Origin of the sequence: Vreelandella sulfidaeris (genome assembly GCF_042429665.1) — a bacterium.
In the GTDB taxonomy this organism is placed as follows: Bacteria; Pseudomonadota; Gammaproteobacteria; order Pseudomonadales; family Halomonadaceae; genus Vreelandella.
Genome location: NZ_JBHMAC010000010.1, coordinates 113,984 through 344,669, shown reverse-complemented (window position 1 = coordinate 344,669; position 230,686 = coordinate 113,984). Strand labels below are relative to the sequence as shown.

203 protein-coding genes, 4 tRNA genes and 3 pseudogenes (2 of these 210 cut by a window edge) are annotated in these 230,686 nt (G+C 55.0%); 100 read left to right on the top strand and 110 right to left on the bottom strand.

Annotated elements, in window-relative coordinates; genetic code table 11:
* Positions 1-385 carry the 5' portion of a TIGR00153 family protein gene (locus ACFFLD_RS06520; protein WP_386040394.1) on the bottom strand. It extends 296 nt beyond the left edge of the window, so the window shows 385 of its 681 coding nt (coding positions 1-385); its start codon is at positions 383-385; its stop codon lies off the left edge, out of view.
* Positions 386-523: 138 nt separating this feature from the next.
* Here ACFFLD_RS06520 and ACFFLD_RS06515 point away from each other — a divergent pair, with 138 nt between their 5' ends.
* Both ACFFLD_RS06515 and ACFFLD_RS06510 read left to right on the top strand, forming a co-directional pair.
* Positions 524-1,429 (top strand): CYTH domain-containing protein, encoded by a 906-nt coding sequence (locus tag ACFFLD_RS06515; protein ID WP_386038325.1) that lies wholly within the window; start codon positions 524-526, stop codon positions 1,427-1,429.
* A 225-nt stretch (positions 1,430-1,654) separates the two neighbouring features.
* The gene (locus ACFFLD_RS06510) at positions 1,655-2,542 is read left to right on the top strand and encodes an ion transporter (protein ID WP_386038322.1); all 888 of its coding nucleotides are present in this window, start codon (positions 1,655-1,657) and stop codon (positions 2,540-2,542) included.
* Here the strand turns inward: ACFFLD_RS06510 and ACFFLD_RS06505 are convergent.
* Positions 2,539-3,162 (bottom strand): L-threonylcarbamoyladenylate synthase, encoded by a 624-nt coding sequence (locus ACFFLD_RS06505; RefSeq protein WP_386038319.1) that lies wholly within the window; start codon positions 3,160-3,162, stop codon positions 2,539-2,541. The two genes, ACFFLD_RS06510 and ACFFLD_RS06505, sit on opposite strands and share 4 nt — an antisense overlap.
* Positions 3,163-3,277: 115 nt before the next feature.
* Positions 3,278-4,192 (bottom strand): PHP domain-containing protein, encoded by a 915-nt coding sequence (locus ACFFLD_RS06500; RefSeq protein WP_386038316.1) that lies wholly within the window; start codon positions 4,190-4,192, stop codon positions 3,278-3,280.
* 184 nt (positions 4,193-4,376) lie between these two features.
* Between ACFFLD_RS06500 and ACFFLD_RS06495 the strand changes: the two genes are divergently transcribed.
* Positions 4,377-4,676 (top strand): YciI family protein, encoded by a 300-nt coding sequence (locus tag ACFFLD_RS06495; protein WP_386038313.1) that lies wholly within the window; start codon positions 4,377-4,379, stop codon positions 4,674-4,676.
* 219 nt (positions 4,677-4,895) lie between these two features.
* Positions 4,896-6,950: a bifunctional tRNA (5-methylaminomethyl-2-thiouridine)(34)-methyltransferase MnmD/FAD-dependent 5-carboxymethylaminomethyl-2-thiouridine(34) oxidoreductase MnmC gene (gene mnmC / locus ACFFLD_RS06490; protein WP_386038310.1), complete on the top strand. Its 2,055-nt coding sequence runs from the start codon at positions 4,896-4,898 to the stop codon at positions 6,948-6,950.
* Between the two features lie 790 nt (positions 6,951-7,740).
* Here the strand turns inward: mnmC and ACFFLD_RS06485 are convergent.
* From ACFFLD_RS06485 to ccmA, 13 genes are all read right to left on the bottom strand, one after another.
* On the bottom strand, positions 7,741-8,016 hold the full coding sequence (locus ACFFLD_RS06485; protein WP_386038307.1) for a YheU family protein: 276 nt from the start codon (positions 8,014-8,016) through the stop codon (positions 7,741-7,743).
* Positions 8,013-10,049, bottom strand: coding sequence for an NAD-dependent DNA ligase LigA (gene ligA / locus ACFFLD_RS06480; protein WP_386038304.1), 2,037 nt, complete (start codon positions 10,047-10,049; stop codon positions 8,013-8,015). Before ligA ends, ACFFLD_RS06485 begins: the two co-directional genes overlap by 4 nt.
* Positions 10,050-10,260: 211 nt before the next feature.
* Positions 10,261-12,126, bottom strand: a complete 1,866-nt coding sequence (gene zipA / locus ACFFLD_RS06475; RefSeq protein ID WP_386038301.1) for a cell division protein ZipA — start codon at positions 12,124-12,126, stop codon at positions 10,261-10,263.
* A 614-nt stretch (positions 12,127-12,740) separates the two neighbouring features.
* Positions 12,741-16,247, bottom strand: coding sequence for a chromosome segregation protein SMC (gene smc, locus ACFFLD_RS06470; protein ID WP_386038298.1), 3,507 nt, complete (start codon positions 16,245-16,247; stop codon positions 12,741-12,743).
* 18 nt (positions 16,248-16,265) lie between these two features.
* Entirely contained in the window at positions 16,266-17,498 is a 1,233-nt protein-coding gene (gene ccmI, locus ACFFLD_RS06465; protein ID WP_386038295.1) for a c-type cytochrome biogenesis protein CcmI, read from the bottom strand.
* Positions 17,495-17,965, bottom strand: coding sequence for a cytochrome c-type biogenesis protein (locus ACFFLD_RS06460; RefSeq protein ID WP_386038292.1), 471 nt, complete (start codon positions 17,963-17,965; stop codon positions 17,495-17,497). The genes ccmI and ACFFLD_RS06460 overlap by 4 nt, the downstream gene beginning before the upstream one ends.
* Entirely contained in the window at positions 17,956-18,483 is a 528-nt protein-coding gene (locus ACFFLD_RS06455) for a DsbE family thiol:disulfide interchange protein (protein ID WP_386038289.1), read from the bottom strand. Before ACFFLD_RS06455 ends, ACFFLD_RS06460 begins: the two co-directional genes overlap by 10 nt.
* On the bottom strand, positions 18,480-20,489 hold the full coding sequence (locus tag ACFFLD_RS06450; protein ID WP_386038286.1) for a heme lyase CcmF/NrfE family subunit: 2,010 nt from the start codon (positions 20,487-20,489) through the stop codon (positions 18,480-18,482). The genes ACFFLD_RS06455 and ACFFLD_RS06450 overlap by 4 nt, the downstream gene beginning before the upstream one ends.
* 176 nt (positions 20,490-20,665) lie before the next feature.
* Positions 20,666-21,175 (bottom strand): cytochrome c maturation protein CcmE, encoded by a 510-nt coding sequence (ccmE, locus tag ACFFLD_RS06445; RefSeq protein ID WP_386038283.1) that lies wholly within the window; start codon positions 21,173-21,175, stop codon positions 20,666-20,668.
* Positions 21,172-21,363 carry a heme exporter protein CcmD gene (gene ccmD / locus ACFFLD_RS06440; RefSeq protein ID WP_386038280.1) on the bottom strand — a complete coding sequence of 64 codons (192 nt, stop codon included), beginning with the start codon at positions 21,361-21,363 and terminating at the stop codon, positions 21,172-21,174. The genes ccmE and ccmD overlap by 4 nt, the downstream gene beginning before the upstream one ends.
* Complete coding sequence (locus tag ACFFLD_RS06435) at positions 21,363-22,115, bottom strand: heme ABC transporter permease (protein ID WP_386038277.1); 753 nt, start codon at positions 22,113-22,115, stop codon at positions 21,363-21,365. Before ACFFLD_RS06435 ends, ccmD begins: the two co-directional genes overlap by 1 nt.
* Before the next feature lie 14 nt (positions 22,116-22,129).
* Positions 22,130-22,801: a heme exporter protein CcmB gene (gene ccmB / locus ACFFLD_RS06430; RefSeq protein WP_386040391.1), complete on the bottom strand. Its 672-nt coding sequence runs from the start codon at positions 22,799-22,801 to the stop codon at positions 22,130-22,132.
* Positions 22,802-22,925: 124 nt separating this feature from the next.
* Positions 22,926-23,546: a cytochrome c biogenesis heme-transporting ATPase CcmA gene (gene ccmA / locus ACFFLD_RS06425; protein WP_386038274.1), complete on the bottom strand. Its 621-nt coding sequence runs from the start codon at positions 23,544-23,546 to the stop codon at positions 22,926-22,928.
* Between the two features lie 328 nt (positions 23,547-23,874).
* Here ccmA and ACFFLD_RS06420 point away from each other — a divergent pair, with 328 nt between their 5' ends.
* A complete protein-coding gene (locus ACFFLD_RS06420) occupies positions 23,875-24,264 on the top strand; it encodes a LexA family protein (protein ID WP_386038271.1) in 390 nt (129 codons plus the stop codon).
* The gene (locus ACFFLD_RS06415; RefSeq protein ID WP_386038268.1) at positions 24,264-24,890 is read left to right on the top strand and encodes an IMPACT family protein; all 627 of its coding nucleotides are present in this window, start codon (positions 24,264-24,266) and stop codon (positions 24,888-24,890) included. The genes ACFFLD_RS06420 and ACFFLD_RS06415 overlap by 1 nt, the downstream gene beginning before the upstream one ends.
* A 220-nt stretch (positions 24,891-25,110) precedes the next feature.
* Here ACFFLD_RS06415 and ACFFLD_RS06410 read toward each other — a convergent pair whose 3' ends face one another.
* The 3 genes from ACFFLD_RS06410 to ACFFLD_RS06400 form a co-directional block, all read right to left on the bottom strand.
* Complete coding sequence (locus tag ACFFLD_RS06410; RefSeq protein WP_386038265.1) at positions 25,111-26,433, bottom strand: sodium ion-translocating decarboxylase subunit beta; 1,323 nt, start codon at positions 26,431-26,433, stop codon at positions 25,111-25,113.
* Between the two features lie 12 nt (positions 26,434-26,445).
* The gene (oadA, locus tag ACFFLD_RS06405; RefSeq protein WP_386038262.1) at positions 26,446-28,269 is read right to left on the bottom strand and encodes a sodium-extruding oxaloacetate decarboxylase subunit alpha; all 1,824 of its coding nucleotides are present in this window, start codon (positions 28,267-28,269) and stop codon (positions 26,446-26,448) included.
* Between the two features lie 89 nt (positions 28,270-28,358).
* Positions 28,359-28,616, bottom strand: coding sequence for an OadG family protein (locus ACFFLD_RS06400; RefSeq protein WP_386038259.1), 258 nt, complete (start codon positions 28,614-28,616; stop codon positions 28,359-28,361).
* 151 nt (positions 28,617-28,767) lie between these two features.
* Between ACFFLD_RS06400 and ACFFLD_RS06395 the strand changes: the two genes are divergently transcribed.
* Positions 28,768-29,763 carry a tRNA dihydrouridine synthase gene (locus tag ACFFLD_RS06395; protein WP_386038256.1) on the top strand — a complete coding sequence of 332 codons (996 nt, stop codon included), beginning with the start codon at positions 28,768-28,770 and terminating at the stop codon, positions 29,761-29,763.
* Between the two features lie 229 nt (positions 29,764-29,992).
* Here the strand turns inward: ACFFLD_RS06395 and ACFFLD_RS06390 are convergent.
* From ACFFLD_RS06390 to ACFFLD_RS06350, 9 genes are all read right to left on the bottom strand, one after another.
* A tRNA-Arg gene (locus ACFFLD_RS06390) sits at positions 29,993-30,069 on the bottom strand.
* 70 nt (positions 30,070-30,139) lie between these two features.
* A tRNA-Arg gene (locus ACFFLD_RS06385) sits at positions 30,140-30,216 on the bottom strand.
* A 16-nt stretch (positions 30,217-30,232) separates the two neighbouring features.
* Positions 30,233-30,325, bottom strand: a tRNA-Ser gene (locus tag ACFFLD_RS06380).
* A 130-nt stretch (positions 30,326-30,455) separates the two neighbouring features.
* Positions 30,456-30,644, bottom strand: a complete 189-nt coding sequence (csrA, locus tag ACFFLD_RS06375; RefSeq protein ID WP_007111501.1) for a carbon storage regulator CsrA — start codon at positions 30,642-30,644, stop codon at positions 30,456-30,458.
* Positions 30,645-30,837: 193 nt separating this feature from the next.
* Complete coding sequence (locus tag ACFFLD_RS06370; RefSeq protein WP_386038251.1) at positions 30,838-32,088, bottom strand: aspartate kinase; 1,251 nt, start codon at positions 32,086-32,088, stop codon at positions 30,838-30,840.
* 96 nt (positions 32,089-32,184) lie between these two features.
* Entirely contained in the window at positions 32,185-34,794 is a 2,610-nt protein-coding gene (gene alaS / locus ACFFLD_RS06365; protein ID WP_386038248.1) for an alanine--tRNA ligase, read from the bottom strand.
* 202 nt (positions 34,795-34,996) lie between these two features.
* Positions 34,997-35,461: a regulatory protein RecX gene (locus ACFFLD_RS06360; RefSeq protein WP_386038246.1), complete on the bottom strand. Its 465-nt coding sequence runs from the start codon at positions 35,459-35,461 to the stop codon at positions 34,997-34,999.
* 9 nt (positions 35,462-35,470) lie between these two features.
* Positions 35,471-36,538, bottom strand: coding sequence for a recombinase RecA (recA, locus tag ACFFLD_RS06355; RefSeq protein ID WP_386038243.1), 1,068 nt, complete (start codon positions 36,536-36,538; stop codon positions 35,471-35,473).
* Between the two features lie 160 nt (positions 36,539-36,698).
* Positions 36,699-37,220 (bottom strand): CinA family protein, encoded by a 522-nt coding sequence (locus tag ACFFLD_RS06350; protein WP_386038240.1) that lies wholly within the window; start codon positions 37,218-37,220, stop codon positions 36,699-36,701.
* A 138-nt stretch (positions 37,221-37,358) separates the two neighbouring features.
* Here ACFFLD_RS06350 and mutS point away from each other — a divergent pair, with 138 nt between their 5' ends.
* Together mutS and fdxA are read left to right on the top strand one after the other, a co-directional pair.
* The gene (mutS, locus tag ACFFLD_RS06345) at positions 37,359-39,920 is read left to right on the top strand and encodes a DNA mismatch repair protein MutS (protein ID WP_386038237.1); all 2,562 of its coding nucleotides are present in this window, start codon (positions 37,359-37,361) and stop codon (positions 39,918-39,920) included.
* A 166-nt stretch (positions 39,921-40,086) separates the two neighbouring features.
* The gene (fdxA, locus tag ACFFLD_RS06340; protein ID WP_386038234.1) at positions 40,087-40,410 is read left to right on the top strand and encodes a ferredoxin FdxA; all 324 of its coding nucleotides are present in this window, start codon (positions 40,087-40,089) and stop codon (positions 40,408-40,410) included.
* A 592-nt stretch (positions 40,411-41,002) separates the two neighbouring features.
* On the opposite strand, the gene eno is transcribed toward fdxA, so the two are convergent.
* The 12 genes from eno to pilM all read right to left on the bottom strand — a co-directional run bounded on the left by eno (position 41,003) and on the right by pilM (position 58,440).
* On the bottom strand, positions 41,003-42,292 hold the full coding sequence (gene eno / locus ACFFLD_RS06335) for a phosphopyruvate hydratase (protein ID WP_386038231.1): 1,290 nt from the start codon (positions 42,290-42,292) through the stop codon (positions 41,003-41,005).
* A 157-nt stretch (positions 42,293-42,449) separates the two neighbouring features.
* Positions 42,450-43,328 (bottom strand): 3-deoxy-8-phosphooctulonate synthase, encoded by an 879-nt coding sequence (gene kdsA / locus ACFFLD_RS06330; RefSeq protein WP_386038228.1) that lies wholly within the window; start codon positions 43,326-43,328, stop codon positions 42,450-42,452.
* 11 nt (positions 43,329-43,339) lie between these two features.
* Positions 43,340-44,995 (bottom strand): CTP synthase, encoded by a 1,656-nt coding sequence (locus tag ACFFLD_RS06325; RefSeq protein ID WP_386038225.1) that lies wholly within the window; start codon positions 44,993-44,995, stop codon positions 43,340-43,342.
* Between the two features lie 278 nt (positions 44,996-45,273).
* Complete coding sequence (locus ACFFLD_RS06320) at positions 45,274-46,692, bottom strand: FAD-dependent oxidoreductase (RefSeq protein ID WP_386038222.1); 1,419 nt, start codon at positions 46,690-46,692, stop codon at positions 45,274-45,276.
* A 32-nt stretch (positions 46,693-46,724) separates the two neighbouring features.
* Complete coding sequence (gene gltB / locus ACFFLD_RS06315) at positions 46,725-51,167, bottom strand: glutamate synthase large subunit (protein ID WP_386038219.1); 4,443 nt, start codon at positions 51,165-51,167, stop codon at positions 46,725-46,727.
* 494 nt (positions 51,168-51,661) lie between these two features.
* Entirely contained in the window at positions 51,662-52,768 is a 1,107-nt protein-coding gene (aroB, locus tag ACFFLD_RS06310; protein ID WP_386038216.1) for a 3-dehydroquinate synthase, read from the bottom strand.
* 15 nt (positions 52,769-52,783) lie between these two features.
* Positions 52,784-53,362: a shikimate kinase AroK gene (aroK, locus tag ACFFLD_RS06305; RefSeq protein ID WP_386038213.1), complete on the bottom strand. Its 579-nt coding sequence runs from the start codon at positions 53,360-53,362 to the stop codon at positions 52,784-52,786.
* Entirely contained in the window at positions 53,362-55,437 is a 2,076-nt protein-coding gene (gene pilQ / locus ACFFLD_RS06300) for a type IV pilus secretin PilQ (RefSeq protein ID WP_386038210.1), read from the bottom strand. The genes aroK and pilQ overlap by 1 nt, the downstream gene beginning before the upstream one ends.
* A gap of 142 nt (positions 55,438-55,579) precedes the next feature.
* Positions 55,580-56,143: a pilus assembly protein PilP gene (locus ACFFLD_RS06295; protein ID WP_386038207.1), complete on the bottom strand. Its 564-nt coding sequence runs from the start codon at positions 56,141-56,143 to the stop codon at positions 55,580-55,582.
* On the bottom strand, positions 56,140-56,799 hold the full coding sequence (locus ACFFLD_RS06290) for a type 4a pilus biogenesis protein PilO (RefSeq protein ID WP_386038204.1): 660 nt from the start codon (positions 56,797-56,799) through the stop codon (positions 56,140-56,142). Before ACFFLD_RS06290 ends, ACFFLD_RS06295 begins: the two co-directional genes overlap by 4 nt.
* Positions 56,796-57,368, bottom strand: coding sequence for a PilN domain-containing protein (locus ACFFLD_RS06285; RefSeq protein ID WP_386038201.1), 573 nt, complete (start codon positions 57,366-57,368; stop codon positions 56,796-56,798). The genes ACFFLD_RS06290 and ACFFLD_RS06285 overlap by 4 nt, the downstream gene beginning before the upstream one ends.
* A gap of 10 nt (positions 57,369-57,378) precedes the next feature.
* A complete protein-coding gene (pilM, locus tag ACFFLD_RS06280) occupies positions 57,379-58,440 on the bottom strand; it encodes a type IV pilus assembly protein PilM (protein ID WP_386038198.1) in 1,062 nt (353 codons plus the stop codon).
* Positions 58,441-58,629: 189 nt separating this feature from the next.
* On the opposite strand from pilM, the gene ACFFLD_RS06275 reads away from it, so the two are divergent.
* Positions 58,630-61,158: a penicillin-binding protein 1A gene (locus ACFFLD_RS06275; protein WP_386038195.1), complete on the top strand. Its 2,529-nt coding sequence runs from the start codon at positions 58,630-58,632 to the stop codon at positions 61,156-61,158.
* A 142-nt stretch (positions 61,159-61,300) separates the two neighbouring features.
* Here ACFFLD_RS06275 and ACFFLD_RS06270 read toward each other — a convergent pair whose 3' ends face one another.
* From ACFFLD_RS06270 to ACFFLD_RS06250, 5 genes are all read right to left on the bottom strand, one after another.
* Complete coding sequence (locus ACFFLD_RS06270) at positions 61,301-61,600, bottom strand: ArsR/SmtB family transcription factor (protein ID WP_386038192.1); 300 nt, start codon at positions 61,598-61,600, stop codon at positions 61,301-61,303.
* 78 nt (positions 61,601-61,678) lie between these two features.
* On the bottom strand, positions 61,679-62,812 hold the full coding sequence (locus ACFFLD_RS06265) for an NADH:flavin oxidoreductase (RefSeq protein WP_386038189.1): 1,134 nt from the start codon (positions 62,810-62,812) through the stop codon (positions 61,679-61,681).
* A gap of 258 nt (positions 62,813-63,070) precedes the next feature.
* Positions 63,071-65,089: a TRAP transporter permease gene (locus ACFFLD_RS06260; protein ID WP_386038186.1), complete on the bottom strand. Its 2,019-nt coding sequence runs from the start codon at positions 65,087-65,089 to the stop codon at positions 63,071-63,073.
* A gap of 32 nt (positions 65,090-65,121) precedes the next feature.
* Positions 65,122-65,634, bottom strand: coding sequence for a DUF1850 domain-containing protein (locus tag ACFFLD_RS06255; protein ID WP_386038183.1), 513 nt, complete (start codon positions 65,632-65,634; stop codon positions 65,122-65,124).
* Between the two features lie 28 nt (positions 65,635-65,662).
* Positions 65,663-66,634, bottom strand: a complete 972-nt coding sequence (locus ACFFLD_RS06250) for a TAXI family TRAP transporter solute-binding subunit (protein WP_386038180.1) — start codon at positions 66,632-66,634, stop codon at positions 65,663-65,665.
* A 358-nt stretch (positions 66,635-66,992) separates the two neighbouring features.
* Between ACFFLD_RS06250 and csiR the strand changes: the two genes are divergently transcribed.
* From csiR to gabT, 6 genes are all read left to right on the top strand, one after another.
* The gene (gene csiR / locus ACFFLD_RS06245; protein ID WP_386038177.1) at positions 66,993-67,712 is read left to right on the top strand and encodes a DNA-binding transcriptional regulator CsiR; all 720 of its coding nucleotides are present in this window, start codon (positions 66,993-66,995) and stop codon (positions 67,710-67,712) included.
* 166 nt (positions 67,713-67,878) lie between these two features.
* Complete coding sequence (locus tag ACFFLD_RS06240; RefSeq protein WP_386038174.1) at positions 67,879-69,057, top strand: acyl-CoA dehydrogenase; 1,179 nt, start codon at positions 67,879-67,881, stop codon at positions 69,055-69,057.
* Positions 69,058-69,106: 49 nt separating this feature from the next.
* The gene (locus ACFFLD_RS06235) at positions 69,107-70,321 is read left to right on the top strand and encodes a CaiB/BaiF CoA transferase family protein (protein ID WP_386038171.1); all 1,215 of its coding nucleotides are present in this window, start codon (positions 69,107-69,109) and stop codon (positions 70,319-70,321) included.
* Between the two features lie 221 nt (positions 70,322-70,542).
* Positions 70,543-71,358, top strand: a complete 816-nt coding sequence (locus ACFFLD_RS06230; protein ID WP_386038168.1) for an EAL domain-containing protein — start codon at positions 70,543-70,545, stop codon at positions 71,356-71,358.
* The gene (locus tag ACFFLD_RS06225) at positions 71,339-72,277 is read left to right on the top strand and encodes a sensor domain-containing diguanylate cyclase (RefSeq protein ID WP_386038165.1); all 939 of its coding nucleotides are present in this window, start codon (positions 71,339-71,341) and stop codon (positions 72,275-72,277) included. The genes ACFFLD_RS06230 and ACFFLD_RS06225 overlap by 20 nt, the downstream gene beginning before the upstream one ends.
* A 56-nt stretch (positions 72,278-72,333) precedes the next feature.
* Positions 72,334-73,611, top strand: coding sequence for a 4-aminobutyrate--2-oxoglutarate transaminase (gene gabT, locus ACFFLD_RS06220; protein ID WP_386038162.1), 1,278 nt, complete (start codon positions 72,334-72,336; stop codon positions 73,609-73,611).
* Positions 73,612-73,702: 91 nt separating this feature from the next.
* Here the strand turns inward: gabT and ACFFLD_RS06215 are convergent, their stop codons facing one another.
* From ACFFLD_RS06215 to ACFFLD_RS06200, 4 genes are all read right to left on the bottom strand, one after another.
* Complete coding sequence (locus ACFFLD_RS06215) at positions 73,703-73,954, bottom strand: YkoF family thiamine/hydroxymethylpyrimidine-binding protein (protein ID WP_386038159.1); 252 nt, start codon at positions 73,952-73,954, stop codon at positions 73,703-73,705.
* 9 nt (positions 73,955-73,963) lie between these two features.
* Positions 73,964-74,791 (bottom strand): alpha/beta fold hydrolase, encoded by an 828-nt coding sequence (locus ACFFLD_RS06210; protein ID WP_386040389.1) that lies wholly within the window; start codon positions 74,789-74,791, stop codon positions 73,964-73,966.
* Between the two features lie 140 nt (positions 74,792-74,931).
* Positions 74,932-75,978 (bottom strand): DNA polymerase IV, encoded by a 1,047-nt coding sequence (gene dinB, locus ACFFLD_RS06205; RefSeq protein WP_386038156.1) that lies wholly within the window; start codon positions 75,976-75,978, stop codon positions 74,932-74,934.
* Between the two features lie 43 nt (positions 75,979-76,021).
* Positions 76,022-77,485 carry a protein adenylyltransferase SelO gene (locus ACFFLD_RS06200; RefSeq protein ID WP_386038153.1) on the bottom strand — a complete coding sequence of 488 codons (1,464 nt, stop codon included), beginning with the start codon at positions 77,483-77,485 and terminating at the stop codon, positions 76,022-76,024.
* Between the two features lie 70 nt (positions 77,486-77,555).
* On the opposite strand from ACFFLD_RS06200, the gene ACFFLD_RS06195 reads away from it, so the two are divergent.
* Entirely contained in the window at positions 77,556-78,191 is a 636-nt protein-coding gene (locus tag ACFFLD_RS06195; protein ID WP_386038150.1) for a DNA-3-methyladenine glycosylase, read from the top strand.
* Here the strand turns inward: ACFFLD_RS06195 and ACFFLD_RS06190 are convergent.
* The gene (locus tag ACFFLD_RS06190; protein ID WP_386038147.1) at positions 78,188-79,045 is read right to left on the bottom strand and encodes an NAD-dependent protein deacetylase; all 858 of its coding nucleotides are present in this window, start codon (positions 79,043-79,045) and stop codon (positions 78,188-78,190) included. The two genes, ACFFLD_RS06195 and ACFFLD_RS06190, sit on opposite strands and share 4 nt — an antisense overlap.
* A gap of 106 nt (positions 79,046-79,151) precedes the next feature.
* On the opposite strand from ACFFLD_RS06190, the gene ACFFLD_RS06185 reads away from it, so the two are divergent.
* Complete coding sequence (locus tag ACFFLD_RS06185) at positions 79,152-80,324, top strand: FAD-dependent monooxygenase (RefSeq protein ID WP_386038144.1); 1,173 nt, start codon at positions 79,152-79,154, stop codon at positions 80,322-80,324.
* Between the two features lie 85 nt (positions 80,325-80,409).
* Here the strand turns inward: ACFFLD_RS06185 and ACFFLD_RS06180 are convergent, their stop codons facing one another.
* Positions 80,410-81,255, bottom strand: coding sequence for an alpha/beta fold hydrolase (locus ACFFLD_RS06180; protein WP_386038141.1), 846 nt, complete (start codon positions 81,253-81,255; stop codon positions 80,410-80,412).
* A 165-nt stretch (positions 81,256-81,420) separates the two neighbouring features.
* Between ACFFLD_RS06180 and ACFFLD_RS06175 the strand changes: the two genes are divergently transcribed.
* The 3 genes from ACFFLD_RS06175 to ACFFLD_RS06165 all read left to right on the top strand — a co-directional run bounded on the left by ACFFLD_RS06175 (position 81,421) and on the right by ACFFLD_RS06165 (position 85,898).
* A complete protein-coding gene (locus ACFFLD_RS06175; protein WP_386038138.1) occupies positions 81,421-81,993 on the top strand; it encodes a CGNR zinc finger domain-containing protein in 573 nt (190 codons plus the stop codon).
* Positions 81,994-82,538: 545 nt separating this feature from the next.
* Positions 82,539-84,488 carry a methyl-accepting chemotaxis protein gene (locus ACFFLD_RS06170; protein WP_386038135.1) on the top strand — a complete coding sequence of 650 codons (1,950 nt, stop codon included), beginning with the start codon at positions 82,539-82,541 and terminating at the stop codon, positions 84,486-84,488.
* A gap of 282 nt (positions 84,489-84,770) precedes the next feature.
* Complete coding sequence (locus ACFFLD_RS06165; RefSeq protein ID WP_386038132.1) at positions 84,771-85,898, top strand: glycerol dehydrogenase; 1,128 nt, start codon at positions 84,771-84,773, stop codon at positions 85,896-85,898.
* Between the two features lie 75 nt (positions 85,899-85,973).
* On the opposite strand, the gene ACFFLD_RS06160 is transcribed toward ACFFLD_RS06165, so the two are convergent.
* Complete coding sequence (locus ACFFLD_RS06160; RefSeq protein ID WP_386038129.1) at positions 85,974-86,315, bottom strand: GFA family protein; 342 nt, start codon at positions 86,313-86,315, stop codon at positions 85,974-85,976.
* A gap of 76 nt (positions 86,316-86,391) precedes the next feature.
* Positions 86,392-87,291 carry an arginase family protein gene (locus ACFFLD_RS06155; RefSeq protein WP_386038126.1) on the bottom strand — a complete coding sequence of 300 codons (900 nt, stop codon included), beginning with the start codon at positions 87,289-87,291 and terminating at the stop codon, positions 86,392-86,394.
* 208 nt (positions 87,292-87,499) lie between these two features.
* Here ACFFLD_RS06155 and ACFFLD_RS06150 point away from each other — a divergent pair, with 208 nt between their 5' ends.
* On the top strand, positions 87,500-88,693 hold the full coding sequence (locus tag ACFFLD_RS06150; protein WP_386038123.1) for an E22 family MetX-like putative esterase: 1,194 nt from the start codon (positions 87,500-87,502) through the stop codon (positions 88,691-88,693).
* 37 nt (positions 88,694-88,730) lie between these two features.
* Here the strand turns inward: ACFFLD_RS06150 and ACFFLD_RS06145 are convergent, their stop codons facing one another.
* Positions 88,731-89,024 (bottom strand): HigA family addiction module antitoxin, encoded by a 294-nt coding sequence (locus tag ACFFLD_RS06145; RefSeq protein ID WP_386038120.1) that lies wholly within the window; start codon positions 89,022-89,024, stop codon positions 88,731-88,733.
* Positions 89,024-89,302 (bottom strand): type II toxin-antitoxin system RelE/ParE family toxin, encoded by a 279-nt coding sequence (locus ACFFLD_RS06140; protein WP_386038117.1) that lies wholly within the window; start codon positions 89,300-89,302, stop codon positions 89,024-89,026. Before ACFFLD_RS06140 ends, ACFFLD_RS06145 begins: the two co-directional genes overlap by 1 nt.
* 332 nt (positions 89,303-89,634) lie before the next feature.
* On the opposite strand from ACFFLD_RS06140, the gene ACFFLD_RS06135 reads away from it, so the two are divergent.
* Both ACFFLD_RS06135 and ACFFLD_RS06130 read left to right on the top strand, forming a co-directional pair.
* The gene (locus ACFFLD_RS06135) at positions 89,635-89,880 is read left to right on the top strand and encodes a type II toxin-antitoxin system CcdA family antitoxin (RefSeq protein ID WP_386038114.1); all 246 of its coding nucleotides are present in this window, start codon (positions 89,635-89,637) and stop codon (positions 89,878-89,880) included.
* A complete protein-coding gene (locus ACFFLD_RS06130; RefSeq protein ID WP_386038111.1) occupies positions 89,880-90,197 on the top strand; it encodes a CcdB family protein in 318 nt (105 codons plus the stop codon). Before ACFFLD_RS06135 ends, ACFFLD_RS06130 begins: the two co-directional genes overlap by 1 nt.
* A 151-nt stretch (positions 90,198-90,348) precedes the next feature.
* Here the strand turns inward: ACFFLD_RS06130 and ACFFLD_RS06125 are convergent, their stop codons facing one another.
* Positions 90,349-91,002, bottom strand: coding sequence for a DsbA family oxidoreductase (locus ACFFLD_RS06125; RefSeq protein WP_386038108.1), 654 nt, complete (start codon positions 91,000-91,002; stop codon positions 90,349-90,351).
* Between the two features lie 102 nt (positions 91,003-91,104).
* On the opposite strand from ACFFLD_RS06125, the gene vapB reads away from it, so the two are divergent.
* From vapB to ACFFLD_RS06110, 3 genes are read left to right on the top strand one after another with little or no spacing between them, the layout of a single operon-like run.
* The gene (vapB, locus tag ACFFLD_RS06120; protein ID WP_386038105.1) at positions 91,105-91,335 is read left to right on the top strand and encodes a type II toxin-antitoxin system VapB family antitoxin; all 231 of its coding nucleotides are present in this window, start codon (positions 91,105-91,107) and stop codon (positions 91,333-91,335) included.
* A complete protein-coding gene (gene vapC, locus ACFFLD_RS06115) occupies positions 91,335-91,733 on the top strand; it encodes a type II toxin-antitoxin system tRNA(fMet)-specific endonuclease VapC (protein ID WP_386038102.1) in 399 nt (132 codons plus the stop codon). The genes vapB and vapC overlap by 1 nt, the downstream gene beginning before the upstream one ends.
* A 34-nt stretch (positions 91,734-91,767) precedes the next feature.
* Positions 91,768-92,190, top strand: coding sequence for a hypothetical protein (locus ACFFLD_RS06110; protein WP_386038099.1), 423 nt, complete (start codon positions 91,768-91,770; stop codon positions 92,188-92,190).
* Positions 92,191-92,296: 106 nt separating this feature from the next.
* Here ACFFLD_RS06110 and ACFFLD_RS06105 read toward each other — a convergent pair whose 3' ends face one another.
* From ACFFLD_RS06105 to ACFFLD_RS06050, 12 genes are all read right to left on the bottom strand, one after another.
* A complete protein-coding gene (locus tag ACFFLD_RS06105) occupies positions 92,297-92,584 on the bottom strand; it encodes a HigA family addiction module antitoxin (RefSeq protein ID WP_386038096.1) in 288 nt (95 codons plus the stop codon).
* An 81-nt stretch (positions 92,585-92,665) separates the two neighbouring features.
* Positions 92,666-93,622 (bottom strand): ribonuclease Z, encoded by a 957-nt coding sequence (locus ACFFLD_RS06100; protein WP_386038093.1) that lies wholly within the window; start codon positions 93,620-93,622, stop codon positions 92,666-92,668.
* A 234-nt stretch (positions 93,623-93,856) separates the two neighbouring features.
* Positions 93,857-94,816, bottom strand: a complete 960-nt coding sequence (locus ACFFLD_RS06095) for a hypothetical protein (protein WP_386038090.1) — start codon at positions 94,814-94,816, stop codon at positions 93,857-93,859.
* Between the two features lie 128 nt (positions 94,817-94,944).
* On the bottom strand, positions 94,945-96,399 hold the full coding sequence (locus ACFFLD_RS06090) for an ATP-dependent nuclease (protein ID WP_386038087.1): 1,455 nt from the start codon (positions 96,397-96,399) through the stop codon (positions 94,945-94,947).
* Positions 96,396-97,580, bottom strand: coding sequence for a DUF262 domain-containing protein (locus tag ACFFLD_RS06085; RefSeq protein WP_386038084.1), 1,185 nt, complete (start codon positions 97,578-97,580; stop codon positions 96,396-96,398). Before ACFFLD_RS06085 ends, ACFFLD_RS06090 begins: the two co-directional genes overlap by 4 nt.
* Before the next feature lie 202 nt (positions 97,581-97,782).
* Complete coding sequence (locus ACFFLD_RS06080) at positions 97,783-98,652, bottom strand: DUF7281 domain-containing protein (protein WP_386038081.1); 870 nt, start codon at positions 98,650-98,652, stop codon at positions 97,783-97,785.
* Positions 98,649-99,902: a hypothetical protein gene (locus ACFFLD_RS06075; RefSeq protein WP_386038078.1), complete on the bottom strand. Its 1,254-nt coding sequence runs from the start codon at positions 99,900-99,902 to the stop codon at positions 98,649-98,651. The genes ACFFLD_RS06080 and ACFFLD_RS06075 overlap by 4 nt, the downstream gene beginning before the upstream one ends.
* Entirely contained in the window at positions 99,899-100,534 is a 636-nt protein-coding gene (locus ACFFLD_RS06070) for a condensin complex protein MksE (protein ID WP_386038075.1), read from the bottom strand. The genes ACFFLD_RS06075 and ACFFLD_RS06070 overlap by 4 nt, the downstream gene beginning before the upstream one ends.
* Complete coding sequence (locus ACFFLD_RS06065) at positions 100,531-104,196, bottom strand: ATP-binding protein (protein WP_386038072.1); 3,666 nt, start codon at positions 104,194-104,196, stop codon at positions 100,531-100,533. Before ACFFLD_RS06065 ends, ACFFLD_RS06070 begins: the two co-directional genes overlap by 4 nt.
* A gap of 221 nt (positions 104,197-104,417) precedes the next feature.
* Positions 104,418-105,458 (bottom strand): virulence RhuM family protein, encoded by a 1,041-nt coding sequence (locus ACFFLD_RS06060; RefSeq protein WP_386038069.1) that lies wholly within the window; start codon positions 105,456-105,458, stop codon positions 104,418-104,420.
* A 126-nt stretch (positions 105,459-105,584) separates the two neighbouring features.
* Positions 105,585-106,607, bottom strand: a complete 1,023-nt coding sequence (locus ACFFLD_RS06055) for a histone deacetylase family protein (protein WP_386038066.1) — start codon at positions 106,605-106,607, stop codon at positions 105,585-105,587.
* A complete protein-coding gene (locus ACFFLD_RS06050; protein WP_386038063.1) occupies positions 106,588-107,295 on the bottom strand; it encodes a GntR family transcriptional regulator in 708 nt (235 codons plus the stop codon). Before ACFFLD_RS06050 ends, ACFFLD_RS06055 begins: the two co-directional genes overlap by 20 nt.
* 220 nt (positions 107,296-107,515) lie before the next feature.
* Between ACFFLD_RS06050 and ACFFLD_RS06045 the strand changes: the two genes are divergently transcribed.
* From ACFFLD_RS06045 to ACFFLD_RS06020, 6 genes are all read left to right on the top strand, one after another.
* Positions 107,516-109,072 (top strand): ABC transporter substrate-binding protein, encoded by a 1,557-nt coding sequence (locus ACFFLD_RS06045; protein ID WP_386038060.1) that lies wholly within the window; start codon positions 107,516-107,518, stop codon positions 109,070-109,072.
* 91 nt (positions 109,073-109,163) lie between these two features.
* Positions 109,164-110,141 carry an ABC transporter permease gene (locus ACFFLD_RS06040; protein WP_386038057.1) on the top strand — a complete coding sequence of 326 codons (978 nt, stop codon included), beginning with the start codon at positions 109,164-109,166 and terminating at the stop codon, positions 110,139-110,141.
* Positions 110,138-110,971: an ABC transporter permease gene (locus ACFFLD_RS06035; protein ID WP_386038054.1), complete on the top strand. Its 834-nt coding sequence runs from the start codon at positions 110,138-110,140 to the stop codon at positions 110,969-110,971. The genes ACFFLD_RS06040 and ACFFLD_RS06035 overlap by 4 nt, the downstream gene beginning before the upstream one ends.
* Positions 110,972-110,998: 27 nt before the next feature.
* A complete protein-coding gene (locus ACFFLD_RS06030; protein ID WP_386038051.1) occupies positions 110,999-112,630 on the top strand; it encodes an ABC transporter ATP-binding protein in 1,632 nt (543 codons plus the stop codon).
* Positions 112,631-112,693: 63 nt separating this feature from the next.
* Positions 112,694-114,085: an FAD-binding oxidoreductase gene (locus ACFFLD_RS06025; protein WP_386038048.1), complete on the top strand. Its 1,392-nt coding sequence runs from the start codon at positions 112,694-112,696 to the stop codon at positions 114,083-114,085.
* 31 nt (positions 114,086-114,116) lie between these two features.
* A complete protein-coding gene (locus ACFFLD_RS06020) occupies positions 114,117-115,220 on the top strand; it encodes a pyridoxal phosphate-dependent aminotransferase (RefSeq protein WP_386038045.1) in 1,104 nt (367 codons plus the stop codon).
* On the opposite strand, the gene ACFFLD_RS06015 is transcribed toward ACFFLD_RS06020, so the two are convergent.
* The 9 genes from ACFFLD_RS06015 to ACFFLD_RS05975 all read right to left on the bottom strand — a co-directional run bounded on the left by ACFFLD_RS06015 (position 115,217) and on the right by ACFFLD_RS05975 (position 123,622).
* Complete coding sequence (locus ACFFLD_RS06015; RefSeq protein ID WP_386038042.1) at positions 115,217-116,173, bottom strand: branched-chain amino acid transaminase; 957 nt, start codon at positions 116,171-116,173, stop codon at positions 115,217-115,219. The genes ACFFLD_RS06020 and ACFFLD_RS06015 overlap by 4 nt on opposite strands.
* Positions 116,170-117,276: a class II histone deacetylase gene (locus tag ACFFLD_RS06010; protein WP_386038039.1), complete on the bottom strand. Its 1,107-nt coding sequence runs from the start codon at positions 117,274-117,276 to the stop codon at positions 116,170-116,172. The genes ACFFLD_RS06015 and ACFFLD_RS06010 overlap by 4 nt, the downstream gene beginning before the upstream one ends.
* A complete protein-coding gene (locus ACFFLD_RS06005) occupies positions 117,273-118,304 on the bottom strand; it encodes a histone deacetylase family protein (protein ID WP_386038036.1) in 1,032 nt (343 codons plus the stop codon). The genes ACFFLD_RS06010 and ACFFLD_RS06005 overlap by 4 nt, the downstream gene beginning before the upstream one ends.
* Before the next feature lie 28 nt (positions 118,305-118,332).
* Positions 118,333-119,607, bottom strand: coding sequence for a TRAP transporter large permease (locus tag ACFFLD_RS06000; protein ID WP_386038033.1), 1,275 nt, complete (start codon positions 119,605-119,607; stop codon positions 118,333-118,335).
* Complete coding sequence (locus ACFFLD_RS05995) at positions 119,604-120,149, bottom strand: TRAP transporter small permease (protein WP_386038030.1); 546 nt, start codon at positions 120,147-120,149, stop codon at positions 119,604-119,606. The genes ACFFLD_RS06000 and ACFFLD_RS05995 overlap by 4 nt, the downstream gene beginning before the upstream one ends.
* 72 nt (positions 120,150-120,221) lie before the next feature.
* On the bottom strand, positions 120,222-121,295 hold the full coding sequence (gene dctP, locus ACFFLD_RS05990; RefSeq protein ID WP_386038027.1) for a TRAP transporter substrate-binding protein DctP: 1,074 nt from the start codon (positions 121,293-121,295) through the stop codon (positions 120,222-120,224).
* Between the two features lie 128 nt (positions 121,296-121,423).
* Positions 121,424-122,365: an ornithine cyclodeaminase family protein gene (locus ACFFLD_RS05985; RefSeq protein WP_386038024.1), complete on the bottom strand. Its 942-nt coding sequence runs from the start codon at positions 122,363-122,365 to the stop codon at positions 121,424-121,426.
* A 1-nt stretch (position 122,366) separates the two neighbouring features.
* Positions 122,367-122,723: a RidA family protein gene (locus ACFFLD_RS05980; protein WP_386038021.1), complete on the bottom strand. Its 357-nt coding sequence runs from the start codon at positions 122,721-122,723 to the stop codon at positions 122,367-122,369.
* Between the two features lie 131 nt (positions 122,724-122,854).
* On the bottom strand, positions 122,855-123,622 hold the full coding sequence (locus tag ACFFLD_RS05975; RefSeq protein ID WP_386038018.1) for a helix-turn-helix transcriptional regulator: 768 nt from the start codon (positions 123,620-123,622) through the stop codon (positions 122,855-122,857).
* Between the two features lie 192 nt (positions 123,623-123,814).
* On the opposite strand from ACFFLD_RS05975, the gene ACFFLD_RS05970 reads away from it, so the two are divergent.
* Positions 123,815-125,179 (top strand): glycosyltransferase, encoded by a 1,365-nt coding sequence (locus ACFFLD_RS05970; RefSeq protein ID WP_386038015.1) that lies wholly within the window; start codon positions 123,815-123,817, stop codon positions 125,177-125,179.
* Positions 125,180-125,486: 307 nt separating this feature from the next.
* Here the strand turns inward: ACFFLD_RS05970 and ACFFLD_RS05965 are convergent, their stop codons facing one another.
* From ACFFLD_RS05965 to ACFFLD_RS05945, 5 genes are all read right to left on the bottom strand, one after another.
* Complete coding sequence (locus ACFFLD_RS05965; protein WP_386038012.1) at positions 125,487-127,241, bottom strand: hypothetical protein; 1,755 nt, start codon at positions 127,239-127,241, stop codon at positions 125,487-125,489.
* Between the two features lie 388 nt (positions 127,242-127,629).
* Entirely contained in the window at positions 127,630-128,046 is a 417-nt protein-coding gene (locus ACFFLD_RS05960; RefSeq protein ID WP_386038009.1) for a hypothetical protein, read from the bottom strand.
* Positions 128,043-128,237: a hypothetical protein gene (locus tag ACFFLD_RS05955; protein WP_386038006.1), complete on the bottom strand. Its 195-nt coding sequence runs from the start codon at positions 128,235-128,237 to the stop codon at positions 128,043-128,045. Before ACFFLD_RS05955 ends, ACFFLD_RS05960 begins: the two co-directional genes overlap by 4 nt.
* A gap of 185 nt (positions 128,238-128,422) precedes the next feature.
* Positions 128,423-128,956 carry a glycoside hydrolase family 24 protein gene (locus ACFFLD_RS05950; protein ID WP_386038003.1) on the bottom strand — a complete coding sequence of 178 codons (534 nt, stop codon included), beginning with the start codon at positions 128,954-128,956 and terminating at the stop codon, positions 128,423-128,425.
* A 179-nt stretch (positions 128,957-129,135) separates the two neighbouring features.
* Positions 129,136-129,696 carry a hypothetical protein gene (locus tag ACFFLD_RS05945; protein ID WP_386038000.1) on the bottom strand — a complete coding sequence of 187 codons (561 nt, stop codon included), beginning with the start codon at positions 129,694-129,696 and terminating at the stop codon, positions 129,136-129,138.
* Between the two features lie 482 nt (positions 129,697-130,178).
* Here ACFFLD_RS05945 and ACFFLD_RS05940 point away from each other — a divergent pair, with 482 nt between their 5' ends.
* Entirely contained in the window at positions 130,179-130,646 is a 468-nt protein-coding gene (locus ACFFLD_RS05940) for a helix-turn-helix domain-containing protein (RefSeq protein ID WP_386037997.1), read from the top strand.
* A gap of 1,027 nt (positions 130,647-131,673) precedes the next feature.
* On the opposite strand, the pseudogene ACFFLD_RS05935 reads toward ACFFLD_RS05940, so the two are convergent.
* Together ACFFLD_RS05935 and ACFFLD_RS05930 are read right to left on the bottom strand one after the other, a co-directional pair.
* Positions 131,674-132,234: pseudogene (locus ACFFLD_RS05935) on the bottom strand (PRC-barrel domain-containing protein); the annotation flags it as partial.
* A gap of 716 nt (positions 132,235-132,950) precedes the next feature.
* Positions 132,951-133,037, bottom strand: a tRNA-Leu gene (locus tag ACFFLD_RS05930).
* A gap of 114 nt (positions 133,038-133,151) precedes the next feature.
* Between ACFFLD_RS05930 and queA the strand changes: the two genes are divergently transcribed.
* From queA to secF, 5 genes are all read left to right on the top strand, one after another.
* Entirely contained in the window at positions 133,152-134,183 is a 1,032-nt protein-coding gene (gene queA, locus ACFFLD_RS05925; protein ID WP_386037994.1) for a tRNA preQ1(34) S-adenosylmethionine ribosyltransferase-isomerase QueA, read from the top strand.
* 78 nt (positions 134,184-134,261) lie between these two features.
* The gene (tgt, locus tag ACFFLD_RS05920; RefSeq protein WP_446753358.1) at positions 134,262-135,380 is read left to right on the top strand and encodes a tRNA guanosine(34) transglycosylase Tgt; all 1,119 of its coding nucleotides are present in this window, start codon (positions 134,262-134,264) and stop codon (positions 135,378-135,380) included.
* A 70-nt stretch (positions 135,381-135,450) separates the two neighbouring features.
* A complete protein-coding gene (gene yajC / locus ACFFLD_RS05915; protein WP_386037988.1) occupies positions 135,451-135,777 on the top strand; it encodes a preprotein translocase subunit YajC in 327 nt (108 codons plus the stop codon).
* A 132-nt stretch (positions 135,778-135,909) separates the two neighbouring features.
* The gene (gene secD / locus ACFFLD_RS05910) at positions 135,910-137,763 is read left to right on the top strand and encodes a protein translocase subunit SecD (RefSeq protein WP_386037985.1); all 1,854 of its coding nucleotides are present in this window, start codon (positions 135,910-135,912) and stop codon (positions 137,761-137,763) included.
* 63 nt (positions 137,764-137,826) lie between these two features.
* Positions 137,827-138,753, top strand: coding sequence for a protein translocase subunit SecF (secF, locus tag ACFFLD_RS05905; protein ID WP_386037982.1), 927 nt, complete (start codon positions 137,827-137,829; stop codon positions 138,751-138,753).
* 80 nt (positions 138,754-138,833) lie between these two features.
* Here the strand turns inward: secF and ACFFLD_RS05900 are convergent, their stop codons facing one another.
* Together ACFFLD_RS05900 and ACFFLD_RS05895 are read right to left on the bottom strand one after the other, a co-directional pair.
* Positions 138,834-140,633: a thiamine pyrophosphate-requiring protein gene (locus ACFFLD_RS05900; protein ID WP_386037980.1), complete on the bottom strand. Its 1,800-nt coding sequence runs from the start codon at positions 140,631-140,633 to the stop codon at positions 138,834-138,836.
* A 415-nt stretch (positions 140,634-141,048) separates the two neighbouring features.
* Positions 141,049-141,843 carry an inositol monophosphatase family protein gene (locus tag ACFFLD_RS05895; protein WP_386037977.1) on the bottom strand — a complete coding sequence of 265 codons (795 nt, stop codon included), beginning with the start codon at positions 141,841-141,843 and terminating at the stop codon, positions 141,049-141,051.
* Between the two features lie 207 nt (positions 141,844-142,050).
* Here ACFFLD_RS05895 and trmJ point away from each other — a divergent pair, with 207 nt between their 5' ends.
* The 19 genes from trmJ (at position 142,051) to ACFFLD_RS05800 (ending at position 158,796) form a co-directional block, all read left to right on the top strand.
* Positions 142,051-142,812, top strand: a complete 762-nt coding sequence (trmJ, locus tag ACFFLD_RS05890; protein ID WP_386037974.1) for a tRNA (cytosine(32)/uridine(32)-2'-O)-methyltransferase TrmJ — start codon at positions 142,051-142,053, stop codon at positions 142,810-142,812.
* A 192-nt stretch (positions 142,813-143,004) separates the two neighbouring features.
* Positions 143,005-143,880 carry a serine O-acetyltransferase gene (gene cysE / locus ACFFLD_RS05885; protein WP_386037971.1) on the top strand — a complete coding sequence of 292 codons (876 nt, stop codon included), beginning with the start codon at positions 143,005-143,007 and terminating at the stop codon, positions 143,878-143,880.
* Positions 143,881-143,958: 78 nt separating this feature from the next.
* The gene (gene iscR, locus ACFFLD_RS05880) at positions 143,959-144,426 is read left to right on the top strand and encodes a Fe-S cluster assembly transcriptional regulator IscR (RefSeq protein WP_386037968.1); all 468 of its coding nucleotides are present in this window, start codon (positions 143,959-143,961) and stop codon (positions 144,424-144,426) included.
* Positions 144,427-144,473: 47 nt separating this feature from the next.
* Entirely contained in the window at positions 144,474-145,646 is a 1,173-nt protein-coding gene (locus ACFFLD_RS05875) for an aminotransferase class V-fold PLP-dependent enzyme (RefSeq protein WP_386037965.1), read from the top strand.
* A 44-nt stretch (positions 145,647-145,690) separates the two neighbouring features.
* Positions 145,691-146,017: a HesB/IscA family protein gene (locus ACFFLD_RS05870; RefSeq protein WP_386037962.1), complete on the top strand. Its 327-nt coding sequence runs from the start codon at positions 145,691-145,693 to the stop codon at positions 146,015-146,017.
* A 212-nt stretch (positions 146,018-146,229) separates the two neighbouring features.
* The gene (ndk, locus tag ACFFLD_RS05865) at positions 146,230-146,655 is read left to right on the top strand and encodes a nucleoside-diphosphate kinase (RefSeq protein ID WP_386037959.1); all 426 of its coding nucleotides are present in this window, start codon (positions 146,230-146,232) and stop codon (positions 146,653-146,655) included.
* Between the two features lie 89 nt (positions 146,656-146,744).
* Positions 146,745-147,929, top strand: a complete 1,185-nt coding sequence (gene rlmN / locus ACFFLD_RS05860) for a 23S rRNA (adenine(2503)-C(2))-methyltransferase RlmN (RefSeq protein WP_386037956.1) — start codon at positions 146,745-146,747, stop codon at positions 147,927-147,929.
* Positions 147,930-148,084: 155 nt separating this feature from the next.
* Positions 148,085-148,819, top strand: a complete 735-nt coding sequence (pilW, locus tag ACFFLD_RS05855) for a type IV pilus biogenesis/stability protein PilW (protein ID WP_386037953.1) — start codon at positions 148,085-148,087, stop codon at positions 148,817-148,819.
* Positions 148,820-148,866: 47 nt separating this feature from the next.
* Positions 148,867-149,919 (top strand): RodZ domain-containing protein, encoded by a 1,053-nt coding sequence (locus ACFFLD_RS05850; protein ID WP_386037950.1) that lies wholly within the window; start codon positions 148,867-148,869, stop codon positions 149,917-149,919.
* 8 nt (positions 149,920-149,927) lie between these two features.
* A complete protein-coding gene (gene ispG, locus ACFFLD_RS05845; protein WP_386037947.1) occupies positions 149,928-151,043 on the top strand; it encodes a flavodoxin-dependent (E)-4-hydroxy-3-methylbut-2-enyl-diphosphate synthase in 1,116 nt (371 codons plus the stop codon).
* Between the two features lie 62 nt (positions 151,044-151,105).
* A complete protein-coding gene (gene hisS / locus ACFFLD_RS05840; protein ID WP_386037944.1) occupies positions 151,106-152,407 on the top strand; it encodes a histidine--tRNA ligase in 1,302 nt (433 codons plus the stop codon).
* Between the two features lie 113 nt (positions 152,408-152,520).
* On the top strand, positions 152,521-153,180 hold the full coding sequence (locus tag ACFFLD_RS05835; RefSeq protein WP_386037941.1) for a YfgM family protein: 660 nt from the start codon (positions 152,521-152,523) through the stop codon (positions 153,178-153,180).
* Positions 153,177-154,361 carry an outer membrane protein assembly factor BamB gene (gene bamB / locus ACFFLD_RS05830; RefSeq protein ID WP_386037938.1) on the top strand — a complete coding sequence of 395 codons (1,185 nt, stop codon included), beginning with the start codon at positions 153,177-153,179 and terminating at the stop codon, positions 154,359-154,361. The genes ACFFLD_RS05835 and bamB overlap by 4 nt, the downstream gene beginning before the upstream one ends.
* Positions 154,358-155,761 carry a ribosome biogenesis GTPase Der gene (gene der, locus ACFFLD_RS05825; protein WP_386037935.1) on the top strand — a complete coding sequence of 468 codons (1,404 nt, stop codon included), beginning with the start codon at positions 154,358-154,360 and terminating at the stop codon, positions 155,759-155,761. The genes bamB and der overlap by 4 nt, the downstream gene beginning before the upstream one ends.
* 248 nt (positions 155,762-156,009) lie before the next feature.
* Entirely contained in the window at positions 156,010-156,618 is a 609-nt protein-coding gene (locus tag ACFFLD_RS05820; RefSeq protein WP_386037932.1) for a hypothetical protein, read from the top strand.
* 89 nt (positions 156,619-156,707) lie between these two features.
* Entirely contained in the window at positions 156,708-156,947 is a 240-nt protein-coding gene (locus ACFFLD_RS05815) for an addiction module protein (RefSeq protein WP_386037929.1), read from the top strand.
* Positions 156,944-157,246 (top strand): type II toxin-antitoxin system RelE/ParE family toxin, encoded by a 303-nt coding sequence (locus tag ACFFLD_RS05810; RefSeq protein ID WP_386037926.1) that lies wholly within the window; start codon positions 156,944-156,946, stop codon positions 157,244-157,246. The genes ACFFLD_RS05815 and ACFFLD_RS05810 overlap by 4 nt, the downstream gene beginning before the upstream one ends.
* Positions 157,247-157,688: 442 nt before the next feature.
* On the top strand, positions 157,689-158,492 hold the full coding sequence (locus ACFFLD_RS05805; protein ID WP_386037923.1) for a M48 family metallopeptidase: 804 nt from the start codon (positions 157,689-157,691) through the stop codon (positions 158,490-158,492).
* 43 nt (positions 158,493-158,535) lie between these two features.
* Positions 158,536-158,796, top strand: coding sequence for a hypothetical protein (locus tag ACFFLD_RS05800; RefSeq protein WP_386037920.1), 261 nt, complete (start codon positions 158,536-158,538; stop codon positions 158,794-158,796).
* A gap of 110 nt (positions 158,797-158,906) precedes the next feature.
* On the opposite strand, the gene aroE is transcribed toward ACFFLD_RS05800, so the two are convergent.
* The 5 genes from aroE to ACFFLD_RS05775 all read right to left on the bottom strand — a co-directional run bounded on the left by aroE (position 158,907) and on the right by ACFFLD_RS05775 (position 163,657).
* A complete protein-coding gene (gene aroE / locus ACFFLD_RS05795) occupies positions 158,907-159,728 on the bottom strand; it encodes a shikimate dehydrogenase (protein ID WP_386037917.1) in 822 nt (273 codons plus the stop codon).
* Entirely contained in the window at positions 159,725-160,678 is a 954-nt protein-coding gene (gene hemF, locus ACFFLD_RS05790; protein ID WP_386037914.1) for an oxygen-dependent coproporphyrinogen oxidase, read from the bottom strand. The genes aroE and hemF overlap by 4 nt, the downstream gene beginning before the upstream one ends.
* Before the next feature lie 114 nt (positions 160,679-160,792).
* Positions 160,793-161,356, bottom strand: a complete 564-nt coding sequence (locus ACFFLD_RS05785; RefSeq protein WP_386037911.1) for an L-threonylcarbamoyladenylate synthase — start codon at positions 161,354-161,356, stop codon at positions 160,793-160,795.
* Positions 161,357-161,405: 49 nt separating this feature from the next.
* A complete protein-coding gene (dprA, locus tag ACFFLD_RS05780; protein WP_386037908.1) occupies positions 161,406-162,539 on the bottom strand; it encodes a DNA-processing protein DprA in 1,134 nt (377 codons plus the stop codon).
* Between the two features lie 35 nt (positions 162,540-162,574).
* Positions 162,575-163,657 (bottom strand): LysM peptidoglycan-binding domain-containing protein, encoded by a 1,083-nt coding sequence (locus ACFFLD_RS05775; RefSeq protein WP_386037905.1) that lies wholly within the window; start codon positions 163,655-163,657, stop codon positions 162,575-162,577.
* Positions 163,658-163,849: 192 nt separating this feature from the next.
* Here ACFFLD_RS05775 and def point away from each other — a divergent pair, with 192 nt between their 5' ends.
* The 8 genes from def (at position 163,850) to ACFFLD_RS05735 (ending at position 172,328) form a co-directional block, all read left to right on the top strand.
* Positions 163,850-164,362, top strand: a complete 513-nt coding sequence (gene def, locus ACFFLD_RS05770) for a peptide deformylase (RefSeq protein WP_386037902.1) — start codon at positions 163,850-163,852, stop codon at positions 164,360-164,362.
* 36 nt (positions 164,363-164,398) lie between these two features.
* Positions 164,399-165,397, top strand: coding sequence for a methionyl-tRNA formyltransferase (gene fmt, locus ACFFLD_RS05765; RefSeq protein ID WP_386037899.1), 999 nt, complete (start codon positions 164,399-164,401; stop codon positions 165,395-165,397).
* Positions 165,394-166,731, top strand: coding sequence for a 16S rRNA (cytosine(967)-C(5))-methyltransferase RsmB (gene rsmB / locus ACFFLD_RS05760; protein ID WP_386037896.1), 1,338 nt, complete (start codon positions 165,394-165,396; stop codon positions 166,729-166,731). The genes fmt and rsmB overlap by 4 nt, the downstream gene beginning before the upstream one ends.
* Before the next feature lie 110 nt (positions 166,732-166,841).
* Positions 166,842-167,048, top strand: coding sequence for a dodecin (locus ACFFLD_RS05755; protein ID WP_386037893.1), 207 nt, complete (start codon positions 166,842-166,844; stop codon positions 167,046-167,048).
* A gap of 178 nt (positions 167,049-167,226) precedes the next feature.
* A complete protein-coding gene (gene trkA, locus ACFFLD_RS05750; protein WP_386037890.1) occupies positions 167,227-168,600 on the top strand; it encodes a Trk system potassium transporter TrkA in 1,374 nt (457 codons plus the stop codon).
* A gap of 52 nt (positions 168,601-168,652) precedes the next feature.
* Positions 168,653-170,101, top strand: a complete 1,449-nt coding sequence (locus ACFFLD_RS05745; protein ID WP_386037887.1) for a TrkH family potassium uptake protein — start codon at positions 168,653-168,655, stop codon at positions 170,099-170,101.
* Between the two features lie 41 nt (positions 170,102-170,142).
* Complete coding sequence (locus ACFFLD_RS05740) at positions 170,143-171,426, top strand: TraB/GumN family protein (protein WP_386037884.1); 1,284 nt, start codon at positions 170,143-170,145, stop codon at positions 171,424-171,426.
* Positions 171,423-172,328 (top strand): DMT family transporter, encoded by a 906-nt coding sequence (locus tag ACFFLD_RS05735; RefSeq protein WP_386037881.1) that lies wholly within the window; start codon positions 171,423-171,425, stop codon positions 172,326-172,328. Before ACFFLD_RS05740 ends, ACFFLD_RS05735 begins: the two co-directional genes overlap by 4 nt.
* Here the strand turns inward: ACFFLD_RS05735 and ACFFLD_RS05730 are convergent.
* Positions 172,325-173,194 (bottom strand): tRNA-uridine aminocarboxypropyltransferase, encoded by an 870-nt coding sequence (locus ACFFLD_RS05730; protein WP_386037878.1) that lies wholly within the window; start codon positions 173,192-173,194, stop codon positions 172,325-172,327. The genes ACFFLD_RS05735 and ACFFLD_RS05730 overlap by 4 nt on opposite strands.
* Positions 173,195-173,369: 175 nt before the next feature.
* Between ACFFLD_RS05730 and bioB the strand changes: the two genes are divergently transcribed.
* The 6 genes from bioB to bioA are packed head-to-tail and all read left to right on the top strand — an operon-like array spanning position 173,370 to position 179,138.
* Positions 173,370-174,470, top strand: coding sequence for a biotin synthase BioB (bioB, locus tag ACFFLD_RS05725; protein ID WP_386037875.1), 1,101 nt, complete (start codon positions 173,370-173,372; stop codon positions 174,468-174,470).
* Positions 174,457-175,629, top strand: coding sequence for an 8-amino-7-oxononanoate synthase (gene bioF, locus ACFFLD_RS05720; RefSeq protein ID WP_386037872.1), 1,173 nt, complete (start codon positions 174,457-174,459; stop codon positions 175,627-175,629). Before bioB ends, bioF begins: the two co-directional genes overlap by 14 nt.
* The gene (locus ACFFLD_RS05715; protein ID WP_386037869.1) at positions 175,611-176,339 is read left to right on the top strand and encodes an alpha/beta fold hydrolase; all 729 of its coding nucleotides are present in this window, start codon (positions 175,611-175,613) and stop codon (positions 176,337-176,339) included. The genes bioF and ACFFLD_RS05715 overlap by 19 nt, the downstream gene beginning before the upstream one ends.
* Positions 176,336-177,118, top strand: a complete 783-nt coding sequence (gene bioC / locus ACFFLD_RS05710) for a malonyl-ACP O-methyltransferase BioC (protein WP_386037866.1) — start codon at positions 176,336-176,338, stop codon at positions 177,116-177,118. Before ACFFLD_RS05715 ends, bioC begins: the two co-directional genes overlap by 4 nt.
* Positions 177,115-177,834: a dethiobiotin synthase gene (bioD, locus tag ACFFLD_RS05705; protein WP_386037863.1), complete on the top strand. Its 720-nt coding sequence runs from the start codon at positions 177,115-177,117 to the stop codon at positions 177,832-177,834. Before bioC ends, bioD begins: the two co-directional genes overlap by 4 nt.
* Positions 177,831-179,138 (top strand): adenosylmethionine--8-amino-7-oxononanoate transaminase, encoded by a 1,308-nt coding sequence (gene bioA, locus ACFFLD_RS05700; RefSeq protein WP_386037860.1) that lies wholly within the window; start codon positions 177,831-177,833, stop codon positions 179,136-179,138. The genes bioD and bioA overlap by 4 nt, the downstream gene beginning before the upstream one ends.
* Before the next feature lie 137 nt (positions 179,139-179,275).
* On the opposite strand, the gene ACFFLD_RS05695 is transcribed toward bioA, so the two are convergent.
* The 6 genes from ACFFLD_RS05695 to ACFFLD_RS05670 form a co-directional block, all read right to left on the bottom strand.
* A complete protein-coding gene (locus ACFFLD_RS05695; protein ID WP_386037857.1) occupies positions 179,276-179,989 on the bottom strand; it encodes an SIR2 family NAD-dependent protein deacylase in 714 nt (237 codons plus the stop codon).
* Positions 179,990-180,020: 31 nt separating this feature from the next.
* Positions 180,021-181,787: a bifunctional isocitrate dehydrogenase kinase/phosphatase gene (gene aceK / locus ACFFLD_RS05690; protein WP_386037854.1), complete on the bottom strand. Its 1,767-nt coding sequence runs from the start codon at positions 181,785-181,787 to the stop codon at positions 180,021-180,023.
* A gap of 83 nt (positions 181,788-181,870) precedes the next feature.
* Entirely contained in the window at positions 181,871-182,365 is a 495-nt protein-coding gene (locus ACFFLD_RS05685; protein WP_386037851.1) for a CIA30 family protein, read from the bottom strand.
* Positions 182,366-182,449: 84 nt separating this feature from the next.
* Positions 182,450-183,889, bottom strand: coding sequence for an ethanolamine permease (gene eat / locus ACFFLD_RS05680; RefSeq protein ID WP_386037848.1), 1,440 nt, complete (start codon positions 183,887-183,889; stop codon positions 182,450-182,452).
* Positions 183,890-184,000: 111 nt separating this feature from the next.
* The gene (gene eutC, locus ACFFLD_RS05675) at positions 184,001-184,849 is read right to left on the bottom strand and encodes an ethanolamine ammonia-lyase subunit EutC (RefSeq protein ID WP_386037845.1); all 849 of its coding nucleotides are present in this window, start codon (positions 184,847-184,849) and stop codon (positions 184,001-184,003) included.
* Positions 184,842-186,254 carry an ethanolamine ammonia-lyase subunit EutB gene (locus tag ACFFLD_RS05670; RefSeq protein WP_386037842.1) on the bottom strand — a complete coding sequence of 471 codons (1,413 nt, stop codon included), beginning with the start codon at positions 186,252-186,254 and terminating at the stop codon, positions 184,842-184,844. Before ACFFLD_RS05670 ends, eutC begins: the two co-directional genes overlap by 8 nt.
* A gap of 226 nt (positions 186,255-186,480) precedes the next feature.
* Here ACFFLD_RS05670 and ACFFLD_RS05665 point away from each other — a divergent pair, with 226 nt between their 5' ends.
* Positions 186,481-187,440: a helix-turn-helix domain-containing protein gene (locus ACFFLD_RS05665; RefSeq protein WP_386037839.1), complete on the top strand. Its 960-nt coding sequence runs from the start codon at positions 186,481-186,483 to the stop codon at positions 187,438-187,440.
* On the opposite strand, the gene ACFFLD_RS05660 is transcribed toward ACFFLD_RS05665, so the two are convergent.
* Complete coding sequence (locus ACFFLD_RS05660) at positions 187,432-189,777, bottom strand: bifunctional diguanylate cyclase/phosphodiesterase (protein WP_386037836.1); 2,346 nt, start codon at positions 189,775-189,777, stop codon at positions 187,432-187,434. The genes ACFFLD_RS05665 and ACFFLD_RS05660 overlap by 9 nt on opposite strands.
* Positions 189,778-190,241: 464 nt before the next feature.
* On the opposite strand from ACFFLD_RS05660, the gene ACFFLD_RS05655 reads away from it, so the two are divergent.
* The 4 genes and pseudogenes from ACFFLD_RS05655 (at position 190,242) to zigA (ending at position 193,131) form a co-directional block, all read left to right on the top strand.
* Entirely contained in the window at positions 190,242-190,589 is a 348-nt protein-coding gene (locus ACFFLD_RS05655; protein ID WP_386037833.1) for a helix-turn-helix domain-containing protein, read from the top strand.
* Between the two features lie 255 nt (positions 190,590-190,844).
* Positions 190,845-191,480: a class I SAM-dependent methyltransferase gene (locus tag ACFFLD_RS05650; protein WP_386037830.1), complete on the top strand. Its 636-nt coding sequence runs from the start codon at positions 190,845-190,847 to the stop codon at positions 191,478-191,480.
* A gap of 52 nt (positions 191,481-191,532) precedes the next feature.
* Positions 191,533-191,808, top strand: coding sequence for a TIGR03643 family protein (locus tag ACFFLD_RS05645; RefSeq protein ID WP_386037827.1), 276 nt, complete (start codon positions 191,533-191,535; stop codon positions 191,806-191,808).
* 98 nt (positions 191,809-191,906) lie between these two features.
* Positions 191,907-193,131, top strand: a pseudogene (gene zigA / locus ACFFLD_RS05640) (zinc metallochaperone GTPase ZigA).
* 70 nt (positions 193,132-193,201) lie between these two features.
* On the opposite strand, the gene ACFFLD_RS05635 reads toward zigA, so the two are convergent.
* Positions 193,202-194,539, bottom strand: a complete 1,338-nt coding sequence (locus ACFFLD_RS05635; protein WP_386037824.1) for a PepSY-associated TM helix domain-containing protein — start codon at positions 194,537-194,539, stop codon at positions 193,202-193,204.
* A 338-nt stretch (positions 194,540-194,877) separates the two neighbouring features.
* Here ACFFLD_RS05635 and ACFFLD_RS05630 point away from each other — a divergent pair, with 338 nt between their 5' ends.
* Positions 194,878-195,309, top strand: a complete 432-nt coding sequence (locus ACFFLD_RS05630) for a DUF2946 domain-containing protein (RefSeq protein ID WP_386037821.1) — start codon at positions 194,878-194,880, stop codon at positions 195,307-195,309.
* A 483-nt stretch (positions 195,310-195,792) separates the two neighbouring features.
* On the opposite strand, the gene ACFFLD_RS05625 is transcribed toward ACFFLD_RS05630, so the two are convergent.
* From ACFFLD_RS05625 to ACFFLD_RS05610, 4 genes are read right to left on the bottom strand one after another with little or no spacing between them, the layout of a single operon-like run.
* Positions 195,793-197,811: a RecQ family ATP-dependent DNA helicase gene (locus tag ACFFLD_RS05625; protein WP_386037818.1), complete on the bottom strand. Its 2,019-nt coding sequence runs from the start codon at positions 197,809-197,811 to the stop codon at positions 195,793-195,795.
* 23 nt (positions 197,812-197,834) lie between these two features.
* Positions 197,835-198,053, bottom strand: coding sequence for a DUF1653 domain-containing protein (locus ACFFLD_RS05620; protein WP_386037815.1), 219 nt, complete (start codon positions 198,051-198,053; stop codon positions 197,835-197,837).
* Positions 198,050-198,910, bottom strand: a complete 861-nt coding sequence (gene tcdA, locus ACFFLD_RS05615) for a tRNA cyclic N6-threonylcarbamoyladenosine(37) synthase TcdA (protein WP_386040387.1) — start codon at positions 198,908-198,910, stop codon at positions 198,050-198,052. The genes ACFFLD_RS05620 and tcdA overlap by 4 nt, the downstream gene beginning before the upstream one ends.
* 44 nt (positions 198,911-198,954) lie before the next feature.
* A complete protein-coding gene (locus tag ACFFLD_RS05610) occupies positions 198,955-199,728 on the bottom strand; it encodes a pseudouridine synthase (protein ID WP_386037812.1) in 774 nt (257 codons plus the stop codon).
* A 279-nt stretch (positions 199,729-200,007) separates the two neighbouring features.
* Here ACFFLD_RS05610 and sodC point away from each other — a divergent pair, with 279 nt between their 5' ends.
* Positions 200,008-200,541, top strand: a complete 534-nt coding sequence (gene sodC, locus ACFFLD_RS05605; protein WP_386037809.1) for a superoxide dismutase [Cu-Zn] SodC — start codon at positions 200,008-200,010, stop codon at positions 200,539-200,541.
* 192 nt (positions 200,542-200,733) lie between these two features.
* Positions 200,734-202,203: a carbon starvation CstA family protein gene (locus ACFFLD_RS05600; protein WP_386037806.1), complete on the top strand. Its 1,470-nt coding sequence runs from the start codon at positions 200,734-200,736 to the stop codon at positions 202,201-202,203.
* A gap of 234 nt (positions 202,204-202,437) precedes the next feature.
* On the opposite strand, the gene bfr is transcribed toward ACFFLD_RS05600, so the two are convergent.
* The 5 genes from bfr to lptF form a co-directional block, all read right to left on the bottom strand.
* The gene (gene bfr, locus ACFFLD_RS05595; protein WP_386037803.1) at positions 202,438-202,920 is read right to left on the bottom strand and encodes a bacterioferritin; all 483 of its coding nucleotides are present in this window, start codon (positions 202,918-202,920) and stop codon (positions 202,438-202,440) included.
* 192 nt (positions 202,921-203,112) lie between these two features.
* A complete protein-coding gene (locus ACFFLD_RS05590) occupies positions 203,113-203,319 on the bottom strand; it encodes a (2Fe-2S)-binding protein (RefSeq protein ID WP_386037800.1) in 207 nt (68 codons plus the stop codon).
* Positions 203,320-203,477: 158 nt separating this feature from the next.
* On the bottom strand, positions 203,478-203,951 hold the full coding sequence (locus ACFFLD_RS05585) for an RDD family protein (RefSeq protein ID WP_386037797.1): 474 nt from the start codon (positions 203,949-203,951) through the stop codon (positions 203,478-203,480).
* 58 nt (positions 203,952-204,009) lie between these two features.
* Entirely contained in the window at positions 204,010-205,080 is a 1,071-nt protein-coding gene (gene lptG, locus ACFFLD_RS05580) for an LPS export ABC transporter permease LptG (protein ID WP_386037794.1), read from the bottom strand.
* Entirely contained in the window at positions 205,080-206,159 is a 1,080-nt protein-coding gene (gene lptF / locus ACFFLD_RS05575; RefSeq protein ID WP_386037791.1) for an LPS export ABC transporter permease LptF, read from the bottom strand. The genes lptG and lptF overlap by 1 nt, the downstream gene beginning before the upstream one ends.
* A gap of 123 nt (positions 206,160-206,282) precedes the next feature.
* Here lptF and ACFFLD_RS05570 point away from each other — a divergent pair, with 123 nt between their 5' ends.
* The 9 genes and pseudogenes from ACFFLD_RS05570 to ACFFLD_RS05530 form a co-directional block, all read left to right on the top strand.
* Positions 206,283-207,806 carry a leucyl aminopeptidase gene (locus ACFFLD_RS05570; RefSeq protein WP_386037788.1) on the top strand — a complete coding sequence of 508 codons (1,524 nt, stop codon included), beginning with the start codon at positions 206,283-206,285 and terminating at the stop codon, positions 207,804-207,806.
* A gap of 175 nt (positions 207,807-207,981) precedes the next feature.
* Positions 207,982-209,094 carry a branched-chain amino acid aminotransferase gene (locus ACFFLD_RS05565; protein ID WP_386037785.1) on the top strand — a complete coding sequence of 371 codons (1,113 nt, stop codon included), beginning with the start codon at positions 207,982-207,984 and terminating at the stop codon, positions 209,092-209,094.
* A 100-nt stretch (positions 209,095-209,194) separates the two neighbouring features.
* A complete protein-coding gene (locus ACFFLD_RS05560; protein WP_386037782.1) occupies positions 209,195-209,626 on the top strand; it encodes a DNA polymerase III subunit chi in 432 nt (143 codons plus the stop codon).
* Positions 209,627-209,694: 68 nt separating this feature from the next.
* On the top strand, positions 209,695-210,933 hold the full coding sequence (locus tag ACFFLD_RS05555; protein WP_386037779.1) for an MFS transporter: 1,239 nt from the start codon (positions 209,695-209,697) through the stop codon (positions 210,931-210,933).
* A 73-nt stretch (positions 210,934-211,006) separates the two neighbouring features.
* A complete protein-coding gene (locus ACFFLD_RS05550; RefSeq protein WP_386037776.1) occupies positions 211,007-213,853 on the top strand; it encodes a valine--tRNA ligase in 2,847 nt (948 codons plus the stop codon).
* A 143-nt stretch (positions 213,854-213,996) separates the two neighbouring features.
* Positions 213,997-217,005: an ATP-binding protein gene (locus ACFFLD_RS05545; protein WP_386037773.1), complete on the top strand. Its 3,009-nt coding sequence runs from the start codon at positions 213,997-213,999 to the stop codon at positions 217,003-217,005.
* Positions 216,998-218,704, top strand: coding sequence for a response regulator receiver domain (locus ACFFLD_RS05540; RefSeq protein WP_386037770.1), 1,707 nt, complete (start codon positions 216,998-217,000; stop codon positions 218,702-218,704). Before ACFFLD_RS05545 ends, ACFFLD_RS05540 begins: the two co-directional genes overlap by 8 nt.
* Entirely contained in the window at positions 218,680-219,753 is a 1,074-nt protein-coding gene (locus tag ACFFLD_RS05535; RefSeq protein WP_386037767.1) for a DNA cytosine methyltransferase, read from the top strand. The genes ACFFLD_RS05540 and ACFFLD_RS05535 overlap by 25 nt, the downstream gene beginning before the upstream one ends.
* Before the next feature lie 53 nt (positions 219,754-219,806).
* Positions 219,807-219,923: pseudogene (locus tag ACFFLD_RS05530) on the top strand (hypothetical protein); the annotation flags it as partial.
* An 80-nt stretch (positions 219,924-220,003) separates the two neighbouring features.
* Here ACFFLD_RS05530 and ACFFLD_RS05525 read toward each other — a convergent pair.
* Entirely contained in the window at positions 220,004-221,446 is a 1,443-nt protein-coding gene (locus ACFFLD_RS05525; RefSeq protein WP_386037764.1) for an NAD(P)/FAD-dependent oxidoreductase, read from the bottom strand.
* Between the two features lie 320 nt (positions 221,447-221,766).
* Between ACFFLD_RS05525 and ACFFLD_RS05520 the strand changes: the two genes are divergently transcribed.
* The 10 genes from ACFFLD_RS05520 to ACFFLD_RS05475 form a co-directional block, all read left to right on the top strand.
* Complete coding sequence (locus tag ACFFLD_RS05520) at positions 221,767-222,333, top strand: TetR/AcrR family transcriptional regulator (protein ID WP_386037761.1); 567 nt, start codon at positions 221,767-221,769, stop codon at positions 222,331-222,333.
* Positions 222,334-222,484: 151 nt separating this feature from the next.
* On the top strand, positions 222,485-223,195 hold the full coding sequence (locus ACFFLD_RS05515) for a phosphatase PAP2 family protein (RefSeq protein ID WP_386037758.1): 711 nt from the start codon (positions 222,485-222,487) through the stop codon (positions 223,193-223,195).
* A 239-nt stretch (positions 223,196-223,434) separates the two neighbouring features.
* A complete protein-coding gene (locus tag ACFFLD_RS05510) occupies positions 223,435-223,809 on the top strand; it encodes an SPW repeat domain-containing protein (RefSeq protein WP_386037755.1) in 375 nt (124 codons plus the stop codon).
* 304 nt (positions 223,810-224,113) lie between these two features.
* A complete protein-coding gene (locus ACFFLD_RS05505) occupies positions 224,114-225,157 on the top strand; it encodes a phosphotransferase (protein WP_386037752.1) in 1,044 nt (347 codons plus the stop codon).
* Between the two features lie 31 nt (positions 225,158-225,188).
* Positions 225,189-226,409 carry an ABC transporter substrate-binding protein gene (locus ACFFLD_RS05500; RefSeq protein ID WP_386037749.1) on the top strand — a complete coding sequence of 407 codons (1,221 nt, stop codon included), beginning with the start codon at positions 225,189-225,191 and terminating at the stop codon, positions 226,407-226,409.
* A gap of 2 nt (positions 226,410-226,411) precedes the next feature.
* Positions 226,412-228,085 (top strand): ABC transporter permease, encoded by a 1,674-nt coding sequence (locus ACFFLD_RS05495; protein WP_386037746.1) that lies wholly within the window; start codon positions 226,412-226,414, stop codon positions 228,083-228,085.
* A gap of 10 nt (positions 228,086-228,095) precedes the next feature.
* Complete coding sequence (locus ACFFLD_RS05490) at positions 228,096-228,734, top strand: ATP-binding cassette domain-containing protein (RefSeq protein ID WP_386037743.1); 639 nt, start codon at positions 228,096-228,098, stop codon at positions 228,732-228,734.
* Positions 228,721-229,419, top strand: a complete 699-nt coding sequence (locus tag ACFFLD_RS05485; protein WP_386037740.1) for a TIGR04283 family arsenosugar biosynthesis glycosyltransferase — start codon at positions 228,721-228,723, stop codon at positions 229,417-229,419. The genes ACFFLD_RS05490 and ACFFLD_RS05485 overlap by 14 nt, the downstream gene beginning before the upstream one ends.
* Entirely contained in the window at positions 229,409-230,044 is a 636-nt protein-coding gene (locus tag ACFFLD_RS05480) for a TIGR04282 family arsenosugar biosynthesis glycosyltransferase (RefSeq protein WP_386037738.1), read from the top strand. Before ACFFLD_RS05485 ends, ACFFLD_RS05480 begins: the two co-directional genes overlap by 11 nt.
* Before the next feature lie 74 nt (positions 230,045-230,118).
* On the top strand, positions 230,119-230,686 hold the 5' portion of the coding sequence (locus tag ACFFLD_RS05475) for an FAD-dependent oxidoreductase (RefSeq protein WP_386037735.1). 1,574 nt of this gene lie beyond the right edge of the window; the window shows 568 of its 2,142 coding nt (coding positions 1-568); the start codon lies at positions 230,119-230,121; its stop codon lies beyond the right edge, outside the window.

Below are 230,686 nucleotides of genomic sequence, written 5' to 3'. Positions count from 1 at the left end.
TGGTACGAATGTAATCGCGCATTGGCTCGGCCAGTTCTCCTGGCACCTGCATTTTACGGCCCAGCATAATACCGGTAATGTCGCGTACCTTATTGGCGATCTTGTCCTGCACGCTGATCAGATCGAGCAGGTCTGAACGTGATACCGGCAGAAACATGGTATTGGGTAGGTTCAACCGCAGCTCTGTTTTAAGCGTGTCGGCGTCATGCTCTAGGCGAGTGACATTTTCGCGCAGCTCAGTGGCGCGTTCCCAGTCACCGGCAAGGGTTGCTTCAAAAAACGGTAGCAGTTGATCAGCACATTCATTCGTTTTGACGATATGAGCCAATAACGGCTGGAATGGCGAGCGGCCAAACATCGAAGAAAAAGGATTGGAGGTAACCATAATGCCTTTTAACCTATTTTCGGGGGAGCCAGGAAATAGCGGCGCCAGTATAAAGAGTGCACTCGCCTCCGTCATGAAAAGTTCACAAATGTAATCAAATTTTCATCTAAATGTCACGATAACGAGGTGGCGAATACCATGAACAGCCCGAATCCAATGGAAGTTGAACTGAAGCTGGCCCTCCCCCCCACTGGGCCAAATGCGCTCCGCCGCCACCCACTCCTTGCAGACGCGTCTTCATCAGCGCGCCAGCAAACATTGACCAATACTTACTTCGACACGCCCCAGAGCGACTTGGCAAAGGCTCATGTGGCGCTACGCATACGCCAAGTCGATGGTCAGGTACTGCAAACCGTGAAAACGGCTGGTCAGGGCGGTGGCGGTCTCTCACACCGGGATGAGTGGGAGTGGGCAATTGCAGGACCGCAGCTGGATTTTGACAGGCTTGCCACCCTGCCGCCGTTTCAGGGCGAGCTTGGCCGAATGCTGGAAGCATTGGCGCCCACGCTCAGTACTAATTTTTCACGCCATAGCTGGCAACTAATCGATACGTCTAACCATCACCATAGCCACGTTGAGCTGGTACTGGATGAAGGAGAGATTATTAGCGGTGATTACCGCACCACCATCCGCGAGATTGAGCTTGAACTAAAAAGCGGCGAACCGGACGACTTGTGGGGACTGGCGCTAACCCTGGCTGAGCAAGTGCCGTTGCGTCCTTCTGACAGCAGTAAGGCATTTCGTGGTAATGCGCTTAGCCGCCAGCACTGGCCTTTGCCGGACGCTAACACGCCAGCGGAGTGGCTTCACCGTGCCACGCTGGCACTGGACGCCTATCACGATAGCCACCAGCCCAGCTACCTGCAGCAGGCCCACGCCGCCCTGCAACAGCTGGCCCAACATCCGGCATTACCCGCCGAACTTACTCCCCTGGCCACCGCCTTGCCCCAGGCGCTGGATGACCATGGTCAGCCCAGCATTGCCTATGGCGTTAATCTATTGTCGCTTTCTCATCGTTTAGCGCTGCAAAGCGCGCTAAGCTAGCCTTGTAATCAAGAAAGAGCGCTGTGAAAAACCGCGTTTTTAAAAATCAGCGCTCTTATAAACCAGAGTTCTTAAAAACCAGAGTTCTTAAAAACCAGAGCTCTTATAAACGATGCTTTTATAAACAGTGCTTTTATAAACAGAGCTCTTATAAATTAAAAGGAATACGCTTGCCTACGCTGACCACCACTAAGGCAGGCGTTTTGCCATATCACCGGGATCACCATGAGCTTTCACCTAAGCCCTGCTGCCGAAGGACTCCGTACGCAGCTGTTTCATATTATCTTTGAATCCAATACGCCAGCGGCCAAAGGGTTTGATATTGCGCTGATCGTCATGATTCTGGGCAGCGTATCGGTGATCTTGCTGGGCAGTGTTCAGGATATCGCTCAACAGTACGGCGATATTTTCTACTACATTGAATGGGCCTTTACGGTGGTGTTCACCGTCGAGCTTGCGCTGCGCATTTACTGCCTTGAGCGCCCCACCCTCTATTTAAAAAGCTTTTATGGCGTGGTGGACATGATCTCCATTCTGCCTGCCTGGCTGGTACTGCTTATTCCTGGATTTCATGCGCTAGTGATTATTCGCATTCTGCGGGTGCTACGTATTTTCAGAATACTGCGGCTAATGGAGTTTGTTGGTGAAGGGCGCTTGTTGCTTGATGCGTTAAAACGCAGCGCCCGTCAGGTGATGCTGTTTTTCTTCAGTATCTTCATGGTGGTCACCATGTTTGCCGCGCTCATGTACACCATCGAGTCGCCGGAAACCGGTTTTACCAGCATTCCCATGTCGATTTACTGGGCGGTGGTCAGTGTGACCACGGTGGGCTATGGCGATATCGTCCCGGGTACGTCGCTTGGCAAGGCCATCACCGTGGTGCTGATGCTGATCGGTTACTCGATCATTGCCGTACCCACCGGCATCTTCTCGGCGCAGGTGATTCGCTCGATTCGTGAAGAACGCTACTCAGAAGAAGCTTGTCCTGGCTGTGGCCATGACCGCCATGAAAAGCGCGCCCGCTACTGCTTGCGCTGCGGCACCTGGCTTGACGAAACCACCGATGACCCACGTAAAGAGAAGCAGGCAACCCCCCAGGACAAGTCAGACTAGCTAGCAAATGGGGTAATATCGCCCCGCCCTTCACGGATGATTTTGGGCGGCAGCTCGCGTAAGTCGATAACGCTGGTAGGGTCTAAATGGCAGGCGCCGCCGTCGATAATAGCATCGAGATGCGCGCCGAAACGCTCGCGGATTTCTTCAGGATCGTTCATCGGCAGGTCATCGCCTACCGGAATCAGCGTTACGCTCATTAACGGTTCGCCTAGCGCTTCCAGCAGCGCATGGGTAATGCGGTGATCCGGAACGCGCACGCCGATGGAGCGACGTTTGGGGTGCAACAACAAACGCGGCACTTCAGAGGTAGCATCCAGGATATAGGTATAAGGGCCAGGCGTGTGGGCTTTCAGCAATCGAAATACGGTGTTGTCGACCTTCGCGTACGTGCCGATTTCCGATAGATCAGAACATACCAGCGTAAAGTTATGCTTATCGTCCAGCGAGCGTAGCCATTTAATTTTCTCGATCGCTTTCTTCTCGCCCAAGTGGCAGCCCAGCGCGTACCCCGAATCGGTGGGGTAAGCGATAACGCCGCCTTTACGGATGATTTCTATCGCTTGATCAATCAAGCGTTTTTGCGGGTTTTCGGGATGAATCTGAAAATACTGGCTCATGCGTTACTCCTGTCCGTAGGCTCTACCTAGTCAGCATAGCTTACCTGGCATTGAACGGGTTTCGTGATGACATTATGCAGAACTGGGCTGACGTAAATACTGGGCAGAGTGGTTGTTAAGCTCTCCCTAATAGGCCGGGCGGCGCCTCGCGTAAATGTGCCAGGCGCGGATGCTGCCAAATGGGCGGAGCCGCCGTGCGGGGGATCAAGCTCATGCTGCCGGGCGCTGCATGGCTGCCGGGAAAGTGAAAGTCGCTACCCATGGAGGCGTACAAATCTCGCTCGACCAATTGGCGGGCCAGGTCACGGGTGCTGTCAGGGTTCTGTTGACCGCTGACCAGCTCCACCGCCTGTCCTCCCGCTGCCTGAAAGGTATCCATCAATAGTCCGCGTTTACGCCGGGTTAAGCCGTGGCGCAACGGGTGAGCGATGACCGCCACACCACCGGAGTCTACAACCCAGCTGACGGCGTCGCTGATTTCCGGCCAGAGGGCTTTCACATCGCCTTTTTTTCCGCTACCTAGATAACGCTTAAAGGCGCTCGCCCAATCAGCCACCAGACCGTCTTCCACCAAGGCACGGGCAAAATCCGGGCGACCTAAGGGCCGATCACTGCCCGCCTGGGCACGCGCTTTTTCCAAGGCGTTGCTCAGGCCCGCTTTTTCCAGCCGCTCGGCAATTACTTCTGCGCGTTGTATGCGTGCCTCGCGCTGCTGACGCAGGCCTTCGACCAGCGGCCCCTGCAAGCCACCGGGCATTAACGCCACGACATGAATATTAACCCCCTGCCAGCGTGTGGATAACTCACAGCCGGGAATAAGACACAGGCCCACTTGCTCGGCTGCGCGCCCCGCATCTTCAATGCCGTCCATGGTATCGTGGTCGGTTAGCGCCATATGCGTTAGCCCACGCTCAGCGCACAGCGTGACTAGCTCCGTAGGCGTCAACGCACCGTCTGAAGCGGTAGAGTGCATGTGCAAATCAACGCTATAACGCTGATCAGCCTCAAAGGTGTAGGGAAGTTGAGACATAAGCATGACGCCATGTGGTCAGTTTGTCAGAATGCGCATTGACGTTCAGAGGCACTACTCATTTGTGAATGAAGTCAGCCGTGAATGAAGCGTCCGCTATAGGTAAGATATGGTGCGCGCTTACGCCGGTGCGGTCAATGAACGGCCTCAGCGCATCCCCTTTTTATCAAGGAGTTATAACCCCATGCTGTATGCCATTATAAGCGAAGATGTCGCCAATAGCCTGGAGCGACGCTTAGCCGCTCGCCCTGATCACTTAGCCCGTTTAGAGGCACTACGCGATGAGGGGCGGTTGGTCTTGGCAGGGCCACACCCGGCGATCGATACCGACAACCCCGGCGATGCGGGATTTTCCGGCAGCCTGGTGGTGGCGGAATTCGAAAGTTTAGAGGCAGCCAACGCCTGGGCCGATGCCGATCCATACATGATCGCAGGGGTCTATGCCAAGGTCATTGTGAAGCCTTTTAAAAAAGTTCTGCCTTGACGCCAATAGGCAAGTGTGGAGGGTCCGCCCGCTTTTTCACAGAGCCTGTGGAAAACTCTGTGCAAACCCGGCGGACGCTTTGCGCTAAGCCAGAGATAGCGCCAGCAGCGTCAAATTGATCATTTTTTAACCATAGTGTCATCACTCCGACACCTTTCATAAAAGTGCGTTTGTGACCAGCGCTTTTATGGCTTTCTGTTTATATACGAGGAATCCTGCGTGACCCAACGCCCCAACGCATTGCCTCCTCTCGCGGCGCTAACCACACCGACGCTGACCTGGAACGACGCAGCGCCCCATTCCGCAGCATTTGATGATGTCTATTTCACGCGGGGCGATGGGCGCGCTGAAACCGAGCATGTCTTTATCGGGGCTAACCGGCTTCCCGAACGGTTTGCCGCCTGGGTCGAGCCTCGGCCATTTGTGATTGGCGAAACCGGCTTTGGCACCGGGCTTAATATGCTCTCTGCCTGGGCCTGTTTTGAAAAACATGCGGCGCCTACTGCACGCCTGCATCTGTTATCCACAGAAAAATTTCCTTTCGAGCGCGAAGCGCTTGAGCGAGCCTTGGGCAGTTGGCCCTCGCTTGCCGTTTATGCACAGGCGCTATGTGCCCAATGGCCTGACGCCGTCGGTGGTATACACCGTCTGCATTTAACCGAGCGCGTTATTCTCGATCTACACTTCGGTGATACCACGGAGCGCTTATCGCAGCTGGATGGGCAGGTGGATGCCTGGTTTCTAGACGGGTTTGCGCCCTCCAAAAATCCCGACATGTGGCAGCCCGAGCTATTTAACGCCATGGCCGCCCGCTCCCGCCCCGGCGCTACCTTTGCCACCTTTACCTGTGCCGGCATCGTCAAGCGAGGGCTCAAAGCGGCCGGTTTCCATTGGAAAAAAGTGCCTGGATACGGTCGTAAGCGCGAAATGCTAGCGGGCCATATTGAAGCGCCGCCCGCCGACCAGCGGCGTGACAACACCCCGTGGTTTACCCCTCCGCCTGTGTTGCCAGCGAAGCACGTGGCAGTGATTGGTGCCGGGATGGCAGGCGCCAGCGTTGCCGCAGCGCTGGCACGGCGCGGTATTCAGGTAACGGTGGTTGAACGCGAGGCCCCCGGTGCGGGCGGCTCGGGCAACCGCCAGGGGGCGCTTTATGTGAAGTTGGCCGCAGAGACCAATTACCAAAGCCGGGTTTATCTTGCCGGGCTGCTCTATAGCCAGCGTTGGCTAGCGCTAAAGCGATCTCTCCAAACGTCATCCACCGCGCCCTTATTTACCCCCTGCGGTGTGGTTCAGTTAACCACCAGCGATAAGGAAACGCGCCGTCAGCAGCGTTTTGTCGAACAGCACCCACTGCCAAGTGAGGTGGTTACCGCGCTTGAGCCTCCAACGCTCACCGAGACAGCGGGTATTGCGATTAGCGCTCCCCATGGACTGTTTTATCCCCAGGCGGGCTGGGTGCGGCCCAAGGCACTGTGTGAGCACTTGCTTAACCAGCCGGGCGTTACCTTGCAGCATGGCGAGGTAGATTCACTTGCTCGCTCAGGGATTCCCTCAGCAGCACCCACTTGGCGGCTTCATCTTACGGATGGGAGTACACTTGAGGCCGATCAAGTGGTTATTGCCAGCGCGCACTTGGCTAACCGCTTTGCGCAAACGGCGGAATTACCGCTGCAGTCGGTGCGCGGCCAGATTAGCGAGCTAACGCTACCCGATGAGGTAGCGGGCCCAACCCGCGTGGTGTGCGCCGGTGGCTATGTAGCGCCTGCGTTGGACGGTGTGCTGACCTTCGGTGCCAGCTTTATCCCCAATAACGCCACCCACAATGTCACCGATGACGACCACCAGCGCAATATTGATGAGCTGGGACAAACGCTGCCCGCGTTAGTCACGGAGTTGGAACAAGCCGGTATTGAGCTAACCCCTGAACATCTTCAGGGTCGCGCGGCGGTGCGGGCGGCAAGCCCTGACAAGAGCCCCTACGCAGGGCCGGTGCCGGTAGCGCAGGCGTGGCGGAATGACTATTCACTGCTTGCCAAGGATGCCACCCGGGTGGCTGATAAACACGGCGAACACCACCCTGGCCTGTGGATAACGGCCGCCCATGGTTCGCGTGGCTTGGCCAGCGCACCTTTATGCGCAGAGGTGATTGCTTCTCGAATATGCGACGAGCCGATGCCGCTGGAAGCGCCGCTGGTGGATCACCTGCACCCAGGGCGACGTATTATCAGCGCGCTTATTCGGGGCGAAAAGCAGAAAAATACCGCCAGTTAAGGGCGGTCTCTTGTCGCTGTATCCTTTTAGTGTCATCGCGAGCGAAGCGCGGCGATCTCGGGTTTGCCTACCTGTGCCAGCAAAGATTGCCGCGTCGCTGCACTCCTCGCAATGACATAGGGGCGTCATTAGGATGTCATTGCGAACGCAGTGAAGCAATCTCGGGGTTGCCCTTATTTGTCATTGCGAGCGTAGCGAAGCAATCTGGGGGTTGCCCTTATCTGTCATTGCGAACGTAGTGAAGCAATCTGGGGTTGCCCTTATCTGTCATTGCGAACGTAGTGAAGCAATCTGGGGGTTGCCCTTATCTGTCATTGCGAACGTAGTGAAGCAATCTGGGGTTGGGTTGCCACCGTAGGCTGAGATTGCCGCGTCGCTGCACTCCTCGCAATGACATAGGGGCGTCATTGGGGTGTCATTGCGAACGTAGCGAAGCAATCTGGGGTTGGGTTGCCGCCGCCGGCTTAGATTGCCGCGTCGCAAGCTCCTCGCAATGACAGATAACGTTCTTCGCCATGGCGTATGGGTGTCATTGCGAACGTAGCGAAGCAATCTGGGGTTGGGTTGCCGCCGCCAGCTTAGATTGCCGCGTCGCTGCACTCCTCGCAATGACATAGGGGCGTCATTGGGGTTTCATTGCGAACGTAGCGAAGCAATCTGGGGTTGCCCTTATCTGTCATTGCGAACGCAGTGAAGCAATCTGGGGTGGGAGCCCCGATAGGTTGAGATTACCGCGTCGCAAGCTCCTCGCAATGACGGATAACGTCATCAGCGTGGCAAGGCTAGGTTCTTAAATATCGCCTTCTTCCTCGTCGTCGGCGATATCTCGACCAAATGATCGCCACTGAGCTAGTGTCATGACCTCGGTCATCTCTAGCTCAAGGTCATGGGCAATGATGAGCTCGTTGCGCTCCAGCTGTTTTTTTAGCTCGGCTACCCAGCCGTGCATGCCTTCGCCCGTCGTATCGGTAGTGTCGTAGCCCTGGCGGGTCACGAATGCCTCGAGCAGAGCATTAAGGGTCTCCGGTGGCAGCATTCGCGCGGGGACTTCAATAAAACGGCTCATGAGCGCTGCTCCCATTCGGCTAAACGTTCAATAAAACCGGCTTCATCAAGGACGTCGATGCCCATCTGCTCGGCTTTGGTTAACTTGCTGCCGGCGGCTTCGCCGGCCACCAGGCAGGTGGTTTTTTTCGATACACTGCCCGCCACCTTGGCGCCCAGCGCTTGTAGGCGCGCTTTGCCTTCATCGCGGGTCATGCTTTCAAGCGAACCGGTCAGCACCCAGGTTTGGCCTTCCAGCGGCGTAGGCCCTTGGGTCACGGCTGCTTCCTGCCACATAATGCCTGCATCGATTAACGCCGTGATAGTCTCCTGATTATGTGGCTGGCGGAAAAAAGTATGTACATGAGCAGCGACAACGGGGCCCACATCGTTGACGGCTTCAAGCGCATCACGCTCAGCCTCTTTAACAGCGCCAAGCGTGCCAAAATGATTGGCAAGGTTGGCTGCCGTTGCTTCACCTACTTCCCGAATCCCCAGCGCATAGATAAATCGCGCCAGCGTCGTCGACTTCGCAGTTTCAAGCGCCTGGACCAAGTTAGCGGCCGACTTCTGGCCCATGCGTGGTAGGCTTTGCAACTGGTCGACGGTTAATGCAAACAGGTCAGCAGGTGTTTTCACCCAGTCCAGATCAACTAACTGCTCAATTAATTTCACCCCCAGCCCATCAATATCCAGCGCTTTGCGACTGGCAAAATGCTTTAGCGCCTCTTTACGCTGGGCCGCGCAATAAAGACCACCTGAACAGCGGGCGACGGCTTCCCCGTCGACACGCTCAATATCAGAGCCACATACCGGGCAGTGGGTGGGAAAAATGATTGCCCGGGCGTCTGCGGGGCGCTGCTCGGGATGTACCCGAACGACCTGGGGAATAACATCCCCAGCGCGGCGAATCGATACCGTATCGCCAATTTTCACGTCTAAACGGGTAATTTCATCGGCATTGTGCAAGGTGGCATTGGCCACGGTCACACCCGCCACCGTCACCGGCTCAAGGCGAGCCACGGGGGTGATCGCGCCGGTGCGCCCTACCTGAAACTCAACATCGTTAAGGGTCGTCACCTCTTCCTGGGCAGGAAACTTGAAGGCAATCGCCCAGCGTGGTGCACGCGCGACAAAGCCAAGCTCACGCTGATAGCGCAGATCATTAACCTTGATCACCACGCCATCGATATCAAAGCCGATCCGCTCACGCTTGGTTCCCAGTTGCTCACAGTAATCAGCAACGGCCTGGGGACCTTTAACGACCGCAAGCTCTGCACTGGCGCGAAACCCTACTGTGGATAACCGCGCCATTAGCTCGCTATGGGTGGTATCGCCCAAATCAGGCTCCAAGCGCGCCGCTTGGTAGGCATAGAACTCAAGTGGACGCGTGGCGGTAATGCGCGGATCCAATTGGCGCAGGCTACCTGCCGCCGCGTTACGCGGATTGGCAAATACCTTGCTGCCCTCTTCACGTGCACGCTCATTAAGCGCTTCAAAGCCGGTATGGCGCATAATGACTTCACCCCGCACTTCTAACAGCGCGGGGACATTAGCGCCCATCAGTTTTAGCGGCACGGAGCGCAGAGTACGCAGATTTGAAGTAATCCCTTCACCGGTGCGGCCATCTCCGCGCGTCGCCCCGCTCACCAATAAGCCCTGCTCGTAGACTAGCGAAACGGCCGCGCCATCCAGTTTGGGCTCGCAGGTAAATTCTACGTCGTCGGCCGCGCATTCCAAGCGCTCGGCTACCCGCTCGGCAAAGGCATAGAGATCATCGCGGCTAAAGGCGTTATCCAACGACAGCATAGGAATGGCGTGTGCAACGGAGGGAAAGCCCTCCGCTGGCGCAGCCCCCACTCGCTGGGTAGGTGAATCGGAAGTGATCAACGTAGGGTGATCGCTCTCCAACTGCTTTAAACGCTGCAGCTTGCGGTCATAGTCGGCATCCGTCAGCGTCGGCTCATCCAGCACATAATAACGGTAGTTCGCCTCATCCAGGTCGGCGCGTAGATGGGTAATCTCTTCCAGTGGTTGAGAATCAGGCTGACTCATTAGAATGGGTTCCAGTACTTGCGAAAGCGGCGATGAATGTCATCGCCCGAAAAATTAAAAAAATGAATGACAAGCACACTGCTTATTGACGAAACGGCGCTTAAAATTGCTCTTAAAGACTGTTTTTAAAAACAGACTATAAAAACAGTACCTATTGAACAAAAACACCCGCCTTCTGGCAAGAAGGCGGGTGTTGGAGCGCTAACGTTCGTTAGCGGGCTTGCAGTTGCCGATTCAGACGGTGGCGACGCTCAAAATCACGCACACGCTGACGGGCAAACTCAATCGTTTGCGCAGTCATCACACTGCGGTTTTCATCTTTAAGCTCACCGCCCATGTGGCGCACCACTACCATCGCTGTCTCGACCATCGCTTCGAACGCGGCAGCGCTATCAACGGCGCCCGGCAGCGGCATCAGCAGCGTGATACCCGGGGTCATGAACGTGCCCATTTCTTCAATGGGGAACGTGCCCGGTTTCACCACATTGACCATTGAGAACTGCAATTCGCTATCGTCGCTTTCGGTTTCAAAGCGATGGAAAACGCCCATTGCACTGCTATAGCGCAATCCACAGACCATCATCAGCTCAAGCAGCTTAGTGCCATCGAATCCTTCTGGATCGCGCGATAAGACACTGATGACCACCACTTCTTCAGCGTTGGAAAGCGCTTCTTTGGCATTCTCGCCGTTCACATCGTGACGCAAGGCTTTCGCTAAAGTGGGATGGGTTCGAACGCTATCATTCGCACCATACTCATCGGCGGGCACGCCGTCATAAGAGGCGTCTTCAGCCTCAGCAAACCGGTACTCTTCGTCGTACTGATAATCCGCGTGGGCTTCAGCGCTATCGAGACCACTGCTGCGAACATGATAGTGCTCGTCAGCATGTTGGGGAGCTGTAGAGCGTTGTTCAGCGGCAGCGGCGGCTGCCGCCTCTTCGCGGGCTTGCGCCTGCTCTTGAGCCAGACGTGCACGTTCGGCATCCGCGGCTTCTTTAGCTTCACGCCGCTGCTCGGCTTCAAGCGCTTTACGCTCCGCTTTCTGCTTCGCCAGCGCTTTATCACGTAGTGCTTTTTCAGCTTTTTGGCGCTGTTTCTCTCTACGGCGCTCAATCAAGCGACGCTTCAGCGAGCGTCCCATGCCTTCAAAATCGACAAGACGGTATTCATCTACTTCATCGTCATCCAACTCGTCGTGCTCACCCACCGTATCGGATCGCAACTGACGCCGCTTGGGCGAATGCTCGTTGGCGTGTTTGGCAAACACAGCATCTTCAGGCTCGGCCCGCAGGACTGGCTCTGGCTCAGCAGGTCGCACTGTTTCCGGTTCGGACTGACTTGCGGTGATTGCCATGGCGTCATCAGACTGAGTATTGGCTGGCGCTGACTGGGCACGTTCGGTGTATTCAGGTGCTGTTGCCAGTGCAGGCTGTGGAGCCTCTGGCACGCTGGCTGGAACCTCGTCGGCATGAGCCTTGTTGTCATGAACCTTGTTGTCATGAACAGAGCCGTCATGAACCGTATTGGCACGAACAGGGCTGTCGCTAGGTGACGCATTGATACCAATACTTGGCTCACGTCGTTCATGCTCTGTTGGCGCAGAGGAAGAAGTGGCCTGCGCGGCCGTTTGGGTAGCCGTTTGAGCAGATGTGACCGGCTGCTCGCTGGCTTGCGAATGAGTAGATTGAGATTTCGCCGCTTGAGCAGCTGCCAATGAAGCCGCTTTATCTGCTTTATCAGCTTTCCGCTTAGTCGCTTTAGCGGAAGCCGAGCGCCTAAACTCAGCTAAGACCTTGGAAGGCCCAGGATGCTCTTGGCGCTCTAGCTTTGGTTTATTACCTAAGCCACTATAGTCAGCAGGCTTAACAACGCGCGCGCCACCATTAGGAAGTTCCCAGTTGATCTCCGCTTCTTTAGCGGCTTCATCGGGATCTTCAGGCTGACTGCTGGACACATTTGTCTCCGCCTGATCCAGGCGGGGTACACGACGCTGACGTTGAAGTCTTCTCGCTCCATCAATAACGATGAGCGATACCAACGCCAGCCCTAAAATAATTAGCCACTCTCTTAGTTCCATGTCGAACGTTCCATGGTCATTTTGCCGGTTGCTAAGGCACTATATATATAAGGCAACATGTATAAAAACCCAGTATTGAAGCTCATGCCTGAATAATAGTGGTAACGGCTATTAAATAATCACATGCCATTAATATGACCAAGCATAGCGCGATTGCAATGAAAATGACCAGTTTTTGCTGTATTTAACGCGATTTTCACGCCTCGGTAAATTTCTGGTACAGATTAAGGTGAGAAACTTGACCTTAACTTCAATCAAAAGTGCCATGAACAAAGACGTAACATTTATATACCGCTTTATAAAGGAATACTAGAAGCAAGAAAAGCCGTTTTGACAACTGGCTAGCCTCGCAAGCTTAATTTTTCAATAATCGGCTTAGTCATATCCAGCCGCCTATTAGTACAGGCAATATAGTTAAGTTTAACGCTTTAGGACATTTTTTTATGCTATTAGACAGCCAACGTTAACCATCCTGTCTAAACCACGTCCTTGCTGCTCATTATCCTTTAGCGCTATTTCGCCATTACCGCTCTTCGTTCAGGCCTACTCAACCGTTTTAAAAGCACGGCGAGGAACTTTGAGTGAGCCCTTGTGAAGGACACTTGCAACGCGAGTCAGTCGACCAGTGCAGCGGCCTCTTCGATCCCCACCGAGACCAACCGCGAGACGCCTGGCTCTTGCATCGTGACCCCCATCAGTCGTTCGGCGGCCTCCATGGCAATCTTATTATGGGTAATATAGATAAACTGTACGTTCTCAGACATTTCTTTCACCAACTTGGCGTAACGGCCCACGTTGGCATCATCCAGGGGCGCATCCACTTCATCCAGCATACAAAACGGCGCGGGGTTGAGTTGAAAAATAGCAAACACCAGCGATAGTGCCGTCAGCGCTTTTTCACCGCCCGATAGCAGGTGGATAGTGCTGTTCTTTTTACCTGGCGGGCGCGCCATAATCGCCACGCCCGTTTCCAGTAAATCATCGCCGGTCAGGGTTAGCCAAGCGGCACCGCCCCCAAATACGCGGGGAAATAGCGTTTGAAGCCCCGTATTTACTTGGTCAAACGTTTCGCGAAAACGCACGCGTGTTTCTTGATCGATCCGCCTGATCGCCCGCTCCAGGGTTTCCAGCGCTTCGCTCAGTTCGGCGTGCTGGGCTTCCAGGTAATTGCGTCGCTCGGCCTGCTGGTCGTACTCCTCGATGGCGGCCAGGTTAATCGCCCCAAGACGGCGTATTTTCTCGCTGGTCGCTTCCAGCCGTTCCTGCCAGCTATGTTCAGAGGCGTCTTCGGGCAGTTGTTCAGCCAAGGTGTCCACTTGGTGGCCAAGCTCTGCAAGCTGCTCGTCCTGGGTGGCCGCTTTTAGCGCCAGTGCCTGAACATCCATACGCCGCTGCTGGAGCTGTTCGCGGCTTTGTTCCAGGTTACGCTCGTGCTGCTGACGCGCCAGCTCATCCGCGCGTAACTGTTCCGCCAATGCCTGAGCCTGCTGACGAGTGTCGTTTAAGCGGCCCTCCTGCTGCTCACGCTGGTGGAGCAATGCTTCGAGTTCTTCGCTAGCCAGTTCATCGGGTTCTAGCAGCATTTCCCGCGACTCTTCCAACTCGGCGATCCGCAGCGACAGGCGCTCCTCAGCCTCGCTCGAACGCGACTGTTGAGAACGCAGACTGTTGCGCTCAGCGGTCAAACGCTCTCGCTCTAACGCTAACGCCTGCTGCTGCGCTTTAAGCGGCGCATGCTGCTGATTAAGCTGATCGCGTGCTTCACGCTGGCGGCTACGCTGTTCAGCAGTCGCATCCCTCGCTTGCGCGGCACTTTCCAGCTGCTCCATCGCCACGTGCCAGCGGGCTCGCTGTTCATCAATGGTAAGTGCTAACTCCGCCTCATCCTCTTGCAGTTGTGCGAGTTCTTCATCAAGTTCAGTGGCACGGCTTGCCAGGTGTTCCAGGCGCTGGGCAAGGCTGCGCTCTTTTACCGCCAGCTGCTGCAGTGTCGCGGCGTGGGCGCGCTCTTGTTCGGCCTGCTGATCGCGAGTCTGTTCCAACGCCTCAATCGTGTCATTGGCTGTTTCACACTGGGCTTCCGCCAACGCCAACGCGTCTTCGTCGCTCTCGCGCTGAGCATCAAGTTCGGCAAAGCGGCGGCGGGTTAATAGCAGCCCATCAATGCCTTCTCCGTTCGCCTGCTGGTGCAGCCAGCCGCGGCCCAGCCAAAGGCCATCGCGGCTCACAACGCTTTCACCCGGCGCCAGATGGGCTACCTGTTGCGCGGCCTCGTCAGCCGTTTGGGTATAGTGAATACTTGCTAACCATTCACTAAGCGCCCCTGCACCACTCACCAAACGATCCAGGCGTTGCCCTGATGTTGATGACGCTGAGGATGACCTTGGTGATGCCCGATCGATTAAGCACCAGTCGGTGGCCAATGCGGCGGGTAAAGCGGCTAATTGATGAGTATCGACAAGCCGCGCATTAAGCCAAGGCGCCAGCAACCACGACACCAGCGTTTCCCAACCGGGCTCTACTTGCAGCATTTCACCCAGCTGCGGTGCATCCGCCAAGCCGTGTGCTTCCAGGGCAGTGTCAATCGCCGGGTCGTGGTTAGCCAAGGCGGCATCCATCAATGCCTGAAGCGAGGCCAGCTCGCCCTGCCGCTGGCTCAGTCCAGCACGCTGACGGTCACGTTCCTGGGTCGCCTGTTGATAGGCCGCCTTGGCATCGCTGTAGCGTTGCTGCCACTGTTCGCGTTCTGTCTGGAAGCCATCCGCCTGCTGCTGGGCTTCTGTTAGCTGCGCCTGGCACAGCGTATGCTCTTCTCGCAAACTGGTCAGATCAGCTACCTCGCCACGCTGCTGACGGCGACGCTGGTTTTCAGCCTGCAAGCGCTGAATGCGTTGTTCTAGGTCTCGCAACTGATCTTGACTGCGATCAGCATCACGGCTGGCATCCCGCCAGCGCGTTTCAGCATCGCCCCATTGTTGCTCAGCGGCTTCCAATGCAGGCGAGGCATCCGCTAACGCTTGTTCCAGGCTTTCCAACTGCTCTTCCAACGCTTCGTGCTCGGGGAGCAAATCCTCGACGCGTTCGTCGATCGCGGCGAGGCGTGTCTGATCGCCTTCGCTGACGCGGCGCTGCTCGTCCAAGTCTCGTCGCGCAGTGGCAATATCATTGGCCAACTGCGTTTCACGGCTACGCCGGTGGGCCTGGTCCTGCTCAAGACGGGCGATCCGCGTGGTGGTTTCAAAGAACTGCTGTTGATGACGATCAAGCACCTCTGAAAGCTCATCGTGCTGCTCGCGGGCTTGTTCTAGCCGGGTTTCACACTGGCGAACGCCGAAGACCTCTTTTTCGACGGCGATTTCCAGCTCGCGTACACGGCTTTCCTGGTGAGACTGCTCTGCGCGCAGCGTGCGACCACGCAACAGGGCAAGTTCGCCTTTAAGCCGATACTCCTGCTGTTTCAATTCCTGATAGCGCTTGGCGGCTTCAGCTTGACGCTTGAGACGCTCTAGCTGTTTGTCCAGTTCTTCGCGTATATCATCCAGGCGTTCAAGGTTCTCCTGGGTTCGCCGCATACGGTTTTCGGTCTCGCGACGACGCTCCTTGTACTTGGAAATGCCCGCCGCTTCTTCAAGCGTAGAGCGAAGGTCATCGGGGCGCGCTTCAATCAAACGCGAAATCATCCCCTGACCGATAATCGCGTAGGAACGCGGCCCAAGGCCCGTGCCCATAAAGAGGTCGGCGATGTCCCGACGACGGCACTTCTGGCCATTGAAGAAGTAGTTGGATTGGCCGTCACGGGTGACTAATCGCTTAACGGCAATTTCCGCATACTGGGCATACACGCCCCCCATGCCGCCGTCGCGATTGTCGAACTTGAGTTCAATGGATGCCTGACTGATCGGTTTGCGACCGGTGGAACCATTAAAGATGACGTCGGCCATCGACTCGCCGCGCAGGGTCTTGGCGGAGGATTCACCCATCACCCAGCGCACAGCGTCGATAATATTGGATTTTCCACAGCCGTTAGGCCCCACGATAGCGGTCATATTGCCGTCGAAGGGAACCGTGACAGGGTCTACAAACGATTTAAAGCCGACTAAACGAATGGAGGTCAGGCGCATATCAAGGCGACATTCCGATTATTCAAAGACACGGTTTATCACCACTTCTGTTGCATTACTTTCTTCGACAGGCCCAATGCTAACGCTTTCAAGATTACCAAACAGATCGCCCGGCTGAGGCATGGCTTGTCCGGAGGGCGAAACACGCACCACTATCCGTGCCTCTTGCACCTGGGAGATGGTGGCCTGAGGCGACATGGCCACGCTATCATCTAACACGACCGTTTTAGGAAGCTCTGACACCTGCGTTTGCACCACGGCGAGCGGCGGTAACTCGCCCTCTTTATCTCGCGCGGTAATAAACACCGTGGCATCGCCGTTAACGCGGTCGGTAAGCGATTCATCCAGCGACACGGTGACGCGCACCCCCTCGCTGGCAACGGTGTCTGGCGCAACGCCCAATTGCTCTTGCGCGATGCGAATACCTTCGCGCAATGAGGAAACCGTGGCGGGATCCTCAATTGAGGCAATCGCCCGGCGCCAATGATCAATAGCTTGGGCGTAATCGCCGTTATCAAAGGCATTAATCCCCAATAGCCCGAGCACAGTGGGTTGGCGCGGATCCTGGGCAAGCGTTTCATCTACCAGCGACTGAACATCATCGGTAAGCTCACGGTTAGCCATAAAAAAACGCAGCTGGGCAAGCTGGGCGAGCAGTGGCGGTAAGCGACCCTCAATCTCGATCAGGCGTTCAAGCGCATTCACTGCCTGAGGCATCTGACCGGTTTCACGATAGATCGAAAATAATGCACTCCACACATTGGGATTATTCGGCTGACGTTCAGCCTGCTCTTCCATACGCTCGATATACATGGCAAGCGACCCGTCCGGGTCGTTTTGTACCTCTTGCTGCACGGCATATAGCTCCAGGTCGCCCTCGGCGCCCTCTTGCTGATACCACACGATGCTGGCAACGACCACGGCAACCATCACCAGCGGTACCGCCAGGCGTCCCGCACTAGGGGATTTCAACGGCTGGCGTTCGCGGAACGCGGTATCTTCCAGCAAGCTGCGCTCTAGCTCCAGGCGATCTTCATCCAAGCGAGTGGCATCAATGTCACCACGCTCATGGGCGGCTTCCAAAGACGCTAGACGACGTTTAAAAATCGCCACGTTCTGCTCGGCATAGGTGTCATTGGCTTCAAAGTCAGACTGCTGGTCATGTACCGCTCGCGCCTTCCTTAGCGGTGACACCAGCAGCCATAGCGCGGGAAGAAGTAATACAGCAATGGCTATCCAGAGCAGCGTCATGAGGACCCCTTACGATTAATCAGCGCGTCGATACGCTGGCGCTCTTCGGCGCTCAGTGCTTTACCAGAGGCATGGCGGCGAGCGCGAACCACCAATACAACCACGACAATGCCAAGCAGCACCAATGCGATAGGCAACCCCCACAGCAGATAGGTACGCCGTTCCAAGCGTGGATTGTAAAGAATGTACTCGCCAAACCGCTGCACCATATGATTAATAATCTCGGTATCCGACTGGCCTTCTTGCAGCAGTTGATAGACACGGTCCCGCATATCCGCCGAAATGGGCGAATCTGAATCATTAATCGCCTGGTTTTCGCATAGCGGACAGCGCATGGAGTCAGTAAGGTCGTGATAACGCTTTTCCATCACGGGGTCATCAAATTGGCGCAATTCAATACCGCCCGCCACGGCGACCACTGCTACCAATAGCAGCAGCAATCCCAAGAGAGTTCGCCTTAACGCCATTTTTCCACCTCCGGCAGGATCCGTTCGCGCACATCCTCCGGCGAAATGTAACCTTTATGGTGGTAGCGAATCACCCCGTCAGCATCGACTAGAAAGGTTTCCGGCGCACCGTAGACACCTAAATCAAACCCTAGCGCGCCGTCGGGATCAAAGATATTAACCTCGAACGGATCACCAAATTCGCCAAGAAATTGGATACCTTTCTCTCGCGTATCGCGATAGTTAACCCCCACCATACGAATGCCATGATCGGCTAACGTCAACAGCTGCGGCATCTCTTGCTTGCACGCTGGGCACCATTCGCCCCACACGTTAACCAGCGTCACGTCACCTTTTAGCAACGATTGATCAACACGCCGGTTCTGATCTCGCAGCGTGGTCGCTTCAAAGGACGGGAATTCTCGCGCCATGAGCGCCGAATCGCGTTGGGAGGGATCCAACGACAGGCGTTGATAGAAAAACACCGCCAGTACCAAAAATCCTACTGGCAGCAGCAACAGCAGTAGCCGACGCTTCATATGGTGGCCTCCTGTACGGTATTTCGCTTGGCCGCCACGCTTGTCGCGTCACGACTGACTGCCACGCGCCGGTAGCGTTTATCGAGCACCGCCAGCACACCGCCGAACGCCATTAGTAGGGCGCCCAACCATAGCCAACGTACAAAAGGCTTGTACTGAACCCGCATTGCCCAGCTACCGTCGCCCAGGTCTTCCCCCATGGCCACGTAGAGATCGCGAAACAGTCCCGGTCGAAGCGCCACCTGGGTCATCGGCATACGGGTGGCCAGATAAAGACGTTTTTCAGGCTGCATGGTAAAGCCCCGACCTGTCTCGCCACGCTGTACCTGAAGCACCGCGGTATCTGCCAGGAAGTTAGCCCCACGTCGCTCGGTTAACTCGGTCATGGTGAACTGATAGCCCGCCACCTCGACCGTCGTTCCCGGTGACATGCGTACGTTGCGCTCAATACTGTAATTGGAGACCACCGTGACACCGACGATAGTGACCGCCATACCGACATGGCCCAGCACCATGCCCCAATACGCTAGCGAGAGCTTGCGCAACCCGGCGAAAAACGAGCCGGCATGGCGTGTTTTATCGATCACGTCGCGCGCCTGGGGCAGCACGATCCATAGCGCAGCGACGATGCCCAGCGAGACAAACAGGTTCCACTCGCCACGATACAAAAGCGGCATCACAACCCCGATGACCAACGCGGCTACGCCCGCCAACCACACTCTACGAACCAGCTCTCGGGCCGCCATGCTTTTCCAACGGGCGACGGAGCCTAGGCCCATAAAGAGACACATGACCACGGTCAGCGGTACAAATAGCGCATTGAAGTAAGGCGGGCCAACGCTAATTTTACCCAGGTCCAACGAATCCAGAATCAATGGATAAACGGTGCCAAGCAGAACGGTGACGGTCATGATGACCAGAAAGATATTATTGATCAGCAGTAACGCATCGCGAGAAAACCAGTTAAACCCGACCTTATGGCTGACCCGAGGGGCACGCAGAGCAAACACTATCAGCGACAGCGTCACGGTAATTCCCAGTAGCACCAAGATAAAGAACCCGCGGGCAGGATCATTGGCAAACGCATGCACGGAGGTCAACACGCCTGAACGCACCAGGAACGTTCCCATCAGCGACAGCGAAAAGGTCGCAATCGCCAGCAGTACGGTCCAGCTTTTAAAGAAACCGCGCTTTTCGGTCACCGCCAGTGAGTGCACCAGGGCGGTACCGGTCAACCAGGGCAATAGCGAGGCATTTTCGACCGGGTCCCAGAACCACCAGCCTCCCCAGCCGAGCTCGTAATAGGCCCACCAGCTGCCTAGCGCGATACCCACGGTAAGAAATGCCCAGGCCAGGTTCGTCCAGGGACGCGCCCAGCGGGTCCAGGCGGCGTCTAAACGCCCACCGAGCAGTGCGGCAATCGCGAACGCAAACACCACCGAAAACCCTACATAACCCATGTAAAGCATCGGCGGATGCACCACCAGCCCGAAGTCCTGCAGCAGCGGGTTCAGGTCAGCGCCGTCCTGGGGCATCTCGGGCAACAACCGCGAAAACGGGTTGGAGGTCATCAGAATGAACAGCAAGAATCCGGCGCACACGATGCCCAGGACACCCAGCACGCGGGCGACCATGTCACGCGGCAGGTTGCCGGTAAACAGACTGGCCGCAAAGCCCCAGCCCGCCAGCATAAAACTCCATAGCAGCACCGAGCCTTCATGATTTCCCCACACGGCACTGAACTTGTAATACCAGGGCAGTAGCGAATTGGAGTTATTGGCGACGTTCGCCACACTAAAGTCGTCGAGCATATAGCTGGCGGTCAAACAGGCGTAGGCGATTGCAATAAACACAAACTGGCCCGCCGCCATGGGCTGGCCGTAAGCCATCCATAGTGGTCGGCGAGTCGCTGCGCCGGCCAGCGGCAACACGCCCTGCACCATCGCCATCAGCAGTGCAATGATGAGGGCAAAATGGCCAAGTTCAGGAATCATTTTGGTAAACATGTGTGCTCCGAATTAGGCATTATGCAAAATCACCTACACTTGCCAATACAACGTTAAACTCGCCTGATTGCTTACTGATGCTGGCTAAAGGCTCGTCTAGTGGCCTTACCCGGCTTCGCTTGTCTTCCGCCAGCGCATTTTACCCTTAACGCTGGCGACAATGACGTTGCGCCGGACTATTGGTTGAGGGTGGGATCGTCACCCTCTTCACGAAGACGCTTGCCCACTTCGGCCGCCTTGGCTTGATAGTCGGCAGGTGAATAACCCGCGTCTTCGAGCGCCTGAGCAACTTCGGGGGGCATGTAGTTTTCATCGTGGCGGGCGAGCACTTTATCGGCGTATAAACGGCCATCTCTCTGCAGCTCACCGATCACCACTACGCCTTGGCCTTCACGGAACAGATCGGGAAGAATGCCGCTATAGTAAACCTCAAGGTCATCGACGTAATCCGTGACGGTAAAGGCAACATCCAGACTTTCCGGGTCACGCGCAACCGAGCCCTCCTTGACCATTCCTCCGGCACGAATTTGTCGCTCAAAGGGCGCATCGCCCTGGGCAATTTGTACCGGACTAAAGAAAAGATTGATGTTAGCGCGTAGCGCGTAAAGGGTTAACCCCACCGCAATCGCTGCCAGCGACACCAGCCCCAACATAACCAATAGCTTCTGCTTGCGTTTAGGTCTCATTGGGTCCTCTCTTTCACTCGGTTATCACGACTTACGCGACGTTTTAACCCTTTAATGAGGTGACGTTGTTCAACTCTCGCGTGCCATACAGCACTCACCAGCAGCAGTGCCGTTACGCCCCATGCCGACCAAACATAAGAGGCGTGTCCTCCCATGGCGAGAAATTCAGAAAATGAATTGAATGCCATTAATGAGCCTCCTCGACTGCATCCTTCACCAAGTCTTGTACCCAACGTTTGTTGGCTTCTCGGCGCAAAATCTCGCTGCGAGTGCGCATCAACGTAAGCGCAATAAAAAAGCTGTAAAAGCCCAGCACCATGATGACCAGCGGTAGCCACATATCAGTGGGCATGGCAGGACGAGACGTTAAGGAAAAGGAGGCTGGCTGATGCAGGGTGTACCACCAATCAACGGAGTACTTGATGATGGGGATGTTGATAACGCCCACCATGGCAAGCACCGAGGCCGCCCGAGAGCCACTATCACGGCTTGTGAACGCTCCGCGCAGGGCGATAACGCCTAAATACAGAAACAGCAAAATCAGCATGGAGGTGAGGCGTGCGTCCCACATCCACCAGGTTCCCCAGGTAGGCATGCCCCATACGGCCCCAGAAAACAGCGCGACGAAGGTCATCGCCGCCCCCAACGGGGCCATGACCGCCGCCGCCATATCGGCCACTTTTATTTTCCATACCATAAATATCAAGCCCGAAACCGCCATGGCGATAAAAATGGACTGGGCTAAAAAGGCCGCCGGTACATGAACATAAATAATTCGAAAGCTATTGCCCTGCTGGTAATCCGCAGGCGCGAATGCCAGCCCCCATAGCGACCCGACGACGATTAACAGCGCCGCCACGGCCCAACACCAAGGCTGTAGTTTGCTACTAATCGAATAGAACCATTTGGGTGATCCCAGCTTATGTATAAAGGCCCACATAGTGTGTCCCGTCCTTAACCGTTAATACTGATACGCAACGAGGCGGCAATCGCCCATGGTGCCAACATGAGCGAGGCGGCAAGCAGCGCGCCTAGAATGGCTAAATGCGCCGATACCCCTTCGCCTACAATAGCGGCCTGCACAGCGCCTGCGCCAAAGATCAATACCGGGATATACAGCGGCAGCACCAGCAGTGAAAGCAGCACTCCCCCACGGGCCAAGCCCACGGTTAATGCGGCCCCTATCGCGCCAATCAAACTCAAACTGGCCGATCCAAGCGCCAGCGACAGCGCCAATACCGCGTAGCTGCCCACCGGTAATGCCAGCATGATGCCCAAGAGCGGCGCCATGAGTGCCAGCGGGAGCCCGGTCAATAGCCAGTGCACGACAACTTTTGCCAAACCCAGCGCGGCTAGCGGCTGGGGAGCCAGCAACAGCTGCTCAAGGCTGCCGTCGTCATAATCACTGCGAAACAGGCTGTCTAACGACAGTAGCGCGGCCAATAGCGCGACAACCCACAGCAATCCCGGTGCGATGATGGCTAACAGCTCTGGGTCGGGTGAAATGGCGATGGGAAACAGCGTGATCACCAGCGCAAAAAACACCAGCGGATTTAATATCTCTCCACGGCGGCGCAGCAATAGCGTCACGTCACGTATCAGCGTGGCTTTTACCGCCACCATCATCCCACCCTGATGCTCAAGCAGCGTGACGACAGGCGTCGATGGGGCGGCCTCTACGTCAGGTGAAGCGCTTGGCGAAGCGCCCTGTAACGAACCATGTGAAGAGCTATGCAAGCCTGTCTCCTTCCTACCCCAATGCGACCCGCCTCAACAACGGGGAAACGGTTAACGAGTGGTGTGTGGTGACCAGCACACAGCCACCCGCTTGAGCATGGGCGATCAATTGCTTTTCGAGTGCTACGACACCGTCATGATCGATGGCAGTGAAAGGTTCATCCAACACCCAAAGAGCTCTCGGGGTGAGCGTTAAGCGTGCCAGCGCGACTCGCCGCTGCTGACCGGCAGAAAGCTGACCAGCGGGCACATCTTCAAATCCTGACAGCCCTACTTGCTCAAGTGCATCCAGGCGCTGATCCTCATGGCTCTGCTCGCCACTAAGCGCCTGATACCATGATAAATTTTCTAATGGAGAAAGCCCATACTTTATGCCTGGGGAATGCCCTAAATAGAGCAGATTGGCGAGAAAATGCTCACGACTTTCACTCATCGCCGCGCCATTCCAGTAAAGCTCTCCCTGGTAGTCACCCAACTGCCCCGAGAGAATTTTAAGCAGTGTGGTTTTACCGCTCCCATTAGGCCCTTCAACACGCACTATTTCGCCGCCACGGATGTCCAGATCCAGACCTTTAAATAGCCAGCGATCATCACGTTCGCAGGCCAGCTGTCGGGCTTGTAGACACAGGCTCAAGCGTCTCTCCAGGCATAGTGATTTTGCGTCGAACTCTACACGGAAAGCCCCTTTCTCGCCACTTAGTCTATGTGGTCCGGAGTCGCAGCTTGATCTCGGTCAAGCTACACCATCCACAATTACCACTAGCACTGTATGCAAAAACAGGTATACTAAAACCACTGTATGGATAGCCAGATTTGTACGGATTAGACTTAGTTGGTCCACCGCAACGTACCAATCACCAACCAAGTCCTTGCTAACGGCCCATTACTCCAATCGTTAGTAGCCACAGATCGCTATTCAAGGACTATGCCTACGGAGCGGGCGCAAACGGGAGATCTCTTCAATGACGATATCGATGGCAGCACCCACCGCTACGTTCGGACACAGACCGCCGCTACCGCAGTCATACGCATCAGCGCCCAGCGTGACACGCCGTAATACCTATGCACTTAAAGTGCGCGGCAACGCGCTATGTGATTGCAACTTATTCGATGGCGATGTCATTATTATCCGGCGCTACCAGCACGATAGTCAGACCGAAACGGCCATTGCTGAAATTAACCAGCAAACCATTGCCTTGAAACATCTCTCTATAAGTCGATTAGGCGTAGAGTTATGGCCTGAAGATGCTCTGCAGCCAGCGTTATTTTTGCACAACCGGGATATTCAGGTACTCGGTATGGTGATGGGTGTTGAGCCATATCCTAATAAGCATGCCGTCACGGAGCATTAATGCGTTATCGGGTTCCCAACCTGCCTTCCTCAAGCTGGCACTATGCTGACATTGAGGTCGAAAAAAGCCAGTTTCTAACCTGGATGTGCCATGCGCCTGATATTGCTGCGTTTAGCAATATGCTGAGTGCTGCTAAAACCGCCCATCCCAATGCCAGCCACCACTGCACGGCCTATATCGCGGGGCCGCCTGGCGAGCAGAACTTGATAGGGTTTTCGGATGATGGTGAGCCTGGCGGTACCGCTGGCAGACCTATGTATCAGGTATTACAGGGCAGTCAGTTGGGCCAGATTGGCTGTGTAGTGATTCGCTATTTTGGTGGTACCAAGCTAGGCACCGGAGGCCTGGCCCGCGCCTACGCGCAGGCGGTTAGCCATGCCCTTGAAACCCTACCCACTCAAGAAGTGGTCGAGCGTGAGCTTTATACCCTGCGCCTCACCTTTGCCAATGAAGCCGTCGCTCGCGCTTGGTGTGAGGAACACACAATGCCGGTTGAGCAGGCTGACTACGACAACGACGGGGTGCGCTTAACCATTGGCTGGCCAAGCGACACCCCGTTCGATCTTTCCCCGCTGGAAAACCGCTTAAAAACCTCTATTGACGTCCTCACCGCACCACCGGCCTAAACGGCTCATGCCATTGCGGTAGCTTGCCACACATCCATGTCGTTGCGAGGAGCCCGCGACGAAGCAATCTCGTCCTGCAAAGGCAAACAGACCCGAGATCGCCGCGCTTCGCTCGCGATGACAAACAACGACAACCCCAGATTGCTTCACTTCGTTCGCGATGACACTTCACTGCCAACCAACCAGACTGATTCACTTGATGGCAATGACAGTAGTGGCATCACCCAAGGTATTTGATCATTACCCCGGCGGCTACCGCTGAGCCAATCACCCCGGCCACATTAGGTCCCATCGCGTGCATCAGCAGGAAATTATGCGGATTGGACTCAAGGCCCACTTTATTGGCCACCCGAGCAGCCATGGGCACGGCCGATACTCCCGCCGCGCCGATTAACGGATTGATCGGCATTTTGCTGACCAGATTCATCAGCTTCGCCATTAATACCCCGGCAGCCGTGCCGATACCAAAGGCAACGATACCCAGACCCAATATTCCCAGCGTCTCAAATGCTAGAAAGCTATCAGCCATAAGCTTGGAGCCTACCGATAGCCCCAGAATAATCGTCACAATATTGATCAAGGCGTTTTGTGAGGTATCCGACAAGCGCTCGACCACGCCGCACTCACGCATCAGGTTACCAAAGCAGAACATGCCCAGCAGTGGCGCGGCATCAGGCAGAAACAGCGCAACCAGAATTAGCAGCATCAGCGGGAAGACAATTTTTTCCAGCTTGGAGACCGGGCGCAGCTGCGTCATTTTGATTTGACGCTCTTTATCAGTGGTCAGCAGCCGCATGATCGGTGGCTGTATCAATGGCACCAGCGCCATATAGGCATAAGCTGCCACGGCAATAGCCCCTAGCAGTTCAGGCGCAAGGACGCTGGAAACGTAGATCGAGGTGGGCCCATCCGCCCCACCAATGATGCCGATGGCGGCCGCCTGGTTGAGCGAGAAGTCCATAACGCCCATCGAGGTCAGTAATACCGCCCCGAACAAGGTGGCAAAAATACCGAACTGAGCAGCAGCACCTAGAAAGAGCGTACGCGGGTTAGCCAGTAGCGGGCCAAAGTCAGTCATGGCACCAACGCCCATAAAGATAATCAAGGGGGCGATACCCGAACCAATCGCGACTTTGTAAAAGTTGTACAGCATGCCATCGCTATAACCAACGCCAATGGCGATATCACGCGCGGCACGCAGCTCCTCTGGACCAGGACCTCCGTGCGCCAGCGCTTTTAACGACGTCCGCACTGCCTCAACGTTGGCCATTGGATCAATGGCGAATCCCAGTGCCGCCGCTATCTGCTGCAGCACCGCTGGCTTGGCCACTTCAATTGCCTGATCTAGTGCTGACAGGGCTAGCCCGGCTTCGGGTATATTGGCCAGAATGCCGCCAAAACCAATCGGCACCAGCAGCAGCGGCTCGAACTTTTTATAGATGGCCAAATAGAGCAGCCCAAGCCCCACCAGGATCATTGCCGCTTGACCCAGTTCAAGGTTATACAGCCCGGAGCCTTCCCATAAGGTAATTAATTTATCCATTATCGGGTGCCCTTAGAGCTCAATCAGCGTGTCGCCGACGGCTACGCTGTCGCCTTCACTAACGTTAACCTTCGACACCGTGCCTGCACTGCTGGCACGCACTTCCGTTTCCATCTTCATTGCTTCCAGGATGATTACCACGTCACCTTCGGCGACCTGCTCTCCTGGGCGCACATTGACCTTGAAAATATTGCCGGCCAAAGGCGCATCAATACTTTCCCCACTCGGCGCTGGCGTGTCATTACTCGATGCGCCAGTTGACGTTGAGCCAGTAGAGGCTTGCTCCTTCACCTCGCCAAGCTCCCCGCCTTCCGAGACTTCCACCACATAGGCATTGCCGTTGAGCTTCACGGTATAGGTTTCCGGACCACCGCTACTGGATGGCGCTTTGCTTTCCGGCGCCGCTGGTGTTGTCTCAGCCACTGCGTCGGCCGCCTGAGGGGCAGGCTCAAAGGCATCAGGGTTGTCGCGGTTTTTCAAAAACTTCAGCCCAATCTGAGGAAACAGCGCATAGGTCAACACGTCGTCGACTTCACGCTCGCCTTCAGCCAAGCGAATACCTTCGTCGCTGGCTTTCTCTTTAAGCTCGGCGGCGAGCTTATTCATTTCTGGGGAAAGGTTATCCGCCGGGCGGCAGGTAATCGGCTCGCCACCTTCCAGCACGCGCTTTTGCAGCTCGGTATTAAACGGCGCAGGCGCGGCGCCGTATTCCCCTTTGAGCAACGCCTGGACTTCCTTGGAAATCGATTTGTAACGCTCCCCCATCATTACATTCATGACGGCCTGGGTGCCGACGATTTGCGAGGTAGGCGTTACCAGCGGGATAAACCCAAGGTCTTCACGCACGCGTGGAATCTCGTTAAGAACATCATCGAGTTTATCGCCCGCCCCCTGCTCTTTGAGCTGACCTTCCATATTGGTCAGCATCCCACCGGGTACCTGAGCAATCAAAATTCGTGAGTCGATACCGCGTAACGACCCCTCGAACGCCGCATATTTCTTACGAACCTCACGGAAATAACCTGCAATATCTTCGAGTAACTCCAGATCCAGGCCCGTATCACGGCCGCTGTCTTTGAGCATCGCCACCACCGACTCAGTCGGGCTATGGCCATACGTCATCGACATGGAAGAGATCGAGGTATCGACATTATCGATACCGGCCTCGACGGCTTTTAAAATCGTCGAGGTAGAGAGCCCCGTCGTGGCATGACAGTGCAAGTGCACCGGGATCGACAGCTCTTTCTTAAGCCGGGTTACCAGGTCAAACGCCGTGTAGGGCGTTAACAGCCCAGCCATATCCTTGATAGCCAACGAATCCGCACCCAAACCGGCGATGGTTTTGGCAAGGTCAACCCAGCTATCCAGGGTATGTACCGGACTGACGGTATAGGAGATCGTGCCCTGCGCGTGGCCTTCCACATTGCGTACTGCCTGGATTGCTCGCTCAAGATTGCGCGGATCATTCATTGCATCGAACACGCGGAAGACATCAACACCGTTGATTTTCGCCCGCTCCACAAACTTATCCACCACGTCATCAGCGTAGTGCCGATAGCCAAGCAAATTCTGACCGCGCAGGAGCATGGCCTGAGGCGTATTGGGCATCGCCTCTTTCAAGGCACGAATACGCTCCCAGGGATCCTCACCGAGATAACGGATACAGGCGTCGTAAGTCGCGCCGCCCCAGGTTTCCAGCGACCAGTAACCAACGCGATCCAGTTTTTCAGCAATCGGCAGCATATCGTCCAGACGCATACGCGTCGCGAACAGCGATTGATGAGCATCACGCAACACTACATCGGTAATGCCTAAAGGGCGTTTAATTGGGTTCATTGTCTTGACTCACAGTAGTATTTATAAGGTTGTAGTAAAAATAACAAAAAAATAGCCAAAAATGGCTAAATTAAAAAAAATTGCGAAAGTTAATGACGTCGCGTTGATCGGTAACGATGCACTGCCGCACTGATCACCGCCATCACCTCGTCGTCCTGCCCAGCAGCGACAGCCGATGGCTGCGTCTTTTTAGCCTTTCCAACCACCACAGGTGACGGCTGAAAACGCCCAATCAGGGCCGACATCAGCGTGACGCTAATGACCAAAATAGTAAGAAAAACAAATACCACGCCCATTCCTAGCGCCATTAACGCTAACCCATCTTGTAGTAGTTCTAGATCCTGCATAAGGCGCTCTCCTGAGAATCTGCGTCAGTACCAATACATCGCTGACAAGCATACCGTTATGCCAATGCAATGAAAGGCGCTTGGCGCAATGAGGGGAATACACTAACCTGCCACACCCAGCATAAAATGCAATGGCGCGATAGTGGAATCAATGGTTGTTAATTTACTACAAAACGGCAGAATTGGCCTAGCCCCGATGGAAGGGGTAATTGATGCATTGACCCGGGACCTACTGACCCGTCAGCCGGGCTTTGACTGGACAGTGACGGAATTTGTCCGCGTGGTGGATGCACGTCTTCCGCCACGAGTGTTCTATAAACACTGCCCTGAACTCACCAAACCTCCTGTCGCTACCCCTAGCGGCATTCCGGTGCATTTACAGCTATTGGGCGCCGATCCTGCTGCCCTGGCGGCAAATGCGCGCCAGGCGCTCGCGCTCGGCGCGGTGAGCGTCGACCTTAATTTCGGCTGCCCGGCGAAACTGGTTAACCGCCACGATGGCGGCGCTTCTCTGTTACGCCAGCCAGAGCGCGTTTACAAAGCCGTTAAAGCCGTTTCAGAAGCGCTGGCGGGTGACATCCCGGTGACGGCCAAGATTCGCCTGGGGTTCTCCAATCGCCGCTTAGCGGTAGCCTGCGCCCAGGCCACTGAAGCGGGCGGTGCCGCCCAGCTCGTAGTGCATGCTCGCACTCGGGATGAGGGTTATCGACCGCCAGCGCACTGGGAGTGGATCGGAAAAATTCGCCGCCAAGTAAGCATTCCTGTCGTCGCCAATGGCGATATCTGGACATTGGAAGACTACTGGAAGGCACGCACTCTTTCAGGCTGTCGCGACGTAATGCTCGGCCGTAGTGCGCTGGCGGACCCCTGGCTTGCACCGCGCATTCGTCACTGGCAACAAACCGGTGAGCGACTCCCTGACAGCAGCTGGGCGATGCGCGCCAGCGTACTCAAAGAGTACGCCGCCCATCAGCGTCAACATCTGCCTGACCGTGTCGTCGTCTCACTGGTGAAACAATGGCTTGCCCAAATGCGCCAAGGCAGTAGCGAAGCAAACGAGAACTTCCAGCGCGTCAAACGCCTCACCGAGTTAACCTTACTGCTTGATAGCCTGGTGATCGACGAACAGCATGCCGAGCCTGCCTAACGCGTCGTTTTATTATCATTATGCCAAGGCCGTAAGCCCCCTCTTTCCTAGGCGCGACACCCAACACGCTAGCAAAGACAAAAAAGAGCTTGTCGAGCGGACAAAAAAAAGCGCCCTAACGCAAAAAGCGTGGGGCGCTACACACGATCGCAAGACCGGTGCGCGAGCTACTTCCGGTCAGGCCTGTAAACAGAAAACCCGCCCTCGTTAGAGAGCGGGTTTAGAAATCTGGCGCGCCCGGGAGGATTCGAACCTCCGACCCCCTGATTCGTAGTCAGGTACTCTATCCAGCTGAGCTACGGGCGCATAACAATACTAGCGTTGATCGTTGCTACTACTTTTCTGCAACTACTAATATTTAGTACTGATAAGAAGGTGGCGCGCCCGGGAGGATTCGAACCTCCGACCCCCTGATTCGTAGTCAGGTACTCTATCCAGCTGAGCTACGGGCGCATACCTAATGTGCGATTGGCGGAGAGAGAGGGATTCGAACCCTCGATAGGGCTATAAACCCTATACTCCCTTAGCAGGGGAGCGCCTTCAGCCACTCGGCCACCTCTCCTTAACGGCACGGCGCGAATATTACCGATTTAGCGTTCTTATGTCTAGTCCTCTACGGATTTTTTTCGCACCGACACCTTACCTATCAACCTGCGTCTTAAGCACTTTCTCATTGTGTAAGCCCGCAAGCTTCATTCCACTTCATTTTCACTGTTGCGTTCACGCTGGATACGCTGATAAATCTCTTCACGATGTACTGCCACATCTTTAGGTGCATTCACACCTATACGTACTTGATTGCCTTTCACACCTAGCACGGTGACGGTGATTTCATCACCGATCATAAGCGTTTCGCCAACACGGCGAGTTAGGATGAGCATGGCTGATCTCCTTTTCAGACGTTTTATGCAACGGGGTATGTCAGCCGGAGGCAACACTACGCCATTATGCGCGTTAGTGTCGCCACTCACCAATTTGTCCGGCTCCATGACACCTCAACCTCCCGTTGAAAGAAAGCTCACCACCCCACGGCAGTAAGTACCCCTTCAGCGTAGAAGGTTTAAGGCATTAATGTTATTCAGATTCGATATCTGCCTTATCTAAACCGAAAGCTTTGTGCAATGCGTTAACGGCAAGTTCCATGTGCTTCTCATCAATAACGACTGAAATCTTAATCTCAGACGTGGAAACCATACGGATATTGACGTTCTCGTCAGCCAGCACGCGGAACATCTTCGACGCCACGCCCGCATGAGAGCGCATGCCGACACCCACTAACGAAACCTTAGCAATATTATCGTCGCCACGCAGTTCACCACCCCCCAGATCAGGGATAACGGTCTCTTCAAGCAGCTTTTTAGTCGCCTTATAATCACTTTTAGCGACCGTAAACGTGAAATCAGTGTAGTCACCAGCCGGGGCAACATTCTGCACGATCATATCAACTTCGATATTTGCATCGGCAATAGGACCAAGAATACGCGATGCAACACCTGGCACGTCGGGCGTGTTAAGCAGGGTTAATTTTGCTTCACTTTTGGTAAATGCGATACCAGAGATTAGTGGTTCTTCCATAGCGTCCTCGTCTTGGTCTGCTTCTGCAACAATTAGGGTGCCGGGGCCGTCTTGAAAGCTCGACAGCACCCGCAGGGGAACGTTGTACTTGCCGGCAAACTCTACCGCGCGGATCTGCAGCACTTTAGAGCCGAGGCTCGCCAGTTCCAGCATCTCTTCCACGGTAATGCTCTCTAAACGCTGCGCTTTAGAGCAAACGCGCGGATCGGTGGTGTATACCCCATCAACATCGGTGTAGATCTGACATTCATCGGCACCTAGTGCCGCGGCCAGCGCCACGCCAGTGGTATCAGAACCACCGCGGCCCAACGTAGTGATGTTGCCGTCTTGATCAACACCTTGAAAACCAGCGACCACGACCACTTGGCCTGCTTCAAGATCCGCCTTCAGATCCTCGGTTTCGATGCGCTGAATACGCGCCTTGGTGTAAGCGCTGTCAGTATGGATGCCGACCTGGGCGCCGGTATGCGAGGTAGCAGGCACACCGATTTGCTGAAGCGCCATGGCCAGCAGCGAAATCGTGACCTGCTCGCCCGTCGATAGCAGCATATCCATTTCACGCGGAGCAGGGTCTTCGTTAAGCGCCTGAGCCATATCGGTTAGCCGGTTGGTTTCGCCGCTCATCGCGGATACCACCACCACCACTTGATGGCCTTGATCGCGGAAGCCCTTAACCTTTTCCGCTACGGCCTTGATACGCTCGACAGAGCCCACCGAAGTGCCGCCGAACTTCTGTACGTATAGTGCCATATGCCGTTTTTCCTATGCGTTCGGGAATGGAGAATGAAGTTATAACGAATTATCTAACGGGTAGGCCGATAGCAATCATGCCACCGGCCTTGGCGTTTAGCTAAGTACGCCTTCTAACCATGCCGGCACGCTCTTCAACGCATCAGGCAAAGCGTCGGGTTGGCTACCGCCAGCTTGAGCCATATCGGGGCGACCACCGCCCTTCCCTCCCACCTGAGAGGCAACATGGTTTACCAGCTCACCGGCTTTCACTTTGCCGGTCAGGTCCTGGGTTACGCCAGCGATCAGGCTTACCTTGTCGGCTGCCTGATCGGCCACCCCCAGGATAATCACACCAGAACCGAGCTTGTTCTTCAGCTGATCAAGAATGCCACGTAAGTCTTTACCCGAGACGCCTTCTAGCTGGGTCGCCAGTAACTTGACGCCTTTGATCTCGGAGACCTGACTGAGCATATCGCTGCCAGCGGCGCTGGCCAGCTTCGCCTTGAGCTGCTCCAGCTCTTTTTCCAAACTACGATTACGTTCAACCAGCGACTCTACTCGTGCCTCGACCTGCTCGGGCTTGGTTTTCAACCGCTCACCCAAGCGCTCAAGCCGGGCTTCCTGCTCGCGGAAATAGGTCAACGCATTTTCGCCCGTAATGGCCTCAATGCGACGCACGCCAGAGGCGATACCTACTTCGCTCATCACATGACAACAGCCAATATCGCCACTACGAGCTACGTGAGTCCCCCCGCATAGCTCAATGGAAAAATCATCAGCCCCAATGGTCAGTACACGAACGTTGTCGGCGTATTTGGCCTCAAAAAGCGCCGCCGCTCCCTTGGCCTTGGCGTCATCCAGGCTCATCTGCTCCGTTTTCGTCGGCGCGTTCGCCAGTATCTGCTCATTAACCAGCCGCTCGACCTCCGCCAGCTGTTCGCCAGTCATCGGCTCGAAGTGGCTGAAGTCAAAGCGCAAACGCTCAGCGTTAACCAACGAGCCTTTCTGCTGAACGTGATCCCCTAGCACCATACGCAGCGCTTTGTGCAGCAAGTGGGTGGCCGAGTGATTACGGATGGTCGCGGCTCGCAGGCTGGCATTGACCTCACCACGGACACTAGCACCTACGCTCAGTGAGCCTTCTACCATCATGCCTTGGTGCAGATGATGGCCACTCTGCTTTTGCGTATCCGTCACCTGAAAGCGACCACCCTCTACATGCAGATAGCCAGTATCACCGACCTGCCCACCCGACTCGCCGTAAAAAGGTGTGCGATCCAGTACCACTACGCCCTTCTGCCCAGCCTCAATGGCAGCCAACGCATTGCCTTCACTATCGACCAGTGCCGTCACTTTGGCCTGATCTTCCAAGCGGTCGTAACCGGTAAAGGCCGTTTCGCCTTCCAGTTCAATAGAGGCACTGTAATCGGCGCCGAACTGGCTGGCCGCACGGGCGCGCTCTCGCTGAGCCTCTAACGCTTGCTGGAACCCTTCTTCGTCCAGCGTGACGCCACGCTCACGGCATACGTCCGCGGTAAGATCAAACGGGAAACCGTAGGTATCATAAAGTTTAAAGACGGTTTCACCTGGCAGCACGTTGCCATCCAGCTCAGCCAGCGCTGCGTTTAATAGGCCCATCCCGTGATCCAGTGTCCGCGCGAATTGCTCCTCTTCCTTAAGCAACACGCGAGCAATTTGCTCACGGGCTTCGCGTAGTTCTGGGTACGCCTCGCCCATTTCGGCATCCAGCGCGTCGACCAGCTTATGGAAGAACGGCTCTACCGCACCGAGCTTATGACCATGACGTATCGCACGGCGGATGATCCGACGAAGTACATAACCGCGTCCTTCGTTGGACGGCAATACGCCATCGGCAATCAGGAACGCACAGGAGCGGATATGGTCGGCGATGACGCGCAGGGAGGGCGTGGAGGTATCCGGATGTCCCGTTGCCTTGGCTGCCGCGTGAAGCAAGTTCTGGAATAGATCGATTTCATAGTTGGAATGCACGCCCTGCATCACCGCGGCGACACGTTCCAAGCCCATTCCGGTATCAATAGAGGGTTTAGGGAGCGGATTGAGCGTTCCTTGTGCATCACGATCGAACTGCATGAACACGAGGTTCCAGATTTCGATGTAGCGGTCACCGTCCTCTTCTGGGCTGCCTGGAGGGCCGCCCCATACGTCGGGACCATGATCAAAAAAGATTTCCGAGCTGGGGCCACAGGGGCCGGTGTCACCCATTTGCCAGAAGTTGTCTTCATCCAATCTGGAGAAGCGCTCAGGATCGATACCGATATCCTCCTTCCAGAGGCGTTCAGCTTCGTCATCACTGATATGTACCGTTACCCAGAGCTTCTCTTTGGGCAGGCCGAGCGTTTCGGTCAGAAACGACCACGCAAAGCGAATGGCGTCACGCTTGAAATAGTCACCAAAGCTAAAGTTACCCAACATCTCAAAGAACGTATGGTGGCGTGCGGTATAACCTACATTGTCTAGATCATTATGCTTACCGCCCGCGCGCACACAGCGCTGCGCAGAGGTAGCGCGCACATAAGGGCGTGGATCGCGGCCCAAAAATACATCCTTGAACGGCACCATGCCGGCATTGGTAAACAGCAGCGTCGGGTCATTCCCCGGCACTAACGAGCTGGTAGGAACAATCGTATGTCCCTGCTCTGCAAAGAAGGTAAGAAAGGCCTGTCTAATCTCTGCGCTTTTCATAGGGTATCCGTAACAAGAAAGCGTGATGTCCCAGGGCGCTGTTGCCGCTACCCTAAGGGGTCGCAAAAGAGCCATTATAGCGCAGTTGTCAAACGACTAAAGCCACTCTTAGTGGCAGAAGGCCTAACGGCTAAACCAACTAGAGTATTAGAGCGCACTTAGAAATGTAAGAGGAGAACTTCTACAGGCGGGAAAAAATGTATTACAAGCAGGAAAGTGCGTAGCGGATTTGCTCAAAATCAAAGCCGCGATTGGCTAAAAAACGTTCGCGCCTAGCGCGTTCTTTGGGCGTATCGCCGGGGGTCTTGAAGCGCCTTTCCAGGGTCTCCCTGGCTAGCTCGAACCAATCAACCTGCTCCTCGGCCTCAACTGTTTCAAAAGCAGCGCCAAGGGTTTCCTGGTCAACGCCACGCTGGCGTAATTCGCCCTTGATGCGAATAACACCCTGGCCACGCAGAATACGTGTACGTACGAAACTCGCCGCAAAACGGGCGTCAGACTGCAGTCCCTGATCAATCAGCGTATCCAGGCACTCATCAATCGCGGCATCATCGAAGGTTTTTTTCTTCAATCGCTGGGCAAGCTCAGCGCGTGAGTATTCGCGCCGAGCCAGCAGACCAATGGCGATGTCACGTGGCGTGGCATCGCGTTGCGACATGAAGGCCATTAAAGCGCCTTAAAGCAGATCGTCATCACCTGCGTCCACATCAGCCGCGGCTTCTGCAGCCGCTTCTTCCTTCTTGGGATCAGGCTTGGCCAGAAGCTGCTCACGAATCTGCGTTTCGATTTCGACCATAATATCCGCATGCTCTTCGAGATACTGGGCTGCGTTCGCTTTACCCTGACCGATTTTCTTACCTTTATAGCTGTACCAGGCACCCGCCTTGTCGACCAGATTGCACTGCACGCCCAGGTCGATCACCTCGCCAGCATGGTAAATACCTTTGCCATAAAGGATCTGGAACTCAGCTTGACGGAAAGGCGGAGCCACCTTGTTTTTAACGACCTTCACTCGGGTTTCATTACCGGTGACTTCATCGCCTGATTTCACTGAACCGGTGCGTCGAATATCCAGACGCACACTGGCGTAAAACTTCAGCGCGTTACCGCCGGTAGTGGTTTCAGGACTACCAAACATCACGCCGATCTTCATACGGATCTGGTTAATGAAGATCACTAAACAGTTGGCGTTTTTGATATTGCCGGTGATTTTACGCAGCGCCTGGGACATCAGGCGTGCCTGCAGGCCGACGTGGGAGTCGCCCATCTCACCTTCGATTTCAGCGCGCGGTGTCAATGCAGCGACGGAGTCAATAACGATCACGTCCACGCCGCCTGAGCGCACCAGCATGTCGGTAATTTCCAGCGCCTGCTCACCCGTGTCCGGCTGAGACACCAGCAGGTCATCCAGGTTAACGCCCAGCTTCTCGGCATAGCTCGGATCCAGCGCGTGCTCGGCATCCACAAAGGCACACACTTTGCCCTGCTTTTGCGCCTGAGCAATCACTGAAAGCGTCAGGGTGGTTTTACCCGACGACTCCGGACCAAAGATTTCACACACTCGGCCAAACGGTAGTCCACCAATGCCAAGGGCAATATCCAGCCCCAGCGAACCGGTAGACACCGACGGCATGACCACACGCGGAGCATCGCCTAGACGCATGACGGTGCCTTTGCCGAATTGGCGATCGATCTGGCTGAGCGCAGCATTTAGCGCTTTAGTGCGGTTGTCATCCTGAGCCATTCAGAGCTTCCTCATAGCGAACTGTATAATTAGCCAGTATTATGCCAAAGATTGCGACGTAAACAAATCCTCGACGACATTTTCTGACTACTATTTTTACCGACACCTTCCTTTTTACTGATACCTTCCTTTTTACTGGCACCTTCCTGGTAATTAACGCTCAATGTTCGTCCGTCTCGCTGGCACGGCTATCCAAACGAGCCACCAATCCGGCCACCGCTAAACGCACGGCCTGACCGCGCACGGCCTCCCGGTCGCCAGGCAAGTGAAAACACTCGGCCTCCTGGTAGGCAATATCCCCCCAGGCTAGCCACACGGTGCCTACCGGCTTCTCCTCACTGCCCCCGTCCGGCCCTGCCACACCGCTAACCGCCACGGCCATACCTGCCCCGCTTTCACGACAGGCCCCGGCCACCATCGCTTTAACTACGCCTTCACTTACCGCGCCGTCCTCAGCCAACAGAGCGTCGGGCACACCCAACAGCCGCGTTTTCGCTGCATTCGCATAGGTCACGTAGCCCGTTGTAAAATAGGCCGAGCTACCTGCTGTATCGGTAATAACACTAGCGATACCGCCGCCGGTACATGACTCAGCAGTGGTTACTTCTAACTTTAACTGTTGGCAAAGTCGCCCCAAGCGCTGAGATAACAGAACTAAATCAAGGTTTGTCAGGCTGGACACTATCGTCGCTCCTTCAAGTCAGTCATCAGTTCAGCGTAGAATACTGTGTTTAGCTTACTCAACGAATTGCGCCAAGAAATTGCTCTAGGAACATGCCGTAAACCGTGATGGTTTGCGCAACGCTCAATCAGGACGCCCATGTCACAGGCCATCCCCGCCAACACGCCAATGATCACGCAATACTTAAAGATCAAGCGCGAACACCCCGAGGTATTACTGTTCTACCGAATGGGGGATTTTTATGAGCTGTTTTTCGACGACGCCAAACGCGCCGCCGCGCTACTTGATATTACGCTGACTCAGCGTGGTCAGTCGGGTGGCAAGCCTATCCCCATGGCAGGTGTACCCTACCACAGCGCAGAGGGCTACCTGGCACGCTTAGTCGCAGGCGGCGAGTCGGTGGCCATTTGCGAACAGATTGGCGACCCCGCCACCAGTAAAGGACCCGTTGAGCGGCAGGTGGTACGTATCGTCACCCCCGGCACCCTGCATGATGAAGCGCTGCTTGATGCGCGGCGTGATAATGTCTTGGTGGCGCTTGCACCCCATAACGGCCGCTGGGGGCTAGCCTGGCTAGAACTCTCCAGCGGTCGGTTCAGCGTACTGGAGCTGGAGAGCGAAGCTGAAATGCTCGCAGAGCTCACCCGGCTCTCCCCTGCCGAGCTGCTGGTGCCCGAAAGTTTGACGCTACCTGATACCTGGTCACAAAAGCGCAGCTTACGCCGCCAAGGCGAGTGGTTATTTGACCTGGAAAGCGCCACTCGTAGCCTCTGTGATCAGTTCGAGGTTCAGGACTTGCGCGGCTTTGGCTGTGCGCACCTGTCCTCCGCGCTAATGGCGGCGGGAGTACTGATTGACTATGCCCGCGATACGCAACGCTCGCGTCTCCCGCATGTGACCGCGATCAGTGTTGAAAATCGCGATGATGCGGTTGTGATCGATGCCGCTAGCCGGCGCAATCTGGAAATCGATATTAATCTTGGCGGTAACAGTGACAATACGCTGGCCAGCGTGCTGGATACCTGCGCTACCGCCATGGGGTCACGCCTGCTCAAGCGCTGGCTTAACCGCCCACTGCGCCAACGTGAGATCGTCCAGGGGCGTCATGCGGGCGTCGCGCTGCTAAACCTGGATGCTGCGTTCATGACGCTTCGCGATACCTTGAGCGCGGTGGGCGATGTTGAGCGTATTCTGGCCCGCGTGGCGTTATATAGCGCTCGTCCACGCGATTTAGCACGCCTGCGTGACGCCCTGGCAACGCTGCCCACACTTGAACAGCAGTTGAGCGAAGTAGAGACCGGCAGCGCCCTCGACAGCCTGCGCCCCCATATCCGCCCTTACCCAGAAATGGCCGATACGCTTAGCCGCGCCCTCGTCGAGAATCCGCCGGTCGTGATCCGTGATGGCGGCGTAATCGCCGATGGCTTTGATGCTGAGCTCGACGAACACCGGGGCATGGCTGAAAATGCTGGCGACTACCTAATTCAATTGGAGTTGCGTGAGCGTGAACGTACCGGACTTGCCCATTTAAAAGTGGGCTATAACCGCGTGCATGGCTATTTTATCGAGCTGCCTCGTGCCCAGGCTCAACAAGCACCTGCTGACTATATTCGCCGTCAAACGCTGAAAAATGCCGAGCGCTTCATTATTCCCGAACTCAAAGAGTTCGAAGACAAGGCACTGTCGGCCAAATCACGCGCCCTGGGCCGTGAAAAATGGCTTTATGATCGCTTGCTTGGCGACCTTAACGAAAGCCTTCATGCGCTACAGAGCACGTCGCAAGCATTGGCGGAGCTGGATGTGCTATGCGCCTTCGCCGAACGCGCCGAAGCACTCAACTGGGTTCGCCCCACCCTTGCCGAGACGACCGGCATCCGCATTGAGGCGGGGCGGCATCCGGTAGTTGAGCAGGTGAGTGAAACGCCTTTTGTACCTAATGACGTTCTGCTCACTCCCGACCAACACATGTTGATCATTACCGGCCCTAACATGGGCGGTAAATCGACCTATATGCGCCAGACCGCGTTAATCGCGCTGCTTGCCCACTGTGGCAGCTTTGTGCCCGCCGATAACGCAGAGATCGGCCCGCTGGATCGGATTTTTACCCGCATCGGCTCCTCCGACGATCTGGCAGGTGGGCGCTCCACCTTCATGGTGGAAATGACTGAAACCGCCAATATTCTCCATAACGCTACTCAGCAAAGCCTGATATTGATGGATGAAATTGGCCGCGGCACCAGCACCTTTGATGGTTTATCGTTGGCCTGGGCAAGCGCAGAACATTTAGCCAACGGAGGAGCCCTGACGCTATTCGCGACCCATTACTTTGAAATGACCGCGCTGCCCGATCACACCGAAGGGGTCGCTAATATTCATTTAACCGCGACCGAGCATGGCGACACTATTGTGTTTATGCACCGTATTGAAGCCGGGCCCGCCAGCCAAAGCTACGGCCTGCAGGTGGCTCAGCTAGCGGGCGTGCCTAATCATGTGATTAAGCGTGCTCGTGAGAAATTAATGAGTCTGGAACAGCGCGATGTCACGAACAGCGCGCAGGTGCCACGCACTATTCCACAGCAAAACGACCTGTTTGCCGCTGCACCACACCCGGTGGTAGAGGCATTGGAAAAGGTCGATATGGATGATTTAACGCCGCGGGAAGCGCTATCGCTGTTGTATCAGTGGCGAGACCTGATCTAATGATCGACATAGCAGAGTAAGCAGAAGGCCATATGGCGCTTGCCGCCAGGTATGCGCACCACTAGAATGTCGCATAAACTTTTAGCTTATAAAAAACAGCTGATTTATAACCATTCACGATTGACCATGGCCGAGCAGCACTCGGCCCTGCAAGAGGGATAGTAAGATGACGTTTGTCGTTACCGAGAACTGCATCCAGTGCAAATACACCGACTGTGTGGAAGTATGCCCGGTCGACTGCTTCTACGAAGGCCCCAATTTCCTGGTCATTCACCCTGACGAGTGTATTGACTGCGCGCTGTGTGAGCCGGAATGTCCCGCTGAGGCGATCTTCTCCGAAGATGAGCTACCCGATGGACAAGAGGCGTTTATCGAGATCAATGCCGAGATGGCCGATGTATGGCCGAACATTGCCGAAAGAAAGGATCCCCTGCCAGAGGCGGAAGAGTGGGATGGTAAACCAGGCAAGCTAGAGAAATTAGAACGCTAGCGCCAACACGGCGGATTAGCTTTTCTTTAAACCAGCGACGGCGCTGGTTTTTTTATGTCTGTACCCACTCATTTTTACCAACCTATTCTTAACAACTCACTCTTACCTGCTCATTCTTAACAACTTATTCTTAACAACTTATTCTTAACAACTTGTTCTTAACAACTAGACGAGCAGGCAAAAAAGAAGGCGACCCGTAGGCCGCCCGCTCCAAGCACTTCCTTTGACCACTCCCTGTATCAACTTCCTCAGATGCCGTCCTTGCCAGGGCCCACCTCACTGTATCACCCGGCGCATCCAACCTTCATCCCGTTGCATCCTGTCTAAAGCGTCCTTGCCTCCCCTTGTCCTGTCAGCATTGTGGCAGATCATTCTGGCTTCTCAACAACGCCGAAATACAAAAAGGCGAGTCGTATAGACTCGCCTTTTTTGAAATTAACCAATAAAAACAATTACCTAAATTAAGATTAGTGGAAAATTTCGTTTTTTCTTACCCCAAACGAGCGATTCTCGTCGGCTTTTGTAAGATATCTCTTACAAAATCTTGAGACATCTCTTACAAGACGGCCGAAAAAAGCCCGTTTGCGCCTACTTATTGGCCTTTGATCGCTTTCAGACCGGGGTAAGTAACATTTTCAAGTTCCGCTTCAATCACCAACAAGCGGTTGTATTTAGCCACGCGGTCCGAACGACACAAGGAGCCCGTTTTAATCTGACCAGCACAGGTGCCCACCGCCAGATCGGCAATCGTGGTGTCTTCCGTTTCACCCGAGCGATGAGAAATAACCGCCGTAAAGCCAGCGTCCTGCGCCATCTTGATAGCATCCAGCGTTTCGGACAGCGAGCCGATCTGGTTGAACTTGATCAAGATAGAGTTGCCGATCTGTTCGTCGATACCACGCTTGAGAATCTTGGTATTCGTTACGAACAAATCATCACCGACCAGCTGTACTTTATCGCCCAGCTTATCGGTCAGCGCCTTCCAGCCGTCCCAGTCGGACTCGTCCATACCGTCTTCGATGGACACGATCGGATAATCAGCACACAAACCTGCCAGGTAGTCAGCAAAGCCTTCTGCGTCGTAGCTCTTACCTTCGCCAGAGAGATTGTATTGGCCATCTTGGTAGAACTCAGACGAGGCGCAATCGAGTGCCAGCGTAACATCGCTACCCAAGGTGTAGCCCGCATCAGCAACGGCCTGCTTAATAATCGCCAACGCATCTGCATTAGAGGCTAGATTAGGCGCAAAGCCACCCTCATCGCCCACTGAAGTGGACAGGCCTTTGTCCGAGAGCACCTTTTTCAGGGCATGGAAAATTTCCGCCCCCATGCGCAGCCCTTCGCGGAAGTTAGGCGCGCCCACCGGCTGCACCATGAACTCTTGAATATCGACATTGTTGTCCGCGTGCTCGCCGCCGTTAAGGATATTCATCATCGGTACCGGCATGCTGTATTGGCCCGGCTGACCGTAAAGCTCGGCAATGTGCGCGTATAACGGCACGCCTTTAGCGTTAGCGGCGGCTTTAGCGGCAGCCAGCGAAACCGCCAGAATGGCATTCGCGCCCAGGTTCGCCTTGTTGTCGGTACCATCCAAGGACAGCATGGCGTCGTCCAGGCCACGCTGATCGCGTGCGTCCATGCCTAATAGCGCATCGCATATTTTACCATTGACCGCTTCTACCGCTTTCAGTACGCCCTTACCCAAGTAGCGCGACTTATCACCATCACGCAACTCTAACGCCTCACGTGATCCGGTCGACGCACCGCTAGGGGCACAGGCTTCGCCTACCGCACCACTAGCAAGGCGAACATTCGCCTGCACGGTCGGGTTACCACGCGAGTCCAATACTTCTAGCGCACTGATAGCAACAATTTTGGTCATGGCAGTGTCCTTTACTGTAAGTCAGATAAAATTATTAAAATGATGCTCTGCTTAGCGTCGTCCTGTTCAACGATGCACTTTCTTACCAATGAGACGCTAACGACGACACGTTAACAACGATGTTAACAACAACGCATTAATCGAAGCACTTCTTAACTTAACGAATCGTTAGCGGTTCAAACCCTTTTACCAGTGCATCCAATTGCGCCAACTGCGTCAAGAAAGGCTCCAGCTGATCCAACGGTAGCGCACAAGGGCCATCGCACTTGGCATTATCAGGGTCAGGATGAGCTTCCAAGAACAGCCCAGCAAGACCTACCGCTACGCCTGCCCGCGCTAGTTCTGCCACCTGGGCACGCCGACCATCAGCACTGTCGGCACGCCCACCGGGGCGCTGCAATGCATGAGTCACATCGAAAAACACCGGATAACCGGTTTGCTTCATATCGCCAAAGCCCAACATATCAACAATCAGATTGTTGTAGCCAAAGCTTGAGCCACGTTCGCAAAGCATCAGCTGATCGTTACCCGCTTCCTGAAACTTGCTCAGGATATGACGCATTTCGTGAGGCGCCAGAAACTGTGGCTTCTTAATATTAATGACCGCACCGGTTTTGGCCATTGCAACAACCAAATCGGTTTGACGGGCCAAAAACGCTGGCAATTGGATGATGTCCGCCACTTCCGCCGCCGCCTCAGCCTGCCAGGGCTCATGCACGTCAGTGATGATTGGCACCCCGTAACGGGACTTGATATCGGCGAGAATCTGCAGCCCTTTCTCGATCCCAGGTCCACGGTAGGAGTGGATCGAGCTACGGTTGGCTTTATCGAAACTGGCCTTAAAGACATAAGGCATGCCTAGCTTCTGGGTTACGCTGACGTAGGCTTGGGCGACTTCATCGGCAAGCTCGGCAGACTCGAGTACGTTCATGCCGCCCAGCAGCATGAGTGGCAATGAATTGCCGGCGGTTAAGCCGGCAACGTTGATATGACGCTCGTGAATATCATGCTGAGACGAGACACTAGTAGACGCCATGCAGCCCCCTTTTATTCCTGAGAATAGGCGTGAGCGCGGCTACGCGCTGTTTTGTGCTCTAACGCGGCGTTTACAAAGCCCGAGAATAGCGGGTGACCATCACGCGGGGTGGAAGTAAACTCTGGGTGGAACTGACAGGCCACGTACCAAGGGTGGTCAGCCAGTTCAATCACCTCTACCAGCGACTGATCCACGCTTTTACCCGAGATCACCAGCCCCGCCTTTTCCAGCTCATCAATAAACTGGTTATTGACCTCGAAGCGATGACGATGACGCTCAACGATTTCATCAGCGCCGTAGGCATCACGTGCTTTGGTGCCAGACGCCAAATGACATACCTGACCACCCAGGCGCATGGTGCCCCCTAAATCGGACGCCGCATCGCGTAGTTCGATCTTACCTTCCGGGTTTAGCCACTCGGTGATCAAGCCCACTACCGGGTGCTGGGTATCGTGGGTAAACTCAGTGGAATTGGCATCGCTCCAGCCTGCCACATTACGCGCAAACTCAATAACAGCTACCTGCATACCCAGGCAAATACCGAGATAGGGAACATTATTTTCGCGCGCAAACTGCGCGGTCATAATCTTGCCCTCTACGCCGCGCTCGCCAAAGCCACCTGGCACTAGAATCGCATCTTTGCCCGCCAAGCGTTCAGTGCCATGGCGCTCAATATCTTCAGAGTCGATGTAGTCGACGTTGACCTTGATACGCCCCTGGATACCAGCGTGGACCAAGGCTTCATTGAGCGACTTGTAGGCATCCAGCAGCTCCATGTATTTACCCACCATGGCGATGCTGACCGACTTGAGCGGGTTGAGCTTGGAATCGAGCACCTTCACCCATTCAGATAAATCCGCTTCAGGCGCCTCAAGGCGGAGCTTGTCGCAAACGATCTCGTCCAGGCCGTGCTCATGCAGCATCAGCGGAATACGATAAATCGTATCGGCATCCTGCAGCGGCACCACTGCCCGCTCTTCGACATTCGTGAATAGCGCGATTTTGCGTCGCTCGCTCTCTTCGAGCTCCACTTCGCTACGGCAGATCAGAATATCGGGCTGGATACCAATGGAGCGCAGCTCTTTGACGCTATGCTGGGTCGGCTTGGTTTTGGTCTCACCCGCCGTTTTGATATAGGGCACCAGCGTCAGGTGCATGAACAGTGCCCGATTGGCCCCCTGCTCGCTGCGAATCTGACGAATGGATTCCAGAAATGGCAGTGATTCTATATCACCGACGGTACCGCCGATTTCCACCAGCGCCACGTCGAAGCCTTCACCGCCAGCGTAAACACGCTGCTTAATTTCGTCGGTAATATGCGGAATGACCTGAACGGTGCCACCCAGATAATCACCCCGACGCTCTTTGCGCAGAACGTGCTCGTAAACACGCCCAGTAGTGAAGTTATTACGTTGGGTCATTTTGGTGCGAATAAAGCGCTCGTAATGGCCCAGGTCAAGATCGGTTTCGGCGCCATCTTCTGTGACGAACACCTCACCGTGCTGGAAAGGACTCATAGTGCCCGGGTCCACGTTAATGTACGGGTCGAGCTTGAGCATGGTGACCTTGAGGCCGCGTGCCTCTAAAATCGCCGCCAGCGAGGCGGAGGCGATGCCCTTGCCAAGAGAGGACACAACGCCGCCGGTCACGAAGATATATCGTGTCATGGATAACCTGTCGAAACGTGATCAGAAGGCACGGCAGAAAGCCACGCCAGGATGGGTCGACAGACTAGCAGATTACGACCAAAGGCTCAATTTGAACTGCCGAAGATCTCAGTTGATTGATGGCACATAGCGACGCCGGGATTAGGCCTTAGCGAGGGTCTTTCGCCAAGGATGGCGAAAGTAGCGCCCACGGACGGGTTCACAGCGCCCTCGCGTTGGCCTAATGCCAGGGCAGTCGCGAGGCCAATAAGGCCCCGCTCAGCCTAAGCAAAGACGCATTACACGCCCAGGTAATCCAGAATACCTTCCGCTGCCTGGCGGCCTTCGTAAATCGCCGTGACCACCAAATCAGAGCCGCGCACCATGTCGCCACCGGCAAAGATTTTTTCATTGCTGGTTTGGAAAGCGTACTGACCATGTTCGGGCGCGGTCACCCGATCACGCTCATCGACCTGGATATTAGAACTATCGAACCACGGCGCCGGACTTGCCTGGAAGCCGAAAGCGATGACCACGGCATCCGCCGCGATAATTTCTTCAGAACCCGGCACCACTTCAGGACGTTGGCGACCGTTTTCGTCCGGCTCACCCAGGCGGGTACGAACCACTTTGACGCCTTCGACTTTCTCTTCGCCGATCACCGCCACCGGCTGACGATTGAACAGGAACTCCACGCCCTCTTCACGCGCATTGGCCACTTCGCGACGCGAGCCCGGCATGTTGCCTTCATCACGACGATAGGCACAGGTAACGCTGGTGGCGTTCTGACGAATCGACGTACGGTTACAGTCCATCGCCGTATCGCCACCACCCAACACCACCACGCGCTTGCCTTCCATCGAGATATAGTCGTTGGGATCTTTTTCGAACCCGAGGCAACGATTGACGTTGGCAATCAGGAAATCGAGCGCTTTATAAACACCCGACAGTTCCTCACCGGGGAAACCGCCTTCCATGTACTTATAGGTACCCATTCCCAGAAAGACCGCGTCATACTCCTGCATGATGGTCTCAAACTCGATATCGGCGCCGATTTCAGTGTTGAGGCGGAACTCGATCCCCATCTCTTCAAACACCGCCCGACGGCGTTCCATGACGCTTTTCTCTAGCTTGAACTCGGGAATACCAAAGGTCAGCAGGCCACCGATTTCAGGATACTTGTCAAACACCACCGGCTTCACGCCGTTGCGGGCTAAAATATCGGCACAGCCCAACCCAGCGGGGCCAGCACCAATAATAGCCACTTTTTTGTCGGTCCAGGTGACGTGAGACATATCCGGGCGCCAGCCCATCGCAAACGCGGTATCGGTAATGTACTTCTCCACCGAACCGATGGTGACCGCACCAAACCCATCGTTTAGCGTGCAGTCGCCTTCGCACAGCCGGTCTTGCGGACACACACGACCACATACCTCGGGCAGCGAGTTGGTTTTATGCGAGAGCTCCGCCGCTTCAATAATGTTGCCTTCCACCACCAGCTGTAGCCAGTTGGGAATGTAGTTGTGCACCGGGCACTTCCACTCGCAATACGGATTACCGCAGTGCAGGCAGCGGTGCGCCTGGCTCGCCGCATCGGTGGGTTTGAACGGTTCGTAAATTTCCGCAAACTCTTTGGCACGGGCGCGAGCGTCTTTCTTTTGTGGGTCCTTACGACCCACATCAATAAACTGAAAATCGTTATTTAAACGGTTAGCCATGATCTCTCTCCTGTCAGCGTGAGGGCGAAAGGTTATTCCGGCTGACGCCGAGACTGATCCAGCAAACTACCTAAACTGGCCGCTTTGGGTTTTACCAACCAGAAGTGGCGCGCATAGTCGCTGAAGTCTTCCAAAATAGCCGCCCCACGGGCAGACCCTGTCGCAGCCACATAGGCTTCGATCATTTCGCGCAGGTGGCGACGATACGCCTCCATGGTTTCTGTATTGACGCGATGAATCTCGACCAGCTCGTGGTTGTACTTGTCCACGAAGGTACGCTCTTCATCCAGCACGTAGGCAAACCCACCGGTCATGCCTGCGCCAAAGTTCACCCCGGTCTCACCGAGCACACAGACCAAACCACCCGTCATGTACTCACAACAGTGGTCACCCGCGCCTTCGATTACCGCTGACGCGCCGGAGTTACGCACCGCAAAACGCTCCCCTGCCGTACCGGCCGCAAATAGCGTTCCCCCGGTAGCACCGTACAAGCAGGTATTGCCAATAATGGCAGTTTTATGGCTTTCAAACTGACTAACTTTCGGTGGCACAATGACAATACTGCCGCCGTTCATGCCTTTACCAACGTAATCGTTAGCGTCGCCTTCCAGGTAGAGGTTCAAGCCACGGGCATTCCACACACCGAAGCTCTGACCCGCCACCCCGGTAAAGCGAGCAGTGATCGGTGCATCTTCCAAACCTTCTTCGCCATAGCGCTTGGCGATCGCACCAGAGGTTAGGGCAGCCACGCTCCGATCACAGTTGGTGATGGTGAAATCGAACTCACCGCCCGACCGGTTTTCGATAGCGTCTTTCAACGCCGCCAGCACTTCCTGGTTCTTGGCGCCCGGGTCGTGAGGGATGTTACGGCTGACTTTACAGAACTGCGGCGCATCGCTCGGCACAAAGTCGTTCGCCAACAGCGGGGTAAGATCCAGGCTACGCTGCGACGCGGTATTACCTTCCAGTATTTCGAGCAGATCGGTACGCCCAATCAGATCCGTCAGTTTGCGCACGCCCAGAGCGGCCATCAATTCGCGCACTTCTTCAGCGATAAAGCGGAAGTAATTCTTGACCATATCCACGGTGCCGCGGAAATGCTCGCCGCGCAGGAAATCATCCTGCGTCGCGACCCCGGTGGCACAGTTATTCAGGTGGCAGATGCGCAAGTATTTACACCCCAGCGCCACCATCGGTGCGGTGCCGAAACCAAAACTCTCGGCACCTAGAATCGCGGCTTTTACCACATCCAAGCCGGTCTTCAAGCCACCATCCGTTTGCAAACGAATCTTGTCACGCAAGCCGTTGATACGCAGCGCCTGATGAACTTCGGGCAGCCCCAGCTCCCACGGCGAACCGGCATGCTTGATTGACGTTAGCGGGCTTGCCGCTGTACCGCCATCGTATCCGGAGACGGTAATCAGATCCGCATAGGCTTTGGCCACCCCGGTTGCGATCGTACCGATGCCCGGCTCGGACACCAGCTTGACCGACACCTGGGCATCCGGATTGACCTGCTTGAGGTCAAAAATCAGCTGAGCCAAGTCTTCGATAGAGTAAATATCGTGATGCGGTGGCGGTGAAATCAGCGTCACCCCTGGCACTGCGTGACGCAGTCTGGCAATCAACTGATTGACTTTACCGCCGGGCAACTGACCACCCTCACCGGGCTTGGCGCCCTGCGCCACCTTGATCTGCAGTACTTCGGCATTGACCAGATACGCCGGAGTGACGCCAAAACGCCCAGAGGCGATCTGCTTGATCTTGGAGCTGCGAATAGTCCCGTAGCGCGCCGGATCTTCGCCGCCTTCGCCTGAGTTGGAGCGACCACCCGACTCGTTCATCGCCTGGGCAAGCGCCTCGTGGGCTTCCGGCGAGAGGGCACCAATTGACATGCCCGCGCTGTCAAAGCGGGGCAACAGCTCTTCGATTGACTCCACTTCATCAATCGATAGTGGCGTTTCCACCGGTTTAAGCTTGAGCAAGTCACGAATGGTGGCGACCGGACGCTCGTTGACGAGCTGCGCAAACTTCTTCCACTTGGCGTAGCTGCCCTCTTGCACCGCCGCCTGCAGGGTCATCACCACATCGGGATTGTAAGCGTGGTACTCATGACCATGAACATACTTGAGCATGCCGCCCTGGGAAATCCCCTTGCGCGGCAACCAGGCGTCCTTGGCCAGTAGCGCTTGCTGCATCTGAAGCTCGGCAAAGCCAGCGCCCTGAATACGTGACGCCATACCCACAAAGCACAGATCCATGACCTCATCGGACAGCCCCACCGCTTCAAACAGCATCGAGCCACGGTAGGAAGCCAGCGTCGAGATCCCCATTTTCGACAGGATCTTGAACAGCCCCTTCTGCAGACCTTTGCGATAGTTTTCGCGTCCGTCAGCCGGATTGCCGGTGAGTTCGCCAACGCGGTACATGTCCGCCATGACCTGATAGGCAAGCCATGGATACACCGCAGTAGCGCCCACCCCAAACAAGACCGCCATCTGGTGTGCATCCCGCGCATAGCCGGTTTCCACCACGATATTGGCATTAGGGCGTAGCGCCAAACGACCTAACTGGGAGTGCACCGCCCCCACCGCCAGGGCGGCCTGGATTGGAATCAACCCTTTCTCCAGCTCAGCATCGGTAAGCACCAAGATGACCTTGCCTGCCTTCACCTGCTCTTCGGCCTCTTTGCACAGCGCTTTGAGCGCCTGATGCAAGCTCTGCTGCTCAGGATCGTAGCCCAGCGACAGCGTATGGCTGGCAAATGCCGGGTCATCCTGGCTGACCAGCGCGGTAAATTTGCGCGGTGACAACACTGGCGTGGTCAAAATCAAGCGATGCGCGTGTTCGGGCGTCGCCTTGAAAACGTTGAGCTCAGCACCACAGCAGGTTTCCAGCGACATCACGATCGCTTCGCGTAGCGGATCGATAGGCGGATTGGTCACCTGGGCAAATTTCTGCCGGAAAAAATCAGTCAACAAGCGCGGCCGACTGGACAGCACCGCCATCGGGGTATCGTCACCCATGGAGCCGACGGCTTCCTGGCCACTCTCGGCCAGCGGACGCAGCACCTGGTCGCGCTCTTCAAAGCTGACCTGGAACATCTTTTGTTGAACGTTTAGCGCATCAATATCCATGTTCTGGAAACGCGCAAGCTCGGTTAGCGCTGACTCCAGGTAGTTGGCTTCCTGCTTTAACCAGCGCTTGTAGGGGTAGGCAGATTTCAGCCGCTGATCGATATCATTGGTGTGCAGCACTTCGCCGGTTTGAGTATCCACGGCAAGCATTTGGCCTGGACCAACGCGGCCTTTAGCCACGACATCTTCCGGGCGGTAGTTGTAGGTGCCGATTTCCGACGCCAGCGTGATGTATCCATTTTTGGTCATCACCCAGCGGGCCGGGCGCAGGCCGTTACGGTCCAGCATACAGACCGCCTGACGACCATCGGTCATCACCACCCCAGCAGGGCCATCCCAAGGCTCCATGTGCATGGAGTTGTATTCGTAGAAGGCACGCAGCTCAGCGTCCATGGTTTCTACGTTCTGCCACGCCGGGGGCACCATCATGCGAACCGCACGGTGAAGCTCCATACCGCCGGTCAGCAGTACTTCCAGCATGTTATCCATACTGGAAGAGTCGGAGCCTGTGGTGTTAACAATCTCATCCAGCTCGGCGATATCGGGCAAGCGCTCGTTAACAAAGTTCGCCTTGCGCGAGTTCGCCCAGCCCCGGTTGGCCTCAATCGTGTTGATCTCACCGTTGTGCGCCAACAGCCGGAACGGCTGCGCCAGCGGCCAGCGAGGAGCGGTATTGGTCGAGAAGCGCTGGTGGAAAACGCAGATAGCGGTCTCCAGGCGCGGGTCATTCAGGTCTTTATAAAAGGCCGGAAGATCCTCCGGCATCACCAAGCCTTTATATGACACCACTTCAGATGACAGCGAGGCGACATAGAACTCCTCTTCATCGCGCAGCGTCTGCTCGGCACGGCGACGCGCCATATACAGGTCGACATCGAAGTGTTCGCCCTGGCCAGGCTCGACGAATAACTGGCGGATGCGCGGCAGGCAGTCGAGCGCCATGGGGCCACAAACGCTGGAATCAGTAGGCACGTCACGCCAGCCCAGCACATTGAGGCCACGCGCTTCAAGCTCTCGGGTCAGGGTATCGCGGGCTTTCGCTTCACGGGCGTCATCGTTGGGGAGAAATACCACGCCAACGGCAAATTTTTCGCCCAAGGTGGCATCAAACGCTTCTTTCGCCAGCGCCTGCATAAAAGCAGTGGGCATTTTTAGCAGCAGACCACAGCCGTCGCCAGTTTTTCCGTCGGCGGCGATACCGCCCCGATGGGTCATACATGTCAGGGATTCAATGGCAGTTTTCAGCAAATCGTGGCTAGCCTGGCCTTCCATATGGGCAATAAGGCCAAAACCACAGTTATCGCGAAACTCGCCAGGCTGGTGAAGACCTTTATTCATGGGCGTGCCTCTACTAGTCAGCGTATTTTTTTAGCAGCGTTCTTATGATATAAAGGTAGGTTTTTCTTTTTTTAAGATGCTTATAACCTACCCGAAGAAGGGTGTTTCCCACGATCGCTGCCGCAAGAAAATGGCCGCTCAGCATAGCGATTGGCAGCCACTTAGCGCAATGTCTCGTCACTCACAACGTTAGAGAAACCCTTTCCAAATCCTGTAGTTGCATGTTTGCTAAACAAAAAAATATATACACTTCAAACACTTGTAACCATACGAAACGTCTTTTTAGCATTTATTACATTCATTAAGACTTTAGTCTAAACATTCAAAAAACCCCATGCCGATGGCGCATAAGGCATACGGATTATCCAACTAAAGCCTGCCGAAGGCGGCGTATTTTATTAGCAAAGACACAAAAACCGGCAGCGCTTGCGTAGGTACCGCCGCCCTGCCGAACCGGATTATCAACAAAGGAAAGAAAGGTGTGCTTACATCATTCAGAGACGCGGGTAGTCATCCAACAGCGTACGAAGCACCTCAACGGGCGTGGCATCGCTAATGCAGGCATCGCCCAGGGCATTCAACAGCACCAGGCGCAGCTTGGCATCGACGTTTTTCTTATCCAGCCGCATACGGGCCAAAAAGTCGTCACTGGACATATTCGCCGGTGCAGCCAACGGCAGCTCAGCGCTTTCGATCACCGCCAGGCTGCGCGCCAGAGCCGCCTCATCGATCCACCCCAACCGCTGGGACAGCGTCGCGGCCATTGCCATGCCAGCCCCCACCGCCTCACCGTGCAGCCAGTTGCCATAGCCTTGGTGCGCCTCAATGGCATGACCAAAGGTATGGCCCAGGTTAAGCAGCGCCCTCACGCCCTGCTCGGTTTCGTCTTCGGCGACAATATCGGCTTTTATTTGGCAACTGCGCGCAATGGCCTCGGCCACAATGTCAGGCTCCACATTAAGTAGCGCTGTCATATGGGCTTCCAGCCAGCTTAAAAACGCTTCGTCACGAATCAGCCCGTACTTAATCACCTCGGCCAGACCGGCGGAGAGCTCACGGCGTGGCAGACTCTTAAGCGACTCAATATCCACCAGCACGGCGCGAGGCTGCCAGAAAGCGCCAATCATGTTTTTACCCAGTGGGTGGTTAACCCCGGTCTTCCCTCCCACCGATGAATCCACTTGGGAAAGCAGCGTGGTAGGCACCTGAATAAACGCGACGCCGCGCTGATAAGAGGCAGCGGCATAGCCGACCATATCGCCAATGACCCCGCCGCCCAAAGCAATTAACGTGCAGCGACGGTTGAAACCGGCTTCCAGCAGCGCGTCCCAAATGCGGCTGACCTGCTCAATAGATTTGTACTGCTCACCATCAGGCAATACCAGCGTGCGAACATCCAAATGATCCGGCAGATGGGCAGTCAGTGTTTCCAGATACAGTGGCGCGACAGTGTCGTTAGTGACGACCATCACCTGCTGCCCGGCCAAATAAGGCGTCAGCATATCGGGGTTTCCCAACAACCCGGTTCCAATATGAATCGGATAGCTGCGCTCATCTAACGCCACACGAAGAGTATGTTGCGCATTGGCTGTCGAGGTCATGACGATGCCTTATGGTTAAGCATTTTGGTTATGCGGTTTAGACGTAGGTGGCGGAGTGGTGGACTCAAGCGGGTCCACCAACCGCCGCACTCGACGTAAAATTTCATTCACCACCGCCCGTGGGCTGCGCCGGTCAGTACGCACCGCAATATCAGACGTTGCCCGATAGAGCGGATCGCGCTTGGCAAACATATCGTTCAGCACTTGTTCGCGATTATCGCACTGCAGCAGTGGCCGATTACGATCTTTAGCGGTCCGCTTAAGCTGCTGGTCGACGGTAGTCAACAAATACACCACCGTGCCGCGCTCACGCAGTGCGCGGCGATTTTCTTCGCGCAACACCGCGCCGCCGCCTGTCGCCATCACTACCGATGAGAGTTTGGTTAACTCATCAATCATGTGAATTTCACGCTGACGAAAGCCCTGCTCGCCCTCGACATCAAAAATCCACGGGATGTCTGCCCCACAGCGGTCCTGTATGGCGTGGTCGCTATCATAAAATTGGCGCGAAAGCTCAGCCGCCAGCAGGCGGCCAATGGTGCTTTTGCCAGCCCCCATGGGGCCAATGAGAAATAAATTGGGTAAATCCTGCATCAGCGAACCGTTAAGCCATCGTCTAGGAGTCGTGGAGTAATAAAGACTAGCAACTCTACCTTCTCATTGCTCTCTTCGGTATAGCGAAACAGTCTACCCAGTAAAGGAATATCACCCAACAGCGGTGTTTTAGCGATTTGACGCAGCTCTTCGGTGGTTAAAATCCCCCCTAGCACCACCGTTTGGCCGTTATCCACCAGCACCTGGGTTTCAATGGTATTGGTGTCTATCGGCGGCTCGCCGCCAAACTCGGATTCACGAAAACTGTCGTTCTTGATCACCAGATCCATGATAATCCGGTTATCGGGGGTAATCTGTGGGGTGACTTCCAACGACAGTACCGCCTCTTTGAACTCCGTATCGGGGTTGTCGTTGCCATCCACACTTTGGAAGGCGCGCTCTTCACCCTGGCTGATACGTGCCGTTCGTTGGTTGGCGGTAATAATACGCGGTTGCGAAATGGTCTGGCTTTTCCCTTCGCTTTCCAGCGCTCGAAGTTCCAAATCCAGCAAGATATCGCCTGATAAATAACCAAAGCTAAAGCCTGTACCCGGCCCAGTGGCTGCGCCTAAATCTACGGCTAAACCGCCTTGTGCTCGATTGATGCCGTTAGGGTTGATATCCCGTCGACTGAAGGTACCGTCCGCTCCTTCCTGGAAGCCCCGCGTACTCGACATGCCCCAGTTAACCCCAAGCTCGCGTGAGGCGGTGTCTCTTGCAATGACAATGCGAGCCTCTATTTGCACTTGCCGAACAGCAACATCCAATCGATCGATGGTTCGCACGATGTCGCTCACTTGCTCGGCGGTATCCTGCACCAGCAGCGTATTAGTGCGGTTATCGACGCTTACCCGGCCGCGCTCGGTGAGCAGCCCAAAGCCGTCGCCGCCACGCAGCAGCTGGGCTAAATCCTCGGCCCGTGCGTACTTGATCTCGATAAATTCCGTGACCAGTGGCGATAGCGTTTCGCGCTGGTTACGCGCTTCCAATTCCTGACGCTCTAAATCCGCCAGCTCACTGGCGGGCGCTACCACAATCACATTGCCCTGCTCGCGACTCGACAACCCTTGACTTTGAAGTATCAGTGCTAACGCCTGATCCCAGGGAACATCGTTTAAATTGAGCGTCACACGTCCGGTCACGCTGTCACTGGCGACTAAGTTCAATCCGGTAAATTCAGCCAGCGTCGCCAGTACCGAGCGTACTTCGATATCCTGGAAATTAAGGCTTAAGCGCTCTCCGCTAAAACGCTCGCCTGTCGCCTGGGTAGGGGATGCTTCCTGGCTGGCGGGCTGCACTTCCACGGTCAGCGTGCGGCCTTGCTGCGAGGAGATCATCGCGTAAGCCCCCTGAGTCGCGATCGCCAACCGTGTATCGCCCTGACGGGAGCTAGGGGTAATACGCGTTATCGGCGTAGCAAAATCAGTGACATCGTAGATTTGGTTCAGCGAATCAGGAATCGCCACATCCTGCAGTTCCACCAACACTTGGTCAGGGCCACCCTCACGCACATCTGCCTCGACACCGGCGCGGTCAAACGTGACCACTAACCGACCGGCTCCGTCGGCGCCCCGGCGAAAATCAATATTCTCAATCTGCGGTCCTTCCGCCGTTTCAAGCCCTTCTGAAGAGAGCCCGGTTGAAGATGGGCTGGCTTGAGAAGGCGCTGAAGCAGGGTTTGGCTCTTCCGCGGCAAACGTGAGTCGGAGGCGGTCACCCTGAACGCTGGAACTAAATACTCGAGGTTCACTGAGATTAACCACTAAACGCGTACGGCCGTTACCTTCCACCGCGGTCACTTGTTCAACGCCACCGCTGCCAACAGTGAGCCGTCGATTGGCAAGGCCACTTTGTGTAGCTGCCAGATCCAACGCGACTCTTGGCGGCGACTCCAAGCGGTAGCTACGCAGCTCAGGTACCCCTCCTGTAAAGCGAAGATCAAGATGAACGCCGCCATTGGTGGTGGAATCGACCTCAATATCGGTCAATACCGCCGCCGCTGCCAACGCTGGCAACAGCAAATAGAGGGCGGCGATGGCCATCAAGAGTGTGTTTCGCCAAGCTGTCACTGCCATAAGCTAATATCCGCTAACTGATAATAAGACCGCGCGACGCATACGCAGCACTAATTGCACGCTTCGGGTAAACGTATCGAAGCGCTTTCTGTCACGCCTGCATCGACAATCAATGCAAGGTGGCTTTTCCGCTTTGCGTATTCTATTCATCCGGCGTGCGCTCCGCATTAAGCGCAAGCGTTACTTCTCGCTCTTGCCATCCTTCACGCTGAGTAAAGACACGCTCGACCACTAGAACCTCTTGGGCGCCTATGTCGGCAATACGGCCATAATCGGTGCCCATATAGTTGCCTTGTTTTACGCTGGTGACGCTGCCATCAGGCGACGCAATCATCGCTACCTGGCGCCCCGCCATGCGCATCGTACCCACCAATCGAAGCTCTTGAAGCGGAAAGCTTTCCAGCGGCTCTGGGGTGCGCTGTCTATCCGGCGCAAGAGCCCCTTCGTTTCGGTTGGCACTGCCCTGAGTGATGGCTTCCGGGGGCAAAAAAGGACTACGACCATCGCTATGCACATAGCGCACATCCTGATGCTCGGGCAACGCGACAGCGACAGTGGGAGGCTGCCCGACCGGCGACTGGCGAATATCTGCCAGTGTTTGCTCCAACTGCCCCAGGTTGGTCTCTGAACACCCCGTCAGCAGCGCAAAAAAGGTCATCACGATGAGCGCCCGTGTCATCCGTAGCGTCGCTTGACTGCTATTCATTGCGCACCCGCCTCTTCAGTAGGCAGGGAATCGCTCTCCTCGACATAGCGATAGGTGCGAGCTAATAGTGAAAGACGCAGCGTTTCTCCACGCCCTTCGACGGGCTCTAAACTAAAATCGTGCTGGGTCACCATGCGCGACAGGGACGCGATATCGGCAACAAAACGCGCCAGTTGGTGATAGTCGCCACGTACCTGAATATCCAGCGGTTGTTCGATATAGTCAGCCTGGGCAAGCGTCGGGCGCAAGCGAATCGTTTCGATGGTCAAACGGTTCTCGACGGCCGCATCGCTTATGCTATCAAGCAGCGAGGGGATTTCCGCATCGGTGGGGAGCATGGTACGCAACTGCGCTACCTGAGCCTCCAACGCCGCCAGCTTCTCGCGCATTTCAGGCAAGAAGGCGGCTTCCGACACTTTGCTGCGGTACTCACCCAACAGTCTGATCTCTTGGCGTTGAGCTTCCCTAAATGCCTCGCGGTGCTCGCTCCCCACAAACCAGATCATCACGCTCAAGGCGACTATAAGTGCCAGACAGCAGCATGCCACCTTCAGCAGAAACGGCCAGCCACCCGCCTCTTTAACGTCCAGCCCCTGCCAGTCAACTTCGCGCAAACGCCGCCACTCGATCGCCCACTGCTCACGGCTAATCTTCATGGCGCCGACTCCTGCCCAGACAGCGGAATCGCCTCTACCGTTTGCATCACATCAAAACGGAACACGCGGCCAGTCCCGTTTTGGGCGCCCTCCACCGCTGACAGCGAAGGCACACCCAGCCCAGGCAAGGCCGCTATGCGGCGCAACTGCTCGGAAACCTGTCGTTCACTGCCCGCCAGCGCCGTCACGCTGACGTTATTACCGCTTTTCGATAAGCGTTGATATATAACGCCGTTGGCGACACTGTCGGCTATGTCGTTGAATAGCTGTACGGTATCGGTTCGTTCGGCCGCCAGCGTTTGAAACACTGCAATCTGATCCACCAAGCGCTCGGCGGCGCTGGCGTAACGAGATACCCCATCAATATCGCTTTCCAAGCGCTCAATATGCTCACTAATGAGGGCGTTACGCTGCTGTTGAGCGGCTAACTTGAGCTGATAAAGGTGGGAAACTAACAGACCAAGCACCACCCCCAACGCCAGCATGGCGGCGACCACCAAATAGAATTCCCGTGTTCTACGCTCGCGCTGGGCTTCCCGCCAGGGCAGCAGGTTAATCGTCATACTCATTGGCTAACTCTCATTGACTAACTCTCATCGCCAAGCCACCCGCCGTTAGCATGGCCGGAGCATCGTTGGTCAACGCTTCAAGATTTAAGCGTTTATTAACCCGCATACGCTGGAAAGGGTTGGCAATGGTGACCGACATACCACTATCGTCTGCAATTCGCTCGGCTAGCCCTGGTATCACGCTCGACCCACCCGCGAGCACAATATGCTGTACCTCTTGCTGACGCCCGGCGGTGTAATAAAGTTGTAGCGAGCGCCCCACCTGCTGCACCACGGTTTCCAGAAAAGGATTGAGCACACGCTCATGGTAATCGTCCGGCAGTCCGCCGCGCTTTTTGGCAAACCCCGCCTCATCCATACTCAAGGCGTATCGGTCGCGAATCGCATCGGTAAGCTGACGTCCGCCAAACACGGTGTCACGGGTATAAACAATGTGGCCGCCCCGAACCACGTGAAAAGCGTTCATGTTGGCGCCAATATCCACCAACCCCACGCAGGCAGCGGGGTCATTGTCTACGTTTAGCTGGCGTCGCAGTTCGGCTAATGAACGCTCCATCGCAAAGGTTTCAACGTCCACTGCGGCTGGCTCCAGGCCAGCACGCTCCAGCGTTTCCGTTAGCTGCGTGACATCCTGCTGGCGACAAGCGACCAGCACGACCTGCTGCTGCTCACTATCAAACGCAGCAGGTCCAAGACATTGAAAATCAAACGCGACCTCATTGAACGGAAAAGGAATATGACGGTCTGATTCGGCCACAATACGCTCTTCGATCTCTTCTTCGCTTAGCCCAATGGGAAAACTCAGCGTTTTAGTGATAGCCGCACTAGCGGGAACGGCCACCGCCGCTTTGCGGGTAGAGGGTTTAGCATGTTCCACTGCACGACTTAGTACGCTGGCCACATCGTCGATATCACGGATACGCCGCTCGACCACGGCACCTTCGCGTAATGGCCGCACGGCATAGCTTTCTACTTGGTAATTATCGTGGCACTGTTTTAATTCAAGCAGCTTCACGGTCGCCGACGTAATATCGACGCCGATCAATCCTTTACCAGGTCTTAGAAAGCGCATGTTAGGTTCAGCTCCACCGGCTTATCGCGTGGTCTGAGGTTACATGATTTTTAGTTAAGTCACACGCGAACGAACTTACCGCATATCAACACTGGTGGCCGCCGCCTCAGCTTCCTATAATGGCAGCCAATGACATGATACGGCCGTTTAGCTGCCGATCTTTTATTCTCCCCAGGGTGCTCTTTTTACATGACGTTTCTTCGAACCCTTATTGTGACGCTGTTTTTCCTCATCGTATCGTTGGTAGGGGCTACCGCCCTGGCAGTGGTCGGTGCCGCTATCTACTTCGCCCCTGGGCTCCCCGATGTACGCCAACTGCAAGATTTTGACCTTCACACCCCGCTACGCATTTTTACCCAAGATGGTAAATTGATCGGCGAATTTGGTGAAGAGCGCCGTACAGCGGTCGATTTTGACGATATCCCCCAGGATATGGTCAATGCGCTGATTGCGGCAGAGGACGCCAGCTACTTTGACCACGCCGGTGTCGATCCCCGTGGTTTAGCCAGGGCCGCGGTCGAACTGGTACAGAGCGGCGGTTCCATTCAGTCCGGCGGCTCGACGATTACCATGCAGGTCGCGCGTAACTACATGCTGACGCTTGACCAGACGTTTACGCGTAAAATCCGCGAAATCTTGCTCGCCCTGCAAATGGAACAGGTGCTCGACAAAGAGGAAATCTTCGAGCTTTACGTGAACAAGATCTTCCTGGGCAACCGTGCCTATGGCATTGCCGCTGCGTCTGAAACCTATTATGACAAACCGCTCGCCGAGCTTAGCCTGGCGGAAACGGCCATGATAGCGGGCTTGCCCAAGGCACCCTCCGCGTTTAATCCGCTGGCCAACTCAGAGCGCTCGCTGATTCGTCGTAACTGGATTCTCTTTCGCATGCGCGAACTGGATTATATCGACGACGCGACGTATCAAGCAGCGGTTCAGAACCCGGTCACTGCTCGCCGCCACTTTATCCAAGCCGAAGTTGATGCCGCCTACGTGTCTGAAATGGCACGCCAGTATGCAGTTGAGCGTTTTGGCGACGAGGCCTATACCGGTGGCTATCGCATCTATACCACCATTGATAGCGAGCTACAGCCGTTTGCCCGTCAAGCACTGGCCAACGGGCTAACCGACTACGACCTGCGCCACGGCTGGCGCGGGCCGGAACAGAGCGACATTGCCGCCAGCCTCGTTGAAGCGCAGGAGCAAACAACCACCCAGGGCCTGGAAGAGGAACTTTCCGAGTCACCTGAAATTCGTCAAACCGCCCGTCAGGCCGCACAACGCAGCCAGACAGAAGTGGAAGGTATCGAAGGCGATGTCAGCAACTGGGTTCAAGTACTTGAGCGCACGCCTAACTACGGCCTGCTCAAGCCCGCCATTGTCGTCGAGAGCAGCGGTCGGGAAATGCAGGTACTGACCCGCGGCGGTGAACTTCAAACCATCGCCTGGGAAGGTTTGAACTGGGCGCGTCCTTACCTGAGCCCACGTAGCCGCGGTGCCGAACCAAGCTCAGCGGAGGCCATTGCCACACGCGGCGATATGGTCCGTGTCATTGAGAATGACGATGGCTCATTACGCCTATCACAGCGCCCCAATGTTGAAGGTTCGCTGGTGGCTCAAGACCCTAGAACAGGCGCTATCCTGGCGCTCCAGGGTGGCTTGGACTTTAATGCCAGCAAGTTCAACCGGGCGGTACAGGCACAGCGCCAGTCGGGTTCTATCTTCAAGCCGTTTATTTACTTAGCGGCTCTTGAGGATGGCGAGATGAATGCGGCCAGCGTCGTTAACGACTCACCGGTGGTGCTCGACGACGGCAGCAACTCTCTATGGCGCCCCGTCAACTCCAGCCGTGACTTCCAAGGTCCTATGCGTTTACGCCCAGCGCTTGCCCGGTCGCGTAACCTGGTGACGATCCGCGTGCTCCAGACAATGGGGTTAGACCATACGATTGCGTATCTTGAAGGATTTGGCTTCTCGCCAGACCGCTTACCGCATGGTCTGTCGCTAGCTTTAGGCAGCGCGAGTTTGACGCCCATGGAGATGACTAACGCTTACGCGGTATTGGCCAATGGTGGTTTCCAGGTATCTCCCTGGTTCATTCAACGGGTAACCAGCGACAACGATACCGTTATCATCGATGAAGCAACCCCTCAAGTGGCCTGCCCAAGCTGTGCCGAAGATCAGGAAACAGTGGAAATTGATGGGCGCGAATACCCCATTGCGAAGCGAGTAGCTGATCCGGCCGCCGTGTATATTCTGCGCGATATGCTGCGTGACGTCATCACGTCGGGCACGGGGCGCGGTGCGCTCAGCCTGAACCGTGACGATATCGTGGGTAAAACCGGCACCACTAACAGCCAGCGTGACGCTTGGTTTGCAGGCTTCAACAGCGACCTCGTCACCACGGTATGGGTGGGCAAGGACAGTAACGAAACCATTGCCGAATATGGTTCGAATGCTGCTCTGCCGATCTGGGTGGAGTTTATGGGCGATGCCCTTGAAGGGACACCCAGCGCCCTGCCCGAGCGCCCGGATACCATTGTCACCGCGCTCGTAGACCCCGGCACTGGTCGTCGCCTTCAGGACAATCAATCGGGCGGTATCAGTGAACTGTTTCACCGAGACCACTTGCCGGACTTCCAGCAGCGCCGTATCAGCCGTGAGCTGGAAGAGGCCAGCGGCTCGCAGGGATCCGCTACCGCCGAGTCGATCTTCTAACGTCGGTCTTCTAGTGTCTGTTTTTAAATAAGCGACTTACCTCGCCCCAAGGCCCGGCAATACCAAGGCCCGACAATATAGTCCGGGCCTGAAACGACTGAACCCCACCTAGGTGGGGTTCAGTCGTTTTAAGGCGCCACGTTTATAACCGCTCACCAAGGGCTTGCAAAAATGCCTCGGCCACCTCGCGTTCGAAGCGGTAATAGGTCCATTGACCAACGCGGGTCGAGGAGACCAACCCCGCACGGGAAAGCGTAGAAAGGTAAAGCGAGATGGTCGGCTGGGAGAGGCCAGCTTTCTCGCGAATATGGCTGACACAGATACCGCCCGGCGGCGCGGTGTCCTTCTGCGGCGGGAAGTGGCGTTCCGGCTCTTTCAGCCAGGTCAAGATGTCGAGACGCACCGGATTGGCCAGCGCGCTTAAAACGGAATTGATATCCATGATCACAGCCGTTCGTTGATGGCGAGATCATTATACGCTTTCACGAGCAGGCTGCCGAGGCAGCCTGCTGACAGTCGATCAACGTACTAAGCTATCCAGCGCACTGCGGTCAAAATCAGACAGTTCTTCAAGGCGACCATCGCGTACCTTGCTGGCCCACTGCGGGTCGGAGAGTAACGCACGACCAATGGCAACCAGATCAAAGTCATTACGCGCACGCCACATGGCCAACTCTTCTACATTGACACGGCTTTTGGAGGTGGGGTCTTCGGTGCGGGTAAAGTGCCCGGTACGGAAAGTCGTGTCGAGCCCGACACTGCCGACGGCGATGACGGGCTTGCCGGTCAGTTCGCGTGTCCAGGTCGCTATCGTCTTGCTGCTACCAGCAAAGCCCGGCTCCCAGATACGCCGCGTGCTGGCGTGAAAGATATCCACGCCGTCATCGGCCAGAGGCTTGAGAATCTCACCCAGCGCTTCGGGTGTTTCGGCAATGATGGCGTCGTAGTCAGAGAGTTTCCACTGCGAGAAACGGAAAATAATCGGAAAGTCAGGGCCGACAGCTTCGCGCACGGTCCGCACGATCAAGCGCGGAAAACGCAGACGATTTTCCACGCTGCCGCCATAGGCATCGGTACGCTGATTGCTTTCAGGCCACAGGAACTGATCGATGAGGTAGCCATGGGCACCGTGTAGTTCGATACCATCGAAGCCGAGACGCTGCGCATCCAGCGCGGCACGAGCAAACGAGGCCGCCACCTCCAGGATGTCGTCTTCGCTCATCGCCTGGACGACCTCAATCCCTTCTTCAACAATAGCCATTGGCCCAAAGCCGGGGGCGCTGCTGTCTGGTTCAACACCTGGGCGACGTTCGCGACCGACATGCCACAGCTGCGGAACAATCTTGCCACCGGCCGTGTGAACGCCTTCCACTACGCGCTGCCAACCTGCCAGCGCCTGTGAGCCATGAAAGGCGGGCACGTCCGGGTAGCCGTTGGCACCGGGGTGATCAATATAGGTACCTTCGGTAATGATTAGCCCCACGTCGCCTTCAGCGCGACTTTTATAGTAGGCCGCCACGTCCTCTCCTGGAACGCCTGCAGGTGACTGATTGCGGGTCATGGGGGCCATGGCAATGCGGTTTTTTAGTGTCATGGGACCCACGGTAAAGGGCTCAAAAAGTGGCGCGGCCAACACCTGTGCGGGTGATGTCATGTCAAACTCCTTTGTATATAGAGATATTTCAATATATATAAACACAAAGACCCTAGGCATGACAACCGCCGCCCTCCTGCATGGCTGTGAACAGTTCTTGAGGCAAGCTTTTGGGAACAGTCCTTGTGATCAGTTCTTGAGAGCAGACATTGAGAACAGGGCTTGTGCAAGGTGGCAATAATACAAAAGGCCCGGAGATTAGCTCTCCGGGCCTTTATTGCTGCTTGCTATTGATTAGTTATACTTTACTGTCAATCGCTAGCCGCTAATGGGGGTGGCCGAGGCTTCACGCTTGCTGGCCAACCAATTCGCGCCAATGGCAGCAATCATAACGACCACGCCGGCAATCTCGCTGAGTAGGCTGGGATAGAACACCGCAATGATCGCCGCCGTAATGGCGATGCGCGGCAGCCACGCCATGCGCGTAAACAGATAGCCCTCCAACGCCGCGGCAAACGCCCCCAACGCCAATATGGCAATCAGAGCGTTCCAGATGACCAGCGGCACCGGGCCACCCATGATGATCTCTGGATTGAAGACCATAAACAGCGGAATCAGGTAGAGCCCCTTGGCAAACTTCCACGCCTGAAAGCTGGTTTCCATTGGCTTGCTGCCCGCAATCGCCGCTCCGGCAAAGCCTGCCAAGGCAATGGGCGGGGTCACATTGGAGTCCTGGGAGTACCAGAACACCACCAGGTGGGCGACCAGCAGTGGAATACCAAATTCCTGAGTAAGCGCAGGCCCGACGAGCACGATCAATACGATATAGCTGGCGGTTACCGGCAAGCCCATACCCAGCACAAGACTGGCTAACAGCACCATGACCAGCGCCAATATAATATTGCCACCAGAAAACGCCAACATCATGGAGGAGAACTTCAGCCCCAGGCCGGTGAGACCCACGATACCGACAATAATCCCGGCCACAGCACAGGCCATGGAGACCGCGACCGCATTGCGCGCGCCCAGCTCCAACCCCTCGATCAGCTTGGCAAAGCCTGCGCGTATCACATTTTTGACCGCCGTTGCGGTCACCGGCTCACCTTGGCGTGGCGCCACAAAGAAGAACCAGAGTACATAGCGAATTACCGCCACCGCCACGATAGTGACCACGGCATAGTAGCCTACCCGCATGGGCGACATACTCATCGCCAGCAGCCATACCAGCACCGCCAGCGGCAGCAGGAAGTGCCAGCCATCTTTCATCACCTGGCGCATTTGGGGGAGTTCGTGTTTAGGCAGCCCCTGCATCCCCTGTTTAAGGGCAATGATATGGACAAACAGGTAAACCGTGGCGAAATACATGATTGCCGGCAGAATGCTGACTTTGACGATATCCAGATACGGGGTGTTGGTGTACTCCGCAATCAAGAACGCCCCAGCACCCATTAACGGCGGCATGATTTGTCCGCCGGTAGACGCCGCGGCCTCAATACCGCCCGCCTGCTTGGCCTTGTAACCCAGCTTTTTCATCAGCGGAATCGTAAACGCACCGGTGGTGACCACGTTAGCAATCGCACTACCGGAAATAGACCCCATGCCCGCCGATGCCAATACCGCTGCTTTCGCCGGCCCGCCACGCTGCCGCCCGGTAGCGGCATAGGCCATATCGATAAAGAATTTACCGGCCCCAGTGCACTCCAGAAAGGCGCCAAACAACACGAAAATAAAGATATAGGTTGCCGCCACACCTAGCGGCAGGCCAAAGATGCCTTCTTGGCCGAGATACAGCTGGCCGGCTACCCGGTCAAACGTATAGCCCCGGTGCTCGAGAATGCCGGGCATCCACTCTCCCAGCCAGGGCAGTTCGCCGCGCGGCCCGGCAAAGGCATACACAATCGCCAGCAGACCAATCACCGTCATGCCAAACCCCACCGCTCGGCGACTGGCTTCCAGAACCGTCACCGTGGCAATACAGGCGACCAGAATATCAGTGCTGTTCCAAAAACCTGCGCGGCTAAAAATCTCATCCAGGTTAAACACCAGGTAGCCACCGGTTAATACCGCCCCGGCTAGAAACAGCAGGTCAAGCCCCCACCCTACAACGCCCCGCTTACGTGTCGGGCCAAAGGCTGGAAACATTAAAAACGCCAGCATCATGATCAATGCCAGGTGAATACTACGCTGATAAAACAGCCCTAACGGCTGAATGCCAGCAGAATAAAGCTGAAACAGGGAAAGACCCACCGCCACAATGGTGATCGACCACAACACCATGCGGGGTTGAATCGCATTACCGCCCGGCATCACGCTGGACGGTTGCTTGGATTCGTTCATGAAGTCCTCGGAAGCGTTAACTAATGTCGTTTTTATTCACGCGGGGATGCGTGAGGGTTGATCAACTCAATGGTCACGCGTTGCCCGGCAGCGTGCTCACTTAGGCTCACGGTCGCATGCTCACCGCCTGGCCATACCACACGATGATTAACAGCCTGTGACCCTACCCTCAATACATAGCGGTTATTTGCTACAGGCTCGTTAATGGCGTTAATCCAATAACCGCCTTCGCCGTCTGACACCTGCTCGCCGCGGCCAAAGATATGCCCAAGCCCTGCGGCAAAATCGGGTTGATGGCTACGCTCCAATTGCATGACGCCTGCTACGTTACGATAACAATCCAACACCGTGAAATGCTCGACCGAATGTTGCCATCGAATACACCAGCGACCGCCAGCAGGCACGGCCTCGTCCACCAGTATATCGCCCTGTTCGGTCACCACGGCTAAACGCATAAACGTTGACGCCGAAGCAGGGGAAGCCCCCACTTCGGCGAACAGACAACCTGCTATCAGTAGCGCCACCAGTCGTTGTTGCCACTGCATGGCTATATCCTTCAATGACCTTTAACGCTTACGGGCGCATGCGATCCGGGATATCCGCACCAACTTCTTCGAAGTAGCGCAACGCACCGGGGTGTAACGGCACGGGGGTAGAGTCCATGGTGAACTTGACCGTGGTGTCGTTAGCCGCCGGGTGGACGGCAATCAGTTCATCGGTGTTTTCAAACAGCAGTTGCGTTAGCTGGTACGCCAGCTCTTCGTCCATGTCGGCATTCACCACCAGGACGTTGGGAATACCAATGGTCTGCACGGCCTCATCCATGCCATCATACATACCGGCGGCTAGCTCGTAGGGAGCGAAGACAGCTTCTTCTTCCTGAGCATTGGCCACTTCTTCATCAGTCAGACTAATCAAGCGGATATCGCGCGTTGCCGCCAGGTTGAGAATAGAGCTGGTGGGGGGACCAACACTCCAGAAGCCAGCATCGATATCACCATCACGGATCGCATCGGCGGTTTCATTGAAATTAAGACGCTGAGGAGTGAAATCGCTATAGCTGATGCCGTTCGACTCAAGCAGCGCACGCGCATTCAGCTCAGTACCGCTACCCGGCGCACCAACCGATACCCGCTTACCGGCCAGGTCCGCAATAGATTCAATATCTGATTCCGCCAAAGTAACTAACTGCACCGCATTCGGGTAGACAGACGCCAAAGCGCGGATATTTTCAATCTGACGACCTTCAAAATCGTCTGTGCCGGTGTACGCCTGGTGAACGGTATCGGCCAGGGCCAGTGCCAGATCCGCATCGCCGCGCATGATCAGACCCATGTTTTCAACCGAGGCACCGGTAACTTCTGCGGTCGCCTGGGCACCTTCGATGTGATTATTGATCATCTCGGCGAAACCACCACCGATCGGGTAGTAAACGCCACCCGTTCCGCCGGTCGCGATAGAGAGCTGCTGAGCACTTGCCGGGAGCGCAACGGCGAGCAAAGAGGCGGCAGCTGCCGTGGAGTATAGAGAGCGTAGTGTTCGCATGTGCATTTCCTCCGTCCTGCTTGGACTTATAGGTATGGTTGACGATCAAGGAAGTGAAGAGGCCCCGCAGCTGACGACCCGCTACAGGTAATCAGAAACGGTAGAAGAAGACGTTAGCATGGCCTACGCGTTGGATGCTAACAAGGTGTCAACGAAACAGCGCGGTCTTATCCAGCCCATTAAAAACAGCTCCTGTGCCAAAGAGCGAAGCCATAAGGGGATGGCAAACACTCCGGCCATGGTGAGCGTCATAAAATATCTACATAACGCTGAAATATCTTAACCTTTGCGAAATGGGTAAGATATTCGCTAATCGTCGATAACATACCGCTTATTATTCGCCCAGGAGCTACCTGCTATGGAGTTAGACGTTCAGGAGTCAGCGTTTAAGGCGCCGGAGGCACCACGTCAAAACCTCGCCATTAGCGCTTACCAGCAGCTAAAACATGACATTATTCGTGGTCGTTATGCGCCTGAACAAAAGCTGTTAATGAGCCGCCTGAAAGAGGCTTACGGCGCCAGCACGGGCCCCTTGCGAGAAGCACTCTCGCAGTTGGTGGCTGATCGTTTGGTGGTGGCCATCAGTCAACGCGGTTACCGCGTAGCGTCCATGTCGCTGGCAGAGCTAAACGATATTTATGACGCTCGCGCGCAGCTTGAAGGGCTGATTTTGCGTCTCGCCATTGAACGCGGCGACGACGCCTGGGAAGCCACCGTGCTGGCCACCGCTCACCGCCTGGCGAAAGTCACCGACGTTAGCACCCCAGATGATCTACTCGATATCTGGGATGAGCGCCACAAAGCCTTTCATACCGCTATCGCCAGCGGCTGTAACTCCCCTCACCTGCTACAGATGCGCACAACGCTGTTTGACCAAGTAGAGCGCTACCGCCATTTATGGCTACAGGAAACCGTGATGTCGTCCCAGGCATTGGAACTCAAGCGCCAGGAGCATGCAGCCCTGGTGGAGGTTATTTTGGCCCGCGATACCGCTCAGGCCGATACATTAATGCGTGACCACCTCATGACACCCGTACCGATTGTTACCCGTGTTCTAGCGGCACGCGGCATCAGATAAATTCTTCGTTTTATAAAAATGTAGATATTTTAAATAAACGGCGATACATTGAACCCAATAACACTGTCACCATTTATCGCAGTGAGCACTGCGCTTGCTACTTGCTAAACCTAGTGAGTCATAGCCCACAGTGCTGCCTGCCAACGCAATAATAGGAGTGCTTGCCATGACCCACTTCAACTGGGATGACCCGCTGCTACTAGAACAACAGCTCACCGATGAAGAGCGCCAGATCCGTGATGCCGCCTACGACTACTGTCAGGAAAACCTTCAGCCGCGCGTGCTGACCGCCTTCCGCGAAGAGCGCTTTGACCGTGAAATCATGACGGAGATGGGCGAACTTGGACTACTGGGCGCCACCGTTTCGCCTGAGTACGGCGGTGCAGGCGTTAACCACGTCGCCTACGGTTTGATTGCCCGCGAGGTAGAGCGCGTCGACTCTGGCTACCGCTCTGCCATGAGCGTTCAGTCCTCGTTGGTGATGTACCCCATCGAGACTTATGGCTCCGAAGAGCAAAAGCACAAGTACCTGCCCAAGCTTGCCAGCGGTGAAATGGTCGGTTGCTTTGGCTTGACCGAGCCCGACCATGGCTCTGACCCGGGCAACATGAATACCCGCGCGGAAAAAGTCGACGGCGGCTATCGCCTGACCGGCGCCAAAATGTGGATCACCAATAGCCCGATTGCCGATATCGCGGTGGTATGGGCGAAGTCCTCTGCGCACGACAACCAGATTAAAGGCTTTATTGTTGAACGCGGCACCGAAGGCTTCACGACGCCTAAAATCGAAGGCAAAGTTTCCCTACGCGCTTCGATTACCGGTGAGATCGTGCTGGATAACGCCTTCGTTCCAGAAGAGAACCTGCTGCCTAATGTCAGCGGTTTGAAAGGCCCGTTTGGCTGTCTGAACAAAGCGCGCTATGGCATCGCCTGGGGTGTCATGGGCACCGCGGAATTCTGCTGGCACGCGGCGCGTCAATATACTCTGGACCGCAAACAGTTTGGCCGCCCGCTGGCTGCCAACCAGTTGATTCAGAAAAAACTGGCCGATATGCAGACTGAGATTACGCTGGGCCTGCAGGCAGCGTTGCAGGTGGGCCGTTTAATGGACAGCGGCAACTGGGCGCCGGAAATGGTCTCGCTGATCAAGCGTAACAACTGCGGCAAAGCCCTGGATATCGCCCGTCAGTCGCGTGACATGCACGGTGGTAACGGGGTTTCCGACGAGTACGGGGTTATCCGCCACATGGTTAATCTGGAGTCGGTGAATACCTATGAAGGTACCCATGACGTGCACGCATTGATTCTTGGCCGTGCACAAACGGGTATTCAGTCATTCTTTTAAGCGACCGCTGACTACGCTTTTTAGCGCTACACGCCAAGGAAACATAGTTATGAACGAGCCATCCAAACCACTGACTGGCATTAAAGTGCTCGACATTTCGCGCGTGCTGGCCGGCCCTTGGTGCGGACAAATGCTCGCCGACATGGGGGCGGAGGTCATCAAGATCGAACGCCCAGGCAGCGGCGACGATACTCGTCACTGGGGCCCTCCTTGGCTTTCAGGTACTGAAGAGTCGGCCTATTACCTCTGCGCGAACCGAGGTAAGCGCTCGGTCACCGTGGATATGGCCAAGCCCGAGGGGCAGGCGGTAATCAAGCAACTCGTCGCTGAGTCCGATGTGCTGCTGGAAAACTTCAAGGTGGGTGGGCTTAAGCGCTACGGCCTGGACTACGCCAGCTTGAAGGCACTGAATCCCCGATTGATCTACTGCTCGATTACCGGCTTTGGTCAGGAAAGCCCCTACTCGCATCGCGCCGGTTACGATTTCATGATCCAGGCCATGGGCGGCATCATGAGCCTGACCGGCAAGCCCGATGATGAACCTGGCGGCGGTCCGGTCAAAAGTGGCGTCGCATTTACCGACATTTTTACCGGACTATACGCTGCTAACGCGGTGCTAGCGGCGCTTTATCAACGCCGAGATAGCGGAGAAGGCTGCCATATCGATATGGCACTGATGGATGTGCAGGTTGGCGTGCTCGCCAACCAGGCACTCAACTATCTAACCTCGGGCAACGTGCCCCAGCGATTGGGGAATGCCCACCCCAACATCGTGCCTTACCAAGCGTTTGCCACCCAGGATGGACATATCATTGTGGCGGTAGGCAATGATGAGCAGTTCAAACGTTTTTGCACGGTGCTGTCGCTTGCGACGCTGGCAGAAGACCCACGTTTTGCCACGAACGGCGCACGAGTCAATCACCGTGGGCTACTGGTTCCTCAGTTGGAAGCGGCACTGGCCCAACGCACCAGCGATGAGTGGCTGATGGCTTTTGAAGCGGTAGGCGTGCCCTGCGGGCCGATCAATACGCTGGACCGCGTTTTCAACGATCCCCACGTTAAAGCCCGGGGCCTTAAACAAACCCTGCCTCATTCGCAGGCAGGCCACGTGGACCTGGTCGCCAACCCCATTCGTTTTAACGGTGTCCAAATGAGTGCCGACACGGCACCGCCCCACTTGGGCCAGCATACCGACAGTGTATTAGAAGCAATCGGCATTACCCACCAACAGCGCCTGGCGCTGCGCGAGGCGGGAATTATTTAGTCGCTGCTGAGTAGTTTTAAACTCTCTTCCCTTTTAGCGCCTGCGGGCGCTTTTTTTTATATTCCTTAATCCTTAATACTTACTCAAAACCTATACAAATATTGTATGACGGCCTACACTCGCTAGCGTTGAATACTTTCGTGTCGCCTGTAGGCATTATGCTCTCTAACATTAATGCGTGAGTGGTGACCGCTGAGCCACATCTTCCTACAGGAGCAACCATGAGCCAGTGCGCACGCGTTAATGACCACTGCAAACGCTGTGAAGGCACGCTGCCCTTTGAGTTCACGATGGCCTTTCAGCCCATTGTGGATGTATCCCTGGCGCGTATTGTCACCTATGAAGCACTGGTGCGCGGTCCGAACGGAGAGTCTGCCTACAGCGTTATCGCAAAAGTCACTGATGATTTGCTCTACCGCTTTGACCAAGCCTGCCGGGTCAAGGCGATAGAAATGGCCAGCGCGCTGGATATGCAGACCGACCTGTCGATTAATTTTCTACCCAACGCCGTTTATGAGCCCGAAGCCTGCATTCAGGCAACGCTGGCGGTATCCGAACGTGTTGGCTGGCCAACGCATCGGCTCATTTTTGAAATTACCGAAACCGAGCGCGTGCGGGATCGCCAGCATCTGTGCAACATTATTGATGCTTACCGTTCCATGGGCTTTAAAACGGCGCTCGACGACTTTGGCAACGGTTATGCCAATTTAGACTTACTCACTGAATTAACCCCAGACAAACTAAAAATAGACCGCCAGCTGGTGATGAACTGTGATCACGACGCACGTCGCCAAGCGCTGCTAAACGCCATTGTATTGCTGGCTCAAGAACTTGAAACCACCCTGATTGCCGAAGGTGTCGAGACACGCGCAGAAGCGCTGTGGCTAGCTCGCGCCGGGATCTCCCGCCAGCAAGGTTTTTACTTTGCGAAACCAGCAGTTAACTCGCTAGGTGAAGATATTAGTGAGCTGCTGGCCGAGTTAAAGAGAGAAGCATATGGTGGTTTAGGAGCGATGCATGAAGGATCTTCAGCCTGAACGGCTATATCAACTTTTTAACCGCTCGAAACGAAACACCGAAAATGTCATCAAGGCGGCGCCGATTGGGATTTGTATCACCACCCCCAGTGGCCATTTTGAGATGGTGAATCCCGCTTACTGCGAGTTTTACGGCTACCAGGAGGAAGAGCTGTTAGGCCAGCACTTCACGCTAGTCGTGCCGCTTGAAAACCGTGCCCACTTGTCGGCTTTACACGATGATTTCATGCGCGGCAGCAGAAGTCAGGAAATACGCCAAGAATGGGATGTGATCAATAAAAACGGTGAGTTGTGTACCATCATTTCCGAGGCTGCTCGTATCGAAGCCGAAGATGGTGAGCCACGCAAAGTGACGTTTATTATTGATATCACCCAACGCAAGCGACTTGAAGAACGGCTCAAACTAGCCAACGAACGCCTGGATCATATTGCCCACCACGATGAGCTAACCGGCTTGCTCAATCGCCGCGCCGGTTTGCGGCGTCTTGACGAAGAAATCAAACGCTGTGAGCGTTACGACAGCCTCTTTAGTATCGTGATCTATGACCTCGATAACTTTAAATCAATCAACGATACCTATGGTCACGCTATAGGCGATAGCGTTCTTCAGCAAACAACCACCCTAGTCAACGAGGCTCTTCGCGACACTGACCTGCATGCCCGTATGGGTGGAGAAGAGTTTCTGATCATGATGCTTGGCGTGAATGCGGAAGAGGCTTACCAGGGTATGGAGCGGATACGCGAAATGTTGGCGCAAACCACCTTTACCGACCATCAATTAACCGTGACACTCTCGGCAGGGATCGCAAGCTACGTTGAATCCTCAAGGACACGACTACTGGAGTGTGCCGACAACGCTATGTATCAAGCTAAACAGACAGGGCGTAATCGTGTTGTTATTGGGCCGTTATCCATGTAAACACTGTTAATGCGCACTATGCTGAAAGACCATCCCTCATCAATAGGAAGTAAGCTATGAGCAGCAATGCCGAACTGAATGAGCTGAAGCATAAATACGTCGCTGCTGGTGCCGCCAGCCCCGCGACAGCATTCGCCGACCGTGCTGAGAACGCAGAAATATGGGACGCTGATGGCAACCGCTTTATCGACTTCGCGGGCGGCATTGGCGTACTCAACGTTGGCCATCGCCACCCCAAAGTGGTCGCCGCGGTTAAAGCCCAGCTTGATAAACTGATGCACACCTGCCAAACGGTCATGCCTTATGAAGGCTACGTGAAAGTGGCTGAAAAGCTCAGCCAACTGGTGCCGGTTCGTGGTCATGCCAAAGTAATGTTGGCTAACTCGGGTGCCGAAGCACTGGAGAACGCCGTCAAGATCGCCCGCGCCGCCACCGGTCGCTCAAATGTTATTTGCTTTGATGGCGGCTACCACGGCCGTACCTTTTTCACCATGGCGATGAACGGTAAGGTAGCGCCTTACCAAAGCGACTTCGGCCCCATGCCCGGCACCGTTTTTCGCTCGCCCTACCCGGTGCCTTACCATGGTGTCAGCGAAGATGAAGCCATTCGTGGTTTGAAAATGGCGCTGAAAACCGATGCCAACCCCAAAGATACCGCGGCCATTGTGCTTGAGCCGGTGCTTGGTGAAGGCGGCTTCTACCCAGCGTCTACCAGCTTTCTGACCAAGGTACGTGAAATCTGCGATGAGCACGGCATCTTGATGATCATCGATGAAGTGCAGTCAGGCTTTGGCCGTACCGGCAAGATGTTTGCCATCGAGCACAGTGGCGTAGAGCCAGACATCATGACCATGGCCAAGAGCATGGCGGACGGCATGCCGATTTCCGCCATCGTAGGTACCGACAAGGTAATGGACGCCTCCGGCCCCAACTCCCTGGGCGGCACCTATACCGGCAGCCCAACCGCCTGTGCGGCAGCGCTGGCGGTCATGGAAGTCTTCGAAGAAGAGAACATCCTGCAGAAAAGCCAAGCGCTGGGCGACAAACTGGCAAAACGCTTCAATGAGTGGGCAGACAAGTTTGACTGCATTGATCACGTGCGCAACATGGGCGCTATGGCCGCGTTTGAGCTGGTCTCAAACAAAGCTGATCACACGCCCAACCCAGAACTAGCCGCTGCGCTGTGCAAGAAAGCCCGCGAAGAGGGCTTGATCCTGCTCTCCTGCGGCATGTACGGCAACACGATTCGCTTCTTGATGCCCGTAACCATCCAAGACGATGTACTCAATGAAGGCTTGGATATTATCGAATCCTGCCTGGAGTCACTGACCTGAGCATGACTAGGTCGACCATGAATAGCGTCGCATAAGCGATTAAGACCAAACGCCGCTGCCCTTTCGAGCAGCGGCGTTTTTTATGGTTTATTTAATCGCGCGGGCGTCGGTCACCTTTCAGGAAATTCACCGTGAATACCGCTTTGCCATGGGTCTCGAACGACCACTTCATCACATCGCTTAACGCTGCCATGACCTCATCGAACTCGCCAAACAATTGCGTACTCATTCGGTTGGGGTGAACTTCCAGGCCCGTTGCTTCCAGGCGTTTCACCACCTCTTTGACCACCGGCTTGAAGTCATCGGCCAGTGGGTAATAACTGAGCTGTACGGAAAGATACATAACGCCTCCTTACGCTGTGTGAGAAGGCTGTCTAGCATGACTAAAACGATGCCAGGCAGCCATAATGGCGGCACGTGTTTCATCCGGGTGCTCCATCGGGAACATATGCGTACCGGGAACCTCGCTCACCATTAACCCTTTTCGCTTTAAGCGCCTTATGCGTGGAGCGGTCAGCAAATGCGACTCTTTGCCCGCCACCAACGCTAACGGCACACCCAACCGACTTGGCAAGCGGGAAAGGTGATCCGGTAGATGGCGGAAAATTTCCACCTCGACACGCGGGTCAAAGGTCAACTCTGCACTGCCGTCGTCTAATAGCCGTGTCCCACCTTCAATGTAGTCGTTAAGCGCTTCTGGGGTAAAGTGACGAAACAAGCCTCGGCGGCTCAAGTAATGAGCCATTACCTCGCGGCTCGGCCACACGCTTCGCCGCCCCAGGGTTTTACCCGCAGGCGTTATTCGGTCCACAAAACCAAACCGCTTGGCAGCTTTCATGGCCCAGGCATCGGTGCCCAGCATCAAGGGCGGATCGAGCATTATCACACCACTAAAACGCTCGGGCTGCTTATCCGCGGCCATGGCCATCAAGGTCCCCCCAAGCGAATGCCCCACGCCCAACAGGGGCGCATCACTCTCGGGCAGGTAGCTCAGCAGTTCATCCACCAGGTTGCCCCAGTTATGGTTAACGGGGTAATCCGGATGGTGGCCCAGGCGATCCAGCGGATGAAGGTCAAAGCTTTCCGCTAGTGGCTTTAGCAAACTGCGATAACTTAGCCCAGGAAAACCGTTGGCATGAGCAAACACTAGGCGCGGACGTGAAGGGGTATCGACAGACATGGCAGTGCTCAGTGAAAAGAATGACGGTGAGAAAATAGCGAAGTGGCAACGGTCAGAATCGACAATCACGCTACCTATCATACGTCTGTTTTAGCGTGCGCCAGAAAAAGCGTCAATGCTCAAAAGGATTAACAGGCTAATTAAAACAACGATAGCTGTTGTTCCTGGCTGTTTTCAGCCAGCCGGTACCCTACCCCCAGCAGGCGCACGGGCCGTTCGCCTCTTGCCCACCCTACCTTGAGTAATGTTTCAAACTGGGCAAGGTTGGGCGCCGGGTCGGCGTGTTCAACGGTAGTTTGGGTAAAGTCGCTGAATTTTACTTTTACGATCAGCCCGCGAACCGCCAGGGGCGGGTCTAAGCGTGCATAGCGCCGTTCTAAATCGTCAATCAGCGCGGGTAGCTCTTGGCGACAGGCATCAAGAGTAGGCAAGTCCTTGGCGTAGGTCTGCTCGGTGCTGACCGATTTACGCTCGCGGTGGGTTTTCACCGGGCGCTCGTCTCGCCCCCAGCTTAGCTCGTGTAGACGACGACCAAAGCGGCCGAAGTGCTCGACCAGTTCCGTCAGCGAGCGGGTACGTAAATCGGCGCAGGTATGAATATCCAACACCGATAATTTCTCGGCCGTTCGCGGGCCAACCCCGTGTATTTTCTTGACCGGCAACTGTTGTACGAAGCTATCGACCTTATCCGGCGTGATGACACACAGCCCATCGGGCTTGTTCCAGTCGCTGGCAATTTTGGCCAGAAACTTATTAGGCGCCACGCCCGCCGAGACGGTAATGCCCACTTCACGACTGACCCGTTCGCGGATCGCTTCGGCCATTAGCGTCGCGCTACCGTGATGCTGCGTCACGTCAGAGACGTCCAAAAAAGCCTCATCCAAGGAGAGCGGCTCAATAAGCTCGGTGATGTCGCGATAAATCGCAAAGACCTGGCGGGCGACCGTTTTGTATTTGGCCATCTCGCCACGGATCACGGTGAGATGCGGGCAACGCTTGAGCGCCTGCGCCATCGACATGGCGGAGTGAATGCCGAACTCGCGGGCGGGATAGTTACAGGTAGCCACCACCCCGCGCTGCTCGACACTCCCGCCAATGGCAATGGGAATATCCTTGAGCGCGGGGTTATCGCGCATTTCCACCGCTGCATAAAAGCAGTCACAGTCGCAGTGAATAATCTTGCGCACCGGCTACCCTTCTACCTGTAAAAAACCACAGTTTATCACAGCATCAGGTGCCGCAGAATGTTCTCAGTACCTGTTCGCTTTGTGTGGCAGGCGCAGCCAAGCGGCGCGCTTCAACGGATTCATCGAAGGGCTGGGTAACCACCCCCAACAAGGTATGAAAAGGAGCAAAATCGCCGCTGTAAGCAGCATCAATGACTTCCTGAACGCGGTGATTACGAGGAATAACGACGGGATTGGCGCGGCGCATGGCGGCAAAGCGTTCGTTCTCTTTACTCGCGACTGCCACCACTTCCCATGCCTTAAACCACGCTGCCAGTTCATCGGGGTGGGTCGTGAGCGCCAGCAATGCCTCGTAGCGCTCATCACTTGGCGAGGCGGCGTACTGAGTGAGCGCATCGAAGGTCGCGGTCATATCCATCTGCCCCTGATGCATCTGGATTTCCAGCCCTTCCATAAGTGACTCTGCTTGCTCGCTTTGTGCCTCAAGCCCTAACTTATCGGCATGCAACCGACGTTGCTCCGCACTGAACAGCGGCTCGAAGTGGCGAATAGCGTCGGTGGCTTGCTCTACCAAGGCGTCGCCTTCTTCACGCATAAGAGGCAATAGCGTTTCAGCAAAGCGAGCCAGATTCCACTGAGCAATCGCAGGTTGATTGGCAAACGCATAGCGGCGGCCTTGGTCGATGGAGCTGTACACCTTCTGCGGATCGAACTGCTCCATAAATGCACACGGGCCATAGTCGATGGTTTCCCCCGCAATGCTGCAGTTATCGGTGTTCATCACGCCATGGATAAAGCCTACGCTCATCCAGCGAGCAATCAGCACCGCCTGGCGTGCCACCACCGCTTCCAACAGTGCCAAATAGGGATCTTTTGCATTGGCGGCCTCTGGATAGTGGCGCTCGATCACATGATCCGCGAGTGCTTTTAGTACCGTCTCGTCCCGGCGGGCAGCGGCAAATTGAAACGTACCCACACGGATATGGCTACTGGCGACACGGGTGAACACGGCGCCAGGCTCAGGCAATTGGCGCACCACGCGCTCGCCACTTGCCACCGCGGCCAAGGCACGTGTCGTCGGAATCCCCATAGCGGCCATAAACTCACTGACTAGGTATTCACGCAATACCGGCCCCAGCGGAGAGCGACCATCGCCTCCACGAGAAAACGGCGTACGACCGCTGCCTTTTAGCTGCACATCGCGGCGCATACCGTTCTGGTCGATCACTTCACCCAGCAGCAGCGCCCGGCCATCACCCAACTGAGGCACAAAGTTGCCGAACTGATGACCAGCATAGCCTAAAGCGCCGGGTTGGCCGTTTGGTAGGGGCTGATTACCGCTAAACCACTGAGCAAGCGTAGCGGGATCGGCAATCTCTTTAGCGCCCAGCTCATGTGCAAGTGGAGCATTAAAGGCGATCAGTTCAGGCTGAGCCACGGGCGTTGCGCTGGTGGCGACCCAGAGAGGTTCAGGTAACGTGGCATAGCGATGTTCAAATGACAGCACGGTGGCCTCCGCTTCTATTGACTGTGATTAGCTAATACCCTAGCACTCTAGTCAACTAAACGCCGAGGCAATGATGTTAAAACAGTGCCCAAACGTACCAAATGTTAACAACAGCGAGCTGACGCCACTTCCAAGGGATTTTTATAACCGTGACACTATAGAGGTCGCCAACGACTTACTCGGCTGCTGGCTGGTGCGAGAGATTAACGGCGAGCAGATGGCCGCAAGGATTGTGGAAACCGAGGCTTATTGTGGGGCAGAGGACTCCGCCTGCCATGCTCACCGCCGCCGCTCGCCGCGAACAGAAGCGATGTTTGGGCCTGCTGGCCACGCCTACGTGTATCTTGTTTATGGGATGCACTGGCTACTGAACGTGGTGACGGAGCCAGTGGATTCGCCCTGTGCGGTATTAATCCGCGCCGTGGAGCCTACCGCTAACGAGGACGCCATGCGCGCCATTCGCCAAGCAACCGGTAAACAGCTGAGCAACGGCCCTGGCAAGCTAACGCGTGCGTTGATGATAGATAAAGCGCTGTATGGTCATGATTTAACCCAGCGCCACCAGCTGTGGATTAGCGCAGCTACACCTCACGAACCGATTGTTACCGGCCCACGTGTAGGTATTGATTATGCCCTCCCCGAGCATCGCGACGCGCCATGGCGGCTCTGGCTAAAAGATAATCCGTGGGTGTCTAAAGCACGCTAATGCCCCTCAAGACGCGCCACCGCATGGGTTAAAACGGGCGTTAACGGCGCCCGCCACTGGTGGGTTAACAATGCATCCGCCCTCGTTACTCCCAGGGATAGCGAGGCGACCGGCAACCCCATGGCGTGGGCATCGCGGCAAAAGCGATAGCCGGAAAACACCATTAATGAGGTACCCACGGCCAAGACAGCCTCCGACTCTGCCAGCGCTATCTGCGCCGCCAACCGCCGTTCGGCGGGGACTACGTCGCCGTAAAACACCACGTCGGGTTTTAAAATGCCGCTGCAGCGCGGGCAGTCGAAAATACGAAAGGTGCTGAAATCCGTTTCCAGATCGGCATCGCCATCCGGCGCATGCCCCGCCTGCAAACCGACAAATGAAGGATTCATCAGCGCCATTTCGGCATGCATGGCGTGGCGCATCATTTGATAGTCACACACCATGCACTTCACCATGTCCGCACGGCCATGTAGGTCGATTACCCGGCGCGAGCCCGCGCGCTGATGCAACCGGTCAACGTTCTGGGTCACCAACTGCTGGATATAACCCTGCGACTCCATAGCAGCTAACGCACGGTGCGCGCCACTGGCCTGAGCTTCACGCATGGCGCTGAACCCGATCAGCGCACGCGCCCAGTAGCGTTGGCGAACACTATGAAAACTCATAAAGTCGCCGTGCTGCACCGGGGGTGGCCGCTTCCACTGACCATCCACATCGCGGTAATCGGGGATACCGCTATCGGTACTCACGCCCGCCCCGGTAATCACCCACAACTTGGGGTGGCGTTCAATAAACGCTGCCAACTCCTCGCCCGCCTGGGCAACGCTTTCTGCAACTTCCACGGCCTGCGTCAATCCTTCACCTCTAGGCAATATTACTCAAACTCAACGATACTGTATGACAACAGCGGGCCATGCAACGCGCCCTTCAACGATTATTGTGCACCCAGGAGAGTCTCTTATGCAGCACGATCATGACATTATTATTGTCGGTGGCGGCATGGTGGGCGCCGCCCTGGCCGCGCGCCTGGGACATGCGGGCATACCGGTTGCCCTGGTAGAGAAAGGTGGCAAGCCAAGCGAGCCCTGCGGCGACTATGATTTACGTATCTCGTCGCTAAACGCTCGCTCGCTTGCTTTTGTGAAGGCCAGCGGCACTGCGCTCCCCGAAGAGCGCAGTTGTCCTTTTCGCCATATTGATGTCGCCAACCAGGACGGTACCGGCCACGCGCTGTTCTCAGCCGCCGATAGCGACATGCAGGACTTCGGCATCTTTATCGAAAACCGTGCCTTGCAGTACGCCCTCTGGCAGCGTTTGGAAACCCTGCCCAGCGTCACCTGTTACACCCACTGCGCGCCGATAAACACGCTTACCTCAAGCACTGGCCGCCTGCTAGAGCTGGATAACGGTAATACCTTGAGTGCCCGTTTGATCGTCGGCGCGGACGGCGCCCGTTCAACCCTGCGCGAGCTGGCCCACATTTCAGTGGAGAGCTACGATTACCACCAGCGCGCCATGATCATTAACGTGGAAACAGAGCTGCCCCAGCAGGACATCAGTTGGCAAGTGTTCACCCCGACCGGTCCGATTGCCATGCTGCCGCTGCCCGGTCACCGCGCATCGCTGGTGTGGTATGACCACGAAGACGCCACCCGCGCCCGCGAGGCGATGGACAATTCAACGCTTAAAACCGCCATCGAGGGCGCCTATCCCCGTCGTTTGGGGAATATTACCCGGGTGGTCTCACGCGCCAGCTTCCCGATCAAACGCCAGCATGCCAAGCGCTATATCGGCAAGCGCTTGGCGCTGATTGGCGATGCCGCCCACGTGGTGCACCCGCTGGCAGGCCAGGGGCTCAATATCGGCCTTCACGATGCTGATACTCTTGCCGAGATTATCATTCAGGGGCGCGATCCCGGTGATTATCTCAACCTACTCCGTTTTGAATGCCAGCGCCGCGCGGCCAATCAAGCGATGATTGCCGCCACTGACAGCTTCCATCACCTGTTTACCGGCGCCAAACCCTTGCGTCGATTAGGTGATTTAAGCCTGCAGCTGGCTGATCGCTTCCCACTTGCCAAACGCATGATGATGCAACAGGCCAATGGCCTGAATCCGTTCAAGGTGTGGTAGCCGCGGATACAAGCAGCGTGTTTTAGCAACGAGAAAGCCAAGCCGTAAGCCAAGCCATCGTGCTTGGCTTTCTCATGGCCGCTAGTTACCCCTTAATGCAGTTATGGTGTTTATTTAAGAACTCACGAATCACCGGAATAATGACACCGCCATGGGTTTCCAAGGCGAAATGTCCTGTGTCATAAAAGCGAATGTCCGCTTCCGGAATATCTCGCTTCCAGGCTTCAGCGCCTGACGGAAGAAAGAACGGATCATGCTTTCCCCAAACGGCGAGTAACGGCGGCTGATGCTCCCGAAAGTAGGCTTGAAACTCGGGATACTTGGCAACATTGGTAGCGTAATCCAACAATAAGTCGAGCTGAATATCAGCCATCCCAGGCTGGGTGATATGGCCCCCTTCCAACGTATAGGCATCCGGTGCTACCGCACTTGTGTCGCTTACCCCCTCCACGTACTGCCATTTGATAGACGCTGGCGTCGGGAAGTCGCTCAGGGCATCACGATTCGCCTTTGAAGGATCGTTCCAATACGTCCGAATAGGCTCCCACCCTGTTGAAAGCCCCTCCTCATACGCATTGCCGTTTTGCGAAATGATGGCGGTGATTTTTGACGGGTGAGCCTGCGCCAAACGCCAACCAACGGGCGCCCCATAGTCGTGAACACCCAGCGCATAGCGGTCGAGCGTCAACTGTTCCGTAAAGTGATCGATCGTTTTCGTTAGGTTGGCAAAGGTGTATTCATACTGCCCACTTGCCGGTGACTCGGTAAAGCCAAAGCCGGGTAAATCCGGTGCCACGACGTGGTACTCGCTGGCAAGTGCTTTGATAACATCGCGCCACATATACGAGGAGGCAGCGAATCCATGCAGCAGCAGCACCGTTGGCGCCGCTGTATTTCCAGCTTCGCGATAGAAGACATTGACCTCACCCACCTGCTCGAAGCGATAGCGGACCTATTGCAACATTGGGGCATCGGCAGCAGCCGATATATTTTTACGTGTCATTGGCGAACCCTTCAAGTAACCATTAAAAATCACTTTTGAAGGTTATTAATAAAAATAGCAACCTGTCAAATATAAATTTAAAGGTTACTAAATATGCCATCAGACATTGCGCCTCCATTTATCGCGAGCAACCTCGCGCTTGATTTCATCAACACGCAGTTTGGCGTAGGGGATGAGCAGCAAGAGTGCCTGTTTGACGACAGGAGTGTCGTTACGTGGCTTCAGCAAGCGGGCGTGTTATCGGAATATGGTGAAAGCCCGCCGGTAGGGATAGCCCAGCTTGCTCGGCAATTACGCGATAACATGCGGGATCTGCTTATCTCGGCCCAGCAGGGGCGTGCCGCAGACTCCGCCGTGGTAAATCACGTGCTGGAACGGGGTTATCCAATAGAGAAAATCGAATGGCAGTCAAGGGAATCGGTGTTTCAGAAAAAAAGCGTTAAGCGCGACATGGGAAGCGAAAGCCTGTTGCAGCCTATCGCCCAGGTGTTCGTCCAGTTGCTTACCGAGGAAGATTTGCAGCTCGTAAAAGAATGCGAAGCTTCGGACTGCGTTCTACTGTTCCACGACCAAACAAAATCTCACCGGCGCCGTTGGTGCAGCATGGCTTCCTGCGGAAACAGAATGAAAGCGGCAGCGCACCGGGCTAGAAAGAAAACAGGCTAGAAAGAAAAGGAGACAGAAAGAAAACGAGTAGCGTGCTTTGTGGTGATGCCTATAGCGTGAAGCTCATTGGCTTCAGATTGCCAAGCGCATGATGATGCAGCAGGCCAATGGCCTTAACCCGTTCAAGGTGTGGTAGCCGCGGATACAAGCAGCGTGTTTTAGCAACGAGAAAGCCAAGCCGTAAGCCAAGCCATCGTGCTTGGCTTTCTCATGGCCGCGACCACGTCCGTTGTAAACATTGCTGTCTAGATGGTATTGCTGGCTCGTTTTGACAGCCAAGCATGAATCAACCCTGCCTACTTATATAAACAATAAAACCTGATTTAGTTACCCCTCTTCACCAGTTTTTATACCTCTTAGTGAGTAGTGAAATTCCTATAAAACTGACCCAAATCAACTTAACGAAAGACAACACCAATCACCACTTTAGTATTAACTCTGCGCGTCGATACAACAAAAAGAGTTCTTTAGTACTCAACTCGATGCTGTTGTCAGGGCACGCCCTGCAAGCTTCACGAATCACCCTTTTCAAGTGAGAAAATATAATGCTGCAGGCTCTACACCGTATTTCATTAGGTCGAAAATTTGTACTGGTTTTAGCCTTACCATTAGTGGCTATGACATGGTTAGCCGTGTCGGGTATTTTGGAACGAAAAGCGCTTGTCTCTGAAATGAGCCATCTTCAGGAAATGACCGTGCTAAGCCAATATGCCGGCGACCTGGTTCATGAACTTCAGCGCGAACGAGGCATAACAGCTGCATTTTTAGGCGGCAGTGGACACGATTTCCGCTCGAAACTACCCGGCCAGCGCCAAGAAACTGACAAGCGACTCAATGCGTTCAACACCTATATAACTAGCTTAACTTTTAATGAGGGTGATGCTGAAGTACAAGCTCAGGTGAACCAAGCCAACAACCTGTTACGTGAGTTAACTAACCACCGCCAGCGCGTTGACCGCCAAGAGATAGTAGGTGAGCAATCTAATGCCTATTACACCAATGTTAATAGTTTTTTAATCAGCATTGTTAGCCAATTGACCTTTAGCGTTGAACAAGGCGAAGTAATCAGACAACTCAATGCTTATTACAACCTGTTAAGTATTAAAGAGCTGGCAGGCATAGAGCGGGCCATGTTAACGACCGCTTTTAGCACTAACGCCATGTCTGTCGACATGTACTCCAATCTTCTCTCTTTAACAGGCCGCTCTAGCGTCTACATCGACAGTTTTAATAGTTTATCGAACGAGGGTCTTCAAAATGAATTAGCACAGGTGTTGGCAAGTGATCTTGCTCAAGACCTGTTAGCAATGCGAGGTATCGCCATCGAGCAAGGTGTTGCGGGAGGTTTTAACATCAACCACCAACTATGGTTTGACCAGCAGACCGAGCTCATTGATCAGCTAGCAGTGGTGGGACAGAGTGCAGCCAAAATTCTGCTTGAGACTAGTAATAACCTGCGTGATAAAGCGGTCAGTGAACTGATCTACTACCTGGTTTTCTCTTTAGCAGCCGCAATGTTAGCTATTGTGCTTGCCGTGCTGATTGTCCGTAGTATTGCCCGCCCCTTACAGGTAGCGCTCAAGAATGTGCAAACACGCGGTGGCGATCTTACGCAGCGTTTAGCCGTTCCAGGCAATGATGAACTCTCCCAGCTTTACCAGGCATTCAATGAATCGACGATTAAAACAGAAGAGTTAGTGGCTGGCATTAAACAAGGCGCTCAATCCGTTGAGCTAGCCAGTAAAGAGATTGCGAACGGCAATGCTGATCTCGCGCAGCGTACTGAAGAGCAATCCGCGTCGTTAGTGGAAACGGCGTCCAGCATGGAGCAGATCACGGCGACCGTAAAACAGAGTGCGGATACCGCTCTGCAAGCACGTCAATCCACACAGGACATGGCGAATCAAGCCAATGAGGCAAACGTCATTGCCGAACAGGCCCGCTTGGCAATGGAGCAGATCGAAGAAGCCAACGAGAAAGTAACGACGATTGTGGAAGCCATCGATAACATTGCCTTTCAGACCAATATTCTGGCCTTGAACGCCTCCGTCGAAGCGGCGCGTGCCGGTGAGCAAGGGCGTGGATTCGCGGTAGTGGCTGAAGAAGTGCGTAATCTGGCCAGCCGCAGTGCTGAAGAAGCCAAGCAGATTCGCAAGCTTATCAGCGACAATGTGGCCAGCATCAAGGAAGGTGGAAGCCTGGTAACCTCCACCAGCGAAACGCTGAAAACCATTGCAGAACGGGCTCAGCACACCGCGGCGCTGGTGTCAGAAATATCCTCTGCCACTAATGAACAGTCACACGGCATTGAACAGATAAACCAGGCGTTGACCCAGTTGGAAGAAGTAACCCAGCAAAACGCCGCGCTGGTCGAGGAAGTAGCTACTGCGAGCCGCTCGCTGGACGATCAGGCAGGTGACATGGCCGACATGGTGGGCCGCTTCAAGGTTAGCGAAGAAGGCAATTCGTTGACGTTAGCGCACGCCAATTACTAGCCCCAAAAAGCTCAGCTCGGACAATTACGATACAAGACGCTGTAGCTACAGCTATTCAGCAAGCCCCATAATACGTGGGGTAAGCTTTTGAAATAAGGCTTTAGCGCTGGTTTCTCAACACCAGCGCTAAAGCCTCTCGCGGCGTTCTCCGTTTTTCCTATTTCAGCCCAGAGCTGACAGCGATCAACATAACCATTACTAATTCGCATTCAAGCAAGCATATTAGCGTTTTCTGTGATACGAATGGACAGGCAAGCCACTCTATTTTAGGGAATATTTGCCATGTCAGTCATCAATGAGAAAGTCTTTATCAGCCCCGGCCGCTACGTGCAGGGGGAAGGCGTCATCGAGCGGGCCGGGCACTATGTCGGCGCGCTTGGCAAGACAGCGCTGCTGATCGCCGATGATGTGGTCTGGGAGATCGCGGGCAAGCAGCTCAGCGCCAGCCTGGAAGGCGAAAACGTCAGTTTTGAACGTGCGGTGTTCAGCGGCGAGGCATCCAGCCAGGAGATTGACCGACTCGTTGAATTAGGCCGGCAACAGCAGGCACAGGTGGTCATCGGCTTTGGGGGCGGCAAGACGATCGACACCGCCAAAGGCGTCGCTGAAAAGCTCGACGCGGCCTGCGCCGTGCTGCCGACCACCGCCTCCACCGATGCGCCCACCAGCGCCCTATCAGTGATCTACAGCGACGATGGCGAGTTCGAAACCTACCGTTTCTACAACAAGAACCCCGATCTGGTGCTGGTGGATACCGGCATCATCTGTAAGGCGCCGCCGCGCTTTCTGGCTTCCGGCATTGCCGACGCGATGGCCACCTGGGTCGAGGCGCGCGCCGCCATTCGTGCCAACGCCAACAACATGGCGGGCGGTAAAGCCACGCTGCTTGGCGCAACCATCGGCCAGAAGTGCGAAGATATTCTATTCGAGCACGCCCTGCTCGCCTATCAGGCCAACGAAGCGCAGATCGTCACACCTTCATTCGAAGCGGTGGTCGAAGCCAATACCCTGCTGAGCGGGCTGGGTTTTGAAAGCGGTGGCCTGGCGGCCGCGCACGCTATTCATAACGGCTTTACCGCCCTGCATGGCGAGATACACAGCCTGACCCACGGCGAAAAGGTCGCCTTCGGCACGATGGCGCAGCTTGTGCTCGATCAAACGCCCCAAGTGGAGCTGGAAGAGTATCTGGATCTTTACCTGGCGCTGGGCCTGCCGGTAACCCTGAAGGGGCTCAAGCTCGACCAGGCCAGCGAAGAAGACCTCTACCGCGTAGCCGAAGCAGCGCTTAAAGAGGGCGAATCGAGCCATAACCTGGCGTACGATCTAGCTCCCCAACAGATCGTCCACGCCATCAAGGCGGTGGATGCCCACGCCCGTGCGTTTATGGCGAAAGTTGGCCTGAGCGAATAAGCCCTAAAAGGCGGGGCGCTAAGGCGCTCCGCCTTTATCTCACCGCACCTACTTGCCCGTCAAAATAAATGCCCGTTAATACCCTGCACCCTTTATTTTTCTTACCGGTATTTCAGCCAATATGTCCACATCGGCCATGCGCATATTGATAGCCAATATTGCTTCATCACATTTCTCTGTCGTTATGTAATGCGTCACACAACCACATAGATTACAGCGGTGAAATTCTACTTCCTTGTCACCCCAAATATAGAAAACCGTTTTCTCTTTTATGTATTTCAGTGCTACTTGGGTAGGAGAATAATAAGCCCAAAGAGCAGCATACCGCCGACAAATGGAGCAATTACATTCCCCCACTTCCTCGGGAAAGACATCCACAGTGATTTCAACATTCCCACAATGACAGGTAACGATCACGAGTTTTCCTTTTGACTACCCAGCGACAAGCTTAAACGACTGAACCCAGAGACGCGTATCAGTGCGTCCTCTGCGATCAATGTTTAGCTACCGAAAAGGCTGCAGTGAGACAGGCTACAATCCGATCAGCGCACGCTCCGGTAGGATCAAGATCGGGATCATAGATAGTGACCTCCATGCCAACGCATTTGGGTGATGAGAGGAGTTTCCTTAAAATTTCGGTGATGACTGCAAATGACGGCCCCTCAGGTTCCGGGCAATCGACGGCCGGCATTTCCGAAGAGTCAATTACATCAAGATCGAGATGGATCCAAAAGCCATCGGTGTGCGCTGTAGCTGTCTCCAGCACGCTATCAATTACCTCTGCGCCACGCTCCACGACGTCGTGACTGGTGGTGACACTAATCTGTCGGGTTGCCAGCTCATCAAGATATTCGTCGCTAGAGCGCACACCGACAACGTGTACGTCTTCATGACGTACATAGGGGCCCACTCCATCAAGATTAATCAGACGCGCATCGCCATGGCCCGTCACTATGGCAAGGTCTTCTCCCGCCGCCGCCCTTATTTCGGGCGAGTTTTCGGGATGGCGAAAATCACCGTGCGCGTCCAAAAAGACCAGTCCATAACGACCACGGCGCTTCAAGGCCAGCATAGTACCGAGAAGGATGCTGCAATCACCTCCCAAGACCAGGATTTTGCGATGCATTTTTATAATGGGTTGGAGGCGGTCCGCCAACTGAACTGAGTAGCTGGCAATTTTTTCAGCATTACGGTCTCCGTCACCAGGAGCCCACTGAGAACAGTATCGCGGCGGCACAAGACTACCGCCATCATCAGCGTCTATTGCCTCCAGCAATCCACGATCGCGAAGTGCCCAAGGCAGCTTATAGCAGCCAGGTACAACCCCATCCTCTGGGGGACTCAAGCCAAGGTTCGACGGTGCATCGAGGACAATCACGTTGCGTCCGGTCATACTGAATTCCTTTGCTTACCAACGAAAATCGCTTATCAACCGATGCACCGCCGCCGCTTGGCAGAACATCTCTTCAACGCAAACGCATCATGATGCAGCGGGTCAGCGACTGAAATCTATTTAAAGGGTGCCAGGGTCTACTACGCTAAGAGGATGACGACGAAGGTGGTCGAAAACAATCACAATAACCCTCGATTAAGGCACCCCAATGGCATCTACACGACAAACGCTGTTAACGGCAACGCTATGTTCTGGTCTAGGTCTTCTTCTGGCCTCTCCCCTATGGGCTTGGGATGGCGTCGTCGAAAAACAAACCTTCGAAATGGACAGCTTCACTACCCAGAGCGGCGAGACAATCCCCAACGTGACGGTGGGTTGGGAAGCCTATGGCGAGCTTAACGAGGCTCGCGATAACGTTATTTTAATTACCCATTTTTTCTCAGGCTCCAGCCATGCAGCAGGCCGCTATGACCAGGATGGCGAACCGACCGGCTACTGGGATGCCATCATTGGCCCCGGCAAACCGCTGGATACCGATGAGTACTACATCATCTCCTCGGATACGCTGGTAAACCTGAATGCCAATGACCCCAACGTCGCCACTACCGGCCCCGCTTCCATCAACCCCGATACCGGTAAGCCTTGGGGAATGGACTTTCCTGTGGTGACCATTCGTGATTTTGTCGAGGTGCAGCGCGAACTACTGGAGAGCCAAGGAATTGAATCGCTGCATGCGGTCATGGGAGCCTCAATGGGGGCTCTTCAAGCGATAGAGTGGGCCAGTGTCTATCCTGATCGCGTAGAACGCTTGATCACGGTGATTGGCAGCGGCGTTGCCGACCCATGGCTGCTGGCCACGCTAAGCGCCTGGGCAGCACCCATTCGACTGGATGCCAACTGGAACGAGGGTAACTACTACGATGGCGAGCCACCCACCGACGGGCTAAAAGAAGCGCTGAAGTTAGTTACGCTCAATGCCAACCACTGGCAGTGGGCCAACGAGACGTTTAATCGCGATTGGGCTGATGACGAGCGCGACCCCGCCCAGGATATCAACGCCCGCTACGCGATTGAAAAAACGCTGGATGACATCGCCGCCGCCCGTGCTGAAACGTCCGATGCCAACCACCTGCTCTACCTGGTGCGCGCCAACCAGACCTTTATGGCCGGCCACGGCGACTCGCTAGAGGAAGGACTTGCCGCCATCAAAGCACCGACACTGATGCTGTATAGCGAGAAAGATCTGGTCTTCCCTCCTGAAAGCGTTCGCCATACCGCAGAGCTTATAGAGGCTGACGGCACCGACGTGACGCTTGAAGTCCTGGAAGGTAACCGCGGCCACCTGGATGGTGTTGTTTCTATTGATCAAGCGAGTGAAACGTTGCAGGAATTTTTGCAGTAAGAGAGTGAGCGCTGGCTTCTTTGAGAGCCAGCGGTATTTAGGCGGCTTCAAAATCCAAAGGGTGCAGATCGTCCAAATTAATGGTGCTGCGAGCCATCCATAAGTCATATGTATCCTGCATTGCCAGCCAGCTCTCTGGGGAACGACCAAGAACCTTCGACAAGCGCAAAGACATTTCAGGGCTAATGCCGCTTCCCCCTTTCAGCAACCGTGAAAGCGTAGAGGGCGATACACCCAAACTGGAAGCAAGCTGGCGTGAACTGATACCAAAGGGCGCTAGGTAAACCTCCCGAATAAATTCGCCGGGATGCGGTGGGTTATGCATTGTCATTAGTGATAATCCTCATAATCAAGAATATAAGCGTTGCCGTCCCGGAATTCGAACGTCATGCGCCAATTTCCATTGACCCAAATCGACCATCGCTCTTTGTCTTTCCCCTTCAACGGATGCAACCGAAAGCCGGGGATATCCATGTCTTCCACTGAAATAGCCGTATCCAGGGCAGCAAGTTGCATACGCAACTTCGTAGTGTGATCTGCCTGTATGCCAGCAGTGCTGCCACTAGCGTAGAACCGTTTCAGTCCTTTGTGACGGAATGATTTAATCATGAGAATATTGTAACGCGTTGCGCATCGCGCACCAATAAAAATTTACGGTTGGAATAAAAGCTGAGTATTGAAGTGAGACTTACCCTATCAAAGCACCGATACTAATGCTGTATAGCGAAAACGACCTCGTCTTCGCGGCCATTTGGATAGCGTTGCTTCTATCGACCAAGCCAACGATAAGCTGAAGGCGTTTTTGCAGTAGGAAGAGCGCTGGCTTTGGCTTCAAAGCCAGCGCACGTACAGCTGACAATATTTAAAGTTTTAACCGCTTGAATGCGCACTACCATGCGCATATTCTATCTTTATGCTTATAACAGTCATAGGGGGCTGCAATGGCCGCGCTATATAACACCGCAGCACCGAAAAAAGCCGCAAATTTGTCAGTTAACAGCGACTTACTTCAAAAATCTCGCGCTTTGAACATTAATCTCTCGGCCACACTAGAGCGAGCATTGAGAGAAGAGTTGGCAAAATGCGAGGCTTCCCAGTGGGTTGAAGAAAATCTAGCTGCGATCAAAAGCTACAACGAATTTGTCGAGCAGCATGGCTGCTTCGGTGACGAATTTCGGGAGTTTTGATGGCTCAGTTCGACGTTTACCCTAACCCCAGCAAGACCAGCAGGGCGAACTACCCCTACTTAGTGGATATCCAAAGTAGCCTACTAACGGATCTGGCAACCCGCATCGTGATCCCATTGGGTAATCGAGCGGCTTTTGGTGGCAACGCCATGCAAGGCCTCACGCCGGAAATAACGTTCAATGGTCAAGAGCTGTTGTTACTGACGCCGCAGACCTCATCAGTACCAGTGAAACATCTCAACTCCCCCGTCGGTACCCTTTCGCACTTCAGGAGCCAGATTGTGGGTGCGCTTGATCTCGCCGTTACTGGGATTTAATGTTCAAAATTATCGCCTCCATGCTCTCTTTTTAGCCCCCCTGGTTTACAGGCATATTGAGTTCGAATCAGTTCGATTTCTCGGTTTTTTCAGCAGGAGAATCAGCGACAACAGTCGCTATCCTCATTAACAGGTCAGAGCCTCTAAAATATTAGCGGTTGGCGTTTTCTTCGGCCACCTGACGAAGCGCATCGACCAACACGTCAGCAGGCTGGGCGCCAGGAATGAGGTAGCGCCCGTCGATGATGAATCCCGGCACAGCGCTAACCCCTGCGTCCATGAATCGCTGCTCTGCCGCGCGCACTTCGTCTGCGTACTGATCAGACCGGGCGATGGCCACGGCAGCATCACCATCAAGGCCGACCTCAATGGCCTTCTCGCGTAGAACCTCCGGGTCTGAAGGGTTTTTCGCCTCACCGAAGTAGGCATCAAATAAGGCCAATTGCAGGGGCGTCTCCAGGTTTTGCGTGGCGGCCCACATAAGCACGCGGTGGGCATCGAACGTATTGTTCGCTCGACGCTCCTGGGCGCCACGGAAATTCAGCCCAAGCTCTTCAGCCACTGCCATGATCTCACGCTGGGACTGCTCCATGCTGGCCGCGTCCTTACCGTACTTGCGACACAAGTGCTCCAGGATCGGCTCGCCCTCGGGCGGCATGTCCGGGTTCAGTTCAAAGGGCTGCCAAAAGAGCTCAACGTCGATCTCGCCATCAAGCGTTTCTAGCGCTTGTTCCAAGCGACGATAGCCGATCGCGCACCACGGGCAGGCGACATCAGACACCAGGTCGATTCTCAATTTTTGCATTTTGTATATCCCATTGACATATCCCAAAATTCAATCAAACTAAAGAAAGTATGTTACGTGTATATAGTAGTGAGTAACGGCAGTACTGATAAGGAGACAGCCATGGAAAAAGCAGCAGTGTTTAAAAGTAACCGTAGCCAGGCGGTGCGTATGCCGAAATCCCTAGCGCTGCCTGAGAACATTACACGTGTTGATGTTATTGCCTTGGGCCGCGCGCGCTTAATCACCCCCGTAGGTGAAGCGTGGGACAGCTGGTTTGATGGTCAAAGTGTCACTGCAGACTTTATGAGTGAACGCGAGCAGCCAAACGAACAGGAACGCGAGGCGTTTTGATGCTTAAGTACATGCTTGACACCAATATCTGCATTTTCACGATCAAACATAAACCTCCCCATGTTCGTGAGACCTTTAATCAGCATAGCGACCAGCTCTGCATCAGCACCGTGACACTCATGGAGTTGGTGTATGGTGCTGAGAAGTCCGCTTCTCCCGAGAAAAACTTGAGTGTGATAGAAGGATTTGCAGCGCGGCTGGAAGTTCTCGATTACGACTCCAGCGCCGCCTATCACAGTGGCCAGCTACGTAGCGAGCTAGCCAAAGCGGGCACACCCATCGGCCCATATGATCAGATGATTGCCGGGCATGCTCGTTCAAGAGGCCTGATTCTGGTAACCAATAATCTAGGTGAGTTTAGTCGCGTCCCAGGGCTTCGAGTAGAGGATTGGATTTAGACGGCCATTCACCCCCCAGCAGGTATCTCTACCCATGATCAAAACAGCGTTAGCGTTAAGCACCCTATTACTTATCAGCGGGTGCGCTCAAAACAGCAATACCGCCGCATCAGGCGCGCCGGGCTCAGGTACATCAACCGAGCAAAGCGAGCCCCACCACCAGATGACCGACCAATGGGTCGGCCGATGGATTGGCGTTGAAGGGTTATTCCTGGAGATCAGCAAGGACGAGCCTGCAGGCCCGGGGCATTATCGCCTTCACATGCGCTACGGCCTGGATGCCGATCAAATCGGCACCTTCGAAGGGCAGGCCACAGCCGAGGGCATCCGCTTCAACCGAGGGGACGGCCCACAGCTGCTTCGTGCGGGCGACGGCGAAGCCACCGGCATGAAGTGGCTATTGGAAAAGGAAGACTGCCTGATAGTAGCAACAGGTGAAGGTTATTGCCGCGACTGATCTGCGCGGCAAGGACTCAAGGAGCGGAGGGATGAAATCGGTTAATCGCCCGCCACTTCAGAAAAGTGGCCCGATTTATCCAGGGTGTACTTATACCACCGCTGCTTTAAGCGGCAACCAGCCTCTTTACTTTAAGCTCTTTGCGATGCTGCTCGGCATGCCAGAGTTCGTATTGGGACTGCTGGTTCAGCCAGCTTTCCGCAGAGGTATCAAACGCGATAGAAAGCCGCACCGCCATTTCAGGGCTAATACCGGCCTTGCCGTTCAGCACAGCACTGAGCGTTTTGCGACTTACGCCGAGCGCTTCCGCAGCGGCTGTAATAGTAAGACCAAGGGGCTCCAAGCAAAGCTCGCGTAATACTTCTCCAGGGTGGGGAGGATTGTGCATCAGCATAGTCGGTACCTCAGTGGTAATCTTCGTAATTCACGATCTCGGCATCAGTATGGTACACATCAAAAAGAGTCGAGAAACTTGCTATGCTAGTTCAGAAAAGTGGCCCGCTTTATCCAGTGTGTATTCACCAAAATCCCGCGCCAAATAAAGCGACCCCGAATAGACGCTCCGGGCTTCTTGTCGGATGTCCTCAATAGACGGCGACGCATGGGGGTTGAGCTGGTAACGGGGACTAAAGTGCGTCAGCACCAGATTGGGCAGCTGTACCGATTCGGCAAACGCGGCGACAAGCTTGGCGTAGCTATGCCCTACATCACCGGCCTTCTGGGCCATCTCTTCGGTGTAGGTGGCTTCATGCACCAGCACCTGTGCCCCCGCGCACGCTTCAAACAGCAAGTCAGGCTGGTCATTGTCCCCAGCGATCACGACTTTTCTCGGCTTGTGCTTGAAGATCAGGTAGTCATGGCTTCTTAAGCGCTCACCCTCAAACTCAACATCAAACCCTTGCTTCAACTGCCCCCACAACGGCCCTCTCGGAATGCCCTTTTGCGCTAACTTATCCACGTCCAAGGCAGCGTCGACCTTTGTCTCCGTAAACCCATAAGCATAAGACAAAGCCCGGTGTGAAAGCCTGAAAGTGGTAACCGCGATGCTCTCAAACTCGACGCTGGGCAGCTCGTCCGAGTCGATAAATTCCAGGGCGAAGGGCAAACATAGCTGTGTGGCCTCACAGGTGGCCTCAAACCACGCTTTGATGCCTGTGGGCGCCACAATGGTAAGCGTCGTTTTCCGTCCACCCATTCCCGCACTCGCCAGTATGCCCGGCAGCCCATAGCAGTGATCGCCGTGAACGTGAGTAATAAAGATGGCTTTCAGCGAATGAAACGACAGCTTCGTGTGCAAGACCTGATGCTGGGTGCCCTCACCACAATCGATCAGGTACCAGCCTTTGCCTTTGCTCTCGCGCAAAGCGACGCCGGAGACGTTTCTTGTTTTAGTGGGTACACCAGCGGAGGTGCCGAGGAAGAGTAAGTTCATAGCTTATTTTGATCTCTTATGTACTTGCTTTGGAAGCAAGACTGTAGTCTCCCAGTTAGCTATGTGTAAAAAAACTGCCTTGAGATAGGTGTTAGAAATATATCAATGCAGCAGAAATCTATCGGCATCGGCATTAGCACATTTATTACCAAAATAAACAACCAATAATGTAGCAAGCATGAAAGCTATTTCATCGGCAGACCTCAAGCTATACAAAACTAACATTGCTGATTACTACCATACACCCCTAAACCAACCAACAACAAAACCAAAGGCAATAATTATTAAAACCAATACAGCATAGAGAATCAAAACAATAATACCCAATGACTTAAACGGTTTACCTTCTATATCAAAAAAAGACATCAGCTTCCCTTTGCCACTATCAAATGAAAGACTAATCTTCATCAACACATAAGAAATAGTGTGCAACCAAAGCCAAATTGATGTTAACAAACTAGAATAGAAGGCAATCCCTTCTGGAAATGCGTAAAAAACTTCAGTCTCCCATCCTCCTTTTATCAAAATAGTTCCATCAGATTGCCTTTGGAGCATATCAGATGTTAAATCATTTAATGTATTAAGCAATATCGGCAGCTGATCGAGATTAACCCAAACTAACAACGATGTGTCAAAGCCAATCCATACAGGGTTTACAATGAAGTACTTTGCAAACGAGAAGCCAATATAAAAAATCAAGATAGAAAAAGACAAATCAAAAGCTAAAACAAAAAAAAGCTTTATAATACCATTTGGCTTGGATTTCTTCACTATTAACCTTGTAAGACTTACTGAGATAAAATCTAAAATCACTACAGACAAAAGTAGCAATAAACCATATTCCAAAATCAAATTATAAATTCCCTCTTCAGAGAACCACGACCTATATTTTGGAAATATGAAAATGCATACTAGTGTTATAACAACCATCCAGCCAAGGCTTAATGCAAGCGATCTCAAAAATGACTTTAGGCTTATAATTTTTTCACCAAAATATACATCAGAAGCTAATGTAAATGTAAGAAAAGAGTGGCGAAAGGTAGGCGTAGATTTGTAATTTTTGACTATATTTTTAATTTTTTTCTTACTTTCTGAATTTACTGCATCATCTGCAAGACTTGAAACATTATAAACAAATACCGACAGCCCACCAAGACCTGCAATTAAAAGCCAGCTAAATGCAATAAAGCTCAATTTTATATCTCCTGCTAAGACTTTGCATAGTTACTTTTCATTTAACAACCTAAAAGACTGACTGAATAAAAACAGTCACTCTTTTAGAAAAACCACAACAAAAGAAAGACTTATAAACTAAAATCAATTCACTTTATACTCCTATCCAGCTCAGCAAAAAATCTTGCAACACTTCCAAAATTTTCTTCATCACCAATCCATAAATCACATAATTTTGTAAATAGGTCATCGTATGATAAAGCTAGCGATTTAGCCATTTCCACAAAATAGTCATGATGATCTAAGCCTGCACAAATTTCCTTTGCCATTGCTACATCCTCTACTGATTTACCTATATGACTTGCCAAATGAGTTAATTCTTCTCTTCTCAAATATGAAATTATAAGTTCTTCAGGTGACAAAGAAGATGGTAAAAAAACGAAATTCTCAAATCCTTGCAGATCTTTTGCCAATCTTTCTCTACAATCTCCATCAAACACTGCTAAGAATGAAAAGTCTGTCATCGTGCTAGGATAACGTTTCAGGTCTAATAAAACATCACCTTCTGAACCTGAACAATGATAAAGAAAACTATCTAAAACAAATAAAGGTGAAACTTTAATAAGCGACTTAGCAAACAAATAAGCTGCGTGATCTTCGTAAAACAGAAGTCCTTTTTTCGGAGCCATAAGCCCAAGAACATCCATGCGTTCAAAGTGTGAAGCCGCGTTGAAAAACTTTGTCTGTTGTAAAATACGACACATTATGTGTATATGAGATCGTGGAATCTTTCTTAATATATGCTCTGAGTGGGTAGATATTAAACATGCTGTCCCTTCCGTTGCTAATGTCATTGCAAGCACATCACACAACCGGTTTTGGATTAGAGGAGGAAGGAAGCTTTCTGGCTCTTCTATAATTAACAAACAGTTGCTTTTTGACTTCCTAATATAATCAATGATCCAAAAATAATATAATAGTGACAGTTCGCCAAGCCCCATGTTCCTACTATCATACTTAACCCCCTCCCTGTCGACCGTAAAAAAAGGAAGCATTGGAAAAGAGTCGTATTCATCTTCAATATTTATAATTTCAATAGATGAGTATTCTGTATTGGTTATAAAACTTGCAAGCTTTAGCTCATCTTCAGATAATGGAACAGAACTTAAAGCTTCTAATAGCTCATTAAAATTATCTTGTTGATTGAATAGATTCTGGATCTCTGGAATAAGCGAGCAAGGATCAAACAGTAAACATAAAATATCTTGTTCAATTTCATTGTCTTCGAAAGGAACCAGATTTAGTGAAAAATCTTCTCCTGAAATAGTCAAATCGAGCTCAATTTTACTTTTATCTAAAAGATTTGAGAATTTCTTTCTATTGCTTGAATCACACATTAACGAATTATAAATAGCTCGTATAAAACTACTTTTACCAACTCCATTTTTTCCAACAATAGCATTTACGCCAGGCTTTAGTTTTAAGCTGGCATTCCCAAAAATCTCACCTTCGCTAAACACCATGTCTTTAACTACTAAAGAGTAGTCTCTCTTAAAAGCAGTTCGCCAATGATCATTCATCTTAGCTTGGCGTAAATTAATCATAATTTCTGACCCCACGAAAGACTATCCGCAATCTCCTCAAGGCTTTTCTCGGTTATAGATGAAGGAGCAATTGTCGCCAAATAATGCATAGAGTCATACACAGCCAATGTTTTAGAATTTTGATCTTTTACTTCCGGAAAATAAGATACAAACAACAGCCATAAACACATATCTCTTAAAACTACTGAAGAAGTATCTGCTACTCGCGAACCACTCCTATCCTGATATATAGCTATGACTTTATTTACCAACCCTTTATTTATCCCTTTAGGCAAATAACTTATATCAACTGAACTATTAATTTCTTTTCTTATAACTTCAAAGGTCAAGAAAAATTCTTTAAGCGCTTCTTCAGAATTAAACAACCTACGATATGAGCAAATGAATATTAGCCAGCTTAACGTAGAGGCCTTATTCAACTTAACTGACCTATCAGTATAAATCAAACAATTGTAAAACGTTAAAAGAACGTCTTCGGCCTCAACAATATAATTACTGGAGAATCCATCACTATCTCTATATCGAGACGTAACAGTATTAGCAGTTATTTTTCTTTTTAGTGTGCCAAGTTCGAGAGTAAGTAAAAATTTTGATATTACATCATCATAAGCCATCCTCGAATTAGAAAAGCCCAATGTCTCACGGCTGTAACCTAACTCTATCATAACTTCCGACAAGTCTTTTACCTGCTGTCGAGCTTCACCAAAATATGCATTTCTTTGTTCAGCTGACGTTAAATTTGTCGGTTGATTTAAACGATAAAACAACTCACCAGGCTCGCCGGGCTTATAGTCAGATATTGTTAACAGTCTAATTGTAAAATCTTCAATTTTTCCCGAGATATTTTTTGGAAGATCAGCCCATGATAGTCCATCCAACTCCATAATATATGGTTCAACTGGATCTAAATTACCATTGATGGAAAACTCACCCTCTAAAAAGTCGCGTATAGCAGCTAATCGTTGCTGACCATCTAACACTTCTTGCTTTTCACTATTTGGAACTTTTATTACATGGATAGGTGGAATATGCCAACCACGCAAAATACTATCAATTAAGCGTTGTTTTTTAGGTCTCCCCCAAACTTCACCACGTTGAAAGTTTGGTTGCAAATCAAGCCTTTTTTGCTTTATTTTTCTATACAAAGTGGCAATATCTGGGTCAGAAGGTGTTAAATGCATTCTTTTTCCTAATATCGAAGAGCACTTATTAACTATACATTAGCTCTTAGGTTAACCACACTTCCTGAAGAAATGTAGCCGATCATTCATTAAGGTTATACCCCCATCTGATTGACTTTACTCCATTAGCTATCTTTTTAGCAAAAGTAAATTCGGAGATACGCTTCAATTTCGTCTCCCGAAAACTTTGCTATATCTATCCTCACGCAAGCACAGTAGATACGATCTCCCCACCAAACCACTGCTGCTTAAGCCCCCGCTGCTTTTCCAACAACAAAGTTAGGTAGTCACGCAAAGGATGGGCTGTTGGCAGCGCGGCAAGGTGCTTGCGAAGCCGCCGTTGGTAGGGGAACTGTTCAGCAGGCACATGCAGAGTCGTGGCGTTTTGGGTGAGCCATTCGATGGTAGGCAGGAGCAAGTGGGTGGCGTTGCTGTCGAGCGCTAGCGTGACGCCTTTTACATCGAAATCACCGGCGTAGATATGTGGTCGTCGGGTTTTGTGCCAAGCCTCTGCCAGTAAGGCAAAGCCTCCACCGTAGTGGCTATCACCGCGGTAGACGACCAGCGGGTTAATGTAGCTCTTTAGTACAGGAATATCCGGCGAGAACTCATAGAAGCTGTCCAGGTTTTCAACCTGGATTAGAGCGCTGAACGCGCTCAGTTTTAGCCCTAGTACATCCACATCACGAATAGTGCGCTGCTCGTTGGCAAGCCCTGCTATTGGCTGGGGCGGAAAACTGACGAGTACCCTTCGCGCACGGGGGCTTTCGCGGGTGGCCTTGTCTTCTTCTACGCCCTCTTTCGCTTGGGCGCTGCTGGTCAGTCCGCTGAGTGAGCGGCCCAGTGGCGCTATTCGGGCGCTATCTAACACGTCATTAATCTGCGCCAGTAAGGCGGCGTCAAAACGCAGTGCTTTACTGTTGATGCGCGAGGCCAGGTCAATGTCGTGCTGGTGGCACCAAGCCACTACGTCGTCTACCCACTGGCGGCGGGGCTTCTCCACCGTGGGCTGGCGGAGAAGTTCGCGGGCCACACCGTTCAGCCCATTGCGGGCGCGGCTGGGTAGGTTCATACGGCCAGCTGCAGTTCTACATCGTGGATCAGGCGTAGGTTGTTGAATTGGCTGGCCTGGCTCTCCTGCTGTTTGAGCCGAAACGCGCGCTGGTCGCTGCGCGGTAGGCCCTGGTATTCGGAAATCACTTGGAACAGCCAGATTTCATCCGGCCATTCCAGCGGGCTTTCGTGCAGGTACGCAAGGGCGCTGACCGGCTCCGCCAGGGGCTGGTCGATCACGCTCAAATAGAAGTGTTCCACATCCTGCTTGAGCGCCTGCTGGCGGGCGGCGGCGAGGCTACTTTCTTGTGCTTGTGCAGGGGCGGCGGCTTCTACGGTTTGGGTGGTGTGGCGCGGTTGGGGTAGCTGGTGCAGCAGCTCGGCGAGCAGTCGGCTATCCAGGTTACGATCAATCGCTGGGGCAGCAGCCGCGCTTAGCGGTGCGGCCTGATTAACCAAGTTGGGTACATCGCTGCGCCTTGCATAGTTGCCCGGCACAAAGCCTGGATGTTCGCGCATGAAGGCGGCCATGCCGCTGATCAGGCGGCTACGCGCCTGCTGCTTGCGAAAGCGCGCCATCAGCTCGATCAAGCGCCGCTGCACTTCGCGCAAACCGGTGTAGTGCTGGCTTAACTGCTGTTGAAGCTGGCTGATCAACAGTTTGCGCAGGCTGCCGTCACTGCCTACCAGTTCAATTAATTCGTCGAAATCGATCAACGCCAGGCCATCCAAAAGCCTCGCGATCTGTTTCTGGGCGCGGTCGTTTTCGCGGATCTTGTCGTTGAGCTGGCTGACAAAGCCGAAATCGCTATTTAGCCGCTGCCATAAGCTGTCGATGGCATCGGCAAAGCGTCCGTTCAGGTCGTCGACCTCCTGGCGCAGGCGCATCAACTGCTGCTCCAGCCGCCAGTGCTCGCCGCGGCTACGCGCCTCCCGGTAGCTGTGTACCAATGAGCGAATCAGCTCCAGGGTTTCCGCCACGTCGGCATTCACATGGCGGCGGGTCTCGTCGGCGAGCATCTCGGCGATCAGTTCGCGCACCTTGGGCGCCAACTTCACGCCGCTCTGCTCATCCGGCCGCCATAGAACGCGCGCTGCCAACAGCTTACGCAGCGCGCTGTCGCTGAGTGATTCCAGCGGCACTTCATCGCGGGTGTAGGCCTGCATCAGCGCCTCGGAATGCTTGCCGAGCAGTGCCAGCCGTTCGCTGCCGGTTTTCAGCAGGCGGCTTTCAAGCTCATTCCCACGGCTGTTCACGCTCGTACTCACAACAGCGCCTCCTGGGCGCCGGAGCCCTCCTCGCTACCTGCTTCGATGGGCAGGTTCTCTTCATCGCGGATAAAGCGCACCAGATCCACCAGGTAGTCGATCTTGCCGGTGACCACAAACACCTGCCGCTCTGAATGGGGCTGGAGCAGGTAGCCGTGCTCTTTCAAGCGCTTGAAGACTTGTTTCACCTGGGCATCGAGCTGGTCACTTTGCGAGCCAAAAAAGCTGTCGGTGGCCAGGCGCTCCAGGCGTTCACGCAGGCTTTGGTTGTCTTCACACTTGGCGCTGAATTCCGCTGGTTTAAGCACATCGCCGGGGGCGGCCAGGGTATCGCGGCCTAACGCTTCTTGAACCAGCTGCAGCCACTCCAGCAGCGGCAGCAGGCTATTGAGCGTGTCATTAAGCTGACGCGACAGCTGATCTCGGGCGTTGTCATTGAGCTGGCGCCAGGCGAGGAAGTAGACGCTGCCCTCTTCGTTGCTGGCCAGGCGGCGATTGAGCGGCCGCAGGTAGGTGTCGATCTCCTCGCGGGTCTCTTCATTGGTGAGATGGCGATAGCCGCTCTCATCGCTGATCGGGCAGACAAACTCACCGGCCAGCAAGCGCTCAAGCAGTGGGCCATGTTCGATCATGCTGTCACCTCCTGCTGACGTTCCTGGAGCCGTTCGGCCAGGCGGCTTAGCCGTGGTTCGATGCGTTTTAACACCCGCTTGTTGGGGTTGGTTTGATCACGGTCGATCAGGTAGCGGTTGGCGAACAGCAGCAGCACATCGGATTCTGGATTGGGGAAGGCGCCGACGATATGAATACGGTTGCTGTCGCAGGCGTCGAACAGTTTTTCGACGTTGTGGTACGCCAGCGTGCCGATCTCATCGATGGGCCAGTGAATGGCGATGTCCGCATCGCCGCGCAGCAGGCGAGTAAACGCCAGCAGAAATTTACACAGAATCAAATACGCCATGCCGTGGCTGGAGGACTCTAGTAACTGGCGGTCGTTCTTGATGACCAGATCGGTGCCGCCTTCGTTCAGGTGCAGTTCCAGACGCAGCAGGCTTTCAAAACTGTACTGCTGGTCGCTGCGCAGTAGATCGACCACGTCCGCCAGGGTATTGAGGTAGTCGTCGCTGGGCAGCGTCTGGCCCGATTCGCGCCACTCTTTATAGCGCTGGGCGAACAGCTTCAACGGCTCCCAGAAGCCGAGTTCATCAATGGTCGACTGGATGCGCACTTCGGCCTTGGTGATGCCCTCCAGGCGCAGGTCATCGGCGACTTCTTCCGACAGCCGACGGCTCTGGGCGCTGATGCGCCGGTTCAAATCGCGGAACACGGTGAAGAACTTGTCCAGGTCGTCGCTCAGATTGCGGCCTTCCTGAATCAGCTGCTGCTGTTGGTCTTCGAGCAGTTTGAGCATGTCGCGCAGTAGCGGCAACTGTAGGCGCGGGTTGTCGCTTTGCAGCTTGCTGCGCTCGCTCTCCAGCGCTTCGGCGAAGCCGCTACTGGCGTCCTTGATCAGTTGGCTCTCGACCTCCAGGCAGCCACGGCGCAGCTGTTCGATCTGCTGGTGGCGATTGCCCAGGGCCTGGCGGGCGCGCTCGATGCGCTCGTCCACATCGCCCAGCGGTGCGCTGGGGGTTTGGCCGTCAGGCTCGATGGCCAAGGCTTCCAGTTGCGTAAGCAGCGGCTTCAAGGCCTCCAGGCAGGCGTGTTCACTTTCCCGCTGTGTTTTCAGCGTGCTGACCGTGCTCTGGTGGGTTTTACGCGCGGCCTGGAAGTCGTTTTTCAGATGCTCCTTGTCACGCTGCAGCTTTTGTTCCGCCTGTTCAAGCTCCGCTTCTTGCGCGACCAGCTGCGGCTTGTGCTGCCCCCACTCAACGCGCATAAAGCGAGTGTATTCGGTCAGTTCCTCCTGACGAGCTGCGGTGATGCGGATGCGTTCATCCTGGCCTGCCAGCCGCTCCTTGGTATCTTTTAGCTTGGCCGGGTCGACGCCCTGCTCGGCCAGTTCCTGGCTAAAGGCCTCTTCCAGTTCCGCGCGCTGACGCTGGTGTTCGGTATTAGCGTCACTCAACTGCTGTTTATACTGGCGCAGCTGGGCCTCCAGGCTATCCACCTGGCTCTGGCTATCGGCCTTTAGCTCTAATAGCTGGCTTTGATGGGTTTCATTTAACGCTGCAAGCGCCTGTTGCTTCTCTTCGCGCAGCTCGTTTTGAGCCTGTTCCTGGCGGGCCAACGCGGTTTGATGGGCGGCACGACGCTCTTGCTGGCGCTTGGTATGGCGCTCCTGCTGTTGGCGACGCGCCTCAAGCGCAAACTCGACTTCCTGCTCGGCGCGCTTGTGGGCCATGCGGCCCTGATCCTGGGCTTCATCGGCCTGCTGTACCCGCTCGTTATGCTGCTTGAGCGTTTTCTCGGCGGCCTGGCACTCTGCCTGCACCCGGCGCTTGGCAGTATCCGCCTCTTCGATGGCGGCCAGCAGGCTGGCTTCATCCTGGGCGTAGTCGGGCAACGCGATGGCAGAAAGATCCAGCGCCAGCCCGAACAGGTCGTCGCTGCCGCCTTCCGCCAACTGCGGGGCAAGATCGCGACGCTCCAACAGCTCCGGCGCAATCACCTTGCCTAACTGCTGCTCCCAACCGGGGCGGTGATAACGCAGAAAATGACGCAGACTGCCCTGCTCGGGGTCGCGCTGCTGATAGAGCGCAAAACTGCGCTGCTCGGCGCGCTCAAGCTGCTGGCGAAGCTGCACCAGCTGCTGTTCGATGTCATCACGAGCGCGGCGGCCGCTTTCAAACTCGCGGCGCAGGCCGTCCAAGGTAGCGGCCGATGCGTTGCGCTCCTGCTGGGCTTGATCCAGACGCGCCTGGGCAAGCTCCGCCTCATTGGCCTCTTCGGCGGTCTGGGTCGAGAGCGAGAGCTGCGCCTTGAGCTCGGCTAGCTGCTCAACGCCGAGTTCCAACTGCGCCTGATACTCGCCCTCCAGGCGCTGGCGCTCCTGCTGGTAGCGCTCATTAAGCTGCTGTTCGGCTTCCCACTGCTGCTCCCGGCGCAGGGCTTTCTCTTCGACCAGGGAGTCGATCAGTTCCTGGGCTTCGCGGGTCTGGCGGGCCAGCGCCTCGGACAATTCGCGCAGTCGCCCGTCCAGGCGTGCCTGACTCTCTTTTACCGCGTCCTGCATCACGTTCAAGTGAGTGCGCAGCTGGTCGCGCTGTTCGCGCCACTGGGGCAGCGCGTTGATATCGCGCTCCAGGGCGGGCATATCCGCATCCGCATACCGCTCGTATTGGGTTTGCAGGTCGTTCAAGCGGCGCTGGGTCTGCTGCAAATCGCTGACCACTTCGCTGTGCTGGTCGTTCAGCGCGTCCCGCGCCTGGGCGTAGTCACTTTCCCGCTGCTGAAATTCCCGCTGATGGCGGGCGAGCTCAGCATCGACATCGGCCATCTGGCGCTCTGCCCGCTGGCGGTCGTCTTCAAGCTGGGGCTTGAGTTGCCATAGCGTGGCATCAAGATGGACAAGTTCACGATCAATACCGGCAAGCCGGGCGAGCGACGCCTGCAGCGGCTCCAGCCGCATGGACTGGCGCATTTGGGCAATCCACTCTCGCGCCTTGGTGTTGCGAATTCGCGTTACCGGCAGCTCGACGCCATCCTCTTCGAAAATCGCCGCCAGCATGGTCTTGAGGGTGTCCATCTTGCCCTCTTTGGCATGTACCGCCGAGACCAGCTTTTCGATATGGCGAATGCGGCGCTCGGGTTTGACCAGGCTAAACTGCGCGGCGATCTGGCGCAGCTTGAGGCCGTCGCGGCTGTTGCCGTGCAGCTGGGTAAAATCGTTTTGGATCACCGAGCGAAATTCAGAGGTAGCACCGAGCTTGGGCGACACAGGCGTACCGCTGCGCCGTAGGCCGCTGGCCCACTGGGTATAATCCAGCGCGGCAACGCCCGCCTCGCTTTCCACCAGATAATCTTCCGGCTGGTACGGCGCGCCGACAAAGCGATACTCCACCCCACCTTCCTGTTTACGTGTCAGCACCGCCTGGCAGATATTGCCCGCTTCACGGCGATATTCATACACCAGGTAGCTGTTGCGATGAGGCAGGTAAAACGCATCAAACTTCATGCGGGTTTTAGGCACGACCTTGTTGGGAAGCTCGCCGTAAAACACCGGCACCAACCGCTGTAGCGTGGTTTTACCGGAGGCGTTGGTGCCGCAAATATTGGTGTGGCCGTCCACACTTAGTTCGACCACCCCTTCCAGGTGGCCGTGAATCATCACGATGCGAAGCAGGTGGGCCATACCGTGTCCTTTCAGTGACTATCTCAATGACTATGCGGATCTTTTTGCTGATCGCTGAAAGCGGCTAGTTTGCCAGACACTGAGCCAAGCAGCATCTTCTGGCGACACTAGTTTGTCTGTGTCTTGGAAACCCTTAGCTTCATGACGTTTTCTTTCTGCACCCTTTCTGCAACGCTTTCTGCATTCAGCAGTTTGCAAAAAGAGCCACGATTCGAAAATTTCTAGTTTTTGCTTTTTTTTCCAGGCGCTTTCAGCTCTTTCAGTTTTTCTTCAGCCTCAATGAAGTGCTTTTCTACTTCGGACGGTTGCTGAATTCGTTGTGTACGGTACTTTTCAAGCTCCTGGTGGGCTTTATCTAAGGCCAACTGATTGTTAATGCTTCCAGCATGAGTTAGCAACTCACGCCCCGTCATGGTTAAGAACTGATCAAGTCGCTGCTGCCAGTCGGCCATCGTCATAGGTTGACGGTTGAGAGCTTGCACTTCCGCCAATTCCAGATAGGCGTTGACGATCCGGTTGAGCACATTAAGTTCGTCTTCCGCTAGATAATTCTTAGCCACTTCAACATCACGTTTGAGTAGTGTCTTGCCGGGGTAAGTGGTGACTCCCATGTTGGGCTGGTTTGCATCGGCACGTTGGTAAATCAACTCGGATGCTGTGTGCCCATGGGCCGCCCAATGCATCTTGTTTTGCACCTGCTTGAAAAATAGCTGTGTTTGGTCTGCTTTTGGGTCGTAATCAGTACTGGTCGCGTAAATATCTAAGACCTTGCGCCAGAAAACTTTTTCCGAACTACGAATGTCACGGATGCGGGCGAGTAATTCTTCAAAATAGCGCTCGTTTTGCGGTTCTTTGAGGCGTTCATCGTCCAGCACAAAGCCTTTAATGATGTACTCTTTAAGCCGATCAGTAGCCCAGATTCGAAAACGAGTGGCTATCGCACTTTTCACTCGATAGCCAACGGCAATAATCACATCCAAATTGTAAAAGTCGCGCTGGCGCCGAACCTCACGCTGACCTTCACGCTGAACTGACAAGAGTTTCTTGTGAGTTGCCTCTCGCTGCAGCTCATCTTCTTGATATATATTCTGAATATGAAAGCTGATGTTTTGCTGAGTGGTTTGAAACAGTTCAGCCAGTTGCTGCTGAGTTAGCCACAACGTCTCATCTTGCAGGCGTACTTCCAGCCGCAGTTGGCCTTCTGCCGCTTCGTAAAGCAAAACATCGCCAGTGTTGCCAGGTTGTTCAGTTGCCTCGCTCATATTTATCCAACCTTTTTACTCGTCGGCAGGTGGGCCATACCATGTCCTTTGGTTGATAAGCAGATCGTTTTGCTGATCGCCGAAAGCAACTATTTTGCCAGACACCAGGATGGCTTGTCCTACTCATTACGACTTACCTAGCAATCCCTCAAAAAAACTCACCGCATTGGCTTCCAGCCCTTCTAGGTAGTAGCCGCCTTCTTGCACCACCAGCGTGGGTAGATTCAGGCCCGCCACCTTACGGCCCAGTTCGCTAAACCCTGGCGTGGAAACCGCGACCTTGGCTTGCGGGTCGCGCTCATGGATATCAAACCCCAACGCCAGCACCAGTGCGTCAGGCTCAAACAGGCGAATGGCCTGGCAGGCTTGCTCCAGACGATCAAAAAACACCGCCTCCTCGGACCCATGCGGCATTGGCAGGTTGAGGTTATAGCCAAGCCCCGCCCCCTGCCCGCGTTCATCTTCAAAACCGGTTACCGCTGGATAGAAGTTGGTGGGATCGCCATGGATCGAGATATACAGCACATCGTCGCGCTGGTAGAAAATTTCCTGAATGCCCTGCCCATGGTGCATGTCGGGGTCCAGCACGACGACGCGGGGGTAGCGCGAGGTAAGGTGCTGGGCGGCAATCGCGGCATTGTTGAGAAAACAGAACCCTCCGGCTGAATCAATACCGGCGTGATGGCCCGGCGGGCGCGATAATGCATAGGCAAATCGTTCACCGCTTATTAACGCCTCAGCACCAGCAACCGCGCTTTGCGCTGACCAATAAGCCGACTGCCACGTATAGCGCCCTACGGGGGCGCTACCATCCGCCAGGTAACGCGCGGCTTCCGCCAAGATGCCCCGCAGGGCGTTAGGCGAACGCACAAAGATATTGGAGATGACTTCTTCTCCCCAATCCTCATCAAGCGCATGCCAGCGCCGATGAGCACTTTCCAGAAAACGCAGATAGGCCAGCGAATGCACGGCTCTTAGCGGCGCCACCCCATGATCAGCAGGCGTTTGAAGCTCAAAACCCAGTCGCTTGGCGGCCGCCAGCAGGTGCGTGGCACGCTCAGGCACCTCCTGGGGAATGCGCATCTTGCCCCTGGAGAAGTAGGTTTGCGGCTGATGAAGCCGTTGGTCGTCATGAAAGAACGTCTTCATCGACAGTATCTCCAGTATCGCCCACTCCCTTCACCACGAAATCGCGGGCGACACCAATATGGTAGTCAATCGCCTCCCGGCACGCGGCAGTACTGCCGCTATCCAGCGCATCGAGCAGTTGGTAATGGCTGGTCGCGATAGTGTCGGGGGCCTCGTGAGTTTTGGTAATCAGCGTGATGCATAGACGCAGTTCGTGAGTAAGATCATCAAAAGCGCGCAGCAACCGGGCGTTACCTGCGTAGTGCAGCATTGACCGATGAAACTGAAGATCTTCCTCGATGCGTCGGGTGCCATCATTTCCCGTCGCTGCCTCGCATAACACGTCTACCTGCTGTTTAAGCGCGCGCTGAGCCTCGGGCGTATATCGCTCCACCAGGCGGTGTATGGCATGTCGCTCAAGGCACAGGCGTAGATCAAACACATCTTCTAGTTCAACGGCATCCAAGGCCCGAACAAAGAAACCCCGGCGGGGTTTGGAGATCAGCAAACCACGGCTTTCCAACAGCCGAGCAGCCTCTCGAACCGGCGCTCGGCTGACCCCCAGCTCCCGCGAGAGCTGCACCTCTGAAAGCCTTTCGCCAGGTAAAAAGTGTTGCTGAATAATCGCTTGGGTTAAGTAGTCGGCCACCTGCTCGACCAGGTTCTGCTGTTGAATAAAGGCCCTGGGAGCCGCTGATGATAAGGCCATAAAAGTTACTCGTTGGAGATGACACGTTATTTCCAGTATGACGAAAAATTCCGTGTTGTCGACGAACGATTGCCGACTGTCGACAGTTTAAAAAAGCGGTGCTATGGTCAAAAAGGCCCTTTAACAAACCAACACAAACGGGCTTTACAGCACCACGCCTCTCTCGTCTAAACGATAGCGTAAGACTACTTACGCGCTAATAAACCGAGGAGCAGGAAACATGAAGACACCTTTGGCTTTGGCTATTTCCGCTGCAGCACTTGCCTTTACCACCGCCGCGCTGGCCGATGACCCGAAAGAGGGCGGCGTGGTTGACACCATTATCCAGCCCGAGCCCCCCGGCCTGGTACTGGGCATGGTTCAAAACGCGCCGACGCGTACCGTCTCGGGTAATATCTACGAAGGGCTGTTGCGCTACACCACCGACCTTGAGCCCATGCCGCAACTGGCGGTGTCGTGGGATGTCAGCGACGACGGTCGCACCTATACCTTCCATTTACGCGACGATGTCACCTGGCATGACGGTGAACCCTTCACCGCTGAGGATGTGGTGTTCTCTGCCGATGTTTTCCACCGCGAGCTGAATCCCAGTGCCCGCGCCGTGCTGCAACATGTGGAGAGCATCGAGGCCACCGATGACCATACCGTGGTGTTTACCCTGACCCAGCCTTTCGGCCCTTTCCTGCTCTCGTTTGAAGCCGGCACCTTCACCATGGTGCCTGAGCACCTCTACGCGGGGACTGATTTCCGCAATAACGAACATAATGACCACCCTATCGGCACCGGCCCCTTCAAGTTCTCCAACTGGGAGCGCGGAACGGTGATCGAGTTAGTCAAAAACGAGGAATACTACGAAGACAACCTTCCCTACCTGGACGGCGTGAATTGGCACATCATTCCTGACGGCGCTTCACGGGCGGTGGCGTTTGAGAACGGCACCATCGATGTGCTACCCAGCGGCACCGTCGAAAATTTCGATATTCCCCGCTTGGCCGAGATGGATAACGTCTGCATGACCGAAGAGGGCCATGAATATTTCAGCCCCTTTGCCATGCTGTGGATGAATAACCGCGAAGGCCCCACCGCCGATAAACGCTTTCGTCAGGCGGTGATGTACGCCATGGATCGTGAGTTCGCCAAGAATGTACTCTGGAACGGCCTGGGTAACGTGCCACTCTCTGCCTTCGGCTCCAATGCGCGCTTCCAGAACGATGACCTGGAACCCTATGACTACAACCCAGACCGCGCCCGTGAGTTACTGGATGAAATGGGCTATGACGGCGAAGAGATCACCATTTTGCCGCTGCCCTACGGCGAAACCTGGACCCGCTGGGCCGAAGCCGTGCAGCAAAATCTGCGCGAAGTAGGCATCAATGTTGAAACCCAGGCCACCGATGTAGGCGGCTGGAACCAGCGCCTGGGCGACTGGGATTATGACCTGGCCTTTACCTACCTCTATCAGTACGGCGACCCCGCGCTGGGTATTTCACGCACCTACCTTTCCGACAATATTGCTCAGGGTTCGCCCTGGAATAACGTGGAAGGCTACGAGAACGAGCGTGTTGACGAGTTGTTCAACGAGGCGGCTACCGCTTACCCCGACGAAGAACGCGAAGCGCTTTATCGCGAAGTGCAGGAAATCCTTCACGAAGACGTGCCCGTTGGCTGGTTGATGGAGCTGGGCTTCCCGACACTTTACCGCTGCGATGTGAAGAACCTGGTTACATCGGGTGTCGGTGTTAACGACGGTTTCAAGGATGCTTGGCTAGATCGCTAGTTTTTAGCAAGTGCCTAAGCCCGCACCCAGGCGGCGCACGCTGCCTGGGTGTGCCAGCGATGTCTTGCAGGTATTCGTCAGGAAACTACTTATGGTTTACGCTCGCCTTATCCTAATGCGGCTGTTCAAGGCCGTGATTGTGCTGTTTTTAATCGTTATTTTTAACTTCCTGCTGATTCAAATGGCCCCCGGCGACCCGGCCGCCATTCTGGCCGGCCAAGCGGGCGCCGCCGATCAGGAATTTCTTGACCAGTTGCGCGAGCGCTTTGGGCTTGATCAGCCGATGTATGTGCAGCTTTGGCGCTACGTATCGGGTATCGCCATGCTCGATTTTGGCTACTCCTACCGGCTGGGCGTGCCGGTGTTCGATCTGATCATGGACCGCTTGCCCGCTACCTTGCTGCTGACCGGCACCGCCTTTGTGCTCTCGCTGGTGCTGGGCATTGTGGCAGGCTCCATGGCCGCAGCACGGGTTAAAAAGCCTTCCGGCTCACTGATCATGGCGCTGGCGCTGGTGTTCTACGCCACCCCGCTATTTTGGGTTGCTCTGATGTCGGTGGTGGTGTTCTCGGTCTATCTCGGCTGGCTACCTGCTTATGGCCTTTATACCGTGGGGGCAGGCCACACGGGGTTTGCACTGGTGCTGGACATTGCCAAACACCTCGTGCTGCCAGCGACCACCCTGGCGCTGTTCTTCATGGCGATTTACACCCGCATGACGCGCACGTCGATGCTCGACGCCGCCCAGCAGGATTACGTTAAAACCGCCCGCGCCAAGGGCTTGAAACCGAGCATTATCCAGCGCCGCCATGTGCTTCGTAATGCGCTGTTGCCGATTATTACCCTGGCGGGTTTGCAGGCGGGCCAAATGGTCGGCGGGGCTATCCTCACCGAAACCGTGTTTGCCTGGCCCGGCATCGGGCGGCTGATGTTCGAAGCGTTACAACAGCGTGACTACAACCTGCTGCTGGGCATTTTCTTCTTCTCGGCGGCGCTGGTCATCGTCTTCAATATCGTCACCGACTTGGTGTACCGACTGGCTGATCCACGCATCAAGGGGGCCTCATGAGTTTTTTTGCACGCTTTGCGCAAAACCGCGGCGCCCTGGTGGGGCTTATTATTCTGCTGCTGATTGTGGCCATGGCAATACTGGCGCCGCTGCTGTTTCCTGAATCGCCCTGGCGCATGATGCAACGGCCATTTTTGCCTCCTCTCTCTCAGGATGGCTTTCCTTTGGGCACCGATACCATGGGCCGCAACGTGGCGGCAGGCTTGATGCACGGCGCCTGGGTATCGCTGCTGATTGGGCTGGTCTCGACCTGCGTGGCGCTGTTGATCGGCGTGCCGCTGGGCGCCATTGCCGGCTACTACGGCGGGCTGGTTGATGACGTTTTGATGCGCTTCACCGAGTTTTTCCAGACCATCCCCAACTTTGCGTTGGCGATTGTGCTGGTGGCCATTATGCAGCCCAGCATTACCTCCATCGTGCTGGCGATTGCCATTGTCAGTTGGCCGCCGGTGGCACGCTTGGTGCGCGCTGAGTTCATGTCGTTGCGCAACCGCGAATATGTCGAAGCCGCGCGTCTGGTCGGCCAATCCAACAGCACCATTATTCTGCGCCAGATTCTACCCAATACGTTGTCACCGATTATTGTGCTGGCCTCGTTGATGGTCGCGACCGCTATTTTGCTGGAGTCGGCGCTATCGTTTCTCGGCCTGGGCGACCCGAACGTGATGTCCTGGGGTTACATGATTGGTGCGGCGCGCACGGTGATTCGGCAAGCATGGTGGCTGAGCTTCTTTCCTGGGGTGGCGATCTTGCTGACGGTGCTGGCGTTAAACCTGGTGGGTGAAGGATTAGATGACGCACTGAACCCCAAACTATCCCGCGAGCGCTAAGCGTTTATTATGGCTGGAGTGCCTGTTATGAATGAAGCATCAACAGAAACCGTGCTTAGCATTCGCGATGTAAGTATTGCGCTGCCCAAAGGGGCGGACCGCGCCCTGGCGGTGGAAAACGTTAGTTATGACGTGAAGCGCGGCGAAATCATGTGTGTGGTGGGCGAGTCTGGTTCCGGTAAATCGATGGCCGCTAACGCCGTGATGGGCCTGCTGCCCAAAGGCGTTTATGCCACTCAAGGCGAGATACTCTTTGAGGGGCAGGACGTGCTTGCCCTGACGGAAAAGCAGCACCGCGCCCTGCGCGGGCTAAAAATTGGCATGATTTTTCAGGAGCCGATGACCGCCCTTAATCCACTGATGCGGGTAGGCGCGCAAATTGCCGAAGTGTTCGAGGCCCATGGCCAGCTCACCCCCAAAGAGCGTCAGGCACGCGCGCTGGAGCTGTTAATCGAAGTGGGGCTACCGCAGCCGGAAAAAGCCATTCGCGCCTATCCTTTCGAGCTGTCGGGTGGGCAACGTCAGCGGGTCATGATTGCCATGGCGCTGGCGCTGGAGCCCGTGTTGCTGATCGCCGACGAGCCCACCACGGCACTGGATGTCACCACCCAGGCACAGATTCTGGAGCTGATACGCGACTTGCAGCAACGCCGCGGCATGGCGGTGATGTTTATCACCCATGACTTTGGGGTGGTGGCTGAAATCGCCAACCGCGTGTGCGTGATGCGCCATGGCCAAATTGTCGAACTTGGCGACGCCAAACCGGTACTTGAGAACCCTCAAGACGCTTATACCCAAGCGCTGATTGCCGCGATTCCCAGCAATGCGGTGCCGCCCCACCGTGAGACCAGCCAAGTCGCCCCGCTTTTAGAGATCAAGCAGCTCAGTAAAGTATTTCGCTCTCGGGGTGGCTGGCTCAAACCTTCCCGAGAGGTACGTGCGCTTGACGATGTGTCGCTCACGCTGGCGCGGGGTGAAACGGTGGGAATTGTGGGCGAGTCAGGTTCGGGGAAATCCACCTTGGGACGCTGCGTGGTGCGTTTGGAACACCCCGACAGCGGCGAGCTGTTGCTGGATGGCGTGAATCTCTCTCGGCTAAAAGGCGACGCACTACGCCGTGAACGCCACCGGGTGCAGATGATTTTTCAGGACCCTTACGCCTCGCTCAATCCGCGCACCAAGGTTGGCATGGCGATTGCCCAAGGGCCAATTGCCAACGGCACGCCCAAGGCCGCAGCCCTTAAGCAGGCGGGTGAGCTACTCGATACGGTCGGCTTGGGCGCCAGCGCCGTGGATCGCTACCCTCACGAGTTTTCCGGTGGTCAGCGCCAGCGGATTGGCATTGCCCGCGCGCTTGCGCTCAACCCCGAGTTGATCGTCGCAGACGAGGCGGTCTCGGCGCTAGATGTGTCGATTCAAGCCCAGGTACTGGAACTGCTTGAAGAGTTAAAGCAGCGTCTTTCACTGTCACTGCTGTTTATTACTCATGACCTGCGGGTAGCCGCGCATATTTGCGACCGTATTGTGGTCATGCAGCATGGCCGTATCGTTGAGCAAGGCAGCGCCGAGCAAATTTTCCTCGCCCCGCGTGAGGCGTATACCCAAGACTTGCTCAAGGCAATTCCAGGCCGCGAAGCGCCCGTGGCGGCGACAGCGTAAGTGATCGGGTGGGCAAGACAAAATGGGCCAGAAAAAATGAAAAAGACAAGCTAAGGAAAACACATGCAAATAACCCTGGAGGCACTGCGCGCCATTGTCGGCCCGGCTCATGTATTGACGGGTGACGATGTGACCAGTCGCCGAGAAGACTGGATGACCGGGGCCCCTTGCCAGGCAGGCGCCATTGTTCGCCCGGCCGATACCGAGCAAGTCGCGGCGATAATGGCTGCCTGTCATCAGCGACGGCAGCCGGTAGTGACCCATGGCGGATTAACGGGGTTGGTTCACGGTGCAGAGGCACGCCCTGACGAACTGGTGATCTCCCTTGAACGCATGACCGCTATTGAAGAGATTGACCCAATAGGCGGGACGCTAACCGTGCAGGCAGGGACACCGCTGCAACGGGTTCAGGAAGCGGCCAAAGAGGTGGGCCTTCAGTTTCCGTTGGATTTAGGCGCACGTGGAAGCTGTACGATCGGCGGCAATATCGCCACCAATGCTGGCGGCGTGCGGGTGATCCGCTACGGCATGATGCGCCAGCAGGTGTTAGGGCTGGAGGCGGTAATGGCCGATGGCCGCGTGGTCAGCTCCATGAACCGCATGCTGAAAAACAATGCCGGTTTCGATTTAAAGCAGCTATTCATCGGTAGCGAAGGCACCCTGGGAATTGTGACTCGCGCGGTGCTGCGCTTGCAGCCGCCCACGCCCAGCGAGCAAACGGCGCTGGTGGCCTGCCCCTCGTTTGAGGCGTTAACCGGGCTACTCAGCATCATGGGTAAAGCGCTCGGCGGCAGCCTGGGGGCGTTTGAGGTGATGTGGCAAAACCACTACCGGCTACTCACCGACACTCTGAACCGCCACACCCCGCCGATTGCCACCGAGCATCCGTTTTATGTGATTATCGAGTCGCTGGGCAGCGACGCTGAGCGCAATGCCACTCAGTTCAGCGAAGCATTAGAAAGCGCGTTAGAGAGCGAGCTGATTGTGGATGCTGTGATTGCCCAGTCGGCTACCCAGCGCGATGGGCTATGGGCGATTCGGGAAGATATCGAAGGCCTGGTGAAAGGGCTGGCGCCAGTACTCACCTTTGATGTCAGCCTGCCGATTGCTGAGATGCAACGCTACACGGATGCCCTTGAAAGCCAATTGAAAAAGCGCTGGCCAGCGTCGCGCCTGGTGGTGTTTGGACATTTAGGCGATGGCAATCTGCATATTTCCATTACCGTTGGTAGCAACGACTCAGCGGTTCGCCATGAGGTGGAAGCGATGGTCTATCAGCCGCTGGCGGTGCTGGGCGGCTCGGTATCTGCCGAACATGGCATTGGCCTGGAGAAGCGACCGTGGCTAAGCACCTGCCGCTCAAGCGCTGAAATTGAATTGATGCAGTCGCTCAAGCAAGCGCTCGACCCGTTGAACCTGCTGAACCGCGGAAAAGTGCTTCAAGATACGTTTTAAGTTAATCACTCACTGTTTTGTAGGAACCACCATGCCCCGTTACCCCGATCACCTGACCGGTGAAGGTCCTGTTAACCCGTTTCCCGGCATCAAGGTATTAGAGCGCCGCATTGGAAAGGAAATTCCCCATCGGCTGGGCTCAAACGAAGGTCTGGACATGCCCCATCGCGCGCTGCGTGAGCACTTTGGCGATGCCTTGGTTGAGCATGTTTACTGCTACGGTGATGCCGAGGCGCTGGGGGTACGTAAGCGTCTAAGCGCTCAGCAAGGTATCCCATTGGAAACGCTGCTTGTCGATGCCGGTGCTGACAGCTTGATCGCACTGGCCTTGCGTACCACCTGCAAAGCCGGGGGCACCGTGGTGAGCACTGCCGGCACTTACCCTACGTTTGGTTATTTCGCCCAGGGTCAGGGCTGTCGGCTTGTCGAACCCAGCTATTCTGAAGCGCCTGGCGTGCTGGCGCCCGACCTTGATGCGCTGGCCGCCGCCGCGCACCGGGAAAACGCCACACTGGTGTATCTAGCCAACCCGGACAACCCCAGCGGCCACCTGCATAGCGACAACGCGATTCTCGCCCTGCGCGAGGCACTGCCCGATACCTGCTGGTTGCTGCTGGACGAAGCCTATGGGGACTTCCGCGACGACGCGGGTAGCGAGTTCGCGGCTAACGCAATACCCGGCGTGATCCGCCTGCGCACGCTCTCTAAAGCTCATGGTTTAGCGGGGCTTCGTATCGGCTACGCGATTGCCGACCCTGACGTGCTGGCGATGATGATGAAAGTGCGCATTCACTACGCTGTATCGTCATTGACCCTGGCCGCCGCCGAAGTGGTGCTCGACCATCCTGACGAGGTTCACCAACATGTCGCTGATGTAAAAGCGCGCCGGGAACAGCTAGCCGAGCACTTTCGCGCACTCGGTGCCGACGTGCTCCCCAGCGCCACCAACTTTATCGGCATTCGCCTGCCCAGCGCGGAACTCGCCGCCGAGGTGCACCAGCAGCTGCTCGCCGAAGGTGTATTAGTCACTCGTCTGGCGCACCCAGAGCTTGCCAATGTAATTCGCATTACCGCCGTGCAAGCCGCGTTGGAGCCTGGAAGATTAGCGGCTCTCGAACAGGCTGTTAAAGCTTAAACTGACGTTAACCAATGCCTGAAATCATCCAGTTCGCCGCGCACCGCTTGGCGATATAAACGCTGCAATTGCGCCGTCACGCTGTCGGGGCGGATGGGTTCGTCGACCGGCGGCGCGCCAGCGCGACCACCAATGCGGCGGCCATCCAGCTCACGAAGCGGGAGTATTTCGGCGGCGGTGCCGGTTAAGAAGGCCTCGTCAGCGGTGTAGAGTTCATCGCGGGTAATCCGCCGTTCGCGCACGTCAATACCCAGCCTCTTTTGCGCCAGTTGAATCACGCTGTCCCGGGTGATGCCTTGCAGGCACGAGGTCACTTCCGGCGTATGCAGCACCCCATCGCGCAGTAAAAAGATGTTTGCCGCCGACGCCTCGGCCACATAGCCTTCCGGGTCGAGCATGATGGTTTCATCAAACCCGGCTTTAATAGCAGTGTTCAATGCAAGAATGGAGTTGACGTAGTGGCCGTTGGTCTTGGCGCGGCACAGACTGATATTGACGTGATGACGCGCCCAGGAGGAGGTTAACGCACGTAGCCCGTGGGTTGCCGCTTTAGGTGAGATGTACGGGCCTAGATCCCAGGCAGCGACCATTACATGGGTCGTCAGCCCTTGCGCGCGCAGCCCCATGCCTTCCGCCCCAAAAAACACCGTGGGCTTCAGGTAAGCGTTCGTCAGATTGTTCTTGCTCAGGCACTCACGCTGGGCGTCGATTAATGCTTCTTCGCTAAACGGCAGCGGCATGTCTAATGAATGAGCGCTTTCGGCTAAACGCCGGGTGTGCTCAGCCGTACGAAATAAATGCGTGCCGTTAGGGCCTGCATAGGCCCGCACGCCTTCAAAACAGCCCATTCCGTAGTGCAGCGTGTGAGTCAACAGATGCACCTTGGCCTCGCGCCACTCGCACCATTCTCCGTCCTGCCAAATCCAGCCATCGCGATCATAAAGCGGTGTCATTGTTTGTTTTGCTCCCACTGTTGGCTCCAGCCATCTATCAATGTTTGCTGGTGCGGTTGCAGGGCTTGATAGCCCCACGCGGCAATCTCATCGTTTTGCGGGTCGGGCACCGCCGTGGCGCTGCCCGCCAGGGTTTGAATGACCGCATGACCACAAAGCGGTACATAGCCTTCGGAGTAACCGCCTTCATGAACAAACACCAGTTTGCCATCGCAGCAGCGTTCGGCCAGCGCTTTTAGCTGGGCAGTCATGGTGGCAAACGCTTGGCTATTGAGCAGCATCTTGCCTAATGGGTCTTTGGCGCAGGCATCAAAACCACAGGCCACCACTATCAACTCAGGCGTAAAGGCTTCCAATGCTGGCAGCACCAGTTTTTTCATGGCGTAGTCATACGCGCCAATGCCGCAACCCGGTGGCAGCGGCAGATTAAGATTGGCACCCAGGCCGGCATCTTCGCCCTGCTCGTCAAAACTGCCGGTTTCCAGCGGGTAGTTGGCCGCTTGATGAAGTGACACCGTCAAGACGTCAGGCTCGTTATAAAACGCGGCCTGCTGGCCGTTGCCGTGGTGAACATCCCAATCAAGGATCGCCACACGCTTGACCTGCCCCAGCTCGCGAGCGCGCATCACCGCCACGGGAATATTACCCAGCAGGCAAAATCCCCGCCCCTGGTCAGCTTCAGCATGGTGGCCGGGTGGGCGGCACAGGGCATAGGCGTTGCTCACCTCGCCTCGCGCCACTGCCTCAACGGCAGCAATCGCTAAGCCGGCTGACTGAATCGACGCCGACCAGCTGCCCGGCATATAAGGCGCGCAGTCACCGCCATTGCCGCCTCGCGCCCGGTCGCCTGCTTGTAATCGCTCCAAATAACGCGGCGTGTGAAAGCGCAGCAAATCGTCAAGCGAGGCAGTCGCAGGCTTGACCACTGTCAGTTCATCGATCAACCCACTGACTTCGAGAATGTTCTTCAGTCGCCGCTTGCTTTCAGGACTTTCTGACGCAGCCTGGGGTTGTAAAAACTCACCAGGGGCGGAAAACACGCCAATCGCCCCCTGGTCGTGCCAAAAACATCGTTCGTGCCAATAGAAACCGGTTCTGTTCATGAGTAAAATCCCCGCATGAAAGCCGCCAGATTGGCACTCAAGTGCTCGGTGGGATAGCCGCCTTCCTGAATAATCACCATGGGAAGCGCCAGCGCCGCTACGCGTTTACCCACGTCGACAAACGCGTCGGTATCGACAGCAAGCCCGGCAAGCGGGTCCGCCTTGTGGGCGTCCAGCCCTAGCGCCACCACCACCGCTTCTGGTTCATAGCGTTCCAGGTGATCGATCAAAATCGCCAGCGCATCTAGATAAACCTCTCCGTTGCTGCCTACCGGTAAGGGCAGATTAACGTTAGCACCGACGCCCTCCTCGCTGCCTTCTTCATCAGCACCGCCCCAAAAGAAGGGGTAGAAGTCGCTGGGGTCGGCGTGCAGCGACCCCGTCCACACATCGTGGCGATGATAAAAAATATCCTGGGTACCGTTGCCGTGATGCAGGTCCACATCAATGATCGCCACCTTGGCAAAGCGTTCGCGCAGCACGGTGGCGGCCAGCGCGGAATTGTTCAGCAGGCAAAAACCACCGGCGCGTTCAGGCCCGGCATGGTGACCCGGCGGGCGGCACAGCGCGTAGGCTGAGGGCGCGCCCTTAAGCACCTCTTCTGCCGCGGCTTCAGCGCTGGCGGCTGACGCCAGCGCGCCTTGAAAGCTGGTCGGGCCTATCGGGCAGGCCATATCGTGCAAGTGCCAGCCCGCCTGCCCCACCGGGTGGCGTGGGTAGTGATGCCCACCGCCGCAGGGGTGGATATTGGGCGCCACCACGTCCGCTGCATTGGGCAACGCCTGCCAGCGAGTGTAAATGGTGTCCAGAAACCGTAGGTAGCGCGGCGTATGGATCTGCTCTAAACGTTTGCGCAGGGTCGGTGAATCGGCCTCGTTAGGCGCGCTCAGGGTAAGCCCTGAACTTGTCAAGCCTTGGGTCAGCAGCTCGGCGCGCACCGGGCCTTCCGGCGAAGGCGCAGGCTGGCCGCGCAGCAGAAATGTCGGCGGCGCATGCAACGCCTGGTCAGGGTGGTAAAAGCATTTCATGGTTATGTTCGCAATCCTTGGCAACCCATTACAGTAAAGACGGAATCCAGGTCGAAAGCGCTGGAAACGCCGCCAGCAGTACAATCACCACTAAAAACGATACGTAAAATGGCAGCGACGCTATAATTGCCCGCTCAAAGGGCACCTCGGCTATTCGTGCGGCAGTCATTAGCGTCATCCCTACCGGCGGGGTCACGTTAGAAATATTGAGCACCACAATCATCAAGATAGCGAAGTGCAGGGGATCAAACCCGAGCTGAATCATCGCGGGCACCAATACCGGCGCAATCACGACCAGAGCGGGCAGGACATCCATGACGGTGCCTATCACCAAGAGTAGCAGGCACACCAGCATCAACTGCACAAAGGCTGCATCGCTAAAGGTAGTAATCAGGCTCGCCGCATCTCGGGCGATTCCTGAGCGGGTAACGAACCAGCCCAGCACGGCAGAGGTCGCCAGCAGAAAAAACACCACGCCGGAGAAGCGCACCGTCGTCACTAGAGCGTCCCATATCTTGCGCCAGGTCAGATTGCGGTAGAACACCGCGCCAATCACGATGGCATACACCGCCGCAAAGCCGGAGGCTTCGGTAATCGTCGTTAAGCCAGAGAGAATACCGCCCAGAATGATCAGCGGCACCACCAGCGCAGGCAAGGCAAACACGAACGACATCACGGCCACTTTAAAGGGGGTGGGCGCCTGCTTGGGATAGTTGCGTTTCCAGGCCAGAAAGAAGCTCACACCCAACAGTGCCAATGCCATTAAAAGACCTGGAATAATGCCGCCAGCAAACAGGTCAATCACCGAGATATCGCGCAGCAATGTGGCATACACCACCATCACCACACTGGGAGGGATGATCGGCCCGATAATCGAGGAGCAGGCAGTAACTGCGGCGGCGTATTCCGCATCGTAGCCCTGCTTTTTCATCTCGGGGATCATGATTTTGCCGATCGCCACGGTATCGGTGACCGCTGCGCCGGTAATACCGGCAAAAAACACCGACACCGAGATATTCACATGGGAAAGCGACCCGCGTACCCGGCCGAACAGCGCATTGTTGAAGGCAATCAGCTTGTGGGTCAGCCCGCCCTGATTCATCAGTTCAGCAGTGAAAATGAAATAAGGCACAGCAATCAATAGAAAGCCGGAGACGCCAGAGAACATGCGGTCGGCGATAATGCCGAGCATGCGCTCACCGCCCATCGCAAACCCTCCCGCTAGCCCTGACATGGCCATTACCACCGCTACCGGCGCGCCGATAAACAGCAACAGGACGAACACGATAATCGCAGGCATCATGAGCGGTGCTCCCGATCAGTGGTGTCGATAAGGTCGCCGATCATGTCCTGTTCATCAATGAAGTGTTCCAGCAGGGCAAAGCCATGCACCAAGTGCAACAAAATGATGAAGCCACTGAGCGGCACCACAATAGCGGTCACCTTGCTTGGAATGCGGATCTGATCAGACACCATGTAGACCTGGGTGGCACTGGTGAAGTAATCCCAGCCGTACCACGTCAGCATCAATGCAAACAGACCCATCACCGCTAAACAGAGGCCTGCGGCTACCTGTATCATCACTCGTGGCAAGCTGCGCACCAGCAACGTCATGGCGACGTGTTCGCCGTAACGCAGCGAAATCGTCATGGAAAGAAAGCCAATCCAGGGCAGAAACAGTCGCGCGAGCGAGTAGGTCCAGCTCAGCGTACTGCCGGTTATCAGCTTGTAGATAAACGCGGTAAACGAAATGCCCAGCATCGCCAGGATACAGCCCACACACACCACAATGGCCACCTGGTTGACGAGATCGCTCACGCGGCGCAACGGAGTTAAAACGCCCATGACTTGTCCTCACGCCGGGGCGTAGACCGCGCCCCGGCGTTGATTAGCGATTAGCCGTAACTGGCTCTGGCTTTATTGGCCATACACTCGATAGCCTTCAGTAGCCAACTGCTGGCCGACACGTTCGACTTCATCAAGCAGCCCTTGAACACGAGCTTCGTCCATACCGAAGTCATCGACGATCCATGCCTGCCATGCCGGACGGGCGATGGCGGCCATGCGTTCGCGCTCGGCATCGGGCATCAGGTAACACTCCTCAAAGCGCTCACAGGACTCCACCCAGCTCGCCGTGGCCAAGGCGCCGGACATACCATGACTAAGCTGGATGGCTTCGCGCGCAGAGCTAATCAGCGCCTGTTGGTGCGTTTCGGGTAGCGATTGATACCAGGACTCGCTGACCACCCAAGGGGCACTGTTGTACACGTGCCCGGTCAGCGTGGTGTAGTCGGTGACAGCATCGAAGTTAAAGGTGGTATTGAGCACGGGTGCATTGAACTGACCATCAGCAAGACCGGTTTCCAGCGCGGTGATCAACTCGCCCCAAGGCAGCGGTGTGGCAGATGCACCAAGCGAGCGCATGATCGCTACGTGGGCGGGGTTCTCTTCCGTCCGGATGTTAAGTCCTTCCAGGTCTTCAACGGTTTTGATCAGGCGTACATTGTTGGTAAAGGCGACAAAACCGCCGCCGTCGTCGAAGGTGCCCAAGTAACGCATATCGGCGTCTTCAACGGTGCCTGACATGAAGTCGGCGAACCATTCGCTATCGAAAAAGCTCCACGCCTGGCGCCAGTTGGTAAACAGGAACGGCGCCGTGACCGCCTGATAGTCGCCATAGAACGATGACATTGCCCCCGCGGACATGATCGTCGATTGCAACGTACGTCCGCCCTGGACTTCCGAGCCATTTTCCACCTCGGAGCCTAGCTGGCCACCGCCAAAAATGGTGACTTCAAGATCCCCATCGGTGCGTGCTTCCACCAGGTTTTTAAAGTGCACCAGCGCGGGGTAAATTTCGTTATTACTCATATCCTCCGGCAGCTGTGTGGCGATCACCATCTCATAGGATTGCGCCTGGACATTGGCGCTTGCGATGGCTAGCGGAAGTGCCGCCAGGGCGGCGAAAAGTACTGATTTTCTTGCGTTCATAACACACCTCGTTTTGATTATTAGACGGTCTTCGTTATGACTGGCGTTGCCACGTTTAATAGCAGTGTTGTTGGGTTGTTATCGCGATTGTTATGACTATTGTCTTTTTACCGTTATGGCAGCAAAGGTTAGGCCTGCTTGGGCAGTGACTCCCACACTTCTATCGCCGCGGCCAGGTCTTCCAGGGACGCGCCCACCGACTTAAAGAGCGTGATTGCCTCTGATGAAGAGCGCCCAGGTTTAGTCCCGGTTAGCACTTCGGCAAGCTCTGCCTGGATCTGGTCTAACTGGAACTCGCCCTCCTCAATGGCTTGAAGTACATCACCCGCTTCGCCTTTGGCACCGGCGTAGGTATCTACAAACACCTCTGCACGACGAAGACAAAGCGCATCGGTTTCCCGCATCTGCGGGCGAAACGCACCGATCAAGTCCAAGTGGGTGCCGGACGCCAACCATTCGCCTTTAATTAGCGGCTGTGTCGAGAGCGTCACGCAACTGATGATGTCCGCCTCAGCCACCGCCTCCGCCAGCGATTCCACAACGTGGGTCTCGAAGTGTTCGGCATACTCGTCGGCAATGGCCTTGGCTTTATCAGGGTTGCGCCCCCAGACCAGCACCCGCTTGATGGGGCGCACGCTGGCGTGAGCCTCGATCACCATGGGCGCCAACTTGCCGGTACCTACTACCAACAGCGTTTCGGCGTTTTCATTGGCTAGGGCCTGGGCGGCAAGCGCCGAGGCGGCCGCCGTGCGTCGGCGGGTTAATTCACTGCCGTCGATACACGCCAGTGGCTGCCCGTGCTTACCTTCACTAAGCAAATAAAGCCCGGAAATCGCCGGGAGCCCGTGGTCGGCATTCTGCGGAAACACATTGACCATTTTCACGCCGATATAGCCCGCCGCTTCCCAGGCGGGCATCAGCAGCATGGTGGCTTCGCCATCCGGCCGGTGCATGGCGTGGTGATGGCGTGGCGGTGATTCCACACCTTTGACGAAGGTCTCTTGGAGCCGCTTGAGCAAGCCTTCCCAGCTAAGCGACTGCGCCACCTCCTGAGCAGAAACAACCCGCATATCAGGCCTCCGGCAGTGCAGCGACCACCATGATTTCGACTTTAAATTCGGGTTTGGCCAGCTTGGCTTCCGTCGCGGCACGGACGGGCGGGCGACCCGGCACGACCCAGATATCCCATGCAGCGTTCATCTCATCGAACTCGGCCATATCGGTCACCCAGACCAGGGCAGAGATCAGATGCTCTTTTGAAGTACCGGCTTGCGCCAGCAACTCGTCGATACGCGCCAGCACCTGTTCGGTCTGGCCACGCATTCCGGCCGAAGCATCGGCAGGCACCTGGCCTGCGAGATAAACAGTACCGTTGTGAACGGCCACTTGGCTCATCCGCGCATTGCTGTCTTGATAAGTAACGCCCATGGTCTCTCTCCTTAAAGGGGGTCATCAGAGACTAAAGCGATCAGACGCAAATTACTTGCCCGATACTGAGATTTTTTTGCCCGCAAGTCATGCAGGCAGTACCGGGCGAGGTCAAACGGTCAAAGGAGGGACTAACGGTCTGTGGAAGGGGAAATCTCGAAGTAGCGACGATAGGCACGGGAGAAGCTGCCCTGGTCGCGAAACCCCACCAGCATGGCGATATGGCCAAGGCTGAGCACGCTGTGACGAACAAGCGTACGGGCGTGCTCCAAGCGCCTGCGCTGCACATAGGCCAGCGGCGTTACGCCAGTCAACTCACGAAAGCAGCTATGAAAGTGTCCTGGGCTCAGCGCGCAGAGAGAGGCGAGCTGCTCCACGCGGATGTCATCGGCCAGATGCTGATCCAGCCAGGCATCCAACCGCACAAGGTCGAGTCGTTCACTAATGCAGTGCTGCCCCAACTGCCCGACCGCTGACGGGCTGGCGTCGTTTAAGTACATGGACAGTGCGCGTAGCAGCAGAATAGCGATTTCATTCTGTAACGCGGGACACTGCTCAAGCTGATTGGCCAAGGCGTGGGTAAGCTGATTTAACGCCGGCGGCACGCTGAAAAAGCGCGGCTTATCGAACAGACGCTCGATTTCGCTGCCTTTTTCTATTGTCGCCAAGTGGGCGATGGGGATGTCTAACACCAGGGTACGGTTACTGCCATCACCCAGGTATTCATGATGACGCGACGAGGGAATCAGGCACCCACGGCGGGCGGTTACCCGCTCCCCCTGCCCTTCCATCGATAGCTCCGTGAAGCCGCAGGTCGCCAGAATAAGCTGATGGAAATCGTGAGTATGGGCCACCTGCTCTTGGGCTAAATTTCGGCTATGCAGCTCAAAAAGGGGCATGGCGGGATACCGTCTGTACGTCGAATGCTGTTTAACCACTATAAAACGGCTAGTGAGCAAAAAGCGAGGAAGCGGCCAACTGTGCGCTAACACTAAACGAGTGAGGTGCGCTCAACGTGAAGAGTGCCATGTAAGCGCTAGCTGTCATCCGCTAGTCATCGACTCGCGATAGCGTGACGGTAAGCATGCCCCATGAGGTACAACAATATGGTATCGCGCCGCCGCCACCCCGTTAGCGATAAAGACGTAACATCACTGATTCAATTAGCCAACGGTAATGCCCTTAACCAATATCGAAAAGCCGAGCGTGAGGCACGTCTGGCATCGACATTGGCACGCCTGCACCCTACCCCGTCGACGTTCGAAAGCACCTCTGCCAGCATGAACATTCTGATGATTTCAGATGTTTACTTCCCCCGCGTTAATGGTGTGTCTACCTCTATCGCCAGTTTTCGCGGCGCGCTTGAGCGCCAGGGCCATTCGGTCATGTTGATCTGCCCTGACTATCCTGTAGGGCAAGTGGATGAGCCGGGCGTACTGCGTGTCTGTTCGCGACAGGTGCCCGGGGACCCGGAGGATCGCATGATGCGCTACAAAAATTTGCTCGCCCTGGCGCCCCAACTGACAGCCGACGCCTTCGATCTTATTCATGTTCATACCCCCTTTACCGCCCACTATGCTGGTGTAGCGCTAGGGCATCGGCTTGGCCTCCCTGTCGTGGCGACCTATCACACGCTTTTCGAGGAGTATATCCATCACTATATTCGCTGGTTTCCCAGGCGCTGGCTGCGCCTGGCAGCACGCCGACTGTCAGTACACCAGTGTCAGCAGCTCGACGCCTTGGTGGCGCCTTCTCAGGCAATGCAAGAAGCGCTAACGCGTTACGGCGTTACCACCCCCTCTTCGGTTATTGCTACCGGCCTGGCGTTGGAAGCTTTTTGTCAGCCTCAGTACGAAAGCGACTTTCGAGCCCAGTACCACTTACCGCAAGAGGCGCGACTGTTGCTCTATGTAGGTCGTGCCGCTTTTGAAAAGAACATCGATTTTCTGATTGATATGCTGCCCGCCGTGTTGGCGAAACACCCGTCTACCCGATTGATTATTACTGGCGAAGGTCCCGCGTATGCTTCGCTTGTCCAGCGTGCCCAGGAAATCGGCGTGGCAGACGCGGTGTTGTTCCTTGGTTACCTCGACCGCAGCGGCCCCCTGCAGGCAGCCTACCGCGCGGCCGATGTGTTCGTCTTTGCCTCGCGTACGGAAACCCAGGGCTTGGTAATTTTGGAAGCCATGGCACTGGGCACGCCAGTAGTCTCCACGGCAATGATGGGCACCCGCGATGTATTAAAAGAAGGCGAAGGTTGCTTAATTGCCGAGGATAACCATGGCAATTTTGCCACTAACGTGAACCGCCTGCTAAGCGATGAATCCCTGCGTCAACAGCTCGCCGAGCGCGCCCAACTCTATGCCGCTAGCTGGCACGAAGATGCCAAGAGCGCAGAGCTTGTTACGCTTTATCGTCGGCTTTCATCAGTCCAACCAGCTACCCCATTTAAATAAGCGCCATAGCTTAGCGAATGCAGTATCGAGTTGATTAAAAGCTGAGTTCTATTGGTCATTGATGTCATGGTGAGTTCCTTTTTTTAAATAAAACAACGCCGCCCGTAGGCGGCGCTGTTATCGAGGTCGGGCAGTCGATTAGCCCATGTTCGTTATTGCTAATCACGTAGCAATCACTTCAAGTAACCATGTTTTTTCCTCCAGATATAAAAAAACCCGCACGCGGCGGGTAGCATTGATGAGTAATCACTAAGCTAAGAAGCGATCACCACTCTAGATAAACGGCTTTATCCCTTAATAAGCCACCTTATAGTGCTTGATGCTCGGTGAGCGTGACGATCCAGTTGTTGTTGCGCTCAAGAAGCGCATTAATCGTGATAGGCGCATCGTAGTTGGGTATTTCTAACGGGCCGGGCTTCCCGTTGATCGTGAATCCCTCTTCGCATGTGATGGGTATGGGACGGTGGTAGGAACCATTCACCCCTTGCTGACCATATAGGTGAACCGTGACAGGCAACACGCCTACGAACTTCTTGGCATCATCGCTGGTCTTCAGTTGAATCTCAGTAGTATGGCGATAAGGCTGAATGGCTGTCGCAATACCGCTGCGGCTAGATGCCGTTACGGTATACTTTCCAGAGTCTCGACTAATTTCATCACCGCTGCCTTGCCCCCACAAATAGCCGCCATCCATAAACGTAATGGGCAGGTACTGCTTTTCGGTGCTGCCCGGCGTCCAGTTAGGGCCTTTAGGGCTTAGGCTCTGCCAACCCCGAGTATCTAACCCAGCGGACGAGCCGAATATTGTACCGTTGGAGTACGAGCGGGTTTGGTTTACATGAATGAGATCAGCAAATTCAGATGCTTCAAAATAAACGGAGCCTATGAAGCTGCCACCGAAGGCATTCTCCGGGTTTGATCCTAATACCATGTCAATGCCACAGAACTGGCCTGTATAACCCTCAGCATTCGCGGAAGACTGACCCGTCAACCAAAGACCGATACCGCTTCGCATCGCGGATACATGGCCTAGCTTCGCTTTGGCGGTGTGTCCACCAGAGTAGCAGCATACAGCCCCCCCATAAGCTAAATTAGCATCCCCCTCAATTTGCTCTGCATCCGGCACTCTTGGGTAGACTCGCAATGTATTGGTCGCACGATTTACCGATAGAATCTTGTACACTTCACCAATTGCGGAAACCCAGAATGCTCGGTTCATTTGGTGCGCATCGCTGGGTATGACTGATTCTGGCGACAGCGTTATATCCGAATACTGATGAATCGTATTTGTGTCGTTGCCAGAAAAGCCAATAGCCTTGACTAAGTGCGTTCTACTGGTTTTGCCCGTTGCCCCCATATCAACCGTCGATATATCTCCAATAGTGCACATATTATTGTTGCCTGCACCGAAATAAACGCCCCAACCAGAGCCCTGGGTTACGTTAAAATCGCAAAGCTTGGCACCCCGGCTATCATCAATGCGCACACCGTTAACGCCGACGCGTTTACGCAGCCAACTATCACCTGACACTTTGATATTAAGCTTGCCTATCCAGACGCTTCCTCGGCAATTTTTAATAGTAAACACATCATCCATGGGAGCAAGTCCCTGTAGTGACATATCAAAACTGTATACGTAGCACATGTTCGCAGCAGTCAACGGGGTAGACGTGCCGAACGAGCCGCTTGCAAATATTTGATAATCCCGCGCCGCAGGGGTGGCACAGAAATCAAGGAACCGTTGTAGCGCCTCGCCGCTATCGATGTCCCATCCGCTCTCTAAAGCACCAAAATGATAAGGCGTAACAGTCTGGGCTGGTTGATATAGCCATTCGCCAATACGCAAACCACCTTCCCCAGGTTGGTGAATATAAGTACCGCCCCCTTTTGTGGATCCTTTGTTATAACCAATTAGAGTGGCCATTTTTACGCCACTCAACTGTATAAGTTCCTCGGCACTCTCAACGACAGCAAAGCCCGTTGTTTTTGCAGGTTTTAAAGAGCTCTGTAAATGGTTCATATCCATTTGAAGGGTCGCCGGAAGATCTACTAGATTTTGCATAAATACCTCTTTAATTAATTTTGATTTAAGCTTCTTTGGTAAGTGCGGTTCGCGTTAGCAATAACCTTAGCTGCTTTAGTCCCCAAGTGGCCGGCTTATCAATAGGCATGATAATGCCCCCTGCTTTATTAAGGCTTTCAAACGCGATGTGGGTTTTCCTCTATCCTAGTGCCAAATGCTTGGTTAGGTATTACAGATAGAGAGTTGGTAGCAGCGGGGGAAAAATTGATTAGCTCGGGAATGGCCCACGGCCTAAATACTGCTATTACCTATAATTTCTACTACAGCTGCCCGGTCGGCGTTCGCTTTACGCCGCAACGCTTCATACTCAGCAATCAATAGCAGCAGCCCTTCATTGCTGTTTATTATTTGCTGAGGCTGGGCAAGTTCATGGAGCAGGGGTGGCGGGACTACTGGGGGGTCGCATTGCATCCAGCCCCTCTGTTCGCTGGAGCTCGCGCACCCAATCAGCAACCCCGACAGGCAAATCACTATCCAGCCACTCACGGGCTTGTTCATCTCCCTCTCCTAATTGTTCAAGCGCCACTATGCTGGCGCTAAGGTCATCAGCAAGCTCTCCAAGCGTTTGCTCACGCTTCGCCATGGCACGGTTAAGGGCTTTAATCTGTTCGCGCTGGAATTGTTGATGATGAAGCAGTATTTCGGCGCGAAAGCGTTGGTGATCTGCAGCGAAGCGATAATCATCACGTTCGCTGATAATGTCCTGCCAGGAGTAGATGACGGCCGCAATAGCTAACGCCCCAACAACAACGCCGATGAGTTTACGGTTTAAGTGCATAATCATTTTTTACGCCACCGACCAATGACTACTTCATATATGTCATCCGCTTTATTACGAATCCACTCAACGCCCATGATCGCCAGGAAGACGCATACAGCAAACGCTGAAACCTTAGGCATTTGATAATGGATGGATACCCACAGGAAGACTGGATAAAACGATACTGAAAGGATGGTGCCCACCGTTGAGCTCATTAGCGCCCTCCTCCATGGCCCCCCGTTTTGCAAGATGGTGATGAATCCCGCAATGAAGGTTGCGGCACTTAGCAGAAGGTACGGCAGGATATTCATTAACCACTGTAAGGTGTTCGGGTCGCGATTTATCATAATTTTCTCCCTTGGTTTATGTGTAGATGGCGCCTCCACTACGTAGGCTTCGGTTAAGAGTTGATGGATAGACCACCCGCCTCCTTGTACACGTCTAACAAAGTCTCAGTGACTAACTCGCGCTGGCCATACCCAGCCCCGGGAAGGCTTGCCCATATGCGTCGGCAAGCATGAATTGCCTCACGTATCCGCCCCTCCTGAATCAACGAGTGCGCCTTGCATTGGCGTATCAAGTACATAGCGCCTAAGTCCTGATTAACGGGCGTGAAATCAGGAAGATGGAAACGCTCGACCAAATCGTCCCAGGTGCGGGTCAGGAACTGATAGCGCCCTGCGGCAGTAGAGTTAATCCCATACGCAGGCAGCCAGACCAAATGGCGAGGATGGTCATCGTATCGGTCAAAGGTAGCGCCCCCGACCATTACGTTGTAGCCATCCTGGTTACCAAAACGTGGCGTGCCCTCGGCATATGCCAGCATGGTCAGAAACGCAGGTACGTTACCCGCATGTGTGTTTTTAGGCGGGGCGGGCTGAACGCGCAGCAGTTCCGCCTCGTCGTACCAATGGGTAGGCGAGTGAGCAGACATAGAAACCTCAAGATGGACAGCCATAAGGAGAAAAAGCGCTGCCAGGCGGCACGCTATGCAAAGAGCAGAAACGAAAAAGCCCCGCCGGGTGACCGGCAGGGCTTTTATATATCTTTATGATACAATTTTGGCATCCTAGAAATAATGGTATATCAAAAGCGCCACTTCTGCAAATAATTTTATGCCACTTTTACCTTACCTTCCGTCAACCACTCCCATAGCTGTGATCGAGCACGGCGTGCTGCGTGCTGTAAAGCATTGACGCTCTCAAAATGCCTCACCTTCTCATTCAGCCCTATCAAGCGGAGCAGTTCGTCTTGGCGATCAACCATTTGCCTCGCCGTCACCATCCACTGACTATTACCCATCTTCTCAGGGCGAATCCGGGCAGCCTGCAGCAACATCGCCGCCGCTTGCCGTCGTGGCAATTTCTCCATTAGCCTCGCGCACGCAGTATGCCATTGGCTATCTGGGTGATAACGCATGGCAGCCAACATGGTTTGATCGCTACGCCCACGAACGCCGGGTAGCTCGCCAGCCAATGCAGTAATGCTGAACGGCTGATAACCAGGATTGTCGTGTCGGCATTCAAGCTGCAGTTCCAACATGGTATCGATAATGCGCGACACCGCAGCATCGCGTGCACGCTCATCCGTTTGGGCAGCCTCAACAACACGCCAAGGGTTTGCTACCCGCATCCAATCATCAAACTGCATCTCTCTACTTTTAACGTTTGTCATCAACTCATCCTCCGCTCGTTACCGCTTTACATGGCAAGGTATCGACCAACAGAGTCATGTCGATTCGCCAGGCAGGGCTGCTTTTCAGCCGCCTTACCTGCGCTGAACCATGCACTACCGCCTACCTTCCACGAGCCTGCCCACTCTGGCCTTGGCCAAGAAATACAAACAGCACTACTAAGCATTTAAACCTCCTCAATCGCCTTGACCTGATTGAAAGCAACGAGACATTGGATTAGATTCACCTAACTAAAGATGACTAATACTTAGGAATAGCCTGTTTTTTGTCTTGAGACCCGTGTTGATAGATAGCATCAAGACTGCCTCGAACCTAATTAGTACGTAAATATTATGCAAGTTATAGAATTTTGGCAACAAATTACATATATTACAGTACTTACATTTATAGCTAAGCGCTTTAAAATACGGTCATAGCTGTATTTTTAGAGTAATTAGGCACCCTTACCGGAGCTCCACACGTCATGACTGACAAGCAACCCCATGGGCCAAACCGGGAATTTGTATGGGAACGCGTCAAGCAGACCGCTCAAAAATTCCACGATCACCCAAAGGAACGTGGCGTCTCTAAATTAATTGCTATCGATGCAGATCAGTCTCCCCAATATGTCTCGGACTGGAAGGCCGGAAGATCCTCCATTCCAATGGCCACCTTGACCAAGCTGGCGGCTCTCTATGGTGTTAGCGCGGGATACCTAGCAGGTTTTACAGATGATCCAGCGCCGAGAATTTCGCGAGATGAATCAAAGCTGGCCACCAAGATGGCAGAGCTTGTGGAACGAGCTATTGAAAAGTCGAGTGATCCAGTAGATACCGCGGTTGCAACCCGCTTATGCAGCGTTGCGATTCAAATGCTATTAAAAGGAGAAAAGGACGCGGCGATTCTCGGCACGCTTATATATGAAGCAGAAGGTCGAAGCGACGAGGCATAAACAGCGCCCGTTATTCACTACCGTCCATCGTGGCGGTTTTTTTATGCCTGCATGACAAATCTCGGGAAGACCACACCATCCTTGCCGGCATTACTTTTCTAATCAAATCGGATCCCGCCACGACGTGTTTTTGAGAAAAAACCAAGAAATAAAGTCTTTACTCCACATCCCACAATAGCGAAAACCAGTAATAACACCAGATGAAAACACTAGGAATATTAATGAAGCAGGAGCCGGAAAGGCAAAATGCGAGACTCAACGAGGGCAATTCAATCATAGCTGAATATAGACAGAACCCCCTTAAAGACTGGTCAAAACGCCCTTTTCAATATACTGTATATAAATACAGGCAATGGCCAGGAGACAATTACAGTGCATCACAGCCAGCGCCCACAGAGCGCGAAATTATCACCGAGATACATACCGAAAAGCGGCTCTAGTAAAAAAGTTGCAGCTGAGGCTGACAAAGCAGCCTCGCAAGCCAGGGAGAATGACAACAGTATCCGAAAAGTTATCGCGAGCCATGTTGATGGGGTCGATTACATCAACCTCAATTAAGCCTTCGTACAAAATAAATACTTACTATAGGCTACATTTACTTTCATAAATGTACGTAAAACTTATCGTAAGTACGCTTTATTACGTAATATTTAGCTAATCAAATTTAGATGTTTGAAAAAAAATAAGCACATCAGGAGTGAAAATAACTGAGTATTTCAGACAAGGCATAAACGGTAATGATTTAACCGTATTGCTCAACTGAGGTGGTAAAAGCGAGGCGCGACTACCAAACGCCCTCCACGGCCAAGTAACTAGCTGCAGGGGAAAGCCGGACATAAAAAGGACCTAGCAATGCACGCTAGACCCTAAAACGGCAGACTCAGACTGGCACACCCGTATAGGCGACGGATTTTGAAGCTATAGCACTTCTCAAAAACTGGGGGTGACGTCGATTTGAATAGCGCTATCAAAAAAAAGAGCCCCAAGCAGGGCTTGAGGCTCTTGATGCGACATAGAGTGTTAACAATTATCCATTATTAACATATTGATCTATATCGAAGTTATCCATGCTCTCGATTTCATCAGCGCTATAGGGCAGGTTATAAGACTGGTACGCCGGGTTCCAGCCATAGTCATAACCATAGAAGGGAGACGCATAGGTGCCATCGCCACCAGAAATGATGACAGCTTGAATTTGACCGTTGTCGTTGAACAACACGTTTTCGATGTAGCCTTGACCAGCGCCGGTGCTTACCGCGGCGTAATCATCGAGTAGATCGGTAATTTTCCAAATATTGTTGCCAGTCTCAACATCGTCATCGACCTGTGTGGTCTGTTGCAAAGCACTCTTGCTGACGTACTCGTTTTCACCTTCAAACAGGTCGTAATCGTCGTAGTTATCGGCGTTCAACGGCACCTGGATATTGTCGTTAGAAACATCGACCTGATCCCATGGAACCGCTACGTGCGTATCGCCAATATCCCAAACACCACCGATTTGGACGATGAGCGCTTCAATCTGGTTCTTGTCGTTGACCAGCACATTTTCGACGCTACCGATGTCATCCTCATCGGCAGTCGACACATCTCTATCTAGAAGCCAGTCGGCATCGAAACCGCTCTCATTAAAAAGATCGTCATAGTTCCATTAGCTAATGGCAACTACATCGTCACCGTCGCCATACTGCTGGGCTTGCGCCATAGAGGTTACCCCTAGCGCGGAGATAGCAACTGCAAGTGTTGTTTTAAGTGGAAGAGTAGTCATCGTTATACCTCCAATGTTTAACGAGTCATCAAGCGTATTTTATGTTGCCTTGGCAACAACACGCTACGAACAATAGAAACCCTAGTAAATCACAAAAAAAGTTGCAAACTGCCACCGGGGTAGAGCGATTCACCAAGCTTTAAAACGCTCTTAAAGCGATCTTAAAATGCTCTTAACTTTTTGTTGTTAAAAATAAAATTGCCTATAACGCATCTTATTTTAATTATTAACAGTGACCGGCACCGAGGAAGCACAGGCACATGGCTATCGAGATAAAGAAGATAAAAGAAAATAGACAATAATGCGGGTGTTATCGCTGATGAAGGGCGGCGATGAGCTTACCCTGCAAAAAATTCTCGGTCACAGAGCCATTGCCATGACAAGGCGTTAGACACACCTGTCGGCCGACCATGTAGCCGACGCGATTAGGTTCGCCCCAAAATAGAGGTGGACAAAAAGTGGTCAGATTCAGAGTTTCAGGAGGGAAAAACACAAACTGCAGGCACAAAAAAAGGGGCCTAAGCCCCTGATTTTAAATATGGTGCCGGTGGCCAGACTCGAACTGGCACACCCGTAAAGGCGGCGGATTTTGAATCCGCTGCGTCTACCAATTCCGCCACACCGGCAATGGCTGCGCATTATACGTAAATGTCGTGGTAGGTCAATCACATTGACTGACTTTATGCAGCCAAAGCGCTATCCTATGCCGCCTGTTTGAACAACGCTAAGAGTTATACGCTATGCAGCGCGCGGATTTTCATTTTGAGCTACCCGACGAATTAATTGCACGCTACCCTTCTGAGCAGCGTAGCGACTGCCGTTTGCTGTGCGTAAATGGCCAAAGTGGCGCGCTTGAGCATCGCCGTTTTCCAGACCTGCTTGAGTTGCTGGAGCCAGGTGACCTGCTGGTATTTAACGACACTCGCGTGATTCCGGCCCGCCTACACGGCCACAAGGCCAGCGGGGGCAAAGTAGAGATGTTGCTGGAGCGCCCGCTGGATGAACATCGTGGTCTTGCACATATCCGTTCGAGCAAGTCGCCGAAGCCCGGTACCGAGCTGATTTTCGAAGGTGATGTCCACGCGATAGTAGAAGGCCGCCGCGATGCGCTGTTTGAGCTGCGTTTCTTGGGCGACACGCCGATGATTTCGCTGCTTGAAAAGCACGGCCATATGCCGCTGCCGCCGTACATCACCCGTGAAGATGAACTCAGCGATCGCGACCGCTATCAAACCGTGTATGCGCGCCGCGATGGTGCGGTGGCAGCTCCTACTGCCGGGCTGCACTTTGATCAGCCGCTGTTGGACGCCCTGGCTGATAAAGGCATTAACCGTACCTTTGTCACCCTGCACGTGGGCGCGGGCACCTTCCAGCCGGTGCGCGTCGATAATATCCTTGAACACCATATGCACAGCGAGTGGATCGAGGTCACTGAAGCCACCTGCCAACAGGTGCGCGATACCCTGGCCGCAGGCAAACGTGTAGTGGCCGTGGGCACCACCAGCGTGCGCTGCCTGGAAAGCGCCTGCCAAAAGAGCAGTGATGGTCAGATAGCACCCTACAGCGGCGATACCGACATTTTTATCTACCCCGGCTACGAATGGCGCTGCGTGGATGCTTTAATTACCAACTTTCATTTACCTGAATCGACATTGCTGATGCTGGTGTCCGCCTTTGTAGGTTACGACACCACCATGCAGGCCTACCAACGGGCAGTGGCCGAGCGCTATGCCTTCTTTAGCTATGGCGATGCCATGCTATTGACCCGCTAGTAGCGGATAATGCCCCTGCACCTGTCGCGCCAAACGAACGAGATTAACGAGTTACTTTATATGCGAAACGAATGCTTTATGCGCTTTGAGCGCTTGGCCGACGATGGTCGTGCCCGCCGTGGCCGCCTTCACTTCCCCCGCGGCACGGTCGAAACCCCCGCATTTATGCCGGTGGGCACCTACGGCACGGTCAAAGGCATGACGCCCGATTCCGTTAAAGAGATCGGCGCTGAAATCATTTTGGGTAATACGTTTCACCTGTGGCTGCGTCCGGGTACGGATGTCATTGAAGCTCACGGCGACCTGCACGACTTTGCTCAGTGGGACAAACCCATTCTGACTGACTCGGGCGGCTTTCAGGTCTTTTCTCTGGGCGAGACGCGCAAGATTACCGAGCAGGGCGTGCATTTTCGCTCGCCGGTAGATGGCAGCAAGGTTTTCATGGGGCCGGAAGAGTCCATGGCAGTACAACGCTCGCTGGGCTCCGACGTGGTGATGATCTTTGACGAGTGCACGCCCTACCCGGCGACCTTCGAGGAAGCCAAGAAATCCATGGAGCTGTCGCTGCGCTGGGCCAAGCGTTCGCGCGTCGCCCATGGAGACTCTCCATCGGCACTTTTCGGCATCATTCAAGGCGGCATGTACCCTGAACTGCGCGAACAATCCCTTAACGGGTTGCTGGAGATCGGCTTTGACGGACTGGCCATTGGCGGGCTCTCGGTAGGCGAACCCAAAGAGGAGATGATGAAGGTCCTCGACTATCTTCCGACCTGGATGCCTGATGAGAAGCCACGCTATTTAATGGGCGTTGGTAAACCTGAAGACCTGGTGGAAGGTGTTCGTCGTGGGGTGGATATGTTCGACTGCGTCATGCCCACCCGCAACGCGCGCAATGGCCATTTATTTACCGCCGACGGCACGGTCAAGATTCGAAATGCCAAGCATCGCCACGATACCGGCCCCCTCGAAGATGGCTGTGATTGCCACACCTGCCAGAATTTCTCGCGTGGCTATTTGCACCATCTTGATCGCTGTAATGAAATGCTCGGTGCGATGCTGAATACCATCCATAACCTGCGCTATTACCAGCGTGTAATGGCTGATTTGCGCGCGGCAATTGAAGCGGGTACATTGACGACCTTTGTGGAAGGCTTCTACGCTCGGCGCGGCCTGCCAGTGCCTCCCATCCCAAATTGATCATCACCCGCCATGGCGGGTGAATTAACCCTTTCACCCATTTAGGGTATTAACCCAGGAGTTCTCTGCAATGCTGGATTTCTTCATCTCACCAGCCCATGCCCAAGAAGCGGCAGCTGGCGGTGGCATCGCGCAAATTGTCATGCTGGTCGGCTTCGTGCTGATTTTCTACTTTCTGCTGTGGCGTCCGCAGGCCAAACGCGCCAAGCAGCACAAGCAATTAATCGGCGGCTTGGACAAAGGCGATGAAATCGTCATTGGCGGTGGTTTAGTGGGTCGCATCACCAAGGTGAGCGACGAGTTCTTGACCATTGAAATCTCTGAAGGCACCGAAGTTAACGTGCAGAAGAACGCCGTTGCCGCCGTACTGCCTAAAGGCACCATCAAGTCCATCTAATGCGTGTTCTACCCCTGCCGAGCCAGTGCCAGCCACCCCGGCAGGGGTGACATGGTAACAATGATGGTGAACTGTGCTTTGCGCGGCGCGTCCGTGTGAAGCATTCCGTTTGTAATTGAAGGCAGGGCTTGCATGCTCAACCGTTACCCCCTGTGGAAGTATCTGCTGATACTGGTCGTCCTGGTGGTTGGCCTTATCTACTCGCTTCCCAATCTGTTCCCCGAAGATCCCGCCATCCAAATTAGCAGCGCCCAAGGCGATGCGTTGGATGAGCGTCAGATAAGCCGTGTTGAAAGCGCGCTCATCGACAATGACATTGAAGTAAAAGCGCTCGAAGAAGAGAACGGCCAGTGGTTGGTTCGCCTTCGACACGACGATGATCAGCTGACTGCTCGCGACATTGCCTCTGAGCTATTGGGCAGTGATGCCACCGTGGCACTAAACCTTGCTGAAGCGACGCCCGAATGGCTACAGGCATTTTCCGCCTCTCCCATGACGCTTGGGCTTGATTTACGCGGTGGCGTGCACTTCCTGCTTGAAGTGGACATGGAAGCCGCCCTCACCCAGCGCCTTGAGGTTAACGCCAGCGCCATGCGTGAGCTACTGCGCGGTGAGCGTATACGCTATCGCAATACGGACGTGGAAGAACGCTCACTCTCGATCGATTTTGCCAGCAGTGAAGACCGCAATACCGCGCGCAGCTTGATTAGCCGTGATTTTCCTGACTTCGACTACAGCAGTGAAGGAGATGGCCGCGCGTCAACCCTGGTGATGACGCTTAGCGATCAGTCGGTCAACGAGATTCAGGATTACGCGATTAACCAGAACTTGACCACGTTGCGCAACCGGGTCAACGAACTGGGTGTCGCCGAGCCGTTGGTACAGCGCCAAGGCCCTAACCAGATTGTCGTGGAGCTGCCGGGTGTGCAGGACACCGTGGCCGCCAAGCGGATTGTCGGCGCCACTGCCAACCTGGAATTCCGTCTGGAAGCTCGTAATGACACCCCGGCGAACGAAACGGAAACGTTCAGCTTTCGTAACCAGCCATCGCGCAGCGCCGAGCTGATGCGCGACGTGATTATCACCGGTGATAGCGTTTCCAGCGCCAGCAACAGCTTCGATGAAAACGGTCGCCCCCAGGTCAACATCAACCTGGACGGCACCGGCGGCACGCTGATGAATCGCGCCACACGCACCAACATTGGCCGTAACATGGCGGTGCTGTTCATCGAGCACAAGAGTGAAGATACCGTGGTAGTCGACCCCGAAACGGGGGAAGAGACCATTGAGCGCGAGCCTTATGTTGAGCGCGGCCTGATCAGCCTGGCAACGATTCAAAGCGCGCTGGGCAACAGCTTCCGGATTACCGGCCTGGACTCACCGACAGAAGCGGCTGAGCTTGCGCTGCTGCTGCGCTCCGGGTCGCTTGCGGCACCTATCTACTTTGTCCAGGAGCGCACGATTGGGCCAAGCCTAGGGGCTGAAAATATTGAGCGGGGCTTATTGTCCGTTCAAATCGGCCTGTTGCTGGTCGTGCTGTTCATGCTGGTGCGCTACAAGGTATTTGGTGTGTTTGCCACCCTCGCGCTGGCCCTGAATTTGACGCTACTGGTGGCGGTAATGTCCATGCTGGGCGCCACACTTACGCTTCCGGGTATCGCGGGTATCGTGCTGACGCTCGGTATGGCGGTGGATGCCAACGTGCTTATTTTTGAGCGAATACGCGAAGAGCTACGTAACGGCATGTCGATTCAACAGGCCATCCAAGCCGGTTATGAGCGCGCCTTCACGTCCATCGTTGACGCTAATATCACCACGCTGTTAGTGGCCGTTATTCTGTTTTCGATTGGCACCGGCCCTGTCAAAGGGTTTGCCGTCACGCTCTCCATCGGTATTTTGACGTCGCTGTTCACTGCGCTAATGGTGACGCGCGCCATGGTCAACCTGACCTATGGCAGCAAGCCCGTCAAAAAGCTGTGGATTTAAGAGCATGGATTTAAACAGCATGGCGTTGATTCACGTGCTTAGCCCAGAACTTAAGAGGTGGTAATGAAACCCCTATCACACCTGCAAATCGACTTTATGGGACGACGCAAGTTCGCGTATATCGTCTCCGCCGTGCTACTTATCGTGTCGATTGGTGCCTTGCTGTTCCAGCAGCTCAACCTGGGCCTGGATTTCACTGGCGGCACATTGATTGAGGTACGTTACGGTGCCGCGCCTTCGCTCGACGCTATCCGTGTCATGCTTGAGCAGCGTGGCTTTCAGGATGTCTCGGTGCAGACATTTGGGGCGTCAACCGAAGTGCTTATTCGTCTTCAGCAAGCGTTTGATGCCGATGTAGGAGGCGAGGTCGTCAACATGCTCCGCGCCTCCGGCGATAGTGTCGACCTTGTTCGCTCCGAGTTTGTTGGCTCCCAGGTAGGCGACCAGCTGCGCGATCAAAGCGGGCTCGGCCTATTGGTCGCGCTCGGTGTCGTGATGCTCTATGTGGCCTTTCGCTTTCAATACAAGTTTGCGATTGGCGCCTTACTGGCGTTGCTGCATGACGTTGTGATTGTAGTCGGTGTTTTCTCGCTGTTTCAGCTCGATTTCGACCTTACCGTGTTGGCGGCCATCCTGGCGGTCATTGGCTATTCGTTGAACGATACGATCGTGGTGTACGACCGTGTGCGTGAGGCAATTCGTACCTCACGCATCGACGATATGCCGCAGATCTTCAATGAAGCGATTAACGCCACGCTATCGCGCACCCTGGCAACCTCGGGCACGACCGTACTGGTACTGCTCGCATTATTGTTGCTGGGCGGGGATATGATTGAAAACTTCGCCATTGCGCTGCTGGTCGGCATCGTGGTGGGTACGTTCTCGTCTATCTACATTGCCGCGGCGCTGCTGCTACCGCTGAAACTGTCGCGTGAAGATCTGATCCCAACCAAGAAAGAGCTCGACGAAGAAGAGGAAGAGCTGCCTTAACCAGCGCTTTTCCTGCTATTAAAAACGCCTCTCCCGGTTTTCCGGTAGAGGCGTTTTTTTTCGATCAGTGAAATGACGCGTTAATGCTTGCGCGACTTGGGCACGAACTCTCGGGCAAACTGCTTGAACGACGCTTTAACGATACCCAATGCGTCCGGATCACCACTCATCAGGGCAGACATATAGGCTTGCGCCTGTTCACGCTTGATGTGGGGTGGAAGTGGCGGAATATCCGGGTCGGTGATGACTTCCAGCACCACCGGGCGGTCGGCGCTCAAGGCGCGATCCCAAGCGCCTGCCAAGGCATCAGGCTCGCTGACCTTGATGCCCGTGAGCCCGATCAGCTCGGCGTATTCTGCATAAGGGAAATCAGGCAGATTTTGCGAGGCTTCGTACTTGGGATCACCCTCCATCACGCGCATTTCCCACGTCACTTGGTTGAGGTCCTGATTATTCAAGACCATGATAATCAACCGCGGATCAGCCCAACGCCGCCAGTACTTGGCAATGGTGATCAGCTCAGAGTTGCCGTTCATCTGCATGGCACCATCGCCGACCAAGGCAATGGCCACTCTGTCTGGATAAGCGAACTTGGCGGCAATGGCATAAGGCACCGCGTTGCCCATGGTCGCCAAGCCACCGGAAAGTGAGGCCATCATGCCGCGCCGCAGCTTCAGGTCACGCGCATACCAGTTGGCTGCAGAACCGGAGTCGCTAGTCACGATACAGTTATCGGGCAATCTGGGCGAAAGCTCCCAGAACACGCGCTGAGGATTGATCGGGTTCGCTTCAGCCATGGCGCGCTCTTCGAGTACCTCCCACCATTGGGTAATGCTCTTTTCAATATGCTCGCGCCAGCCACGTTTGGTCTTCTGCTTGAGATGCGGCAGCAATGCCTGCAGCGTCGTGGCACTGTCACCGATGAGATTGATCTCCATGGGATAGCGCATACTTACCTGGCGACCATCAATATCGATCTGCACTCCTCGCGCTTGTCCTTCTTTAGGCAAGAACTCGGAATAGGGAAAGCCCGAGCCAATCATCAACAAGGTGTCGCAGTTCGCCATCATCTCCCAACTCGGGTTGGTGCCCAGCAGGCCGATCGAGCCGGTAACAAAGGGCAGGTCGTCGGGCAGCACGGCACGTCCAAGCAACGCTTTGGCAACCCCGGCGCCGAGCTTTTCAGCTACCTGAATAATCTCATCGGTCGCGCCCAACGCCCCCGCGCCGACCAGAATAGCCACCCGTTCGCCGTCGTTAAGGATTGACGCCGCACGCCTGAGATCGTATTCCTGCGGCGCGATTCGCGGCCTGGAATACCCCACGCCGGAGTGAATCGTGCCGTGCGCATGCGCGGGCGTTTCAACCGCTGGCTGAGACTGCAGGTCATTGGGAATGATGATCGCCGTCACGGTACGCTCGGAAAGCGCGATGCGGATAGCCCGGTCAACCAGATGGCGAATCTGAGCCGGGCTGGTCGCCATCTGCACGAACTCGTGAGCGACATCCTTGAACAGCGACACCAGATCCACTTCCTGCTGATATTCACCGCCCATGGCAGCGCGCGCCTGCTGCCCAACAATCGCCACCACCGGCTGATGGTCCTTCTTGGCATCGTAAAGACCATTGAGTAAATGGATCGCCCCCGGCCCAGAGGTGGCGGTACAGATACCAACCTCGCCGGTAAACTTTGCGTGCGCACAGGCCATGAAGGCAGCCATTTCCTCATGCCGGGCCTGGATAAACTCAAACTGATCACCCGCACGATTCAAGCCCCCCATGATGCCGTTACTGCCATCCCCAGAGTAACCATAAATACGTTTAACGCCCCACTCACCCAACCGCTTGAGTAGAAAATCCCCCACCAGTTGTTCACTCATGCCAAGCCTCCATGCCGAAAATGTCTCGCATTAACCAATGCTAATTATCAATGCAGAACGTTCCATACCGCTTAAAGGTATAGTCTCTTAAATCAGAGCCGGTCAATGTAGGTCATGTAAGCCCCCTAAAAACGCCGATCATTTATTGCCCGACCGGTGAGCGTCACGATCGCTATTAATAGGGTTAGCAGAACAAGGGGGAACAAACCGCAATAAAGAATGCAGGAAACTAGGTGCAGGAACCGATGAGACACCAACAAAAACGCCCTACCGTGGAGATAGGGCGTGGAGATAGGGCGTCGCAGAAGCATGGATAGATGCACTGAGCGCAGCTATATGATTACTTCTGTGTCTCTTTGTCTTTAAGGCAAATACCCGTGCCCGATAGAAAGAGCGACGAGGAATTCATGAGGCTTTAAAAATGCGGCGTTAACTGTTTGATCAACGCTTTATAAAGCCGCGGGCCGGCCGCCATCAGTTGCCCTTCCACTTTCACCGTGGGTTGGCCGTCTGGGGTTCCCATCAAGGCACCGGCTTCTTTCAGGAACAGCGTACCGACCTGCATATCCTGTTCTTCAAGGCCCATCACAAACGCACTGTCGACGCGGCCAGTGGCCAATTCGCATAAATCCAGCAACCCACAGCCCGTCGCCAGCAGGGTTTCCACCTGGGGAGCAATTTGCTGGGTAACCGTCAGGTAGGCAGGCAGATGGCGTGGGCGCAGCCAAGCTTCTGGCAGGCTCATGGCCATGCGGGTACCGCTAATGGCGGTAGGCTTACTAACGCGCATACGCTTGTCGTTATGCTGGGCGCCGCGACCGCGGCTGGCGATATATTCGTCGTCGGAGAACGGGCAGATAATGACGGCGTGTTCGGGACGACCTTTGATAAGACACACCACTGACAGTGCAAAGCCCTTACCGGCAACGGCTAAATTGGAATAACCGTGCATGGGTTCGATTTTCCAGACGATGTCCGCCCCTTCGCCTTCACCCGCGCGGTGCGGTGTAAAGCGGCCGGTAATACCGTGCTGGGGGTAACCGCGCTCCAACTGCTGAACAATCGTCGCTTCGGCCTTGCGCGCCGTTTCGTCGAGCAGGCGGTCAAGGTTAAATTCTTCATGAGCGTTTTCAATACGTTCGCGTACGCGTAGGAAGTGTTCAACAGCGCTGCGTGCTGCACGCAACGTAAATTGGACCATCGGATTCATGATCGGGCCTTGTGACAGTGATGTTAAAGAACGTGATGCTAGAGGAGAGCAAACATAGGCGCAGGTGCCGCCTTTGGCGCGCAATTCTAGCAGACCACTCTCGGGCATACCACCGACTCATGCTAGACTGCGCGTTTTACGCCTTGATGATCGCCTGTTCTTATTAGCGTACTTAATTAACAAAGCCCTATTTTACCGAGCCTTATCATGCTTGAACGCATCCGCATTGTTTTAATCGGCACCAGCCATCCTGGTAATATCGGCGGCGTAGCACGCGCCATGCACAATATGGGCTTGGCAGATTTAGCCCTTGTTGCCCCTCGCTGCGAGGTGATTACTCAGGACAGTATTTCACGTGCCTCCGGCGCCGATCATCTGCTCCACCAAGCCAGTGTCCACGCCACCCTTGAAGACGCCGTGGCTGACTGCACGTTAGCCGTAGGTGCCAGTGCCCGCTCGCGCACGCTGCCCTGGCCCATGCTTTCTCCCCGTGAGTTAGCTGATCGTCTGCCGTCTGAGTGCGCGTCTGTTGATGCTCGCGTGGCGCTGGTGTTTGGCCGTGAAGACAGTGGCCTCACCAATGCCGAGCTGCAGCGCTGCCATGCGCACGTGCATATTCCGACCAATGCCGATTTCAGCTCGCTCAATTTAGCCGCAGCGGTTCAGGTATTAGCGTATGAGTGCCGTATGGCATGGCTTAGCCAAGCAGATGACCAAGCGGATGCGCCTACAGCCACGGCTGATGACGATGACCTGGCCACCCATGAAGAGCTTGAGCGTTATTTTGAGCATTTAGAACGCACGCTGGTGGGGATCGAGTTTCACGACCCTGCTCAGCCGCGCCAGCTAATGGCGAGACTACGCCGCCTCTATCTGCGCGCCCGGCCCGAGCGTATGGAAATGAATATTTTACGTGGCATTTTATCCGCTACCGAGAAAGCCACGAATACCCGGCAACCCAAACCTTAGCGCATTGAATGTGAAGCGCCTGCGCGTAAGCGGTTAACTTGAAGAAAGCGGCGTTCGCCCCCATTTCTCAAACCGGTTTCATTCGCTTGATGCGCAGCTTCCTTCATGCGCTACGTTACTTAATGCTATGTATACGGACGTCAGCTGGTAATTAGTGACCGCACCTCTACTGCACTGCCCAAGGATCACCTCATGTTTCAACGTCTACGTGAAGACATCAACAGCGTATTTGACCGCGACCCAGCCGCACGTAACTTTCTTGAGGTGCTAACTAACTACCCAGGCCTGCACGCACTGTTACTGCATCGTTGCGGTCATTGGCTGTGGAAGAAAAACCTTAAATGGCTGGCGCGAACGCTGTCGACCTTCTCACGCTGGCTTACCGGCATTGAAATTCATCCTGGTGCCACGATTGGTCGGCGCTTTTTTATCGACCACGGCATGGGCGTGGTCATTGGTGAAACGGCCCTCGTCGGGGATAACGTCACTCTCTATCAAGGCGTGACGCTGGGCGGCACTAGCTGGAACAAGGGCAAGCGCCATCCAACCTTGGGCGACGGTGTCATTGTGGGCGCCGGGGCTAAAATATTGGGCCCCTTCTCGGTCGGTGCTGGTGCGAAAATAGGCTCGAATGCGGTGGTTACCAAAGAAGTGCCGCCGGGAGCCACCGTGGTCGGCATTCCAGGAAAAATTGTTCAGCGCACCGACCCCGACGTGGAAGAAGCGTTGGATATCGATCCTGCCCGGCGCGAAGCCATTTGCCAGAAATTTGGCTTTGACGCGTATGGCGTCAGCCAGGACATGCCCGACCCTGTCGCTCGCTCCATGCAGGCCATGCTCGACCATATGCACGCGGTGGATGAGCGCATCGAGCGCATGTGTTCCACCCTGCGCAAGCTAGACGACAACTACCGAGACGGCCAGTTACCGGCGCTGCGCAATGAAGATTTTGCCAGCGTTCTGGAGGAGCATGATACCGGCTGCCCAGCGACTGGCGAGCGCGACTCGGCGGCCACCTCCGACAAGCCGGACACCAAGCAATCAACACGACCACCGCGTAATGGTTGACCAAAGCACTCAGGTTTTCCCATAATGGCGACACATTTGCCGTTAGTGCGCTGAACGTTCAGCGTCGAGAGGCTTGCCATGCGCCTGACCACCAAAGGCCGTTACGCCGTTACCGCCATGCTTGATTTAGCCTTGCATGCCCACAACGGCCCGACCAGCCTAGGCGATATCTCCCAGCGTCAAGAGATATCGCTCTCTTACTTAGAGCAGCTTTTTGCTCGCCTGCGCCGTGCAGGTCTGGTGAATAGCGTGCGCGGCCCTGGTGGTGGCTACCTGCTATCTCAGTCACCCGATGAGATTAGTGTGTCCAACGTCATTGACGCGGTAAACGAGAGCGTAGACGCCACCCGTTGTCAGGGGCTTTCAGACTGCCAGCAAGGCGATACCTGCTTGACGCATCACTTGTGGTGCGAGCTTTCTGTCCAAATTCGCCATTTCCTTGACGATATGACGCTGGCGCAACTGATGCTGCGTCCTGATGTCATACGTATTGCGACGCGCCAGAGACAGCGCGCCGAAGCGGGCATTCTTGCCTCATCTCCTTGAGCTAACTCAGCCGACTTAATACACCTATCAACCGCCGGATCTTAACGATGACGACACCTTCGCTGCCCATTTACCTGGATTACGCCGCCACCGCGCCGGCGGATGCTCGCGTGGTCGAGGTTATGCAGCGCTATCTGACGGTTGATCAGCTATTTGCCAACCCCGCCTCGCGTAGCCATATGCTTGGCTGGCAGGCGGAACAGGTGGTTGAACAGGCGCGTCGCCAAGTGGCCGACACGATTGGCGCCGACCCTCGCGAAATTGTCTGGACCAGCGGCGCCACCGAGGCAGATAACCTCGCATTGATTGGTTTCATGCGCGCCAATCGTGAGCGCGGCTTGCACCTGGTGACGTCGACCATTGAACATAAAGCGATTGTCGATACTGCTCATGCGCTGGAAAAAGAGGGCTTTGAGGTCACCTGGCTGACACCCGGCAGTGATGGCTGCATTCAGCCCGAACAGCTGCGGGCGGCGATGCGCGACGACACGGCGCTAGTGTCTCTGATGGCAGTGAACAACGAACTGGGCAGCATTAACGATATAGCGGGCCTAGCGGCCGTTGCTCACGAGTTTGGCGCGGCCTTTCATACCGATGCCGCTCAGGCGGTTGGTCGCATTCCGTTAGACGTAGTGGCTCAAGAGATTGACCTGATGTCGCTCTCAGGCCACAAAACCTATGGCCCGAAAGGCGTGGGAGCGCTCTATGTGAGGCGTCACCCCGACATCCGCGTTGAAGCGCTGATTCATGGCGGCGGCCACGAACGCGGTATGCGTTCCGGCACCCTGCCCACGCACCAGATCGCTGGCATGGGCGAAGCTTTCGCAGTGATGCAACAGCAGTATGATGACGATAACGCCCATATCAAACGTTTACAGGCGCGTTTTTTACGCGGCCTTGAAGACGTCGAGGACGTTTTTGCCAACACACCGCTAGGCGGCCCGACAGCCCGGGCGGTACCGCATATACTCAATCTCTCGTTTAAAGGCGTCGAGGGTGAATCACTACTAATGGCGCTGCGCGATGTCGCCGTCTCCACCGGCTCGGCCTGTAATTCGGCCAGTGTAGACCCTTCATACGTTCTGCTGGGTATCGGTACGCCACGCTCGTTGGCGCTTTCGTCGCTACGCTTTAGCTTTGGTCGCTTTACGACCGAAGCCGAGATTGATTATGCGCTTACGCTAATACGTCAAGCGGTGAGCAGCTTACGAACCTCTTAACACTAAGCGGTTGATTAGCTGACTATTTTAAAGGAGAACGCCCCATGGCAACACTCAACATCACCCCAGCTGCCGCACAACAGATTCGTCACGTGCTTGATGAACGTGGGCAAGGGCTCGGCCTGCGCGTCTCGGTTAAACCAAGCGGCTGCTCCGGCTACAGCTACGTACTCGATTTTGCCGACAGCGTCAGCGCCGAGGAAGTCCATTTCGAAGCGCATGGCGCCAGTGTTTATGTGGCCCCTGACGCCGTCGAGATGCTCAATGGCAGCGAAGTGGACTACGTGAGCGAAGGCCTGAACCGGTTTTTCCGCTTCAATAACCCTAACGTCAAAGATGAGTGCGGTTGCGGCGAAAGCTTTACTGTTTAGGCTTTACGTCAACACATTTCATCATCGGTATTCATCCCCTGGCTTAAGCGCTATAATCGCGCCCCTTGGATACCCAACTCAGGCAGTCGGGGCGTCCCCGTGGATGATGAGACCGTTAGCTGCTGAATCGCTATACGCCGAATTTATGGGCTGCCCTGGCTTGCTGTGGCGGCAATTTTTGCTTAATCGCTTTTATCAAGGAGACCTTTAACATGGCTACTGAACGCACTCTTTCTATTATCAAGCCCGATGCCGTTGCCAAAAATGCCATTGGCGAGATTATTGCCCGCTTTGAAAAAGCTGACCTGAAGGTTGTTGCTGCCAAGATGGTACACCTCTCTGAAGAGAAAGCTGGCGGCTTTTATGCAGAACACAAAGAGCGTCCGTTCTTTAAAGACCTGGTAGGTTTCATGACCTCCGGCCCGGTAGTAGTCCAGGTACTGGAAGGTGAAGGCGCGATTGCTAAAAACCGCGACCTAATGGGTGCTACGAATCCAAAAGAAGCTGCCCCCGGCACTATTCGCGCTGACTTTGCGGAAACAATCGACGCCAATGCTGTCCATGGTTCAGATTCTCCTGAAAGCGCCGAGCGTGAAATTACTTATTTCTTTGGTAACGACGAAATCTGCCCGCGCTAAAGCGACACGTTAGCGCCGTCATCTCTACGTCAGTTGCCGGCCATTTTGCGGGGGTTCGTCCCCCGCCCCTTTCTTTAACGCTGACCGCCATGACCACCACTGTAGCCCAACATACGCCCACTCCCCAATCAGACGCCACCAGCGCGCCAGCCCCACAGGCAGCGCCTAAACGTCATAATTTGCTTGGCATGTCCCGCGAGCAGATGGAAGCCTTCTTTTTGTCGATTGGCGAGAAGAAGTTTCGTGCTGCGCAGCTGATGAAGTGGATTCATCAAGAAGGCAGCGACGACTTTGCTGCCATGACGAATCTGTCCAAGCCGCTGCGTGAAAAATTGGCCCGAGTGGCAGAAATTCGTGGCCCAGGGGTGATCTACGAAGGCACCTCCAGTGACGGCACTCGCAAGTGGGTGCTGGAAGTGGAAGACGGCAGCTACGTCGAGACCGTATTGATTCCGGCCGAGAATGGTAAGCGGCGCACGCTATGCGTCTCTTCACAGGTCGGCTGCTCGCTGGACTGCAGCTTCTGCTCCACTGGCAAACAAGGCTTTCAGCGCAATTTGACGGCGGCGGAAATTATTGGCCAGGTGTGGGTTGCCCAGCGCAGCGTAGGGCCTCGGCGTGATACCGCCAATCGCCCGGTGACCAATGTGGTCATGATGGGCATGGGCGAACCGTTGCTTAACTTTGACAACGTTGTGCCTGCCATGAAGCTGATGCTTGACGATAACGGCTATGGGCTTTCCAAGCGCCGCGTCACGCTATCGACCTCAGGCGTCGTGCCTATGATCGACAAACTCGGCGATGAAATGGACGTCAGCTTGGCGATTTCGCTGCATGCCTCCACCGACGAGTTGCGCAACGAACTGGTGCCTATCAACCGCAAATATAATATTCGTGCGTTGTTGGACGCCTGCCACCGCTACTTGGCTAAGTGCCCGGATAATCGGCAGGTCACCATTGAGTACACGCTGATCAAAGACGTAAATGATCAGCAAGAACATGCCGAGCAGCTCGCCGCATTGCTTAAAGAGCTGCCCTGCAAGATCAATTTAATACCGTTTAATCCGTTCCCGAATTCAGGCTATGAAAAACCTTCACGCAATCAGGTGATGCGTTTTCAGCAGTGGCTTTACGACTTGGGCTATAACGCGACGGTAAGAACAACGCGAGGCGAAGACATTGACGCCGCTTGTGGCCAGCTGGTGGGAAGAGTCAAAGATCGCACCAAGCGCAGCGCCCGCTATATCCAGTCAGTACAGCTAGATGCCGATTAATGCCTTGCGGCGTCGGTTAACATGCATAAAACAGGGCTTATCTTGACTTCCGCTTGTCACGGCGCTTTGATGGTCACGGTTTTTAGTTAGTGTTGTGCTGCTAACCATTTGTAGCGTTTTATTGGCAGTTGGACGTTCACCACAAGAGGATTTACATGATCGCTCACCGCAGGCGCCAACACCCCTCTCGGGTGCCCATGCTTACCGTGCTTATCGGTAGCCTGTGGTTAGCCGGCTGTGCCTCGTCCACCCCCTTGTCACCACAAGCTAACCCTGCAGCATCCGATGCCTATACACAGCTTGGCGTTGCCTATCTGGAGCGTAATAATCTTCCCCGCGCCCTCAACGCCCTAGACCGGGCGCTTGAAATTGCGCCACGCAACGCAGAAGCGCTTCAAGCACTGGCACTGGTGTACCAACGCCAGGGTGAGAGTTCGCTTGCCAACGACTATTTTCAACAGGCGGTTGACGCCGAACCTGACTTTACCCGCGCACGTAACAACTATGCGGCATTCTTATACGGTCAAGGTCAATACAAGCCCGCCTGTGAACAGTTAGAAATTGCATCACAAGATGCCCAGTACGCCAACCGTGCCCAGCTATTTACCAACTTAGGGCAGTGTTATATGGCGCTGGACGACATTGATAAAGCGCGCGCCCGATTATCGCGCGCGCAGAGTATTGATCCGCGCAATGCACGCGGCTATTTGATGTTAGCTGAACTCGAATATACGCAGGGCAATTACGCTCAGGCCTGGGCACCGCTGCAAACGTATTTACAGCTTGCCGAGCCCGACCAAGCAGCAATAACCATGGCAGCTGATATCGCCCAAGCACGCGGCGAACCTGATGTGGCTGCTGAATATCAACGCATGCTTGGCAGCGACTGACGAATTAATGTCCTGATCACCGCTTATTTAATGAAGGATGCTCAGCTATGAGCGATACACAGTCACAAGAAAGCGTTATTGATAACACCAGTTCTACCGCGTCGCCCGGTGAGCTTTTGTCTCGCCAGCGCGAGCAGCTCGGCATTCCTCTCGCCGATGCAGCGCAGGCGCTAAATTTGCGACCCGCCGTAGTAGGAGGGCTTGAGCAGGATAATTACCAAGAGATTCCTGTTGCCGCTTACCGGCGGGGCTATCTGCGTGCTTATGCCAAATACCTGGGCATGGATGACCGTTTAGTGCTTGAGGCTTATCAAGCGCGCAATGGCAGTATCGATACCGAACGTAAAGTCTCGCCAGTATCGACAGCAAGGCCGCCTTCTCGCATCGGTGCTTGGCTGTTCAAACTGGTTACCCTGTTGGTGATCGTTGCGCTGATTGCCGTGACCGTGATGTGGTGGCAAAGCCGGGGTGGCAACGAACCACCCGGCTTTGGCTCGACAACGACGGAAGAGACCGCTAATGCGCCAGCCAATGGCCCCGCAGATGTAGAGCAAGCGTCCACGACGCCTGATTCAAGCTTCACTAATGGCGATGAAAGTGCCTCGCTGCCCAGTAATTCGCCTAACGACGTGGCATCATCCACCACTGGAGAAGACGGCGTGGATGCGATTGTCGGGGCCGACGAGTCAGCAATGAACAGCAATAACAGCGCCGCTGGACGCGATGTTACAGGCGCTGCCGAACAGGCTGGCACTACCTCTGTTAACGCTGAACAAGATGCTTCTGAACAAGCCAGCGCTGACCAGGCCAGCACCGCGGATAGCGAACAACCCGCGGCTGCCGCGCAGAACGCCAATGCCAACGTGCTAGAACTGACGTTCAACGAACAGTCGTGGACTGAAATTTTTGATGCCACCAACCAACGTGTCTTCGTTGGCCTGCAATCGCCTGGCACCTCGACTACCGTCGAAGGCGAGCCTCCGTTTCGTTTAACCGTGGGTAATGCCACCGGCGTTGAGCTACGCTACCTCGGTGAGGAAGTTGATCTTCCCGCCCGCGCCGGTGCCAACAATGTTGCCCGATTCACCTTGGGAGAGTGATCCGTCCTATGCACGCCCCTTCTCCGATAAAACGCCGCCTGTCCCGCCAGATCCATGTGGGAAATGTAGCGGTCGGCGGTGATGCCCCCATTGCCGTCCAAAGCATGACCAATACCGACACGCTGGATGTAGCCGCCACCGTGGCGCAGATTCAGCAGTTAGAAGCCGCCGGTGCCGATATCGTACGCGTATCGGTACCCGATATGGACGCCGCTGAAACCTTTGGTCAAATCAAGAAGCTCGTCAATGTACCCCTCGTTGCCGATATTCATTTTGATTACAAGATTGCCCTGCGCGTTGCTGAACTTGGCGTCGATTGCCTGCGCATCAACCCCGGCAATATTGGCCGCGAAGACCGTGTACGCGCGGTGGTCAGCGCAGCACGCGATCATGGCATTCCGATTCGTATCGGCGTTAATGCGGGCTCGTTAGAAAAAGACCTACAGAAAAAATATGGCGAACCAACGCCTGCCGCGTTGGTGGAGTCCGCCATGCGCCACATTGACTATCTCGACCGCCTCGATTTTCCTGATTTCAAAGTTAGCGTTAAAGCCTCGGATGTATTTATGGCCGTAGCCGCTTACCGGGACCTTGCCGCGCGTATTGAGCAACCGCTGCACCTGGGTATTACCGAAGCGGGCGGGCTGCGCTCCGGCACGGTGAAGTCATCGATTGGCCTGGGCATGCTGCTGATGGACGGTATCGGCGACACCATTCGCGTGTCGTTGGCAGCCGATCCAGTGGAGGAAATCAAGGTCGGCTTTGATATGTTGCGAAGCCTCAAGCTGCGCTCGAAAGGTATCAACTTTATTGCCTGCCCCAGTTGCTCGCGCCAGAATTTTGACGTAATCAGCACCATGAACCAGCTTGAGGAACGCCTGGAAGACGTCATGACACCGTTGAACGTGTCCGTCATCGGCTGTGTCGTCAATGGCCCAGGCGAAGCGAAGGAGACCGATATCGGTTTGACGGGGGGCAGCCCAGCGAACTTGGTCTATATCGATGGCAAGCCAGCCAGCAAGCTTCGCAACGACCACTTGGTGGACGACCTTGAGCGGTTGATTCGTGACAAGGTGCGTGAAAAACAGCAACAGCAAGACGATATGATTGCCCGCAGCGTTTAACTTGCTGGGGTTAGCTGCCACTTAAGGCAAACCATGCCTGATGGCAGAATAAGGAGTTTTCATTGAGTAAGTCCGCCGTTAAAAAGATTCAAGCGATACGTGGCATGAATGACTTACTGCCCGCCGATAGCCCGCGCTGGCAGTTTTTTGAAGCTAAAGTACGCACGCTAATGCTGCGTTATGGTTTCAACGAAATCCGCACCCCTATCGTCGAGCAGACCGCACTGTTTGCGCGCTCAATCGGTGAAGTGACCGATATCGTCGAAAAAGAGATGTACACCTTCGATGATCGCAACGACGAAAGTTTGACACTGCGTCCTGAAGGCACCGCTAGCTGTGTTCGTGCAGCGATGGAGCATGGTCTGCTTTACAACCAGACTCAGCGTCTATGGTATCAGGGCCCCATGTTTCGCTATGAGCGCCCGCAAAAAGGCCGCTATCGCCAGTTCCATCAGATTGGCGTTGAGACCTTTGGTTTTGACGGCCCGGATATTGATGCCGAAGTCATTCTGCTGTCGGCACGTCTATGGGAAGAACTGGGGCTGATGGAGCATGTAACGCTAGAGCTCAATTCATTGGGCTCGTCTGAGGCGCGTGCGGCTTATCGCGACACCCTGGTCGCTTATTTCGAGCAGCACCATGAGCTACTCGATGAAGACTCCAAGCGCCGCTTGACCAGCAACCCGCTCCGCATTCTTGACTCCAAGAATCCGGCCATGGCCGAGATGCTGGATGCGGCGCCACAGTTGATGGATCACTTGGACGACGAGTCCCGGGAACACTTTGAGCAGCTAACGACCATGCTTGAAGCGGCGGGGATTAATTATGTGATCAATCCACGCTTGGTACGCGGGCTCGATTACTACTGCCGAACGGTGTTCGAGTGGACAACAACGGCGCTGGGTAGTCAGGGCACGGTGTGCGCAGGCGGACGCTATGATGGTCTGGTTGAGCAGCTAGGCGGCAAACCAACCCCCGCGGTGGGCTTTGCGATGGGTATCGAGCGGCTCATTTTGTTGCTTGAGACCCTTGAGCTAATCCCTGCCGATGCGCTCGGCGGCTGCGATGTATATCTGTTACCGATGGATGATAACGCCACGACGGCCGCCATCACCCTGGCGGAACAGCTACGCAACGAACTGCCTGAACTGCGTTTACAGCTGCATTGCGGCGGCGGCAGTTTTAAAAGCCGTATCAAGAAAGCCGATAAAAGTAATGCCCCGATGGCGATCCTGCTCGGCGAAGATGAAGTTACCACGCAGTCGGCCACACTCAAGTTTCTGCGCGATGATCGCGAACAGCAGCGTGTGCCTCAAGCGGCACTAAGCCAGACGTTGCGCGGTCTATTAACCACCAACGCTTAAGCCTTCATACGCTTGAGCAGGGCAGGCATGTTGCCTGCCCGGCGTCGATGCTTATCCATACGGCCTTAGATGATGGCCTTAGAAGACGACCTTAGAAAAACAGGAGCCCGCCCGTGGTGGAGCTGAGAAGCGAAGAAGAGCAGCTAGACGCTGTTAAGCGCTGGTGGAAAGAGAACGGCATGTCGTTGATTGCTGGTGCGGTACTGGCGGCAGCGGGCGTATTCGGCTGGAATGCTTGGCAAAACTATCAGCAGGGCCAAGCCGAAGCCGCCTCCATGCGTTACCAGCAGCTCGTCACTATCACGACGGGTGACGAGCTGAACGAAGACCAAATCACCCGCGCCCGGGATCTGGTGAGCGAACTGAACGATGAACACGGTGGCACGCTCTACGCCGAACTCGCACTCTTGCTAGAAGCGCGTCTGGCGGTTCAACAAGACGACTTGGAAGGCGCGAGAACCGCTTTGGAAAGCGTTTCCGAAGACTCTTCGCGTCGCTATGTACAAAGCCTTGCCTGGCTGCGTCTGGCACGTATAGAGCTTGCAGATGGCAATCCCGAACAGGCATTGGCGCTGTTAGACAAGCCAATTACCGATGCCCTCGCCGCTCAGCAGGCGAACGTTCGTGGCGATGCGTTCGCCGCCCAAGGCGATACTGATGCAGCGAGCGATGCCTGGAAATCCGCTGTAGAAGTGTCGCAAACCCACGACCAGCCGCTTTACGGCGTGCAGCTCAAGCTTGACGATCTCGGCGCTGAGGAGGCGACACAATGACGATAAGCACTTCCAACACTCAGTGCATTTCAAAGCAGCTGTTACGCGCGGGGATAGGCGCGCTTGCGTTAGCGCTGCTGGCGGGTTGTGCCAGCAAAGGCGAGCCTGCTTATAATCCCAAAGAGCTACGCAGCTTTGATGAAACCGCTACGCTGGAGACACAGTGGCGGCGCACGGTGGGCGATGGTTTGGGCCATGCTCATTACCCGATCGCTCCCGACCGTGAGGACGACACCGTGTTTGCGGCGGATGCCAACGGCACCGTTATGGCGATGAATGCCGACAGCGGCGAACCTGAATGGAAAATCGACCTCGATACGTCGATTTCCAGTGCGTTAACCGCGATTGCCGGTCAGCTATATCTTGGCACCCGTAACGGCAACGTCATTGCCCTGGATCAACGCGATGGTAGCGAGCTCTGGCGTTCACGGGTCTCGAGTGAAGTCCTGGCAGCTCCCCAGGCTAACCAGCAACTGCTGGTGGTACAGAGCGTCGATGGCACCGTAACGGCTCTGGATCGCAACACTGGTGACGAGCGCTGGGTATATACCAGCTCGCAGCCCTCACTGACGCTGCGCGGAACAGGCACACCGATGGTGATTGACCCGGTTAGCTTTGTGGGTCTGGCCAGCGGTCGTTTAGCCACTCTGGATAACCGCAGTGGCCAACCACTGTGGGAGATGCAGATTGCTACCCCGCGTGGACGTAGCGAAGTAGAGCGCCTCGTCGATCTTTCCGGCCAACCCATCATCACCCCTGATGGCCGCCTGTTTGTGACCAGCTATAACGGCCGTGTCGTGTCGCTGGAAGCCACCCAGGGTACGGTACTGTGGGAAGCCGACATTTCCAGTCGTCATACTCCGATTATTGTCGGTGACTTCTTGTTTGTGGTGACCGACGACAGTCAGGTTGTCGCCCTCGATGCCAACAGCGGCAGAGAGGTCTGGCGCAACGACGATCTTCAAGACCGCTGGTTGACCGCGCCCGCCTTTGCTGGTGGCCGCCTGGTATTCGGCGATTTCGAAGGTTATGTTCACCTGATTGATGCCCGCGAAGGTACACTGGTGGGCCGCACGCGAGTTCACAAATCGGGCATCAGCGTACGCCCGGTAACTGAAGGCAGCACCATTCATGTTCAGGCCAACAACGGTCGCCTGGAAACCCTGGAAGTAACTCCATGACACCCGTCATTGCTTTAGTCGGTCGCCCCAACGTGGGCAAATCGACGTTGTTTAATCGCCTGACGCGCTCGCGTGATGCTTTAGTGGCCGATTTCCCCGGCCTCACCCGCGACCGCAAGTATGGCAATGGCATGCTGGGCGATAAGGTCTATACGGTCATCGATACCGGCGGCATCAGCGGTGACGAAGAAGGTATCGACGCCGCGATGGCAGAGCAGTCCCTGGCTGCTATCGATGAAGCAGATATCGTGCTGTTCATGGTCGACGCTCGTGCTGGCCTGATCGCTGCAGATCAGGCCATTGCCAACCACCTGCGGGTTAACCAGAAAAAAACCTGGCTGGTGGTGAACAAGACCGATGGGCTGGAAGAGCATTCGGCAATGGGTGACTTCTGGTCGCTCGGCCTGGGCGACCCCTGGCCGATCGCCGCGGCTCACGGACGCAACGTGTCCACCCTGATTGATGTGGTGCTGGAGCCATTTCCCGAACGCGATGCCAGCATCCCTGCCGACACTGGTAGCAAAGGCATCCGCATCGGCGTGATTGGCCGCCCCAATGTGGGCAAATCAACCCTGGTCAATCGTCTGCTGGGCGAAGACCGTGTGGTCGTGTTTGATGAAGCGGGCACCACTCGCGATGCCATCGAGATCCCCTTCGAGCGCCGTGGCAAGCCCTACGTATTGATTGATACGGCGGGCATCAGGCGGCGCAAGAACGTGCGTGAAATCGCCGAAAAGTTCTCGATCATCAAGACCCTGGATGCGATCAAAGAGTCCCATGTAGTGATCATGGTGCTGGATGGCTCCAGTGGGTTGGTGGAGCAGGATCTGCATCTGCTCGACTACGTGTTGACCACCGGTCGAGCGCTGGTGCTTGCAGTCAACAAGTGGGACGGCCTGGAGACCGAAGCCAAGGATAAAATGCGCACGGAAGTGAAGCGCCGCCTGGGCTTTGCCGATTACGCCGAGCTGCACTTTATCTCTGCCCTGCACGGCACGGCGGTGGGCGATCTCTACCCCTCCATTGATCGCGCCTTTGATGCCGCTAATGCTCACTGGTCGACCAACCGCCTCACCACCCTGCTACAGGATGCGGTCAGCCAAAACCCGCCTCCGATGGTGCATGGTCGTCGCATTAAACTGCGCATGGCTCACCAGGGCGGCAGCAACCCGCCGATTATCGTCGTCCACGGCAACCAGACCGAGTCGCTACCCGAAGCCTATCGCCGCTATTTGACCAACACCTTCCGCAAGGTGCTCAAGGTGCGCGGTACGCCTATACGCTTCGAGTTTCGCTCGGGTAGCAACCCGTTCGATAACATGGCTGGCGCCAGCGATAAAGAGAAGGCTAAAAAGCGCGAGCTTAACCGAACCAAAGAGGCGCGTCAGAAGCGTCGCTAATCAGTTAGCCCCTCTTCAATTGCTGTTGCCATCACGCCCGCTTGGATCGACAAGCGGGCGTTTTTTGTAGCTGGTTTAACCAACACCTTTAACCACTAATTTCACTTGACAGCGTTTTGTTTCGGCACTCAAATAGCCGCGTCATGGCTGGCCTGCCTTACGTATCCACTCCAGCACTAGTACCCTTTGACCCAACCTTATTGCCCTACGTTTGCCTGCGCGCATGTCGTAGGGGGAGAAAAAACGTTATGTTTTACACTGCTCGCCGTTGGTTGCTTCTAGTCAGCCTCGCCAGCTTGTTGACGGGCTGTCTGGCGCTTCCCCAAACCGGCCTGTTTGCGTTTCGTTTGGCGGTGACCTCTCTGGGCGTCGAGGACGTTCGCATTGGCCCTTACAGCATCAATGCGGGGCTAGACACCAACGATTTAACCAGCCTGATAGCTTCCAGCCTGGGCGCGTGCAGCCTGCCGGTACAAGCGACGATCGCCATGGGGCTTGGCTTACCAGCGGGCATGCCCCCGGTGGAGATGTCGGGCTTTCGCTGGATGCTCGATGTGCCTGGCGTAGATCCTGTAAAGGGCAACTACGAACAGGACGTCACGCTTACATCGGGTGGCGATGCTAATTTACGCCTGCCGGTGGCCTTTGATGCCCTTGCTACCGATACCCAGCGCATGGCACCGATGCTGAAGCTTGCCAATCAGCTGGCTTCGCAAGGCGAGTTGCCTCCCGGCAGCCAGTTGGCGATTACACCAGGGGATTTACGCGGCCTGGGCATGAAACTACCGTCAGGGTTATTGACGCCCACGATCCGCCTAAACGTGGGCGCCAACGGGCAGTTAGTGCCACAGGGTTAAGCGCCTGACCGGTTTCATTTCTTCAACTAACAGTAGTAGAGTATTTTGAAGAGTAGAGCGTTTTGATATGTATTGCATGAGGGCTCCTGATGGCCATTCCAGCTGAAGTCATTGAAAAAGAAGCGATTGCTCTTCCCAGAGAGGATAAAGCTCGTTTGGTCATGCATTTATTAGAGAGCATTGAGGACAGGTCTAATTTAGATCCTCGTCTGTTGGAGCAAGCTTGGTTGGCTGAGGCGGACCGTAGGTATCAGGCCTATCTTCGCGGTGAGGAGCAATCAATCCCCGCTGAAGAGGTGTTTGCTGATCTAAGGGCAGATGATCATTGAAACCTGTTCGTTTCCTCGAATCTGCACGTGAGGACGTTCGGCGGGGAAAAAACTATTACCGCAATATCAGCCCGGAGTTGGCTCGCAGCTTTCAATTTGCAGTGGAGGCTGCTGTAAAAGCCGCCACCACTCAACCGCTAGCGATGCAAATTATTGAACATGACGTGCGGCGCTGGCCTCTCGAAGCGTTTCCTCATGGGATACTCTACCGTAACGAAGATGAGTTCCTACTTGTGCTTGCTGTATTTCATCCGAGGCAAGCGCCCGAACAATGGCAAGCCCTGGCTGGTCGCACATAGCCATGCCGATGCAAACCCTTGCTAAAAACACTTTTTCTAACGTCAGGATTATTGACCTCTACCATTCGCTTGAACATCGGCGTCGATGGGCAACGTCATCCCAATCGCTCTCATTTCCCAATTGCGCAACCCGGTGCTGGCAAACGTCGATGTAGCTCTTCGCCTACCAGGTGTGAACCACTGTTATTGTCCATGGATTCCGGCACCAGCCGCCCGCCCAGCGAGTAGCCCTGCCAAATAGCGGCGACCTGGGCATCTCAATTCACCGGCTCACTGAATGGCAGTAGCCAGTGGTCAAGATGCGCTTATCTTCGCATTGAACGACGGGTTAGTTGCGCATCCAACTCGACCTCTCGTTGAGTTATGATGAAGGGATTGATTTACTGCTACTAGCGGTTATCTTGTGAGCAAGAAACCCATCCGTCTATAAGGAAACTCTCTCATGCGTTGGCTTCGCCCTCTCGCTATTACCGCACTATGTGCGTCTATCGCCGCTTGTTCTACTTCTCCTACGGGGCGCTCGCAGCTGCTGTTGCTCTCGGATAGCGAATTGAACCAGATGGGCCAGCAGGCATTCACGCAATACCAGCAGGAGCTGCCTACGGCGGGTCAAGCCAGCCAACGCTACGTCCAGTGCATTGCGGACGCTATTGTGGCGGAACTGCCTGCCGAGCAACGCCAGTTGGACTGGCAAATTCGCGTGTTTGAATCCGAGCAGCCTAATGCCTTTGCCCTGCCCGGCGGCTATATGGGCGTCAATACCGGCATGCTAGATATTGCCACTAACCAGGACCAGCTAGCCTCCGTGATTGGCCACGAAATTGGCCATGTACTGGCGAACCATGCCAATGAACGTGCCTCGACCCAAAGCGCCACCTCGTTAGGCCTGTCGGTCATTTCCAGCACATCGGGCATGCAGTCTGCCGGTGGTGAGCAACTGATGGGCTTGCTCGGCATGGGCGCGCAGTACGGTATCGTACTGCCTTTTTCCAGAGCGCATGAGAGCGAAGCTGACGTGATTGGCCTGGATCTGATGGCACAGGCCGGTTTCAATCCTCGTGAGAGCGTGACGTTATGGGAGAATATGCAGGCAGCCACAGGCGGCGGTTCGCCCCCGGCATGGATGTCGACTCACCCTGGCCAAGGCCAGCGTATCCAGGGGCTGCAAAACAATATGAATCAAGCCCTGGCGCTCTATGAGCAGGCTCTCAATAACGCTCGCACGCCTAACTGTCCACGCCCTTAACGGCTCGCGTCGAGGTCTGCATGCGTCTGCTTATGAGGTTTAAATGATTAGACTAGGATTGCTGCTGCTGGTGCTACCGCTGTGTGTGCTGATAGGCGTCTATTTCTGGGAGCTGAATGATGTACGCGCTTGTCAGCTGGATGGCGGTCACTGGGACTACGTCGAGGGCGTGTGCAAAGAGTCTCCTCAGCTTTTCGTCTCCTGGCTCGAGCGCTCGCCGCTACTTGTGAATGGCGGCATGCTGCTCTCGGTAGTGGGTCTGGTGATGTGTATGGTGGGGTTGTACGTTAAGCGCGCTAAGTGACACGTTATTAGCGGCATCAATAAAAACGGGGGCGGATACAGTATCCGCCCCCGCTTTTTTTGCCGCGTAAACCGGGTCAGTTGTGAATAGGTCAGTTGTGAAGAGTACCGCTATGAATAGTTAAGCGACTGGCGCAGCACTTCACGCACGGGTGCAGTGTTGGGGCGTTCATTGCGCCATAGAAAAAACGCTTCGGCGGCCTGTTCAACCAGCATGCCCAAGCCATCGAGCAGCTTCGCACCGCGCGGGCCTGCCCACTGCAAGAATACCGTTGGCTCAGAACCATACATCATGTCGTAAGCCCAGGCGCCAGGGGCAAACAGGGCGTCTGGCAACGGTGGTAAGTCGCCTGAAAGGCTGGCGCTGGTGCCGTTAATCACTACATCAAACGTGCCGTCAAGCGTGTCAAAACCACCACCAGTGATGGATCCGAGGTCAGCAAAATCATGAGCCAGCTGTTCGGCTTTGGCGGCGGTGCGGTTGACCACAACGACCTCACTGGGCTGCTCGCCAAGCAGCGGCTCCAGAATACCGCGCACGGCGCCGCCTGCGCCTATCACCAAAACGCGCTTCCCCGCTAACGCCACGCGGTGGTAGGCCAAATCTCGCACTAAGCCAACGCCATCGGTGGTATCACCATAGGTTCTGCCATTGCCGCCCAGTATCAGCGTATTCACTGCCCCTGCTCGGCGTGCGCGATGACTCAGGGTATCGCATAGCGCGAAGGCTTCTTCCTTGAACGGCACGGTCACGTTGGCACCGCGACCTCCTGCATCGACAAACGCTCGCCATGCATCAGCAAAACCATCCAGTGGTGCTTCCTGGGCGGTGTACTCAAGCGCTTGCTGGGTTTGATGAGCAAACTCAGCATGAATTAGCGGTGACTTGGAATGCGTGATGGGGTTGCCTAATACGCAGTAGCGATCCGTCATGATAGCTCTCCACTCGTGTCTTGTGCTGTCTTCCCAGCGAACTCATCCAGCCAGTCGCGAGGCTGTAAGAAGTCATGCAAGCGCGCTTCGGCGCTACCGGGTTGCGGCTCAAAAGCGTACTCCCAGCGCGCCATCGGAGGCATCGACATCAAAATGGATTCGGTGCGCCCGCCGCTCTGGAGACCAAACAGGGTGCCCCGATCCCAGACTAGATTAAACTCCACATAACGGCCTCGGCGGTAAAGCTGAAAGTCGCGTTCACGCTCTCCCCAGGCGTCGTTTTTACGTCGCTCAACGATAGGAATATAAGCGTCTAGAAAACTATCGCCGACCGCCCGCTGCAGCGCAAAACAATCAGCAAAATCGCCGTCATTTAAATCATCGAAAAACAGACCACCCACGCCGCGGGTTTCATCGCGATGCTTTAAGTAAAAGTACTCGTCGCACCATGCCTTATAGCGGGGATAAACGTCATCACCAAACGGCTGGCAGGCAGCGTGTGCCACCTGATGCCAGTGCACGACATCTTCCACGACGGGGTAAAAAGGCGTTAAGTCGATACCACCACCAAACCACCAGACCGGCTCTTCACCCGCTTTCTCGGCAATAAAGAAACGCACATTGCCATGGCTAGTGGGCACATGGGGGTTTTTGGGGTGTAGCACCCAGGAAACACCCACCGCATGGAAACTACGCCCGGCCAGTTCTGGGCGTGCGGCGGTGGCTGATGGCGGCAGCTGGGCGCCATAGACATGCGAATAATTGACGCCGCCCTTCTCAAACACGCCCCCATTGGTCATGACGCGCGAACGACCGCCGCCCCCCTCTGCGCGTGTCCAGCTATCTTCATGGAACTGAGCCACCCCGTCGGCCTCTGCTAAACCAGCGCAGAGGCGTTCCTGCAAATCCAGAAGATAGTGTTTAACGTCATCAAGGTGCTCGTGGGCCACGGGAACTCCTCAGAAGGTATGGGTGAGTAGTAATGGGTGAATAAACATCGTCAATAGCGGCTTAAGCGCCTGCTAGGAGCGCATGTTTAGGAGCGCATAGTTAGAAGCACATGGTTAGGAGCGCATGATTTTGCCGGTGGCCAGGTCTCTAATGGTGCTGGGCTTGGCATTCCCCCCCAGCGCACCTTCCACCACATGGGCCACATCATCGCCAAAGATGGCGCTAATGTCGGCAGCGTCCATCGCGGGCGGTTCGCCCGACCGATTCGCCGAGGTTGATACCAACGGGCCACCAAATGCTTCACACAGGGCTTTCATAACCGGATGGTCAGTCACTCGCAGTGCTACCCGATCATGAGCCCCCCGCACCAGCCCATGGCTGCGTCCAAAGTCTGGCACTAACCAGGTATTAGGCCCTGGCCAACTCGTCGCCAGAGGCGCGTGCATCGCGAGCGGAAGCTGACTTAACCAGGGTTGGAACTGTTCAATATTCGCCGCAACGAGGATGACGCCTTTGGCCGGGTCGCGCTCTTTCATGCGCATCAGGTGGGCCAACGCTTCGTCGTTTTCGGGGTCACAACTAAGCCCCCATACCGCTTCGGTAGGACAGGCAATCACCCCCCCGTTACGCAGTGCGCTCAATGCGGGGGCTAGATCGAGTTCGGCAGCTAAACTCATGGTTTCTCCTCACCGTTCGGCTGAACACGTCATTCATGCCCGCATCCTATCATGGCCGCGGCAGCCGTACCCAGCCTCCCGCCTGCTGGCTAACCCAGCCCTCTAGCTCCAGCATCAATAGCCGCTGCTGACAGTCACTGACCGTCACGCCGGTGGCGTGCACCAATAGATCAATCGGCATGGGTGTGGCCGAAAGGGCCGCTAATAAAGGATCGGGTAGAGTCTCGGGCAACGGCTGTGTGTGAGGCGGTGGATCAATACTGAGCGCTGCCTGCCCAACGACCTCACTCGTCGGGATAAACGCCTGCGCCCAGTGGCCAAGATCTGCAATGATATCGTCGACGCTGCACGCCAAGTGGGCACTTCCCTCTCGCAGCAGTGCCAGGCAGCCACGCGCCTGAACATTGTGTAGAGAACCCGGCAGCACAAACAGCTCACGGTTTTGCTCCAACGTCAGCCGCGCACTCACCAGTGAACCACTTTTTTCGGTGGCCTCGACCACTAGCGTACCAAGTGACAGCCCGGTAACGATGCGGTTGCGACGTGGAAAGAAAGCCGGTCGCGCGCGAGTGCCGGGGGGATGTTCAGACAGTAGCAGGCCGCCAGGCAGGCGGCTCAACTGCTCGTGAAGCTCACGGTGGGAGGCGGGATAGATCATATCAACGCCGCAGCCAAGGACAGCAATCGTGCTGCCGCCGGCGTTTAGCGCGGCACGCTGGGCCACCCCGTCAATGCCTAATGCCATGCCGCTGACCACACACCAGCCACGCTGTGTTAAGTCACGTGCAAACGTTTGTGCGTTATGTGTGCCTTCGCTCGTCGGACGACGCGTGCCTACCATGGCGAGCCTGGGCCCTGCGAGCGCGCCAAGGTCGCCCTGTGCCCATAGCACCACCGGCGGGTCAGGCAGTTCATTCAACAGTTCAGGCCAAGCGGGATGGTCACGATGCAGTACATGACGATTAGGCCGCTGTTGCTGCCAGGCCAACGTTTCATCAATGATTCGTTGCAGCGGGCTGCGCTCGGGATGCTCAAGCCACAGGCGTAGCTCACCGGCCGCCCGGCCAGGCAAAGCAGCCAACCAGCCTTGTGGCCACTCCGGCTGTCTGGCCACTAATTGCGCGATACGCAGCGCGCCCATCCCCGGTAACGCATTGATCGCCAGCCACGCCTGGGTATCCATTTCACCTCCCAATCCCATAGGGTATGTGTCGTCCGCTAATTCACTGGGGAGAGGACTTGATCCCCCACTTCAAGCACACGCGATGCCTGCATCACCAGCGCATAGCTCACATGATCGTAGGGCTTGAACACCATCACGACACCCGCTTCACTGTTAGGCAATTGAATCAGCTCCTGTGTACGCGGGTCGTTGATTAACTCGCCTCGCTGGTTCACCTGCAGTACGTGCCCCGCCTGAAGCCCCTCCAGCGTGCCAATATCCAGCGTGACGATCTGATAGCGACCTATGAAGCGTACGCCGCCCGGTACGGCAATGATGTGCCCTTCCACGCTATTGAGCGGCGCACGCGGCATGAATTCACGGTCTAACTCCCGCTCTTCCAGTGCTAACACGATATCGTTGATGCGCACCTCTTGAGAGGAGCTTATGACCTCAAGCTGGGCGATATCCTCATCACTACTATCTTCATCACTACTATCTTCATTACTACCAAGGGGGCGGGCGATACCGACGTTAATCAACTCCAAGCCAAGGGGGGTGCCATCCATCGCCTGGTAAGGCTCTGTCTGCCGGTAAATACCTACCTGACCGTGACTCGGCACATCGCCACGCACGTAGAGTTTATCTCCTGCCCCGCTGATCAAGCGGCGATCCTCGCCTGCCACCACGTAGGCCAGCGTCTTCAACTCGGAAGCGTTATCGACCACACGATGGTCGCGAAGAAAGGCGCGTGCCACGTCCATCGGGATCGGCTCAATCGCCTCTCTACGTGGCAATGTACGCATCTGAGGCGATAGCTTTACCACCCGCTGGCCTCGCTCCAGCTGCAAGCAGGGAGTGCCCTGGCAATCGCTCAGCAGCAATACATCCCCTGGGTAGATTAGGTGCGGATTAGCGATCTGAGGATTTTGCTGCCACAGCTCGGGCCACTGCCAGGGAGCGTAAAGATAGCGTCCGGCGATGCCCCAAAGTGTATCTCCTGACACCACCTGATAACGCTCAGGCGCATCACTACGCAGGCGTTCCCACGCGGTCGCATCGCCAGCACTCAGCAGCATGGTCGCACTCAGCAGCAATGCGCTCAAAGCGCCACGGTAGGCGTGTTGTTTCACCGCCATTCGGCTCTCCCGGGTTCGATGAAAAGGTCATGTTGTAGATGGTTCATGGCAGCCCGTGGGTATCAGCTGGGCATGCCCAGAAAGGTTGACAGCATGATATAGTGACCCATCATAAAGTAACTAGACCAGTAGACACTCGTCACGGTCTAGTTTGACTTAATTCAGACTCAGCATAACGGTGATTGTAACGTCATGGCCAAACTTCCTATTCTTGAATTCCCCGATGAGCGCCTGCGTACCAAGGCGGCTGAGGTGGAAACCGTTGACGATGAGGTACGTGCGCTCGTCGACGATATGCTGGAGACCATGTATGACGCCCGTGGTATCGGTCTAGCCGCGACCCAGATCGACGTTCATCGGCGAGTCGTTGTCATGGACGTCAGCGAAGACAACTCCCAGCCGTTGGTACTCATTAATCCTCGTTACACGCCTGTAGGCGAGGAAAAAGAGCACCTCTCGGAAGGCTGCCTGTCTATCCCGGAGTATTACGCCGAAGTCCCTCGTTATCTTACCGTTCGGCTCAACGCGCTGGACCGTAATGGCGATGCCTACGAGCTGGAAGCGGACGGGTTGCTTGCTCACTGCATTCAACACGAGTACGACCATCTTGAAGGGGTGCTCTTTGTTGACTACCTATCGCCGCTTAAACGCGACCGCATTCTAAAGAAGATGCAAAAGCGCCATAAGCAAATGCAGGACGCCTAAGCTTCATTTCCATTCACGCCAGGTAGCTCTCTCTTTATGTCACGATTGCGCGTTGTTTTTGCCGGCACGCCTGAATTTGCCGCTTCAAGTCTTGCAACGCTGCTGGAAAGCCAGCACGAGGTGGTCGCGGTGTACACCCAACCCGATCGTCCTGCCGGGCGTGGCCGTAAACTCTCACCCAGCCCTGTCAAACAGCTGGCGTTAGAGCACAATCTGCCGGTCTATCAGCCTCAGACACTGAAAGAGCCCGCGGCTCAAGCTGAGCTCGCGGGCCTTGATGCCGATATTATGGTGGTAGTGGCCTATGGCCTGCTGCTTCCCCAAGCGGTGCTCGACACGCCACGCCTGGGCTGTATTAACGTGCACGCGTCACTGTTGCCGCGTTGGCGCGGAGCGGCGCCCATTCAGCGCGCCATTGAAGCAGGCGATAGCGTCTCGGGCGTGACGATCATGCAGATGGACGCTGGTCTGGATACCGGCGCCATGCTGGCAGAAGTGCGCACCCCGATTACCTCGCGCACCACGGGAGGCGAGCTGCATGACAGCCTCGCCGTGCAAGGCGCTGATGCATTAATCAATGTGCTGGATGCGCTGAGTGCTGAGACTGAGAAGGTGCAGGCCACGCCTCAGCCTGAAGAAGGCGTGACCTATGCCGCCAAGCTCAGCAAAGCGGAAGCCGAGCTCGATTTTGACCAGCCCGCGCATCAGCTAGCCAATAAAATTCGTGCGTTCAATCCCTGGCCGGTGGCATGGTGCGCACTGGAAAACGACCGTTTACGATTGTTGATGGCCAATGTGGAGGAAGGCGAGTTTCCCCCCAGCGTTCCTGGCACGCTGCTTGATCACGGCGATGATCATTTACGTATTGCCTGTGGCGAAGAGGGCCGCGACGTATTATGCGTGACCAGCGCGCAGCTGCCCGGAGGCAAAGCAATGGCCGTTCGCGACCTACTCAATGCGCGTCACGCGCGGCTAGCCAGCGGACATCGGCTTGGCAAATTGGCTGCCAAGACCAACGAAGGAGACACCCCATGAGCCAACAGCGCTCCAACCAACGTGGTGGCAGTGGCCAAGAAGTGCGTGCCGCGGCGGCCCGTGCGCTAGCACCGGTGCTTAGCGATAAAGGCTCGCTGGCCGGGTTAGACGAACATAGCGTGATTGCGCGTGATCGCGGCCTGCTCAAAGAGCTTTGTTTTGGCACCTGCCGGCGGTTACCGCGTTTGGAAGCCTTAGCCGGGGTGCTGCTTAAACAGCCATTTAAAAAACGCGATAGCGATATTCAGGCCCTGCTGCTGCTAGGTATCTATCAGTTGCTCTACATGCGCATTCCCGCCCATGCGGCAGTGGGTGAAACCGCGGGGGCGGCTCGCCTGTTGGGCAAGGAGTGGGCTACCCGCGTGCTGAATGGCTGCCTGCGCCGCCTACAGCGAGAATCCGAGGCACTCCAGGCACAGGTTGACCGCGACGAAAACGTTGCATTAGAGCACCCGCCCTGGCTACTGAACGCTTTACGAAAGGCATGGCCCGAGCAGTGGCGAGCCATTATCGACGCCAACAACCATCCCGGCCCCATGACATTGCGGGTTAACCAGCGCCATAATGACCGCGAAGCCTATCTGTCACGGCTCACCGGCGCGGGATTGGACGCTCACTTGTGCACCCATGCCCCCGATGGCATTACGCTTGAGACCCCCTGCGATGTGATGACACTGCCGGGCTTTGAAGAGGGCCAGGTCAGCGTTCAGGATGAAGCCGCTCAGCTCTGCGCTGCGTTACTGGGCCCTGCGCTGGCTCCCCGGCCGGGCGCACAAGTGCTGGATGCTTGCTGTGCGCCTGGAGGCAAAACGGCCCACTTGCTCGAACAGTTTGATATCAACCTGACCGCCATTGATAGCGACAATCAACGCTTGGCGCGGGTGGAGGACACCCTTAGCCGACTAGGCGTTGAAGCGGTGCTTGAGCACGCTGATGGTACCCAGCGCGACTGGTGGAGCAAGACCCCCTTCGATGCCATACTGCTCGATGCTCCCTGCTCCGGCACCGGGGTCATTCGGCGCCATCCGGATATCAAGAAATTACGTCGTAAAGAGGATATTCGCGCCCTCGCCACGCTGCAGCGCCAGTTACTGGATAATCTATGGCCCATGCTTCGCGAAGGCGGCACTCTGCTCTATGCCACCTGTTCTGTTCTGCCGGAAGAGAACAGCGAGCAGATTGAGGCGTTTCTGGCCCGCACCCCGGACGCCCACGTAACAACTCCTCGCGATGTGGCCTGGGGAATCGCCAGCGGCGCGGGACGTCAGCTGTTTCCAGAGCAGAGCAGTCACGATGGCTTTTTTTATGCCAGACTAGAGAAGCGCACTGGCTAAAAGTGCACTACGTACTCGTAATGCTTGTTATAAGTAGAGCTTGTTATAGGTAGTGTTCTTTATAGCAGTGCTCGATTAGATAGCACATACATAACCAGGATGGAGACACCATGAGTCATCACACTTATAAGCACGTGGAACTGACCGGATCTTCCGAAAAAGGAATTGAAGAAGCGGTCCAGAACGCGCTGGCAAAAGCATCACAAACGATTCAGCACATGCGCTGGGTGGAAGTAACCGATACACGTGGCCATATCGAAGATGGTCAAGTCGCGCATTGGCAGGTCACTGTTAAAGTCGGCTTTACGCTAGAGTAATCCTTACCTGCTTTTCGGTGGCGGCTGGTTTACACTGGCCGCCGTCTTTATTGCAGCGCATGATAGGCACATCTGGCCGAATATTAATAACAGCTCGTGTCAGAACCCGGGGTCCTAAGATCTCCGTTAGGTCTTATCGACATCGCGCTGGCGCTTTTAATGGAACCGATGCTTAGCAATGAAAATCATCATTCTCGGCGCCGGCCAGGTCGGCGGCACCTTGGCCGAACACCTCGCTCGCGAGGAAAACGACATCACTGTTGTCGATACTGACGCCAAAAAACTGCGCGACCTACATACCAAACTCGATATCCGCACCGTGACCGGGGCGGGCTCTTACCCCATTGTGTTGCGTCAGGCGGGTTGCGAAGACGCCGATATGTTGATCGCCGTTACCAACAGCGATGAGATCAACATGATCGCCTGCCAGGTGGCCCACACGCTGTTTCGTACCCCGACCAAGATTGCCCGGGTGCGCGCGACCGCCTACCTGACCCGTAAAGGGTTGTTCGCCCACGAAGCGATTCCCATTGATGTACTGATAAGCCCTGAGCAAGTGGTCACCGATCATGTGCGTCGCCTGATTGAGCATCCCGGCGCCCTGCAGGTGCTGGACTTCGCCGGTGGTCTGGTACAGCTAGTGGCCGTCAAGGCCTTCTACGGTGGCCCGCTGGTGGGCCAGGATCTGGCCTTTTTACGTCGCCATATGCCCAATGTGGACACCCGAGTGGCGGCTATTTACCGTCGCAGCCGGCCGATCATTCCGCGTGGTGATACGGTCATCGAAGCCGACGACGAAGTGTTCTTTCTCGCCGCCCGCCGCGATATTCGCGCGGTGATGAGCGAACTTCGTCGCGTCGAGCGTGGCTTTCGTAGGGTGGTGATTGCCGGGGGCGGCAATATCGGCGAACGGCTGGCCGAGCATCTGGAACATAGCCACCAGGTCAAGATCATCGAACACAACCTGGAACGCTGCACCACCTTATCTGAGCGCCTGGATCGCACCGTCGTGCTTCATGGCAGCGCCACCAGCAAACGTCTGCTGGAAGAAGAGAACATCGAAGAGTGCGATATCTTCTGTGCGCTGACCAACGACGACGAGGTCAATATCATGTCGTCGCTGCTGGCCAAACGGCTGGGGGCAAAGAAGGTACTCACGCTGATTAATAACGCCGCTTATGTAGATTTGGTTCAGGGGGGTGAGATTGATATCGCCATCTCGCCTCAACAAGCGACGATCGGCAGCTTGCTCACCCATGTCCGCCGTGGCGACATCGTCAACGTCCATTCGCTACGCCGTGGTGCCGCCGAAGCCATTGAAGCCATTGCTCATGGCGACAAACAGTCGTCCAAGGTAGTGGGTCGCACCATTCGCGATATCGACCTTCCCGAAGGCACCACCATTGGTGCGATTGTGCGCGGCAAGGAGGTCATTATCGCCCATGGTGAGGTGATGGTGGAAAGTGGCGATCACATCATTCTCTTTGTTATCGATAAGCGCCGCATCCGCGATGTAGAGCGCCTGTTCCAAGTCGGTTTAACGTTCTTTTGATAGCCCCCGAGCCACTTTCAACGACTGCTGATAACAGGAGCATGCGACAACCATGAGCTTGCGGGTTATTTTGCGCATTTTAGGGCTGCTGCTTATGCTGTTCAGCCTCACCATGCTCCCCCCAACGTTGATTTCACTCTGGTTTCGCGATGGCGTCTGGAGTGCCTATATCATCGGCATCGCCATCTCAGTGGCGACCGGACTGCTGCTTTACCTACCCAATCGTCGCGCCCAAAAAGAGCTGCGCATCCGTGATGGGTTTATTATTGCCGCCATGTTCTGGACGGTACTGGCGCTGTTCGGCTCGCTGCCTCTAATGCACTTTGGTGAAAGCTCACTGGGAATTACCGATGCCGTCTTTGAGTCGTTTTCCGGCCTGACCACCACCGGCGCCACCGTCATTACCGGTATCGATTTTCTACCCGAGTCCATTCTCTACTATCGACAACAGCTCCAGTGGCTGGGCGGAATGGGTATTGTCGTGTTGGCGGTCGCCATTTTGCCCACCTTGGGGGTCGGCGGTATGGCGCTTTATCGCACCGAGATACCGGGCCCTCTCAAAGACTCAAAGCTGACGCCACGGATCACCGAAACCGCCAAAGCACTGTGGTATATCTACGCCACGCTTACTTTCGCCTGTATGGTGGCTTATATGTTGGCGGGCATGAGCTGGTTTGATGCGTTAAGCCATAGCTTTTCAACGGTGGCGATCGGCGGTTTTTCCACTTATGACGCCAGTATTGGCTACTTTGATAGCGCCACGATTGAGCTCATCTGTGTCACGTTCATGTTGATTTCAGCATTCAGTTTTAGCCTTCATTTCATCGCTTGGCGTGAAAAAAGTCTGGTGCACTACTTTCTCGACCCCGAAGCGCGTTTTTTGATGCTGTTTCTGCTCGCCTTGGCCACGGTGACGGTGATTTCGCTGTGGTTAACCGACACCTACGATACCCTGCGCGGTTTACGACACGGGGTTTTCCAGGTCGTTTCGGTCGCCACCACAGCAGGCTTTAGTGTCGCCGACTTTTCCCTGTGGCCAGGGGCCCTGCCCTTTTTATTGTTTGTTGCGGCATTCGTGGGTGGTTGCTCCGGGTCGACCGGCGGCGGTATGAAAGTCATCCGGATTATCCTGATTCTCAAGCAGGGCATGCGTGAAATCATGCGGCTGATCCACCCCAACGCCGTCATTTCGGTCAAAGTGGGCAAGGTCAGCGTTCCCGACAGTATTGCCCAAGCGGTGTGGGGGTTCTTTTCGGTTTATGTATTGCTGTTCTTTTTAATGCTGGTAGGCGTCATGGCGACCGGGGTTGACCAGGTCACCGCGTGGTCCACGGTCGGGTCTGCGCTTAATAATTTAGGCCCCGCTCTGGGAGACGCTAGCACTCATTATGGCGATATGCCCAGCCTGGCAAAATGGATACTGGTCCTTGCCATGCTGCTCGGTCGCCTGGAAATTTTTACGGTCCTTGTGCTATTCACACCTGCTTTCTGGCGGCGTTAAACAGAACATCGCCGACCACTTATTGATCTTGAGAGCTATTAATGTCCCACGATGAAACGTCTCACGAAGAGACATCTAACGAAAGTACGGCAACGCCGACGACAGCATCGTCCTCGTTCCCTGCCACCAGTGGTCCATTGAAAACAGTCACGATGGGCGACACTCGCTACACGCTATTGGGCACCGCCCATGTGTCGGCGGAAAGTGCAGAGGATGTTCGCACCCTGCTGTCTAGCGGTGCCTTTGATGCGGTGGCGATTGAGCTTTGCGATGCTCGTCACCACAGCATGTCCAACCCCGACGCCATGGGTGAACAGGACCTGTTTCAGGTATTCAGGGAAGGCAAAGCGGGCATGGTGGCGGCGAGTCTGGCATTGGGCGCCTTTCAACAGCGGATTGCCGACCAATCCGGCATTCAGCCCGGTGCGGAAATGCGTGCAGCGGTTGAAGAAGCGAGCAAACACCACCTACCGCTGTTACTGGTCGACCGTGATGTCGGTGTAACGCTCAAGCGCATCTACCGCAATGTGCCCTGGTGGCAGCGTTTCTCGCTGTTCTCAGGCCTGATTGGCAGTGTGCTCTCGCGTCAGGAAGTCTCAAAAGAAGAGATCGAAAAGCTGAAAGAAGGCGATATGCTGGAAGCCACGTTCAGCGAATTTGCCGCCGAGTCAGAAGCCCTTTACACCCCGTTGATTCGCGAGCGCGACCGCTACATGGCATTACGGCTGGCCGAAGATGCCCCGCCGGGACGCTACCAACATGTGCTGGTGGTGCTCGGTGCTGGCCATTTAAAAGGCACCAGCGAGCATTTGGAAGCCTCGCTGCCCGCCAACCCGACCGAAGAACGCGAATCGTTAGAAGCGACACCGCCACCATCCAAACTTTGGAAAGCCTTGCCATGGCTGATCACTGCCTTAGTACTCACCGGGTTTGCGATTGGTTTTTCACGCAATACCGGGCTCGGCTGGCAGCTGGTACTTGAGTGGTTCTTGATTAACGGCATCCTCTCCGGCGGGGCCACCATTATTGCGCTGGCACACCCTGTCACGGTCATAGCCACTTTCTTTGCTGCTCCGCTTACGTCACTAAACCCCACTATCGGCGCGGGCTTTGTGGCCGCGGGGGTAGAGCTCTATATTCGCAAACCCAAAGTGCGCGACTTCTCCTCGCTACGCCAGGACGTTACCGAACTAAAAGGCTGGTGGAAAAACCGCGTCTCGCGCACCCTGCTGGTGTTTATTCTCGCCACGCTAGGTTCCGCGGTAGGCACCTGGGTCGCCGGGTTTAGAATCGCTGGCGCCCTGTTTGGCAGCCCCACCCCGTGAATACGATTAAACAGGCCCCGTGGCAAGCCGATGCGCTGTTACTGCTCGTCACGCTGTTTGCCGCTGGTGGCTGGATTTTCTCTAAGGAGGCGCTCGCGGGCATGCCACCGCTGCTGTTTATCGGCACGCGCTTTTTGCTCGCGGGGCTTATTTTATTGGGGTTTGCCTGGCCGACGTTGCGACGCATGCCTGCTCGTCGGATTTGGCGAGGCGTATGGGTAGGGTTTCTATTCAGCGCCGCCATTGCCTTTTGGATACTAGGGCTCAAGCACTCGGATCATTTGGGTGAAAGCGCCTTTATCAATAGCCTCGGCATCCTGCTGGTACCGGTCGTCGCGCGGCTGTTATTTGGTGATCGCCCGCCACGCTCCACCTGGGTAGCGCTGCCGGTGGCGCTACTTGGTTTCATTTTACTGTCGTTAAATGCCGGTTTCAGGGTGGAGACAAGCCAGTTGTTCATGGTGTGTGCCGCGCTCTGCTTTGCGCTGTTGATTAACGTCAATACGCGAGTAGTGCGCAACGTACCCGCCCTGGCGCTGACCACCATGCAGCTATTGTCCGTCGGCAGCGTACTCACCACGCTGTCGCTACTGTTTGAACACCAACCGATGGCGCTAAACACGTCGATTCTAGGCTGGTTCATGGCGAGCGTATTAGTGGCGAGTTCCTTGCGCTTTTTCCTTCAGATCACAGCACAGAGCATGACCACCCCCACCCACGCGTCGGTGATTTTAATGCTTGAAGCGGTGTGGACGGCACTGCTTGCCGGCTGGTGGTTTGGTGAGACGATGACGTTACTGCAGCTTTGGGGCTGTGGGCTCATTTTTACTGCCCTGCTGATTAACCGCTGGTTCTGGGTGCGCCGGGTACTAACTCGCTGGCTACCCGGTACCTCGCGTTAAACGCGCTGCTCATTGAGCGCCAACAAACGCCGCATCGCTGCCGTCGGCGGGTCTATCTTGTGGTGCAGACGACTCGCCGCGTAGCTATCGTTAAACACCTCAAAGTAGTCATCCAGCCTATTCGCGGCGCTCGTATCGCCGCCCTGACGCAACAGCTCAATGGCGACTTCCGCCGTACAAAGATGCGCCGCAGAGGCCGGTTTGCGCAGCCGATAGCGTGTCTCGCGCTCGGTCTTCAATGGCAATACAGGTAAAGCATCCAGATAAGCGCTTTTACGGAACATACGCCGAGCCTGTCGCCACGTGCCGTCTAAAATAATAAACACCGGAATCCGCGCCGATTCAGTGGCCGCGTGAACCGCCGACATATCCACCACACGTTCAGCGTAATCGGGCTGATCATCGGGAAATATCACAAAGGGCGCGTAGCGGTGGTCTTCCAGTAACGCCGCCAGCTGCGCATCCGGCGCCGTGCGATACCAGGTAAACAGCTGGGTCGCGGGGAGCACATCACGAATCAAACGGCCGGTATTGGTCGGCTTGAAGTGCTCAAGCGGATGCGTCAACAACCAGACCTGCGCATGGCTTTTCGCCGTCACCTGATACGGACACAAGCAGTTTATCACCGGTAATTGGCAATGCTCGCAGCGGGTGACAAAGCTACCGCGTGCCTTGAACTCGCGCCGCGGTGGGCGCGGATACTCAACAGCCGAGTCCGTATCAACAGAGCCCGTATCAACAGAGCCCGTATCAACTGAGTTCTTATCAACTGAGTCCTTATCAACTGAGTCCTTATCAACCAAGCCCATATCAACTGAGCTTTTATTATCAGTGCTTTTATTAGCAGCGCTATCAATAGCGGACATTGGCGCTCCAGTGTGTGGAAAAGGGCGGTGAGTATAAATGAGCGCCAGGGGCATTGACGAATATTTCCACCGCTATGTAAACCTGAAAAATGGTTAGCGTTGACAGCTTAAGCGCAACGCCGCTAAAGTCTCGTCAACCGCCTAGTCAACTACGAAAATTAAAAAGGTTTACATAATGACCGTGCCCCGCGAGCAATTTCAACAACCGCGTCAGCCACAAGGCCATCAGCAGCGCCACGACTGGACGCTGGATGAGATCAACGCGCTTTTTGCACTCCCGTTCAATGATCTACTGTTTCAAGCTCAGCAAGTCCATCGCGCCCACTTTGATGCGAATGCGGTGCAAATCTCTACCCTGCTGTCGATTAAAACCGGCGCCTGCCCCGAGGACTGCAAGTACTGCCCCCAGTCCGGCCACTACAACACGCAGCTTGAAAAAGAGAAGCTGCTGGAAATTGAAAAAGTCGTCGAGCAAGCCAGGGCCGCGAAAGAAGCTGGCGCCAGCCGATTCTGCATGGGCGCGGCATGGCGCAGCCCCCGCGACAAGGACTTGCTGCTGGTCGAAGAGATGGTTCGTCAGGTCAAAGCGGTGGGCCTGGAAACCTGCATGACGCTGGGCATGGTCGATGGCGAGCAGGCCAGCCGACTGGCCAACGCAGGACTCGATTACTACAACCATAACCTGGATACCTCGCCGGATTATTATGGTGAGATCATCACCACGCGCACCTACAGCGACCGGCTGGAAACGCTCTCCAACGTGCGCGATGCGGGTATGAAAGTGTGCTCGGGGGGCATTCTTGGCATGGGCGAAGACGCCCAGGATCGTAGCGCCCTGCTGCAACAACTGGCCAAGCTATCGCCGCACCCTGAATCCGTCCCGATCAACATGCTGGTCAAGGTTCCCGGTACGCCGCTCGAAAATGTCGAAGACCTGGACCCCATCGAGTTTATCCGCGCCATTGCGGTGGCGCGCATCATGATGCCGCAAAGCCATGTACGTCTTTCCGCTGGCCGCGAGCAAATGAGTGAATCAACCCAGGCGCTGGCATTTTTGGCCGGCGCCAACTCAATCTTCTACGGCGACAAACTGCTGACCACCGGCAACCCTCAGGCGGATCGTGACCGCGCACTGTTTACCAAGCTGGGCCTGCATCCCGAACAGCGCGAGACCTGCGAAAGCGAAGATGTTCAAGCCGCCCGCCTAGCCCAACAGGCACAGCAGCAGGTTCACGCCGAGCGTGTGGCCGAGCTGGCAGTCGATGCCAGTGTCTAACGCCTGGCAGCAGCGTTTAGCTGCTGCCCGTGATGAACGCCAGCAGTCGCAGCGCTGGCGAACCCGGCAGCCAATGGCAAGCGGCGCTTCCGGCTCTTCTCTCGACTTTGCCGGTAACGACTACCTGGGCCTCGCTCACAACCCACGCGTCATCGAGGCCCAGGCAGAAGGTGCGCGGCGTTACGGTGCGGGCGCCGGCGCATCGCATTTGGTCAGCGGCCATTTAGAGGTTCACGACGCCCTTGAGGATGCCCTCGCTCAGTGGACCGGTCGCGAACGCGCGCTGCTATTTTCCACCGGCTACATGGCAAACCTGGGCGTGCTGCAGGCACTGGCGGATCGTCATACCGCTATCTTCCAGGACCGTCTAAACCACGCCTCGCTAATCGATGGTTCGGCTCTTAGCGGTGCCCGCTCGCGGCGCTTTCATCACCGCGACACCCACGACCTGGAACGCCTGCTTTCACGTAGTGAGAGCAGGCATAAGCTCGTCGTCAGCGATGGCGTGTTCAGCATGGATGGCGATGTGGCCGATATCGCCTCACTGGCAAGGCTCAGCCAGCAACATGGCGCCTGGCTGATGATAGATGACGCCCACGGCGTGGGCGTGCTTGGCGACAATGGCAGCGGCTGTGTTGGCGGCGTGTCTAGCCAGGACGTGCCGATTCTCGTTGGCACCTTGGGCAAGGCGCTGGGCACCGCTGGGGCGTTTGTAGCCGGGGATGCCGAATTAATCGAGCATCTGATTCAGTTTTCCCGCAGCTATATCTATACCACCGCCCAACCACCGGCGATTGCGGCTGCCACTCTTAAAGCGCTAGACATTGTTCAGAATGAACCGGAACAGCGCGCCAACCTCAACGCCAATATCGCCTACTTTCGCCACGAAGCGCTGCATTTGGGGCTGCCGCTTGGTCGCTCCGACACGCCCATTCAACCGCTCATCCTGGGCGATGAAGCACGCACTCTGCGCTGGGCGATGTACCTGAAACAGCAGGGTCTACACGTAGGCGCCATTCGACCGCCCACCGTACCCAAGGGTGAATCACGCCTGCGTATCACGTTGAGCGCCCGCCATCAGCGCGACGAGATTGATCAGCTATTAGCCGCGCTCAACCAGTGCCAATCCAATGAGGCATCATGTCTTCCCAGCGCTTGATCCTGCTTTCCGGCTGGGGTGTCGACCAGCGAGTCTGGCAGCCCTTGAAGGCGCACTGGCCAGCCTCGCTCACGCCCCAGGCGATCGACTGGCCGGGCTATGGCGAGATGCCCGCCTTGGCGGCAGACGCATCGTTTGCCCAGTTGGCCGAGGCCATGACCAAGCCGCTCGCAAGCGATGCGATCTGGGTTGGCTGGTCATTAGGCGGACTGCTGGCAACCGCGCTATTGAAATATTTACCGCCCCCGCGCGGGTTGATTCTGCTCGGCGCAGGCGACACCTTTTGTACTCCCGACGGCATCACCGGCCATGAGCTGAGTACCTTTCAGGGCGCTTTTAAGCGCTCCCCCGCCGCTACCTGGCAGTCCTTTTTACGCAGGCAGACCCAAGGGGAACCCAGCCCCCGACAAGCTTACCGGCAGCTACGTGACCTGCTGGGCGATACGTTACCCGCCGATAGCACTACCTTGGCTACCGGCCTGCACTGGCTGGCAACGATTGATAATCGACCACGCTTGAGGGCGGCTTCTTGCCCGGTTATTCGTCTTAGCGGCGAGCACGACCCCTTCATCGGCGCTGCCCAGCGCCTTGCCAGTGACAACATAAGCAACGTTGGCCACTGCCCGATGCTCTCGCAACCGCAGGCACTGGCTGCGTTGATTTCCCGTCATGCGGACCAGATGACGAACCCAAGTAGGGAGGTTTTATGACCGCGCTAACGGCGAGCGCCGACGCTAGCTGGCAAGCACGGGTGGCCCACGCTTTTTCCCGGGCCGCCCCCCGTTATGATGCGCTAGCCACCGCGCAGCGCCAGATAGGTCAGCGGTTGTGGGATGCGCTCCCCGTCGATGCGCGCAACGTATTGGATATAGGCTGCGGGACCGGTTACTGGACACAGCAGTTGGCTGAGCGCTACCCGCGCGCGCATGTAACCGGCCTGGACCTTGCTCCCGGCATGCTGGAGCAAGCGCGCCAACAGTACGGTGATGCAATCGCCTGGCAGCAGGGCGACGCCGCTGCGCTGGAGTTTAATGACCGAAGTGTTGAGCTGGTGTTTTCCAACCTGGCAATACAGTGGTGTCGCGATATTGGGGCGGTGATGGATAACATTTATCGCGTGCTACGCCCGGGTGGACAGGCGCATATCACGACGCTACTGCCAGGTACGCTGGAAGAAATCGCGTTTGCCTGGCAGCGCCCCGAAGCGCTGCTGCAAACACCTCATCACGCCAGTGTAGAACGGGCCATTGAGGAAAGCGGCTTAACGGTTGCCCGCCAGAACGCCGCCGTTGAGCGTTTTTACTACCCCGACCTACGCGCCGTCATGGCCTCCATTAAAGGTATAGGAGCGCAGCTCCCCCGGCCGCAAACCAAGCTCACCCGCGCCGATATCGTCGTCGCACAAGCGCGTTTTGAGCAGTTGCGACAGCCTGAGGGCTTGCCGGTCAGTTACCACTGTCTAACCCTGCATCTGGAAAAAACGTTATGAGCGTCTATTTTGTAACCGGCACCAATACCGATGCGGGCAAGACCCTGGTGACCAGCGCGTTGCTTTACGCCGCCCGCCAACAACAGTTGAGCACCCTTGGCCTTAAACCGGTGGCGTCCGGCAGCGAATACACCGGCCAAGGTCTGGGTAAAGAGGGTCTGGGTAAAGAAGGTCTGCGCAATAGCGATGCGCTTGCGCTGCAGCAGCAAAGCGTGCCGCCGGTCGACTACGCCACGGTTAATCCCTTTGCCTTTGCTCCCGCCATCGCCCCTCACCTTGCCGCGATGGAGGCGGGCCAAGCGCTTGAGGTTAGCGACCTCTCTCGCCTGCTGCGCGAAACGCTTGCCCAAACCCCTAGAGACCTCACCTTGATTGAAGGCGCCGGTGGCTGGCGTGTACCGTTAAGCGAACAGGCCGATTTCGCCGATCTGGCGATGGCACTTGAGTTGCCGGTTATCCTGGTCGTCGGCTTGACGCTGGGCTGCTTGAACCATGCCCGTTTAACGGCAGAGGCCATTCGTGCCGACGGCCTGGTGCTCGCCGGGTGGGCGGGTAGCGTGGTTGACCCCGCCTTTGCGGCGAACGCAGACCGCTTCAAGGCCAATATCGCCCATCTCAACGCCAAGCTCGCGACTCCCTGTTTAGGCATCATTCCCCACCTTGATGCTCCCAGCGCCGCGACTGCCGCCCTCTATCTCTCCCTGGAGCCGTTATGAACACGCCGGTCCGTCACAGTCATGTCGGGCATCGCCATGTTTGGCACCCTTATGCCCACTTGAAAACCCAAACGCCTGCGCCCAAGGTCGTTGGCGGTGAGGGCGCTCACTTTGTGCTTGAAAGCGGGGAACGCCTGCTGGACGCCACCTGTTCCTGGTGGTGCATGATCCACGGCTACGGCCACCCGCGCCTGGTCGACGCCATTCGCGATCAGGCAGGCAAGCTATGCCATGTAATGCTGGGCGGTTTGACCCACGACCCTGCCGACCAGCTGGCCCGTGAACTGGTGCGTATCACCCCCGCCGGGCTAAATCACGTTTTCTATTCAGACAGCGGATCGGTGGGCATGGAAGTCGCCATGAAGATGGCGCTGCAGTATCAGGTGCTTACCGGCAACCCTGGCAAACAAAAGATGCTCTCGCTGATGAAGGCGTACCACGGCGACACCACCGGCTGCATGGCGGTCTGCGACCCGGAAGAAGGCATGCACAGCCTGTTTGCCAGCCTGCTGCCCAAGCACCACTTTGCCCCGGCGCCCACCGCCCCGTTTGATGCCACCGCGGCGCAGGTCGAACACGACCTTGGCGCTCTGCGTCACGTGCTTGAACAGCACCATGAAGAGATCGCTGCGCTGCTGATGGAACCGCTTTTACAGGCCGCAGGCGGGCTTAACATGACATCCCCTGACTACCTGCGCGGTGCCCGAACGTTGTGCGATGAGTTTGGCGTGCTGCTGATTTTTGACGAAGTGGCCACCGGTTTTGGTCGCACCGGCAAACTGTTTGCCGCCGACCATGCGTCGGTCACCCCCGATATCATGGTGCTCTCAAAAGGATTAACCGGCGGTTATCTGGGCCACGCCGCAACGCTTGCGACCGATCGCGTCCATGACGCCTTTATCGGTGATAGCGACCATCACGCCTTTATGCACGGGCCTACCTTCATGGGCAACCCGCTGGCCTGCCGCGTCGCGCTGGAAAGCCTGCGCGTCTTCGAGGAAGAGCACTACCTCACCAGGATTGCCACGCTCAGCCAACAGCTACGCCGCGAACTAATAGACGACAAGGCGCTGAACGCGCACCCAGCGGTGGCTGACGTACGCGTACTCGGCGCTACCGCCGTGATTGAAGCGCACTCTGCCGAGACGCTCAAAGGGGTGGGAGACTTCGCCCGTAAGCGCGGCGTCTGGCTGCGCCCCATCGGCCGCTGGCTTTATACCATGCCCGCCTATATCACCTCTGAAGCGGAAATCTCCCAGATTACCGACGTGATGAAGGCGTGGTATCTGAAAGACCGACGCTGATAATCCTACATAAATAAACAGCCAGCCTACTCGGTTCGAACAACCTTTGGCGGGGGCGCTGTGAACCCATCCTTGGGCGCTACTTTCGCCATCCATGGCGAAAGACCCCCGCTACAGGCTGATTCGAACCTTTTTATTCAAGGCAATATCAGATTGCCCTGTTTTCGCCACTGGCTAACCAACGCCGGCACACCCTCGCCGGCGGTGGTGTTAATCGCCAGCACGCCCGGAGGGCTAAGCATATCGGCATCCGGGTCGACCAGCGCACAGGGCGTGTTAATATCAATGTAGGACAGCAATGAGGCAGCGGGCATCACCGCCAGCGACGTGCCCACCACCAGGAAAAAGTCCGCCTGGCTTACGATCTCACAGGCCTCGTCAAACAGCGGCACCGACTCGCCAAACCACACCACATCCGGCCGTAGCTGACTGCCCTTGTCGCACACATCGCCTAGGGTAATGCCGCCTTTGGGCAGCGGGTAGCGCAACCGCGCATCCACCGAGGAGCGGGCATTGAGAATTTCACCATGCAGATGCAGCACATGACGAGACCCCGCCCGTTCGTGCAGGTCATCAATGTTCTGGGTGATGACGCTCACCTTGAAACCCGCCGTTTCCAGACCTGCCAGCGCCTTATGGGCGGCGTTGGGCTTGGCTTTGCGAATCTGCTCGCGGCGCTGGTTATAAAAGGACAACACTCGCTCGGGGTCTTGTTGCCAGCCTTGCGGCGTTGCCACCTGCTCGACCGGGTGGTCTTCCCAAAGGCCATCACTGGCACGAAACGTTTTAATCCCGCTCTCGGCGCTAATCCCCGAGCCGGTAAATACCACCAAATGCGGACTAGCGGCCATGATCACCTCACTGCGTTTGCGTTGCTCTACGCTAATATACTAGCTGACCGATGCTGCCCGCAAAACGCTGCTTGTTGCGGTAGGGGTATACGTCAATGACCCGCCCATCAATGATGGCCTGCTGAAGCTCCAGCCAGTAATCAGGGTCGAACAGTTCCGGATGCTGCGCCATGAACATATCGCGCAGCGCTTTATTGGCAAACATGAACGGTCCGAACTCCTCGGGAAAGATATCGTTGGGCCCGATCGACAGGCTTTCACCGCCGCCCCCTTGAAAGTCGTTATCGTTAGATTTGGGAATGTGTCGAAAACGGCATTCGGTCAGGTAGCAGACTTCATCGTAATCATAAAAGACCACTCGCCCCTGGCGGGTAACACCAAAGTTTTTAAGCAGCATATCGCCCGGAAAAATATTTGCCGCCGCCATCTGCTTGATAGCGTTGCCGTAATCCTTCAGCACCATTTCTTTCTCTTGGTCGCCACACTGCTCAAGGTAGATATTCAACGGCGTCATCATGCGTTCGGTGTAGCAGTGCTTGATGATCACCTTGTCGTCTTTTAATACAACGGTGGAGGGAGCGACTTCCAACAAGTGCGCCAGGCACTCCGGCGAAAAATGATCCTTGCGCACGATAAAGTTGGAAAACTCCTGGGTGTCAGCCATACGCCCCACCCGGTCGTGGCGCTTCACCAATCGATATTTGTCGCGCACCACGGCGTGGGTAACGTCTTTGGCCGGGTCGAACTTATCCTTGATGATCTTGAAGACGGTACGAAAGCTGGGCAGCACGAATACCGCCATCACCATGCCACGTACGCCCGGGGCGATAATGAACTGATCCTCACGCTTTGCTACCTGACGGTTCAATGCCCGGAAAAACTCGGTTTTACCATGCTTGAAGAAACCAATAGCGGCGTACAGTTCACCTTCGGGCTTGTGGGGCATTAGCTGCTGCAGGTAATCGACAAACTCCCGGGGCACCACCACCTCAACCTGGAAATAGGCCCGGGTAAAAGAGAAAATGATCGACACTTCGTCGGTTTCGATCAATACCGTATCCAGGTGCAGGGAAGGGTCACCGCCCTGCTGCTCACCAAACCCCTCGCCATGCAGTACCGGCAGCACCAACGGCACCTGCTCACCGCCGCCCACGATTCGGCCCACCAGATAAGCCCCTTTATTGCGATAGAAGACGCTATTGAGCAGCTCGATTTCCGCGTCGTCAGCGTTCAATATCGCCGCCGGTAAGTGCTGATGCAAAAAAGTGGCGCCTAGCTGAGTATCCCGAGCCAGATCCGCAAAGCGATTATCCAACGGGGCATCGGAAAGCGCCCAGGTTAGCGCGGCCTGCCAATCGCCGCTGACCCAATGCCTGCGGCACAGTTCAACCCCCGAACGATGGGCGGCATCATCACGTGAGCTATACACAAACATCCAGTCATTACGGATATGACGATGGTGAAAGATGGCGCAGAACAGCGAGTTGAAGAAGGTCTCTGCCAATTCAAAATCAAGCCGGTGGCTGATCAGCTCGGCGTAGTGGTTACGCGCCTCCCGCCAGCATTCACAGTGGGAGACGACATCGGGGTCAAAGCTACGCTTTAAGCGCTCCAGGGTAACGCCGATTTTTTCCTGATAGAGATTGATACGCTCAGCCGAGGCCAACTGGGTTTCGCGCCACGCCGCATCGCGAAAACGGCGGCTGGCATCGGCGGTGATCTCTTTAAAACGCGCACGGTACTCATCGAAACCATGCAGAATCGTCGTCGCCAAGCGGTACGCAGGTGAATGTTTCACGGGCCAAGCTCCTGATCATTTTAGCCAGCTTGGCGTAACCGGACACTACATGCGAGACGACCTTGGTGGGTAGCCAATAGGGATTAACTCACGGGCTCAATAAGGTTGACCTGCAAGCAAAAAGGCCCTGCCGTTCGGTCGGCGATCAAAAAGCCTATCTGGGTGAGGTCCGCTGGTTGAAAGGGTGGCACATCGCTTAACACCTTGCCGCGCCGGACGGCTTCAAAGGCACTCCAGGGGAAATGCAGCGTCTCGAAGTGATTCTGGGTCGGCGTAAACTTGACCCGGTAGGCGGATGCGTCGCTAAGCGAGGTACTTTTCAGGCGCAGCTGATAGGTACGCCCATCCCCTCGCACGGTGACAGCGATGCCTTGGGCTTTGGTAAGCGAGAGTTCAAAATCAGAGGGCTCACGTCGAACGGAGGCAAAACCGCCGCCGTTATCCAGCGATACCTCGCCGTGAAATCGCCCCACGCCGTCTGACACGCTGAATGCACTGTGGGACTCGCCGCCCATGACGCCATCATCCACGGAGCGCCAGCGCTGCTGTTCGTTTGGGCTATCAAATGCCAACCCCATGACTGCTCCTTATCGTTAGTCAAAAAAGCCTCTTTGCGCTGCGGCAAAGAGGCTTGATTTAGCCTAGGTGATTCGTCTTGCAAATTACAGCTTTGCCGTTGTCACTGCCGGGTCTGAAGCACTATTGTCCATCTCTTCAGGCGACGCGACCACCAGAGCAAATTCCTCCTCAGCGGTTTTCGCTACCAGCTTATTTTTACTGTAGAGGAAGAAGTAAGCCGCCCCGGCAATAAACAGCACGATGGTGTAGTTAAAGGCGCGGGGGTCAAACGCATACACTCCCGTCAGCGCGACCAGTGACAGCGCCAGGGCGATGCCCGAGGTAACCACACCGCCCGGTGTTTTATACGGGCGCGGCAGGTCAGGTTGCTTGATGCGCAGCATGATATGACTTAGCGCCATCAGCGCATAAGAGATCGTGGCGCCCACCACCGCCATGCCTAAAATCAAGTCGCCCTCCCCGCTGAGCGATACCAAAAAGCCGAACACGCCGGGTACAATCAACGCCAAATGGGGCACCTTGCGCCCGCTGGTCAACGATAAAGGCTTGGGGAGATACCCCGCCCGTGAGAGCGCAAACACCAGGCGGCTGTAGCCGTAGATGATCGAAAAGAAGGATGCAATCAGCCCCGCCAATCCCAATACATTCACCAGTGTTGCTAGCGTTGGGCTGCCCGCGGCGTTCAGCGCATCCACCAGCGGCACACCGCTTTGTCCGATCATCTCGGCACCGGCGACACCGGCCAACAGCACCACCACCAATAGCGCGGTGAACAGCAAAAACAACATGGCGGCGATAATGCCCTTGGGCATGTCGCGTGCAGGGTCTTTGGCCTCTTCGGCGGCTAGCGGCACACCCTCAACCGCTAAAAACAGCCACATGCCAAACGGCAGTGCCGCCCAAACACCGTACCAGCCAAACGGCATGAAGGTGCTCGCGCCGGAGGCGTCAGTAGGGGCAATATCAAATAAGTTAGCGGCGTCAAAATCACCGATCAGCGCCACCGCCGTGGCGAGAATGGCAAACACCGCCAGACCGCTAATGACCATCATGACTTTAAGCGCTTCGCCCACCCCCGCCAGGTGAATGCCGATAAAGACCGCATAGAACAGCAGGTAGACAATCGGGCCGTTAACGCCCAATAGCGCCTCTACCGCCGCGCCTATAAAAATCACAATCGCCGCCGGTGCCAAGGCGTACTCGATCAATACCGCTAGCCCCGTCAGATAGCCACCGGCAGGCCCCATCGCCTGGCGAGCGAAGCTGTAGCCGCCACCCGCGGCTGGAATCGCCGCCGACATTTCAGCAAGCGACAGCACCAGCGCCAGATACATCAGCGCCATCAAACAGGCGGCAATCGCGAAACCGCCCCAGCCCGCCTCGGCAATGCCAAAATTCCAGCCAGCAAAGTCACCGGAAATCACGTAGGAAACCCCAAGCCCCGCCAGCAGCACCCAGCCGGCAGTCCCTTTACGCAGCTGGCGTTTTGCCAGATACGCTTGATCAATAGATGGTTGCGTCATCGCTCTGCCCTTTTAGTGTGGAACATAATCGTCGCAAGCGGCGTGCCGGTGATTGCCAACGTTGTTCCGTGTTGTTGTGTGATTATTGTTAGGGGTTCGCTTGTGGGGAGGTTACTCCGCCACCAAAAAGTTACGCGTCGAGCCAGAGGCTGAGTCGCCTTCCAATACGTTGTCTTCACTGCGGTCTTTCAACTGAACGCCCGAGAGCTTGCGTTGGCGGGCTTCTTTCAGTAGCAGGAAGAAGCGCCTTGCAGCCTCCTCGACCGCCAGCCCCGCCGGGCGGACGTTGGAAATACAGTTGCGTCGATCGTCCCTGAGCCCCGGCTCCGGCGCCCAGGTCATATAAAGGCCCAAGCTATCCGGCGAGCTAAGCCCTGGCCGCTCACCAATCATCACCAGTACAGCGTCAGCATTCAGCAGCGCCCCAATCTCATCACCAATCGCCACCCGCCCCTGTTCCACGATAGTTAGCGGCGCGAGCTGCCAATCGGCAGCATCGCTGTTGAGCGCCTCATGGAGTTTGCGAAGAAACGGCGCACTGTTCTGCTGTACGGCCAAGGCGGAAAGGCCATCAACCACCACCACGGCCAAATCAACACGCTGCTGAGGCGCGACGGTTTGCTGCAAACGTTCACGGCTCTCATCGTTTAGGCGGCGGCCATAGTCGGGCCGCTGCAGGTACATGGCACGGTCTTGGGCTTGGCTATGCAGATGAATCGGTGGCGTGGTTAGCCCCAGTGCTTCGCTCAGCTCGGCCGTTAGCGCCTCGACATCCAGCGGGCAGTGAACGGCGTCCTGGGCCTGAGCATGGGCTAGCTGAAAGGCTAGCAGCTTGCTGGTCGGCAGGCTGATACCGGCGCGACCCAATCCAATCCGCGCATCGGTAAAAGCGCTCAGTCGCTCCCAAGGATTGTCGACCACAATGGACGACGTTGGCGTATCAGCATACTTATCAACCATGGCGAGGCTCCTTGGGCAGGTGGCGCAGGCTGTTGGCAAAGGCGGCAGGAAGCTGATCGTTTAGCCGATGGGTGCTGACATCCTGAAAAATCTGCATCTCTTCAAGCCAGCGCTCGAACTCAGGCGCCGCCTTCAGCCCCAGCACTCGCCGTGCATAAAGCGCATCGTGAAAGGAGGTGGTCTGGTAATTGAGCATGATGTCGTCGGAGCCGGGGATGCCCATGATGAAATTACAGCCCGCCACCCCGAGCAGCGTCAGCAGGTTATCCATATCGTTCTGGTCGGCTTCGGCATGATTGGTGTAACAAACATCGCAGCCCATGGGCACGCCCAGCAGCTTGCCGCAGAAGTGATCTTCAAGCCCGGCACGCGTAATCTCCTTACCGTCGAATAGATACTCGGGGCCAATAAAGCCCACCACGGTATTGACCAACAAGGGGTTGAACTTACGCGCCACGGCGTAGGCGCGTGCCTCGCACGTTTGCTGGTCGAGCCCATGATGGGCATCGGCGGAGAGCGAGCTGCCCTGGCCAGTTTCGAAATACATCACGTTGCGCCCCACCGTGCCACGATTAAGCGACTGCGCCGCCGCTTCGGCTTCGGCCAGCGTACTCAGGTCAAAACCGAAGCTGCGATTCGTGGCCTCGGTGCCGCCGATGGATTGGAAAACAAGGTCTACTGGCGCCCCCTGTTCGATCGCTTCCAGCGTATTGGTAACGTGGGTAAGCACGCAGGATTGAGTGGGGATACGGTATTTTTGAATCACCTCGTCCATCAGGCGCATCAACTTGACGCTTTGGGCGACGTTATCGGTGGCGGGATTAATACCAATCACCGCGTCGCCGCTGCCGTAAAGCAGCCCGTCGAGAATACTCGCCGCAATGCCGGTGACATCGTCGGTCGGATGATTTGGCTGTAAGCGTGTTGAAAGCCTACCGGGTAGACCGATGGTGTTACGAAACGCGGTGGTCACCCGACACTTTTTGGCCACCAGAATCAAATCCTGATTACGCATCAGCTTACTCACCGCGGCGGCCATTTCAGGTGTGATGCCTGGACTCACGGCAACAAGCACTTCGGGAGTGGCCTGATCAGACAGTAGCCAGTTACGAAAATCACCCACGGTAAGGTGGCGTATGCTCGCAAAGGCGTCAGCATCGTGATCATCGATAATCAGGCGGGTGATTTCATCGTCTTCGTAGGGGATCAACGCTTCGTTTAGAAAGGTGGTCAACGGAAGCTCAGCCAATACCATCTGCGCAACCACACGCTCTTCGGCACTCTCTGCCATGACCCCAGCCAGCCGATCTCCAGAACGAGGTGGCGTGGCTTTTGCCATCAGCTCGACCAGACTTGCAAAGTGGTAGCAGTGGCTCCCCACCGTGGTGTGATAGGTCTGCGCCATAGTGCTTCCCCATTTTATTAAGACGTTTCATTGAAACGGCGTTATTGATTGCGCTGACGACGCGTTGAGGTACAAAACTTGCTTGTTAACACCATAGCGCTATCACTAGGAAGGGAGTATCGAGTTTTGGCAAATCTTCTACTATTTTATAAAAAATAACAAATACAATAACTTGCAGTTAAAACAGCAGCATTAGGCGGGTTTTAACGTTGATGAGGAGCCTCTGATGACCACACTTGCCAGCCCGTTTGTACCAAAAAGATGCATTCAGGAAGCGTCTGATGCCGATGAGCATGCGCAAAATTTGACTCGCTGGCAGCAAGAGTATGATCAGCTCAGCCCGGGCTGCTTTTATGGTCGTCTGGATGAAGTGGCGCTAGATACGATGCAGGTGTTTAAGGAGCACACCGGTCAAGCGCTACGCCAACAGTGCAGGGTATGGCCCGAATCGCTATGGATCGGGATCCCTCTTGATAGCCAAGGCTCGCGGATTAATGGTCAGACGCTGAACAAGGGTGAGGTTATGTGCCGCCCAGGCGGGCAAGATTTTGAGCTGATAACCCCTGAGGCCTTCGACATTTACGGCCTGGTGATTCAATTACCCGCCCTGGCAACGGCAGCGAAACAGCAGGGAGTGACGCTGGATACGGATTGGCACCTCATGCCGCGTCGCCGGGCGGCTAACGAAACGCTTAGCGCCGTCACGTTTCTTATCGAACGGCTGCTATCCAGCCAAACACTCGCCATCGCCAGCCACATTCATCAAGATATCCTGCTAATGGCGCTGCTTGAATTATTGCAAATTGAGCAGCCTAGTGCAGAGCCGCCGCCTAGCTATGCTCATCGTAAGGGCGTCGTTGATCGCGTTAAGCATCACGTGAATGAACATCTGAGTGGCCCGGTGACCATGGAGGAGCTTTGCCAACTTACTCATGTTAGCCGTCGCACGCTGCAGTACAGCTTTAACTCTATTGTAGGCATTAGCCCGCTGCAGTTTCTGCGTCTGACCCGGCTCAACCGAGTGCGCCGGGCGCTACGGGGAGCGACGCCAGATCAGTCAGTGACGGAAATAGCCACCTACTGGGGATTTTGGCACTTGGGCCAATTCGCTCACGACTATAAACAGCAGTTTGGGGAGTGCCCTTCGCACACGCTTAATGCACCTCCGCCCGCTAGATTAGCGTAACCAACGTTGCATAAACTGCTCGGCAGGCAACGGCCGATCAAAGTAATAACCTTGCCCCTGGGTGCAGCCCATGGAAAGCAGTGCGGTGTTTTGGTGATGACTCTCGATGCCTTCCGCAATGGTATCCAGCCCCAGCGTGTTCGCCATGGCTATGATCGTTGCTACAATGGCCCGGTCATTGTCACAAGTGAGCATATCGCGGACGAAGGATATATCGATTTTGATCTTATCGACGGTAAAACGCTTTAAGTAAGCAAGCGACGAGTACCCGGTACCAAAATCGTCAATGGCAAGCCCTAGTCCTTTACTCTTCAACAGTGTCGTCATGGCAATCGCTTTCTCAGGATTATCCATGATACCGCTTTCGGTAATTTCCAAACTCAGTTGCGACGCCTCAATCCCAAAGTCACGGCAGCGTTCGAGTATCGTGGTAACCAGATCCTCCTCTTCAAACTGCTGAGCGGCTATATTAATGGCCAGTTGCCCCGGCATCAGTAAGCCTTGGTCTCGCCACTCGGCCAGTTGCTTACAGGCCTCCTCAATCACCCAACTGCCAAGCGCAACAATCATGCCACGCTCTTCCGCGATAGGAATAAACGTGCCAGGTGACACCTCTCCCAGCTCGTCATCATGCCATCGGCAAAGCGCTTCGGCGCCAATCAATTCCCCGCTATGTAGCGCTATTTGGGGCTGAAAGTGCAAGCTCAACTGCTTGTCTGCAATCGCGGACGCCAAGCGCTTAGCGATATGCAGCTGCTCAGCCACCACGCGCCCCATCCAGGGCTTAAATATACATATAGGAAGCTTTTGACGTTTTGCCCGATACATTGCTATATCGGCATGTTTGAGTAGTTCTAACGGCGTTTGTGCATGATGAGGATACTGCGAAATACCGATTCCTACGGACAGTTCAAACACGTGCTGCCCAACCATAAACGGCTGCGCGATGCTGTCACACAAGCGTTGAGCAATATCAAAAGCACTTTCCAGCCCCCTTTGTGGACAGACCACTACAAATTCATCACCCCCCAGCCGAGCCAAATACTCACCATTCTTGAGCGCTGTCGCCAAACGTTTGGCGACCGCCTTGAGCACTAAATCGCCGAGGTCATGGCCAGCCGTATCGTTGATCTCTTTAAACTGGTTTAGGTCCAGCAGCAGCAATGACACGTCGGATATCTTAGTATCAGCAAGGACACGCGTTATATGACGCATAAACGCAGTACGATTGGGCAAGTGAGTATCCGCGTCACAAAAGGCCAATTGTCTAATGCGAACCTCGTCTTGCTGTCGCTCAAGCTCTGAGGCGGCTCGGGCGGCAAATAGCTGCAGCACGTTGCGCACCACATCTACGTCGGCCAAGGGGGCTTTAAACATCACGCCAATAAGTCCCAACGGCTGACCATGGCTGTCGTCTAACCGCCGCCCGACATAGCCATTCACCCAGCTCAGCGCCCCATTGGTTTCAGCGGGCAACATAATGGCAGCGCCTTCATGGACAATGCACTCTTGCTCAACGATAACTTTATGGCAGGGTACCCCGGGCAAATAGTAGGCGAAATTATCCTGACACTGGCCATTTACATACAACGTCAACGTATGCGCAATGTCTGGATCTTTTTTATCCAGCAGCGCGATAAACCCCACATCGGCTGATAGCGCCTCGGCCATATGAGTGGTGAGTTGATGCAAAAACGTTTCGCCACTTTTAGCAGAGACAGCGGTGGCTACCTTGACCACTGCACGCTGAAAACGTTGCTGCTCATTAATGGTCGTTAACAGGGCTTCGTTATACTGCCCCATACGTTGAAGCGCCTGCCTTTTATTTTGCAGCCGGTTATTGATCTCGCTTTCAGTGGCCTGCCGAGCCATTTCGGCCCCTGCCAATGTGGCAGCGATACGTAATACATCATCTGCATAGGGCGGAAGTGCGAGAGGTGAAGCATGCATCAATGCAATAACCCCTAAAAAGCCGCCATCAGGCCCCGTCACCGCACACCCCAAATACCCCTCGACCTTCAGTGCTGAAAGCCGCTGATCGGATGCAAATTGCTGACAAGCTTGGCAAGCGATCACATAGCGAGAGAGATCGACCACCTGTTGGCAGGGAGTACCTGCCAGCGAATACCGTACTATTTTTGTATACGCTCCATGGGACCATCCTGCTAATGTGGTCGCCATACCCAGTTGGCGATCAACATGCTCTATAGCAGCGTGATCGACCTCAAGGATAGCTGCCAAGGACTTTACCAATTGGTGCAAAAAGCCCTCTTCACTGACGTTAGACAAATTATCTGCCAGACGTCTAAAAATTTCTGGTGCCGTAGAAGGGGACATGCTATTAAACGCCCTCGCATTTAGTTGCGCTAACCATCAAGCTACTCGCCAGCTTTTCATAAGCAGCATTTTCAGCTACTGAACTCGTCTTGTCATCCAGCAAAGGAAAACAGGCTTATCCATTACTCGACCGCTATTTTTTTACATTTCACTCGACAGTATGTTGTCCAGTAGTAAAGCAATTAAACGGGTTATTAAAACGCCGCCAGATCTTACTACTTTTCTTAACGGCTTTATGAATAATATGCAGCCGACAATTCTCTCCTCTACAAAACATCACTTGTGTACATTTAAAATGTCTAATTTAATTAAATTTACCGCCGTCATGGTGTTTCAAAAGCAACCTTACGAAACAAACAGTTACTTCCAGCATCCAAATCAACCTTAGGGGGTGATATTCAACCTAAACAGTCCTTCATGTCAATAGGTCGTTCCACAACCATTTAGCTCTAATGGAGGATGTTGTGAATAAAACAGAACAGAAAAATTTAGCCGGCAACATAGGCCGTGCGATTGCTAAACAGCGGGTTCGCAGCCAATTGACTCAGGAAGAAGTTGCGGAGCGATTGGGTGTAGGTAATGAGGCCGTTTCACGTATTGAGCGCGGTCGGGTCATTCCTAATATTATTCGCCTTATAGAGCTTGCAGAAATTTTTGACTGTGAAGCGGCGGAATTGCTAGGGCAAGCCAGCTGCAATATCGATGACCAAACTAGCAGAATGAAACAACTACTGGCGCCGTTAACCCCAAAGGATAGAATATTAATTCTCGATATCATTGAAAATCTAACCATACGTCTACAACAAAACTAATTAAATAGAGAAACTTGCTTACCTAATTTTTTCATACTGCTCTCACTACACCAAGCAGCTGAAAGTAAGATCATACCTTTTTACGCCTACCACTAAAATATTAACATATTTAATAGCACAGAGTTTTAAACCCTGCTCTTTAACAAAAAGCTATACCGTGCTATTTCGCTCAAGTGGTTAGTTGATATCTTTCATGCTATAGATAGAAGGCACTTGACATTCAGCTATCGCAGCACTGCGCTGTAAAGAGGCGTTATGTTCAATACAACCGTGTGGAATCGCCTGCGCTACACCGCTTACGCCCCTTTCTACGATATGCTCGGTACCCGCCTCTTTCGCAAACCCAGATGTATCGCGCTAGACCAAGTGGACTGGGAGCCTGGCATGTGCGTGTTGCTAGTAGGCGCTGGAACAGGCTTGGACTTACCCTTTCTACCCCACGATATAGAGCTCCATGCCACTGATTTAACCCCCACCATGGTAAGGCGCACCGCCAAACGCGCTGAAACGCTCCATCGAGACGTGGAGTGTAAGGTAATGGATGCCGAGGCCCTCGATTTCCCCAACGATTACTTTGACGCGGTCATCATGCATCTCATCATTGCCGTGATGCCCAATCCGCAGCAAGGGCTTGCAGAAGCGTACCGCGTACTCAAGCCTGGTGGTCAACTGTGTGTGATGGATAAGTTTCAGCCGGATGCCCATTCAGCAGGAGCAAGCCGACGACTCCTGAACCACCTGACGTCAGCGCTTGCCACCGATATCACTCGTCAAGCGCAGCCGCTGCTCACTCATGCAGGATTCAGTATTGTTCACGATCAGCCAGTACTGATGAATGGCCTTTTTCGCGCCATATTGGCAGCAAAGCCAACACTCCCCAGCCACGGCTAATGCGATACACTGTCCGCCATCTGAAAAGTTCCCACTCCGTTGGAGGTGAGCAATGCCCAATGCACCCGTTAAGCATTTTCGTCGCTTACCCGATGACGAACAGTCTCGGATAATCGAAATGGCCTGGGAAGACCGCACCCCCTTTGAGGCTATCGAAACCCTATATGGCCTTAGCGAGCCCGGGGTGATTGAGGTAATGCGCTATCAGTTGAAACCCGCTTCGTTTCGGCTCTGGCGCAAGCGCGTGACCGGCCGTGCCACCAAGCATCGCGCTCTGCGTTCTCCCACTGTGATACGTGGCTACTGTCCTACTCAATATAAGCGTTAATCCCTACCGCCTAGATCGACACAATGTTTCGGCTTTCTAAACACCTTTTAAATGTTATATTATCACATAACAAAATCAGCTTGAGAGGTGAACTAGCAATGTCCCTGTTTACTCCCCTGCCCGTTACCGTGCTATCAGGCTTTCTTGGGGCGGGTAAGACCACCGTGCTTAATCATATTCTGGCCAACCGTGAGGGTCGCCGCGTAGCGGTGATCGTCAACGACATGAGCGAAGTCAATATCGATGGCTCACTGGTGCGGCGGGCCTGGCGAATCCACACTGGATAGCGAGGTAGCGCTTAACCGCAGTGAAGAGCGCCTGGTAGAGATGAGCAACGGCTGCATCTGCTGCACCCTGCGTGAAGACCTGTTAGTCGAGGTCAGCCAGCTTGCCCGCGAAGGTAAGTTCGATTACCTAGTGATCGAATCCACTGGCATATCCGAACCACTGCCAGTGGCGGAGACCTTTACGTTTGAAGATGAGAACGGTCAAAGTCTTTCTCATGTGGCGCAACTGGATACCCTGGTTACCGTGGTGGACGGCGCCAACTTTCTTAACCAGTACCGCGACGCCCAAAGCCTGGCGGAAGCGGGTGAAAGCCTGGGCGAAGAGGACGAACGCAACGTGGCAGACCTGCTGGTGGATCAGATCGAGTTCTGCGATGTGTTACTGATCAGCAAGACAGACTTGATCAACGACACAGAGCTTGCCTCGTTGAAAGCCGTTCTACGCTCACTCAATCCAGATGCTGAACTGGTACCAATCAGCCGGGGCGGTGTCCCGCTTGATAAAGTGTTGAACACCGGCAAGTTCAATTTCGAGCGCGCCCAGCAGGCGCCAGGCTGGCTCAAGAAGATGCGCGGAGAGCACGTGCCGGAAACCGACGAGTATGGTATCGGCAGCTTCGCCTACCACGCGCGCCGCCCTTTCCATCCGGCTAAATTCCACGATCTTCTCCATGCAGAATGGTTCGGCGAAGGTCTATTACGCTCAAAAGGCTTCTTCTGGCTGGCCACTCGCCCTCAGTGGGCTGGGCAGTGGAGCCAAGCGGGCGGTATTGCTCACCATGGCGTGGCGGGCATGTTCTGGAAAGCCATCCCTGAAGATCGCTGGCCCGGTGATCCAGAGTATCGTGAATTTATTCAAGAAAAGTGGCAAGAGCCGTTTGGCGATATGCGCCAGGAACTGGTCTTCATCGGCCAGAACCTGGATCAGGAGCGGATGCGCCAAGCGCTGGATGACTGCTTGTTAAGCGAAGACCAACTGCTGGCAGGCGCCGAAACCTGGAAAGCGCTGCCTGACCCCTTCCCTGCCTGGGAATAAGCGCGTGAAGGGATAAGTGAATAGATAAGTCAGCCGAAAGGCCCCCGATAACTGTCGAGGGCCTTTTTGTTTACCGTTTAATCTCAGCATCTTGACGCTTGTTAGAAACGAACCAGCGAAACACATCGATTAGCGCAATGATAACCAGACTTCCGCCCAGTACCGGCAAGGCGACCCCTAAAAGCACCATGATGACGAGCAGGCTTAACTGAATGACCAGGGGCAACATGATAAATAGCGCCGTCATGGTCTGCGCCTGGTTAACCGTCGTGTTTTTGATACGCTGCCACCACATCCGATATCCCCAGACAATCAGAAATACCAGCGCCCCGGCAACTAGTGCTAACACCAATTGATTAACCAGCCCGAACAGCACACCCATGTGCAAATCGATGCCCCAGCGCGTCAACTTCGCGGCTAAAGGAAAGGTGGTAAAATCGGTTTGTTCGAGTACCTGCATATCACGTGGTTCAAGGGCTATCTGGTCTACCTGGGTAGGCCAGCGGCGGTCAATTTCAGTGACCCGCCACGCCCTGCCTTCACCGGCTGGCGGGTCTATCTGAATCCTACCTGCCAGTAGGCCTGCATGTCTGGCGGCCTCCAACGCCTGATCAAACCCTTCACGGCGTGCGTATGACCCCGCTTCAGGTGCGTTACTCATTTTATGGTCGGCATGCATGTCATGATGGGCATGCGGATCATTATTTGCCGCATCAGGCGTTTCAATAACGGTAGACACGCTTGGGGTTCCCCACCCCCAGGCCTGTCTTAGTTCACCGATATTGCCGCCTGCCCACTTCGACCAGGTAAGCCCGGTGGCCGAAAAAAACAGCAACCCGACAATAGCCAACACGCCGACGGTGGCATGACGACGCCGGGCGGTCATTTGCGTGCTTGCACTGTTAAGCGCTCGGCGGCGCGCTACCCAGAGCATGACTCCCAACAGGGCAATAATCCACAGCCAGGAGGCCGCCAGCTCGCTATAAAGCCGTCCTACATCGCCTAGCAGCAATGCTCTGTGAAATTGATCAAGCGCCGTACGAAAAGGCAATATGCCACTGGTGCCGTACACCGTCATGTCGCCTTTCACTTCAAGCGTTACCGGGTCGACAAAAATGGCGCGATGCTCAGAAGCACCAAGCATAGGGTCTGCGAACATGACCCGTGTGGTGCTATGGGCATCAGGTGCAGGGCGAACCGCTGCCGGTAATGTGTCTTGCTCGACGACTAGCTGAGCAGTTTCAATTTGCTGGGCGAGTGGTTGCGATGTACCTGGCGTGGTGATGGTTAACGCATCACGGTATAGCCATGATTCAATCGACGGCGTTAACACATAAACGATACCGGTCAAGGCCGCTATCAATATAAAAGGTCCCACCAGCAAACCAACGTAAAAGTGCATACGCATTAATAGCGCAAAGAGGATTTTCCCACTTCGCCTGGAAGAACTTGATTCGATTTTTTTTGATAACATGCTTTAGCTTTCCCCAAGAGTTCTCCACCAGACGTGTACCATGACACAGTGCGTGAAGACTTTTCACTACGTTTTAAACAATGCCTGGACGGCAAATAAAACATTAACCGTTTCGTTAATCATCTAATCTGAAGTATCCAACTTATAACGTAATATGTAGCGTATTTCTGAAAGCGAGAAGGCCAGAGAATCATTTAATCCATTATGTGATAGCGGCCACGCGCGAGACTGCTACAATATGGCCATTATTACGCCTTAAGGTCTGGATTTTGATGATGCTGTCTCATTCAGCACACCTACGTTATTACCGCTGCGCGTTAGCGATGGCGTGGGTAGCGATGTGTCTGTTATTTGCGGGACCGATCATTTCTCAATTCCAGGCCAGTAACCATAACCACCAAGATCAGCGACAGCACGAGCATCACACCCATTCCCATAGTGAGCCTTCAGCTAGCTCGTTTGACACCGCTGGCAGCTTACATGATTCAAGAACAAGCGCCCTGGCGAATTGGCACAATCAGTGTGGCTACTGTGAGTTATGGCAACACAGCCCGTCACTTTCTATTGTACTGCCAGCCATTGCTCATGACGCTTTAATAGCACTTAACCGTTTATTTCGTGCGCCTCAAGCAGGCGCACTGTTTCAGTATAATTACCCACATGCGTTAACTCGCGGCCCACCTGGATCTTCTAAGGTTATATAACCTCTACGTGGATTGCTTTTATAGTAACGCGTATAAGAAAAAAATAAATAGGGCTGTTAGGCTTTTTTAAAGCTTAACGAGGCTCCGTACCGTTACATCTTTGGTTTATTAAAAAAATAAAAAACCACCTATAAATATGTAAAAAAGCACTTTTAAAAGACTTAACATTACTTTTAAAGTTACTCTTTCAGCCTTTATGAATGGAAAAACAACCCTTTTCTTGGTGATGACAGCGGCGACCGTCAAAGAGAGCAAATTGGATAGAAAGTAAAGTGAGCAGGGAGTGAATTGAATAGGGAGTGAATTGAATAGGGACTGGACTGAATAGAGAGTGAAGTGAGCATTATCGACATTCCAACAACGTCAATCACGAACGAATCAGCATCGTGCTTTCGCGCGCGATAATGCTTTATCTACACCATGGCCCCGGCCTATGGCCTGGGTTTGCCCTGCGCCTTGGCAAGCCCTCGGGACTGACTCGGGTTACGTTGCGCCAGCAGTAAGGTGACGCTCTGCCCATTCGCGAACATCGGGATAAGTGCGCTGTTCGAATACCGCAAAGCCGTTAAGGCTACGGGCTTTAAGCGGGGTAAAAATCGGCATGGCTAACCCACACAGAAAGTGTGCCAGCCGCTGAGCATTGGGCGGCTGGCCGACCTTTTCGTTATGCCGCTCAATAAACGGCGTGGCATAGCGCTGAAAATCAGCATGGCTCAGCGCAGGCTGAAGCGGCGCCTCCGGCAGCTTAACGGGGTGACCGTAGCATACCGAACAGTGCCCACAGCGGCCCGCTTCTTTAGCGGCCGAGGCATTAACCTTGGGATTATCACCAAACGTGCTGTCACCAAAATGCTCTGTGAGTCGCCTCGTCAGGCAGCTCTCGGATTCAAATAGCGTCAGCATCGAATGTAGCCGCTCGATCTCGATACGTTCCCGCGCAAGGCACTCGTCATAAAGCTGTTTGGCCAGCGCTTCAATTGAAAACGCTGACTGGCATACCTCATAAACATCGGTCATCCGTTTACCTTCCAGCGTCAGCCAGCCCTTGTCCTGGAAATATTCCAGTGCGGTGATGACGCGAGCGCGGGAAGCATCAATCTGCTGGTCCTGCCCTACTTGGTGCAGGCGTTCAAAGTCGACCGTACCCCAGGTGCGGGCAATGGGGATGTTATCGACAATAAGGCGCACAAAGGCTGCGCGCTCGCCCTGAAAATTAGCTACCAGCGCCTCCGGCTCGATATGGTAGCGCAGCCGATACTCGGCCAGAAACGCAAACCGCGGGGCAATAATGCCGTGCATCTCCAGCCTCACCAACAGCGTTTTAAGCGGCAGCAGCCGGATGTTGGTATCGCGAGAAAGCGTATTGAGCAGCACTTCCCATTGACGCTCAGGCGCCTGGCCTGCCGTGGCAATCTCTTCAAGCAGGTGGACAATGCCGCCGTACTCGGGAGTATCGCCGTAAACAAAATTTTCCAACACGCGCAGGCCGTCCCGACCGGCCATGGTCAGGCAAGTCGAAGGCAGGCCATCGCGGCCCGCCCGGCCAATCTCCTGGCTGTAGTTCTCGATCGACTTGGGCAAATCGAAGTGCACGACATTACGGATATCACCTTTATCAATGCCCATACCAAAGGCGATGGTCGCCACGATACAGGGTGACTCACCGCTCATGAACTGACGCTGGATGTCATCCCGACGCGCGGCGTCCAATCCCGCGTGATAAGCCTGGGCGGCAATGCCTTGGGCCATTAATGCGCTTGCAACGCGCTCGGCGGTATTTTGTAGGGTGACGTAAATAATCGTGGGTGCTTCGCTACCTGGCTGCATTTGAGGCTTCAGCCAGTTAACCAGCTGTTGCTGGCGATCCTCCATCGCAGGCGCCACCAACAGCTCAAGATTAGGACGGTAAAAGCCGGTGGTAATGACATTATCTTCCGCGATGGCAAACTTCTCGCTCATATCGGCGATCACCGTGGGGGTCGCGGTGGCCGTGAGCAGCAGTACCTGAGGGATGGCGAAGTCACGCTGATAGTCGGGTAGTTTCAGGTAATCGGGGCGAAAGTTATGCCCCCACTCAGACAAACAGTGGGCTTCATCCACCACTAAAAGCGAAATCTGAACCTGGCGTAGAAAGTTCCGGAAGCGCTCGTTCTTGAGCCGTTCCACCGACACCATGAGTATTTTCAGTTCGCCGCGTTTGGCGCGCTCCATCACCTCTCGGGCGGTGTCACGATCTTGAGTGGAATCAATGCTGGCCGCTGCTACGCCGTGCCGGTTCAGAAACGCCAGTTGATCCTGCATTAGCGCCAGCAGCGGTGACACCACCAGCGTTAAATGCGGCAGATGCAGCGCCGGTAACTGGTAGCAAAGTGACTTTCCCGCCCCGGTAGCAAAAATGGCCGCCGTTGAGTGGCCCTCCAACACTCGCGACACCACCGCCTGCTGGCCGCCGCGAAAATCATTAAAGCCAAAGACGTCTTTCAGCGTTTGCTGGGGAGACATGCGGACTCCTAACGTGAACGGACTTAAAACGCCTTTTCAAGCGCAAAGCGTGGCTGGGTGTGGCCCTCTTTGGTCACCGTTTCGGTAAACATTTCAAGCGGGCGCACCCATAAACCGTACTCGCCATAAAGGGCGCGATAGACCACCAGCGGTTCCTCGCTTTCGCTATGCTGGGCGGTGCCGAGCACCTCGTAAAGGGCGCCTTTATAGTGGCGGTAAATACCAGGGACGGGTGCGCTCATTGATCTTCCTCCTGAGTGGCTGGCTGGTTGGCTTTTTTGGCAAGGCGTTCAAGTACTTTGGAGGCGGCAACAAAACCGAACGTGCCGGTCAGGAAGGTAGCGGCGCCAAAGCCGGAGGCACAGTCCAGACGTGTAGCGTCACCGCTGGCGGGCTTTTGCAGACACACTTCGCCATCCGCGCCTGGATACACCAACTGCTCATCCGAGTAGACGCACTCGACCGAGAAGCGACGCTTGGGGTTACGCGAGAAATTGTAATCGCGACGCAGGTGCGAGCGCACCTTGGCCAGTAGCGGGTCGTGCACGGTACGGGTCAAATCCGCCACCTGAATGCGTGTAGGATCGGTTTGACCACCGGCAGCGCCAGTCACGGTGATGGGGATCTTGCGCCGTTTACACCAGGCGATCAGCGCCGCTTTCGCGATGACGCTGTCAATGGCATCTATTACATGGTCGGCATCGTCTGGAATGCGCTCGGCAAGATTGGTGGGCGTCACAAACGCCGTATCCGCAACGATCTCGATGTCAGGGGAAATCAGGCGGCAGCGCTCAGCCAGTACCTCTACCTTGGGCTTGCCGATAGTGCCATCCAGCGCGTGAAGCTGGCGGTTGATGTTGGACACACACACATCGTCCAGATCAATAAGTGTCAGTTTACCGATGCCCGAGCGGGCCAGCGCCTCGACCGCCCAACTGCCCACCCCGCCGACACCAACGACCACGACGTGGGCATGGCGAAACGACTCAAAGGCACGCTGGCCGTAGAGGCGCCGAATGCCGCCAAAGCGAAATTCATAGTCACTCGAGTCGGAGACGACCGGGGCTGGTGCTACGGTTATCGCGGGCTGGAAAGACATGGATAAGCGATTGGGTGGGGTAACGGAAGACATGAAAGACTCACTCATAGCGCTTGAAGGGCTGAAGGTGTGATGTGGGGTGGTGTGCGCACGCTATCAAGCGGCAAATGCCCCGCCCAGCCAAGGTGATTAAACAGCGCGACCATGGTGTCATCCAAGGCGCAGCTTAATTGTACACGCTTATCCAACAGAGGATGATCAAAGGCGAGGTAGGTCGCGGCCAGCAATAAGCGTGGCGCGCCCATCTGCTCGGCAAAAAAACGGTTGTGGACACTTTTACCGTGCTTGGCATCGCCAATAATCGGGTAGCCGCGACGCGACAGGTGACGACGAATCTGGTGACGCCTGCCGGTCAGCGGGCGCGCTTCCACCAGCGAATAACGGGCCACCGGATAGCGGTCAACCTGCACCGGCAGCTCCACATAATCCAAACGACGAATATCCGTCATCGCGGGCATGGCGGGCATCTCTGCCTTGGGCCGGGTGCCATCCTCTTCCCGCAATGGGTAATCCAGGCGCTCACTTTCCGGTGCTTTACCGCGCACCACCGCCAGGTAACGCTTTTCCACCTGGCGCTCACTAAAGGCTTCACTGAGTAAACCCGCCACCGTTGAAGAGAGGGCAAAGATGATAACCCCCGAGGTAGGTCGGTCCAGGCGATGGACAGGATAGACACGCTTGCCAAGCTGATCACGCAATTGCTGAAGCAAAAATTCAGTTTCGCCACGCGCGAGCGCCGAGCGATGCACCAACAGCCCCGAGGGCTTGTGCACTGCGACGAGATGCTCATCCTGATAGAGGATTGTGAGTGGCGTCATAGGAATCCTCGGTAAACGCTGGTGGCTAGACTGACAACAAAGCGCTGCTGATAGACACTCTGCCGTCATATCACCGGCTATAAAAACAAGGCGCTATTGTCGCGGCTTGGTAGGCGGATGTCATCCATTGCTCGTTGATGGAGGCAGGTATTTGCCACCTCGCTTGCTATTAAAAACCATGGATGACAACCTGAAACCAGTGGCAGAGCAGCACGTTCAACGCTACTTTAAATAAGCAACGCTACATACGCGTTTCCATGGATTAGGAAGGAGATCACTATGCGTTTTACAACACCGCTTACCGCCATTACTGCCTCACTACTACTTGCCGCGACGGCTGCACAAGCTCAGACGCTTGATGTGGACATGCATAAGGTAAGTGCCGAGGGAGTTGAAGAATCCATTGGTACCGTTTCACTTGAGCAGACCGATCATGGTTTGCTGTTGACTCCCTCACTCAGCGGTATGAACCCGGGCGTTTATGGCTTTCACGTTCACCAAAATGCCAGCTGCGAACCTGCTGAAGATGACAACGGCGAAATGACCGCCGCACTGTCGGCAGGCGGCCACTATGACCCTGAAGATACCGGCACCCACCAAGGTCCTTATGGTGATGGTCACCTGGGCGATCTTCCGGTACTGACCGTCAATGAAGAGGGCGAAGCCAACCTGCCCGTTCTAGCACCGCGCCTGAGTATGGATGATATGTCGGGCCGCGCGCTGATGATTCATGAAGGTGGCGATACCTACGAAGATGAGCCGCACCTAGGCGGCGGTGGACCCCGCATGGCATGCGGCGTGGTTGAGTCTTAACCACAGCGTTAACCATTTAATATTTTCCAAAGGTACGGGCAGCCACGATGGTTGCCCGTTTTTATATCTGATCCACTAAAGTCTAACTGTGATTTTACAAGGCTTATCTGTAAATTCGCTGCTTCTAAAGAACCATTCGCTTGTGTGCTATCGGCATGCTTGTTCTCTCCCTCACTGCGCTAGGTACCTTAGATGATTACTTTTATCGTATCGATCCTGCTGTTGATAGCGGGCTACTTTACCTATGGGAAATTCGTTGATCGTGTCTTTGTGACTGACCGCAAACGACGAACGCCTGCGTTCACCATGCGCGACAACATCGATTACGTGCCGATGAACACGACGCGAAACTCGCTTATTCAGTTATTGAATATTGCCGGTGTAGGGCCCATTTTCGGACCTATCCTCGGCGCGCTTTATGGCCCTGTTGCGTTTGTGTGGATCGTGGTTGGCTGCATCTTTGCCGGTGCCGTACATGACTACCTGACCGGCATGATCTCGATTCGCAATCACGGCGCGCACTTACCTCAGTTGGCTGGCAAATTCCTCGGTAAAGCAATGAAGCATGTCGTTAATGGCTTCGCGATTTTATTGCTGCTGTTGGTAGGAACGGTATTCGTCACCTCACCTGCGGCGCTGCTGGCCAATATGACCTCGCTGTCGTTGACACTGGTGATCGTCGCCATCTTTATTTACTACCTGATCGCCACCCTGCTGCCAATTGATAAAATCATTGGCCGCATCTACCCCTACTTCGGCGCACTGCTGCTATTCAGCGCTGCCGGCATCGGTATTGGCTTGGTTGTAACGGGCGCACCGATCCCTGAACTCTCTTTTCAAAACATGCACCCTGACGCTGCACCTATTTTCCCGCTGCTGTTTTTAACTATTTCCTGTGGGGCGCTGTCTGGCTTTCATGCCACCCAAACGCCGATCATTTCGCGCACCACCCAAAACGAGACCAATGGCCGCAAGATTTTCTACGGCATGATGATCACCGAAGGCATTATCGCAATGATCTGGGCCGCTGCCGCCATGAGCCTGTTTTACGGCGATCAGTCGCTCTCAGATGTCCTGGCTGCGGGTGGCCCTGCCGCTGTCGTGAGCGAAGTTTCGACGACCATGCTCGGCGCTATCGGTGGCACGCTGGCCGTATTGGGCGTTATTGTCCTGCCGATCACCTCTGGCGATACAGCCTTTCGTAGCGCGCGCATGATCATCGCCGACTACATCAAGATTGACCAAAAGCCAATGGCGAAGCGAATCATGATCGCCTTGCCACTGTTTGTGGTCTCCTATGCGTTAACCCATATGGACTTCACGCTACTGTGGCGCTACTTCTCATGGGCGAATCAAACCACCGCCGTGATTGCCCTGTGGGTAGGCACCATGTACCTGGTGCTTTCTCGCAAGCCTCATTGGATAACCTCGATTCCAGCCACCTTCATGACCATGGCCACCTTCACTTACCTAGCCTACGCCCCGATTGGTTTTGGTCTGTCATTACAGCTCAGCTACTTCGTCGCTGCGGCAGGCACACTCATCTGCATCGCGCTATTCATGAAACGTGTGCGTCGTTTGAGCCGCGCCACCTTTGCCGTTGATGAGCCTGCTGAGTACATCGGTTCAGGAGGCGAGGCCCTCGCCACTCCGGCAAAATAAACACGCCCCAACCAGGCACGTTTGCTGCCTGGCCGTATTATCAAGCGCTGATACTATCAGCGCTTTTTTTGTGCACGCGTTATCTCTCGGCTTCACGTCACTATCGCCGCCCCTCTTGCCCTTTGCATCGTTTCTGATGGGCCGTGGCTTTCAGATGCTGCCCTACCAGGCAAAAAAAATCCCCCCGACGCAATGTCGGAGGGATTTTAGTCAGTAAATGCTGACGCTTGGCGTTTACTCGTCGCCAGCCATCTGCATCTGGCGCTGCAGATAGTTTTGAATACCTACCTGTTCAATCAGTTTCAGCTCGGTTTCGATGTGGTCAATGTGACCTTCTTCATCGGCGAGCAGATCACGCAACATATCACGAGTAACGTAATCTTTAACGCTTTCGCAGTAGGTGATGGCTTCAATGTAATCATTACGGCCATCATGCTCAATTTTCAGGTCGCTCTCGAGCATCTCTTTAACATTTTCGCCAATGTAGAGCTTTCCGAGGTCCTGCAGGTTAGGCACGCCTTCCAGGAAAAGAATGCGCTCGATGATCTTGTCGGCGTGCTGCATCTCTTCAATGGACTCATCGTATTCCCATTTGGCCAGCGCTTTCAGGCCCCAATCTTTATACATTTTGGCATGTAAAAAGTACTGGTTAATCGCTACCAGCTCATTGCCAAGCGCCTTGTTGAGATGCTCAAGAACTTTTGGATCACCTTTCATAACGTCACCTTCTCTACATTAATGCCGTGTTTACGCCGATCTTTAAATAGTGCGATCAAGCAGTTACGTTTGATGATGAGCATAGACGCAGATAGCTATACTCTCAGCTTTCCTGAGAGTATAGATAAGGTATTTAAAAGTTCAAGCAAATCATACATTTGCTAAAGATAACCCTAACAATAGTGATTCGCGTCACACGGCGTAAGCAAGCCCCATATCGGCTTCTTGACGTGCCTCTAATACGGCGTCGCGGGTAACGGATTTTGCGTAGCACGCGCACTTACCACACTGGGTGGCACAGCCGGTTGCCTCGCGTACTTCTCGCCAGCTGCGCGCTCCGTCGCTAACCTGCTGGCGAATCTGATGGTCGGTTACTCCCTTGCACACGCATACGTACATGGCGACACCTCATAAAAGTCATGAGATGAATGTAAATGATTCGCATACATCTTATCAAGTAGAAATCAGTGCTTTTTGTTAGCTATTCGTCTTAAAGAGATGTTCCCGCTTGCTAACCTACTGTTTCACCAGAAAAAGCCCAGCCCATCTCGTTAATATTATTTTTTCGGTAACACGACCGTTTGCGTGTTAGACGCGATATCCGGCCAGCTACGCCGCTCGCTATCCACCACTACCCACAGGTAGCCCAACCCAAAGGCGAGTAACGACAGCCACGCCACGGCGCAGCGGATGAGGGCTTGTTTAAGGCTAAGCGAACAGCCATCCAGCGTTTGAACCCGGAGCCGCCACGCCTGCATGCCTAGTGTCATGCCACCGCGCCTCCACGAGAACACAAAAAACAGCGTCACGAACACGACCAGCAAGAGCCGCAGGCTCCATATATCGCTGGCGGTAGTGCCAATTTCCTCTGGTTGCTGACCCAGCACATAGCGAAAAAACACCATGTGCACCACGGTCACCGCGATCCAGATGGCCGTTACTAAAAAACCATCGTAGAGCATAGCGCCCAAGCGACGGCCGAGCCCCGCCGGCCATACACTATCTAGCTGGGTAAATCGTCGTGTTTGCATCGTGATCTCTTGGTTGACGCTTGATGATGAAAGCATGATTGGCTCGGCGGAGAAGCGTCTAACCGTTTCGGCGCAGGAAATAGATTCCCACTGCCGCACATGCCAGGGTCGGCACCAGTACGGCCCAAACCGGAGAAAAGCCAAAAATGGTTGAGGCGGGTGCCAGCAAATCCTGCACATATTTAAAGGTCAGCCCCGTGATGACACCGTAAAAAACGCGCGTTCCCGCCGCTACGGTGCGCAGTGGGCCAAACACAAACGAGGCGGCGATTAATACCAGCGAGCCCATGGTGAGCGGCATCAACATCTTCTGCCAAAAATACAGCAGTGCCCGGTCATTCTTGAGCCCCTGTGCGTCAAGAAACTGAGCATACGCCCATAGTTCACTCGGCGATTGGCTTTCTATATTGCGCAACAATCGCTCTAGTTGAGTGGGGGTAAACGAGGTATCCCAGCTCATGCTTTGCTCATAAGCGGACTCGGTGTGATCGTCGAAAATACGGGTAGTGGCGACGTTTTCCAACTGCCAGGCGTCATCTTTCCAAATCGCCCGCTGGGCGCGAGTCGCTTCGACTAACTGGCGGTCATCAAACCGATAGCGAGTCAAATCAAGCACCACATCATCGGCACGAATAGCGCCAAAGCGATAAACGCTGTCGCCTTCGATTTGCCACCCGCTTCGGCTGGTCAGGATAGCCCCTTCACCCTGGCGTTTTTCCAATCGCCAGGCCTCGGCATACTGCTCGGTTTTGGGGCTGACATACTCGGCCACTAACAGCACCACCACCACGACCAACAGCACCGGCTTCATCACGCCCCACACTATACGCGCCAATGAACGCCCGGAGGCTCGCATAACGGTAAGCTCGTTACTGGACGCCATACTGCCCAGGCCGATCAACGCGCCGATCAACACCGCGACCGGAGCATATTGGTAAAAACGCCAAGGCGTACGCATCAGCAAATAAAGCAGCGCATCAAAGGCGCTATAACCCGCTTGCACATCCCCCAGGTCATCAATGTAGGCAATGGTGATATCCAGCCCCAGCAGCACACACTGCACGACCACGATGGCCGCCAGCACGTTGCGGGCGATATAGCGATCCATGCGATCAACCATGGTTAGCATTAGCGCATCCCCTTACGTTGCGAGCGCCACAGCATTAGCAGCCCCAGCCCTAAAAACAGCCCATGCACTGGCCATACTCCCAGTGTCGAGGACCACGTATCGCTGCCGATTGCATCGACAACGGCCAGTAGCAAGCTGAGGTAGGCGACGTAAAGAAATACCGCTGGCAATAGCTTGCCGAACCGGCCCTGGCGAGGATTAACCCGCGAAAGTGGCTGCGCCATTAATGCCAATATAAACACCATTAACGGCAGCCCTGCCCGCCACTGCCACTGAGCTTGGGCACGCGGGCTGGGGTCATTCCATAACTCGTTGGTAGTCGCATACTCGATGGAGTTAAGCTCTTGCCGGTCGCGGCTCAACCCCAAACGCAGCGTATAGCGCTCAAAGGTGAGCCGCTCAGCGCTTTGTGCCCCAGGCGTGACGCCATAACGCTCGCCGTCGTTCAACACCAAAAAGCGGCTCCCTGTATCAAGCCGGGTTTCCTGATAGCCCGACGCCGCACGCGTCACGTAGTCGTGGGTACCTTCATCGTTACGCTGGTTCTGCTCGTGCACCAGGACATCCTGCATTTCACGGCCATCGCTTGAGAAGCTACCAATGTAGGCGGTACGTCCCCCGCCAAACTCTTGAAAGCGGCCTGGCGCCAAGACAGACACATCCAGCCGGCTACGCTGTTCTTCCAGTGCTGTTTCGGTTTGCAGCGCGCCATAGGGGGTAAGCCAAAGGCTACAGGCGCCGACCAACACAGCCACCACGCTAGCGGGTAGCAGGGTCACTTTCAGAAGCCGCGTTGGGCTCATGCCGCAGGCAACCATCACGGTGATTTCGCTGTTCATGTAGAGCTGCCCGTAGGCGAGCAGGATGCCCAGAAAAAACGCGAGCGGTAAAATCAGCTCCATAAAGCCCGGTAGATGAAACATCATCAAGCTGCCCAGCATGGTGACGGGGAAATCGCCTTCCGCCGCGTCCGAGAAATAGCGAATAAAGCGGCTACCCATGATTACCAATAACAGAATGCCCGCCACCGCAGACATAGTGAGTAACACTTCGCGGGTTAGATACCGAAATAAAATCAACGCGCTCTCCGGTTAGTCGTACAGGATGCCATGCAATAAGCGGATGGCTTGGGTACACTAATCAAATACTCAATAGCGGGGCATTATCCCGAATCCCTCGATGCTTGTCTTGTTGGAGACGTCATGGAATTTTCCGTTCAGACTGCAAACCCGGCCAAGACCGAAACGGCCTGTCTCTTGGTGCCGGTTTTTAAAGGTAGCGACCGACTACTGCCCACCGTTGCCAAACTCGACGATGCCAGCGAGCGGCTGATTGCTCAACTGCTGGAGCGGGGCGACTTTGACGCCGCGTTAGGCAACGTGCAGATGGTACCGTTTGCGCCGGGCCTGGGGGCTGATCGTATCTTACTGGTTGGCTTGGGCGAGCGCGAGAAGTGCCAGGAAGCCGCCTTTATCAAGGCGCTGGATGCCGCCATGGCGGCGCTTGTGAAACTGCCCATCGACGAAGCCAGCGTCGTATTTGATGACGTGCCACTGGATGATCGCGACGGGGCCTGGAAGGCTCGCAAGATAATGGAAGCCGCTGAGCGCGCGATCTATCGCTTCGACCAGTTTAAATCTTCCCCCGCCCCAGCACCCAACCTTGCCAAGCTGACGTTGATCATCAGCGACGCCGACACGGTCGCACAGGTCAAGCAGGGTGCGTCGGTGGGCAACGCCATTGGTCAGGGTATCAACTACACCCGCACCCTGGGCAACTTACCCGCGAATATTTGCACACCGCGTTATCTCGCCGAACAGGCACAGCAGTTGGGCCGCGATTCCGCTGGTGCGCTCAAGGTCGATATACTCGACGAAGAGGCGCTGGAAGCATTAGGGGCTGGCTCACTGCTCTCCGTTGGTCGCGGTAGCAAAGAGCCGACGCGCCTGATCGTGATGAAATACCAAGGTGCTGACAACGCCGAAGCAGCGCCTCACGTACTGGTCGGCAAGGGAATTACCTTTGATACCGGCGGTATTTCGCTCAAGCCCGGCGAAGGCATGGACGAAATGAAATTCGACATGTGCGGGGCTGCCAGCGTCTTTGGCACCGTCAAGGCGGTTTTGGCGATCAAGCCGAAACTCAATCTGGTGTTTATCGTCGCGGCGGCGGAAAACATGCCCGACGGCCACGCCACCAAGCCTGGCGATATTATCAAGACGCTTAAAGGCTTGACCGTTGAAGTGCTCAATACCGATGCCGAAGGTCGTTTGGTGTTATGCGATGCTCTGACCTACGCCGAGCGGTTCACTCCCGCCAGCGTGGTCGATATTGCCACGCTCACCGGTGCGGTGATCGTTGGCCTGGGCCACCACGCCACCGGCCTGCTTTCCAATGACGACGACCTGGCCTTGGATCTGCTGGATGCAGGCGAAGCGGCGTGGGATCGTGCTTGGCACTTGCCACTGTGGGATGAATACCAGGAACAGCTCGACTCCAACTTTGCTGACCTGGCCAATATCGGCGGTCGCCCCGCGGGCACCATTACCGCGGCCTGCTTCTTATCGCGCTTTGCCGATCATTTCCCCTGGGCGCACTTAGACATCGCAGGCACCGCTTGGCACTCCGGCAAGCAGAAAGGCGCCACTGGTCGTCCGGTAGGGCTATTGACCCAGTACCTGCTTGACCGTGAAACCGACGCACAAGTAGAAAAGAGCGATAGCTAATATCACGATCAGGCGTTCAACGGTTGCCTTTCAGCGCGGCAACCGTTAAATCTGAACATACCAAGGTGCATTAAGCGCAATTAACGAACGAAGACTCGGTGGTCGCTTAATCTAACCTATACCTAATGACACAACCGCCTCTCAGCCGAGGCGGTTCTTGCGGAGAACAACAGCCGTGCCCACTGCAGGTTCCAATACTACGTTTGAAGCCCTGCCGTCCAACCAGCCGACGGTCGAGAGTATTCGTGACAACATCCTGACCAATCCAGGTTTTGGTAAGCACTTCACCGATCACATGGTCAATATCCGCTGGACGGTGGACGCTGACTGGCACGGCCACCAGGTCCGCCCCTACGGCCCGCTGACCCTCGACCCCGCTGCCTCTGTGCTGCATTACGGCCAGGAAATTTTTGAAGGCATCAAAGCCTACCGCCACGCCGATGGCTCTATCTGGACATTTCGCCCCGAGAAAAACGCCGAGCGTTTTCGCCGTAGTGCTCGACGTCTGGCGCTGCCGGAGCTTTCCGATGACGATTTCATTGGTTCCCTCAAGGCGCTGCTGGCGCAGGATCACGCCTGGGTTCCCACGCCTTCAAGCGATGCCGATGAGTGCAGCCTCTACCTGCGTCCGTTCATGATCGCCTCGGAAGCGTTTCTGGGCGTACGCCCGGCTCACGAAGTGGATTACTACGTGATTGCCTCCCCGGCGGGCTCTTATTTCAAGGGCGGCATCAGTCCTGTCTCCATCTGGCTTTCTTCACACTACAAGCGTGCTGCCGCGGGCGGCACGGGGTTTGCCAAGTGCGGCGGCAACTATGCGGCCTCACTAGCCGCTCAGAAGGAAGCCGAGGCACACGGCTGCGGCCAGGTGGCATTTCTGGATGCCGCTGAAAACAAGTGGGTGGAAGAGCTGGGCGGCATGAACCTGTTCTTCGTCTTTAAAGATGGCCGTTTGGTGACGCCCCGCCTGACCGACACGATTCTGGAAGGCGTGACCCGCAACTCGGTACTCACACTTGCCAAGGAGGAAGGTCTAACACCTGAAGAGCGCCCGATCAGCATTGACGAATGGCGCGAAGGTGCCGAGTCCGGCGAGATTACGGAAGTCTTCGCCTGCGGTACCGCCGCGGTGATTACCCCGGTCGGCGAGCTGGTCACCGAGCACGAACGCATTCGCCTCAACGGTGACGGCGGCAATGAAGTGGCCATGCGTATCCGCAAAAAACTGCTCGACCTGCAGTACGGGCGCAGCGAAGACACGCATGGCTGGCTGACCCGGCTGGTTTAAACTGCTTTAACCTCTCCGCTTAGCCTCTCAGCGCCGCCGCAACGTTTGCGGCGGCGCTGTTTTTAAACAGCATACTGATTTGAAACCGCTGGAGCCGCCGATGGCACGTATTGATTTCTATATTTTGCCCGATACGACCTTAGAGGCGCGTTTGCAGTTTGCTTGCAAACTCGCCGAGACCATCTGGCGTAAAGGCTACCGGCTGCATCTTCACTGCGAGGACAAAGCCCTCGCCGAGCAGGCCGACAGCGCGCTGTGGAATTTTCGTCCTGAGGCCTACCTGCCCCACGCCCTGGAAGATAGCGAGATGGCCGCCAGCGTGCCGATCACCCTCGGCTGGCAAACGCTACCGGTGCCCAGTGAAGAGACCGCGCTGCTCAACCTGCACCCGGATATTCCCGACGGCGTAGAGCGCTACGCACGCATTGCCGAAATCATTAACCAACACCAGCAGGTGCTGGTCGCCAAGCGCGCCTGCTGGCAGCGCTATAAAGAGATGGGGCACGAGGTGGTGCCGCACAAACTGGGGTAACAAATTCGCGTTAAAGCCCCCCTTTTTTCAAACCGCTGTAAAGACGAAAAATTATAATAGAGGGCTTTATGCCTACTCCACTTCTGGCCCGTACCCCTTTAGCCGTTATCGTGATCGCCCAGCTGTTTGGAACCTCGCTGTGGTTTAGCGTTAACGGTGTTGGCTTGGCACTACAGGAGGCCGTGGGCCTCAGCGAAAGCGATTTGGGGCTATTGACCATCGCCGTTCAGGCCGGGTTTATTACCGGTACGCTGCTGATTGCCACCACCGGTCTTGCGGACCGGGTACGTGCCAGCCATCTGTTTGCGCTCTCTGCGGTGCTGGGTGCGTTGATTAACGCCGCCTTTATCGGCGTGGCCGACAGTTTGAGCCTTGCTGCTGCAGCACGTTTTGCCACCGGGCTCTGCCTGGCGGGCATCTATCCACTGGGCATGAAGCTGGTGGTGAGCTGGACGCCCAGCAACGCAGGGGCGGCGCTTGGCTGGCTGGTGGGCATGCTGACACTGGGCACCGCCTCCCCGCACCTGCTGCGCGGTTTAACGCTTCAGCTACCCTGGCAGTGGCCGCTGCTGCTTGCCTCTCTGCTGGCCTTGGTCGGCGCATTGGTGATCTTCAAACTGGGGGTTGGCCCGCACTTGCCGGCTACCGCGAAAAGCGGGCGCCCCTGGGCAGGATTGGCAGCGTTCAGGCGGCCCCGTTTTCGCGCCGCCGCGCTGGGTTACTTTGGTCATTGCTGGGAGCTGTATGCGCTATGGTCCCTAGTGCCGTTTCTGGTGGCCCGTGAGCTGGAGCGATTAGACGCTTCCGCCAGCGCCCAGCCATGGCTAAGCTTTGCAGTTATCGCGCTTGGGCTACCCGGCTGTGTGCTCGCTGGCAAATGGAGCCGCTACATTGGCAGCGACCGTGTGGCCTGCGTGGCGTTGGCGGTGTCTGGCACCCTTTGCCTGGTTTATCCGCTATTGGGTAGCGCCTCACCATGGCTGATGCTGGCGTTACTCGGCCTGTGGGGGGTTAGCGTGATTGCCGATTCCGCCCAGTTTTCTGCACTGGCTAGCGCCACGGCGCCACCGGAGCGGCTGGGCGCGGCACTGGCCATGATGAACGCCATTGGCTTTGGATTGACCATTCCCTCTATCGCCTTCGTTACCTCGCTTTGGGCGAGCCAATCATTAGCCGTCATCTGGTGGCTGTTGCCGGGCCCTGTACTCGGGCTACTTGCCATGCGTGGCTTCTCTTCACATCAGTCGTCACACCAGTCTTCGCACCAGCACCTTGGCAAAACGACTTCTCCCCATAATCGAACGTGAGTAGCACCTGACGCCTTGGCCCTCGCGCGGTATACTTGTGCACATTTTTTTGCCAGCCGTGAGCCGACTCTCCATGGAAAAGACTTACCAACCCGAACAGATCGAAAACCGCTGGTACAAGCGCTGGGAAGCCAACAACCGCTTCGCCCCCTCCGGCCAAGGCACGCCCTTTTCGATCATGATTCCGCCGCCCAATGTGACCGGCAGCCTGCACATGGGCCATGCGTTCCAGGACACCATCATGGATACCCTGACGCGCTGGAAACGGATGCAGGGTAACAATACCCTTTGGCAGGTAGGCACCGACCACGCCGGTATCGCCACGCAAATGCTGGTGGAGCGCAAAATCGCCGCCGAAGAAGGCAAGACCCGCCACGACCTGGGCCGCGACGCGTTTATCGATAAGGTGTGGGAGTGGAAGCAGGAGTCTGGTGATCATATTACCCGCCAGCTTCGCCGCATGGGCGCCAGCGTCGACTGGTCGCGCGAACGCTTCACCATGGACGATGGCTTCTACAAGGCGGTGCAGGAAGTGTTTGTACGCCTGCACGAAGAGAAACTGATTTATCGCGGCAAGCGGCTGGTCAACTGGGACCCGACGTTACATACCGCCATTTCTGACCTGGAAGTGGAAAACAAGGAGCAGCAAGGCAGTTTCTGGCATTTCCGCTACCCGCTGACGGACGGCGTTAAAACCGCCGACGGCAAGGATTATCTGGTGGTGGCTACCACCCGCCCTGAAACGCTGCTAGGTGACACCGGTGTCGCGGTCAACCCCGACGATGAGCGCTACGCCTCGTTGATCGGCAAGTTCATCGAGCTGCCCCTGGTCGGTCGTCGTATTCCGGTCGTCGCCGACGAACACGCCGACATGGAGAAAGGCTCTGGCTGCGTGAAGATCACGCCCGCTCACGACTTCAATGACTATGAGGTCGGCAAGCGCCAGAACCACCTGCTGATCAATGTGTTCTCCAAGGACGCGACGATTCTTGAAGAGGCCGAAATATTCAATCTGAAAGGCCAGCCGCAGCCTGGAGAAGATGCCAGCCTGCCCGCCAAGTACGCGGGTCTTGGCCGCTTTGAAGCGCGCGAGCAGATTGTTGCCGATATGGATGCCCTGGGCCTGCTGGAGCAGGTGGAAGCCGTCAACAACACCCTGCCCTATGGCGATCGCTCGGGTGATGTGATCGAGCCGCTCTTGACTGACCAGTGGTTTGTGGCCGTGGAATCGCTTGCCAAACCTGCCATCGAGGCGGTGGAAAAAGGCGATATTCAGTTTGTCCCCAAGAACTACGAAAACATGTATTTCTCGTGGATGCGTGACCTGCAGGACTGGTGTATCTCACGTCAGCTGTGGTGGGGCCACCGCATCCCAGCGTGGTATGACCCCGAAGGGAACGTCTACGTTGCCCGCAGCGAAGAAGAAGCCCGGGAAAAGCACGCCCTCGACCCCGAGCTGGTGCTTACTCAGGACGAAGACGTACTCGACACCTGGTTTAGCTCCGGCCTGTGGACGTTCGGCACCCTGGGTTGGCCTGAAGCGACGCCCGAGCTTGAGACTTTCCATCCCACCAGCGTACTGGTGACGGGCTTTGATATCATTTTCTTCTGGGTGGCCCGGATGATCATGATGACCCTGAAGTTCACCAAGCAGGTCCCGTTCAAGACGGTATACGTGCACGGGCTGGTGCGCGATGGTCAGGGGCAGAAAATGTCCAAATCCAAGGGCAACGTGCTCGACCCCATTGACCTGATCGACGGCATCACGCTGGACGCGCTGCTTGAAAAGCGCACCGGCAACATGATGCAGCCAAAGCAGGCCAAGGCGATTGCCAAATCCACCAAGGAAGAGTTTAAAGACGGCATTGAAGCCCACGGCACCGATGCGCTGCGCTTCACGTTCCTTTCCCAGGCCACCACCGGGCGTGATATCAAGTTTGATATGAACCGTCTGGATGGCTATCGCAACTTCTGCAACAAGCTGTGGAACGCCTCGCGCTATGTGCTGATGAATGCCGAAGGCGAAGATTGCGGCACCAATGGAGACGAGGTTGAGCTGTCGCTGGCCGATCGCTGGATTATCTCGCAGTTGCAAAAAGTGGAGGCCCAGGTCACCAAGGCGATGGACGAGTACCGCTTCGACCACGCCTCCCAGGCACTTTATGAGTTTGTGTGGAACGAGTATTGCGACTGGTACCTGGAGCTTTCCAAGCCGGTATTGTGGGACGAAAACGCCAGTGCCGAAGCCAAACGCGGCACCCGCCGTACGCTGGTACGCGTGCTCGAAACTATCTTGCGCCTCGCTCATCCAATGATGCCCTATATCACCGAAGAGATCTGGCAACGCGTCGCGCCGCTCGCCGGTTTTTATATGGGCGAAGACGCCACCATCATGCTGCAGTCCTGGCCGGAAGCCGACGAGAGCAAGATTGACGAGCAGGCCACCCGCGATATCGAATGGCTGAAAGGCGTTATTATTGCCGTGCGTAATATTCGCGCCGAGATGAACATCGCGCCTGGCAAACCGCTCGATATGTTGCTCACCAAAGGCCAGCCTGAAGACGCTGAACGCCTGGACAAAAATCGTCTCTTCTTGTCCAAACTCGCCAAGCTGGAAAGTGTGGCCTGGCTTGATAACGCCGACGATGCTCCGCTTTCAGCCACACAGCTGGTCGGGGATATGGAAGTGCTGGTGCCGATGGCGGACTTGATCGACAAAGATGCTGAGCTGGCTCGTCTCAGCAAAGAGATCGAGAAGCAGGACAAGCTGATCGGCGGTATCGAGAAAAAACTCGGCAACGACAGCTTTATCGCCAAAGCGCCGGTCTCAGTGGTCGAAAAAGAGCGCGGCAAGCTGGTCGAATTCCAGTCCACCAAGCTGTTACTGGAAGAGCAACGGGCCAAGATCGAGGCGCTGTAAGAAAGGCTTGGATTGAAAAATAATATCCACATCGAAAAAGATGTTTTGCTACATAGTATTGAGGGAGTACCTGCGACATATGATTGATACATGGATTTCCTCAAATATTGCGAGCAAAAACAACTGAGACTTTGGAAGCTCTTATGGCTAAATTTGCAGTTAGAGCACGTGCCGTCGATATGTTAGGTCGCCAGCAAATTGCTGGCGTTCCCACTGCTATTCATGAGCTATTCAAGAATGCACACGATGCTTATGCAACTCGCGTAGAAGTTGACTTTATACGTGAATTAAATCAGTTAGTAATAAGAGATAATGGTCTAGGAATGTCTGAAGGTGATTTCCAAGACAGATGGCTAGCTCTGGGTACAGAAAGCAAATTTGGGGTAAACTCTCTATCCTTCTCTCAGTGGACTGGCCCAAATAATCTCCCTCTTCGACCATTAATGGGAGAAAAGGGCATTGGACGCCTGGCCATAGCTACTATCGCACCAGTAACTTTCGTCTTATCGCGAGCTGTTCGTCCAGATGGGCTCTGCGAGCTAACTGCATGCCTCGTCTGTTGGCCACTTTTTGAATTGCCAGGTTTAGATATTAGCGATATCGAAGTTCCATTACGAACTTTTAGTAGCCTCCCCAGCATTGAAGATGTTTCATCTATGGTCGATGAGGTTATATCAAATATTGAAGCCATCATACCCGACATAGATACACGCAACAGACTATTGAGGATTATGGAAGGTTGCAAATTTGACCCTATAGAAACGGATCTTTGGTTTGCTAACATAGCCGAAGAAGTTGAAGAGGAGAATCTTTCACTTACTGACGATCAATATGGCACTCATTTTTATCTTTTTGAATGTGACGAAAACTTAATCATTGATATTGGCGGAAATGAAACTGATCACAGTGCTCCGGCAATTAAACGAATGCTGCTCGGTTTTGGCAATACCATGTCTTCTGACTATTCCCCACCAGTCAGAGCTGAGTTTCGGGATCACAAGCCAACAGGGAATTTCGACGAATTAATTGGTGCTGATGAATTTTTTACGTCTAAAGATCTTCTTGCTGGGGATCACTTTTTTGAAGGACGTTTTGATGAATATGGCCAGTTTCGTGGCACGATTCGAATATTTCGGAGCGAACCAATTGACCTCATATTAAACTGGCCAGAAGCAAAAGGTAAACTAACGGCTTGCGGACCTTTCGGGTTGCGCCTCGGAGTAATCCAGGGTAACCCAGACGAAACTCTTGTCGACCCTGAAGAGTACAATCATATCGCATCAAAAATGTGGAGTTATGGAGGCCTCTATGTTTATCGAGATGGTATTCGCATTCTGCCCTATGGATTACCGGACTTTGATTGGTTAGGAATTGAGTTCAGGAGGACAAAGTCTGCATCCGATTGGTTTTTTTCTCATCGTCGCATGGCAGGCTATGTTTCGCTGAACAGGCATGATAACGGAGTTCTCAATGAGAAGGCTGGTCGTGAGGGTTTTAGGCAAAATCGTGCTTATCGTGAATTACAGGCAATTCTAGAAAACTGGTTCGAGCAAGTTGCAAAAGACTTTTTCCGGAAATCTAGCGAGCGTAGTCCTGTTTATAGAGAAATTCTTGATGGCAAGCGCCTAGAAGCTAAGCGGCTCCGAGAAAGAAAAGAAAAGGCTCTGGAATTAAAATCCCGATTTCGTGATGAGCTCAATATAAAACATGATGCAATCGAATCAAACAACTATGAACGTAAAGTTGAAAATATATTAAATAACGCTTTAGTGAAAATTGAAAAAATAAAATCGTTAGGACTTGCAGAATTATCAGGTAAAGATAAGCAGGCTCTAAGTAGTGAGTCTATCAAAATTGAAAATGATGCAGTCGCCGAATTTGAAAAACTGGGGCGAGATTTATATATACCTCGCCCGAGGAATTTTAGCCTCTCAAAAAATGATACCGGAGCATACGAAAGCTACTTAAGCTGGCTTGATGGTTTTCGCGAAAAAAAGCTTGAGCCTGCAGTAGAGAAAGTTCGTAGCTCAACAAATCTATTGCGTGAGCAGGTCGGAGTTAAAGTGTCTCGCTCTGAGCGCGCACGCAACTCTATTGCAGCTGAAGTCAATAGAGTTGAAGGGCTAATTTCAAAAAATGTCAAAGATATACAAAACGAGACCGAGGCTTTTAAAGATACGATCACTCTTCATACTGCTCAATTAAAAAGAAAGTTCTTAGAAGAAACTCAGTTCCTGCAAAGTGACTTACAACGCAGAGATTTAGATTTATTAGATAACAACGCCGCATTAGAATCTCAACGCGAAATCGAAATTCGACTCGAAAACTCTTATCTGGCTGCAAACAATATGCTTAAAGCACTTTTTGACCAGCTTAAAGCCGTTAATAACAATATCCGCCAGGATAGTCTTCCTGATGAAACCATAGCTGCTCTTGAAGGACGTATAAGTGAGCTGGAGGAACAACTAACTTTTTATAACGATCTTGCACAAGCAGGCAGCGCAGTTTCAATCCTCGGCCATGAATTAGAAAATGTTGTCTCTGGACTACGTGGAGCTATTCGAGATATTAAGCCATGGGCCGATGGAACTCCAGATTTAAATACTATTTACGGACGACTTCGTACTTATTATGATCATTTAGATAGTTATATTGGTTTGTTTTCACCGCTTTCACGCAGAGTAAGAAGACAGCGTGTAATAGTCACAGGCGCATCAATCTTGTCCTATGTACGGGAATTATTTAGTGAAAGGTTAAATAGAGAAGGAATAGAGTTAAGAGAAACCGAAAGCTTTCAAGCGTGGTCTATTCATAGCTTTCGCTCAACGCTAATCGCAGCAGCTGTCAATATCGTTGATAATGCAATTTACTGGATTGGGACTGATCGACATGCTGAGCGATGGATAGAATTCGACGCTATTGAAGACGGTATTATCATTCGTAATGGTGGGCCTGGAGTGCCACGCCGTGCAGCGAGGACAATATTTGAATTTGGGATGTCCAGCAAACCAAGTGGTCGTGGCATGGGACTAGCCGTATCGCGCGAAGCTCTTGCTTCAATCGGTTTAAAGCTCGAATTACTTGAAGAGGGAACAGAAACTCGCCCTGCCTTCATGATTCAACTAGATACTGGTGGCGAGCAAGATGACTGAGACAAATACAACATTCGAAGCTCTCTGCAACAGTGCTGTAAAAGCTTTTTTGCAAACAGTAGTTGTTATCGATAATGAGGCATCTTTAGTTTCTGATTATCCAGCAAAAAGAAACGTACCAACTACCGCAGCAAGAAAGCGGCTGGCAGCACCTGGGAAAGCTGCTACTGATGCTAGTACTTCGTCAGATAAAAGCACAAATGTTACCGGTTCTCAAACGAGCACTGAAGACGATGAAATAGCAGCGCATCGCCTTGAACTTAATAAGGTCTCATTGGCGTTTGCTGAGCAAGGACTGACTTGCGGAGTATATTTGCCTACCGAAAATGACCCTGCTGAGCCTGAAGAGCTCATAGCGGCAACAGTTCGAGCTATTCTTCCAACCGACTCATGCGTTCTTGATTGGCAGCTTAGGAAAGATGATAGTGGCCCAGCAATTAAAGCAATCAAGCAAATACTTAAAAAAGATATGCAAGAAGGTGGTCGTCTCAGATTAATTCTTATATATACAGCAGAGACACTAGAGGACGCCTCTCCAGCCCTTAATAGGGCGCTCCAATCTGACGGTCATGATATTAAATTTAATGCCCTCCCCAATGGCCCAGTGATAATTGGCGATCACTTTCGAATTGTCTTCATTAACAAGCCGACACTAGGACGAAGGCCCAGCGATGACCCAGCAGTCGTCTCTTGGGAAAACTTACCTAAGAGAATAATTCATGAGTTTACTATTCTATCTCGTGGGTTGTTGCGTGCTTTTGCTTTAGAGTCGGTAGCTGCAGTAAGGCGTGATATTCATAGAATTTTGGCCCAGTTCGATCAAGAACTGGATCCTGTATACGCTGGTGATCGAGCGACAAAACCTGACCCCGATGATGCAGGACGACTCGTGGTAGAACTATTACAGTCTGAACTCTCGCTTTCAATCGGCGCTAGTGGTGCTGAGGTTAAAACTCTCGGCTCAGAAAGCTGTATAGCCTGGCTGGCAGACAACGACCATCGACTTTTTGATGTAGATCTAAAAATGAGATGGCAAGATGAGCGTCCAGATGATCGCAAAATAAATACAGATGTTCGAAAGCGCCTGATCAATCAAGGTCCTAAAGATTTAAAAACTGAGAAATTTCACGCAAAAGTAACACGTGCGTTTTTTGCAGAGACTCAAGAAGAATTGTGGGAAAGGTACAGCTCACATTATGCGGTACTTACGACTTTAGCCTACCATTCAGGAAAACAAGCAGGGCGCACTATCGGCGGGACTCCAACGCTGAGTTTTGGTACAGTAATCGGAAATGATGAGAGTGACTGGCTTTGTATTCAGCCTGCGTGCGATTCGGTTAGAATTCATGGCGAAGCTTCTTTTTTGTTTATTAAGCTCATACAAAACGATGCAGATTTTGATCTCATTCTTCCTAAGAATGATCAATTTATGCGTTTTCAAGTTGCAAATGAAGGTAAATCTAAGCACCTACGCGAACTAAGAACACTTTGGTTCTCTCCTTTAGAAGGTAAGGATGTAATTTTAGCTCAACAACCTGATTCTGATGGGTACTTCTTTATCGATATAGACGATGAGCGCTGGAGGTGGCGCGCGCAGTTGAGAGAGATGACTGCGGTGCACCTTGCTCAGAAAGCCGTTAGGGCAATTGGCCGAATTGGATTAAATGAATTCGAATGGTTAAGAACAAGCGCAAAGTAAAAGCTGAGGCACCACTCGCTGCAGACCTGTTCTGTGGTTCGGGCTCGGTGTCCTCAGCACTGGTTTCGGCAGGCTTCCGCTTGGCTTTTGCAGTCGACAATGACGCTTCGGCAAAGACTACCTATACTGCGAATCATCCGTTTGCTCATTTTTTTGATCAAGATATCAGAGAAATCGACCCTATGGATGCCAGGAAATCTCTAAAAGGACAAAGATTATCGGTATTAGCAGTTTGCGCACCTTGCCAACCTTTCAGCTCTCAAAACCGAAAGCGACACACGACTGATGAACGCGCCCCGCTCGTACTTGAAGCATTGCGTTTCGCTAAAGTACTCAATCCAGAAACTATTTGGGTGGAAAACGTCCCTGGTATTGTACGCTCCGAGTCAAAGCAGCTGCTCAGAGCAGGTCTTGCCGACTTAGGTTATCGTTTTAGTGAACCTCTGCGCCTATCTGCAACCGATCTAGGCGTGCCACAGCGGCGCGTAAGATCAATTTTCGTGGCATCAAAATGCGAACTAGTATTAGCAAGATTCGAGAAATTACGTACAGATTTTATAGGATCAGCTCCCCCAACTGTTAAAATGGCTTTTTGCGGTCTTAAACCCCTCAGTGCAGGTGAACAGTGCTCAAAGGATCAACTTCACAGAGCGAGGCGCCACGCACCTATTACGATTCAGCGCTTGCATGCTGTTCCTAAAGATGGTGGTAGCCGCTCTGCCCTACCTGACGAGCTTCAGCTTGCATGTCACCGAAAGCTTGGAGACAAATCGTTTCCAGATGTTTACGGAAGGATGGCATGGAACTCTCCTGCGCCAACCCTTACAACAGGATGCACTGATGTGACTAGAGGCCGCTTCGCACACCCAGAACAAGATCGTGCTATAACGCTTCGTGAGGCTGCTCGTCTGCAAACCTTCCCAGATTCATATAAATTTGAAGGTACACCTACTCAAATTGCTCGGCTTATTGGCAATGCCGTGCCTTACGAAATGGCGCGCCGTATTTTTCATTGGCTTTTTTTAGAAGAATGGCCCCTTGAGGTTTAGCAAGTAGATACATACAGATATGACTTTGGCAGTTAGATAACCTCTGCAACGACAGCTTTATCGCCAAAGCGCCGGTCTCAGTGGTCGAAAAAGAGCGCGGCAAGCTGGTCGAATTCCAGTCCACCAAGCTGTTACTGGAAGAGCAACGGGCCAAGATCGAGGCGCTATAGCCTGATTGACGAACGTCGCTACAACGCAAAACGGCATCCACAAGATGCCGTTTTCCTTTTCGCTCATCAACTCAGCATGCTTAGTGGCGGAAGACGTACTCCGATCCATCGGTAAAGCGGCTGAAGCGATAGATCGACGGGTCACACGTTGTTTCCTCACCAGCAATCAGTTCAGCAGCCATTTCACCTGAAGCCGGGGCTGTCGTCAGTCCATTGCCTGAAAAGCCGGTAATAATGAACAGGCCATCAGCATCGGGGACTTCGGAAATCACTTGGGTTGAATCGGGAGTCGCGTCAATCATGCCAGCCCAGCGTTCACGCACATTGGCATTTTCATACTGAGGATAGGCATGGCGAAGGTTCGCCAAGGCTTTGTTCACCTCTTGATCGTCCACACTACCCGACAGCATACGTACCGCCTCAAAGGGGGTGGTCTCATCAGAGGTCCAGCTTGATTTCATATTGAGCGAGGCAAAGAAGTCGCTCGACATACGCACTTTGAGCAAATCTCCCGAATGCTTCAACGCAGGCAAAAAGTCCCGCAACATACTGAAGCTTTCTTTGGTGATGGGGGCGACATTGCTAGAAACCCCTACGGCGGTTTCCCCATTGGCCATCTGGCGCCACGCAAAATCAGGTCCATACCCTGCGCCGGGCAGGGCATTATCGATACGGCTCAAGCGCTGCATCGAAGATGCAATCGTCAGCTGAGGAAGATGAATACCCAAATTACCCGCAAACAGCGATGACCAGGCGCCGCCTGCCAATACGACACGCTTCGCCTTGATATAGCCCATTTCGGTATGCACACCCACAATCTGGCCACCTTGGCGGTCAATTGTCCGGGCAGCACAGGGCGCCACAATGTGAACGCCTTCACGCATCGCGCCCCGGGCAATCCGCGAAACCGGGTAGCTTGGCTCTGCCGTGCCGTCGCTGGGCTGATAGAGTGCCGCCTTATACTGCTGTGACGCACCGGGAATCAGCGCGTCCAATGCCGGCCCCGTCACCAACCGCGCATCGGTTTGCGGTTGAACCTGTAGGGCTTCCTTCAGCCAGGCTTGGCTGGCATCTACCTCTTCATCGGTGGCCAGCAGCGAATAGTTGCCCGATTGCCGATAGCCTATATCTTGATTAAAACGACCTGCGAACCCCTGCCAGATCTCTTTCGATCGGTTAGCCAGCTCTAACTTGCCCAAGTCCCAGCCGTTGGAGTAGATCCAACCAAACGCGCGGCTTGATTGCTCACCCGCTACCACCCCTTTCTCCAACACTACCGTTCTCAAGCCTTTCTGGTTGAGGAACAGCGCGGTAGAGATACCGGCTATTCCCCCACCGATGACGACGACATCTGCCTCGGCGGGCAACGTATCAGAGGTTGCCACACCTTCAGCGCGAGGAATTTGTGATTCAAGGCGCCATCCTGGTTGAGCGCCATAGGTCGCTCCCAAAAAACCGCCAATCACGCCGCCTGCAATACCGCTACCTGCCGATAGTAGAAAATTACGCCTGGATATCTTCATCACAAAAACCTTCAATGTCTTGCATAAAAGCGGCGCTCAGCGAGCTACGCAGTGGGAAGGGCCGGAATTATGACTGCTCAGTCGGAAAATAAAAAGTGTGCATTTTTGTTGCTATTGATCAACCCAGTGAAAAGAAAGAAGTGTTCAAATAACGGTCCGGTGGAATGGCTTTAGGCGCGAGGCGGCGTGTATGACGTAAAATGACAAGGTACTCACTCAGGTTCAGGTACTTGCTCACTGAGATACTTGCTCACTCAGGTACTTGCTCAGCCCCTGCTATCCAGCCACGGGCAGTGGCGGCCACCTCAACAGAGAGACTTATGGCACGTAAAAAAGAGATCTCGCTAGAACGCATTCTAGATGCAGCCGATGCCATCATCATGGAAAGCGGTGGACGACAGTTCACCCTCGACGCTGTGGCCGTAAAAGCGGGCATCAGCAAAGGGGGGCTGGTCTATAGCTTTGCGACAAAAGACGACTTGGTGGCCGCTGTCCTGCAACGAGAGATTGACCGGGTGCAGCGCGCGGTTAAATCGCGAGCGGGAAGCGACTGGGAGCATAAACATAAGCGATTGCTTGCCTATCTGGATGAGGCACTCACAGAGGACGATCGCCTCATCCGTCGCTCTGCCTATCTCATGACAGCCCTTCTTCATTCGCCTGAAAAATCACGCCCGGCGAGGGAGTACTACCGCTCTATTTTGGATTTATTCGACGACAATGACTCCGCGAGTAAAGATATTCGCCAAGCCGTTCTGGCCATGGAGGGACTGTTTCTACTGCGCGGATTGGGCTTGGCAGACCCAACCCCAGCGGAGTGGCGCTCAGTGCTGGAGCACGCCCGCGCCACCGTTGCCAATGCTATCACCGCCGGCAATACGGGTTAAGCCAGTACTTTTGCCACCACTTTACTCAAGTGGCCATACAGGGCGATTGATACGAGATGGTATTCGGCCAGATTAAGAAACACTGTTCCTTAACAGGCTAATTAATTAAACTGTCGTCATTCTCATGGACATTCATTAAGAGAGTGACGTTATGCAAACTCGCCGTATTTTATTTTATAACCTACTGGGGCTTGCGCTCATTTTGAGCTGGTGGCTACCTTCAGTGCTGCTCTGGACCAAGCTGGATGACGATGTATTTTTCTTCTTTAACCAGTTTATTAGTCCGATGTACCCACGCTGGACTGAGGCACTTGCTCTGCTCAATACCCGCGCCTTTGACAAGGTAATGTTTGTGGTACTGCTGGCGATGCTTTTTTTCGCCATGCGACGAGATCGCGACGGCGGCTGGCCGAAGTGGCTGGCTATTGGCCTGATCATGTCAGCGGTGGGCGCGCTGCTGGGGGAGATGCTGCATGTACACCTGCTGATGGCTCGCCCCAGCCCCACGCTCTGGCACGAAGGCGTTAACCTGCTTGACGATTATACCTATCGCAATGCAAAAGCGACGGCAGCCAATAGTTTCCCAAGTGACCACGGTCTGCTTGCCATGGTGTTTGCTAGCTTCATGCTGCGCTTTGCCGATCGTTTGATCGCATCACTTAGTGTGGCGATTGCCATTCTTGTCACGCTGCCGCGTATCATGGTGGGCGGTCATTGGGTAAGCGATGTCTACTTCGGTGCATTAGCGATCGCATTGGTCGTGCTGCCGTGGATTCTATGCAATGCCTACATCGTATGTCTGATTGAACGCATGGCCGCCCGCTTTGACACCCTGTTCCGCCAGCTACGTCGCAGCTATTAGCCGCGCCGCCATTAGACACCTTAAGCCTCGCTGGCGCGCAAATGTCAGCCAGCGAGCATGCCGATCTTGTTTCTTTATGTAGCCGTTTTTCTTAAAAAATGTGTTTTGTTTGGGCAATCATCGCACTTAGCGCGTCGCTGACTGGCCCCCTCCACCGCCTATGCTATGTTGGTGTTAACGCTGGTTGAAGCTGTCTTTAACCGGCGTTTTAACCACTTGGCCTATTAAGGAGGATAGCCATGCGCTTCATGTCAACTCGCGTACACGGGATAGCCGACTATGTCATCGGGCTGCTGCTTATCGCAGCGCCGTTCGTGTTCGGCTTTGCCACGGGTGGCCCCGCCCAGTGGGTGCCGACTATTCTGGGCTTGGTGATGCTGGGTTCAGCCATCATGACCAAGTACGAGCTTGGGCTAATGCACGTTATTCCTATGCCGCTACACCTGACCCTGGACTTGATCAGCGGTATTTTGCTGTTGGTTTCTCCTTGGCTGTTCGGGTTTGCCGACATAGTATTCTTGCCGCATGTCATTGTTGGCATTATTGAAATCGGCGCCAGCCTTACCACAGAGAAGCAGCCACGAAGCGTGACTGACGCAACGACCCGTCGCTGAGTGTCGCAGGTTTCCGGTTCCTAATACGGCCCGGAAACTCAGTAAATACCGCATTGACTAATAGCTTTTAAGCCGCGCCCATCGTTGTTGTACAGGTGGGCGTTTTAGCGTTTACTGCTTGCGTTTAGCGACCTATGCTACTGATATTCGTCACGTCGCCGACGTGGTTCAGTTGAGGGTTTAGGTTGATATTTTTACCCACGTCCGCTCTTTCCTGTCCCTTTTGCTTACTAAACGTGTAAGGTTGGTATAAGAATAGCCACTAAGGTGGCAACGTTGAGTTAGCAACGACACGGACTGCTTTATGCCAACACAGACTGAAGCGCGATTAACGGCGCTGGCAAGCGAACTTGAACGGGCGGAGATTACTTACCGTGAGCTTGCGCCAATGGCGGATACCGGGCTGGCCCATGATCATGTATGGATTCATCGTAACGCGGGTGATGACTGGGTGGCACGGCTCCCCAAGCAGAGCCAAATGAATCTGCCACCTGACGAGAACCTTGCCTACCAGGCAGCCTGTTATCAGCGCACGAGTCCCGGCGGTCATACCCCAACACTGCACGGCATTCTGCCCCCAAGCGAGTCGCTACCACGCGGCGGACTGCTGGTCGAGGCGATCCACGGTCGGATGGCGACACTCCCCGAAGACCTGCCGGCCATTGCCAGAGCGCTGGCCAGCTTACATGCACGGCCGTTGCCCAGTATCGAGGCGCGCCAACCCTTACTAGCGCCTGACGACCCTTGGCAGGCCATGGTCAATGAAGTGCACCATCAGTCTAGCTGGCTGAGCGATGCGCAGCTTTCCCGAAAGGTCACACAGCGCATTCGACAGGAGTTGGATTTACTGCCGCCCCGGCTAAGTGATGCCAAACCGACATTGATTAGCTTTGATACCCATCCCGGTAACTTTTTGATTCAAGACGACGGCCGCGCCATTCTGGTCGATTTAGAAAAGTGTCGCTATAGCCTACCAGGCATCGACCTGGCCCATACCTCGCTGTATACCTCGACCACTTGGGACATCAGCAGCCAGGCGGTGCTGTCATTGGGTGACGTCATTGACTTTTACCGCCACTGGCAAGACACCCTGGGCATAACCGTCGACACCGACACGTTGGTTGCCTGTCGGCGTGCTACCTGGCTATGGTCGCTAACCTGGTGTACGAAATGGCGCGCTCAGCACATCAATGCCAGAGATGCCCAACAGCGCGGGGAAGACTGGTCGGCAGAACTCACCGACCCCGCCGTGATTGAGCACGTGCGCGACCGCGTAGAACATTACCTCTCGCTGCCGGTAATCGATCATGTTCACAGCGAGCTTCAATGTTTACAGGCTTCCCTATAACGTTGTTATCTTCCCAAAATTGAGGTGTGCGATGCCTATTAAACGTCACTCTCTGCGTGTGGCCACCACTGCCACACTGCTAGCCCTTACGCTGCCTGCCATGGCGGCTCCTGATCCCAGCGACTGGCAAGACGTGGTGACCAACGCCGAAGGCCAAACCGTTTACTGGAACGCCTGGGGTGGCGATACGCGCACCAATCGCTACATTGCCTGGGTGGCCGAACAGATGCAGGCGCAATTCGACATTGATGTCGAACATGTAAAACTGGACGATACCGGCAGCGCGGTGGCACGAGTGCTGGCGGAAAAACAGGCTGGTAATCACGACGAGGGCAGTATCGATCTGATTTGGATTAACGGTGAAAATTTCGCAGCGATGCGTGAAAGCGAATTGCTATATGGACCATTTGCGGAAGATTTACCTCATTTTGCGCTGTCCAACGCTAGCGAGAACCCAGAGGTCGTCACCGACTTTACCCTCCCGACAGAAGGCTATGAGTCACCTTGGGGAAAAGCGCAGATCACCTTCTACTACGACAGTGCTCAAACCGAGACACCCCCGCAGGACATGGCGTCGCTACTAACATGGGCGCAAGCTAACCCCGGCCAGTTTAGCTATCCGCGTATTCCCGACTTCACCGGCAGCACGTTTTTAAAGCAGGCGTTGATCGAACTGAGCGAGCAGGACGACGCGCTTTATCAGCCGGTGACGGAGAGCGATTTTGCCGCCGTCACGGCGCCGCTATGGGCCTATCTCGACGAGCTACACCCTCACCTGTGGCGCAGTGGGCGCAGTTTCCCCGACTCAGGCCCTAACCTGCGCACGCTGATGAGCGATGGCGAGCTGAGCTTGGCATTTTCGTTTTATCCCACCGATGCCGCCGTGGCAGTCATGGAGTATGAACTACCCGATAGCGTGCGTAGCTACGTGCTGGAAGGCGGCACCCTGGGCAATGTTCACTTCGTGGCAATTCCCTATAACTCGCCGCATAAAGCCGGTGCCATGGTACTCGCCAATTTTCTGCTCTCGCCAGAAGCTCAGGCCCAAAAGCAGTCGTTGGCGATGTGGGGCGACCGCAGCGTGCTGGATATTGACCAGCTAGATGCCAATGACCAGGCACTGTTTGAGCAGGGTGAACGCCACCCGTCGGAACTACCAGCGGATGCGCTTTCCAATACCCTGCCCGAGCCTCACCCAAGCTGGATGACCGCCCTCCAAGACGCGTGGCTTGAGCGTTACGGCGTTAACTAGGCATGCTGCGACTGGCCCCAGCGCTCATCATTGCCCTGCTAGTACTCCCTGTCGGTGCAGGGCTTGCAATGGTGGTGCTGCCAGCGTTTGGCTACCTCCCGGCGCTGGGCGGCGACCGTTTTAGCCTAGCCCCCTGGCACACGCTGTTCGCCCAGCCAGGGCTGTGGCGTTCCGTGGCGGTTAGCGCTACCAGTGGTTTAGTGAGCACAGCGCTGGCGCTTGTTATCGTGGTGCTGTTTTTAGCTGCCAGCGCAGGCACCAGCGTCGATCGTACTATTCGTCGCCTGGTGTCGCCGCTGCTGGCCATTCCTCACGCGGCTGTCGCGTTTGGATTCGCCTTTTTGATTACCCCTTCTGGCCTGGTGTCTCGCTTGATATCGCCCTCACTAACGGGATGGGAGCGTCCACCGGATGCGCTTATCGTCAACGACCCCTGGGGGCTTTCTCTTATCGCGGGGCTGGTGCTGAAAGAAGCGCCGTTTCTATTTTTGATGAGTCTGGCGGCGCTGCCGCAGCTAGCGCCGGAAAAACGCTTGCAGCTGGCTCGATCGCTGGGCTATGCGCCCACGATCGCCTGGCTAAAAAGCGTGCTGCCGTCTCTCTACCCACTGATTCGCCTGCCGGTATATGCGGTCATCGCCTACGCCAGTTCGGTGGTCGATATGGCGTTGATCCTGGGCCCTACGCTCCCACCCACCCTGAGCGTATCGATTCTTGGCTGGTTCAACGACCCCGATATCAGCCGCCGATTCATGGCCTCGGCAGCCGCCGTGTTGCAGCTTGGCGTCACGCTGTCTGCACTGCTCTGCTGGTGGCTGTTAGAACAGTTTATTCGCACATTGACACGCGGTTGGCTGCTTAACGGCAACCGTCAACAGGGCGAAATAGCGCTACGCATGATTGGCCGCTCGGGGTTACTGGTTACCAGCGTAACGGCCTTGGCGGCCTTGGTGGGGTTAGGGTTATTTTCGCTGGCCGGTTTTTGGCGCTACCCGGACCTGCTGCCTCAGATGTTGACGCTTGATCACTGGACGCGCAGCGCTTCGTCGCTGGGCTCTCCGCTGCTCAATACCGCACTGATAGGTCTGATAGCCACCACACTGGCAACGGTACTGGTCCTCGCGGTACTTGAAAATGAGCACCGCCAGCATGTGCAGCCCAAGCGTGCCCTATGGTTGCTTTATTTTCCTTTGCTGGTGCCACAAATTGCTTTTTTATTTGGGTTGGTAGTGGCCGCTGAAAGCCTGGGAATTCGTCCCCAACTGGGGTTGGTCATCGCGGGCCACCTGCTGTTTGTGCTGCCCTACGTTTATCTCTCGTTAGCCGAAGCGTATCGCCGATTGGATCCACGCTGGCTGCAAGTGGCACGCTCGCTAGGCGTGTCACGCAGTATGGCATTCTGGCGGGTTCGCTTGCCGCTGCTATTGGCACCTCTGTTAACCGCGTTGGCGGTTGGCCTGGCGATCAGTATTGGGCAATATTTGCCTACCCAACTGCTGGGGGCAGGACGCGTAAGTACGGTCACTACCGAAGCGGTAGCGCTTGCCTCGGGCGGTAACCGGCGCTTAATTGGCGTATGGGCATTGATGCAGGCAGGCCTACCGCTCATCGGCTTTATGCTAGCCCTAGCGGTCCCCCGCCTGTTAAGTGCCCAACGCCGTGAAATGGCCAGCTAAAAGGATGAACGTGACCGTATCTGCTAACGCGCCGCTGCGTCTTGAGCATATTAGTATCACCCTGGCAGGCCGCGAGCTGCTGGCGGTAGACGCCACCATTGCCCCTGGCGAGGTGCTAACCGTCATGGGGCCTTCAGGGTCGGGTAAATCTACCCTGCTCGCCTATATCGCGGGCTTTCTTGATCACGAATTTAGCGCCACGGGAGGTGTATGGTTGGGTCAACGCAACCTGCTGACGGTGGCCGCGGAAAAACGAGGCATAGGCCTGCTATTCCAGGATCCGTTGCTGTTTCCGCATCTCAGTGTCGGCGGCAACGTACGCTTTGGACTGCCGCGTCAGGCGCAGGATAAACATCATCAGGTGCAACAAGCGCTCAAACAGGTAGGGCTGGAGGGATTTGCAAAACGTGACCCGGCGACACTCTCCGGGGGCCAAAAAGCACGCGTGGCCTTAATGCGCCTGCTGCTCTCCCAGCCCCAGGCGGTGCTGCTTGATGAGCCATTCTCCAAGCTGGACACTGCGCTGCGCCAGGAGATGCGATCACTGGTATTTAGCCAACTGCGTGAGGCGGGCCTGCCGGCACTGCTGGTCACTCATGATCAGGCGGATGCCGATGCGGCGGGAGGGCCAGTGATTGACCTCGGCTAACCCATCACCCCACCTTAGCATCGTGATCCCGGTGCTTAACGAAGCTCCCACGCTGAGGGCTCAGTTGGCGTTACTACAGCCACTGCGCCGACAGGGGGTGGAAGTGATCGTGGTGGATGGCGGCAGTCGCGATGACAGCGTGCACATTGCCCAACCGCTGACGGATCGAGTACTCACAAGCCCCCCAGGGCGAGCGCTTCAAATGAACCTGGGCGCGCAGCATGCCCGTGCGCCGACGCTGCTGTTCCTGCATGCCGATACCCAGCTCCCCGGAGACGCTGTGAACCAGATCACCAACGCGCTGAATGCTCGTGCCTGGGGTCGCTTTGATATTCAGCTGTCAGGTCGGAGTGGCTGGCTGCCCATAGTGAGCTGGTGGATGAATAAGCGTTCTCGACTTACCGGCATTGCAACCGGCGATCAGGGTATCTTTATACGTGCTGACTGTTTTAAGACGGTGGGCGGCTTTCCCGAGCAGCCGCTAATGGAAGATATTGAGCTATCGAAACGGCTCAAGCGAGTGGCTCGCCCTGCTTGCCTATCAGTGAAAGTGGTAAGCTCGGGAAGACGCTGGGATCAACACGGCGCGTTAGCGACCATTTGCCTAATGTGGCGGCTTCGCTATCGCTACTGGCGCGGCGTTAGCGCAACCCAACTCGCCAAGGAGTATCGCGATGCGCGCTGAAACGCCGATTAATAAAGAACAATTTCCTCATCTGCATCTGCTCGCCAAGGCACCGCTGGCAGGGCAAGCGAAAACGCGCCTGGCACCACTACTGGGGGCGCAAGGTGCCGCGGATGCCCATGCAGAGCTACTAAGCCACTGCGTCGCTACCGCCTGTGACGCATTGCCCGCCTCCAACGTCACCTTATGGACCGCGCTTGAGCATGACCACCCCCTGTTTCTCTCGCTCGCCGAGCAGTTTGGGCTAACATTAAACGCTCAGCCCGATGGCGATTTAGGCACCCGTGTTCGTCACGCGTTGAACAGTGTGCCAGGGACTGCCATGGTGATGGGCAGCGATTGCCCCAGTATTACCAGCGCGCTGATAACGAGCTGCGTACACCACTTATCCCGTCACGAGGTGGTGATATTGCCCGCCGAGGATGGCGGCTACGGGCTAATTGGCACCCAACGTGATTACCCATCGCTATTTGAAGATATTCCTTGGGGCACCCACCGCGTATTGGCGACGACCCGTGAACGGATTGAAGCGTTAGAACTGCACGCCGCGTACCCTGCTACGATTTGGGACGTAGACCGCCCGGAGGACTGGCAACGCTGGAAAGGGGCGCTCCCCTCAACGTAAGGAAACGCACGTTCGTCTCACTTAGAGCTATCATCATTTCTTTTATTGGCGCCCTGACGGCGCTGGAGATTGCCGTGACCCGACAACGCATACTGATTGCCGCGCTATTGATCACTGCCATTGGCGTTTTTTTCTTAAGCGGCGCCCATCATTGGTTCACGCTGGAAACGCTCAAAGCTTATCAAAGTGACTTCCAGGTAGCGTTTGATCAACGCCATTGGCAGGTGGCAGGCCTGTTTTTTGCTGTTTATGTCGTGGTCACCGCTCTTTCCCTTCCTGGCGCGACGCTACTAACGCTGCTTGGGGGGGCCTTGTTTGGCCTTGGCTGGGGGCTATTAATCATCTCATTCGCCAGCGCGATAGGCGCGACACTGGCTTTTTTACTTTCGCGGTTCCTGTTTCGCCATCCCATCGAGAAGCGTTTTCCACGCCAGTTTGAAGCCGTTAACCGCGGTGTAGAGCGCGATGGAGCTTTTTATCTGTTCATGTTGCGTTTAGTGCCGGTTTTCCCCTTCTTTATGATCAATTTGGTGATGGGGCTCACACGCATTAAAACCATCACCTTCTACTGGGTAAGTCAGCTCGCCATGCTGCCGGGCACCGCGGTATATGTGAACGCTGGCGGTCAATTAGGCGATGTCG

What these genes read in the sequence shown, in the direction of transcription:
- ACFFLD_RS06515 (WP_386038325.1), top strand. Translation starts at nt 524, where the DNA reads ATGAACAGCCCGAATCCAATGGAAGTTGAACTGAAGCTGGCCCTCCCC.
- ACFFLD_RS06510 (WP_386038322.1), top strand. Translation starts at nt 1,655, where the DNA reads ATGAGCTTTCACCTAAGCCCTGCTGCCGAAGGACTCCGTACGCAGCTG.
- ACFFLD_RS06505 (WP_386038319.1), bottom strand. Translation starts at nt 3,162, where the DNA reads ATGAGCCAGTATTTTCAGATTCATCCCGAAAACCCGCAAAAACGCTTG.
- ACFFLD_RS06500 (WP_386038316.1), bottom strand. Translation starts at nt 4,192, where the DNA reads ATGTCTCAACTTCCCTACACCTTTGAGGCTGATCAGCGTTATAGCGTT.
- ACFFLD_RS06495 (WP_386038313.1), top strand. Translation starts at nt 4,377, where the DNA reads ATGCTGTATGCCATTATAAGCGAAGATGTCGCCAATAGCCTGGAGCGA.
- ACFFLD_RS06485 (WP_386038307.1), bottom strand. Translation starts at nt 8,016, where the DNA reads ATGAGCCGTTTTATTGAAGTCCCCGCGCGAATGCTGCCACCGGAGACC.
- ligA (WP_386038304.1), bottom strand. Translation starts at nt 10,049, where the DNA reads ATGAGTCAGCCTGATTCTCAACCACTGGAAGAGATTACCCATCTACGC.
- zipA (WP_386038301.1), bottom strand. Translation starts at nt 12,126, where the DNA reads ATGGAACTAAGAGAGTGGCTAATTATTTTAGGGCTGGCGTTGGTATCG.
- smc (WP_386038298.1), bottom strand. Translation starts at nt 16,247, where the DNA reads ATGCGCCTGACCTCCATTCGTTTAGTCGGCTTTAAATCGTTTGTAGAC.
- ccmI (WP_386038295.1), bottom strand. Translation starts at nt 17,498, where the DNA reads ATGACGCTGCTCTGGATAGCCATTGCTGTATTACTTCTTCCCGCGCTA.
- ACFFLD_RS06460 (WP_386038292.1), bottom strand. Translation starts at nt 17,965, where the DNA reads ATGGCGTTAAGGCGAACTCTCTTGGGATTGCTGCTGCTATTGGTAGCA.
- ACFFLD_RS06455 (WP_386038289.1), bottom strand. Translation starts at nt 18,483, where the DNA reads ATGAAGCGTCGGCTACTGCTGTTGCTGCTGCCAGTAGGATTTTTGGTA.
- ACFFLD_RS06450 (WP_386038286.1), bottom strand. Translation starts at nt 20,489, where the DNA reads ATGTTTACCAAAATGATTCCTGAACTTGGCCATTTTGCCCTCATCATT.
- ccmE (WP_386038283.1), bottom strand. Translation starts at nt 21,175, where the DNA reads ATGAGACCTAAACGCAAGCAGAAGCTATTGGTTATGTTGGGGCTGGTG.
- ccmD (WP_386038280.1), bottom strand. Translation starts at nt 21,363, where the DNA reads ATGGCATTCAATTCATTTTCTGAATTTCTCGCCATGGGAGGACACGCC.
- ACFFLD_RS06435 (WP_386038277.1), bottom strand. Translation starts at nt 22,115, where the DNA reads ATGTGGGCCTTTATACATAAGCTGGGATCACCCAAATGGTTCTATTCG.
- ccmB (WP_386040391.1), bottom strand. Translation starts at nt 22,801, where the DNA reads ATGATGGTGGCGGTAAAAGCCACGCTGATACGTGACGTGACGCTATTG.
- ACFFLD_RS06420 (WP_386038271.1), top strand. Translation starts at nt 23,875, where the DNA reads ATGACGATATCGATGGCAGCACCCACCGCTACGTTCGGACACAGACCG.
- ACFFLD_RS06415 (WP_386038268.1), top strand. Translation starts at nt 24,264, where the DNA reads ATGCGTTATCGGGTTCCCAACCTGCCTTCCTCAAGCTGGCACTATGCT.
- ACFFLD_RS06410 (WP_386038265.1), bottom strand. Translation starts at nt 26,433, where the DNA reads ATGGATAAATTAATTACCTTATGGGAAGGCTCCGGGCTGTATAACCTT.
- oadA (WP_386038262.1), bottom strand. Translation starts at nt 28,269, where the DNA reads ATGAACCCAATTAAACGCCCTTTAGGCATTACCGATGTAGTGTTGCGT.
- ACFFLD_RS06400 (WP_386038259.1), bottom strand. Translation starts at nt 28,616, where the DNA reads ATGCAGGATCTAGAACTACTACAAGATGGGTTAGCGTTAATGGCGCTA.
- ACFFLD_RS06395 (WP_386038256.1), top strand. Translation starts at nt 28,768, where the DNA reads ATGGTTGTTAATTTACTACAAAACGGCAGAATTGGCCTAGCCCCGATG.
- csrA (WP_007111501.1), bottom strand. Translation starts at nt 30,644, where the DNA reads ATGCTCATCCTAACTCGCCGTGTTGGCGAAACGCTTATGATCGGTGAT.
- ACFFLD_RS06370 (WP_386038251.1), bottom strand. Translation starts at nt 32,088, where the DNA reads ATGGCACTATACGTACAGAAGTTCGGCGGCACTTCGGTGGGCTCTGTC.
- alaS (WP_386038248.1), bottom strand. Translation starts at nt 34,794, where the DNA reads ATGAAAAGCGCAGAGATTAGACAGGCCTTTCTTACCTTCTTTGCAGAG.
- ACFFLD_RS06360 (WP_386038246.1), bottom strand. Translation starts at nt 35,461, where the DNA reads ATGGCCTTCATGTCGCAACGCGATGCCACGCCACGTGACATCGCCATT.
- recA (WP_386038243.1), bottom strand. Translation starts at nt 36,538, where the DNA reads ATGGCTCAGGATGACAACCGCACTAAAGCGCTAAATGCTGCGCTCAGC.
- mutS (WP_386038237.1), top strand. Translation starts at nt 37,359, where the DNA reads ATGTCACAGGCCATCCCCGCCAACACGCCAATGATCACGCAATACTTA.
- fdxA (WP_386038234.1), top strand. Translation starts at nt 40,087, where the DNA reads ATGACGTTTGTCGTTACCGAGAACTGCATCCAGTGCAAATACACCGAC.
- eno (WP_386038231.1), bottom strand. Translation starts at nt 42,292, where the DNA reads ATGACCAAAATTGTTGCTATCAGTGCGCTAGAAGTATTGGACTCGCGT.
- kdsA (WP_386038228.1), bottom strand. Translation starts at nt 43,328, where the DNA reads ATGGCGTCTACTAGTGTCTCGTCTCAGCATGATATTCACGAGCGTCAT.
- ACFFLD_RS06325 (WP_386038225.1), bottom strand. Translation starts at nt 44,995, where the DNA reads ATGACACGATATATCTTCGTGACCGGCGGCGTTGTGTCCTCTCTTGGC.
- ACFFLD_RS06320 (WP_386038222.1), bottom strand. Translation starts at nt 46,692, where the DNA reads ATGGCTAACCGTTTAAATAACGATTTTCAGTTTATTGATGTGGGTCGT.
- gltB (WP_386038219.1), bottom strand. Translation starts at nt 51,167, where the DNA reads ATGAATAAAGGTCTTCACCAGCCTGGCGAGTTTCGCGATAACTGTGGT.
- aroB (WP_386038216.1), bottom strand. Translation starts at nt 52,768, where the DNA reads ATGACCTCGACAGCCAATGCGCAACATACTCTTCGTGTGGCGTTAGAT.
- aroK (WP_386038213.1), bottom strand. Translation starts at nt 53,362, where the DNA reads ATGCAGGATTTACCCAATTTATTTCTCATTGGCCCCATGGGGGCTGGC.
- pilQ (WP_386038210.1), bottom strand. Translation starts at nt 55,437, where the DNA reads ATGGCAGTGACAGCTTGGCGAAACACACTCTTGATGGCCATCGCCGCC.
- ACFFLD_RS06295 (WP_386038207.1), bottom strand. Translation starts at nt 56,143, where the DNA reads ATGAATAGCAGTCAAGCGACGCTACGGATGACACGGGCGCTCATCGTG.
- ACFFLD_RS06290 (WP_386038204.1), bottom strand. Translation starts at nt 56,799, where the DNA reads ATGAAGATTAGCCGTGAGCAGTGGGCGATCGAGTGGCGGCGTTTGCGC.
- ACFFLD_RS06285 (WP_386038201.1), bottom strand. Translation starts at nt 57,368, where the DNA reads ATGAGTATGACGATTAACCTGCTGCCCTGGCGGGAAGCCCAGCGCGAG.
- pilM (WP_386038198.1), bottom strand. Translation starts at nt 58,440, where the DNA reads ATGCGCTTTCTAAGACCTGGTAAAGGATTGATCGGCGTCGATATTACG.
- ACFFLD_RS06275 (WP_386038195.1), top strand. Translation starts at nt 58,630, where the DNA reads ATGACGTTTCTTCGAACCCTTATTGTGACGCTGTTTTTCCTCATCGTA.
- ACFFLD_RS06270 (WP_386038192.1), bottom strand. Translation starts at nt 61,600, where the DNA reads ATGGATATCAATTCCGTTTTAAGCGCGCTGGCCAATCCGGTGCGTCTC.
- ACFFLD_RS06265 (WP_386038189.1), bottom strand. Translation starts at nt 62,812, where the DNA reads ATGACATCACCCGCACAGGTGTTGGCCGCGCCACTTTTTGAGCCCTTT.
- ACFFLD_RS06260 (WP_386038186.1), bottom strand. Translation starts at nt 65,089, where the DNA reads ATGAACGAATCCAAGCAACCGTCCAGCGTGATGCCGGGCGGTAATGCG.
- ACFFLD_RS06255 (WP_386038183.1), bottom strand. Translation starts at nt 65,634, where the DNA reads ATGCAGTGGCAACAACGACTGGTGGCGCTACTGATAGCAGGTTGTCTG.
- ACFFLD_RS06250 (WP_386038180.1), bottom strand. Translation starts at nt 66,634, where the DNA reads ATGCGAACACTACGCTCTCTATACTCCACGGCAGCTGCCGCCTCTTTG.
- csiR (WP_386038177.1), top strand. Translation starts at nt 66,993, where the DNA reads ATGGAGTTAGACGTTCAGGAGTCAGCGTTTAAGGCGCCGGAGGCACCA.
- ACFFLD_RS06240 (WP_386038174.1), top strand. Translation starts at nt 67,879, where the DNA reads ATGACCCACTTCAACTGGGATGACCCGCTGCTACTAGAACAACAGCTC.
- ACFFLD_RS06235 (WP_386038171.1), top strand. Translation starts at nt 69,107, where the DNA reads ATGAACGAGCCATCCAAACCACTGACTGGCATTAAAGTGCTCGACATT.
- ACFFLD_RS06230 (WP_386038168.1), top strand. Translation starts at nt 70,543, where the DNA reads ATGAGCCAGTGCGCACGCGTTAATGACCACTGCAAACGCTGTGAAGGC.
- ACFFLD_RS06225 (WP_386038165.1), top strand. Translation starts at nt 71,339, where the DNA reads ATGAAGGATCTTCAGCCTGAACGGCTATATCAACTTTTTAACCGCTCG.
- gabT (WP_386038162.1), top strand. Translation starts at nt 72,334, where the DNA reads ATGAGCAGCAATGCCGAACTGAATGAGCTGAAGCATAAATACGTCGCT.
- ACFFLD_RS06215 (WP_386038159.1), bottom strand. Translation starts at nt 73,954, where the DNA reads ATGTATCTTTCCGTACAGCTCAGTTATTACCCACTGGCCGATGACTTC.
- ACFFLD_RS06210 (WP_386040389.1), bottom strand. Translation starts at nt 74,791, where the DNA reads ATGTCTGTCGATACCCCTTCACGTCCGCGCCTAGTGTTTGCTCATGCC.
- ACFFLD_RS06195 (WP_386038150.1), top strand. Translation starts at nt 77,556, where the DNA reads ATGATGTTAAAACAGTGCCCAAACGTACCAAATGTTAACAACAGCGAG.
- ACFFLD_RS06185 (WP_386038144.1), top strand. Translation starts at nt 79,152, where the DNA reads ATGCAGCACGATCATGACATTATTATTGTCGGTGGCGGCATGGTGGGC.
- ACFFLD_RS06175 (WP_386038138.1), top strand. Translation starts at nt 81,421, where the DNA reads ATGCCATCAGACATTGCGCCTCCATTTATCGCGAGCAACCTCGCGCTT.
- ACFFLD_RS06170 (WP_386038135.1), top strand. Translation starts at nt 82,539, where the DNA reads ATGCTGCAGGCTCTACACCGTATTTCATTAGGTCGAAAATTTGTACTG.
- ACFFLD_RS06165 (WP_386038132.1), top strand. Translation starts at nt 84,771, where the DNA reads ATGTCAGTCATCAATGAGAAAGTCTTTATCAGCCCCGGCCGCTACGTG.
- ACFFLD_RS06155 (WP_386038126.1), bottom strand. Translation starts at nt 87,291, where the DNA reads ATGACCGGACGCAACGTGATTGTCCTCGATGCACCGTCGAACCTTGGC.
- ACFFLD_RS06150 (WP_386038123.1), top strand. Translation starts at nt 87,500, where the DNA reads ATGGCATCTACACGACAAACGCTGTTAACGGCAACGCTATGTTCTGGT.
- ACFFLD_RS06145 (WP_386038120.1), bottom strand. Translation starts at nt 89,024, where the DNA reads ATGACAATGCATAACCCACCGCATCCCGGCGAATTTATTCGGGAGGTT.
- ACFFLD_RS06140 (WP_386038117.1), bottom strand. Translation starts at nt 89,302, where the DNA reads ATGATTAAATCATTCCGTCACAAAGGACTGAAACGGTTCTACGCTAGT.
- ACFFLD_RS06135 (WP_386038114.1), top strand. Translation starts at nt 89,635, where the DNA reads ATGGCCGCGCTATATAACACCGCAGCACCGAAAAAAGCCGCAAATTTG.
- ACFFLD_RS06130 (WP_386038111.1), top strand. Translation starts at nt 89,880, where the DNA reads ATGGCTCAGTTCGACGTTTACCCTAACCCCAGCAAGACCAGCAGGGCG.
- ACFFLD_RS06125 (WP_386038108.1), bottom strand. Translation starts at nt 91,002, where the DNA reads ATGCAAAAATTGAGAATCGACCTGGTGTCTGATGTCGCCTGCCCGTGG.
- vapB (WP_386038105.1), top strand. Translation starts at nt 91,105, where the DNA reads ATGGAAAAAGCAGCAGTGTTTAAAAGTAACCGTAGCCAGGCGGTGCGT.
- vapC (WP_386038102.1), top strand. Translation starts at nt 91,335, where the DNA reads ATGCTTAAGTACATGCTTGACACCAATATCTGCATTTTCACGATCAAA.
- ACFFLD_RS06110 (WP_386038099.1), top strand. Translation starts at nt 91,768, where the DNA reads ATGATCAAAACAGCGTTAGCGTTAAGCACCCTATTACTTATCAGCGGG.
- ACFFLD_RS06105 (WP_386038096.1), bottom strand. Translation starts at nt 92,584, where the DNA reads ATGCTGATGCACAATCCTCCCCACCCTGGAGAAGTATTACGCGAGCTT.
- ACFFLD_RS06100 (WP_386038093.1), bottom strand. Translation starts at nt 93,622, where the DNA reads ATGAACTTACTCTTCCTCGGCACCTCCGCTGGTGTACCCACTAAAACA.
- ACFFLD_RS06090 (WP_386038087.1), bottom strand. Translation starts at nt 96,399, where the DNA reads ATGATTAATTTACGCCAAGCTAAGATGAATGATCATTGGCGAACTGCT.
- ACFFLD_RS06085 (WP_386038084.1), bottom strand. Translation starts at nt 97,580, where the DNA reads ATGCATTTAACACCTTCTGACCCAGATATTGCCACTTTGTATAGAAAA.
- ACFFLD_RS06080 (WP_386038081.1), bottom strand. Translation starts at nt 98,652, where the DNA reads ATGAACCTACCCAGCCGCGCCCGCAATGGGCTGAACGGTGTGGCCCGC.
- ACFFLD_RS06070 (WP_386038075.1), bottom strand. Translation starts at nt 100,534, where the DNA reads ATGATCGAACATGGCCCACTGCTTGAGCGCTTGCTGGCCGGTGAGTTT.
- ACFFLD_RS06065 (WP_386038072.1), bottom strand. Translation starts at nt 104,196, where the DNA reads ATGGCCCACCTGCTTCGCATCGTGATGATTCACGGCCACCTGGAAGGG.
- ACFFLD_RS06060 (WP_386038069.1), bottom strand. Translation starts at nt 105,458, where the DNA reads ATGAGCGAGGCAACTGAACAACCTGGCAACACTGGCGATGTTTTGCTT.
- ACFFLD_RS06055 (WP_386038066.1), bottom strand. Translation starts at nt 106,607, where the DNA reads ATGAAGACGTTCTTTCATGACGACCAACGGCTTCATCAGCCGCAAACC.
- ACFFLD_RS06050 (WP_386038063.1), bottom strand. Translation starts at nt 107,295, where the DNA reads ATGGCCTTATCATCAGCGGCTCCCAGGGCCTTTATTCAACAGCAGAAC.
- ACFFLD_RS06045 (WP_386038060.1), top strand. Translation starts at nt 107,516, where the DNA reads ATGAAGACACCTTTGGCTTTGGCTATTTCCGCTGCAGCACTTGCCTTT.
- ACFFLD_RS06040 (WP_386038057.1), top strand. Translation starts at nt 109,164, where the DNA reads ATGGTTTACGCTCGCCTTATCCTAATGCGGCTGTTCAAGGCCGTGATT.
- ACFFLD_RS06035 (WP_386038054.1), top strand. Translation starts at nt 110,138, where the DNA reads ATGAGTTTTTTTGCACGCTTTGCGCAAAACCGCGGCGCCCTGGTGGGG.
- ACFFLD_RS06030 (WP_386038051.1), top strand. Translation starts at nt 110,999, where the DNA reads ATGAATGAAGCATCAACAGAAACCGTGCTTAGCATTCGCGATGTAAGT.
- ACFFLD_RS06025 (WP_386038048.1), top strand. Translation starts at nt 112,694, where the DNA reads ATGCAAATAACCCTGGAGGCACTGCGCGCCATTGTCGGCCCGGCTCAT.
- ACFFLD_RS06020 (WP_386038045.1), top strand. Translation starts at nt 114,117, where the DNA reads ATGCCCCGTTACCCCGATCACCTGACCGGTGAAGGTCCTGTTAACCCG.
- ACFFLD_RS06015 (WP_386038042.1), bottom strand. Translation starts at nt 116,173, where the DNA reads ATGACACCGCTTTATGATCGCGATGGCTGGATTTGGCAGGACGGAGAA.
- ACFFLD_RS06010 (WP_386038039.1), bottom strand. Translation starts at nt 117,276, where the DNA reads ATGAACAGAACCGGTTTCTATTGGCACGAACGATGTTTTTGGCACGAC.
- ACFFLD_RS06005 (WP_386038036.1), bottom strand. Translation starts at nt 118,304, where the DNA reads ATGAAATGCTTTTACCACCCTGACCAGGCGTTGCATGCGCCGCCGACA.
- ACFFLD_RS06000 (WP_386038033.1), bottom strand. Translation starts at nt 119,607, where the DNA reads ATGATGCCTGCGATTATCGTGTTCGTCCTGTTGCTGTTTATCGGCGCG.
- ACFFLD_RS05995 (WP_386038030.1), bottom strand. Translation starts at nt 120,149, where the DNA reads ATGGGCGTTTTAACTCCGTTGCGCCGCGTGAGCGATCTCGTCAACCAG.
- dctP (WP_386038027.1), bottom strand. Translation starts at nt 121,295, where the DNA reads ATGAACGCAAGAAAATCAGTACTTTTCGCCGCCCTGGCGGCACTTCCG.
- ACFFLD_RS05985 (WP_386038024.1), bottom strand. Translation starts at nt 122,365, where the DNA reads ATGCGGGTTGTTTCTGCTCAGGAGGTGGCGCAGTCGCTTAGCTGGGAA.
- ACFFLD_RS05980 (WP_386038021.1), bottom strand. Translation starts at nt 122,723, where the DNA reads ATGGGCGTTACTTATCAAGACAGCAATGCGCGGATGAGCCAAGTGGCC.
- ACFFLD_RS05975 (WP_386038018.1), bottom strand. Translation starts at nt 123,622, where the DNA reads ATGCCCCTTTTTGAGCTGCATAGCCGAAATTTAGCCCAAGAGCAGGTG.
- ACFFLD_RS05970 (WP_386038015.1), top strand. Translation starts at nt 123,815, where the DNA reads ATGAGGTACAACAATATGGTATCGCGCCGCCGCCACCCCGTTAGCGAT.
- ACFFLD_RS05965 (WP_386038012.1), bottom strand. Translation starts at nt 127,241, where the DNA reads ATGCAAAATCTAGTAGATCTTCCGGCGACCCTTCAAATGGATATGAAC.
- ACFFLD_RS05960 (WP_386038009.1), bottom strand. Translation starts at nt 128,046, where the DNA reads ATGATTATGCACTTAAACCGTAAACTCATCGGCGTTGTTGTTGGGGCG.
- ACFFLD_RS05955 (WP_386038006.1), bottom strand. Translation starts at nt 128,237, where the DNA reads ATGAGCTCAACGGTGGGCACCATCCTTTCAGTATCGTTTTATCCAGTC.
- ACFFLD_RS05950 (WP_386038003.1), bottom strand. Translation starts at nt 128,956, where the DNA reads ATGTCTGCTCACTCGCCTACCCATTGGTACGACGAGGCGGAACTGCTG.
- ACFFLD_RS05945 (WP_386038000.1), bottom strand. Translation starts at nt 129,696, where the DNA reads ATGACAAACGTTAAAAGTAGAGAGATGCAGTTTGATGATTGGATGCGG.
- ACFFLD_RS05940 (WP_386037997.1), top strand. Translation starts at nt 130,179, where the DNA reads ATGACTGACAAGCAACCCCATGGGCCAAACCGGGAATTTGTATGGGAA.
- queA (WP_386037994.1), top strand. Translation starts at nt 133,152, where the DNA reads ATGCAGCGCGCGGATTTTCATTTTGAGCTACCCGACGAATTAATTGCA.
- tgt (WP_446753358.1), top strand. Translation starts at nt 134,262, where the DNA reads ATGCGCTTTGAGCGCTTGGCCGACGATGGTCGTGCCCGCCGTGGCCGC.
- yajC (WP_386037988.1), top strand. Translation starts at nt 135,451, where the DNA reads ATGCTGGATTTCTTCATCTCACCAGCCCATGCCCAAGAAGCGGCAGCT.
- secD (WP_386037985.1), top strand. Translation starts at nt 135,910, where the DNA reads ATGCTCAACCGTTACCCCCTGTGGAAGTATCTGCTGATACTGGTCGTC.
- secF (WP_386037982.1), top strand. Translation starts at nt 137,827, where the DNA reads ATGAAACCCCTATCACACCTGCAAATCGACTTTATGGGACGACGCAAG.
- ACFFLD_RS05900 (WP_386037980.1), bottom strand. Translation starts at nt 140,633, where the DNA reads ATGAGTGAACAACTGGTGGGGGATTTTCTACTCAAGCGGTTGGGTGAG.
- ACFFLD_RS05895 (WP_386037977.1), bottom strand. Translation starts at nt 141,843, where the DNA reads ATGAATCCGATGGTCCAATTTACGTTGCGTGCAGCACGCAGCGCTGTT.
- trmJ (WP_386037974.1), top strand. Translation starts at nt 142,051, where the DNA reads ATGCTTGAACGCATCCGCATTGTTTTAATCGGCACCAGCCATCCTGGT.
- cysE (WP_386037971.1), top strand. Translation starts at nt 143,005, where the DNA reads ATGTTTCAACGTCTACGTGAAGACATCAACAGCGTATTTGACCGCGAC.
- iscR (WP_386037968.1), top strand. Translation starts at nt 143,959, where the DNA reads ATGCGCCTGACCACCAAAGGCCGTTACGCCGTTACCGCCATGCTTGAT.
- ACFFLD_RS05875 (WP_386037965.1), top strand. Translation starts at nt 144,474, where the DNA reads ATGACGACACCTTCGCTGCCCATTTACCTGGATTACGCCGCCACCGCG.
- ACFFLD_RS05870 (WP_386037962.1), top strand. Translation starts at nt 145,691, where the DNA reads ATGGCAACACTCAACATCACCCCAGCTGCCGCACAACAGATTCGTCAC.
- ndk (WP_386037959.1), top strand. Translation starts at nt 146,230, where the DNA reads ATGGCTACTGAACGCACTCTTTCTATTATCAAGCCCGATGCCGTTGCC.
- rlmN (WP_386037956.1), top strand. Translation starts at nt 146,745, where the DNA reads ATGACCACCACTGTAGCCCAACATACGCCCACTCCCCAATCAGACGCC.
- pilW (WP_386037953.1), top strand. Translation starts at nt 148,085, where the DNA reads ATGATCGCTCACCGCAGGCGCCAACACCCCTCTCGGGTGCCCATGCTT.
- ACFFLD_RS05850 (WP_386037950.1), top strand. Translation starts at nt 148,867, where the DNA reads ATGAGCGATACACAGTCACAAGAAAGCGTTATTGATAACACCAGTTCT.
- ispG (WP_386037947.1), top strand. Translation starts at nt 149,928, where the DNA reads ATGCACGCCCCTTCTCCGATAAAACGCCGCCTGTCCCGCCAGATCCAT.
- bamB (WP_386037938.1), top strand. Translation starts at nt 153,177, where the DNA reads ATGACGATAAGCACTTCCAACACTCAGTGCATTTCAAAGCAGCTGTTA.
- der (WP_386037935.1), top strand. Translation starts at nt 154,358, where the DNA reads ATGACACCCGTCATTGCTTTAGTCGGTCGCCCCAACGTGGGCAAATCG.
- ACFFLD_RS05820 (WP_386037932.1), top strand. Translation starts at nt 156,010, where the DNA reads ATGTTTTACACTGCTCGCCGTTGGTTGCTTCTAGTCAGCCTCGCCAGC.
- ACFFLD_RS05815 (WP_386037929.1), top strand. Translation starts at nt 156,708, where the DNA reads ATGGCCATTCCAGCTGAAGTCATTGAAAAAGAAGCGATTGCTCTTCCC.
- ACFFLD_RS05805 (WP_386037923.1), top strand. Translation starts at nt 157,689, where the DNA reads ATGCGTTGGCTTCGCCCTCTCGCTATTACCGCACTATGTGCGTCTATC.
- ACFFLD_RS05800 (WP_386037920.1), top strand. Translation starts at nt 158,536, where the DNA reads ATGATTAGACTAGGATTGCTGCTGCTGGTGCTACCGCTGTGTGTGCTG.
- aroE (WP_386037917.1), bottom strand. Translation starts at nt 159,728, where the DNA reads ATGACGGATCGCTACTGCGTATTAGGCAACCCCATCACGCATTCCAAG.
- ACFFLD_RS05785 (WP_386037911.1), bottom strand. Translation starts at nt 161,356, where the DNA reads ATGAGTTTAGCTGCCGAACTCGATCTAGCCCCCGCATTGAGCGCACTG.
- dprA (WP_386037908.1), bottom strand. Translation starts at nt 162,539, where the DNA reads ATGGATACCCAGGCGTGGCTGGCGATCAATGCGTTACCGGGGATGGGC.
- ACFFLD_RS05775 (WP_386037905.1), bottom strand. Translation starts at nt 163,657, where the DNA reads ATGGCGGTGAAACAACACGCCTACCGTGGCGCTTTGAGCGCATTGCTG.
- def (WP_386037902.1), top strand. Translation starts at nt 163,850, where the DNA reads ATGGCCAAACTTCCTATTCTTGAATTCCCCGATGAGCGCCTGCGTACC.
- fmt (WP_386037899.1), top strand. Translation starts at nt 164,399, where the DNA reads ATGTCACGATTGCGCGTTGTTTTTGCCGGCACGCCTGAATTTGCCGCT.
- rsmB (WP_386037896.1), top strand. Translation starts at nt 165,394, where the DNA reads ATGAGCCAACAGCGCTCCAACCAACGTGGTGGCAGTGGCCAAGAAGTG.
- ACFFLD_RS05755 (WP_386037893.1), top strand. Translation starts at nt 166,842, where the DNA reads ATGAGTCATCACACTTATAAGCACGTGGAACTGACCGGATCTTCCGAA.
- trkA (WP_386037890.1), top strand. Translation starts at nt 167,227, where the DNA reads ATGAAAATCATCATTCTCGGCGCCGGCCAGGTCGGCGGCACCTTGGCC.
- ACFFLD_RS05745 (WP_386037887.1), top strand. Translation starts at nt 168,653, where the DNA reads ATGAGCTTGCGGGTTATTTTGCGCATTTTAGGGCTGCTGCTTATGCTG.
- ACFFLD_RS05740 (WP_386037884.1), top strand. Translation starts at nt 170,143, where the DNA reads ATGTCCCACGATGAAACGTCTCACGAAGAGACATCTAACGAAAGTACG.
- ACFFLD_RS05730 (WP_386037878.1), bottom strand. Translation starts at nt 173,194, where the DNA reads ATGTCCGCTATTGATAGCGCTGCTAATAAAAGCACTGATAATAAAAGC.
- bioB (WP_386037875.1), top strand. Translation starts at nt 173,370, where the DNA reads ATGACCGTGCCCCGCGAGCAATTTCAACAACCGCGTCAGCCACAAGGC.
- bioF (WP_386037872.1), top strand. Translation starts at nt 174,457, where the DNA reads ATGCCAGTGTCTAACGCCTGGCAGCAGCGTTTAGCTGCTGCCCGTGAT.
- ACFFLD_RS05715 (WP_386037869.1), top strand. Translation starts at nt 175,611, where the DNA reads ATGTCTTCCCAGCGCTTGATCCTGCTTTCCGGCTGGGGTGTCGACCAG.
- bioC (WP_386037866.1), top strand. Translation starts at nt 176,336, where the DNA reads ATGACCGCGCTAACGGCGAGCGCCGACGCTAGCTGGCAAGCACGGGTG.
- bioD (WP_386037863.1), top strand. Translation starts at nt 177,115, where the DNA reads ATGAGCGTCTATTTTGTAACCGGCACCAATACCGATGCGGGCAAGACC.
- bioA (WP_386037860.1), top strand. Translation starts at nt 177,831, where the DNA reads ATGAACACGCCGGTCCGTCACAGTCATGTCGGGCATCGCCATGTTTGG.
- ACFFLD_RS05695 (WP_386037857.1), bottom strand. Translation starts at nt 179,989, where the DNA reads ATGGCCGCTAGTCCGCATTTGGTGGTATTTACCGGCTCGGGGATTAGC.
- ACFFLD_RS05685 (WP_386037851.1), bottom strand. Translation starts at nt 182,365, where the DNA reads ATGGGGTTGGCATTTGATAGCCCAAACGAACAGCAGCGCTGGCGCTCC.
- eat (WP_386037848.1), bottom strand. Translation starts at nt 183,889, where the DNA reads ATGACGCAACCATCTATTGATCAAGCGTATCTGGCAAAACGCCAGCTG.
- eutC (WP_386037845.1), bottom strand. Translation starts at nt 184,849, where the DNA reads ATGGTTGATAAGTATGCTGATACGCCAACGTCGTCCATTGTGGTCGAC.
- ACFFLD_RS05670 (WP_386037842.1), bottom strand. Translation starts at nt 186,254, where the DNA reads ATGGCGCAGACCTATCACACCACGGTGGGGAGCCACTGCTACCACTTT.
- ACFFLD_RS05665 (WP_386037839.1), top strand. Translation starts at nt 186,481, where the DNA reads ATGACCACACTTGCCAGCCCGTTTGTACCAAAAAGATGCATTCAGGAA.
- ACFFLD_RS05660 (WP_386037836.1), bottom strand. Translation starts at nt 189,777, where the DNA reads ATGTCCCCTTCTACGGCACCAGAAATTTTTAGACGTCTGGCAGATAAT.
- ACFFLD_RS05650 (WP_386037830.1), top strand. Translation starts at nt 190,845, where the DNA reads ATGTTCAATACAACCGTGTGGAATCGCCTGCGCTACACCGCTTACGCC.
- ACFFLD_RS05645 (WP_386037827.1), top strand. Translation starts at nt 191,533, where the DNA reads ATGCCCAATGCACCCGTTAAGCATTTTCGTCGCTTACCCGATGACGAA.
- ACFFLD_RS05635 (WP_386037824.1), bottom strand. Translation starts at nt 194,539, where the DNA reads ATGCGTATGCACTTTTACGTTGGTTTGCTGGTGGGACCTTTTATATTG.
- ACFFLD_RS05630 (WP_386037821.1), top strand. Translation starts at nt 194,878, where the DNA reads ATGATGCTGTCTCATTCAGCACACCTACGTTATTACCGCTGCGCGTTA.
- ACFFLD_RS05625 (WP_386037818.1), bottom strand. Translation starts at nt 197,811, where the DNA reads ATGTCTCCCCAGCAAACGCTGAAAGACGTCTTTGGCTTTAATGATTTT.
- ACFFLD_RS05620 (WP_386037815.1), bottom strand. Translation starts at nt 198,053, where the DNA reads ATGAGCGCACCCGTCCCTGGTATTTACCGCCACTATAAAGGCGCCCTT.
- tcdA (WP_386040387.1), bottom strand. Translation starts at nt 198,910, where the DNA reads ATGTCTTTCCAGCCCGCGATAACCGTAGCACCAGCCCCGGTCGTCTCC.
- ACFFLD_RS05610 (WP_386037812.1), bottom strand. Translation starts at nt 199,728, where the DNA reads ATGACGCCACTCACAATCCTCTATCAGGATGAGCATCTCGTCGCAGTG.
- sodC (WP_386037809.1), top strand. Translation starts at nt 200,008, where the DNA reads ATGCGTTTTACAACACCGCTTACCGCCATTACTGCCTCACTACTACTT.
- ACFFLD_RS05600 (WP_386037806.1), top strand. Translation starts at nt 200,734, where the DNA reads ATGATTACTTTTATCGTATCGATCCTGCTGTTGATAGCGGGCTACTTT.
- bfr (WP_386037803.1), bottom strand. Translation starts at nt 202,920, where the DNA reads ATGAAAGGTGATCCAAAAGTTCTTGAGCATCTCAACAAGGCGCTTGGC.
- ACFFLD_RS05590 (WP_386037800.1), bottom strand. Translation starts at nt 203,319, where the DNA reads ATGTACGTATGCGTGTGCAAGGGAGTAACCGACCATCAGATTCGCCAG.
- ACFFLD_RS05585 (WP_386037797.1), bottom strand. Translation starts at nt 203,951, where the DNA reads ATGCAAACACGACGATTTACCCAGCTAGATAGTGTATGGCCGGCGGGG.
- lptG (WP_386037794.1), bottom strand. Translation starts at nt 205,080, where the DNA reads ATGCTAACCATGGTTGATCGCATGGATCGCTATATCGCCCGCAACGTG.
- ACFFLD_RS05570 (WP_386037788.1), top strand. Translation starts at nt 206,283, where the DNA reads ATGGAATTTTCCGTTCAGACTGCAAACCCGGCCAAGACCGAAACGGCC.
- ACFFLD_RS05560 (WP_386037782.1), top strand. Translation starts at nt 209,195, where the DNA reads ATGGCACGTATTGATTTCTATATTTTGCCCGATACGACCTTAGAGGCG.
- ACFFLD_RS05555 (WP_386037779.1), top strand. Translation starts at nt 209,695, where the DNA reads ATGCCTACTCCACTTCTGGCCCGTACCCCTTTAGCCGTTATCGTGATC.
- ACFFLD_RS05550 (WP_386037776.1), top strand. Translation starts at nt 211,007, where the DNA reads ATGGAAAAGACTTACCAACCCGAACAGATCGAAAACCGCTGGTACAAG.
- ACFFLD_RS05545 (WP_386037773.1), top strand. Translation starts at nt 213,997, where the DNA reads ATGGCTAAATTTGCAGTTAGAGCACGTGCCGTCGATATGTTAGGTCGC.
- ACFFLD_RS05540 (WP_386037770.1), top strand. Translation starts at nt 216,998, where the DNA reads ATGACTGAGACAAATACAACATTCGAAGCTCTCTGCAACAGTGCTGTA.
- ACFFLD_RS05535 (WP_386037767.1), top strand. Translation starts at nt 218,680, where the DNA reads ATGGTTAAGAACAAGCGCAAAGTAAAAGCTGAGGCACCACTCGCTGCA.
- ACFFLD_RS05525 (WP_386037764.1), bottom strand. Translation starts at nt 221,446, where the DNA reads ATGAAGATATCCAGGCGTAATTTTCTACTATCGGCAGGTAGCGGTATT.
- ACFFLD_RS05520 (WP_386037761.1), top strand. Translation starts at nt 221,767, where the DNA reads ATGGCACGTAAAAAAGAGATCTCGCTAGAACGCATTCTAGATGCAGCC.
- ACFFLD_RS05515 (WP_386037758.1), top strand. Translation starts at nt 222,485, where the DNA reads ATGCAAACTCGCCGTATTTTATTTTATAACCTACTGGGGCTTGCGCTC.
- ACFFLD_RS05510 (WP_386037755.1), top strand. Translation starts at nt 223,435, where the DNA reads ATGCGCTTCATGTCAACTCGCGTACACGGGATAGCCGACTATGTCATC.
- ACFFLD_RS05505 (WP_386037752.1), top strand. Translation starts at nt 224,114, where the DNA reads ATGCCAACACAGACTGAAGCGCGATTAACGGCGCTGGCAAGCGAACTT.
- ACFFLD_RS05500 (WP_386037749.1), top strand. Translation starts at nt 225,189, where the DNA reads ATGCCTATTAAACGTCACTCTCTGCGTGTGGCCACCACTGCCACACTG.
- ACFFLD_RS05495 (WP_386037746.1), top strand. Translation starts at nt 226,412, where the DNA reads ATGCTGCGACTGGCCCCAGCGCTCATCATTGCCCTGCTAGTACTCCCT.
- ACFFLD_RS05480 (WP_386037738.1), top strand. Translation starts at nt 229,409, where the DNA reads ATGCGCGCTGAAACGCCGATTAATAAAGAACAATTTCCTCATCTGCAT.